The following is a 230,686-nucleotide window of genomic DNA, read 5'->3' as shown; positions in this document are numbered from 1 at the left end:
AGATTGGCATGAAGAAATGAAAGATAAAGAAACAACTCGTGTTGTGTTAAATCATGGGCAACTGTCGATTCATCACTTTTTGTATAATGATGTGGGTACAGGACATTTCACCAATTTTGAGCGGTCTAAAAAAGCCGCCCCCATTTATGACCTTCTGACCTTTTACTTTCGGACATTCAAAACCTATCCCACGTCTTGTCCTGAATGCACTTCCTTGTTTTATACGTACCAAAAAGGAAATCCTCTTCGGGAGGAAGAGCTTCATTTGTTTCTTAGTTACCTTGCTTATCCGCAAGGTCTGTTTGATACAGTTAAAACCTATGAAGCAGGCGGGCAGGATGAGATGGAAAGCTGCCAACAGCTGTTAAGAGCGTATTGGCAGATGAAAAACTCAGAGCCGACCGTCATGAAAATTCACGAGATTGAGCAGGCTAGACGGCTTGAAGAAGAACAAAGTGCCTCGTCATCAGCGGAATGACGAGGTTATTTTGTGTTCATATTGGCCGGTACATAAGCGCGAGTGTTTAAAACCAATCAAGGTGAAAGGCGCAGGCGAGAAAAATGAGAATACCTAGGATGAGGACGTCAAATGTTGTGGGGAAAATGATCGTACGAAACCCTTGAAATATCGCAATCGGGAGAACGACTTGGGAGGCCACTGCCCGAATTTGTCTCAGCCAGGGGGGAAGTGTGTAAGGATTGATCTTTTTCAAAGCAAACGCCCTCCTTTTTTATTTTGTTATTATCATATGGGCAAAAAGGCAAAGGGTGCTTGCCCAATTTGTATAAAGAAGAAGAAAAGCGGAAAAGATGATTGACGAAAACAAAAGGCATTTAGTAATATAAATAAAAGATGAGTATGTGCTGATGAACGTGATATATCGTAAGCGTGGATCAGGAAGAGTACAAGCAAGACCCTAAAGAGAGGGAGACCATGAGCTGAAAGGTTTCCTAGGATGTACTTGTTTGGAAGGTCGCCTGTGAGCTTAATTTCTTGAATGAACAAGTAGAGAAATTCGGGAGAACCCCGTTATCCTTTAGAGTGTATGGGACACGTCTATGTGTTCCATGAAAAAAGGTGGTACCGCGAAAAAGCTTTTTCGTCCTTTTATAAGGATGAAAAGGCTTTTTTTATGTTTCATCAGCCGAAAAAATGTGGAGGTTACATAAATGGAAACAAATAATCAAGAAATGCCAACAAAGTACGACCCAAATGCGATTGAAAAAGACCGCTATACGTACTGGCTTGAAGGAAAATTCTTTGAAGCACAAAATGACAAAACGAAAGATCCATATACAGTCGTCATTCCTCCACCAAACGTGACAGGAAAACTGCACCTTGGGCATGCGTGGGATTCTACACTTCAAGACATCGTGACACGTATGAAGCGGATGCAGGGCTATGACGTTCTATGGCTTCCAGGAATGGATCATGCCGGTATTGCGACCCAAGCAAAGGTTGAGGCAAAGCTTCGCGAAGAAGGCGTAAGCCGTTATGACCTTGGCCGGGAGAAATTTGTGGAAGAAACGTGGAAATGGAAAGAAGAATATGCGGACTTTATTCGCAGTCAGTGGGCGAAAATGGGACTTGGTCTTGATTACTCACGTGAACGTTTTACATTAGATGAAGGTCTGAATAAAGCGGTACGCCAAGTGTTTGTTCAATTGTATGAAAAAGGGCTTATCTATCGTGGAGAGTACATCATTAACTGGGATCCAGCGACGAAAACGGCACTTTCTGATATTGAAGTCATTTATAAAGATGTTCAAGGCGCGTTTTATCACTTAAGATACCCACTTTCAGATGGCACGGGTTCAATTGAAATTGCGACGACAAGACCTGAAACAATGCTCGGAGATACAGCCGTTGCCGTGCACCCTGATGACGAACGTTATCAGCATTTGATTGGAAAAACGGTGGTCTTGCCAATTACAGGACGCGAGATTCCAATCGTTGCTGATGACTATGTCGATATGGAATTTGGCTCAGGAGCTGTGAAAATTACACCTGCTCATGACCCGAATGACTTTGAGCTTGGAAATCGCCATGATCTAGAGCGTATTCTTGTCATGAATGAAGATGGCACAATGAATGCAAATGCACTGCAATACAAAGGAATGGACCGCTTTGAATGCCGTAAACAGCTTGTTAAAGATTTGCAAGAAGAGGGTATTTTGTTCAAAATTGAGGACCATATGCATTCAGTTGGTCATAGTGAGCGAAGCGGAGCTGTCGTTGAACCTTATTTATCTACTCAATGGTTTGTAAAAATGCAGCCGTTGGCAGACGAAGCCATTAACCTTCAAAATGGGGACGACCAAGTTCAATTTGTTCCAGACCGCTTTGAAAAGACGTATTTACACTGGATGGAAAATATCCGTGACTGGTGTATTTCTCGTCAGCTATGGTGGGGACACCGCATTCCAGCTTGGTATCATAAAGAAACGAAAGAAGTATACGTTGGACTGGAAGCACCAGAAGATATAGAAAACTGGGAACAGGATAACGATGTGCTTGATACATGGTTTAGTTCAGCGCTTTGGCCTTTCTCGACAATGGGCTGGCCGGATGCAGATAGTGAAGACTTCAAGCGCTACTATCCAACAAACCTGCTTGTTACAGGCTATGACATCATTTTCTTCTGGGTCTCTCGCATGATCTTCCAAGGTCTTGAATTCACAGGAGAAAAACCGTTTAAAGACGTTCTGATTCATGGGCTGATCCGTGACGAGCAAGGACGTAAAATGAGTAAGTCGCTAGGTAACGGAATTGATCCAATGGAGGTCATCGACAAGTACGGTGCAGATTCATTAAGATATTTCTTAGCAACTGGAAGCTCACCAGGTCAGGATCTTCGCTTTAGCTTTGAAAAGGTTGAATCCACTTGGAACTTTGCGAACAAAATTTGGAACGCATCACGTTTTGCTTTAATGAACATGGATGGCTTAACGTATGATGAGCTTGATTTAACTGGAAAAAAATCAGTTGCTGACCAATGGATTTTAACTCGCTTAAATGAAACGATTGAAAGTGTCACACAGCTAGCTGACAAGTATGAATTTGGTGAAGTGGGCAGACATTTATACAACTTCATTTGGGATGATTTCTGTGATTGGTACATTGAGATGGCGAAGCTTCCGCTTTATGGAGAAGATGAAGCAGCGAAGAAAACGACTCGTTCGATCCTTGCGTACGTATTAGATCAGACGATGAGACTTCTTCATCCGTTCATGCCATTCTTAACAGAAGAAATCTGGCAGCATCTTCCGCACGAAGGTGAATCGATTACTGTAGCGTCTTGGCCTAAGGTGAAACCGGAGCTTTCAAACGAACAAGCGTCTGCTGATATGAAACTGCTTGTGGAACTCATCCGCTCTGTTCGTAACATCCGCAGTGAAGTGAATACGCCAATGAGCAAACAGGTGGAGCTTTACATTAAAGCTTCTACATCTGATGTGCAGGAACGCTTAGAGAAAAACCGTTCATATATTGAACGCTTTACGAACCCAAGTGTACTTGAAATTGGTACAGATGTTCCAGCTAGTGATAAAGCGATGACGGCTGTTATTTCTGGAGCAGAGCTCATTCTGCCGCTTGAAGGCTTAATCAACTTAGATGAGGAAATCGCTCGTCTGCAAAAAGAACTTGATAAGCTGACAAAAGAAGTAGAGCGCGTCCAGAAAAAGCTTGGCAACGAAGGCTTTATGAAAAAAGCGCCTGAAAGTGTCGTAGAAGAAGAGCGTGCGAAAGAACGTGACTATGTCGCAAAACGCGAAGCTGTTCAAAAGCGTATTGAAGAGCTGAAAGCATAAGGTTGAAAAGACGGCTCCTAACAAAATGGAGTCGTCTTTTTTGAAAATTTCGGATGAAATGAGAGATGACATTGTTTACAACCTATCATGAAGCCATTGAGTGGATTCACAGTAGACTGGCCTTTGGTGTAAAACCGGGTCTTGAAAGAATGAAGTGGCTGATGAACAAACTAAGCCATCCGGAACAACGCATAAAAGCGGTACATGTTGCAGGTACAAATGGAAAAGGTTCAACGATTGCGTTTACTCGTTCCGTTTTACAGGTAGCAGGCTATTCAGTCGGCACCTTCACCTCCCCGTTTATTTTAACGTTCAATGAACGAATCAGCGTGAACGGAGCACCTATACAGGATGAAGAATGGCTGAGTTTGGTGAATAAAATCAAGCCTTTTGTTGATGAGTTAGATCAAACAGAGCTTGGCGCAGCAACAGAGTTTGAAATCATTACCGCATGTGCGTTTGCTTATTTTGCCGATGTGCAGCAAGTAGACTTTGTCCTATTAGAGACAGGACTTGGTGGAAGACTTGATTCAACAAATGTTGCCGTACCTATCTTAACAGCGATTACGTCGATTGGTCATGATCATATGGCGATTCTAGGTGACACACTTGAACAAATTGCATCTGAAAAAGCGGGCATTATCAAAGAGGGTATTCCGATGATCACCGCAGTTCATCAACCGGAAGCACTTGCGGTCATTCAAAACATCGCAAAAGAAACGAAGGCGGAATGCATTTCATTACAGGATACTTGTACCTTCAGTCATCAGCAGCCAACAGAAACAGGAGAACGATTTACGTTAAGTACATCAAAAAGGCAGTATCCGGAGCTTGAAACAGGGTTAATCGGAACGCATCAACAGCAAAATGCTTCCCATGCTGTTCTACTCATTGAATGGCTGGAGCAAGAAGGCTATATTAGCGTGACAGAAGAGCAGGTATATGAAGGTATTCGGCATGCTGTTTGGGCTGGGCGATTTGAAAAAGTCAAAGATCATCCACCAGTGTATATAGACGGCGCTCATAATGAAGAAGGAATCGACCGTTTAATTGAAACCGTGCAAGCCCATTTTTCTAGTAAACAAGTACATGTCTGTTTTAGTGCTTTAAAAGATAAGCCGTACAAGCAAATGATTCAAAAGCTTGAAACAGTTAGTTCCTCTATCCATTTTGTTTCATTTGATTTTCCAAGAGCTGAATCAGCGGAAAAGCTTTATGCGTGCAGTCAGTTAGAGGCAAAATCTTATGATGATGACCCTCGTACAGTGCTTGAGTTCATTCAGAAAAAAAGTGATGATCCTTCAGCGGTGATCCTTGTGACGGGCTCTCTTTATTTTATTTCAGATATACGAAATCGTATGATCGGGTAACGAAAAGACGCAAATGGCTTTGATGCCTTCTGCGTCTTTTTCTTTTTATATGTGGAAGAGGGGGAAAATCATATTTTCACTAGATGCTTTAGTGGGTAGGGTCATGGTAAAATCCAGTCTATCTTATTACCGGAAGGAGCACCACATATGATTGAGATTTTTCTGTTTCTTGCAGGCATCACGATGGGGTCGTTCTTTCATCTTGTTGGCGAAAGACTGCCAGTGAAGCGATCTATTCTCTTCCCTCGATCTCACTGCACAGCCTGTAAACAGCCGCTATCCCTGCACGAGATGGTTCCGCTCGTTTCTTATGCTGTATGGAGAGGGTCTTGTAAACATTGCGGCATTCGGCTGTCTAGGCTATATCCAATGGTTGAGCTGCTGACAGGCGGTCTTTTTTTGTTCATTTATAGGATCGCTGGTTTTTCGTTTGAAGGTCTTTTTCTTGTGATTCTTTGTAGTTTATTCGTGATTGCTGTCGTGAGTGATCTTCTCTATATGAGGGTACCGAACGAGCTGTTTCTCTTCTTTTTCCCTCTTTTCGTCATATACCGCACGTTGGAACCGCTTCTTATTTGGTGGGAAGGGGCGGCTTCTCTGATTTTTTGCATTCTTTTGTTTTCTAGTTTAGATTATTTTAAGCCGAATAGTATGGGCGGAGCTGATATGAAGCTATTCAGTGTGCTTGCGTTTTGCTTTGGCTTCAAGCCGTTCCTTCTCATGCTTTTTCTCTCATGTATCGCTGGAATGGTTTATGCAAGGGTCTTTTCCTTTCGAGTAAACGAGCCATTCCCTTTTGTTCCTTCGATCACTATTTCTTTTTTGCTGTATCTCTGTGGTGCTCCTGTCTTGTTTTTATTTGGCTAGTCGAAGGGGTGAAAAAATTGGCGAACACTTTTTTGCCCTGCCGACAAAAGTCTTGTTCTTTTTTTTTACTGCTATGGTAAAGTGTGAAACAGAAAGAAGGACGGGTTAAATTCGCGCTGATTCATTGGACAGAAAGGTCTTTCTTACAAACATGTCAGAAAGCGGGGAATGACAGTGAAAAAGAGGCAGGCAAAAAAACAAGGTCTAAAGGTCAATATTAATGGCAAGGAAGAAATGGTACATGAAGATGATCATCAGCCGCCAAAACAGCAAGAGGATCAAGTGACGTTTTCGAATTGGGAGGAAAAGAGACATTCGGAACAGGAGACAGCGGCTTCTCAGGAAGATTCGTCTAAACCGAAAGAAGAAGATTTCCAGTGGGATGATGCTGCTGATCATATTTATCATTCTGATCCAAAAGTCGTCACACCTTATCAAAAGAAAAAAAGCTCCTTTGATCAGAAGTTCGGTAAAAATCGCGGTCCCTTCAAGAGAGTGATGACAACGATTGTGTTTGCGGTCGTTCTTGGGACAGGCCTTGGGGTGTTTGCGCTTAGTTTAAGTCAAGATGGTACACCAAATCCTTCAGGTGGAGATATCAGTGTCTCGGCATCTGGTTCTGAAAATCAATCATCGATGAAAGCTGGTGGGGATGCACCGAATGCAGGTACTACAGATGAATCAAAAGAGAACAAAGATGAAAAAAGTGCCTCTGGCAGTTTATCAACCTTTGTTGTACAGGCTGGGAAATTCTCTTCTGAAAAAGGAGCAGATGACTTAGTTGGCAGTTTAAAAGATGCAGGGTATGCAGGGAAAAAGATTTCCATGGATGATGGATATTATGTCATTGCCGGGCTTGCGACAGAGCAGGGGATGACAAGCGCTGTAGGGAAGAAATTGATTGATCAGCACTTTGAGGCGTGGGGAGGAAAGGAGCTCTCATTTCAAGTACCGGATGAGCTGACTAGTTTAATAGAAAAGGCATCTGTATTATCATCCAAAGTAATTGCAGGTGATGAAGTGGATCAAAAGGAAGTCACGCAGCTGATTTCTGAGCTTGAAAGTGCCAAAACAGAGGATGCACCGGCTAAAAGCAGTTTGCTGAAAGCTGTGCAGCTATTAAATGACCCAACCGCTGAAAACGGCTGGAAATCTCAGCAGGCATTGCTTGATCAATTAAATACGTAAAATCATTTTTTAAGAAACGAAACTAGTCAAAAAATGACTAGTTTTTTTCTTTTGCATCCAACATAATGATGAAGGTACATGAAAAATGAATTTTCGTAAATTGTCGGTAAGATGTACATTTGCTAGGATGAATGGGTATCTTACTTCTTAGGCTAAACCCTGAAAGGATGAACAAACATGAACCAATTGATTCTCGCATCGCAATCACCTAGAAGAAAAGAATTGCTTGATCTAGCAGGGTTTTCTTATGACATTCAAGCAAGTCATTTAAAAGAAGAAATAAATCGAAACCTTTCCCCTGCTGAGAACGTCCAATGGTTGGCAGAACAAAAAGCAAATGATATTCAAAGATTAAATCCCAAAGCTGTGGTCATTGGTGCAGATACAATTGTTGCAATTGACGGCAAATGTCTTGGGAAACCAAAAGATAAGAAAGAAGCGGCTTTTATGCTTCAATTATTATCAGGAAAGACACATCAAGTCTTGACGGGTGTCACGGTTCAGTCAGAGAATAGAAAAGAAACATTTTATGAACAGACAGAAGTGACATTTTGGACGCTGACTCAAAATGAAATAGACCGCTATATTGATACGGGTGAACCCCTTGATAAAGCGGGAAGCTATGGCATTCAAGGGAAAGGCGCACTGTTTGTTCAAAAAATAGATGGTGATTATTTTTCCGTTGTCGGTCTACCTATTGCGAAAATAGTCAGAGTGCTTGAAACCTTTGGAATCACCCCTTTTTGAAGACAGGAAGGAATTCTAAAAGGAGTGGTCACCCTGAACGATTTCCCTATGCTGCTAAAGCATCTCCCTCATGATGAAAAACCGAGAGAACGATTTATCAAATACGGACCCAGCAGTTTGTCAAATCATGAACTTGTTGCGATCCTTCTAAGAACAGGCACAAAAAAAGAATCAGTTCTCCAAATTTCTGCAAGACTTCTGCAAACATTTGGCGGTCTTCGCTCTGTAAAAGAAGCCTCAATTGAAGAAATGTCGAAGATTCGAGGAGTTGGAAAGGCGAAGGCGATTTCTCTTTTAGCTGCTTTAGAACTCGGCACTAGATTACACCATCAAACGACGGATAACCGCTATGTGATCCGCACACCAGAAGACGGAGCGAATTTTGTGATGGAAGATATGAGGTTTTTACAACAGGAGAATTTTGTTTGTTTATATCTGAATACTAAAAATCAAGTTCTTCATAAACATACTGTGTTTATTGGAAGTCTGAACTCATCCATCGTTCACCCGCGTGAAATTTTCAAAGAGGCCTTTAAACGTTCGGCCGCTTCATTTATATGTGTGCACAACCATCCATCTGGAGATCCGACGCCCAGCAGGGAAGATATTGAAGTTACACAACGACTTTTTGAATGTGGAAAGCTGATTGGAATACAGCTGCTTGATCATCTGGTCATAGGTGATCAAAAATTTGTGAGTTTGAAGGAAAAAGGGTATTTGTAACACTTTTTTTTTCAATGTTTTACGATATAATAGAGTTTATGAGTTTTTCCCTAAAGGGAATTTTGGTTTAAGAAAGGAAGATACATACATATGTTTGGAATTGGTACAAAAGACCTTGGAATAGATCTTGGAACAGCGAATACGCTTGTTTTTATTAAAGGGAAAGGCATTGTTGTAAGAGAACCTTCGGTCGTAGCTTTGGAAACTGATACGAAGTCTATAGTGGCGGTTGGAAATGACGCGAGAAACATGATTGGCCGTACACCTGGTAATATTGTGGCACTTCGCCCAATGAAAGACGGAGTTATTGCAGATTACGAGACGACAGCAACAATGATGAAATATTACATTAATCAAGCATTAAAAGGCAAAGGGCTTTTTGCTCGTAAACCTTACGTGATGGTATGTGTACCATCTGGTATTACAGCTGTAGAAGAGCGTGCAGTTATTGATGCAACAAGACAAGCTGGTGCACGTGACGCATACCCGATTGAAGAGCCATTTGCTGCGGCGATTGGTGCTAACCTGCCTGTATGGGAGCCAACAGGAAGTATGGTTGTTGACATTGGCGGCGGTACAACAGAGGTAGCCATTATTTCTCTTGGCGGTATTGTGACATCACAATCAATCCGCGTGGCAGGAGATGAAATGGATGATGCGATCAGTAGCTACATCCGTAAAACGTATAATCTGATGATCGGTGATCGTACGTCAGAAGCTATTAAAATGGAAATCGGTTCTGCGCAGCCTGATGTACATGATGAAATGGATATTCGGGGCCGTGACCTTTTAACTGGTCTGCCAAAAACAATCTCGATTACAGCAGATGAGATTGCAAAAGCGCTTCGCGATACAGTGGAAACAATTGTTGATGCGGTGAAAATGACACTTGAAAAAACTCCGCCTGAGCTGGCAGCAGATATTATGGACCGTGGAATCGTCTTAACTGGCGGCGGTGCATTGCTTCGTAATCTTGACAAAGTCATTAGTGATGAAACGAAGATGCCAGTCATTATTGCTGAAGACCCGCTTGACTGTGTGGCAATCGGAACAGGAAAAGCACTAGAGCATATTCATTTGTTCAAAGGAAAATCAAAAGATAATCGATAATCGGGCGTAAATAAAGAGGTGTAAGACATGCCGCAGTTTTTTATGAATAAAAGATTAATGTTGCTCCTTGTCTGTGTCATCGTACTGGTGGCCATGATTGGTTTTTCAGTGAAAAGCGGCAGAGGTGCTTCATGGCCGGAAAAATTAGTGGGGGATACGACAGGCTTTTTTCAAGGTGTCTTTCATAAACCATCACAATTTATCGCCGGTATTTATGGGAACGTACAAGATTTAAAGAACACATACGATGAAAACGAACGTCTTCGAAAAAAACTTGATGGACAAACCCAATATGAGGCGAAGCTTCAAGAACTAGAAGATGAGAACAAAAAGCTTCGCAAGCAGCTCGGTTATGTGAACTCTATTCGTGATTATACGCCAATTCTATCAACGGTTATCGCTAGAAACCCGTCCCTTTGGGATAGCTTTGTCATGATTGATAAAGGGAAAAAACAAGGCGTTGACAAAGATATGGCGGTCACAAATGAGAGTGGTGCGTTAATTGGGAAAATTGAAAGTGATAAGCTCAACAATTTTACTTCGACTGTAAGGTTGCTAAGCTCTACTGACCAAAATAATAGAATTTCAACGAAAATTTTTGCGAAAAAGGGCAAAGAAGAACTCAACGGAATTATTAACGGCTACGACAGTAAGAAAAAAATGCTGACAATGAATATTCTGAAATCTGATGCAGATGGAGATGTCAAAAAAGGAGATCTTGTTGAAACATCTGGAGCAGGGGGCGTATTCCCTCAAGGCTTGACGATTGGTAAGGTGAGTGAAATCGAGCCAGATCATTACGGCCTGACAAAAATCATTTATGTAGAACCAGCGGCTGAACTCAACAATTTAGACCGCGTGATTGTGGTGAACCGCAGCTCAAGTACGGCAGATGCATCTGAATTGACGAAGGAGGAAGGCTCGTGAGACGTGTCCTTCTTGCTTTCGTCATGTTGTTTATCTTCGTATTTGACAGTATTTTTGTCGATCTAGTGAAGCTCCCATTTGTTACAGACAATCAAATTTTAGCTCCTCATTTCATCTTACTCGCACTTGTATTTATGACGGCTTTTGTGAATCAAAAATATGGTGTGATTTTCGGTTTTATCTTTGGACTTTTATATGATATTTCGTATACAGGCATACTTGGTGTTCATATGTTTGGCTTTGGAGCGCTCTGCTATTTGCTAGCGAAAGCCTTTAAAGTTTTGCAAACGAATATGTTAGTGGTCGTCTTTCTGTCGATTATTGCTGTTTCTGTGATGGAGTTTTATGTATACGGCGTTCAAGCGACAATTCAACCAGGGATTATGCCGTTTAATACGTATGTCATCGAACGCTTTATTCCAACGATTCTTTTAAATACTGCTGCGTCTCTCATACTTGTTGTACCGCTTAGGCTCTTTTTCATCAATATGAAACAAGGACTGATCGACGAATAAAAGCAGGAGTTTGTCCAAATACGGCGAAATGAGTATGTTGTTGAGGTGAGCATCTTGAAAACTCAAAAACAGCAATATGTGACAATAAAAGGTACAAAAAACGGATTAACATTACAGTTAAATGATGACTGTTCGTTTGATGACCTTCTTTCTGGCTTGCGAGAGGTTCTTTTACTTGAGCAATATACAGATGGAAGGGAAGGTCATAAGGTTAATGTGCATATTAAGCTTGGTTTTCGGTATTTAACAGAGGATCAGGAAATGCGTTTGACTGAAGCAGTCTCTGAAAATGAACATCTCGTCATTCACTCTATTGAAAGTGACGTCATGTCAACTGAAGAGGCGAGACGATTAAAAGCAGAGGCCGAAATTACCTCTGTAGCCAAAATTGTGCGCTCTGGACAGGTACTGTATGTTGAAGGAGATCTCTTATTAATAGGAGATGTCAATCCTGGCGGAACGATTCGTGCAGGGGGGAATATTTTTGTGCTCGGCGCTTTAAAAGGCGTGGCACATGCTGGATGTAATGGGAATAAACAAGCTGTCATTGCGGCATCTCGTATGATTCCAACACAGCTTCGCATCGCACAAGTGTTTAACCGTGCACCAGATCAAAAAGAAGATGGAAATGAAATGGAATGTGCTTATTTAGATATAGATGGCAACATGATCATTGAACGCCTGCAGCAATTGGCTCATATAAGACCTAATCTGACAAGGCTTGAGGGAGGAATGTGAAATTGGGCGAGGCTATTGTGATTACCTCAGGAAAAGGCGGCGTTGGCAAAACAACAACATCTGCAAACTTAGGCACAGCACTAGCAATTCAAGGGAAAAAGGTGTGTCTAGTTGATACCGATATTGGCCTTCGGAATTTAGATGTCGTGATGGGGCTTGAGAACCGCATTATTTATGATCTAGTCGACGTAGTAGAAGGAAGATGTAAAATTCACCAAGCGCTTGTAAAAGATAAGCGTTTCGAGGATCTTTTGTATCTTTTACCCGCTGCTCAAACAAGCGATAAAACGGCTGTAGAACCAGAGCAGATCAAAGAATTAATTCAATCATTGAAACAAGACTTTGATTATGTCGTCATTGATTGCCCTGCTGGAATTGAGCAAGGCTTTAAAAATGCTGTATCTGGTGCAGATAAGGCAATTGTCGTGACGACGCCTGAGATCTCAGCTGTGAGAGATGCCGACCGTATCATCGGCTTGTTAGAACAAGAAGATATCGAACCACCTCGTTTGATAGTCAACCGTATTCGTACACACATGGCGAAAAGTGGCGATTCAATGGATGTGGATGAAGTTGTCCATCACTTATCGATTGATCTTCTTGGCATTGTCGCTGATGATGACGACGTGATTAAGGCTTCAAACAATGGTGAACCGATTGTCATGGATGCTAAAAATAAAGTCTCGATTGCATATCGTAATATCGCCCGCCGCGTACTAGGCGAATCTGTTCCACTTCAATCATTTGAAGATGAAAACAAAGGAATGTTTGCTAAGCTGAAAGCATTTTTTGGTGTAAGAGCTTAATAAACATTCAGGTAAGATGAGACCGATTCGATCAGAATCGGTTTCAGCGTGTAGACAAACCCTCGCATTCGTTGTCAGGTCTGCGCGCTGGTGCTCACGAATGTTCAATTCGCTCTGCGCCAGTGCTCGCCCTTCCTAGACTTCAAAGGTTTTCTATCACGCTGAAAAGAAGACAAAGGGCTAAAATAAACATCATTTTAGCCCTTTGTCAACAATCTAAGACCGATTCGATCAGAATCGGTCTTTTTGTTGCATATCAGATGAGGTCGTCACATAAAATGTACAAACTGTTTGTATGTAAAGGGTGATCTCATGAAAAGAGTGGACGAGTACCGAAAGAAAATCGCGCAGCGCCGCAAAACGAAGCAGTCAGCTGCTCCATCTAAGAAGACAACTTTTAAGAAAAAAGAAGATATCCCTCCATGGGTCATGCTGACAGAGGAAGAAAAGCATTCAGGGTCGTCTTCCTTTGAATCGTCGTCTCATCAGCCGAAGAAATATCAGCATCCGCTATTTAACCCCAATGCCTTTGTGCTGAAATGTTTATTATCTGCGTCTCTTGTGTTGATTGCAGCCATTTCATTTAAAGGTCAGGCAGGGCCGTTTCAGCAGCTGAAGCCGATCATTACGCAGACCTTTGAGCAAGATTTTCAATTTGCTGCTGCCAATCGCTGGTTTGAGAAAACAGTTGGAAACCCCCTTGCCTTTTTAACAGACAAAAAGGAAGACCAAAAAGATGTACAAGCGAACCAAGAACTGGCCGTACCTGCTTCTGGAAAAGTGCAGGAATCCTTTACGCAAAATGGAGCAGGTGTCAAAGTCGAAACATCGGCTGAAGCGATTGACAGTATGAAGGAAGGCTATGTAGTAGAAGTGAAAAAGAAAAGTGACACAGGGCTGACAGTGGTCGTGCAGCATGCGGATAACAGCTATAGCTGGTACGGTCAATTAAAGGAAGCCAATGTGGCCTTATACGATTTTGTCGATAAGGGTGAGAAAATTGGCCAGATCTCACTTGATGATCAAGGAAAGGGCACATATTACTTTGCCATTAAGCAAAATGAACAGTTTATCGATCCTATTCAGGTGATGACCTTTGAATAGATGGCTGATCATGCTGACGAAAATTCACATTCATCCGCTGCTGTGGATTGTGATGGCGTTTGCGATCCTCTCTGGTCAAATCAAGCCGCTGCTTTGTCTGCTCATTATCGTCTTTGTCCATGAGCTTGGACATGCAGCGGCTGCTTGCTATTATCATTGGCGCATTCGGCGGATTTTTCTACTCCCGTTTGGCGGAGCGGTAGAAGTAGAAGAGCATGGGAACCGCCCGCTAAAGGAAGAGCTGGCGGTCATTTTATGCGGGCCGCTCCAGCATGTACCGCTCCAGCTAATGGCGTGGTTTTTCATGGAAGCTTCTCTTATTTCACACGACATTTTTACGATGTTCACTTTTTATAATATGGCGATTTTCCTTGTGAATCTTTTGCCGATTTGGCCGCTAGATGGCGGGAAATTATTCTTTTTGCTCTTATCAGCATATTACCCTTTCCAACGTGCACATGCCCTTGCCATAAAAGGCTCCCTTGTCTTTTTTAGTCTGTTGACAGGCGGATTACTTTTGTTTGCGCCGCTTCAATTCAACGGCTGGGTGCTGCTCACCTTTTTAGCCTATTCACTCGTGATGGAGTACCGGCAGCGGCATTATGTCAGGGTTCGTTTTTTACTAGAACGTTATTACGGTAAAAAAGAGCAAAAGGTAGAAAAGCTGATTCCGCTGAGAGCGAGCGCTGAGGAAAAAGTATATGAAGTCATGGCGCGATTCCAAAGAGGCTGTAAGCATCCGATTATTATTGAAAGAGATGGCGTGAAAATGAGCCAGCTTGACGAAAATGAACTGCTTCATGCGTATTTTTCAGATCGAAGAACCACCTCCTCAATGGAAGAGCTTCTTTTGCCGTACTAGTGATGAAAATACGTTGACATTCTGCGTCTAATTTGATATATTTTTTAATGTTATGGATATGTAGCACCCGTGCTACAACCGCGCGAAGCAGGTGTAAAGAGCCTAAGGCCCCCTGTATTCGGCGAGTCTGAGTTTATTAGGAGGTGCAGAGATGTACGCAATTATCGAAACTGGTGGTAAACAAGTAAAAGTTGAAGAAGGTCAAACTGTTTATGTTGAAAAACTAGCTGCTGAAGCAGGTGAAACAGTAACTTTTGAAAACGTATTGTTTGTCGGCGGAGACACTGTCAAAGTGGGTAACCCTTCAGTTGCTGGAGCAACAGTAACGGCTAAAGTTGAAAAACAAGGTCGCGGTAAGAAAATTACTGTGTTCAAGTACAAACCGAAGAAAAACAACCACAAGAAACAAGGTCATCGTCAACCTTACACTAAAGTTGTTATCGAAAAAATCAACGCTTAAGGCGTGTGAGTGATATGATCAAAGCAACCATTACTCGGTCGGCAGCAGATGAAAGCATTACGTCTTTTCAGATGACTGGACATGCCGAGTTTGCTGAAAAAGGTCAGGATCTCGTTTGTGCAGGAGTATCTGCTGTTGTTTTCGGCTCAGTCAATTCAATTATTGCACTGGCAGGATTGGACCCTCTGCTCGATATTGGCGAGGAAGGCGGCTATTTCTCTTTTGAATTGCCAGCTGATACAGATCCAGTATCCTTTGAAAAAGCCCAGCTGCTTTTAGAAGGCATGGTCGTTTCCTTAGAAACAATCGAACGAGATTATCACGATTATGTGAGAATATCTACAAAAAAATAGGAGGTGAACTTCATGCTTAGATTAGATCTTCAATTTTTCGCATCTAAAAAAGGGGTAGGTTCTACAAAGAACGGACGTGACTCTGAGTCTAAACGTTTAGGCGCTAAACGTGCTGATGGTCAATTCGTAACTGGTGGTTCTATCCTTTATCGTCAACGTGGAACGAAAATCTATCCAGGTGAAAACGTTGGACGCGGAGGCGACGACACTCTTTTCGCTAAAATCGACGGAACAGTTAAATTCGAACGTTTCGGTCGTGACCGTAAAAAAGTGAGCGTATATCCTGCGGCACAATAATTGCTAAAAACTCCGGTCATTGACTGGAGTTTTTTTCACTTTTTACAAGTAGTATCGAAGATGAAAAAGAAGATGCACTCCATCAATATCAAAGAACGTTTGCTGACTTTGCCTCATTTTCTCCTATAGATCAGAAAAAACAACCTTTCCTCACATAACTAGTGTTTTTCTATGCTGTCTTCTCTGTTATAATTCAGGGAGACATAGTGATGATAAGACTCCTAAAAGAGAGACCAAACGATTGGGAGTGCGATAATGGAAGAGATATCAAGTAAACAAAACGAAAAATTAACTCACGTTGCATTAACAAATGAATTGATCTATCTGCTCAGTCGTTCAAGACATGATTGGATGAATAAATTGCAGCTGATCAAGGGCAACTTGACATTAGAAAAATATGACCGTGTGTTTGAAATTATAGAAGAAATGGTCATTGAAGCACAGCATGAATCCAAACTCTCAAATTTAAAAATTCCCCAATTGGCCTATTACTTTCTAACATTTAATTGGGAGTCGCATTTTATCACCTTAGAATATGAAGTGCTTGGTGAAACCCGAGACTTATCAGCATATGAATCGCAGCTGCTAACGGTATCACAGGAGTTGTTTTCGATATTCGATCAATCAGTTTGCCAAAAAACTGAAAATCATTTAACGGTCACGTTCCAAACAGATCATGAAGAGAATGATGTGGTCTTATATTTTGATTTCAAAGGAAAATTAACAAGTTTGGATGCGTTAAATGCGTTTCATGACGCAAACTATCCATGTATGAGTGTAGTTCAATTTCATGTGACAAGTCATGAGTCCATGATCGAGCTTTGTTTGAGGCAAGAATGAGATATGTGATGCAGAGAAACGGAGGAAGTTATGTTTGTAGATCAGGTTAAAGTGTATGTTAAAGGCGGTGACGGCGGAAACGGTATGGTGGCGTTTCGTCGTGAAAAATATGTGCCAAAAGGTGGACCGGCTGGCGGCGATGGTGGAAATGGTGCAGATGTTGTATTTGAAGTAGACGAGGGACTTAGAACATTGATGGACTTTCGTTACAAACGCCATTTTAAGGCGGATCGCGGCGAGCACGGAATGAGTAAAAACCAGCATGGTCGAAATGCGGAAGAAATGATTGTCAAAGTTCCGCCCGGTACAGTTGTGACGGATGCAGAGACGGAACAAGTACTCGCAGACTTAACAGAGCATGGACAGCGGGCAGTCATTGCAAAAGGCGGACGAGGCGGACGAGGAAATTCACGTTTTGCAACACCGGCAAACCCTGCACCACAGCTTTCTGAAAATGGCGAGCCAGGTAAAGAGCGTGACGTCATCTTAGAATTAAAAGTACTTGCAGATGTTGGGCTTGTTGGTTTCCCAAGTGTCGGGAAGTCGACGCTGCTTTCAATTGTCTCTTCTGCGAAACCGAAAATTGCGGATTATCATTTCACAACGCTTGTGCCGAACCTAGGAGTTGTCGAAACAGATGATAACCGAAGCTTCGTCATGGCGGATCTGCCAGGACTGATCGAAGGCGCGCACGAAGGCGTTGGCTTAGGTCATCAATTTTTACGTCACATTGAGCGGACACGTGTCATTGTCCATGTCATTGATATGTCAGCACTTGAAGGACGTGACCCGTACGAAGATTATGTGACGATTAATGAAGAGCTTGAGCAATACAATATGAGATTGACTGAGCGTCCACAAATCATTGTAGCGAACAAAATGGACATGCCAGATGCAGCTGACAATCTAGCGGCATTTAAAGAAAAATTAACGGATGACTATAAAGTGTTCCCAATTAGTGCGATCACAAGAGAAGGGCTTCGTGAGCTTTTATTTGAAATCGCCAATCAGCTTGAAACAACACCGGAATTCCCGCTTTATAATGAAGAGGAACTGTCTGATAACCGCGTAATGTACAGGTTTGATGAGGGAGATGCACCATTTGAGATCACAAGAGATCCTGATGGTACATTTGTCATAACGGGTAAAGCACTTGAGCGACTGTTTAAGATGACAGATTTCTCAAGAGATGAGTCCGTGAAACGATTCTCTAGACAACTGCGCGGAATGGGCGTCGATGATGCCTTACGTGAGCGTGGTGCACAAGACGGCGACATCATTCGTCTGCTTGAATTTGAATTTGAATTTATTGATTGATCAAAAGGAGGGTCCAGTCCATGGGCTCTCCCGTTTTTAAAAGGGGAGAAAACAGGTGAAAGAAGAAACGTTCTATTTAGTAAGAGAGGATGTCCTTCCAGATGCGATGCGAAAAACGCTTGAAGTTAAAAAGCTTCTCGATCGCAAAAAAGCGGATTCAGTTGCTGATGCTGTTCAACAAGCGGATTTAAGTCGCAGTGCTTTTTATAAATACAGAGATGCTGTTTTTCCATTTTATACGATGGTGAAAGAGCAGATCATCACATTGTTTTTCCACCTTGAGGATCGGTCTGGGGCTCTGTCAAGACTGCTTCAAATTGTGGCTGACTCTGGCTGTAATGTGTTATCCATTCACCAAACGATTCCGCTGCAAGGAAGAGCAAATGTCACCCTATCCATTAGCACGGCTGGTATGGCAGATGATATCAATACAGTCATGAATCAATTAAGAAAACTTGAATTTGTCGAAAAAGTTGAAATTCTAGGTTCTGGGGCGTAAAAGGAGAGATCATAGCAGATGAAGCAATTAACTGTAGGTTATTTTGGACCAGAGGCAACATTTACTCATTTGGCCGTATGCTCTTGCTTTCCAGCAGATGCAGTGCAGCGTGCCTATGCAACGATTCCGCAATGTATGGATGCTGTGTCAAAAGGCGAAGTCGATTTGGCGGTCGTTCCACTTGAAAATGCACTCGAAGGATCTGTGAACTTAACGATTGATTATTTAATTCATGAAGAAGCGCTGTCCATTGTTGGTGAAATGACAGCACCGATTCGGCAGCATTTGCTTGTCCACCCATCAAGAGCGGAAAGCTGGGAGACATTAGATGTGATCCAATCACATCCGCACGCGATTGCCCAGTGTCATCAATTTCTGAAAAAGCAGTACCCGGATATTCCGCATCGTCCAGTTGAATCAACAGGTTATGCAGCGAAATATATCAGTGAGCATCCGGATGAGGCTGCTGGGGCCATTGCGAATGAAATTGCCGCACAAACGTATGGTTTAACGATTGCAAAAAAAGACATTCATGATTATCCGCACAATCATACACGCTTTGTTATTTTACATAAAGATCCTAAAGCATCGTTCCCAATGAATGCAGGGTTCTCATCGAAGCCAAAAACGACCATTGTCGTCAGTCTGCCAAAGGATGACCAATCAGGTGCATTGCACCGCGTGTTATCTGCCTTTTCTTGGCGAAATCTCAACTTGTCAAAAATTGAATCTCGTCCAACAAAAACTGGTCTTGGACACTATTTATTTATTATAGATATAGAAAAAGAAATGGATGATGTCCTTGTCCCTGGTGCGATTCAGGAATTAGAAGCGATTGGCTGTGAAGTCAAATTGCTCGGCAGCTACCAAACATATGAACTAACGAATGAAAAATAGTGTCCTATAAGGGACACTATTTTTTTAGTCTTTAATTAAAAAGCCAGCATCATCGAGCGCTTGGATGGCTTGGTCAAGCTGCTTTTGACTGTAAGAAGTGAGTGTATGTAAATGCACGCCGTCTGTTAGTTCTGACAAGTAGGAGGCGCCCGTGTTAGAAATGTGATGAACGAAATCAGCTACTTGCTTGCGTGTGCTGACGCGAATAGAGGCCGTTAGTTCACCGTAAACAGGGTGCTCTATAATCACATCTTTTACCGTCACACCAAAGTCTACAATTAAGGTCAGTTCCTCTTCTGTACGAACAGGATCATGCTTGCAGGCGATGATTTGTTCAATTTCTCTTTCTGGCGCATGCTGAGATGCCATATACACATAGCCTTGACTTGTGGCAATAATGGGTTCGTTTTTTGCTTTCAATAGTGAGATATCTTGTACAATGACTTGTCGAGAGACAGCCGCCTTTTTAGCCAAAAAGCTTCCGGTGAGCGGTGTATCTGTTTCTTTCAACCACTCTAAAATGGCGTTTCTTCTCTCTTCGCCAATGAGTTTCCTCTCTTGCTCCACGTCTTATGCTCCTTTCTTCTCCTTTTGCAATTGTTCAAATGTATGCAAAAGCTGATCGATGTCCTCTTTTGACGACTTCGATCCAAATGATAGTCGAATGAATTGAAGAGCATCACGATCTGATACGTGCAATGCCTTCACAGCCGGGGAAGGATGATGATAACCAGAAGCACATGCGCTTCCAGTCGATATACAAATCCCATGCCGGTTACATGCTAACATTACATATTGTCCTTCAAACCCTTCAAAAAAACAACCAATAATATGAGGCAACATAGGGCGATTGCCATTGTTCTGAAGTGTACGAACAGGAAGCTGTCTCATTTTCAGCTGCTGATGAAAATAATCACGAAGCTGCTCATTTTGCCGCTTTTGCTCATCTAGCTTAAGTATCAATTGTTCGCTCGCAGCAGCAAAAGCACCGATGCATGGAACGTTCACTGTTCCAGGGCGGAAGCCATTTTCCTGAACTGCACCTGAATATAGTGGCTTCCAAGGAACATGAGCACCCATATAGACAGCACCAGCGCCCTTAGGTGCATACACTTTATGGCTCGATATGGATACAGCATCAACCCCAAGCTCCTTGATGGACACACGAACCTTTCCGAATGTTTGCACGGCATCTGTATGAAAAAGAATGTGCCTTTCTTTTAAAATGGGTGCTAATTCAGCGAGCGGCTGGATAATCCCTGTTTCTGAATTAGCATGCTGGATAGATACTAATCCTGTTTCAGGCAATAATGCATCTTTGAGAATGTCCTGAGTGATGATCCCATCTTGATTCGGTTCAATGATCGTAACCTTCGCGCCAAGACGCTCTAAGCTCTTAACCGCATGATGAACAGAAGGATGCTCTACAGAAGTTGTGATGACATGCTGCCTGTCTGCTGGCAGACCATTTGCCATCGATTGAATCGCAAGAAGATTGGATTCCGTTCCACCGCTTGTAAAGTAGATGCCCTCTGGTTCGCCCTCAAGAATGGCAGCGATTGATTGTCTGCTGTAAGTCAGTATGTCATTTGCTCTTCCACCTGCATCATGTAGACTACTTGCATTCCCGTAGCAATCTTTACTTAGCTGCTGAAATACATGCAGTGCCTCCTCCGAAACAGGTGTAGAAGCTGCGTAATCTAAATAAACCAATCCATCCATCTCCTATGAGAAAATTTTTTCTTGTATTTATTGTAGTGTTGTGTAATGATATGTGTCAAGACAGGTGTAAGTGACAGGAGGGGCGATGGTGTCATCAATCAAAAAAATCATTGTGGTGGGATCAGGCATTGCAGCGCTTTCCTTTGCAAAAACAATTTCAGAAAGCTGCCAAGTCATCATGATGACAAAAAAACAATTTTCCTCTAGTAATTCCATACTTGCACAAGGAGGAATCGCTGCTGCCTTTTCAGCACAGGATTCTGTTCATCAGCATGTACAAGACACATTAGCTGCCGGCTGTGATCACAATGATGAAAGGGCGGTACAAGAGATCGTAAGTCTTGGAAAGCATATGGTGGAGCAGCTCGTAGAAGAAGGCTGTCCATTTGATCAAACGGAGACGGGCGTGCCGCAATTAGGCAAAGAGGGGGCGCATACGACTCATCGCATTTTGCATGCAGGAGGAGACCAAACAGGTAAAACCCTCGTGCAGTATTTAAAAAATCAGCTTGGCTCACATATTCATTTATATGAAAATTCCCATGTCGTTGATCTGCTCGTTCACGAAGGAACCTGCATAGGAGTGGTCTGGAAAGACGAGAAAGATCGCGTACATACTATGACCGCAGATGCCGTTGTTTTATCCACGGGCGGCTGCGGCTCCCTATATGAAACAAACACAAATGACCCTTCTATAACAGGAGACGGACTGATGATGGCTTATCGAGCCGGAGCACAATTAGCTGATCTCGAATTTGTTCAATTCCATCCCACCCTCTTGACGATCGCTGGAAAAGCAGTCGGTCTCGTTTCAGAGGCAGTCCGAGGAGAGGGAGCTTATTTAGAAGATGAAACAGGCAGGAGGATCATGAAAGGCATTCACCCACAAGCTGATTTAGCGCCTAGAGATATTGTCGCTAGAGCTATTTTTCATGAGCAGCAATTAGGTCATGATCTGTATCTCAATATCAGCGAAATTCCACATTTCTCAGTTCGTTTTCCAGCTATTGCTGCAATGTGTGAGCGGGCAGGTGTCGATATGGCAAGTGGCAGGCTCCCAGTTTCCCCTGGTATGCATTTTTTAATGGGCGGAATCTGCGTGAATGAATATGGTGAAACGACGCTTCCATCTCTTTTTGCTATCGGAGAAGCAGCCTATACAGGCTTACACGGAGCGAATCGATTGGCGAGTAATTCTCTCTTGGAAGGTCTCGTTTTAGGAAACAAAGCGGCACGGAGAATTGAACAAATACCTAAAAAGAAAAAAACAATCCCTTCTTTCTCTATTCAAGAAGTATGGTCCGTGCCAGAGATTTCAGAGGATCAGTTGAGACAATGGATGGCGACATATGCCGCAATTGTAAGAGAAGAAAAAGGGCTAAAGACCTTGCTTCAAACATTACAGCAAGTCCCTTATCAGCAAGTGAATGTGAAGAATATCACAAGCCAACAGATCGAATTAAGTAATCAATGGACATTAGCGATTTGCCTTGTGAAGTCTGCATTACTTCGTACAGAAAGCAGAGGCGGTCATTATCGAATGGATTATCCAAAGCGGAATGATGCTTTGTGGAGGGGCATGCAGATTGTCCATGAAAAAGGCCGCGTTTACATGATGAAAAATGAAAGGATCGGTGCCAAATGGAACGTTTACAGTTAAAACAAATGCTGACTCATTTTTTCACAGAAGATATTGGCTTTGGAGATGTATCTGCTGATGGCATTTTTGGAGAAAAGAAAGGAACAGCCTATATCATCGCAAAACAATCGGGTGTATTGGCAGGTTCTCAAGTCATTGACATAGGGTACCGCCTGCTGAATGAACAGATTCAGGCTGAGTTGTTTTTTGAAGAAGGTGATTGGATTCATTCAGGGGCAGTGCTGGCGAAAATAAAAGGACCAGTCAGCGACTTATTAAAAGGAGAACGGGTCATTTTGAATGTCTTGCAGCGCATGACAGGTATCGCCACTTTAACACATGAAGCAGTGCAGCGATTAGCGGACCCGTCGATTACGATTTGTGATACGAGAAAAACGACGCCCGGCTTGCGTATGTTAGAGAAATACGCTGTGAAGACAGGTGGGGGAAAGAATCATCGCTTCGGCTTATCAGATGGGGTAATGATTAAAGATAATCATATCGCCGCATGCGGCTCTATTCGTGAAGCAGTAGAGAAAGCAAGAGCATATGCCGGTCATATGGTGAAAATTGAAGTAGAAATTGAATCAGAAACGCAGCTAAAGGAAGCCATTGATGCAAAAGCCGATGTCATCATGTTTGACAACTGCTCTCCGGACGAAGTCAAACGTTTTAAACAAATGACGCCTGAGACAATTCTGACCGAGGCTTCAGGAGGTATCACGCTAGAGACATTGCCAAGTTACAGAGGGACAGGTGTCGACCTTATTTCACTTGGTTTTCTGACACATTCTGCTCCAGCATTTGATTTTAGTATGAATATGGAATTCAGTCATAAAGGGGGAACAACTCATGTCACTGCTTGATGTACTCGCGAATCAACATGCAGCCATGATGCCAGAAGAATATAAACACCGATCTGTTGAGGAGATGAAGCAGCGTGTGTTAGACATTAAACGAGCCTTTGGATCAAAGCTTTTTATACCAGGGCATCATTATCAAAAGGATGAAGTCATCCAATTTGCAGATGCAACAGGAGATTCATTGCAGCTCGCACAAATAGCCGCGGACAACAAGGAAGCGGAGTACATTGTGTTCTGCGGTGTTCACTTCATGGCTGAAACGGCAGACATGCTGTCAAATAAAAATCAAAAGGTTCTATTGCCAGATATGAGAGCAGGCTGTTCAATGGCAGATATGGCGAACATGAAACAAACGGATAGAGCATGGGAGCAGCTCACTGATCTGTTTGGGGAGACAATTCTTCCACTTACGTATGTCAACTCAACAGCTGATATTAAAGCATTTGTCGGAAAGCATGGCGGGGCCACTGTGACATCATCAAACGCTAAAAAAGTGCTGGAGTGGGCGCTCACACAAAAAGAGCGGATTCTGTTTCTCCCTGATCAGCATTTAGGGCGTAATACGGCCTTTGATTTAGGCATTTCACTTGAAGAAATGGCTGTCTGGGATCAAATAGAAGAAAGGCTCATCACCGATCAGCCGCTTTCCCGCATCAAGATGATTTTATGGAAAGGCCATTGCTCTGTCCATGAGAAATTCACGGTGCGAAATATTGAAGAAACGAGAAAAAGAGACCGTGACATTCAAATTCTTGTCCATCCAGAGTGCACGCATGAAGTCGTCACGGCTTCTGATCTTGCCGGATCAACGAAATTTATTATTGATACGATCAAGGAAGCACCAGCAGGAAGCAAGTGGGCGATTGGAACAGAGATGAATTTGGTTAAGCGGATCATAGATCAGCATCCAGATAAACAAATCGAATCCCTCAATCCGGATATGTGTCCATGTTTGACGATGAATCGGATCGATCTCCCTCATTTGTTATGGTCACTAGAAAGCATAGAGAAAGGTGATCCGGTCGGTTTGATTCAAGTCAATGAAGACACGACAAAAGACGCTTTACTTGCACTGAATAAAATGCTCGCCATTAAATAATGAATCAGCCCCTCCTATCAGAAAACAAGTTTTTATCATATTGGCTTGTAAATAGGCATAAATTTATGGTGAAACATATTGTACTTCTGACATAACCGTTACGTTCACGTTTTGCATAGGAGGGGAAAACGTTGAAAATTCATATTGTGCAAAAAGGAGACTCCCTTTGGAAAATTTCAAAGAAATACGGAGTCGACTTTCAAGAATTGAAAAAACTAAATTCACAGCTCAGTAATCCAGATTTGATCATGCCGGGTATGAAGATCAAGATTCCATCTAGTGGTGTTCCTGTAAAAACAGATCATCAGAAAGCAAAAGAAATGCCAAAGCCGAAAGAACATCCGTATGTGAAAGAAAAGCCAAAAGATGTCGTGCAAGTGCAAGATACGAAGCCGAAAGAAAAGCCAAACGAACCTGTACCTTATGTACCGCCAGTGCCAAAGATCGAGCAGCCAGTTTTTCCGCAAGTCGATGTGAACTATTATCAGACCAATCTCTACCAGCCATTCACGCCTCCTCCCAAAAAAGAACATCATGAGAAAAAAGATCACGTTCATGAAAAGAAAGATCATGCTCATGACAAAAAGGATCATAAAGATCATGTTCATTATGAGAATAAGGAGCATAAAGATAACAAGGATCATTTCCATCATGAAAATAAGAACTATCAAGATAACAAAGACCATTTTTATGATGAAAATAAAGGTCATTTAAAAGATGATGTGGCAAAGGGGTATGATCCGTTTATTCATATTCCGCATCAAAAGGAGGAGGGAAAAGATATGGAACACAGCAATTACCCAAACCTTCCTAATTTTCCGCAAATGCCGAATGTAGGAGGCGCAGCGGTAGGGGGAATGGCTGAGAATAAGGAACATCATCACCATCACCAGCATCATGACGCATATGATCCTTATTATGGTCATGGTCATTACATGCCGGCAATGTATCCATATCCGCAGCAAATGGTGCCAGCATCGCCAATTTTACCAGGGTCAGGTCTTTGTTATCCTATCCAGCCTTATTATCACCATCATCACATGATGCCATATCCATACCCAGCGCAGCCATATTTTCCTGCGTATCAAGCGCCAGCTTATTACGGAGAACATTATGAACATCATGCAAACGACGGGCATCACTGGCACCATCATATGCATCCAAATGCCAATGCCAACGCAAATGTCAATGCGAACGTGAATCAAGGCTTTTATCCAAATGTTTCAAATGAAGCTTACGGCAAGGAAGACTGCGGATGTGATGATGGCATGAAGCAGCATCAGCCGTGGCCAGGACATTACCCGAATCCTGTACCTTATGGCCAAATGGGGGCTTATCCAGCTCAGCCTTATATGCAGCCATATCCAGGTCAATCTGTTTTTGCAAGACCAGAGGAAGACGAAGAAGAGTAATGACAGAAGGAGCGATCTCAATCGTTCCTTTTTTTGTTTATAACTGACAGCTTGATTTTTTCCCGAACTGTACATGCTAAAACAGAGCCTGTTTCGCGCTCATGAGATTGAATTTGTACAGGGGGTTTTTCGTTTGAGACAAAAATGGCAAAAAACGATCGCATTAGTGCTTCTTCCTATTGGGTTAACGGCATGTGGTGCAAATGACAATGCAGGTGTAGATACACGACAAAATCAATCAGGTCAGCCAGTCGGATATCATTCGAGTAACCGTGCGGATGACAATAACCAAGATCATCAAGGGCCAGTTTCAGAGCTCATGGAGGGAATGAACGGTGGGAATACAACGAATGTTGATTATCGAACCCGTCCTCAAGCTGATGATCGAACGCCTCTCGCAGGTGGAGATGGACGCTACAGTCATGGAGATATGAACTATCATAACCAAATGTCGTTCTCTGGCTACGATAAACAAGAGAACGTGCAGCGTTCAAGAAAAATTGCCAATCGCGTCAATAAAATGAACCACGTTGCAGACTCACAGGTGATGGTAACTGATGAAAGTGTGTATATTGCCATTAAATCAGATGGACGTCTAACGTCAGAAGGCGTATCACAAGTGGAAGAAGCAGCGACTCGTTATGCGGATGGAAGATCTGTCCAAGTGATTAAAGACGAGGGTGCTTTCACACGCTTTAGAGATATGAGAAGAACACAATTTGAAACAGGTCAAACAGGCATGACTCGATAGGTTGAAGAATAAAAAAGGCTAAAGTTCCTCAAGAACTTTAGCCTTTTCTTAAAAATAAACCTTAATGCCTATATAGAATTCGTAAAAGAAATAACAGCCAAATCCAAGTAATAAAATACCAGCAATAATGGATGTCCATTTGATCATCGTTCGATTCATCACTTTTCTTGTTAAGGATACAAGGGTGAGAAGACCGATGTCATGAAGGAGAATCCCTGCCAAAATACCGCCTGATGCCAGCATAAATTCAGATGAATCTGTTTTTGTATATGCATCTGCCAGTACAGCTCCGAATACAGAAACCCAGAACACAAGGTTTCCAGGAGACACCGCGACAAGCAAGCCGTTTCTGTACGTTTTTGCGAAAGATTTATTGACTTTTTCGCCAGCTAAATGGATGTCTTGATCCGCATCTTTAATGGAATCGTATGCGAGAATCATTAAGAATATAGCTCCGATCAGCCAGAGCGGGATTTGGACAAATGGCAGTGATAAAAACTGAGCAAACCCAGCATATAAAGCCAAGATTAGTAGGAGATCGATGGTCATACCGCCTGCTCCTACAGTTAAACCATGAAAGAAGCCGTTTTTTAATCCCTGTTTTGTCATTTCAACCGTGATCGCTCCAACTGGCAGAGCAATTGAGAATCCTATGACGATAAATGTGAGAAATATTTGCAATCGACTAGAACTTCCTTTGAAAAAGTTTGTATAAAAATTCTCCGTTTAGATTAATTATACATAATAGGAGAAAAGGATCAATGATTATTTCAGATTTTATCTAAATGTTTAGGATAGATGATGTATATAAAGGTGTATATCAAGCTGGCTTTATCTCTTTTGTAGTGGAAAGGAACTATTTTCCTAAAACTTCTTTTTTTCATGGCATCTCTATGCTACACTGTTGTGGAAATGAATAAATGTGACTAGGGGTGCCCGCGGCTGGGCTGAGAGAGAAGTGTATGCTTCTTAACCCTTTGGACCTGATCTGGCTCGTACCAGCGTGGGGAAGTTGAAGATGATACATGTGTCATATGAATGACATTCATGTTTATTTCTAACGACGAAACCAGGTTCTGTTCATAGAGCCTGGTTTTTTTGCTGGTGCTGATTCCATCCTGTCCGGTGACAAGAAGAGAAGGAGAGAACAGCAAATGAAAGAAAAGAAAAATACCCCAACAACTCAATCCTTATTATCAAGCTTTGAAGGCAGCCGAAAGGTGTATGAGAAAGGGTCAAGACCTGACATTTTAGTGCCAAAAAGAGAGATTGTCCTCTCACAAACGGTGACGCAGGCAGGAAATATTCAAAATGAACCGATTCGTGTGTACGATACGAGTGGACCTTACACCGATGAGCGTGCTCATATCGATGTTACAAAGGGGCTTCATCGTCTGAGAGCGGCATGGATCGAAGAAAGAGAGGATACAGAAAGCTATGAAGGACGTCATGTAAAACCTGAAGATAACGGATATCGCTCCAAAGAGAAAGCGTCACATCATCATGTTCTTACTGATTTTCATCATGAGCCGCTTCGCGCAAAAAAAGGTGCCTGTGTGACGCAAATGCATTATGCAAAAAAAGGTATTGTGACGCCTGAAATGGAGTTCATCGCGTTAAGAGAAGGGCTAAGTCCTGAGTTCGTGAGAGAGGAAGTAGCCAGCGGAAGAGCGGTCATTCCAGCGAATATTAACCATCCTGAAAGTGAACCGATGATTATCGGAAGGCATTTTCATGTCAAAATCAATGCGAACATTGGTAATTCAGCTGTGACATCATCCATTGATGAAGAGGTAGAAAAGATGACGTGGGCCATCAGATGGGGTGCAGACACCATGATGGATCTGTCTACAGGAAAGGACATTCATACAACGAGAGAATGGATCATTCGCAATTGCCCAGTCCCAGTAGGCACCGTTCCCATTTATCAGGCGCTTGAAAAAGTGAATGGCGTGGCAGAAGATTTGACGTGGGAAGTGTACAGAGACACGTTAATTGAACAAGCAGAGCAAGGAGTAGACTACTTCACGATTCATGCGGGCGTGCGATTAAGGTATATTCCGCTGACAGTCGATCGGGTGACCGGAATTGTTTCAAGAGGCGGTGCCATTATGGCAAGATGGTGTCTTGCCCATCATCAAGAAAATTTCCTTTATACCCACTTCGAAGACATTTGTGAGATTATGAAAACGTATGATATTGCTTTTTCACTTGGAGACGGACTCAGACCAGGATCAATAGCTGATGCCAATGATGAAGCGCAGTTTGCAGAGCTGGAAACGTTAGGTGAATTGACAGAGATCGCTTGGAAACATGATGTACAGGTGATGATTGAAGGGCCTGGACATGTTCCGATGGATAAAATCAAAGAGAATGTAGACAAACAAATGGAGATTTGCAAAGAGGCACCATTTTATACATTAGGACCTCTTACAACAGATATTGCTCCGGGATATGATCATATTACATCTGCTATCGGCGCAGCTATGATCGGCTGGTATGGGACAGCGATGCTATGCTATGTGACGCCAAAAGAGCATTTAGGTCTGCCGAACAAAGAAGATGTAAGAGAAGGTGTGATTGCCTATAAAATTGCTGCACATGCTGCTGATCTAGCAAAAGGACATCCTGCTGCTCAAAAGCGCGATGATGCTTTATCGAAAGCAAGGTTTGAATTTAGATGGCGGGACCAATTCAACCTGTCACTTGATCCAGAAAGAGCGATGGCGTTCCATGATGAAACATTGCCTGCTGAAGGCGCTAAGACTGCCCATTTTTGCTCGATGTGCGGACCGAAGTTTTGCAGCATGAAAATTTCCCATGATATTCGCAATCAATCAGAAGAAGTGAAAAAAGAGATGGAGAAGAAGGCGAAGGAGTTTATCAGCCAAGGAAGTCAAATATATTCATCCTAAAAAAGAACCTCGCACGCATGTTGTGTGGGGTTTTATCAGATCGCGGATAAGGCTTTTCTTAAGAGGTGGAAAAATGCCTTTAATGCAACCCCTATCATGTCCAGACTCGGAATAAGGGCATCTGTTAAATGAAACACGACTGTTTGTCTTTCTGGAGATGTTCGTTTCTTTTTCCGTTTCATAAAGAAAACCTCCTTTTAAATCATATACTTCTTTGCAAAGAAGAGGGATAGAGATGTTGTTTGAATTTAAACAAAATTTAAACTTCTTGTGTTTGACAGGAAAGAAGGAGGGGAAACGAGTTGAGTAGAGAATGAATGAAAAGAGCCGATCTATTTGGCAAGCTAACAAGAGAGAGTGGAAGGTGATCTTATGATGAAAGTATTTAAGGTAACATTTCATATGAACAATGGGGAAGTGCTTGATTTCGAGCTAAAACGTCCAGCTACCTATGATGTGTATAAGAAAATTGAAGAAGCCAATCATTGGTTTAAGCTGAATAATGAAATCATTAACTTATTAAATGTGAATAGCATCCATGTTGAAACAGATTGACACAGAAAAGCCGCTCAGTGAGAGCGGCTTTCATTATGCAGAGAAATCATTCCGATTATTAAGCTGACCGCGGGACAGCCAGTTCTTTTTATATAAATAAGCAATCACTTCAAGCCATAGACGCGGTGCTTTTTTCGGGAAAAAAGGTTTTTGATAATAAGCGTAAGCGGCTTTTAAATCATCCCACTGATGGCAAGCTTTTGTTTGTGTGAAACGGGCAACATCGATGACCCTGACCTGTCCTTCCTTTGTTAAGATCAGATTCCTCAGATGGATATCAGAAGGATTCAATCCTTTCTCGCGTGCTTCTTCTAGCGCATCATCGACTTGGTCAATCATTTGTTTTTTAATAGGAATCCCCTTTGTGAGGCATTCATAGAATGTATATCCTTTAATATATTCCATTAAAATATACTGATCCCCAGATTCATAAATCTCAGGGTAGTAAGACGAACCAGAGAGCTTTTCATAAATATCGGCTTCTTTGCGGGCAATATGCTGATAAGAAGGGAAAAAGACTTTTAGCGCCATTTTCTTGCCGTCTTTTTTGTATGAAAAGACATAGGCACTTCTTCCTTTGCCGCACAGCTCAAGCTCTGCCGGTTTAAAGGCAAGCTTATGAAGACGTTTATCCTCATGATACTGAATCGATTCGGCTAATCTTTTGACTTCTGACATTGACTTCACCTTCTTTGGTTTCAGTTTATGCGGCTGAAAAACGAATGATGAAAAAACCGAGCATTCGATAAAGCAATGGATTGTATAAAACATACCATTTACGAATGAAGGATACAACGAAAGACTCTTCCCATATATTCATGTCATCGATTTGGTTAATGTTTAGAAAAATGGGTCAAACTACATATGTCATGCATCGATCTCATGTTCTAAAGAGGTGTAAATAGTGAAAGTGAAGATGAAATGTTTCGTTACAGGACTTATCATGACAAGTGTGCTTTTTTTCGCTGCGGATATGGAAGGAAAAGAACACTTGCAAAAGCAGTCAAACTCGATCACCGTGCAGCTTGAAAAAGTCTATCTAGACGGAGATGTGAGTATTGAAAGACACCGGGCATCATTAGAAGACAAAGACACATTCTGGTCGCAGTATAAAGGCTGGACGCTAGTAGAGCAGAAAGAGGATTTTGCACTTTTTAGAAAGCAAATTGATGATATCTCTCCATTAAGTAAAGCAAATGGATATATCGGATTATCAGAGGACGGTGTGATTTCTACGTTTCATGGAAGGCCTGACAGCTGGGCGGAGCCCATTCATCTCTTTTTTCAAATTGATACGTCCCGTTTAGAAAGTCATGTGGAGGAGCAGCTTCAGCAAGGCATTCCTTTTCGAACAAAGGATGAATTTGAGCATGTGCTTGAAGTCATGAAGCCTTACCGAAATGAAATATCGTTTTAAAGCGTATAACAGCTTGCTGGTGTGAAGGCCGCAAGCTGTTTTTCGTAGTGTCATCGTAAAAATGCATTGAGCGAACGTATGTTAACTTTTATTGCGGTTTTCTTCTCGATTTATGTTACAATGAAGAACAGTCAAAGAGGTGAAAACGGTGATAGAGTTTGTAAAAGGGACCATTGATTATGTGTGCCCGCAATATGTTGTCATAGAAAACGGCGGAGTGGGATATCAAGTCTATAGCCCAAACCCGTTTATCTATCAAATAAATAAACAAGAAACAATTTATACGTATCATTACATAAAAGAAGACGCTTTTTCGTTATATGGATTTCAAACACGAGAAGAAAAAGCGCTGTTCACAAAACTGTTAAATGTCACAGGGATTGGGCCGAAGGGGGCTCTAGCGATTCTTGCTTCCGGTGATCCAGGCGCTGTCATTTCAGCGATAGAACGTGAAGATGAAGCGTTCCTGATTAAGTTCCCTGGTGTTGGCAAAAAGACAGCTCGCCAAATCATTCTCGACCTAAAAGGAAAGCTAGCTGATGTCGTGCCCGAAATGATTGGCAACCTATTTAATCACGAGGACCATATTCAGGTCGAAACGCAGCAAACGGCATTAGACGAAGCGCTTGAAGCCTTAAGTGTTCTCGGGTACGGTGATCGCGAAATTAAAAAGGTTCTTCCATTGTTAAAAGAAGAAAAGAATCTCACAACCGATCAATATGTGAAAAAAGCTTTACAAAAAATGTTGAAATAGGGTGATGTCTCATGGATGAACGGCTCGTCTCAACTGAAGCAGACAACCATGAATCAGCCATTGAGCAAAGTCTGCGGCCACAGACACTTAGCCAATATATCGGTCAGCAAAAAGTAAAGGATAACCTCAGCGTGTTTATTGAGGCTGCCCGGATGAGGCAGGAAACACTCGATCACGTCCTTTTATACGGACCGCCCGGACTCGGGAAAACAACGCTCGCGTCGATTATTGCCAATGAAATGAATGTTCAGCTGCGTACAACGTCTGGACCAGCGATTGAACGTCCTGGCGATTTGGCGGCAATTTTAACGTCTCTTGAGCCAGGTGATGTGTTGTTTATAGATGAAATTCATCGCTTGCAGCGCTCAATTGAGGAAGTGCTTTATCCAGCAATGGAGGATTTTTGTTTAGATATCGTCATTGGCAAAGGAGATACAGCACGCTCTGTACGGCTTGATTTACCGCCATTTACACTTGTAGGTGCCACGACCCGCGTCGGGCTTTTAACAGCGCCACTTCGTGACAGGTTTGGGGTACATGCAAGATTGGAATACTATGAGCAAAAAGATTTGGCTCACATTGTGGCAAGAACAGCCGAGCTGTTCGAGATTGGGATCGATCTTCGCTCAGCCGAAGAGATTGCAAAACGTTCCCGCGGTACGCCGAGGGTTGCCAACCGTCTGCTCAGAAGAGTAAGAGATTTTGCGCAGGTGCTTGGGAATCATGCGATTACCGAGGACATTGCGGAAGATGCCCTTGAGCGCCTTCAAGTCGACAAGCTTGGTCTTGATCATATCGATCATAAGCTGCTTTTAAGTATGATTGAAAAATTTAGAGGCGGTCCTGTTGGGCTTGATACGATCTCAGCGACAATTGGAGAAGAATCACATACGATTGAAGATGTGTACGAACCGTATTTACTGCAAATTGGTTTCCTGCAAAGAACACCAAGAGGACGGGTCGTCACAAGAGAAGCGTATGAACATTTTCAAATGGAGGTTCCGATTCGTGACTGAATTCCCTAAAATATTGATGATTTTAGGTGGTGTCCTTTTTGCCGCAGGATTAGTATTTCAATTGGTTGGTAAGCTTCCAGGTGATATTTTTGTGAAAAAAGGAAATGTGACGTTCTTTTTTCCTGTGATCACATGCATTGTCATTAGCATCGTGCTCACGATATTACTTAATATCTTTGGACGGATGAAATAACGTTAACTAGTTAACTACAGAATAGGTGAAGGAAATGAAGCTAGAACTATTTGATTTTGATTTACCAGAAAGATTGATTGCACAAGTACCGCTTGAAAAACGAGATGCATCAAGACTGATGGTCTTAAACAAACAAACGGGTGAGGTGACACACGATACATTCTCACAAATCACCGATTATTTTCAAACGGGTGATTGTCTCGTTTTAAATAATACGCGCGTTTTGCCGGCACGTTTGTTTGGAATGAAAGAGGATACAGGTGCAAAAGTTGAACTTCTTCTCTTAAAACAAGAGGAAGGAGATAAATGGGAAACACTTGTAAAACCAGCCAAACGGGTGAAAAAAGGAACAGTTATCACCTTTGGTGATGGACGGCTTCAAGCGGTATGTACAGAAGAATTAGAACATGGTGGCAGAAAAGTTGAGTTTCAGTATACCGGCATTTTTTATGAAGTACTTGAATCCCTCGGTGAGATGCCGCTGCCTCCTTATATTAAAGAGCAGCTTGACGATCGTGAACGCTATCAAACGGTGTATTCGAAAGAGGTTGGCTCCGCTGCTGCTCCAACTGCTGGTCTTCACTTTACAAACGAGCTGCTGGATGCGCTGAAAGCAAAAGGTGTGCACATCGCATTCATTACACTGCACGTGGGGCTTGGTACTTTTCGTCCGGTCAGTGCAGATCGTATTGAAGAACACGAAATGCACGCAGAGTTTTACGAAATGAATGAAGAAACAGCGGCAGAGCTTAATCGCGTTCGCAAGGAAGGCGGGCGGATTATTTCAGTGGGGACAACGTCAACGAGAACGCTAGAAACCATTGCAAGTGCGCATGATGGCGAATTCAAAGCATCAAGCGGCTGGACGTCAATCTTTATTTACCCAGGCTATACATTCAAGGCAATTGATGGTATGATCACGAATTTCCATCTGCCCAAATCCTCGTTAATCATGCTTGTCAGCGCATTAGCTGGACGAGAGCATGTCCTAAAAGCGTACAATGAGGCTGTAAAAGAGGAATACCGATTCTTCAGCTTTGGCGATGCCATGCTGATTCAATAACATCATACAACAAAGACAGGAGGGCTCATTTTTGTCGCAATTACCGATACGTTATGAGTTCATTAAATCATGCAAACAAACAGGTGCACGACTAGGGCGCGTTCATACACCACACGGCTCCTTTGACACACCTGTATTTATGCCGGTAGGTACACTGGCTACAGTCAAAACGATGGCGCCTGAAGAATTAAAGGCAATGGAAGCAGGCATCATCTTAAGCAATACGTATCACCTATGGCTTCGTCCAGGTCATGACATTGTGAAAGAAGCAGGCGGCCTGCACAAATTTATGAACTGGGATCGAGCGATTTTGACCGATTCAGGCGGATTCCAAGTATTCTCTTTGAGTGAATTTAGAAAAATTGAAGAAGAAGGCGTCCACTTCCGTAATCATTTAAATGGAGATAAGCTGTTCCTTTCTCCTGAGAAGGCCATGGACATCCAAAATGCGCTTGGCTCTGATATTATGATGGCATTTGATGAATGCCCACCATATCCAGCAGAATACGATTACATGAAACGATCTGTAGAGCGGACAAGCAGATGGGCAGAACGCTGTCTAGAAGCGCATCAGCGTCCAGAGGATCAAGGACTGTTTGGAATTGTCCAAGGCGGAGAATACGAAGAGCTTCGCAAACAAAGTGCACAAGATCTGGTTTCACTTGATTTCCCAGGCTACGCCATCGGAGGCTTATCTGTTGGTGAACCAAAAGATGTGATGAACCGTGTACTTGAGTTCACAACGCCATTGTTACCAACAGACAAGCCAAGGTACTTAATGGGTGTCGGCTCACCAGATTCCTTAATTGACGGTGCCATTCGCGGTGTAGATATGTTTGACTGCGTGCTGCCAACGCGAATTGCCAGAAACGGTACGTTGATGACAAGCGAAGGACGTCTTGTTGTGAAAAATGCAAAATATGAGCGTGATTTCAGACCAATCGATGAAAACTGTGACTGCTACACATGTAAAAACTACACACGCGCTTATATTAGACATTTAATCAAAACAAATGAAACGTTCGGAATTCGATTAACAACTTATCATAATCTTCATTTTCTGTTAAAATTAATGGAGCAAGTGAGAGAAGCTATCCGTGAGGATCGTTTAGGTGATTTTAAAGAAGAGTTTTTTGAGCGTTACGGCTTTAACGAACCGAATGCGAAAAACTTTTAACGCATAAACGAAAAGGCTTTACAATGCTTTAGAAAGGGGTGAAATAGAATGGATGGTGGTATGGGTTCAATCATTATGATTGTTGTCATGTTTGCTGTGCTTTACTTCTTATTAATCCGTCCACAGCAAAAGCAACAAAAAGCTGTGCGTCAGATGCAGCAATCTTTATCAAAAGGCGATAAAATCGTCACAATCGGTGGTTTACACGGTGAAATCGACTACATTGATGAATCAAAAGTGGTCATCAAAACAAGCGAAAACAACCGTTTAACTTTCGATCGACGTGCTATTAGAGAACTAGCTGACAAAGGCTAATCCTCCGATACATAGCCATAAAAAAAAGAGCGATATATCCGCTCTTTTTTTATTTGCCTCGAAGATTGACGCCAATCATTCCGCCGAGCATACAAATTCCTAGAAATGCCCCATGATAGATGAACTGCTCTGGTGAAAAGGTTTCTCCAAACCCTAAATATTGAAACAAAAATACAGTGAGAGAAAAGATCATAGAAGTGATCGCACCAATGAGCCAGCCGCGCTCCTTTGCTTTTCCTCCAGAAATGATCCCCCCTAATAAAAGCGCCACAAAGGACAAAATCATAATCATCCATTTAAACGATGATTCCTGCATACTTGTGAAGGTAAGCATGAGCGATACAAGTAAGCTTGTGGCAATCATCACGATAAAAATGGTCATTAAGCCGGATAAAATCCCTTTTCCGATTTGTTTCGTTTCCTGCATGTGATTCGTCTCCTCTCCAATTGACCGAAGCTTGTCTTTTACTAAAATGTATTCACTATGAAGAAAAAATAGACATGTTTCTCACGATAAAAACAGAGGCTTTCTTTTCTACATAAATAAAGGGTTTTGACACAAGCTATGTTAGAGAAGGAGGGCATCACATGCAGGACATCTTGATTATCTCCATGAGAACAATCATTTTATATTTTCTTATTTGGTTTATTTTTCGGTTAATGGGCAAGAGAGAAATTGGCGAATTGAGTATTTTAGATCTTGTCATTTTTATGATGATCGCAGAAATTGCGGTTCTCGCCATAGAAGAAGTCGAGGATCACATGTTACATACGGTATGGCCGATCCTGCTGTTAACCTTCATTCAAATCACACTCGCCTACCTCTCATTGAAATTCCAAGGTGTCCGGCGCTTTCTTGACGGTAAACCGGCCCTGCTCATTATCAATGGGAAAATCGACGAGGGTGCGATGAGAAAACAGCGATACAATTTTGATGACCTGCTCATTCAATTAAGAGAAAACAACATCGATAGCATTCAGGATGTGTCTTACGCCATTTTAGAGCCATCTGGAAAGCTTGCGGTCGTTGAAAAAGAAAACAAGCACACACACGGAGCGCTTGAGCTGCCACTTATTGCTGATGGCGTTGTACAGCACGATCATTTGAAGCAAATTAATCAAAATGAACAGTGGCTGAAAGATGAGATTGCCAAAAGGGGCTATCATGAAATTGATCAGATTTCCTACTGTAGCTTTAATCAAAAGACATTTTATATTGATTTGAAAGATGAAGTGATCAAGAAGACATGAGCTAAAGCAGTTTCCCTATAAACGGGATACGGCGAAGCTCTTCTCGCTTCACTAGCCCTAGACAGATTAATAGAATGACATACAGCGCGCACGTAACAAAGATCAGTATCACAAGCTCAATCGGGGCAGAAAAGAGCCCATTTACTTGAGATTTCAGCCAAAGGCTGACAGCCCCAGTGCCGATGATCACAAGAACGCATATCCCATATTCCTTCATTGGTAAATGAATAGGCAGTACTTTACCGACAGTTGCCGCATGAAGCAGCGTGACAAGGACGATGCCGATTAATATTGCAAGTGCTGCCCCCATAATGCCAAAGCCCGGCTGTGAAGCAAGGACAAAAATCATTCCTGTTTTCACAACAGCACCTATCAGACTATTTGTCATCGCCGCACCAGCTAAATTGAGTGCTTGCAAGACGGCTTGAAGCGGCCCTTGAAAATAATATAGAAGGAAAAATGGTGCCATGAATTTTACATAAATAGCCGCATGCGATGAACCATACATAAAGAGCGTTAAATCTTCTGCGTAAACGAAAAGAATAATACAGGAAATACCTCCGCTGAGTAGACAAAGACGCATCGCCTGCTTCAGCCTGTATTCGACCGTTTTGCGTTTGTTCTGCTCCATTCCTTCACTGATCGCTGGGACCAGTGCAGTGGAGAGAGAATACGTAATAAAGCTAGGCAGTGTCAACAGAGTTAGCGCAAGACCAGTCAACTCTCCGTATTGTCTTGTTGCCTCGACAGCCGCATATCCAGCAATGGCAAGACTTTGCGCGACAACTATCGGTTCTAAAAACCACGAAATATTCCCGATAAAACGGCTGCCTGTTGTTGGCAGGGCAATACTCATCAATTGCTTAAACGTGTCCTTACCGTCATGAATCGCCTTAAAAAATCGTTTTCGAATACGAATGGTCTTTTTATAACGAAAGGCAATCAGTAAATAAGCAAGTGAAATCATCTCTCCAATAACAGATGAAATCATCGCACCTGCTGCCGCATATTCAATCCCATAAGGAAGGAAAGCTGTTGTACATACTGCCACTAGAGAAATTCTTGCAACCTGTTCCAGTACTTGAGATATGGCAAGCGGGCTCATTTGCTGTCTGCCTTGAAAATACCCTCTTAGCACACTGGAAATGGCGATGACTGGGACAACGGGCGTAATGGCAAGCAGTGGATAGACCGTTCTAGGATCTGTCAGCATATTTTCTGCCATGATGGGTGCAAACCATAAAAAGAGCGGCGTGAATATCAGGCTGAGTGTCCCTGTTATCGCAAGGGACATGACAAGAATACGTTTTGTTTTCTGTTTGTCACCCCGGGCTTCTGCTTCTGCGACAAGCTTACTAATAGCGACAGGCAGTCCGAATTGTGTGAGCGTCACAGCGAGAAAAAAGGTAGGAGCAGCCATCATATAAAGCCCGACTCCTTCTTCGCCAATGAACCTTGCAATGACAATTCGATTGACAAAACCCAATATTCTCGTGATAAAACCTGCTAAAATTAAAATAATTGTCCCTTTTAAAAACGTTTGCTTCGTCAAATCAAAGATCACCTGCCTTCTCAAACGACATAGAATCATATACAATAAGATATGCGTGTATATCGTCCAAGCATGACAAGTCTCTCGATAAAAACTGAAAAGGGGGAGCATCCCATTGACACAACATCCGGCTGCAATTTACAAAGACCATTTAAAGCCTTTTCTGTTCAGTAAGCTTGAAGAATTCATCGTTTTGGGCTATAAAGATGTAGATTTAGAGGAATTATGGTCATACTTAGAGAATAAGAAGTGGAAGAAAAAACAAGAGTATCCGATTCATGAAATGGTTGCAGATATTTTATCTGTGAAAATTGGCGAATTTATGAACTATGCAACCGTTCAGTCGTTTAAAACGTCTGCTTTTTTGGACAGTGAAGATGGCAAGAATATGCTAGATGAACTGTTGAAATAAGCCATCTTAATGGATTCAGGTGTTTAAGGAGGAAATACATAATGAAAAAAGGGCGCATTCTTGCGTTTTTCTTAGTGGTTCTGTTAATCGGAACTGGCGTAGGCTTACTAACAAAGCCTGTTGCGAAAGATATGACGCTAGGGCTGGATTTGCAGGGTGGATTTGAAGTCCTATATGATGTACATCCAGTGAAAAAAGAGGATAAAATCACAAATAGTGTCCTCGTCAGTACAGTGGAGGCTTTAAACCGAAGAGCCAATGTGCTAGGTGTAAGTGAGCCGAACATCTCGATTGAAGGCAACAATCGTATCCGCGTGCAGCTTGCGGGAGTAAAAGATCAAAACAGAGCTAGGGAGATTCTTTCCACTGAAGCACAGCTATCCTTCAGAGATACGAATGATAAAGAACTCCTTAACGGGGCTGACCTGGTCGAAAACAGTGCAAAACAAACATTCAGTCAAACGAATGAGCCAATTGTGACGGTTAAACTAAAGGATGCGAAAAAATTTGGTGACGTCACAAGAAAAGTAGCGGCGATGGCGCCGAATAACCAGCTTGTCATTTGGCTTGATTACCACAAAGGAGATTCCTTCAAAAAAGAAGTCTCAAAATCAAACCACAAATATGTCTCTGCGCCGAATGTGAATCAAGAAATTAACAGCAGTGACGTGCAAATTGAAGGGAAATTTACTGTTCAAGAGGCAAAGGACCTTGCAAGTATTTTAAATGCCGGGGCATTGCCAGTGAAATTAACAGAAAAATATTCAACATCTGTGAGTGCACAGTTTGGTGAACAAGCACTGGACGAAACAGTGTTCGCAGGAATTGTAGGAATCGCATTTATCTTCTTATTCATGCTGCTTTATTACCGATTACCTGGTCTTATCGCTGTCATCACACTTTCAGCTTATATTTACATTACGCTTCAAGTGTTTGACTGGATGGGTGCAGTCATGACGCTGCCTGGAATTGCGGCATTGATTCTAGGGGTAGGGATGGCTGTTGATGCCAACATTATTACTTATGAGCGGATCAAAGAAGAGCTCAAGCTCGGCAAATCAGTCCGTTCTGCTTTCAGATCAGGGAACCGCCGATCATTTGCAACCATCTTTGATGCAAACTTAACAAGTATTATTGCCGGCGGCGTGCTGTTCTTTTTCGGGACAAGCTCGGTAAAAGGATTTGCAACGATGCTCATCCTATCGATTTTAACTAGCTTTATCACAGCTGTCTTCCTATCAAGATTCCTTCTCGGTCTTCTTGTTGAAAGTCGCTATCTTGACCGGAGAAAAGGCTGGTTTGGTGTTCGTCAAAAAGACATTATGAACATTCATGAAACAACAGAAACCACCGAGCCAAAAACGCCATTTGATAAGTGGGATTTCGTCAGCAAACGTAAAGGATTTATGATTTTCTCAGCTACTATCACCATTGCGGGAATCATCGTTCTTTCCATCTTCAAGCTGAATGCGGGAATTGACTTTACAAGTGGAACTAGAATTGATATCCAAAGTGATCACAAGCTGTCAACTGAACAAGTCGAGCAAGACTTTAAAAAGCTGGACCTTGAGACAGACAGTGTCGTGTTATCGGGTCAAAAAGAAAATCAGGCAGCAGCGAGATTTGTCGGTGTGCCGAACAAAGAAAAGATTGCTGAAGTGAAAGATTACTTCAAAGATAAATACGGAACGGAGCCGAACGTAAGTACAGTGTCTCCGACTGTTGGGAAAGAACTTGCCCGAAATGCATTATATGCTGTCATCATTGCTTCAATAGGGATCATTTTATATGTATCCGTTCGATTTGAATATAAAATGGCCATTGCAGCGATTATTTCACTGCTGTATGACGCGTTCTTTATCGTGGCCTTCTTTAGTATTACGCGTTTAGAGGTAGATGTCACCTTCATTGCGGCGATCCTCACAGTCATCGGATATTCGATCAACGACACGATCGTCACCTTTGACAGGGTTCGTGAACAAATGAAGAAGCGCAAACCAAAAACGATTGAAGATCTATCGTACATTGTGAACTTAAGTTTACAGCAAACCTTTACGCGATCTGTCAACACGGTATTAACCGTACTTGTCGTTGTGATCGCACTGCTTATCTTTGGATCAGCGTCAATTACAAACTTCTCCATCGCCTTACTTGTCGGTCTGTTAACAGGGGTGTACTCATCTCTATATATCGCAGCGCAAATTTGGCTCATGTGGAAAGGCCGTGAGATGAAAAAACCGGCGAAGATTGATACTGAGCAAGATATTTAATTGAGTGAGACTGCCCAAGCGGCAGTCTTTTTTCATTAGTTTTTCCGAAAATAAGACGATTCGAAAAAATATTTCGGGTATCGTTGATCTTGAAATGGTCTTTTGCTATAATGACATACGTTTAGACAAGTATAGAAAGCAAGTGTCCGTTTGAGGCATTTGGCTTTATTCATTGAAGGGGCTGTTATGAAGGTTCGGGAAACTGAACTGCCAGGTATCGGTCACAAAGCCGAAATGATCACAAAAAATAATGAGAAGCTTGCCATCATTACACACGATGACGGCAGGAGAGAAATGTATCATTTTCAAGAGGACGATCATGAAGAATCTATTTCTGGTATCTTGCTAAACGATGAAGAAGCAAGTCAAATTGCAGCAATCTTAGGCGGCATGGTATATAAGCCGAAAGCGTTTGAAACTGTAGAAGTAGCCATTGATGAACTGATGATTGAATGGTTTAAGATTGAAAAGAATGCACCAGCTGTTCAGCAAACCATCGGTGACCTGAGTGTCCGCCAATATGATCAAGTAACAGTCATCGCTATCGTGAGAAAATCATATGAGAAAATGTGAAATCCAGGACCTGAAACGGTCATTGAAGAAGGGGATACCCTTGTTATTTCTGGAGCTAAGACAAGAAATAAAGAACCTCATTAATGAAAAACTCAGCAGCTAATTCATGCCCATGCTGATAGATTTTCTTCCGCTCATTTCTTTCTGTGTTTAAAAAGGACAATAAAAAGGGAAGAATAAAAGAAAAAGCTTGGGGGATATGTAGATGAACAAACAACAATGGACCATCATACTCGCATTTATTTTCGTATTAATTGTCTCAGTATTTGCCGTGATCAATGTGCGGCCAGTGCAAGTTGACTACTTATTTGGATCGGCTGAATGGCCGCTGATTCTTGTCATTATTGGTTCTGTGCTCATGGGCGGACTCATTGTGGCTTTTGCAGGGATCTTCCAAATTGTGAAACTAAAACGTGAACTAAAGGCTTTAAAAGCTGAGCGTGCAGCCGCACCTGCACCTGCTGTTTCGAATAAAAAGGTCGACAAAGACGTTCAAAAGAAACCGAATGTGACGCCTTTAAAAGAACAGCCAGCATCATTTGACCGGAAGGAAAAATAATCTTCCAGCACAATTTCATAAAATAAAAATTGAAACCCCTCAGGCCACTCTAGTATAATAGTGTGGTTGAGGGGTGAATTTATGTTATTATCCAAAATGCGCTGGGAATATGAACATCCAAGCGAAGAAAAAGTGAAATCACTCTCTGAAAATCTGAATATTTCAGCGCTGACTGCATCGCTTCTTGTAAAAAGAGGACTCGAAGAAGTAGAAGAAGCGAGGTCTTTTTTATTTGATCAAAAAGCCGAATTTCATGATCCATTTCTTTTAAAAGGAATGAAAGAAGCAGTAGAGCGCATCAACAAAGCGATCGAAGAGCAGGAATCGATTGTGATCTTCGGAGACTATGATGCGGATGGTGTGACAAGTACGTCTGTGCTTTTACATACATTAAAAGAGTTGTCTGCGAAAGTAGACTTTTATATTCCAGATCGATTTAAAGAAGGCTATGGGCCTAATGAACAGGCTTTTCGATATATCAAAGAGCAAGGCGCATCGCTTGTCATCACCGTCGATACAGGCATTGCAGCTGTAAATGAAGCACGTATTGCAAAAGAAATAGGGTTAGACCTGATCATTACAGATCATCATGAACCAAGTGAGGAGCTTCCTGAGGCACTTGCGATTGTCCATCCTAAGCAGCCGGGATGTGAGTATCCGTTTAAAGAACTTGCCGGTGTAGGCGTAGCGTTTAAAGTGGCGCATGCTCTTCTTGGAAAGCTGCCAACTCAGCTGTTAGATCTTGCGGCAATTGGGACAATAGCGGATCTTGTGCCGCTTCATGATGAGAATAGATGGCTCGCTAAAAAAGGGCTTATGCAGCTTAGGCAGTCGAATAGACCGGGGCTGAAGGCGTTATTAAAAGAAGCAGGTGCTACTCTTGAAGAAGCAAATGAGGAAACGGTCGGCTTTCAAATTGCGCCAAGGCTGAATGCTGTAGGGCGAATTGAACAGGCCGATCCAGCTGTTCATCTTCTCATGACAGAGGATAAGGATGAAGCAGAAGAACTCGCTCGTTTTGTACAAGAACTGAATAAAGAACGTCAAAAAATTGTGAGTACGATCACAGAAGAAGCCATTCAAATGGTGGAAGAGACAGGTGATGACCAGTCTGCAATCGTTGTAGCGAAAGCTGGCTGGAATCCGGGTGTTGTCGGAATTGTTGCCTCTAAATTGACGGATAAATTTTCTCGTCCGGCGATTGTGCTTGGAATAGATGAAGAGACGCAAATGGCAAAAGGATCAGCGCGGAGTATTCCTGGCTTCGATCTATTTTTCCATTTAAGCAAATGCCGCGACATTCTGCCGCATTTCGGCGGGCACCCGATGGCTGCGGGTATGACACTTCGGGCGAATGATGTTCCTTTACTAAGGGAAAGATTAAATCAATATGCGAATGAAACGTTGACAGAAGAAGATTTTATTCCGATTCAGCGGGTTGATGCTGTATGCAAGGTAGACGAATTGACGGTTGAAGCGATTGAAGAAGTGGGGATGCTGTCACCATTTGGCATGCAGAATCCAAAGCCGTTCATCATGATTGAAGATGTGAGACTTGAAGAAATCCGAACAATTGGAACAAATCAGAATCATATTAAAATGTCTCTGAAAGATGAAGATAAGCTGCTTGACTGTGTCGGTTTTCATCAAGGTCAATTAAAAGAAGAAGTTGTCACAGGTAGCCGCATTTCCGTCATTGGTGAAATGTCCATCAATGAATGGAATAACCGGAAGAAACCACAGCTCATGCTAAAAGATGCCCGAGTAGATGAATGGCAGCTGTTTGATTTGCGCGGCAAAAAGGATTGGGAAAAGACCATCTCCACGCTTGATCCAGAAAAATATGTGGTGGTCTGTTTTGACGAAGAAACAAAACAGGAAGTCAAAATCCCGATTCATCATGTCCATGCAGAAAATGTTTCAACATTCGATGTAGAAGGCAAGTATGTCGTCTTTGCAGATGTTCCTGCAGATGAACACTTGCTAAGGCAGCTGTTAGAAAACCAAAAGCCAGCTAGAGTTTATACGGTTTTCCAAAGAAAAGAAGATCATTTCATGTCCGCTTTCCCTAGCCGTGATCAATTCAAATGGTTTTATGGATTCTTGTTAAAACGAGGAAGTTTCCCTCTCAAGGAACAAGGAATGGAGCTTGCGAAACATAGGGGCTGGACAAAAGATACAATGATTTTTATGACAAAGGTGTTTTTTGAACTTGGTTTTGTTAAAATAGAGAATGGTGTGCTGTCAATAGTACGTGATGCCCCTAAAAAAGATTTAACAGCATCAGCATCCTATACAGCAAAACAACGATTGATGGAACTCGATCAAACACTAACATATTCCTCAGCCAAAGAGCTGAAGGAATGGCTGAATAGCATGATGAGCGAAGTCTCACCTGTGCTTTGACGTACGAGGAGGAAAAGGAAAAGATGGATTTAAAACAATATGTGACAGTTGTACCTGACTACCCAAAGGAAGGTGTACAATTTAAAGATATTACAACGTTAATGGATAAAGGCGAAGTGTACCGTTATGCAACGGATCAAATCGTTGAATACGCGAAGGAAAGAGACATTGATCTCATTGTTGGACCTGAAGCGCGTGGATTCATTATTGGCTGCCCTGTAGCATACGCACTTGGTGTAGGTTTTGCACCAGTTCGTAAAGAAGGAAAGCTTCCTCGTGAAGTCGTTAAAGTCGAATACGGCTTAGAATATGGGAAAGATGTATTAACGATTCATAAAGATGCGATTCGTCCTGGTCAACGTGTATTGATTACAGATGACTTACTTGCGACTGGTGGAACAATTGAAGCGTCCATCAAGCTTGTAGAGGAATTGGGCGGCGTTGTGGCAGGAATTGCATTCTTGATTGAGCTGACGTATCTGGACGGCAGAAAGAAGCTTGACGGTTACGACATCTTGACGTTAATGCAATACTAATGGAGTTTTACGAAAAAAGCACTCGGTAAGAAGGGTGCTTTTTTCCTATCAAAAATCTTTTAGCGGACTTCTTCTCTTTACATCTATCGAATTTTTCTTGATAATAAACTACAATACAGTTTTCATTTAAAAAGGTGATTCCATGGCGAACGAACAAGTTTTAACGGCGCAGCAGGTCATTGACAAGGCAAGAGAATACCTGTCCGCTGAACATATTCAATTTATAGAGCGAGCATATGAATATGCTGAAAATGCACATAAGGAGCAATACCGGAAGTCTGGTGAGCCTTATATTATCCACCCAATTCAAGTGGCGGGGATTCTTGTTGACCTTGAAATGGACCCATCGACCATTGCAGGCGGTTTCCTGCACGATGTTGTCGAGGATACAGATGTGACATTACAGGATTTAAAAGAGTATTTTAACGAAGAAGTTGCGATGCTTGTTGATGGTGTAACAAAGCTCGGGAAGATTAAATATAAATCACAAGAAGAACAGCAGGCCGAAAACCATCGAAAAATGTTTGTGGCAATGGCGCAGGATATACGCGTCATCTTGATTAAACTGGCAGACCGTCTGCACAATATGAGAACGCTCAAACATCTTCCTCAGGAAAAGCAACGTAGAATTTCAAATGAAACTCTTGAAATCTTTGCACCGCTTGCGCACAGATTAGGGATTTCAAAGATTAAGTGGGAGCTTGAAGATACAGCGCTCCGTTACTTAAATCCGCAGCAATATTACCGGATCGTGAATCTCATGAAGCGCAAACGAGCGGAACGTGAGGAATACTTGGATGAGGTTGTCAATGAAGTAAAAGATCGTGTGTCAGAGGTAAACATCAAGGCTGAATTTTCCGGAAGACCAAAGCATATTTATAGTATTTATCGCAAAATGGTCCTGCAAAATAAGCAGTTTAATGAAATTTATGATCTGCTGGCCGTTCGTATTTTGGTTGACAGCATTAAAGACTGCTATGCCGTGCTCGGGATTATCCATACATGCTGGAAGCCGATGCCAGGCAGGTTTAAGGATTATATTGCAATGCCAAAGCCGAACATGTACCAATCGCTTCATACAACAGTGATTGGGCCAAAAGGTGACCCGCTTGAAGTTCAAATCCGAACAGTGGAAATGCATGAAATTGCAGAGTACGGAATTGCTGCGCACTGGGCATACAAAGAAGGAAAAGAGTCAGCAGAATCAACGGAGGAAGCTGTCTTCCAGAAGAAGCTCTCTTGGTTTAGAGAAATCCTTGAATTCCAAAATGAATCGACAGATGCAGAAGAGTTTATGGAATCGTTAAAGATCGATCTCTTCTCTGATATGGTGTTTGTCTTTACTCCAAAAGGAGACGTCATTGAACTGCCATCGGGTTCCGTGCCGATTGACTTCTCTTACCGGATTCACTCGGAAATTGGGAACAAAACGATCGGTGCGAAGGTCAACGGAAAGATGGTCACGCTCGATCATAAATTGAAAACAGGTGACATTATTGAAATTCTGACATCAAAGCACAGCTATGGGCCAAGTCAGGATTGGGTCAAACTTGCCCAAACCTCCCAAGCGAAGCACAAGATCAGACAGTTTTTCAAAAAACAGCGCCGTGAAGAAAATGTCGAAAAAGGCCGAGAACTCGTGGAGAAAGAAATCAAAAACCTTGAGTTTGATGTCAAAGACATCCTGACAGCTGAAAACCTGCAAAAAGTGGCTGACAAATTTAATTTTTCAAACGAAGAGGATATGTATGCAGCGGTTGGTTATAACGGAATTACTGCACTCCAAGTCGCCAATCGTTTAACTGAAAAAGAAAGAAAACAAAGAGATCAAGAAGAACAAGAAAAAACGGTTCAAGAAGTGACAGTAGAGCCAAAGACATATCACGGGAAGAAACGAGAAGCAGGTGTAAGAGTCAAAGGGATAGATAACCTGCTTGTCCGCTTATCTAAGTGCTGTAACCCTGTTCCAGGTGATAGCATTGTTGGTTTTATTACGAAAGGCCGAGGCGTATCTGTTCACCGTGATGACTGTCCGAACGTGAAGACAGGAGAAGCGCAAGAACGGTTAATTCCGGTAGAGTGGGAGCACGAACAGCCTGCTCGAAACCGTAAAGAATACAATGTGGAAATTGAAATACTAGGATATGATAGACGCGGCTTACTCAATGAGGTGCTTCAAGCAGTCAACGAAACCAAAACGAACATCTCGTCGGTTTCTGGTAAGTCTGACCGTAACAAAGTGGCGACGATCCATATGGCGATCTTTATCCAAAACATTAACCATTTGCACAAAGTGGTAGAACGCATTAAACAAATCAAAGACATCTACTCTGTTCGCCGATTCATGAATTAGAAAGGAAGTATATCGTCTATGAGGCTTGTTGTGCAGCGTGTGACAAGTGCATCTGTGAAGGTAGAAGAAGAGATCACAGGTGCCATCAATGAAGGATATATGGTACTCGTTGGTGTCACACACGAAGATACAGAAGAAGATGTGCATTATTTAGCTGATAAGCTTGCACATTTACGTATTTTTGAGGATGAAAACGGGAAAATGAATCATTCGTTATTGGATGTAAAAGGAAGCGTGCTGTCTGTGTCTCAGTTTACTCTTTATGGTGATACGAGAAAGGGCAGAAGGCCAAATTTTATGAAAGCAGCCAAGCCAGATGCTGCGAACGCCCTTTACGAAAGTTTCAATAAAGCCCTTAGAGAAAAAGGTATTCATGTAGAAACTGGCCGCTTTGGCGCGATGATGGATGTGTCATTGACCAATTCAGGGCCTGTGACTATCTGGATGGATAGCAAAGAATAGATTCACTTTAGACTGTAGATAAACTCTTGCAGGAGTTTGTTTAGAGTCTTTTTCTTTTGCGATCAAACAAAAAAGAGGCGCAGTGGCCTCTTTTTTCTAGCGGAAATATTGTTTTAATCCTTCTGTCATTCCTTCTGTGACTCGTTCTTGGTAAGAGGCGCTATAAATGATGGCTTCCTCCTGAGGATTGCTTAAATAGCCGAGTTCATATAAAAGAGAAGGACGTTTGTTTTCTCTTAACACAAAATAATCTCCGAATTTGACACCCTTATCAGGGATTTGAGAGCGTTTAGCGACTTCTGTATGAACGTTTGTCGCTAATTGCTGGTCTTTTGCTGCTTGATAATAATATGCCGTACTTCCTCTGACACTTGGGTCCATAAAACTATCATAATGAAGACTAATAAATGCATCTGCATTTCTGTAATGAGATGTTGCAACCCTCGATTGAAGGCTGATAAAAGTATCTTCACTTCTTGTTAAATAGACATTTGCACCAGAAGCCCTTAATTTTCCTGCCAGTAAATTGGCGGTTTTGATGGTAATGTTCTTCTCAAACGCACCATCTGCTCCAATCGTGCCGCTGTCTTTTCCGCCATGACCTGGATCAAGAACAATCGTTTTTCCTTTTAAAGAACCAGTTCCTGATGAAGAATCCTGCTGTGGTCTTGGTGCCTCGCTGCTATTTTTATTCGTTTGAACGACCCAGCTTGCCACATAACCAGTTCCGCCGTTAGATAGTGTCACCTCGTACCAGTCACCTTGCGTGCGAACAATTTGATAGGCAGCGCCTTTTGTGGCTCTTTCTGCAATCTGAGCAGAGGTAGAAGCACTTTTTCGAATGTTGGTGCCATCGTAGACAATGTACGCTTTCTTTTGGGAAGCCGAAGAAGATGGATTCTTTTCACCAGCCGAACTCGCTCCATTGCTTGTGACGATGTAATAGCTTGCTGCCCAGCCTTTCACGCCTTTTGCCTCAATTTCATACCAGCCGTTCTGCTCGCGCAAAATGGTGATCTGTGTGTTGCGGGCAAGTGAAGCGACGACTTGTGCATTTGGTGCCGCCGATTGCCTTACATTCAAGCTCGATACGCCAACTGTGCCTGTCTGTTTAGAGCGAGAGGACTCGCCAGAGCTTGATTGAGCAGCTTTTTGGCCGCCTGACACATAATCAGAGTGAACCCAGCCTACTGCTTGTTTATACGAAATTTTTGTCCATTCGCCGCTTGTCTGCAGCTTTTTAGCGGAAGCGCCTTGCGGGAAAGTTCCGACGACTTGATAGGAAGTCCCAGGGCCTGTCCGTATGCGAAGATCAGAGGCTGTCGATGTAATGGAACCGCTGCCTGCTGAGCTTTGATTTTGCGTCTTTGGCTTAGCGGAGTTTTGGCCGCCAGATGATGTCGTAATCAGCCATGAGACGACCCACCCTTTTTGACCGTTCGATAGCCCGATCTGCACCCATTCTCCTTGTTTCGTGAGAATGGGATAGCTTTCTCCGCGCTTCACAACAGCTGCGATTCCATAGCTTAAGCCAGGGCCCGTTCTCACATTGATTTCATCTGTAGCGACCACAGCTTGATCTGTTTGTGCTGTAGCATGTGTCATAGGCAAAGTACTTGCAATGAGAACAAAACAGGTAAGCAGCATCATCATTTGATTGTGTTTTTTTAGTTTCAAAACGGTGTTTTCCCTCCCTTGTAAAACCGATGAATGTAAATTCGTTATGTAATGGACTAATTCCTTGCAGTTTCCCTAATAAAAATGAATCAATCTGTTTATACTAAATAAAAACGTGATAAAAGGATGTACAAACATGAGATTAAGTAGAAAATTAGGACGAGTGCAATATAATGGACATCGTGATATCGATCGCTGGCAGCACGACGAAATGGATCAACCAGGCTTCCTTGAAGAAACCGCATCTGAATACGGATGTACGTCAAAAGAAGAGCTGGAAAAGAAAAAGAGGCCCGGCAAGGGTTGACAGAGTGGCAGCACCGACCTTATTATAATATAAATCAACACACTTGAAAATTTAAAATGTGGAACTGATGATAGAGAATAGTAGGGTAAATTGCGTGAGCAGAGAGGAATCGCCTTAGGCTGAAAGCGAATCCGCATGGCATTTATCACGAAAGAACACTCTGTAGGTTTCCTGCTGAACGCTCTAAAAATGAGTCAATAGGCGGAGAACGTGAATCTGCGTTAAGGATTTGAGCGGGAACATGGCTAGATCATGTTCCAACTAGGGTGGCACCACGGGTATAACTCTCGTCCCTACTATACACATAGTAGAGGCGGGGGTTTTTTATATGTCCACATAAAAAAATGAATGATGGTCGTAGGAGGACGAAAAATGAGTTTTAATATTCCAAGAGGCACACAGGATATTTTACCTGGAGAGTCAGAACGCTGGCAGTATGTTGAACAAATTGCAAGAGATACATGTGCAGCCTTTCAATACAAAGAAATCCGCACACCGATTTTTGAGCATACAGAGCTGTTTGCACGGGGAGTAGGCGAATCAACCGATATCGTTCAAAAAGAGATGTATACATTTGAAGATAAAAAGGGGCGCAGCATCACACTTCGTCCAGAGGGAACGGCATCAACCGTACGTTCTTATGTTGAAAATAAATTATTTGCACAGCCGACTCAGCCAACAAAGCTGTATTACATTGGGCCAATGTTCCGCTATGAACGTCCGCAAACGGGAAGATATCGTCAATTTTATCAGTTTGGGATTGAAGCGATCGGTTCAAAGGATCCAGCCATTGATGCAGAAGTTATTTCCCTTGCGATGAGTGTTTATGAGAAAGCAGGTCTTTCAAACTTAAAGCTCGTCATTAACAGCCTTGGTGACAAAGAGAGCCGTGCAGACTACCGCAAGGCACTTGTTGAGCACTTTGAGCCAAGAATCGATGAATTCTGTCATGACTGTCAAACCCGTTTACATCAAAATCCGCTGCGAATTCTTGATTGTAAAAAGGATCGTGACCACGAATTGATGGCAATGGCTCCATCCATTCAAGATTACTTAAATGATGAATCACGGACTTATTTTGAAAAGGTCAAACAATACTTAACAGATATAGGCGTTGAATATATCGTCGATCCGAACTTAGTGCGCGGCCTTGATTACTACAATCACACGGCATTTGAGATCATGAGTAATGCTGAAGGCTTTGGTGCGATTACCACATTAGCCGGCGGAGGCCGATATGATGGACTTGTTGAAGGAATTGGCGGTCCTGAATCACCAGGAATCGGTTTTGCTATGAGTATTGAGCGTTTCCTATCAGCAATCGATGCTGAAGGAATTGATCTTCCACTGCAAGATGGCATTGATCTATACATTGCTGCACTCGGTGATGATGCGAAAGATTACGCTGTTTCATTATTAAATCGTCTGAGAAAAGAAGGCATTTCAAGCGAAATGGACTATACAGGGAAGAAATTAAAAGGACAATTTAAAGCGGCTGATCGATTAAAAGCCAAGTTTATTGCAGTCCTTGGTGAAGATGAGCTGGCGCAGCACATTGTGAATGTAAAAGATACGACAACGGGTGAACAAATTGAAGTGAAGCTTGATGAGCTGATTCAAATGATGAAGGCCCACAAGAAGGCGTAAAGAAGGAGTGGAATGTTTGTGTTTGGTAGAACTTTTTATTGTGGAGAAGTAACAGAAGACCAAATCGGTCAAACCGTTGTACTAAAAGGGTGGGTTCAAAAAAGACGTGACCTTGGCGGATTAATCTTTATTGATCTGCGTGACCGTACAGGAATTGTACAAGCTGTTTTCAATCCAGACCTTTCAAAAGAGGCACTCGAGACAGCAGAATCGATTCGTAATGAATATGTCCTTGATATTAAAGGAACGGTTGTCGCAAGAGAAGAAGCAACGATCAATCCAAATCTAAAAACAGGGAAAATTGAAATACAAGTCGAAACGGTCAGCGTGTTAAATGAAGCGAAGACCCCTCCTTTTGTCATTTCAGATCAAGCGGACGAGGTATCAGAAGATGTGCGCTTAAAATACCGTTACTTAGACCTTCGCCGTCCTGCTATGTTTGAAACGATGAAAATGCGACATGAAGTCACAAGAGCATTCCGCCATTTCTTAGATGACAACGGCTTTCTAGATATTGAAACACCGATTTTAACTAAAAGTACGCCAGAGGGTGCACGTGACTATCTTGTTCCAAGCCGTGTACACGAAGGAGAGTTCTATGCCTTGCCTCAGTCCCCGCAATTATTTAAACAATTGCTGATGGTCTCAGGAATGGATCGATACTATCAAATTGCCCGCTGCTTTAGAGATGAAGACTTGCGTGCTGACCGTCAGCCGGAATTCACACAAGTCGATATCGAAATGTCCTTTATGAGTCAAGAGGACATTATGACGCTTGCTGAAGAGATGATGGCAAAGGTGATGAAAGATGTCAAAGGCGTAGATTTGACATTGCCATTACCTCGCATGACTTATGATGAAGCGATGAACTCTTATGGTTCTGATAAACCAGATACACGTTTTGAGATGAAGCTTGTCAACATTTCAGACACGGTAAAAGACTCTGATTTCAAAGTCTTTAGCGGAGCTGTAAAAAATGGTGGAACTGTGAAAGCCATCAATGTCAAAGGGGCTGCAGCGAACTACTCAAGAAAAGACATTGATGCCCTTGGTGCATTTGCTGCGAACTACGGTGCAAAAGGTCTAGCTTGGCTTAAAGCAGAAGGGACAGAATTAAAAGGGCCGATTGCTAAATTCTTTGACGAAGCAAAGCAAGCAGAATTAAAAGAGCAGCTTCAAGTCGAAGAAGGCGACCTTTTACTCTTTGTTGCAGATAAGACGTCTGTTGTCCATGACGCACTTGGCGCCCTTCGCCTAAAACTCGGCAAAGAGCTTGAACTCATCGATGAGTCTCGATTCAACTTCTTATGGGTTGTTGATTGGCCGCTGCTTGAAAAAGATGAAGAAGAAGGCCGCTTCTATGCTGCCCATCATCCTTTCACAATGCCAGTACGCGACGATCTTGAATTAATTGAGACAAGCCCAGAAGACATGAAGGCACAGGCATACGACCTTGTCCTGAATGGCTATGAGCTTGGCGGAGGTTCGATTCGTATTTTCGAAAAGGACATTCAAGAAAAAATGTTTAGCTTACTTGGGTTTTCAAAAGAAGAGGCTTATGAACAATTCGGCTTCCTTCTAGATGCTTTTGAGCACGGTGTTCCTCCGCATGGCGGAATCGCGCTTGGTCTTGACCGCTTAGTGATGCTGCTTGCCGGCCGCTCTAACCTAAGAGACACGATTGCGTTCCCGAAAACGGCAAGTGCGAGCTGCGTGTTAACAGATGCTCCAGGCCTTGTGAGCGAAGCGCAGCTTGATGAGCTAAGTTTAGCCATTAAAACAAAAGTAAAACAGTAAAATAGACGCATGGATATAGGCATGTAAACGCTTGAAAAAGCGGCATGCCTATGATATGCTTTCTTCAATCAATAAATAAAGTCCTGATACGTACGGTGGTTACCTAGTTTTGACCGAACATTTTTTTATACGGGAGCTTGCCTTTCCTTTCTGCATAAATGCCTCTTTAGAGGAATTATAAAGTCAGGAAGAAAGCACCCACCTGCATGGTGCGGGGTTCAAAACGAAGGAAAAGCTGACGGCGTTGTCGGGACTTTTTTGTGTTTTTTTCTTTTTCAGAAGGATGACGAAGAAGGTTGAATATGATATGATTCTTTCGATTCATTTTAAATAAAGGTGGAGTGAGGCACTTGTTACATCAGTTTTCAAGAAACGAGCTTGCCATTGGCAAGGAAGGCTTAGATATATTAAAAAACAGTACAGTGGCAGTGCTTGGTGTGGGCGGCGTTGGTTCATTTGCAGTTGAGGCACTCGCTCGTTCAGGTGTTGGCCGTATTGTTCTTGTTGATAAAGATGATATTGATATTACAAATGTAAATCGTCAGCTGCCAGCATTGCTTTCAACAGTTGGTCAGCCGAAGGTTGACTTAATGCAGGCGAGAATCGCTGATATTAATCCAGAATGTGAAGTTGTTGCACTCAAGATGTTTTATACAGAGGAAACATATGAGCAATTTTTTGAATATCCACTTGATTATGTCATCGATGCGTCAGATACGATTCACTATAAAATTCATTTAATGAAAGAGTGTCTGAAACGAGGTGTGAACATCATTTCGAGTATGGGAGCAGCAAACAAAACAGATCCGACCCGCTTCAAAATTGATGACATTTCAAAAACACATACCGACCCAATTGCAAAAGTCGTGAGAACGCGTCTACGCAAAGAAGGGATTCGTAAAGGGATTGAAGTCATCTTCTCTGATGAAAGTCCGATTGTGATTCGCGAAGATGTCAGAAAAGAAGTTGGAAATGATGAAGCGAAGATTCGCAAGGCACAAATGCCGCCATCATCCAATGCATTTGTCCCGTCTGTTGCAGGATTGATCATGGGTGGTCATGTCATTATGCAGCTTTTGAAAGATATTCCAATTACACGTGTGAAAGATAAATAAACAGCCCACCTGCTAATAGGGGGACTGACCCCCGTTTTTGAGACAGGGATCAAAACACCTTTATACAGCCAATTGCCGATAGTTTATCGGTGATTGGTTGTTTAGTTTCGTTTGAATACGGATGTTGTTATAATAATAAATGTATTCTTTGACAGTGCGTTCTACGATGCTGGTCGTAGTGCGGTCAATCCTGTTAAGATAGAACGTTTCAGACTTTAGTGAGGAATGAAACGATTCGATGGAGGCATTATCAGCGGGCGTCCCTTTACGGGACATGCTCATGGTAATGCCTTTTATATGAACAGCTTTCTGATACTCGTAAGATGTATACACAGAACCTTGATCGCTATGTAACACGCAATTCTCAGGCAGTGCTGGGAGCTGATTAAGTGTGTTTAAGATAAAGTCTGTGTCCTGCTTATCACCAATCGTAAAAGCAATCACTTCTCCATTATATAAATCCAATATACTGGAAAGGTACAATTGTTTCTGTCCATAAGGCAAATACGTGATGTCCGTTACTAGTTTTTCAAGAGGGCGATCAGACTGAAAGTTCCGATCCAGTATATTACTGGCCACGGCATAGGGCTGCCCATTCTTCTTACGCTTTTTCATTTTAACCCGGCATTGCCACTGGTTTTTCTGCATGATACGTTGAACAGTTTTATGGTTAATACGCATTCTCCTTTTTAGTATGGCTGTGATTTTTCGATAACCATATCGATATTTGTGCTTTCGGCACAACGTGCCGACCTGTTTCTCTAGTTGTCTTTTAGAATGATTCTGAGTCAGATCCTTTTTCCATCTATAATACGAAGTACGTAAGATGCCTAAATGGACACAGATGTCCTGTACCGTCATCGTTTTGCACAATTCTTCTACCAGTTTGATTGACGTTTCCTTATCAACTTCCTTTCCAATTCGTTGTACTTTTTTAAAACTTCATTCTGTTGACTCAAATAGCGATTTTCTGCCTGCAGTCTCTCTAATTCGGAAGAGTACTCGGGACCCTTTCCATAGGTATATTGTTTTCCAACAGGCTGTTCGAACCGGTGTGTATCCCCAGCCTTATGCCACCTCACCCATGTCTGAACCTGCGTCTTATTCTTGATATTCAATTTCTGCATGATCTCTTTCATAGGTACGCCTGCCAATCTCATTTCTACAGCCTTCTGTTTGACTTCAACCGGATAACTCACTCTTGTCCCCATAGAAAAAACACCTCCATGTTTTATTTCGGATCACAACGATCCATTTTCAAACTTGAAGGTGTTTTTTATTTGTCTCATCTTATGGGGTCAGTTCCTAGGCAGGGGGCTTTTTTTATTTTTGGCGTTTTAAGTTCTCATATACCTGTTTCAGTGCGCCTTCAAATTTACCTGTTTGCTTCGGTTCATAGTATTGCTTGTTTTTCAGCGGATCAGGTAAGTACTGCTGCTTCACCCAGCCGTTTTCATAATCGTGTGGGTATAAGTAATCGACACCTCTGCCGAGTGCTGTAGCTCCTTTGTAGTGAGCATCCTTTAAATGAACAGGGATTTCACCAATTTTCCCTGAACGAATGTCACCAAGTGCCGCATCGATCGCCTTATATGCTGAGTTGGACTTAGGAGAAAGACACAGTTCAATGACTGCGTTAGCCAGCGGAATTCGGGCTTCCGGGAAGCCGACTCTTTCTGCTGTTTGAACAGCGCTTAACACACGAGGGCCTGCCTGCGGACTAGCTAAGCCAATATCTTCGTAAGCCATCACGAGTAATCTCCTTGAAATGCTTTCAAGGTCTCCTGCTTCAATCAGTCTGGCAAGGTAATGCAGCGCCGCATCTGCGTCAGATCCTCTAATGGATTTTTGAAAAGCCGAGAGGACATCATAATGAGCATCACCATTCTTATCATGTGAGAAGCTCTTTTTTTGTAAACATTCTTCTGCTGCGGCAAGAGTAATCATAATATGCCCAGCCTCATCTGCTTTTGTCGATAAAACAGCTAGTTCTAACGCATTTAAAGCAGAGCGTACGTCTCCGCCGCATCCATTGGCAAAATGATTCATCGCTTCATCGTCTACTGCCACCTCATACCCGCCAAGTCCGCGATGTTCATCCTGTAACGCTCTTGTTAATGCAGCCTTGATTTGCTCTGTTTCAAGCGGTTTTAGCTCAAATATTTGTGTCCGGCTTCGAATGGCAGGGTTGATCGCATGATAGGGGTTAGCCGTCGTTGCGCCAATTAAAATGATCATGCCATTTTCTAAATAAGGAAGAAGAAAATCCTGCTTTCCTTTATCAAGCCTGTGAACCTCGTCTAAAATGAGGATGACCTGGCCGCTCATTTTCGCTTCAGCGGCGACAGCTTCCATATCCTTTTTGTTATGAATGACCGCATTCAACGTCCGAAACGCAATGCTTGTACTGCCAGCGATCGCCGTCGCAATCGATGTTTTTCCGATGCCCGGCGGTCCGTATAAAATCATCGAGGATAAATGTTTTGCCTCGACCATTCGTCTAATAATTTGACCTTCTCCAACGAGATGCTCCTGCCCAATGATGTCTTCAATATGACTTGGGCGCATCCGGTACGCTAAAGGTTTCATGATTATCTCTCCTAAAGCAATGTCTTGTTTGTATAGAGTACCGAAATTTCTTCAAATAGAAAAGGGATGCGTCCTCTTATCGCGCTCAGAACCGGCAAATGAAAGTTGGCTGAAAGTATGATATAATTGCTTTTGGTCTATATAAGCGTATATGAAATCAGAAAAATAATTGATGACATAGAAATAGAAAACGCAGAGGTGTTTAACTTGAAAATTTCTACTAAAGGCAGATATGGTCTGACGATCATGATCGAATTAGCCAAAAAACATGGCGAAGGCCCTACATCATTAAAATCAATCGCTCAAAACAATAATTTGTCTGAGCATTATTTAGAGCAGCTTGTATCACCACTTCGGAATGCTCGTCTTGTGAAAAGTATTCGCGGTGCATATGGCGGCTATGTTCTTGCACATGAACCAAACGAGATCACAGCCGGTGATATTATTCGTGTATTAGAAGGACCGATTAGTCCTGTCGAAGTCATTGAAAACGAAGAACCAGCAAAGCGTGCACTTTGGATTCGGATTCGTGATGCAGTAAAAGACGTACTGGACAATACAACTCTTGAAGACTTGGCAAGCTATCAAGATGACGAGGATCAAGAGGCGTATATGTTCTATATTTAGATCAGAGGTGTACCGGGAATGGAACGTATCTATTTAGATCATGCAGCCACAACGCCGATGGATCAGCGTATTGTGGACAAGATGATGCCTTACTTTACAGAGATATTTGGCAATCCCTCTAGTATTCATTCATATGGGCGCGAGGCAAGAAAGTGGCTCGATGAAGCAAGAGAAGTGATTGCAGGAGAATTACACTGTAAACCACAGGAGATCATCCTCACAAGTGGAGGAACAGAGGCGGACAACCTGGCGATTACAGGTGTGGCCATGGCAAGACAGCATGAAGGAAAACATATCATCACAGCAAAAACAGAGCATCATGCGGTGCTGCACACATGTGAACGCCTAGAGAAGCTAGGATTTGACGTGACATATTTAGATGTGGATGAAACTGGATTGATTCATCTTGAACAACTAAAACAAGCACTAAGAGATGATACGATTCTTGTGACCATCATGTACGGCAATAATGAAACAGGTGTGATTCAGCCAATCAAAGACATTGGCGAGCTTTTACACAATCACACTGCTCATTTTCATACAGACGCCGTGCAGGCGTTTGGAACAATGCCAATCGATGTAGCAGACCTTCATATTGATCTCTTATCTGCTTCTGGCCATAAGCTAAATGGTCCAATGGGAACGGGCTTTTTATATGTAAACGAAGGCGTGAAACTTTCTCCGCAAATTTTCGGAGGAGAACAAGAAAGAAAACGCCGTGCTGGCACTGAAAATGTGGCAGGGATCGTCGGACTTGCAGAAGCTGTTCAATTAACGAAGCAAAATAGAAGAGAAAAAGCCATGCATTATGGTAAGCTCAAAGAAATCATGCTACAAGTATTCGAAGAGGAATCACTTACTTTCTCTATCAATGGGCACCCGGAAGAGACATTGCCGCACATTTTAAATGTTCATTTCCCGGGCGTTTCTATCGAATCGTTACTTGTGAATTTAGATATGGAAGGAATTGCTGTTTCAAGTGGATCTGCATGTACGGCTGGATCCGTCCTTCCTTCGCACGTGTTAAGCGCCATGTATGGCGAAGAAGCAGACAAGCTGACGTCCTCAGTCAGAATAAGCTTCGGTCTTGGGAATGAAGAGGATCATGTGAAGCAGGCGGCGCGCAAGATAGTAGCTGTTGTCAAACGCTTAGCCAAATAAACGTTCCTCTTTTGTTCGTGTGTGTGAAAAATGAAACAGCCAGGCACCTGAAGAACGAAACGCACATGCTGTTTCATTGAAAATGGAGTTGATGAAGATGACAAAAAGACCAGAAGACACAAGAGTTGTGGTCGGTATGTCCGGAGGAGTCGATTCATCAGTTGCTGCTCTTATGCTAAAGGAGCAAGGCTATGATGTAATCGGCATATTTATGAAAAACTGGGATGACACAGATGAAAATGGTGTATGTACAGCAACGGAGGACTATGAGGATGTCATCCGCGTATGTAACCAAATTGGAATCCCTTATTATGCAGTGAATTTCGAGAAGCAATATTGGGACAAAGTGTTTCAATATTTCCTTGATGAATATAAAGCGGGCAGAACGCCAAACCCTGATGTCATGTGTAACAAAGAAATTAAGTTCAAAGCGTTCCTTGAGCACGCATTGTCACTCGGTGCGGATTATTTAGCAACAGGTCACTATGCGCGCGTCGACAGAACTGGCGATGAAGTTAAAATGCTAAGAGGTCTTGATGCCAACAAAGACCAAACGTATTTCTTAAATCAGCTGACTCAGGAACAGCTTGATAAAGTCATGTTTCCAATCGGTGATCTAGAGAAAAAAAGGGTTCGTGAATTGGCAAAAGAAGCAGAGCTCGCAACAGCAACGAAAAAAGATTCAACGGGTATTTGCTTTATTGGAGAAAGAAACTTTAAAACGTTCCTCAGTCAATATTTGCCTGCCCAGCCTGGCGTGATGCAGACGATGGACGGAGAAGTTAAAGGGGAGCACGATGGACTGATGTATTACACGATCGGTCAGCGCCAAGGTCTTGGCATTGGCGGTAGCGGTGATCCTTGGTTTGTCGTTGGAAAAGACTTGGAACAAAATATCCTGTTTGTCGAACAAGGTTTCCATAATCCACTTTTATATTCTGAAAGCATTTCAGCCGTCAATATCAGCTGGACTCGTCCTCATATTGTCGGTGAAAACGGTGAATTAACCTGCACAGCTAAATTCAGATACCGTCAAGAAGATCACCATGTGAAGGTGAAAATGACAGGTGAGCAAGAAGCGATGGTCATCTTTGATGAACCCGTTCGTGCTGTCACACCAGGACAAGCGGTTGTCTTTTATGATGGCGACGAATGTCTTGGCGGCGGAACAATTGACGATGTCTTTAAGGACGGCCAAAAGCTGTCGTATGTGTAACATGTTTTCAAAACCTCAACGTCGCTGTTGAGGTTTTTTAATGAAAGGATGAGAGAGCGAATGAATCATAACGAAATCGGCATAGAAGCCTTAAATCAGGGGAACATCGAAAAAGCAGCAGAAGCTTTTACGAAAGCCATTGAAGAAAGCCCGAAAGACCCGGTTCCATATATTAACTTTGCGAACTTGCTTTCAAGCATTAATGAATTTGAACGTGCGTTAAACTTCTTTCAAAAAGCAATAGAACTTGATCACGCCGCAGCTGCAGCCTATTACGGGGCAGGAAATGTATACACATTAAAAGAAGACTTTATGAAAGCAAAAGACTATTTTGAACAAGCACTACAAGCTGGGATGGAAAATAGTGATTTATTTTATATGCTGGGCCAAACGCTCATCAAATTAGAGCAGCCGAAGCTTGCGATGCCTTATCTTCAGCGTGCCATCGAACTGAATGAAGATGATAATGAAGCAAGATTTCAATTTGGCATGTGCTTAGCCAATGAACAATTGCTGGAAGAAGCGGTGACGACCTTTACCGAGGTGATCGCGCGTGATCCGCAGCATGCAGATGCCTTTTATAATTTAGGGGTTGCGTATGCATACTTAGAGAAAAAAGACGCAGCACTTGAGATGCTAGGAAAAGCCATTGACGTGCAGCCTGACCATATGCTGGCACTACATGCGCAAAAGCTGATTCAAGAAGCAGAATAGACGGAAGGAGGGAAGACCTGTGCAGGAACATCCAGATCAAATGAAGCTTGAGGACGAACCGTTTTTAAAGGGGACAGTTCAAGCCGTTATTTTCCATAATGAAAGTAATTTATACTCGGTGTTAAAGGTGAAAGTCATTGAAACATCGGAAAACTTAGAGGAAAAAACAGCATCTGTCACAGGCTACTTCCCAGCACTTCATGAGGAAGAAACTTACACCTTCTATGGCAAAGTCACAAGCCATCCGAAATTTGGTGAACAGTTTCAGGCGACTCATTTTCAAAAGGAAGTACCGACAACAAAGCAAGGAATCATTCATTATCTCTCAAGTGATTTATTCGAAGGGATAGGGAAAAAGACGGCGGAAGAAATTGTAGGGCAGCTTGGCACCCAGACGCTTCATAAAATTATGCATGACCCAGCGGTTTTGTATGACGTTCCGCGCTTATCAAAAAAGAAGGCAGATAAGCTGGCCGCAGCACTCCAGGAGCATCAAGGATTGGAACAAATCATGATCAGCCTGAATCAATACGGCTTTGGTCCGCAGCTCAGCATGAAGATTTATCAAGTGTACGAGAGTGAGACGCTGCAGAAGATTGAAGAAAACCCGTATCAGCTCGTCAAGGATGTCGAAGGGATCGGATTTATTAAGGCGGATGAACTTGGCGCTAGAACCGGCATCTTAGGAAATGACCCAGAGCGAATCCGTGCAGCCTTGCTTTATACAGTGGAGACAGCCAGCCTTCAGGACGGTCATACGTACATACAAACAAAGGATTTGATCGTCGAAACCCGAAAACTGCTCAATCAGACAGGCAATGAGTACAAAGTGACGGAAATGGACGTCGCCAATCAGATCATTGCACTTGGCGAAGGGAAAGAGATGATCATTGAAGATGAGCGCTGCTATCATCCGTCCTTATTTTATGCCGAGCAAAGTGTCGCCAAACGTATACAAAAAATCGTCTCCCAAACGGAATATGCAGACCAATTCCCTGAATCAGAATTTCTGCTAGCTCTTGGTGAGCTCGAGGAACGGCTGGGCGTCCAGTATGCACCGACACAAAAGGAAGCGATTCAAAAGGCGCTCATGTCCCCAATGCTGCTTTTAACAGGCGGACCTGGGACTGGGAAGACAACAGTCATTAAAGGGATTGTTGAGCTTTACAGCGATCTTCACGGGGTATCTCTTGATCCGAGTGATTACAAAAAAGATGAATCCTTTCCATTTGTGCTTGCGGCGCCAACTGGACGAGCAGCTAAACGGATGACAGAATCAACAGGGCTTCCAGCTGTGACGATTCACCGGCTGCTTGGTTGGAACGGGTCAGAGGGATTCTCGCATGATGAAGAACAGCCGATTGAAGGAAAGCTTGTCATCATTGATGAATCAAGTATGCTAGATATTTGGCTTGCGAATCACTTGTTTAAAGCCATTCCTGATCATATCCAAGTGATCATGGTGGGGGATGAACACCAGCTTCCGTCTGTCGGACCAGGCCAAGTGTTAAGAGACTTGCTTGCATCACAAGCTGTGCCAGCTGTTACCCTGACAGATATTTACCGTCAGGCAGACGGCTCCAGCATTGTTGAACTTGCACATGATATGAAAAATGGCGTCCTGCCAAAGGATATTACCGCACGTTCAAAGGATCGATCTTTCATAAAATGCTCAGTTGATCAAATGAAAGAAGTGATTGAGAAAGTCGTCAGCAATGCTGCTCAAAAAGGCTATTCAGCTAAAGACATTCAAGTGCTTGCGCCCATGTATAAAGGAAAAGCAGGCATTAATGAGCTCAATAAAATGCTGCAGCACATTTTGAATCCTAAAAAACCAAAGGGCAGAGAAATCCCATTTGGTGATGTCGTGTACCGGACCGGTGATAAAGTGCTTCAGCTTGTGAATCAGCCGGAGAACAATATTTTTAACGGTGATATTGGCGAGATTGTCTCGATTTTCTATGCGAAAGAAAACACGGAAAAAGAAGACATGGCTGTGATCTCCTTTGATGGGAATGAAATCACCTTTACAAAAAAGGATTTTCATCAATTTACACATGCCTATTGCTGTTCGATCCACAAATCACAAGGCAGTGAATTCCCCATCGTTGTGCTTCCAGTCGTGAGAAGCTACTATAGAATGCTTCGGCGAAATCTGCTGTACACAGCCATTACACGAAGTAAAAAGTTTTTAATTCTGTGCGGCGAGGAATCAGCACTGGAGTGGGGCGTGAAAAATAATGAGGATTCGCTCAGACAAACGTCCTTAACGATGCGGCTCGTGCAAACCGAAGAGGTTATGGATGCGGAGCTTGCAGCACTTCAAAAAGAACTGCCGTTTAGCGTGCATGATGCAAATATCGGTATGGAGGGAATCACTCCATTTGATTTTATGCATGAATAAAAGGCTTCCAGATGGGAGCTTTTTTAGCATGAAAAGAAATCTCATATTTCGTTCATGGAAGCCATTTCTTCGTATGAGTCTTGACGCAAACGCACACGATAAGACTGTTCCGCAAAAGGTGGTTGAGCACATTTTGAGAACATGTCGAGAGCTTGAAGGAATGTCAATCTATACAGGTGAAACGTCTCATTCACTTGGTTCGATAAAAGATATTTGTTTATTAGCCGGAGGCAACTGCGGAGGATATGTGTTAGATGGGAAAAAGAAAGACTGTGCACTCGTTCCATTCTCGGCTGGGGATCAGCTGACAGACAAGGGCTTATATGTGAGCTGCCAGGAGGGAATAGGCATGGAATCCTCCGCCCCATCCTTCTTATTTTCGAAATTGAAAAAGAAAATGATGCAGTCGCCTGACGGTGAAAATTTAGGCATTTTAGAAGATGTATACTTTTGCACAAATTCGGGCACAATCGTAGCATATGAACTCTCGGACGGCTTCTTTACAGAGCTATCAGGGATTCGAAAACAGCTTCAGGCTGCCGGAACCTTGATCAACGTTCAAAAGGAAGCACTTGTTCTAAACCGAACGTAAAGAGGTGCTGATTATGCTCATTTGCCCAAATTGCAAATGTAAAGACATCGGAAAAATTGGGGTCAATCAATATTATTGCTGGGGCTGTTTTATTGAATTGACGCTGTCAAAAGGCAAAATATCTACACACCAAGTGGAAGAAGACGGAACACTAAGCAGCTTAGATGATCTGTTTAGTGATGATGAACGTTCAATTCAACTATAAGTGTTAAGGGGGAATTTCGAATGGGCAAAATGACTTCTTCACTATTAACGCTTGGTGCAGGTGCACTCGCATATCACTTTGCAAGCCGATATGATATGCCATCAAAGCGGGATATGAAAAAGCTAAGAAAACGCGTTATGAGAATGATGTAAGCAAATAATTGTTGGCAAAGGGCTAAAATGACCTTCATTTTAGCCCTTTGTTTTCATTTTCAGCGTGATATAAAACCTTTGAAGTCTAGGAAGGGCGAGCATCGGAACGGAGCGAATTTGACATTCGTGAGTACTGGAGCGCAGACCTGACACCGAATGCGAGGGTTTGCCTACACGCTGAGACATCCGCCAAAAGCGGATGTCTTTTTTATGCCTGCCTATATTCTAATCGGCGCGCGAGTAATGATAAGCTGAAATTGACGACAAAATACATCATTGCCGCTAATAAGAAAATGGGCAGTAAGTAAGATTGGCTCTGACCGTTTAATATTTGAGCGTGATGCAATAGTTCTGGAAGGGCAATCACAACGGCAAGCGATGTATCTTTTAAAAGAGAAATAAATTGACTGACAATCGGCGGTACCATTCGGCGTAAAGCCTGCGGCATAATAATCATTTTTAACGTTTGGATATAGGTTAAACCAGAAGACCTGGCTGCTTCGATCTGTCCCTTATCAATTGATTTTAAACCGCTTCGAATAATTTCTGACAGCATTGCTGATTCAAATACGGTTAAAGCTGCAATAGCTGAGGCTGTAATGCTCAGCTTAATGCCGATTTCGGGCAGTGCAAAATATGTGAAAAAGATGATCAATAAGAGCGGCAGGTTTCGAATGGTTTCGACGACGACTGCAACGATCTTTGATAAAACTGGAATTTGAGCGAACCGTAATGTGCCAATGACTAATCCAATGAGAAAGCTCAAAATGATGGAGATAAAAGCCACTTTTAAGGTGACAGCAAATCCTTCAAGTAAAAAGGCGAGATGATCAGGCTGGTAGGCACCTAGAAAATCCATGGTGTTTCCTCCTTTCTAGTGGCTTCTTGCTAATCTTTTTTCTAAATAACCAACGCCTAAACTGAGCGGAATTGTTAATAGCAGATAGAACATGGCAACAAAGATGTAGACATCGAATGTTACAAATGTTCTAGAAGCGATGAGGTCTCCTTGATACATAAGATCAAACCCTGCAATGACACCTAAAATAGAGGAGTTTTTGACAAGGTTAATAAATTGATTCCCAAGAGGGGGAATGACAATTTTAATTGCTTGCGGCAGAATGATATACCGCATCGTCCCGCCATAGGATAGACCTGAAGCACGGGCTGCTTCCATTTGTCCAAGCGGTACAGCTTGTATCCCTGCGCGAATGGCTTCAGCAATAAAGGCAGAGGTATAAATGGCAAGGGCAATTGTGCCAGCGGTGAAGCCATCTGCTACAATGCCTAGCACGGGTAATCCAAAGAAGAAGACAAATGTAATCAATAATAACGGAATATTCCGAACAAATTCCACGTAAGCCGTTCCTAACCAGTTGAGCGGCCTAAGTGGCGCAATTCTCATAATGGCAATGAGTGTACCGATCAAAAAGCTTCCAATCAAAGCAATGACACTTGCACCAATGGTATATTTAAAGCCTTCTACATAAAGATGAAAATTTTCAATAAGAATGGAAAACCGTAGCAATCAGTTCACTTCCTTCCTGATCAACAGGTGAGCCAATGAGCGGCTCACCCTGAGAGAATCATTCTTCACAAGTCAAACGGTTATTCTTTGATCCATTTTTGATGAATCTTGTCATACTCTCCATTGTCTTTTAAGGTTTTTAGGGCTTTATTGATCGCAGCTGTTAATTTCTGATCACCTTTTTTCACAGCAATACCATAAGGCTCATCTGTAAAGGTGCCGCCGACGACTTCGTAATTTGAATCCTCATCTGCCATACCAAATAAGATCGCATTATCGGTTGTCAGCACTTGCCCTTGGTTTGATTTTAAAGCTGTAAAAGCCTCCTGATAGTTCTCAAATTCTAATACAGACGCTTTAGGTGCTTTTTCGCGGATATTTTGAGAAGAAGTAGATCCTTTCACTGCAAGCACTTTCGTCCCTTTTTTAAGATCATCAATCGATTGAATGTCGCTTCCTTTTTTCACAAGCAGTGATTGTCCTGCTTCAAAGTAAACATCTGAGAAATTGACTTCTTTTTTACGCTCTTCGGTAATCGTCATGGTCGCGACGATCGCATGAATATCTCCTTTTTGCAGTAGTGGAATTCTCGTTTTTGATGTCACTTCTTTGAATTCTGCTTTTCCTTCATCACCGAGCATTTCCTTTGCGATAGCTTTTGCAATATCGATATCAAACCCTTCGATATCTCCACTGCTAGGATTTTTGAGACCGAAGAGACGTGTATCATTCTTGACCCCGAATATGATTTTTTTGTCTTTCTGAATGGTTTCTAAAGAGCTTCCTTTTTTTGCATCAGTCGAGCCTTTTTCAGCAGATCCGCAAGCAGCCAATGCAGCAATACAGCAAGTCATAAAGAGTAGTAGGCCAAAGCGTTTCATTTTTTTCATCAAATCATTCCCCCTAGTGATTTAAAATACGGCTTAAAAAGAGCTGAGCGCGTTTCTCACGCGGTTTCTCATAAAATGCAGCCGGTGTTGACTCTTCAAGAACTCTGCCTTCATCAATAAAGACAATACGGTCGGCGACTTCTCTGGCAAATCCCATCTCATGAGTGACGACAACCATGGTCATTCCTTCTCGGGCGAGCTGCTTCATCACATCTAGTACCTCTCCGATCATCTCTGGATCAAGTGCGGATGTCGGTTCGTCAAACAGCATGACCTCTGGCTTCATCGCAAGCCCTCTTGCAATGGCAACACGCTGCTGCTGTCCGCCTGAGAGTCTTGAAGGGTAGGCGTCCGCTTTATCAGGAATACCGACTTTATTTAAATAAAATTCGGCTGTTTCCCTCGCTTCTTCCTTGCTCACCTTTTTCACCTTCATTGGCGCAAGCATAATGTTTTCAAGCACCGTCTTATGAGGGTAGAGGTGAAAATGCTGAAACACCATCCCAATATTTTGCCTGACAAGATTGATGTTGGTCTTCGGATGCTGAACAGGCACTTCGTTGACGAGTACCTTTCCCTCATCAATGCTTTCAAGACGATTGATGCATCTGAGCATCGTGCTTTTACCTGATCCTGAAGGACCGATGATCACGACAACCTCACCTTTTTGAATATGTAGGTTAATGTCTTTCAGTACATGGAACTGGCCATAATGCTTGTTGACTTCTTCGAATGTGATCATGAAGAACCTCCTCTTGTACATGATGGAATATTCAGTGTAGACATTTTAGTGACTTTGGATGGAGCTGTATGTTTCATGTGTATTCATTTTTAACAAAGTTAGGACAAATTTTATTTACATGGATAATTACAGAAGATGGATAAACAATAAGAAAAGAGGTGAAAAAGGTGAAGAAACGTCCGGTCCAATTTCTGATATATGCCGCAGGGGTCCTGCTTGTCCTTGCATCCTTGCTCATTTTACTGCAGCTCGACGAGTTATGGATGCCTATTTTTTTGTTGTTCAAGGCGGTTCTAATTCCGCTTCTCATTGCCATTTTTATTTCTTATCTGCTTTATCCGATAGTGGAAAAATTGCACGAGAGGGGCTTACCAAGGACTGTTAGTCTCTTATTGATTTATGTACTGTTTTTTGGCGGGATTGGGCTTGCGGTTTATAAAGGAGCGCCTGTCATGATCAAGCAGTTAAATGAGTTGTCAGAACAAATTCCTGTGCTTGCTGAAACGTATAATGGCGCTTTATCACATATTCATCATCATACAAGCCATTGGCCTGACGGACTTCACGACCGTTTGGATCGCTTAATTGTTCAATCGGAGACATATGCAGCTAACGGCGCGGAGCGGATGATTCTTAGCTGTAAAGTATTACTTGATTACGCATTAATTGCAGCACTCATTCCTTTTCTTGTTTTTTATATGGTGAAGGACATGAATACGATGAAGCGGGCTGCATGGTATTTGACGCCGCCATCTTTTCGGAAGAGGGGACATGCGTTTGTGAAGGCAGTTGATGAATCACTTGGTAATTATATTAGAGGGCAGCTGCTTGTCTGTTCATTAATTGGGGGGGCAGCAGCCATTGTGCTCTGGCTGTTTCATATCCCGTATCCGCTTGTCCTAGGTATGCTGATTGGCGCAACGAATGTCATTCCGTATTTTGGACCGATTATCGGTGCGGTTCCCGCTGTCTTTATTGCGTTTACCATCTCGGTTAAATCGGTTATGATTGTGCTGATTACAGTAGCGGTGCTGCAATTTTTAGAAAGCAACATCCTCAGCCCGATCATCGTAGGGAGAAGCCTTCATATGCATCCTGTCGTCATTATGCTCGTCTTGATTGCAGGAGGAGAGTTATTTGGTTTAATTGGCATGATTTTAGCCGTACCAACTGCCGCTATAATCAGAGTGATCATTGTGCAATATATTCTCATGAGACGAAGCGTTCATTGACAAGAGGAGCCGAGTTGTCTATAATAATTTCGATTCATACTACATACTGAATTCAATGACGGACCCGAGTACGTTAAAAAGCTGTTGCAGAGAGAGGCTTTATTTTGCTGAGAAAAGCCTTATCAGACCTTTAACGGAAGCTAGTCCCGAGTGCAGATAAACACTGCCGCTCTCTTCCGGCGTTATCGGATGTGAAGGTGATAGACGAATAGGTCTATAATCAGGGTGGTACCGCGAGAGCATCTCGTCCCTGTGTAAGTCGTTTTGTGCTTGCATAGGGCGGGGTGTTTTTTCGTTTGTGTGGAGATTGATGAATGATAAGGGAGGATTTTTGAATGAAAACTTTAACTTCAGCGCAAGTACGCCAAATGTTTTTAGACTTTTTTAAAGAAAAAGGACATGCTGTAGAACCGAGTGCATCACTCGTACCGCATGATGATCCGACACTTTTGTGGATCAACAGCGGCGTGGCAACATTAAAGAAATACTTTGATGGCCGCGTTGTACCTGAAAATCCGCGTATTTGCAACGCGCAAAAATCGATACGTACAAATGATATTGAAAACGTAGGAAAAACGGCACGCCATCATACGTTCTTTGAAATGCTCGGCAACTTCTCTATTGGTGATTATTTTAAAGAAGAAGCGATCGAATGGGCGTGGGAGTTCCTTACAAGTGACGAGTGGATTGGTTTTGACCCGAATTTGTTATCTGTCACTGTCCATCCAGAGGACGAAGAAGCGTATGTACTATGGAGAGATAAAATTGGTGTACCAGAAGAACGTATTATTCGCCTTGAAGGCAACTTCTGGGATATTGGCGAGGGCCCAAGTGGACCGAATACCGAAATTTTCTATGACCGCGGTGAATCATACGGTGACGACATGAACGATCCAGAATTATATCCCGGCGGAGAAAATGAGCGTTATCTAGAAGTGTGGAACCTAGTGTTCTCTGAATTTAACCATAATCCAGATGGGTCATACACGCCGCTTCCGAAGAAAAACATTGATACAGGGATGGGGCTTGAACGAATGGTATCTGTCATTCAAAACGTGCCAACGAATTTTGATACAGATCTATTCATGCCAATTATTCGTGCAGTTGAGACCATTTCTGGAGAAAGCTATGGCGAGACAAAGGAAAAGGATACAGCATTCAAAGTCATTGCGGACCACATCCGAACGGTTGCCTTTGCTGTAAGTGATGGAGCGCTTCCTTCCAATGAAGGCCGCGGGTATGTGTTAAGACGTTTGCTTCGCCGTGCCGTGCGTTATGCAAAAACCATTCACATCCATCGCCCGTTTATGTTTGACCTAGTTCCAGTTGTGGCGGAAATCATGAAGGATTTCTACCCAGATGTACAAGCGAAAGAAGAATTTATTGCGAAAGTCATCAAGAATGAAGAAGAACGCTTCCATGAAACACTGAACGAAGGCTTAGCTATTTTGTCAGAAGTCATCAAAAAAGAAAGAGACAAAGGCAGCACGCAGATTTCAGGTGAAGATGTATTTAAGCTGTATGATACGTATGGATTCCCTGTCGAGCTCACAGAAGAATATGCAGAAGATGAGAATATGACAGTGGATCGAGAAGGCTTCCAGTCTGAGATGGAGAAGCAGCGTGAACGTGCAAGAAATGCGAGACAAGATGTCGGCAGTATGCAGGTTCAAGGCGGCGCTTTAGGAGATATTAAAGTAGAAAGCACATTTGTTGGCTACGAAAATCTAACGGCAGATGCCCATATTGTCGAATTGCTTCAAAACGGTGAAATTGTTACAGAAGCACATGAAGGCGATACAGTGCAAATTTTGTTAGATGAAACACCTTTCTATGCGGAAAGCGGCGGACAAGTGGCTGATAAAGGGACATTGAAAAGCGCTGAAGTGATCATTGACATCAAAGATGTGAAAAAGGCGCCAAATGGTCAGCATGTTCATGAGGGAGTAGTCGTAAGCGGTACAGCCAAAAAAGGACTTGAAGTCACTGCGGAAGTGGAACCAGCTCTTCGAAAAGGCATTGTGAAAAACCATACAGCGACACATCTTTTGCATCAGGCGCTAAAAGACGTTTTGGGTAGCCACGTGAACCAGGCAGGATCATTGGTGAATGAAAATAGACTTCGCTTTGACTTCTCTCACTTTGGACAAGTCACAAAAGAAGAATTGTCTCAGATTGAAAAAATGGTGAACGAAAAGATCTGGGAAGGCATCTCTGTTGCTATTGACCTGAAGCCGATTGCTGAAGCAAAAGAAATGGGTGCAATGGCGCTCTTTGGCGAGAAGTATGGTGATATTGTCCGAGTTGTCCAAGTAGGCGATTACAGCATCGAGCTATGCGGCGGCTGTCATGTGCAAAATACTGCGGAAATCGGGTTGTTTAAAATTGCATCTGAATCGGGTATTGGTGCTGGAACACGCCGGATTGAGGCGGTGACTGGTAAAGGGGCATACGAAGAATTAAATGACCAGCTGACGATTTTAGAGCAGGCAGCGAGTGAGCTGAAGTCAAATACGAAGGATGTACCAAAACGTATCGCGTCATTACAGGCAGATTTAAAAGAGGTTCAAAGAGAAAACGAATCTCTTCTTGCAAAATTAAGCCAGGCTGAAGCAGGCTCTATTTTAGAGAAAGTGACAGAAATCGGCGGAGTAAAAGTGTTAACTGAAAAAGTAAACGCGAAAGACATGAACCATTTAAGAACAATGGTTGATGACTTAAAAGCCAAATTAGGATCAGCTGTCATTGTGCTCGGAGCCGTTCAAAACGGAAAAGTAAACATTTCAGCAGGAGTGACAAAAGACGTCATCGAAAAAGGTCTGCATGCAGGGAAACTTGTGAAACAGGCAGCTGAAATCTGCGGCGGAGGCGGAGGCGGACGCCCAGACATGGCACAAGCAGGCGGAAAACAACCGGAAAAGCTAGAAGAAGCACTGGCAATTGTCGAAGAATCTGTCAAATCCGTTTTATAATCAGGCGATGTAGTGTAGAATAATGGTATTAGATGAGCGGTTAGAAAAAAGCTTGCTAGTAGAATGTTGGAAGAGAGGTGCAAGAAGCAGTGAGTTCATTTGATAAGACAATGAAGTTTAACTTCTCTGATGATTCAGCTGAAACCAATGTGAATGAAGTGCTCATTACAGTATATGATGCACTCCAAGAAAAAGGATACAACCCGATCAATCAAATTGTCGGATACTTGCTGTCAGGCGACCCTGCTTATATTCCAAGACATCAGGATGCTCGCAACCTAATTCGTAAACTAGAACGAGACGAATTAATTGAGGAATTGGTTAAATCGTACTTAGAGACACATAAAGAGGCGTAAAACATGAGAATTTTAGGCTTAGATTTAGGCACGAAAACCCTTGGTGTTGCGATCAGTGATGAAATGGGCTGGACAGCGCAAGGGATTGAAACAATTAAAATTGATGAAGCAGGCGGAGACTTCGGTCTCAGCCGCCTGTCCGAAATCGTCTCGCAATATGGAACGGATAAAATTGTACTTGGTTTTCCAAAAAATATGAACGGTACGGTCGGTCCTAGAGGCGAAGCCAGCCAATCATTTGCGAAAGTGTTAGAAAACACGTACAATGTTCCTGTTGTGCTTTGGGACGAGCGCCTGTCGACAATGGCAGCGGAAAAAATGCTCATTTCTGCAGATGTGAGCAGACAAAAGCGTAAAAAAGTCATTGATAAAATGGCGGCTGTTATGATCCTGCAAGGGTACTTAGACAGCTTAAATTAAAATGAGGTGAATCAAATGGAACACGGAGAAAAGCAAATTACAATCGTTGATGATAATGGAAATGAACAGCTTTGCGAAGTACTATTTACTTTTGAAAGCGACCATTTTAACAAATCATATGTTCTTTACTACCCAATTTCTGAGCAAGACAATGAAGAAATTGAAATTCATGCATCAAGCTTCACGCCGAACGAAAACGGTGAAGATGGCGAGCTAGAGCCTATTGAAACGGATGAAGAGTGGGACATGATTGAAGAAACGTTAAATACGTTCTTAGATCAAGAAGAAGACGAAGAATAGAACGAATAAAAGGCCTGTGAACGGATCTTAGTGATCTTTCTTCACAGGTCTTTTTTTGCGATCAATATGTTAACTTTATTTTATTTTATGTTGACATAATAAACTGTACCTTTTACTCTATTTTTAACAATGTATTGAGTGAGGGGTATGGAAATTGAAAATTCAAGATATGATGCAAATGGCGCTAATGACTGCGGTTATCGGGATGTTAGGATTGATCCCGCCGATTTTACTTACGTTTACACCTGTACCCATCACATTGCAAACGGCAGGTCTTTTGCTTGCTGGGGGGCTGTTAAAGCCAAAACAGGCACTGATCAGTTTACTTCTGTTTCTCTTGGTTGTGGTAGCAGGCGCACCTCTTTTGTCAGGTGGCAGAGGCGGAATAGGGGTCTTTTTTGGACCAAGCGGTGGATTTTTACTTGCTTATCCAGTGGCTGCCCTCATGATTAGTTTGTGGATCAACCGTCTGAAAAAAATAACCGCTCTGCGTCTTTTTATGATCTATGCGGTATGCAGTATCGGAATTTTGTATCTATGCGGCATTCCTTTTCAAGCGATGATGATGGATATCAAGGTCACTCAGGCAGCTCTTCTTAGCCTGATTTATATTCCAGGTGATCTCATCAAAGCGGGCATATGTGCCGTTCTCACGGTGAAAATCATTGCGGCGATGTCATATCGAAAAAGGGATGTGCATAAAGGGAGGCGTGCAGTTTGAACAGAATAACGGAAAGCTATACATTACATGCAGAAATGAACCCAGATCATATCGCCATCATTGATGGACAAGAAAGGATCACTTATCAAGATTGGTATGAGCGTGTCCGGCTATCAGCGCAATGGTTACAACAAACGGCTCATGAGCAAAAAAGAGTCGCTTTTTTATTATCAAATGGTGCTTCTTTTCTCCAAATATTTGCTGGCGCTGCTTCTGCAGGGTGGACAGCTATCCCGCTTGATCCGAGATGGAGCCATGAAGAATGTGTAGAAAAGCTTTTGTTAAGTGAGGCAGCTCTCGTCATTATCGAGGATCGATATTTAAATAGATTTGAAAAGTACAGCGAAGACATGCATGTTCTTTCTTTATCTGAATGGAAGGAAAAAATGAGCCTCATCATACAAGGTCCATCTAACAAATGCGACAGCGAGAACGACCCTATCTTTTATATGGGATTTACGTCAGGATCAACGGGTTCACCTAAAGCCTTTATCAGGCGTCAGCAGTCATGGATCGAAAGCTTTCGAACGACAGCTGGTACGTTTGGAATCACTCATCAAGATCATGTTCTTATAACAGGTACACTCTTATCCTCTCACTTTTTATATGGTGCCATCAGTACATTATACTTTGGCGGCACAGTGACGCTTTTAGAAAAATTTACGCCAGTGAAAGCGAAGAAAGCCTTACAGACAGGAGACATTACTGTGATGTATACTGTTCCGACAATGACAGAATCGTTGCTGGAAATAGACGCTTTTGAGAGAGATAATCCGCTTCTTGTCATATCATCTGGAGCAGATTGGGGCATTCCTTCAAAGAAACAACTCGTGACCAACTATCCGCATGTGACATTTTTTGATTTTTACGGCACATCAGAGTTAAGCTTTGTTTCCTACTTATCTTCAAATGACTTTTTGCAAAAACCTTCTTCTGTCGGACAGTCTTTCTCTCCCATTCAAATTGAAGTGAGGCGAGCTGATCAAACTGTCTGCCAGCCAAATGAGATAGGAAGAATTTATGTGAAGAGCCCGATGTCTTTTGCAGGCTACTTACATGAAGTGAAACCGCCGGAAGAGTGGATAACAGTTTATGATATGGGCTGGCTGGATGAAGACGGCTATTTATATATGAGCGGACGTGAAAATGGCATGATCGTCTATGGAGGGCTGAATATTTTTCCAGAGGAAATTGAGCGTGTGCTAAATGAACAGCCAGAGGTGAAGCGATCGGTTGTAGTTGGCGTTCCTGACCCATATTGGGGTGAAATCCCTGTTGCCATTATTGAAGAAGGACAGCACACAAAGAGGATTCGGCAAGCTGTCAAAGAAAAACTGGCGGCCTACAAGGTGCCTAAAAAATGGCTTGTCATTGATCAAATAATTGAAACATCCGGCGGAAAAATAGCACGTGTCAGCATGAAAAAGTGGGCGGAGGAACAATTGTCATGCAAGCAGTAATTGTACAAGCAAAACGGACACCCTTCGGTGATAAAAACGGGATGCTGAAGGATTATCGTCCAGAGCAATTAGCCGCGCCCCTTATTCAGTATTTGTCTAAAAGGATGACACCGGACGACATCATATTAGGAAATGTTGTAGGAGGCGGCGGGAATATGGCTCGTCTGTCCTCATTAGAAGCAGGGCTTTCTTTAGGAGTACCTGGTATGACGGTTGATAGGCAGTGTGCTTCAGGTCTAGAAGCAATCCGAACAGCTTGCGTCATGGTTCAATCAGGGGAAGGTTCAATGTATATCGCTGGCGGAACTGAGAGCATTTCCAGATCACCAATGAAAGAAAGAGCACGCTTTTCACCGGAATGGATAGGAGATCCGGCTATGGGAGAAGCAGCAGAGCTGACCGCTTCGAGATTTTCTGTCACAAGAAAAGAACAAGATGACTATGCGCAATTAAGCTGGGAAAGAAGTATAGACGCAATCAAACGTGGTACATATTCTGAAGAAATCGTTTCGATTGACGGACTGAGCATAGATGAAGCAGCCGCGAAAATAAGGCCGATGGCGAAACTGATCCAGCGGGCAAAGCCTGTATTTTCACCGGGAAAAGGATCTGTGACTGCCGCCAATAGCTGCAAAGAAGCAGATGGTGCAGCAGCGGTCGTTGTGATGGAAAGAGTGCTAGCGGAGGCAAATGGGTTTCAGCCAATGCTGCGATATGCCGGAAGTGCTGTTGCGGCAATGCATCCCAATTTTCCAGCTGCTGCGCCGATTGATGCGATGAAGAAACTTCTAGATCAAGAGAAAATCAAGGCAGAAGATGTTGCACTGTTTGAAATCAATGAAGCTTTTGCTCTGAAAATAGCGCTGATTGCTCGTACGCTGGATATTCCTTATGACCGAATCAATAAAAGAGGCGGTGCACTTTGTCTTGGGCATCCATATAGTGCATCGGGCGCTGCGATGATGGTGAGACTATTTTATGAAGCGCGCACCTTACCGAATGGAAGCTATGTCATGGCTGCTATTGGGAGCGGTGGCGGCATTGGTTTAGCCGTATTATGTCAAGTTCTGTCATGACATGCATGAGCAAGTAATTGCCGAACTCCGTCGAATCATGTACTATAAAAGCGAGATGTGAGGAGGGCCATGCATGTTTTCAGAACAAAAGAAACGACCATTTTTCAAAAGGAAAATGGGGATCGTCCTGTTATCTGTTCTTGCTGTCATCATCATTGCAGCATTATCAGGCTTTTTATATGTTAAATCAGCACTTGGACCGGTCGATCAAAAAAGCAAACAAACGATTAATATTCATATTCCTAATGGGACATCTGTCCGTGAGATTGCGGGCATTTTAAAAGAAAATGGGCTCATTTCGAATGACACGATTTTCACTTATTATGCAAAATACAAAAATGCGTCCGGCTTTAAAGCAGGATACTTTCATTTGAAACAAACGATGGACGCAGACACGCTGATTCAAAAGCTGACATCTGGAGGGACAGACTACGCCTTTCAGCTTGTGATTCCAGAAGGAAAACAGCTGTCTGATATTGCGGTAGTTATTGCAAATCAGACGAATTTTTCAGCGAAAGAAGTGGAAGCGAAGCTGGATGATCCTGCGTTTATTCAAACGTTAATGAAAAAATATCCGAAAACGGTGACTTCACAGGTAAATGGCAAACAGGTGAAACATCCGTTAGAAGGTTATTTATTCCCTGCGACGTATCCATTTTATCGTGAGGATGAATCACTCGAAACGATCATTGAAACGATGATTAAACAAACAGATCAATACGTGAAAACGTATGAAAAAGGCATGAAAAAGAGAAACATGTCCATACATGATGTGTTAACGATGGCATCACTGATTGAAATGGAAGCAACAGAAAAGACGGATCGCGCTAAAATCTCCAGTGTATTTTATAACCGGTTGAAAAAGGACATGCCGCTTCAAACCGATCCAACCGTTCTCTATGCACTAGGTGAGCATAAATCCCGTGTTTATTACAAAGACCTTAAGGTGAAATCTCCTTATAATACGTATAACAACAAGGGGCTGCCGCCTGGACCTATTGCAAATGCTGGCGAATCTTCATGGAAAGCCGCACTGCATCCAGATAAAACAGATTATGTGTACTTCCTTGCGAAGAAAAATGGAGAAGTCGTCTTTACAAAAACGTTAAATGAGCACAACAAAGCGAAAGCCAAATACATCACAGGCAGCAATTAATGTACATGTGAATCGAAAAAGACTGTAGACAATACAAGATTGCCTGCAGTTTTTTTCGTTGGAATATCCAATTTATAGGTTCGCAATTACCACTTCTTTGTGGTAAAATATATCGGGTTGTTTTACTTAGATGAACGAAAGATTGACGAGAAAGAGAGCTGCAACAGGCAGGACTCTTCTTTTTCAGGTCATGAAGGAGCTAGACAAATAATGACTATCGAAGATGATCAAATGAATGATTATATTGAACATTTAATTCACCCAAGTCCTGATGCAATCGCTCAATTAGAGGCATATGCAAAAGAGCATCATGTGCCAATTATGGAAAAGGTGAGCATTGAACTTTTACTGCAGCTGCTGTCGATGAAAAAGCCGAAGAAAATTCTTGAGGTTGGGACAGCGATAGGTTACTCCGCCATTCGAATGGCGACAGCTCTACCAGCTGCTGAAATTTTTACGATTGAGCGAAATGCGAAACGCTATGAAGAAGCGACACGGAACATTGAGGAATTAAAGTTAAAAGAAAGAATACACGTGTTCTTTGGTGATGCCATGGAATCGGCTAAAACAGTCCAAACGATGGCGCCCTATGATGTGATCTTTATTGATGCCGCAAAAGGGCAGTACAAACGTTTTTTTGAGCTGTTTGAACCGATGCTTGCTCATGACGGAATGATTATTACAGACAACGTATTATTTAAAGGCTTAGTGGCAACGAACTATGAAGAAGAAATAGAAGATAAACGAAAAAAACAATTAATTGGAAAAATTGATCGATACAATCAATGGCTTATGTCAAACCCTGATTTCCAAACGTGCATTATTCCAGTGGGAGACGGGATCGCCATTAGTACAAAAAGAGGTGACCAATCATGAAAAAACCAGAATTGCTTGTGACGCCAAGCAAGGTGTCAGACGTACTGCCATTAATCGAGGCGGGAGCTGATGCATTCTTAATAGGCAAACAAACATACGGTATTCGTCTTGCAGGCGAGTTTTCAAGAGAAGATGTGAAACAGACGGTTGAGCTTGCACATGCGCATCACAAAAAAGTGTTTGTGGCGATGAATGCGATTTTTCATAATGATCGTGTGCAGCTGCTTGGAGATTACTTAACCTTTCTCGACGCATTAAACGTAGATGGCGTCGTTTTTGGAGACCCAGCAGTGATCATGGCCGCCAAAGAAACAGGGGTAAGCCTGAATCTCCACTGGAGTACAGAAACGACTGGGACAAACTATTACACTTGTAACTACTGGGGCAGAAAAGGTGCAACGCGTGCTGTTCTTGCCAAAGAACTGAATATGGACAGTGTCATTGACATCAAAGAAAATGCCGAGGTGGAAATCGAAATTCAAGTCCATGGCATGACATGTATGTTTCAATCAAAACGTACGCTCATTGGCAACTACTTTGAATATCAGGGCAAACAAATGGACGTCGAAGGCAGAAATATGGAGGAAGGACTATTCCTTCATGATCAAGAGCGTCAAAACAAATACCCTATTTTCGAGGATGCAAACGGCACTCATATTATGAGTCCAAATGATGTGTGTATGATTGACGAATTAGAGGAATTTGTTGATGCAGGCATTGACTCCTTTAAAATTGACGGAATTTTAAAGTCACTTTCTTATATGACAGAGGTGACGTCTCTATATAGAAAAGCAATTGATTTATTAGCGACTGACAAAGACGCGTATGAAGATCAGAAAGAGGACTGGGTGAAGCGGATTGAAGAGATTCAGCCAGTGAATCGTTCGATTGATACAGGGTTCTTCTTTAAAGAAACGGTTTATTAATATAAGAGGAGGCAGAGGAAATGGCACTATTGAAAGACGGTATTTCTGAAATGATTGACGGGAAACGTGTCATTACAAAAAAACCAGAACTGCTTGCACCAGCAGGAAACTTGGAAAAGCTGAAAATTGCTGTACATTACGGAGCAGACGCGGTCTTTATTGGCGGAAAAGAATTTGGGCTTCGCTCAAATGCCGATAACTTTTCAATTGAAGAAATGGCTGAAGGTGTCGCATTTGCAAACAAATACGGTGCACGAATTTATGTGACGACGAATATCTTTGCCCACAACGAAAACATGGACGGGCTGGAGGAATACCTTCAAGGGATTGAAGGCGCTGGAGTAGCGGGCATTATTGTGGCTGACCCGCTGATCATTGAAACGTGTAAACGTGTCGCACCGAAGCTTGAAGTCCATTTAAGCACACAGCAATCTCTTTCGAACTGGAAAGCTGTTCAGTTTTGGAAGGAAGAAGGGCTTGAGCGTGTGGTGCTGGCTCGCGAGACAAGTGCGCTGGAAATTAGAGAAATGAAAGAAAAGGTCGATATTGAAATTGAAACGTTCATTCACGGTGCGATGTGTATTGCTTACTCTGGCCGCTGCGTGCTCAGTAACCATATGACGGCAAGAGATTCTAACCGCGGGGGCTGCTGCCAGTCCTGCCGCTGGGATTATGATCTTTATAAACTAGAAGGTTCTGAGGAAGCGCCATTATTTGGAGAGGAAGACGCACCATTTGCGATGAGTCCAAAAGACTTAAAGCTTGTCGAATCCATTCCTCAAATGATCGAAATGGGAATTGACAGCTTAAAAATCGAAGGACGGATGAAATCAATTCATTATGTAGCAACTGTCGTGAGTGTGTATCGCAAAGTCATCGACGCCTATTGTGCGGACCCAGACAATTTTGTCATTGAAGAGGAATGGTTAGATGAATTAGATAAATGTGCAAACCGCGATACAGCACCAGCCTTTTTCGAAGGTGTACCAGGTACGGATGAGCAAATGTTTGGTATTCATGGAAAGAAAACGACATTTGATTTCGCAGGTCTCGTTCTTCATTATGATGAAAAAGAACAAATCGTCACATTGCAGCAGCGTAACTTCTTTAAAGCTGGTGACGAAGTCGAATTTTTCGGACCAGAAATTGAGAATTTCACATGCAAAATTGAGACGATTTGGGATGAAAAAGGAAATGAACTAGATGCCGCTCGTCATCCGCTGCAAATCGTCAAATTCAAGCTCGATCAAAAAGTATACCCTAGCAACATGATGAGAAAGGGGAAATAACAGGCACATGAGGAGTAAACCAGTTGTCATTGGAATTGCTGGCGGCTCGGGTTCAGGTAAAACGAGCGTCACCAATTCAATCTATGAAAAATTTAAAGGACATTCCATCCTCATGCTTCAGCAAGATTTATATTACAAAAATCAAAGTCATATGCCATTTGAAGAGCGTCTGCTTACGAACTATGATCATCCGCTCGCATTCGACAATGACCTGATGTTTGAGCATTTGGAACAGCTCTTAAGGTACGAATCCATTGAAAAACCAATATATGATTTCAAGCTCAACACACGTTCAGAAGAGACTGTCCATGTTGAACCAAAGGATGTTATCATCGTTGAAGGCATCTTTGCACTAGAAGACGAACGCCTAAGAGACTTAATGGATATTAAACTGTATGTCGATACAGATGCAGATCTACGCATCATTCGCCGCATTTTACGCGATACGAAAGAAAGAGGCCGTTCAATCGATTCTGTGATTGAACAGTATGTATCTGTTGTCAGACCAATGCATAATCAATTCATTGAACCGACGAAGCGATACGCTGACATCATCATCCCAGAAGGCGGCCAAAACCATGTGGCGATTGACCTCATGGTGACAAAAATTCAAACGATTCTTCAAAGCCGAGCAGAGTAACTGATGTTGAAAAGACCTTTACATTGTAAAGGTCTTTTCAACATCATCCAGCGTGTAGACAAACCCTCGCATTCGGTGTCAGTCCTGTGCGCCGATGCTCACGAATTCGCTCCGCTTCTGTGCTCGTCCTTCCTAGAGTGCAAAGGTTTTCTATCACGCTGAAAAGAAGACAAAGAGCTAAAATAAAAACCATTTTAGCCCTTTGTCAACATCATCATAAAGAGAGTAAATACCAATATTTCACTTGTTTCTAAAAGTAGAAGCTGCTTAAATATTTTAAGAAGTAACACTTTGAATGAAAGATTTGATATGATAGGAAAACAATGATGTGAAATAGATGTAGAAAAATGTCGTTTTCAAGCTGAATATTGAAGTGGTTTCGATTTTGTAAAAGTATATTAAAAAAACGACAAACAAACCATCACAAATTTTCAAACAATTCTTGATCAAAAAGCAATTATGTAATAATATAGCATAGACATATCGTACACTGACCATATTATGTATTGGGAAGATGGAGAATGGATAAGCTATTCTTCTACATATGATCGAAATGGCGAACGAGGTACAGGAGCTTCCTGTGCCTTTCCACAGTTTGTGCGATGAAGATAGATCATCTTTGGGCCACTGAGAGTGGTTCTGTCTGAAAAAAGGCATAATAGTTGCATCTAAAAGGGACGCCATGTAAGATGGACTTTTACAAATATGGGACAGAAGGAATGAGGGCATGAAGAAGTCCTCATTCTTGTATATTTCAGTCGTCACTCACGTGCAGAAAGTATGTATGATGAGGATTAATAGAAGGAGTGAATGATTCATGGCACAAGAGAAAGTATTTCCAATGACAGAAGAAGGAAAACGAAAATTAGAAGAAGAGCTTGAACATTTGAAAACGGTTAAACGTAAAGAGGTTGTAGAGCGAATTAAAATTGCTAGAAGCTTTGGAGACCTCTCTGAAAACTCGGAATATGATTCTGCTAAAGAAGAGCAAGCGTTTGTAGAAGGGCGTATCACTACGCTTGATAATATGATTCGCAATGCCAAAATTATCGAAGATGAAGGAAACTCAAATATTGTCTCACTTGGTAAAACAGTCACTTTCGTTGAATTACCAGACGGAGAAGAAGAGTCTTACACAATCGTCGGAAGTGCAGAAGCTGATCCGTTCGAAGGAAAGATTTCAAACGATTCACCAATTGCAAAAAGCCTGTTAGGCAAACAAGTAGACGACAAAGTAACCGTTCAAACACCTGGCGGAGAAATGTTCGTCCAAATTGTAAAAATTTCATAATTACGTTTATACGATAAACACCTCGTCCACAATAGGGACGAGGTGTTTTTATGCGCAAAAAACGTAGAATTCAATGGACAGGTGCTGTTATTTTTATGCTGCTGCTTGGTCTTCTCATCAGACTGGCAGAAATTCAACTGTTTTTCACAGAATCTTTTTCAAAGCTTGATATCAATTTAATACAAGAAAGTGTCAAACAGCGTACAGAAGAAGTGGTCATTTCAGATGGCCGCGGTGAATTTTTAGATCGAAACGGCGAGGCGCTTCTCACAAAAGAACAGCCTGCAGTGATCTTATTTCCTTTCCTGCAATATGATCTTCCTCATTTAAAACAAACCGCCTCTATTCTTGAGATGGAAGAAGATGGACTCAAAAAACAGCTGACAGAAACCAAAAAACCTCTCATTCTCAAAGATGACATCACGAAAAAAAAGCTGAAAGACATCAATGATATGAAATATTCAGGTGTGTACGGCGTATATATGAAAGAGAAGGACAAAAAAAGACTTGCCCTCCACACATTAGGCTTCACGAGTGAAAATCCAGAATTGCTCAGAAAGCGTTATCCTGACAAAAAAGAGCTTTCCATCCGTACAGAAATCGGCACTTTTGGGCTGGAAAGTACCTTTGACGAATTTCTATTACCCGAGCAAGACACAAAATTGTTATATCATGTGGACGGAAGGGGAAACCCTTTGTTTGGGATGGACGTCAAATATACAGCAGAGGCTCATTCATTTTATCCTCTTCAAGTTCAAACAACAATTGATGAAAACATGCAAGCTGAAATGGAGAAAGTTCTGAAAGACCAAGGCGTCGAAAAAGGCGGGGCCGTTCTGCTCGATATTGAAAGCAGCAGTGTGCTGGCGATGGCAAGTACGCCAAACGTCACAAGCAAAAACCGGCATGAAGCAAGAAATTACATGCTGACTGCCATGGCACCAGGTTCTGTCTTTAAAACCGCTGTACTTGCCGCAGCAATCGAAAAAAACCTCGACCAGCCACAAACGATGTATGACTGTCGAAAGAATTTATATGGAGAGCCAGAAGGAACGCAGGAAGTGCTGAATCTGTCTGAGAGCTTTTCGCAGAGCTGTAATTATACCTTTGCAACACTTGCTGACAAGCTGATCCAAACAGATGATCAAATCATCGAAAAGACGGCTGCAAAGCTTGGACTCATTGATCGAGCTGGCTGGGAAGGGGATGTCTATCATAAGCAGCATTTCAAACAGTTTGATCGTGAAGAAACCGGCAATGTGTGGGGGGATAAAAGAGACAAGCATGTCAAAAAAGCCATTGCTCAAACCGCAATAGGGCAAAAAAATGTCAAAACGACTCCTTTGCAAATGGCCAATATGATGGCGTCGATTGCGAGAGGCGGAGAACGAAAAGAAGTGAAAATCGCTGAAAAAGTGCTGTATCAAAACGGAACAACGATGTTAACCTTTCAAAACAAACGACCAGAAGGAGGCAGTATTGACCGCTATACAGCTCAAAAGCTGCAAAAGTACTTAAGGCAGGTGGTGACATCTGACAAAGGAACAGGAAGAAGGTTTCAAGACCTTCCATTTGATGTGGCGGGGAAATCAGGCACTGCCCAAACCGGCAGTAAAGATAAAAAGGGGAATCCGCTTTATCATAAATGGTTTGCTGGATACTTTCCGGTGGAAAAACCAAAATACGCCCTAGTCGTTGTTCACCTTGATGAGGCAAGTGGCCGGGCTAAGACAAATGATGCGTTTTATGATATTGTAAAAAAGGTCAACGAAATTGAAAAGAAACAGACATAGAACATTCCTTCATGTCATGTTAGAATAGTAACGACTTAGGGAACAGAGGCAAAGGAGTGCAGAGATTTTGAGTAGAAATTCTCGATTTGAACATCGTGATAAGCGCAGAAAGGCCAATATGGTGCTTAACATATTAATTGGTATCGTTGTGGTGCTTATTTTGGTTGTCGCAACGAGTTTATTAATTTTTAATAAACCGAAAGACATAGATGTTGCGAAAGAACCATCAAAAACGGCGCCTGCAACAAGTGAAAACAAACAAAAATCAGATGAAGATGTGAAAGATCAAAAGAAAGACACATCCGATGATTCAGATGCAACAAAAGATGACTCATCTGATCAAGACGACGATACGAAGAAGTCAGATGATGAAAAAGAGCCTAATAAAGATGCGTTAAAAGATGCCAAAGAAACAGATGGCGGCAAAACGAGTGACGTAGACAAAACATACGAAAGCGATGACTGGGAGCCCGTAGGAACAGAGCAATCCGGTTCACATACAGCAACCTATGATTCTAACTCAAAAGACTGGAAAGAAATGATGAAAGCCATGTCCTATGCGACGGGAATTTCAGAAGATCAAATGACAGTTATTTGGTTAGGAAATAACGGAGGCCCTCAAGATGCAAAGGGAACTATCCGTGACAAATCAACAGGCGAACGCTACCGCGTGGAAATCACATGGGTAGATGAAAAAGGCTGGAAACCTGTAAAGGTTGAAAAATTAAAATAAACATAAAAAAGATAGCAGCCACGCTATCTTTTAGATTGATGACAAAGGGCTAAAATGATTTCATTTTAGCCCTTTGTTTTCATTATAGCTCAGCGTGAGAGAAAACCTTTGCGACTCGTACCGGAGCGAATTGAAGATTCGTGAGCACCTGCACGCAGGACTGACACAGAATGCGAGGGTTTGTCTCCACGCTGTAAGATAGCAGTCATGCTATCTTTTTTATTCAGATATTCGCCTTAAAATGAACAACCGCTGTATACAAAATCCGGTCATCGATCACAGTCGTTTGATGACTGACAGAATGAACGGTCAGCAGAATTGCCTGATTATGTTCAATTTGTTTTTGGATCTTTTGTTCAAGTTCTTTTAAAGACGATGCTTCAAAGAATTCAATTTTATCCTTTAGAAAATCCAACTGAAAATCCATTTGATTCACCTCTCCATACTCTTCATTCATCTTAATCTCTCTCCTCTAAAAGAGCAAATATTTTTCTACCCCTCCCAGTATTTTTTAGTAGGAAAGAAACTGAAGATGTGGTAGGATAGGAACTGTTCGACGAATTAAAACATACTATACGCATAGGAATAAATAGATAAAGTGGAGGGAAAGAAAATGGGACGTGAGTTTCTTTCTGTATTTGATCATTGGGCTGACTCTTATGACGACACGGTAAGTGGTCATGATGAGCAGTATGAAGAAGTGTTTCGCCGGTATTCGTTTATTTTAAAAGAAATTGTTCGCCGTGCAGGTCAAGATGTTCTTGAGTTTGGAAGTGGCACGGGGAATTTAACAGCGGCACTGCTCGCAGCTGATAAGAACGTGTTTGGTGTTGAACCATCAGACGCCATGAAGAAAGCGGCTCTTCAAAAGGGTATACCCGATGTGTTTCATGATGGGGATTTTTTATCATTTCCAGCGGCGCCATTTGAGCCTGATACAATTGTCAGTTCATATGCTTTCCACCATTTAACGGACGAAGAAAAAAAACAAGCCATTCACACCTATAGCAACATCCTTCACTCAGATGGTAAAATAGTCTTTGCTGATACAATGTTTCAAAATCAAGCAGCACATCAAGCTGAAATTGACAAAGCGAAAGCGGCAGGATTCGATCAGCTTGCTGAGGATTTAGAAACGGAATATTATCCATCCATCGATGTGCTAAAGCAAATCTTTGAAGAAGAAGGTTTTAGTACGTCCTTTCATCAAATGAATGATTTTGTTTGGATCGTAGAAGCGAAGAAAAGGGAATGAAAGGATGTTTTGATTTGAAAATCGCAGTCATAGGTGCAATGGAAGAAGAAGTGACGATATTAAGAGATCAACTAAAGAATGCTACACAAGAAAACATCGCTGGGTGTGAATTCACAACAGGTGTTTATGAAGATAAAGAAGTGATTTTATTAAAATCAGGGATTGGAAAAGTGAATGCAGCGGTTAGCACAACACTTCTGCTTGACCGCTTTCAGCCGGATTATGTGATCAATACAGGATCAGCTGGCGGTTTCCATCACACATTAAATGTAGGGGATATTGTCATCTCTACTGATGTTAGACATCATGATGTGGATGTCACGATCTTTAATTACGAATACGGACAAGTACCAGGATTGCCAGCTGCTTTTGTTGCAGACGAAAAGCTTGTGAAGCTGGCAGAGGAATCGGCTTTAGAGATCGATCATATTCAAGTGGCAAAAGGTACGATTGCAACTGGAGATTCGTTTATGAATGATCCGGGTCGTGTAGCGTTTGTGAGAGAGAAGTTTCCAGAGCTATATGCGGTGGAAATGGAAGCCGCAGCCGTTGCACAAGTTTGCCAGCTCTTTGGAACGCCATTTGTTGTCGTTCGAGCGCTATCTGATATTGCAGGGAAAGAATCCAATGTCTCATTTGATCAATTTCTTGAGCAAGCAGCGATTCACTCAACCGACCTTGTCTTGCGTATGATAAAGCAAACTCAATAAAAGAAGGGGATTCCCCCTTCTTTTCCATACAAAGGAAGGGAATCATATGGCTGTCATACAGGATATTACAGAATTAATTGGCCGCACACCGCTTTTAAAACTGTCAGGAATCGGCATCCCGGAAGGTGTAGAGGTATATGCAAAGCTTGAAATGATGAATCCGGGTGGAAGTATTAAAGATCGTTTAGGTGATATGCTCATAAGAGAAGCATTGGCATCTGGCAAATTGCGCCCTGGCGGAACCATCATTGAAGCAACTGCTGGAAACACAGGAATTGGGCTTGCCCTCAGTGCAAGAAAGCATCAATTGCGGACCATTTTTTGCGTACCAGAACATTTTAGTCAAGAAAAACAACAGCTCATGAAGGCGCTCGGTGCAGACATTATTCATACACCAAGAAAAGAGGGCATGAAGGGTGCGATTGATCGAGCCCTTGAACTAGAGGCAAGCCTTGACAATGCCTATTGCGTTTTACAATTTAAAAACCAAGTAAATCCATTGACTTACTATAAGACGCTTGGTCCAGAATTATGGTCCGACCTGCAAGGAAACATCGATGTATTCGTGGCAGGAGCGGGATCTGGCGGGACTTTTCAAGGGTGTGCTGCCTATTTAAAAGAGCAGCATCCTGCGTTAAAAACAGTTGTTGTCGAACCTGAAGGATCGATTTTAAATGGAGGAGATCCGGGTCCGCATAGAACGGAAGGAATCGGTCTTGAATTTATCCCAGATTATATGGAATCTGCTTTATTCGATGAGATATATACCGTCAGTGATGATGATGCTTTCCAAATGGTGAAAGAAGCTGCTGAAAAAGAAGGCGTTCTCATCGGGAGTTCTTCGGGTGCCGCGTTATTTGCCGCTTTAGAAGAAGCGAAGAAGGCAGCACCTGGGACAGTCATCGTCACCATTTTCCCTGACAGCAGTGAACGGTATTTAAGTAAAGGCATTTATGAGGGAGGAAAATAAAATGAAACCAAAAACAATGATGATACACAGTGGAACAACTGGTGATGAAAAAACGGGCGCTGTGTCTGTACCTATATACCAAGTGAGCACATATAAGCAGCCGAAAGCAGGCGAACATACAGGATATGAATATTCAAGAACAGCGAATCCAACAAGAACGGCACTAGAGACCGTCATTCGTGACCTTGAAGGAGGAGCAAACGGCTACGCATTTGGTTCAGGAATGGCTGCCATTACGGCAGTGATGATGCTGTTTAACAGCGGAGATCATATTGTCCTGACAGATGACGTATATGGCGGAACGTACCGCGTCATCACAAAGGTACTCAACCGTATTGGCATTCAAGCGACCTTTGTTGATACAAGTGATCCTGAAGCAGTGAAAAAGGCGATTTTACCTGAAACAAAAGCGGTTTACATTGAATCACCAACCAATCCTTTACTGAAAATGACTGATCTCAAAGCGATCGGCCAATTGACAAAAGAAGCTAACATCTTAATGATTGTTGATAACACATTTTTCACACCTTATTTCCAAAGGCCAATTGAATATGGAGCGGACATTGTCCTGCATAGTGCCACTAAATATTTAGGCGGTCACAGTGATGTCGTAGGTGGGCTTGTTGTAACAGCGACGGAAGAGCTTGGGGAAGAACTGCATTTTGTTCAAAATTCTACTGGTGGAATTCTTGGACCGCAGGATTCATGGCTTCTCATGAGAGGAATCAAAACGCTTGGACTAAGAATGGAAGCACATCAGCAAAATGCACAGAAAATCGCTGAGTTTTTAGAACAACATCCAGCAGTCACACGTGTTTATTACCCAGGTCTTGATGCTCACCATGGACATGAACTTGCAAAAACGCAAGCATCAGGATACGGCGGCATGATCTCTTTTGATATTGGAAAAGAAGAACATGTCGATGTGTTTTTAAGTCAGCTTAAACTGTTTACGATCGCAGAAAGCCTTGGAGCGGTTGAAAGCTTAATCTCTGTTCCTGCTCGAATGACTCATGCGTCCATTCCAAAAGACCGCCGCGAGGAGCTTGGCATCACTGATGGGTTAATTCGTATATCCGTCGGGATTGAAGATGTGGATGATTTACTGAATGATATGAAGCAGGGACTAAACGCACTAGTGAATGGATAGATTTACATGCCACTACCTTTCTTTTACTATGTTAAGCTATCAATAGACATGTTAAACAGGAAGGTGATTCAAGTGAAGAAAAAGTGGAGTGGTTTAGTGACAGATTACAAGCAGTACGCTTTTATTTTGCTTGCTGTCAGCACCTTTTTATATATTGGTACGATCATACCAAACCAACACATCGAAGCATCTCCAAAAATGCTGATGATGGGAATTGATTGTGTTTTCTTATTAGCAGCTTTTCTTTGTGTGAGACGCGCGATCTTTTTTCAAAAGAAACTGCAAGAACTAGATGAAGATTAATTCGAAAAGTCTCCTCATTTACGTGAGGAGGCTTTTTTGATTGTATTGGACAATCGGACAAGAATAAATGTAGAAATTTAGTCAAACACACAAAAATCATCTTTTTTACTAAAAACAGGTTTACAAAATGGTGCTTGCTGGATATACTAACAAAGTAATTAAAAACGTAAAGGAGGCTGAAGAATATGTTATTCGTTTCTATTGTCATCAAATCAACAAATAATTTCATCATGTCATCAGCCTGTGGAAGAGCTCGTGTCCTTCCTTTACCTTATACGGTGCACACGCTTCAAAACTGTTAAAGTAAACGAGGATTTTACGTATCATCCATTGCAGGTTGGAAGACACTGTCTTTTGATCTGCATTTTTGTGTGCCCGCAGGTCAACTGACAAAGAAGATCTGCGGGTTATTTCGCGTGCTGCGAACTGAAGGGAGGTGAGCGTATATGACAATCCATTTATTTTTTATCACATTGACGATCCGACGAAAATACAAAGACATTGAAACAGTTCTTTATGAACAACAAGTCGAAACATTTTATGAAGAAATGAAGCAGAAACAACTAGAGTATATGAACTAAAATACGAAAAGAAAAATGCGAAAAGGAGGAGATTGACATGTTTATGATGCTTGCAATGCTTGATTGTTATACTATGGAGAAGGACCAGGTTTAGACACGCTCCACATCGATCATCTGCACATATGATATCCGTAAAAGGAGATTGTGAGGTGATCAACGAATGTCGATGTCACCATATATGAGGTTTCCGTCAGTGGGGCACGGGTATACATCCATTCCGCATTCCTTAAAGCATGGATACGGTAATCCGTACCGAATGCAAAGAGAGCAAGAGGAAATGCTCAGACAATATATGTATCAGTACCGAGCTTATTGGTATTAAAGAAAAGGAGCAGGAAACGTTATCGTTTCCTGCTCCTTTTACATTAGCAAATCCAACTTGCACCGATGATGATCAACAAAATGAACAGTACAACAAGCAATGCGAATCCGCCTGCAAAACCGCCACCGTAACCACCGCAGCCTTCAGAATAACCGCCACCAAAGCCCATAATCTAGCACCACCTTTATCTAATCAAGATACATTCATAAAATATGCAGCTCATGCAGGAAACGAAATCAATCTGAGCACAATTAATGAAAACGCCTATTAGGATTAAATTTTTTAAAGTTCTGCGAAACATTTTCTGAAAAGATGCCGTCTAATCAATAACAAATAATTAGGACTAGGTCTTAAACTTTGTTAGGCGTGAGCCGATATGAAAAGTAAGAAAATTCGTAAATAGTTTTATTTACTGGTGCAAAGCAGGTGTTAACATTGATTCAAAGCTGGATTGGAAAACAAATGAGGGAACCAAAAGGCTTGTTCTCAAAATGGGTTGCCCGCTATATGGAAAAAAATCATCATAATATCAATGAATGGACGATTCAACTCTTAAATATACAAGAAAATGACCGGATTTTAGAAATCGGTACTGAAAGAGGCATGACATTATCGAAGGTAGCAGAGAAACTTGATCGCGGTAAAGTATATGGAGTGGATGCCTCTCGTCATATGATCAAATATGCAAAAAGAAAACATAAGAAGCTTGTGGAACAGGATAAAGCCGTCGTGACTCTTGGTAAAGCCGAGCATTTACCTTTTGAAGACAGATCATTCAATAAATTATTTACTGTGCAGACCATTTATTACTTGAAGGATATTGAGCAAGTCATGAAGGAAGTGTACCGTGTTCTTCAAGTGGATGGAGAAGTATTCTTATCTTTCCAACAGCAGGAACTGATGAAGGAACAAAAGCGGTCACAATCTTTTTCATCGTATAGTGAACAAGAGATTAGCCGCCTATTTTCAGCGTATCACTTCAGAGAAGTTTCGGTTTATCACTATGATACATACATCTGTATCAAAGCGTTAAAATGATGAAAATATTTCCCAGGTAATGAACAAGCATTCTAAAAGAGGCTCTTCGTGAGAGGAGCTTCTTTGCGTGTAATTGAATCATGTTTGAACGAATTAAAAAAAAGTCTCTTCATCGAAGAGACTTTTGTATATGATGTAGGCGCCAGCCAGGTGTGTAAGGAATGATAGTATATATAAGGAATTTGTTTGTCGATTAAGGATACCTGTCTGGCTTATTTCTTATATCGACACCGTTCTTCAAAAGTTTAGCTTTTTTTTCAATATTTTCTTTTTTATTTGACTGGAAGATACATTTTTCTCTTTTTTTTTATCAATTGTGCCATTTGGAGCAGGGAATTGCTTCATAAATAGAGAAAATTGTAGAGACTTCATTTTTAAACAAAAAGGGAGGAATGGAAACATGTCGGGAAACAAAGGTGTCGTTTATAAAGGAGCAGGAAATGTAGCAGTTGAGGATATTGGATACCCTGATTTGATTTTAAGAGATGGCCCGGGTGTACCGAAAGCCAATGTGGGGCGCAAATGTGAGCATGGCGTCATTTTAAAAGTAGTGACGACGAATATTTGCGGAAGTGACCAGCACATGGTGAGAGGTCGTACGACTGCGCCTGCAGGACTAGTCCTTGGTCATGAAATTACAGGTGAAGTCGTTGAGGTTGGACGAGATGTGGAGTTTATTCAAAAAGGAGACCTTGTGTCTGTTCCCTTTAATATTGCTTGCGGACGATGCGTCATGTGTAAGGAACAAAAAACCCATGTGTGCTTAAATGTAAACCCGGACCGTCCAGGCTCTGCCTATGGATATGTCGATATGGGCGGATGGGTTGGCGGCCAATCCGAGTACGTCATGGTGCCTTATGCAGATTTCCAGCTGCTGAAATTTCCAGACAAAGATCAAGCGATGGAAAAAATACTTGATCTGACGATGCTTTCCGATATTTTCCCGACAGGTTTTCACGGTGCTTATACGGCTGGAGTAAAGCCTGGTTCAACTGTATATATAGCCGGTGCAGGGCCAGTAGGTCTTGCCGCAGCGCATTCCGCTCAACTTCTTGGCGCTTCTACGGTCATTGTCGGTGATTTGAATGAACAAAGGCTGGAGCAGGCCAGAAGCTTTGGCTGTGAGACGATCAATTTAAGAAAACATGATCGAATCGGCGAACAAATCACCAATATCTTAGGAGAGCCAGAAGTAGACTGTGCCGTCGATTGTGTCGGCTTTGAGGCTTCAGGTCATGGAGATCAAGGAGAAGCGCCTGCAACCGTTTTAAATACAATTATGGATATTACCAAAGTTGGCGGTAAACTTGGAATCCCAGGGCTTTACGTCACAGAAGACCCAGGTGCAGTGGATGCTGATGCAAAAGTTGGATCACTGAAAGTGCGAATTGGACTCGGCTGGGCAAAAGCCCATACCTTTGTGACAGGCCAAACCCCTGTCATGCAATATCACCGCAGTCTAATGAAATCCATTTTAAGCGGAAGAGCACAAATTGCCAAAGCCGTGAATGCGACCGTCATTAACCTTGATCAAGCCCCTCAAGGATACAGCGACTTTGATTCCGGTGTAGCGAAGAAATTTGTCATTGACCCGCATGGGATGATTTCTAAATAATGAATCAATGAGAATAATCGAAAAAACTTACGGGAGAGTGTATCCTGTAAGTTTTTTTGTGTAAATAGACTTTTAAGATTCAGAGTAAATATAAGAAACAAAACATACACTGATTAGCTTTGTTTAGTTATTTAGAATGATCAAATCTCTTCAGTAAGTGCCAATATCGGTTTTATCCATAACGGTGTAACAGCGCTATTGATGTATCGAATTATGGTATTAATGATGATCATGTTTGGGGCTGTGGCCAACTTACAAATCGTTTGGACTTTGGCCGACTTGTCGATGGCCATTATGGCAATTGTCAATTTGATTGCAATTGCTATCCTAGGAAAATATGCTTTTGCCGCTTTAGATGATTATATTCAACAAAGGCTGTTAGGCAAAAATCCTGTCTTTTATGCATCTAGCATTCCAGGTTTAAAAGAAATAGAGTGGTGGGGAGCAGAAAAACAAACGGCTCACTTAACAAACTTAAATGAAGGAGTAGAAAAATCATGATGAATTTTGAATATCATTGCCAAACAAAAATGATGATGGGGACTGGTCAATCAAAAGAAATCGGATCTATAGTAGAGAATATTGTATTGCCGGGCGCCACAGTGATGATTGTGACAGATTCTGGTGTGAGAAACGCAGGGCTCATTCAGCCTATTGAAGCGTATTTGCAGGAAGCCGGTTATTCCGTTTTTATATTTGATCAAGTATCTCCAAACCCTAGAGATAATGAATGTCTAGCTGGTGCAGAGCTCTTTAGAAAAGAACAAGCATCAGCGGTCATTGCGATTGGTGGCGGAAGTCCAATGGATACGGCGAAAGCGATTGCTTTATTAGGTCCAAATGGCGGCATTCCTGAAGATTATATATCAGGGAAGAAGGCGTATGCTAATCTATCTCCATTAATTTGTATCCCAACAACGGCTGGTACTGGTTCTGAGGTGACCCGTTCATCTGTCATTACGTTAGCTGCTTCACATAAAAAAATCACATTAAAACATGCCTTGCTTCGGCCAACCATTGCGATTTTAGATCCGGCTCTTACATTGACGGTGCCAAAAAACATAACAGCCGCAACAGGTGTAGATGCATTGGTACATGCTATTGAAGGCTATTCTTGTAAAGTAACAAATCCTATTTCAAAAGCAATGGGTGCAAGTGCAATGGAGACAATTGTGAAATACTTACCGGCAGCATATGAAGATGGCTCTGATATAGAAGCAAGATACAAAATGCAGGAAGGGAGTTTACTAGCCGGCTTATGCTTCGGTTCAGCCGATGTCGCAGCCGTTCATTGCTTAGCAGAAGCACTTGGTAGTCTTTATGATACACCTCATGGTATCGCAAACGCGGTATTTTTGCCTTATGTTATGCAATTCAATGCAGTTGAAAACAAGGTACTACACGCAGAGCTTGCCAAAATAATGAGCTTTGCAGATAAAACGGACTCAGATGATGTGGCGATTCAAAAATTAATTGATGGCATGTATACATTCACAAAAAATTTAGGTATTCCAGCACTAAAAGACTTATCTTATGTTAAAGAAGAGGATTTTGAAAAAATGGCTGAATTAGCAGAACAAAACGGCTCTACATCAAGCAATGTTCGTACCGTTACGAAAGCCGACTACTTAGATATTTTAAAGGCTGCTTTTTAAATTCACCATATAGAAAAATAGAATGATCAATGAGTTCCCTAGGAACACCTTCCTCATGACACGATCACTTGGAGGGTGTTCTTTTATGTTTCATGTGGCTAGGTATCGTCTATATATGAGTGGTATGATAGACGACAACATCTGATGGAGAAAGGGTTGGATAAACAATGAAATTTCACAATAAAACCGTTATCATCACAGGCGCAGCCAATGGAATTGGTGAAATGATCGCCTGGGGCTATGCTAAAGAAGGAGCACGAGTGGTGCTTGCGGATATAGATGAAGAGAAGGGTAAGCGCTTGGAGGAAGAGTTAAAAAAAGAATCATTAGAAGCTTATTTTAAGAAAACGGATGTGAGGCAAGAAAAGGAGATTCAGCAGTTCATGTCGTTTGCGGCGGAGCGCTGTAAAACGATTGATATTCTCATTAATAATGCTGGTGTCATGTGCACAGTATCGCCTTATGAATTAACGCTTGATGAGTGGGATCGTGTGTTACAGACGAACCTAAGAGGGACTTTTTTATGTGCAAGAGAAGCAGCACGTTATATAAAAGAGAATCCAAAAGGCGGTTCTATTGTGAACATTTCATCCACCCGAGCGACCATGTCAGAGCCAAACACAGAAGCATATGCTGCATCAAAAGGTGGAATATCGGCGCTGACTCATGCCTTAGCGGCTTCTTTTAGTCCGGATCATATCACGGTGAATAGCATTTCACCTGGATGGATTGAAACGATGGATGAGGAGAATCTTCGAGAGATCGACCACAAGCAGCATCTTTCCAATCGAGTCGGCACGCCAAAGGATATTGTGAAGGCTTGCTTTTATTTAACCGATGAGGATAATCAATTTGTGACTGGCACAGATTTAGTCGTTGATGGCGGCATGACGAGAAAGATGATCTATGCTGATTAACTCGAAAAAAACATTGACGCTTTGATCAAGGCGCTGTACAATATGTAACAATTCAGCTGAAGATCGTGATGAAATAAAGACACAGCGCAAATAGAGAAGAGTACATCATGAGCCGTCCCGCACAGAGAACTCCGTGAAGCTGAGAAGGAGCCGGGCAGCATGATGGAACCAAGCCTCTTAGCTCTTCACCGGATTCCTTCGGATGGTGGTGCAGCGACATTCTCCCGTTACAGAGATGGGTTCATGATGACCTGCTAAGGTTCATCTGGCAACAGATGAATAAACTGAGGTGGCAACGCGGAGTAAATCCCGTCCTCAAGACAGAAATGTCTTGGGGGCGGGATTTTTTTATGACAAATAGGGGGAAAAGCTATGAAAAAACATTGGCGGGATATGAGTTTGCTTCTTGGAGCCATCGGAATTGCGAACATAGGAGAATGGATTTATATGATTGCTCTCCATCTGCTTATTTTTCAAGAAACGGGCTCTGTGCTGGCTGTCACAGCCGTCTATATGCTGAGACCGGCTGCGGCTCTTTTGACAAACAGCTGGTCTGGCAGTTTGATTGACAGGCTGAATCAGCGGAAAGTGATGATCAGCTTAGATATCAGCCGGGCTATCCTGATCGCATGTATACCCTTTGTGTTATTTTCAGGACATCTGCTTACCCTGTATGTGATGATGTTTCTTATTCAAATGGCACAAGCGATGTTTCATCCAGCTTCGATGGTCTATATGACAGGATTGATCCCGGCGAATAACCGAAAACGGTTTAATGCCATTCGCTCATTATTACAATCGGGTGGATTTTTACTTGGACCCGCTGCAGCAGGTCTGCTTTTTTTAATCGGTACACCTGTTTTTTCAATTTATATAAATGCGATCTGCTTGTTTGTATCTGCTCTGTTAACGATGTGCTTACCGAATTTGCTCAAACAAGATGCTGACCAAAAGCGCTTTTCTCTTTCGATGTTAAAAGAGGATGCGAAGCTTGTTCTTCGGTTTAGTTTGACATCACGCCAAGTTATGGCGGTGTATTTATTATTTAGTGCCGCTATCACGGTACTTCCTACTGCCATTGACTCTCTTGAAACAGCCTTTGCAAAAGAAGTGTTGCTGTTAACTGATACACAATATGGTCTTCTTGTGAGTATAGCTGGGGCAGGCATTATCGCAGGGGCAGGTCTCAATTCGGTGATTGTGGAGAAGCTGCCTGTTTCGATCATGCTAGGGATTGGCAGTTTGTTTGTGGCATGTGGCTATCTCATTTATGCTTTTTCCAGCACATTGTTTGCAGCCGCTGTTGGATTTTTTATATTAGCATTCTTTTTAGCATTTGCGAACACAGGTTTTATGACTTTCTATCAAACGAATATCCCGGTAGAGGTGATGGGGAGGGTAGCCAGTTTTTATGCTTTGATTGAAGCTATTCTGACGATCATGCTGACAGGTGTCTCTGGTGGACTTGCACATGTTTTATCAATCCGAACCTCCGTTGTCACCGGGTGTGTATGTATGCTTCTTGTCTGTTTATTGCTATGTTTTGTCATCTTTCGTTCATTGACTGGCAAAAAGATAGTGCATCCTACTTAGAAAATTAAAAAAATTATGTTATGATTATTTAAGTAAGTTAATGAAATTGATGAGAAAAGGAGTCTTACACATGAAAGCACTACGCTGGCACGATCAAAAGGACATTCGACTAGAGGAAATTGATGAACCAAAAGTTGCTCCAGGAAAAGTGAAACTTAAAGTAAAATGGTGCGGCATTTGTGGTAGTGATTTACATGAATATCTAGGAGGACCTATCTTCATTCCAGTGAATGAACCTCATCCACTGACAAAAGAAAAAGCTCCTATTACACTGGGACATGAATTTTCTGGTGAGGTTGTTGAAGTAGGAGAAGACGTCAGCAATTACAAAGTAGGCGATCGAGTGGTTGTTGAGCCTATTTTTGCAACTCACGGACATCAAGGTGCTTACAACTTAGATGAAAACATGGGCTTTTTAGGACTTGCCGGAGGCGGCGGTGGATTCTCTGAATATGTATCTGTCGATGAAGAATTACTTCATTTATTACCAGACGAAATTTCATATGAGCAAGGGGCACTTGTAGAACCTTCAGCAGTTGCTTTATATGCGGTTCGTTCTAGTAAAGTACAAGCTGGCGATACAGCGGCTGTGTTTGGTTGCGGACCAATTGGCTTGCTTGTTATTGAAGCATTAAAAGCAGCTGGTGCTACTGATATTTACGCAGTAGAATTATCTAAAGAACGCCAAGAAAAAGCGAAAGAGCTTGGAGCGATCATTGTTGATCCTTCTCAATATGAAGATGTTGTTCAAGAAATTGCACGCCGTACAAACGGTGGCGTCGATGTTTCTTTTGAAGTGACAGGTGTACCTGTTGTATTGAAGCAAGCAATCCAATCAACTAGAATTTCAGGTGAAACAGTCATTGTGAGTATTTGGGAAAAAGGCGCAGAAATTATGCCAAATGACATTGTCATTAAAGAACGTACAGTCAAAGGAATTATCGGCTACAGAGACGTATTCCCATCTGTATTAAACTTAATGAGAAAAGGCTATTTCTCTGCTGATACGCTCGTCACAAAGAAAATCAAGTTGGATGATGTGATCGAAGATGGTTTCCATGCATTAATCAATGAAAAAGATCAAGTGAAAATTTTAGTTAGTGCTGAATAGTAAGACAACGAAGGGGAATGGCAAAAGCCATTCTCTTTTTTATTCATAGTGATCAATCAATGGAAAGAGCAGGACAATTTCCTTTAACATACTTAAAAAAGGTGAATAAATGGATCAAAAAAAGTCGATCAGGTTCTCGTGCCTGATCGACTTTTTTATCGTCCAAGAGATCTTCCGTACACGCTGACTCGTTTCTCTAATAAAGCAAAAGCGAGTTCAAAGAAAATGCTCAGCAGCCAATAGATCAACGCAGATACGAGGTATGTTTCTAAAAACTGATAGCCATCATTTGCAATAATCCGGGAAATACCCATAATTTCAAGTACACCAATTGTAAACGAAAGAGATGTAGCTTTTAATAACTGAATGAGCTGATTTCCTAGATTCGGTAAGGCAACCACAAATGCCTGTGGCAAAATAATGCGCATCATTGCTTGGCGTGTCGTCATCCCCACAATTTTTGCTGCTTCAAGCTGCCCTTTGTCTACCGCAAGAAGTGCACTCCGAACAACCTCTGTTAAATGGGCGGCTGAATGGAGGCTGAATGTCATAAGGGCAACAGCTAATGGGGAGACCATATCTGGATGAAAGGTCAGCCCGAATGTATCGTTCACTTTGGTTAGAACAAAAGGAAGTCCATAAAAGAAAGCGAACAACTGAACAATAAGAGGTGTTCCTCTAAAAAAGGAGACATAAAGCGTCACAAGCTGCCTGAGTACAGGAATGCGAAAGAGACGAATGAAAGCAAAAACAGATCCAATCATTAGGCTTACAGCCATGGAAACGAGTGCAATCAATAAAGTAAAAGGAACGCCTTTTAGAATAAGAGGTACTTGGTCAATCGCAAATGGAATATCAATGGTTTGCATCAAAATTGCCTCCTTAACGTGACAGGCTGGTGCGGCCTTTTACAAATTTCCTTTCAAGCAGCATGGTGATCAGTTCAATACTCATACAAATGAGCCAATACACAATCGCAATGATCACATACACCTCAAACATACCGATTCCGTAGTTATTTCCTAAGATGATCTTCACCTGTCCCATGATATCAATGAGCCCGATTGTAAAGGCAATCGCTGTGTCTTTCACGAGATCAATGGTGTAATTTCCGAGGTTCGGCAGTGCAATGAGGAAGGCCTGCGGGATAATGATCCTAATCAACGCCTGTGTATCTGTCATCCCAACAATGTAGGCGGCCTCGAGCTGATCCTTCCCGACAGATGAATACGCACTGCGAAAGACTTCAGATAAATAAGCGCCCGTATGTAAAGAAAACGTCATCATTACAAATAGCACACGATCCCAATGATTGATTTGAATCCCTGCCACAAGCAAAAGCTGAGGCAGGCCAAAATAAATCAAGAAAAGCTGAACAATTAAAGGCGTACTCCGTGTAAAAGATAAATAAATAACAGCCAATTGCTTCAGTACTGGGATTTGTTTGATACGAATACATGCAAATAGCAAGCCGATGATGATGGCAAAAAACAATGACACGATAATAATGAAAAAAGTGAGTGGCAGGCGTTCAAGCACCTGTAAAAAAATGCGCAGCCAATCTCCAGCTGTAAACGTCATGACGCTTCCTTCCTTTCTTCATTTTGATCGCCTTGCTCTGAGATGTCATCAATATCTTGAAAGAAATCAACCCCAAACCACTTTTTCGCCAGCTTAGGCAGTGTTCCATCATCAATCATCTCTTGGGTGATCCGGTCCAAATCTTCTGCAAGCTGCTTCTCGCTTGGCTGTAAGACAAGATAGATAGGCTCCTTTGACACAATGCCGCCAACTTTGACCTTTAGGTTTAAATGCTTTTGAATGGTATCAAAGGTTGAAATGTTCATAAATGCTGCATCGGACCGTCCGCTTTCAACGCGCTTTAAGTTAAGTTCATTTGAAGGGCTCTCAATAGTCGTCAGCGGAATATCCGGATCATGTTCTTTATTATATTGATTTAAAATCGAACGCAAGCCTCCGCTAGGGCTGACAGGAGCCAGCTTTTTAGATGTCATGTCATCAAGCGATCGAATCTCCTTGTCTGATTCATTCACAATTAAACCTGTCATCGAATAACCATACGGGACCTTAGGGTAAAGGAAACGCTTTTCACGTTCAGGATTACTAAAAAACCAATTAGCCGCCATTTCAAACTTCCCTGCGCCTACACCAATTAAATTGGATTCTTCCTCGCCAAAAATGTAATCAAAATGTACGTGAGGAAGTCTTTTTTCCATTTCATTTAAATAATCAATGTTATAGCCAATCGGTTCGTTTCGGTCATTTGTTGCTAAAAAGGGTGGATTGACCTCTGCACTCAGTGCGACTTTTACAATTTTTCTACCATCATCTGTCGTGGTTTTCACACTGCTGCAGCCCAGCAGAGAGAGAAGAAACAGAAGGACACCGGCCATCATGAATACTGTCTTTTGTTTCATTTGTCTTTCTCCGATTCTTGCCACATGCCGCGATGAATTCTTGATAAAAATTGTTTCGTTCGTTCATGCTGTGGCTTCAATAGGACGTCTTCTGGTGAGCCTTTTTCAACGATTTCGCCATCTGCCATAAAGATCACCGTATCCGCCACGTCCTTTGCAAAAGAAATTTCATGCGTCACAATGACCATTGTCATCCCTTGGCTCGCAATATCTTTGATCATTTCAAGAATTTCTCCTACCATCTCTGGGTCCAGTGCCGACGTAGGTTCATCAAACAAAAGCACTGAAGGGGTCATCGCAAGTGCACGGGCTATGCCAATTCGTTGCTGCTGACCACCGGATAATTCACTCGGAAATGCATCCTTTTTATGAAGCAGTCCAATCCGCGTTAAAAATTGCTCTCCGACCTTTTCTGCTTCTTTTTTAGACATGTTTTGAGACACGATCAATCCTTCTGTAATATTTTCAAGTGCTCGTTTATTCTGAAACAAGTGATAATGCTGAAACACCATAGAGGATTGCTGCCTGAGTTTTAGCAGATCTTTTTTATGATATCGTTCAAATTGGATCGTGGCTTCACCAACCGTCAGCTCTCCTTTGTCTGGAATATCGAGGCTGTTTAAGCTGCGAAGAAGTGTTGTTTTTCCTGATCCGCTCGGTCCAATAATGGCGACCACTTCACCTTCTTGTACGGTGAAATCAATGCCTTTTAACACATGGGTCTGCCCATAAGATTTATGTAGATTAGTAGCTGAAATCATAAAAGCATCACGTTCCTTTGACATATGTACTTAATATTGATAAAATTTAACACATTAAATCCTATAAGTAAAGTGTGTTTTATTTATTCCGATTGGAAAAATCAGATATGATAGATTGTGAGATATAGAGGAGTTGGATACGTTTTGTCTAAAGCATTATTTGTCGATACCGATTTTCAAAAAACATGGCTCAATCAACTAGAATCTCTTCGTGAAACGATCGAACAAACGGCAAAAGAACATGATGAAGGCGCTTATTTTCCTGAAAAAAATATTGAATCATTAATAGAGATGGGCTATACAACGTTGTCTCTTCCTGCTGAATACGGAGGCGGAGGTCAATCTGTGAAGGATATGGTTCTGTTTCAAGAGACGCTTGGCAGTATGGACGGAGCGACTGCCTTATCAATCGGCTGGCACCAAGGGGTTGTAGGCGAAATTTACGAAAAGAAACAATGGAATGAGCAGCAGCTACAATTCTTTGCGGAAGAAGTGAAGAAGGGCGCCCTTGTCAACCGTGCCGTGAGCGAGGCGCAGACAGGCAGTCCAACAAGAGGCGGGAAGCCTGGGACAACAGCCACTAGATCAGGTAATGAGTGGATCATCAATGGACGTAAAATTTTCACAACGATGTCACCAGCACTTACATACTTTTTAGTCGGCGTATGGATCGAGGAAAAAGAGGCGATGGGATTCTTCTTAATTCATCGAGACACAGAAGGTGTTTCAATAGAAGAAACGTGGAATGTTGTGGGCATGAGAGGAACTGAAAGTCATGATTTAATCTTAGATCAGGTGAAGGTTTCAGATGACATGCTTGTTGAGGTACAAAAAGGGCCGCGGGGTGGTATGCTAAATCCTTGGATTGCACATATTCCGTCCTGCTATTTAGGCATTGCACAAGCAGCAAGAGACTATGCTGTTCAATATGCCATCACCCATTCACCGAATAGCATCAACGGCACAATTAGTGACCTGCCAAATGTCCAAACACTGATTGGTGAAATTGACTTACTATTAAAACAAGCACGCCACGTTATCTACTCAACGACCACATTGTATGAAAAACCAGAGAAAAGAGAGCTGTTAATCAATGAATTTGGTGCTGTGAAGCATACCGTCGTTAATCATAGTTTGCAAGTTGTCGATAAAGCTATGCGTTTAGTCGGCGCGAAAAGCTTAAGTCTAGACTGTCCACTGCAGCGTTACTATCGAGATATTCGTGCCGGGCTCCATAACCCGCCAATGGACGATATGACGATATCAAAAATCGCGAAGCAGGCCATTCAAGAGAAAAAAGAGAGCTAATATACAGCAAAAAGCCGGATATAAACCGGCTTTTTTTATTTGAAAGAAAAGAGGACAAGCGTACCTTATGTCCCATCGCTTAAGCATGCTACAATCATGGCAATCATGAGAAAAGGAGCGGTTGTCTTGAAGAAAAAGTATATAAAATGGTTGTTTTCTGGCATCGTGCTGATGGCACTTTGTATCAGCCAGTCGTCATCAACTGAAGCAAGATCACCAGCGTGGTCAGTAGATGAATTCTTTAAAAATCGGGAAGGCACGTTTGTGATTCAAGAAGTAAAAGAAAAGTCCCCTTGGGTGTATAACAAAAAAAGAGCGAAAGAGCGCTTTGCGCCCCAATCGACATTTAAGGTAGCAAATGCCTTAATCGGACTCCAAACGGGCGCAGTGAGAGATGAATACGACATCAAATATTGGGATGGTGTAAAAAGAGAAATTGACAGCTGGAATAGGGATCATACATTAGGATCTGGGATGAGAGATTCAGTCGTCTGGTACTATCAAGCCATGGCGCGTGACATTGGAGAAGAACGAATGACTCGTTGGGTGAAAGCCATTCATTATGGGAACGAAGACATATCTGGCGGAATCGATCAATTTTGGTTAAGCAGTACCCTGCGAATTTCTCCTATCGAACAAGTTCGTTTCCTCAAACAACTATATGAAGAAACTCTTCCATTTGACCTAAAGACCATGAGAACAGTCAAACGAATGATGGTACAAGAAGAAGAGAAACACGCCACCCTTTACGGAAAAACAGGCTCCGGCTCAGGCATCGGCTGGTACGTAGGCTTTATCAAACATGAAAACAAAACCTACATCTTCGCCACAAATATCGAAGGCACCGGAATAGAAGCAAAAGACATCACCTATCGCATTTTGAAAAAATATCATTTGATTGAAGCATCCGTTTAGGGTGCTTTTTTTATGTGAAAAAGGGGATATATTGATAAGTTGATGATATATGGTTTAGTTTGAAAGAATGATATATTTATAGAAATATATTGAAGTATCATTTTGAATGTATTATTATATATGGCGTAATGTTACAAATGTTACAAATATATGATAAGGAGATTAATATGAACCTAAAAAGAAAAGTAAATTGGAAAAGAAATATTGCAGCACTACTAGCGTTTGTGATGATTTTATCAATGTTTCCTACTGATATTTTTGCAGAAGGACATGACAAAAATACAAAATCAAGTCATAACAGCTTAGAAGAATTAGATAATTCAAAAGCTCTGGAAATGGCAGGTATTGACGAAAATGAAATTGGAAAGGATGGAGAAGTTCTTTCAGAAAGAACAGAAAACAGCAAGCTTTTTTATGAAGGAGAGGGTGTATTTACACAAGAGGTTTATCCTGATCCTATTCATATAAAAGAGGCTCCAGATGCTGAGTGGGAGGACATCTCTCCAGAATTAAAGACGATCTCGAAAAAAGAAATAGAAACAGAAAATGCGAAATTAGAAACAACTTTTCAAAAGCAAATGAAACAAGGACTATATGCAACATTTGAACACAAGAAGCATCAAATTGAATTTTCAATTTTAAACGCTTCAGGGAAAAACAAATCAGAAATCAATTCCAAAGATACCTCTGCACAATTTAAAGAGAACACCAACGAGCTTACATATGAAGAGGTATTTCCAAATATAGATTTACGATCATTTACCTTTAATGAAAACAACAAAGAAGATATTGTACTCAATCAATATGATGGCTACAATTCATTTACATTTAAAATAAAGACTGATCTAACTGGGGAAATTGAGGAAGACGGTTCTATTACATTTTATGATCAGAAAAAACGGACCATTTTTCAAGTCCCTAAACCGTTTATGACGGATTCTAATTTAGATGAAAAGTCAGGTGAAGTGGCTCGCTCAGAAGATGTGAGCTTTAAACTAGAAAAAGAAGACGATGGTTATTTACTTCGTGTGACAGCAGATGAAAAATGGCTCAAAGATCCTGAACGAGTTTATCCTGTGTCTATCGATCCTTCGACTTCTTTATCTGTGTCAGCAGACACATTTATCATGAGTAAGTACCCAACAACAAATTATTCATCCTCTACGCAAAAATGGGATGCTAAACTTAAAAGTTATGTACTCAAAACAGGTTATTACGATAAAACAACTGGTACAAACTATGCGTTTATGAAGTTTAATTCATTCAAGCCGATTCAAAATATGAATGTAACAAAAGCGACGCTTAAAACATATGTTGCTCATTCATATTACGGGACGAAGGCTACTGGTCTTTGGCTGGATACAGTGAATGCCAACTATGACCATACAAAACTAACATGGAACAATAAACCAAGCTCCAAAAACATCGGCAAAGCCAATGTATATAAAGGACAATGGGCGAGCTATGATGTGACATCGACCATCAAAGCTTGGAATAGTGGGACAGCCAACTATGGATTTAAATTACATGCGAATGGAAATAAACAAGACCATTGGAAAAAACTGATCTCATCAACAAACTCAACCAAAAAACCAGTCATTGAAGTAACGTATACCATTCCACAGGCAAATGCACCAACTGTAAAAGGTTTTAGTAATGGAAATGGAACAGGTTACTTCAATTTAAGTTGGAAAAAGGTGTCTGGTGCTAAAGGCTATAAAGTATGGCTATATAACGGAAAAGAGTATGAAGCCATTTCAGTTGGAAATGTAGCATCATGGAGTACAAAAGGAAAAAATATATGGCCGACAGCAAGCGAGATTGCAGCTAAAAAATATAAACTTCATTTAGATGGAAAAGGTGGCACTGAATTAGCAGTTGATCCTTCTCCAGTTTACAAAAACTCAGGCGGCAATTATGCGACAAGTAAAAATTATTGGGTAGCTGTAAGTGCAATTTTTGACCAAGGTGAAGGCGCAATGTCAGCAAAAGTAAAACCTGTCGTGCCAAATGTAGCTAGAGCGAAAGCACCTAGTACAAAAGGCTTCAATAATAACAACGCAACAGGTTACTTTGATCTTTCTTGGAATTCAGTTTCCGGTGCGACCGGTTATAAATTACAAATGTTTAATGGGAAAAGCTACGAGACATTGGATCTTGGGAATCAAACATCATGGTCAACAAAAGGGAAAAAAGTATGGCCGACAGTTGCTGAGATCAAAGCAGGTAAATATGCATTGCACCTCAAAGATGGCAAAGGGGCGGAGCTTCCAATTCATCCTGGTGCGACTTACAAAAATGCTGGAGGAGATGCGGCTCAAAAACATTATTCCTTCAGAGTGATTGCCTACAATAAAGATGGAGAAGCTATTGCTTCACCGCCAGCTGGACCAACTTTACCTGATTTATCTAGACCGAAAGCTTTATCTGGATATGCTTATACCAATACAAAAGAGAGCCAAACAGGTTATTTCAATTTACATTGGGACAAAGTGAAAAATGCAAAAGGATATAAAATTAACATCTATAATGGTAAGGCATATCAATCATTTGATGTGGGTGATGTCGATCACTGGACAACACAAAACAAGAATATTTGGCCGACTCCTACTGAAGTTAAAAGTGGGAAATATGTGCTTCATACAGATGGAAAGGGCGGAGAATTAGCGCTAGACCCATCACCAGTATATGAAAATGCGAATGGAAATTATAAAGGACGCAAGAACTACTCCTTTACCCTTTCCGCCTACGATGCAAATGGAGAAACCATTCCGACACCAGCCTTTAACCCGACATTCCATGAAGGGGCCGAATTTCTTGGAACAGAGGATTACTGGTCGATTATTGATATACCAGACGGTCAGCTTAATGGTGCAACTGGTAATGTCATTGTCAGTGAAGAAGAAATGTCGATTGATGGAAGAGGACCGGGACTTGGAATTGCTCGCACCTACAACAGTTTAGATGCAGCTGACCATCTGTTTGGTCAAGGGTGGTACGCAGATGTAGAAACAAGCATCACGCCAACAAAAGAAGGGGCCATCTATATTGATGAGGATGCCACAACTCATGTTTTTACAAAAAAAGCAGATGGTACGTATCAACCACCAACAGGTATTTTCCTTGAATTAACGGAATCAAAAGATGAATACATGTTAAAAACGAAGGATCAAACCTTTGCGCACTTTAGTAAAAACGGTGGGAAAATCACCAAGGTTGTAGATGGACATAAAAATACAACGACATACAAATATAACGAAAACAATCAGCTCACATCAATAGAAGATGCATCTGGCCGAAAAATAACAATGGAATATGATGAAGATGGTCATATCATCTCGGTTCAAGCACCAAAAGGAAAAAAGCTTTCATATAAGTATGATGCAGGCTTCCTAATGAAAGTCATTGATTCAGATGGAACGAGTATCTCATATGAATACGACAAAGAAGGCAGATTGATTAAACAATTCTCTCAAAACAGCACAGAAGATCAGCCTGTTTTTACAGAATACCAATATGAAAATCACCGTTTAGTCAAAGCGATCAATGCAAAAAAAGAAACCTTTGAGTACGCATATGATTTATCTAAAAAGACACTCATGCTGACGCAGCCAAACGGCCGGAAAATACAGTATACGTATAACGAAGCAGCCAACCCGATTCAAGTTGTAGATGATGCGGAAGGGCTTAAAATTACGACTAAAACGAAATATGAAGGAAACCAAATCGTAGAAGAAACTGACCCCAATGATGTAGAAAAAGGAAAAACTACAGAAAGCTATTCGTATGACAAAAATGGCAACGTCATTCAGGCGAAAGATGCTTACGGGACAGAAACCTACGAGTATAACAAAAATAATGATGTCACTAAAGTGAAAGATACAGAAGGGGATATTACAGATATCGCCTACGATGGATTAGATGCTGTATCTGAGACAGATCAAAGTGGAAATATGTCTTCAGCAAGCATTTATGACTCGTACGGGAATTTGGTACAAACGAGTAAAGAACTTGCTGCAGGTGCGAGTATATTGAAAAATGGCAGTTTTGAAGATACGCTAACTGGCTGGAAGCTTACAGCATCTAAGGATGACGGGAAATTAGCGCAAACAGCTGGAAAAAGTGGTGTGTTATCTGGTAATCGAGTGTTAGAGATCAGTTCACAATCCACAACGGAAGGAACCGAACTTGGCTATTCTTCTGCTACTCAAGAAGTAATACTAGAGCCAAATACGACGTATACACTGAGTGGAAAAATAAAGACAGAGCTAACGAAAGCAAGAGCATTTTTTAACATTGATTTAAGAGATACAAATAATAAGCGAATTCAATGGATCAGCAATGGCTACAGCACATTATCAGGCAAAAACGATTGGACAAAACGCCAAGTCACGTTTACGACGCCATCTCATGCAGGCAAAGCTGTGATCTATATGGAAGTGGATCATCGAGATAAGGCTGGAAAAGGAAAAGCTTGGTTCGATGAGATTCAGCTAGAAAAAGGCGAAGTTTCATCAAGTTATAATCCAGTAAAAAATAATTCCTTTACGGATAAAACAACAAGCTGGAGTGGGTCAGGTGGTTCATTAGATAATGAAGAAGGCTTTAACGATGACGTTTCGTTAAAAATGACAAGAACCTCTTCAACTCAAGCAAATGCCATCTATAAACAATCTGTACCGATTGAACAAAGTGCGAATGATCAATCTGTGTATGTCACATTGACTGGGATGTCTAAGGCTGAAAGTGTCAAAGCCTCAAATGAAAATGATTACTCACTTCAAGCGTCCGTCACGTATACAGATGGCACAACAGGAACGTTTAATGCGAAATTCCCAACCGGTACACAAGAGTGGAACCGAGCAGCGGTTGTCATACCAAAAACAAAACCATTGAAAAAAGTCGACGTTCAGATTGTTTTCCAAAAAAGCGCGACTGGAACGGTTTGGTTTGATGATATCCGTCTAGTAGAAGGTAGTCTTTTAACGAAAACCACTTACGACGAGAAAGGGAACTATGCTGTTAAAGAAGAGGATGAGCTTGGTTACTCATCTCAATCTACCTACGACGAAACGGGCAAAAAGCTTTCTGAAACCGACGCGAAAGGCGAAAAAACAACATTCGAATATGACCAGGCTGATCAGCTGAAGAAAATCACTTTGTCTAACGGGACATCCATTGTGAGAACGTATGATAAAGAGGGCAATGAACAGTCGAAAACCATTCGTGCAGAGTCAGATCAGACGTATCAATTTGAATACGACCTTATGGGCAAATTGACAAAAACCATTGATCCATTAGGAAATGTGTTAAAAAGTGAATATGATGCGAATAGCAACTTAATCAAAACCATTTCTGCTAATGGACATGAAGTGTCTCTCACGTATGATGGAACAGACCGAGTGAAATCCAAGTCATACAATGGGACAGAAAAATATCACTTTAGCTATGATAAAAACGGGAACGAAACAACGGTTGTCAACAAAGAACAAAACACAACCAAAAACAGAACGTTCGACCAACAAAACCGCATCACAAAGTTAACGGAGCGCAGCAGCAGCCAAACTTGGACGTATCCAACCAATTCAGATAAACTGAAATACTTTGAGTGGACACACGGAAATCAAAAAGGAACGAACCAATTCAGTTATAATAAGCTTGATCAAATGACGCAGATGAAGGATTCGAGTTCTACGTATTCGTTTGATTATGATGAAAACGGAAATGTCCAGTCCTTTATTACAGGTAACGGCAGTGGTGCTAGCTTTGCTTATGATGAGCGCAACTTAATCAATGATTTGCACATTGGAACAAGCCAAGGCACGACGATCTTAAACGAAGCTTACGAATATGATCAAAATGGAAACAGAATAACGGTTGATCAAGGAAGCAACGGGAAGATTCGTTATGAATATGGAAAATTAGATCAATTGATCAAAGAAAGTCATCCAGATGGCACGGTCATTGAGTACACATATGATGGGTTTGGAAACAGAAAAACAGTTACGACTGAAAAAAATGGCACTAAAAAAACAATCAACGCATCATTCAACATCATGAACCAACTGACAAAGGTAAATGATGAGACTTTAACTTATGACAAAAATGGCAACCGAACGTCTGACGGACAATTCCTTTATGAATGGGATGCAGAAGATAACATAACGGCCATCACGAAAAAAGGCGAAGACAAGCCACTTGTCACTTACAAATATGATGAGCGTGGATACAGAATTCAAAAAACAGTGAATGGAAAAGTCACCAATTACTTTTATGACGGCGACAGCCTGAATGTTTTATATGAAACAGATGGAGACAACAAAGTCACAAAATTATACACATACGGTGACAGTGGACAACTCCTTGCATTCACACAAAACGAGAAAAAATATTTCTATCACTACAATGCACACGGTGATGTCATAGCCATCACAAATAGTGCAGGAAAAATCGCCGCTGAGTACGAATACGATACATGGGGCGTTCCAACAAAAGTAAAAGAAGATGAAGAAGTAAAAGGAAACCCATATCGCTATGCTGGTTACCGCTTCGACGAAGAAACAGGACTTTACTATTTAATCGCCCGATACTATGAACCAAAAAACGGCGTATTCTTATCACTTGACCCAGACCCAGGAAGCGATGGAGATTCACTAGATCAAAACGGATATACCTATGGAAACAACAACCCAGTCATGAATGTGGACCCAGACGGCCATTGGGTATGGTTTGTTGTCAATGCAGGATTTGCGGCATATGATGGATACAAAGCACATAAATCAGGAAAAAATTGGAAAGGCGTGGCGGCTGCAACCGTATCAGGATTTTTGGGTGGTGGAAAATTAAAGGGAGCGAAAAGGGCTTATAATTTTACGAAAAGTAGCGGAAAACGAAAAGTAAAGAGTGTTGATTGGGACCATATCAAATCAGGTCACTCTGCAAAATCTAAAAAGAAAAATAAGGGAAAATTTAGAAGTAATAAAACATTAAAAAGAACTACACGGGATACCTTGAAGACGGGAAAGGCTAGAGCTGGGAATAAACCTGGCTCAACAGTTTATGAGAAAACTTATAAAAAATATGTTGGTGTCAATGGGAAAGGAAAAAAAACAAAGAGAGTTAGAGTGGTAGTCCAAAAAGATGGTACTTTAAGAACAAGCTTTCCATATTAGGAGTTGAGATTATTGATAAGTAAAATAACTACAGAGAAAGTAATTGATTTTCCAAAAGAAGATCTAATTTATTTTAATGTTGGAAGAGATGAGAAAATATATAAGGTATTTCTTATTGATGATCAACTAATACTTCAAGTAGTCAAGGATCATATTATTATAATGAATAAATCATTAAATGAACTTGATTCTGATAGCTATATTTATTTAATACAAGAAATAAACGATACCATTGTCATTGTGTTTGAACAAGATTATATATGTAAAATAAATTTTTTAGATTTAAAACAAAATAATATGGTAGAAATATGTTCATTTTTACTAGGTGTTAATACATTTCATCTGGATGAAAATGGATTATTATGGATTGGTATGTCAGAAGAGGGGATATTTGATGAATTAAATCCTAAGGGTAAAGGAATTTACTGTATTAACTTAATTATAGGAGAAATGTTATTTGAGGAAGAATTTAAAGGGATAATGTATGAATGCTCTTCAATACAAACTCTAGGTTCAGAACTATACACTAGCTATGAAGAAGAGCAAACAATTGTTATTTCAACTTTTTCTTACGATTTAAACCCTGAAAATCAGTCATGTCAAAAAAAGAAAATGTACCACCTAGATAGAAAAGAATACAGGTACTGTGACCAACTATATGTTTCTGAGAGTCAAATCTTGTTATTTAATAATATGGAAAATAAACAGTATGCTTTTAAAATAGTTGACGATGAAATGTTTATTATGAAATTATTTTTAGATGGAATTGATCCCTCACAGTGTGATCCTACTTACAAAGTAGTTGGAGAATATCTTTATATTTTGGTAGAAAATAAGCTATATAGAAGTAAATTAATTTAGTAGTAAGAATGTCATGAATTACTTTTAGTATTAAATTTAAAACCCTCTCTAGGAATTAGGGAGGGTTTTATACTGGAGGAAAAGTTGAAGAAAGTTAAATTAAACACGCTGACCAAAGAATCTATCGCAGATATCGAAAAAGAGATATCAAATATCGCACTGAATCTAGTGAAAGAAAAACAAGCAAAATTTAAAGATTTAGGTTTACGATCAATGCTGAATTTGGACGATTCGTATATGGAAAAAAATGTAGAGGGAGAGAAATTCAAGTCTCAGATTGTTTTACAGAAGGATATCATTCATCCATATATTTTTCAGTAGATTACCTAAGTGACGAAGAGTTTCATGATGGTGAAGAAGGTGATCAAGGTTATTGTATAGACCATCTTGATATTTGGATTTGTGTATCCAATAATCTCGTGAGCAAAAAAGGATATTTAATAGAATTTGAAAATGAAGCAGATTTGTGGGGAATGATTTTACCATTAATTGATGAACTTTATGAAGAAGCAACAGAAATTCTTCAATTTCTAAGCAGCTAGGATTTTTTCAACCGGTCTAAAAGGAAGAGAAATGGTGCTTCAATGGGAACAATATAAAGTAGAGCATTTGCAGTAAAGAAAGCAAAGGAATAATATAAGCAAACATTCAAGGCCAAGGTGATTAAAATTTTATTAGGAGGCTTATAAGAAGTGTATTTGAAAAATATACAATTAATGTCAGACGACGATCGTGGAATTTTAGCTAGCCAATCCCTTTGTGTGACAGAAATGTTTTTATGGGAATTAGGTAAAAGAATCCAAAAGAAAAATTGTGAAGCTATTATTTTGATATGTGGATCTTTTAAAGACTACAAATTAATTAGTACCTCAAAAGAAGAACCTAACATGTTATTTTTAAAAAATACGTATGAGCTAGAAGTACCCTTTTGTTACAGTGAATTTGAAAATGCAATAAATAAGAAAAAAATCTTAGCAGAGACTTTGGAAAATGGGCTGCTCTATCTGTTTGAACTAAAAAAATGGGACAGTCAGCTAGTCAAAGCGACATTTAAGAAAATGAAAGAGAAGGAATATAAAGCGGAGATTAAAGGGAAAACAAAACTAAGTCCCGATAAAAAAAGAAAGCTTACCCACTTATCGAATTAGATTTAAATCAGTTTACTCTTTATCTTGTAGTTGAAGATAATAAACGAAATATCTTAGATAAAAAATTAATTGCTGAAACCGATACCTACTTAGAAGAAATTTCTTATCATCTGAGAGAGCTTAAATGGTTAACGGATCATGAAGTGGCACTTTTCAAACGTGCAAATAAAACAGTTTATACAAGTATACGTTTATCGTGATATAGCGAAATGAGAATAGCATACATAACACTTGATGAAATAAAGAACGCAATATATAAGGAGTGTATTCTAAATGGGCTTTTGGGAAGAAGAACATAAGAAAAAGAACATCATGATTGGTGATGACGGACTAGATATTTTTGAAGAAGCGATCGAACAATTTTATGAAATGACTGAGGAACATTTGGAGAGAAAGCCAACGATTGATGAGATGCTTTTGACCATCCTGACGGTCTTAAACAATGGAGGCAGTCACTATTTTGATGATTTAAATGAGAAAGAAGTAACGGATATTAAAGTAACAACTAAAAAAGCAAAAACTTTATCTAAAATAGAACCAGGAGCTATTATTGAACTCCCATTAGAGGACATTGGAAAAATGAGCTACGCTTTAATCATTTCAGGTGAGGGAAAAAATCAATATGATGATATTTTAATCCAATACTATGATTTGTTTGTTGATGAAAGAATAGAAAAAAGTGAGTTAAAACAATTGATGAAAAAAGAGAATGGATTATTTGTTGCAAATTCAGGTTTGACAGGCTTTTTAAATGGTTCATGGAAAGTCATCACAAAAATAAATCAAGATTTTATAAAAGAAGAGGATCTACAAAATCTGAAATTCGTGGAATACCGAGATGGAAATTATTACGTGAGCGAGGGAAAAGAAGGTTCCATTGCACCTGTTATGGACTTAGAGATTGCTGATTCAACAACGGCTAAAATGATATTTAACCCGATTGGTATACTTAGCGAATACACTATTAAAAGCATTCTTTCTTTATATTTTAAAGGTATGTCAATGGAGGATATTATCAAATATGAAATATAGGCAGTTTACAACGTGAAGTGAGTGTTGAGTAAGGAATGATGTAATTAATGGACGAACTAAAAATGCTAGACTGTTTAAATAAAATACGAAAAGTCTTAGAGGGGACGATTACCAGAGAACAAGTATCTGATTGGGCTGAAATTTACATTTCTGCAGACGATCCAGAAATAGCCGATGATCAAGTTTGGGATATGTTGATTCTTTTGAGTGGAATTGATTTGAAAGATTCACCTCATTCTTACTTGCATTGTGCAGATGATTTGAATGACTGGATAGAAAAGTACCAATAGTTCCTATATATCAGCTTGCTATATTCTTATGGCTAAGGCTCAATCTAAATAAAAGGAGTGACGCTTGTCCATGCATCCGAAAGAATTAGAAACCACCATCCAATTACCTGCGAAAAAACGTTATGACTATTTCATCAAAAAGATTGTTGATTTTGAAGAGGTTTGGTCATTAAGAAACGAGAAGGGATGGGTGATGTCAGAGGATGAATATGGTGTAACGCAGCTTCATTTTTGGCCGACAAAGGAGCATGCCGCTTATTGTTCGATTGAACCATGGGGAAAATCTATGCCAGAAATGATTGATTTAGACGATTTTATAGAAGAGTGGCTGCCGGGAATGATAGCAGATGGAATCAATCCGTCCATTTTCTATAATCGAAATGATTCGGTGTCAATTGAAATTCAAACATTAAAAGAAGATATAGAGGAAGAATTAAAAAATTACTAGTTCGACAAGAGTGGAGGTAGTTGTTTGAAACGGCTTGAAGACTTATTTATTCGTTCAGAAAAAGAATTCAAATTCTATAAGAATTTAGTAGACCATGTGTTTGACACAAATAAGATGCTGCCACAACAAGTCTTCCGGAAGACATTTGATTGTTTTTTGTTTCAAGAGTTTGATTGGGCATTGAGTGATGATATTTTACCAACCATAAAAGAGTTATCAGCTGTTACACAAGATAGAGAATTTTTGACTGCAGTCCTTCAACCAGATCCAGCCGAATATTATTTGAAGGAATTTGGGTATTATAATTGGCTGAAAGCGAGTGTGGATATTACAGGTGAGGATTATGTAAATGCACTATGGACGCACCCAAAAGAGTCAATAGCGGATGATATCATAACGAATTCATACATAGTGATCTGGTTATCGCATTCTTTGCAGTGGGCGATTTGGGCAGATAGAGATATGGAAATTTGTATCATTGGGATGGTATCAACAAAAGATTCTGTGCAAAATAGGTTATTAAAAGAAGGCTGGAAACCACTGAATCACCCTGTTTTAGCAAATTGGCTTGAAGGATTATTGAAGGATCAAAAAATATTCGATGACTATTTCACTCAAATGCTATCTCATTATGCGTCATGTTAAAGCGGTGAAATGGAGTATTAATGACTGATGATAGACCCATCCGAAGATATGAAAGGAGCGTAAAGTGAAACATTTGTTTATATCCGATCCAAAAGAACTTGAACATGTTTTATTGTTTGTTCATTCGCTCGTTCACAGTACAAAAACATTCCCTGATCAAGTGTTGAAAACGAACCCCCCTCATTATTTATTCGAAGAATTCCATTGGTTGTTATCAGATGATAGCTGGGAAATGTTAAAAGGTTTAGCTTTGAATCATCATGATGACTATATACTCATGGCTGTATTAGATGAGCAGAAGAGCATGGATGATTATTATCGTGATTTTGGTTATTATCCTTGGGTGAAAATCCCATTAAACCTCACGCCAAGTGATTACCTTGATCTCTTAACGGATTATCCGATAGAGAGTGTAAATGATAGCATGATGGATATTGCTTCACGTGTGATATGGGTTTCCCCTTCTGCAAAATGGATCATTTATGGCGAAAGAGGTTATGAGATAGGAGTATTAGCGATTCATCAATTAGAACAGATGAATAAACAATTGTTAAAAACGTGGAGAACTTTAGATGAGATTGTATTAGATTGGATTTCAGTTGTATTTCCGAATCAAAAACTTCCTGATGATTTTAGAAAAGAACTTATTCGAAATTATAAAACTAAATAATAAATTTTACATATATCTACATGTTCTATGTATTTGAAGATAAGGTTATTCATTGTAAATATAAACACGAACACTGACTGGAGATTATGGTCAGATTTTGATAGTGTAGAATATTTTTAGTTTCGTCTGATGTTTTAAATTGATGAGGTGGAGCAAGTAATGAGAATCGTATTAGCAAATGAGAAAAATTTATTCGAAGTAAATGAATTAATGAAGAAAATCAATTTAAACGTAGAAGAGTATCATTGGGTCATAAGTGATGTGACACTCACAATGCTTCATGATCGGCAAAATCAATCCCATTCAGAAGTAATGCCAGATTATACGGATTTTTTATTTCTGAAGGGTGAACATTTCAAAAAATTCTTACATGACTATTCCTATTCTTTTATTTTCGCTGTTTTGACCGCATTGCCTCGTCATGTAGATCATTTGAATATCAGTTCAATACCTCAAATTGAAGATAATGAACGATATTGGAACGTGAATTATACACCCGTTATTCCTCAAGCTGTGTTTGAAATCGGATTTTTTGATTCGACAGATGTTATTTTTACAGGAGATCAGAATATCTTAAGCAAATTTCGAAAAAAAGCGGACTTTATTTCATTTGAAGAATATTTACAAACTCCGTGACAAGATAAGAATAGAGTTCATCCTGAAAAAATAGGGGAATACGTTAGGGGAGTGAATGAGTTGTTTAGCAGTATAGAGAAATGGATCGATTATTTAGATGGTGTCTGTGATGTACTGGCACTCTCATTTGATTTTTTTAGTAAAGAACTAGTCATAAGCATTAGTATAACTGAAATAAATGATGCTCGGCATCATGAATTGCGATTTATGAATGTGGCAAGTCTTTATTATAATGGGGGTGAAGGTAATGATAGATTTGAAGAATTGATACAAGAAGAGATGAATTGGCAAATTTTCGAATGCAGTTACCATCCTCAAGGGATAGGGAACCTTAAAAATGAACTACTTGAAGAATTTGAAGCAAATGCAAATTTTCTATTTAACATCAATGGGATGTTACTCGCAATAGAATCGAAAAACGTATGTTTCGACTCACAGGAATTTATTTGCAGTGTATAGGAAGATCTCATTAGCGTCTAAATAAGAATTAAAAACATTCAGAGAATGGGGAAAGATCCATGAAAATCAGCCGTGATAAACAAGATTTATTCGATGATTTAAAACAACGTTATCAATACTTATTAGATTATGCTTATCCAGATGATATCGTCTCTTTTGAAGAGGAAACTGGTATATTTTCAGATGATTTTTATATGTTTTTTTCACTTGTTGTAGGCAGCTTAAGTTATGTGGTCGATCATAAACGAATACCGAAAAAACAGTTAAACGTGCTGCGTCAGTCATTTGAAGAGCAATATCCCCAAATCAAATCGTATCAACATATCCTTGAATCGTATCCTTTATTGCATTCCTATGTTCAATACCATGAAGAAACAAGAAAACGAATCATTGCACTTATACAATAACCTCTTGGAGGACAAACGATGACATGGTTTCTAAATGAAAAAATCCAGAAACAAATCCCTGATTTCAATATCAACCATCTAAAGCAAATCAATGAATTTCACTACTTTAAAGAGTATAATGAACATTACGACTTGATCAACTGTATTGTTCTACACATCCCATATGATTCCCCGAATCTGCAAGCAGACATTCATCTGAAATTCACCAATGTCTCTTCTGTTCAAATCAAAGATTTGGAGTTAACAAATGATGACTATATTTTATTGGACATTCAGCTTTTGGATAGAGGCTGGGAAAACATCAATTACTTTGTCGAAGACTATGAAGAACAGTATTTTTCTTTTTATTGTGAAACGGTTCAAGTCATACAAGTCGTTTCAAATGAATCGGGCTAGTCTCTCTACATATGTGCGAATCATGCTTCTCCATCCCAACATAGAAAGGTGCAATGACATTGAATCGAATGATGAAATGGTTTTTATTTGCGGCAGTCATCGCTGGCTTATTGGTATGTGCATTCTTTGTGTTCCGCTTCAACCAGCCTAAGCCGACGACAAACATCCATTATGCAGACACACAAAACAAACAGCAAACACTCGATATGTACATGCCAAAGGGCAAAGATGAAGACAAAAAGAAGAAGCACCCAGTCATGATCTATCTCCATGGCGGCGGCTGGACAGGCGGAGATAAGAATAGAGTTGCTTCAAAGGCGGATTATTTTACTGGTCAAGGGTATGTGTTTGTTTCGATGAATTACAGGCTTCACCCTGATGCCAACTATGAGCAGATGGCAGATGATACGGCAAACGCCATCAAATGGGTCAAGGATCATGCAGATGAGTATCAAATTGACTCATCAAAAATCAATGTCATGGGTCACTCAGCGGGCGGTCATTTGACAGCACTGGTGGCCACAGATTCGACTTACTTAAAGCGTGTGGGACTGTCGCCAAAAACGATCAATTCCATTGTTGTTCTAGACGGACCGTTAAACCTCAATCAATTTATACAAGCCATCCCATCGTACAAAAAAGTCTTTGGCAAACAAGAGGAGAATTGGACAAAGGCATCACCTGTCACTTATATGAATCAAAAGAATGTACCTCCAGTCTATTTGGTTACAGGCTGGCAAAATCCTGAGGTGTACCGATTTGCAGAAAAACTGAATCATGATAAAGGTTCTAAGTTTGTCTTTCGGGTCCATTCGCTGAGCCACAGTGACTTGAATAAATGGTTTGGATCAGACAGAGCGCCAAAAGAAGCACAAAAAATGACAGAGGCTGTCATGTCTTTTGTGAATAAACAGAATCAATAACGAAGACCGTATGCTCGACAATCTAATTTGCCGCAGTATATGATAAAGCGTAAATGGTTTGAACCAAAGGAGTGTATGTTGTTGTCATCACGTATGGAAAATAAAGTGTTCAATTGCGAAAAAGAGCTGACGCTGAATATTATCGGCGGTAAGTGGAAAATGCTGATTTTATGGCACCTTGGCAGAGAAGGGACAAAACGATTTGGTGAGCTAAAGTCGTTAATGCCTGGGATTACGCAAAGAATGCTTGTCAATCAGCTAAGAGAATTAGAGGAAGATCATATTGTGCATCGGGAGGTTTATCCTGTCGTTCCGCCAAAGGTTGAGTATTCACTCACAGAACTAGGAGAAAGCTTAATGCCGATTTTAGAGTCGATGTATGATTGGGGAAAACAGTATCTCGACAGCAATTTTTTAAAGGATGATAAATAGAAAGACTACCGTTGTAGACAAAGAGCTAAAATCACTTTATTTTAGCTCTTTGTCTTCTTTTCAGCGTGATTTGAAAACCTTTGCAGTATAGGAAAGGCGGCATCACAACATAGACCTGACACCGAATGCGAGGGTTTGTCCGCGCGCTGAGATACTGGTCGAAAGACAGTATCTTTTTTGTAACCATATGCGAAAAAGTATAGTATGTAAAAAAAAAGTGCGTACTTGGATTGCTTCCATCCTGTTGTTATACTCATTTCATCGTTCAAGAAGCCCTATTCACGGAGCTCTTGAAGATGAGATGAAAAAACGGGAGTGAATGTTCATGAAATTACAATTAGCATTAGATTTAGTGAATATACCAGAAGCGATTGAGCTGATCAAAGAAGTAGAAGGATCTATCGATGTAGTCGAAATTGGAACACCTGTTGTGATCAACGAAGGCTTGCGTGCCGTCAAAGAAGTCAAACAGGCATTTCCAAACTTACGTGTACTCGCCGATCTGAAAATTATGGATGCGGCCGGCTATGAAGTGCAGCAGGCATCCGAAGCTGGAGCAGATATCGTGACCATTCTTGCAGCGGCAGAAGATATGTCCATTCAAGGAGCGGTGAAAGAAGCGAAAGCAAGAGGGAAACAGATTTTAGTGGATATGATTGGTATCAAAGATATCGCTGGCCGGGCAAAAGAGCTGGATGAGCTAGGAGTCGATTATATTTGTGTACACACAGGCTATGACCTGCAAGCGGTTGGACAAAACTCATTTGCTGACCTTATGACCATTAAACAAGTCGTCAAACAAGCAAAAACAGCCATTGCAGGCGGAATTAAGCTTGATACGTTACCTGAAGTCGTGAAATTAAACCCTGATTTGATCATTGTCGGCGGCGGTATCGCAAGCCAGGACAATAAAGCAGAAGTGGCCGCACAAATGAAGCAGCTGATCGCACAATCATGAAGACCAGTGACTATGTAAAAGCCATTTTAAATGAGCTTTCTGAGCACTCGCCCGCTATTCAAGACGATCAAGCAGAGCGGCTTGTTTCAAGCCTTTTAACTGTAAGAAAGGTCTTTGTGGCAGGTGCTGGCAGGTCTGGTTTGATGGGAAAATCATTTGCCATGAGACTCTCGCATATTGGAGTCAAGGCTTATGTGGTCGGTGAGACCAATACACCTTCCTTTACTGAAGAAGATCTCTTGATTGTGGGGAGCGGATCTGGCCGAACAGAGACTTTGCTTGTCCTTGCAAAAAAGGCGAAAGCAATTGGCGGAAAAGTGGCAGCTTTCACGCTTTCTGCTGAGTCACCTCTAGCTGATCTATCGGATAAAGTCATCTTACTGTCAGGTGCACCAAAGGATCAACAGGAAGGAAGCCATCATACCATTCAGCCAATGGGCTCGCTATTTGAGCAAGCGCTACTTCTGACATACGATGCGGTCATTTTACGTTTAATGGAAATGAAAGAACTCGACACACATACAATGTACGGTCATCATGCAAATTTAGAATAGTCATTTTCAAAGCCTTTCCTTTCTTAGAAGGAGAGGCTTTTTCATTTGAATCTAGATCAGAATCTTGACATAACCGATTTGTTGTAACTATAATTGTTACATCGTTAAAGAAAAAGCGTAAACACGGAAGGAAGATGAACATGAAAGTACAAATCTGGTCAGATATCGCCTGTCCTTTTTGTTATATAGGAAAAAAACAACTAGAAACAGCGCTTGAACAATTCCCTCAAAAGGAACAGATAGAAATCGAGTTTAAAAGCTTTGAACTTGATCCACATGCACCTGCTCAGGTCGATTATGATGTCCATGATATGCTCGTCAAAAAATATGGAATGAGCCGCAGCCAGGCCATGGCAATGAATGAGCAGGTGAAGCAGGCCGGCAAAGAGAAAGGAATCGATTTTCAATTTGATCCACTTGTGTTGACTAACACCTTTGATGCCCATCGATTGGCGCAATATGCTGGTCAAATGGGGAAAGGCGATTTCGTTATGGGAGAGCTGTTTCAAGCATATTTTACAGATGGAAAGCATGTTGGCGATCGTCAAACCCTTTTAGACATTGCAGAAAAAGCAGGTCTTGATTTGCAGGAAGTACAGCAAATTTTAGGTGGCGAAGAGTTTGCCGATCATGTCCGAAAAGACGAACAAGAAGCGAGGCAGCTTGGTATTCATGCTGTTCCGTTTTTCTTGATCAATGACAAATATTCAGTGGCAGGTGCACAGCCAGCCGATACCTTCCTCCGTGCTCTTGAAACGGCTTGGACAGAAGATTCAGCTCAAGCTGAGAAAGCGGCTGCCAATTCATTTGAAGCAGCATGTGCAGATGGCGTATGCGCAGTGCCTACCCCTAAAGAAGAGATCTAATCATATAAAAAATGAGCCTTCTCCAAAAAGGGCTCATTTTTTTCTTGCATTCATTTGTTTGATCGTTTCACCAGGAACCAATTCAGGTGCATAAAAGGTTTGATGAGGGAGATTCTTTTTCCCTTGCACCTTTTTAATCATCCAGTCTGCTGCATCCCGGCCCATTTGCTCCTGAGGGTGCGTCAGTGTTGTTAGCTTCACATTGGCATTTTTCTGGGCAATATACGAATTGTCCTGTCCAATAATGGAAAGATCCTCTGGAATGGACAGACCGATGTCACTGCATACATTGGCAACTTCTAATCCAACCTCATCGTTATAGCAAACAAGGGCAGTCAGCTCATGCTGATGCTTTAATAAGAAAGTTTTAATATCATCCCCCAAATGCTGCTTCGATTCTGTATCGAAAAAGATTACGTGCTCAGGCAGGAAATTAAGCTTGGCTTCGCCGAGCGCTTGAATATAGCCCTTCATTCGGTACTTTCCCTGTAAATCATCTGTTTTTGAAATGAGCCCGATTTGTTGATGTCCCGAGGTGATCAGCTCTTTTGTGGCTAAATAACTGGACTTCACATCATCCAAACAGAGAAAAGGAACCTCTAACTGCTCATAATAGGCATTGATCATAATGAGCGGTACATCCTGTTCTTTAAAAGATAAGTAGTACGAGATGTTCGGATTATATAAATTACTTTTCGTCGGCTCGACAATGAGTCCGTCCACACCAAAGGACAGCATCATTTCGAGCGCTTTTTTCTCCTGTTCTACATCATTATTTGTACTCGCCAGTAACAACGAATAGTTCTCTTCGTTTAATCGGCTTTCAATGCCTCGAATGATGGAAGGGAAAATGTAATCGGATATGTATGTCGTGATAACCCCAATCGTTTTCATATGCGCATGTCCCGCAGGCTTTGTTTGATATTGATTGGTCACAAATGTGCCTGAACCTTTCTCACTTCGCAAAAAACCTTCACTCGACAATTCTAAGATGGCCTTTCGAACGGTATGCCTGCTCACTTGATACATCTCCTGCAGGCTTGATTCAGTTGGAATACGTTCCCCGATCCGGTAATCCCCTGTTAGTATTTTGCTTTTTATATCATCGATAATGATCTGGTACTTCTTTTTCATCGTTTCACTTCTTTCTCAGTTGATCATCTACTCGGATTGAGAAGAAATTGTATGGACATATTTTAACATGGTTGTCGAATCAAAAACAGGCGCTTTCCCTTTCTGACGTTTCAGCTTTAGAAAAGTGCAGGTTTTTGTCATATTGTGTATGTACAACTATATTTATTATTGACATATGTACGTACAAATATTATATTGTGAATGTGCACATAGAATCAATGAATCTAGAAAACTAAAATTGAAACCGCTACCAATCATGGAGGTGAACGCAGAATGAATCATGAAGAGACGACCAAAGCCTTAAAAGAAGGACGGACATCTTTAGGGATTGAATTTGGTTCAACACGAATTAAAGCCATTTTAATAGATGAAGCGTTTCAGCCAATTGCCCAAGGTGCATTTGAGTGGGAAAGTTCTCTCCAGGAAGGAATTTGGACGTACAACTTAATTGATATCATTACAGGTCTTCAAGTAGCGTACCGAGAGATGAAAGAGCAAGTCGAGCAAAGGTATGGCGTGACCATTCAAACCATTGGCTCAATTGGGGTATCAGCTATGATGCATGGCTATGTGGCATGTGATCATACAGGAGAGGTCCTCGTTCCGTTTCGCACATGGCGGAACGCAACAACCATTGAGGCGAGTCAAAAACTGACGAATGTCTTCCAATTTCATATTCCAGAAAGATGGAGCATTGCCCATTTGTATCAAGCCATATTAGAAGAAGAAAAACATCTTTCCCGTTTAGAATATATGACCACTCTATCAGGATACATTCACTGGCTTTTAACAGGAAAGCAGGCCATTGGCATTGGAGATGCATCTGGCATGTTCCCAATTGATGAACAAACGAAAGATTACAATGAAGAAATGCTCCATCAATTTGAAGACTTGATCGCAGAAAAAGGCTATCCGTGGAAGCTCCGTCACCTTCTGCCGCATGTTTATTTAGCAGGCGAGGAGGCTGGCGTGTTAACGACAGCAGGAGCAGCCATTTTAGATCAAGGCAAACACTTACAGCCAGGGATTCCATTTTGCCCCCCGGAAGGTGACGCCGGAACGGGCATGGTGGCAACAAACAGTGTAGAAAAACGGACAGGGAACATTTCAGTTGGGACATCTGTTTTTGCCATGATTGTGCTAGAGCAGGAGCTAAAGGGTGTGTATCCAGAAGTGGATATGGTCACAACGCCGGACGGACTGCCAGTTGCAATGGTTCATGCGAACAACTGTACAAGTGACTTAAATGCTTGGATGAATATCTTTAGAGAGGCATTTGACGCACTAGGCGTGCAAGTGTCGTCAGAAAAGGTATACGAAGCCTTATTACAGCAGGCGTTAGAAGCAGATCGAGATGGCGGCGGGCTCTTAAGCTATGGCTATTATTCTGGTGAAAATATTACAAGACTGCCAGAAGGAAGACCTCTTTTTGTCAGATCAGCTGAAAGCCGCTTTAATCTGGCTAACTTCATGCGTACCCATCTTTTTTCTGCTTTTGGCGCAATGAAAATAGGGATGGACCGTTTAAAAGAACATGAACAGGTTGCGATTGATCGGTTATTAGGGCATGGAGGGTTATTTAAAACACCGCTCGTTGGTCAAAAAATGGTGGCAGCAGCGCTTGATACACCTGTATCAGTCGTTTCTACTGCGGGAGAAGGCGGTGCGTTTGGAATGGCTGTCCTCGCTTCCTATATGGTCCATCATCAAAAGCAAACATTGGCTGAATTTCTCACGCATCAAGTGTTTGCCCATACATCAGAAGAACTGATAGAACCCGATCCACTTGATGTCAAAGGCTTTGGCGAATTTTTAAAGCGCTATCAAGACGGCCTTCCGATTGAAGAGGCGGCAGTAGCATATCTGATGTCAAAGAAAGGAGTGACAACCGTATGTTAGAACGCTTAAAAGAAGAAGTATACGAAGCCAATTTAGATTTGCCGAAATACGGACTTGTGAAATTTACATGGGGTAATGTCAGTGCGTGTGATCGTGACAGCGGTCTATTCGTTATTAAGCCTAGCGGTATAGCGTATGACCAATTATCAGCAAAAGACATGGTTGTGGTCGACTTTGACGGTGAAGTAGTGGAAGGGGAATACAGCCCTTCATCAGATACTGCCACACATGCTGTCCTTTACAAACACTTTGAGGAAATTGGCGGTATTTCACATAGCCATTCCATGTGGGCAACCGTTTGGGCGCAGGCAGGTCTCGATTTACAGGCAATGGGCACAACACATGCCGATACATTTTACGGCGCTGTTCCGTGTGCTCGATTTCTGACAGAAGAAGAAGTGAATCGTGGTTATGAGGTAGAAACGGGCCGGCTGATCATCGAAACGTTTGAGAAAAGAAACTTAGATGTGATGGCGGTGCCGGGTGTATTGCTTCAAGGCCACGGCCCATTTACGTGGGGGGAAGATGCAAAAAGTGCGGTCACAAACAGTGTGATTTTAGATGAAGTCGCCAAAATGAATTTGTTTGCAAAGCAATTAAATGAATACGCGGAGCCTCTTCCGCAGCGAATTTTAGATAAACATTACTTAAGAAAACACGGAGAACATGCGTATTACGGACAAAAACCTTCAAGATAAAGAAAAGAGGGATTTCTATGTTAACAAGTCAACATAAAGAATGCTGGTTTATTGTCGGATCACAGCATTTATATGGAGATGAAGCACTGCAGAAAGTAAAAGCAGATGCACAAAAAATGACGGATGCCTTAAATGAGAGCGGTTTACTTCCTTTTCCAGTGATCTTGCAGGAGCTAGCTGTCAGTGCGGATCAAATCACAAAGCTGATGAAAGAGGTCAATTATCGTGATGAAGTTGTCGGCGTCATGACGTGGATGCATACATTTTCACCGGCAAAAATGTGGATACGCGGGACCAATCTTTTGCAGAAGCCTCTTTTGCATCTTGTCACACAGTATTATGAAAAGATTCCGTGGGACACGATCGATATGGACTATATGAATCTTCATCAATCTGCACATGGAGATAGAGAATATGGCTATATCAATGCGCGCTTAAATAAACAAAACCAAATTGTTGCCGGTCATTGGTCTAAGCCGGATGTGCAGCAGCAAATCGCTGATTGGATGGACGTGGCGTCTGCTTATCATGAGAGCTTTCAGATTAAAGTAGCTAGGTTTGGTGACAACATGCGCCACGTGGCTGTAACAGAAGGCGATAAAATTGAAGCCCAGATTCAACTAGGGTGGACTGTTGATTACTTTGGCATAGGCGATCTCGTCGAATATGTGAATGCAGTAGAAGAAGCAGAGGTAGATGCATTATTTGCGGAATATTTAACACAATATGATGTGGATTATGGAACGTATTCAGTTGAAGATTGGGAAAAAAGTGTCAAGGAGCAAGCACGATATGAGATTGCCATCCAACGCTTTTTAGATGAAGGCGGCTACAATGCCTTTACGACGAACTTTGAAGATTTACATGGAATGAAGCAGCTGCCAGGACTTGCGGTACAGCGGCTGATGGCAAAAGGGTATGGCTTTGCCGGGGAAGGCGATTGGAAAACGGCTGCGCTGGACCGGTTATTAAAGGTGATGAGTCATCATCAATCCACTGGTTTTATGGAGGACTACACGTATGAAATGACCTCTGGGCAGGAAGCAGTGCTGCAATCTCATATGTTAGAAGTAGATCCGGCGCTCGCCCATACGAAACCTGTCATTGTCGTATCTCCGCTTGGAATCGGAAACAGGGAAGATCCAGCTCGCCTTGTGTTTGATGGAAAAGCAGGGGAAGGTGTTGTTGTTTCTATTGCTGATTTTGGGACTCATTTCAAATGGCTCATACAAGAAGTCGAAGCCTTTGAGCCGGAGGAAGCAGCACCTCATTTACCGGTTGCACGTGTGCTCTGGAAAATCAAGCCGAATTTTCAGGACGGCGTCAAAGCATGGATTAAGCAAGGCGGGGGTCATCATACAGTCGTATCCCTCAATTTAACGGTTGATCAAATTGTTCATTTTGCAAAGCTTGTGAGTGCAGAGTATGTGGTTTTATAGAAGGGTGAAAGGTCTTCTACTGAGTGCAGTAGAAGCACGGGATGAAATGAAAGCGGTTAATTAAGTGAGGGGGTCATCCACTTGGAGAAAAAAGTGTCAAGCAAATTTATCTTCTTTTTCGGGTCCTTTGCAGGCATCTTATTCGGATATGATATTGGTATTATTGCAGGGGCAGAAGGACATATTCAGCAAGAATTTCAGCTCAGCCCATTATGGCTTGGAATTGTCGTCTCTTCATTAATGGGTGGGGCGATTATCGGCTCCATTTTAAGCGGTCTGTTAGGGGATAAATTTGGCCGCAGAAAGCTTATTTTGGTCTCATCCGTTATCTTTTTTGTCGGAGCGATCGGATCAGCTATCGCACCAGAAGAGATTTCATTAACCATTGCACGTATCTTTTTAGGGACAGCCGTAGGAACAGCCTCATCTTTGGTGCCGGCATACATGTCTGAAATTGCTCCTGCTAAAATCCGCGGGAAATTGTCTGGGCTCAATCAGCTCATGATCGTAAGTGGACTATTGCTGAGCTATATTGTTGCATTTGTGTTTGAACCTGTTCCAGACAGCTGGCGCTGGATGCTCGGTAGTGCCGCTTTATTTGCCATCGTACTTTATATTGGTATGCTGAAGCTTCCTGAATCTCCGAGATATTTAATTAAACACGGAATGGCTCATAAAGCACGGGAAGTATTAGGATCACTGCGCTCTTCTGATGAGGAAATTGAAGCAGAGATGCAGGAAATTTTAGAAGTCGCGAAAGAAGAACGCTCTGGTATTCGCGAATTGTTCCAAAAGAAATTCAGAATGGCTCTTTTCATAGGGGTTGGGATGGCGACCCTTCAGCAAATTCAAGGGGCGAACTCCATTGTGTATTATGCAACGAGTATTGCTCGGAATGTAGGGCTTGCACCTCAGGTTGCCGCAGGTTTTACAGTCATTGTCGGTGTCATTTTTGTCGTCACCACCGTGATCTTTTTACAATTTGTTGACCGATTCGACCGCCGAACGATTCTCACCGTAGGGGGAACGGGCATGGCCCTTTCTTTCTTTGCACCAGCCGCATTAGGTGCAGTTGGCGTGAGTGAAGGGATTTTAAACTGGGTGACATTGATTTCACTTTGCTGCTTTATCTTGTGCTACGCCTTCTCATGGGCACCGATCACGTGGATCATCATCGGCGAAATCTTCCCGCTTTCTGTCAGAGGTATCGGCGCAGGTATTTCATCTGCCTTTAACTGGACGGGATCGTTAGCCGTTGGACTCGTGTTCCCTATTCTGGCAGACCAATTCAGCTTTGGTGTCATTTTCTCCTCATTTGGTGTCATCTGCTTAATCGGACTATTGTTCACCCGCTTTGTACTAGTTGAAACAAAAGGAAGAAGTTTAGAGCAAATCGAAACCGATATGGCAGCACGAGTATAAAGAAAACCCTCGCATTCGTTGTCAGTCCTGCGTGCTGGTGCTCACGAATGTCGAATTCGCTCCGCGCCAGTACTCGTCCTTCCTAGGGCTGCAAAGGTTTTCTATCACGCTGAAAAGAAGACAAAGGGCTAAAATTAAGATCATTTTAGCCCTTTGTCAACAATCTGAAACCCACTATCCTATGGATAGTGGGTTTTTTACTCAAGCATCTGTTTTAGCTCATCTGGCAATCAATCAATCAATTGATCATAAGAAGATAAATCAAGCACTTCAAGCAGCGCATAATATTTTGCATAAACCTCACTCAGCTGATCAGGATGATTCGTTTCATATCGATTCAAATGCATTTGAGTCAGTTCAAGTGCAATGTCTAGCTTGTTTCGTTCGATTGGTTGTGTCGTATTGATCATATCGTTCACCTCGTGTTTGATGATGAGTGAAGGTTATGGGGCGGTACCGCAGCTAACCTTATATTCATTTTCCTCGACCTTTTTCGAATAGCAGACAGAAGGTGTCATCCCTGTTTCACTTTTCCAAGCCTGCCAGTAAACATCATAAAGCTGGCCATACTCAGGATCTTTGTACTTCGTTTTTTTCAAAATAGCAAAATAGCTTTGGTAAGGGTATCCTTCTTGGTAAATTGATTTCCGGATAGCGCCTTTTTCGGTTGAATTTGTGAAGATCATAGGTGATAGCATTGGAAGAGCAATAATGATGACAATAAATATCATGAATAAAAAGAGTTTATGTTTTGTTTTCATAGATGTCCTTTCTGCGCAAGATATCATTTGTATAATATGTTAAAAATGACCTTTTGTAAAGAAAGAGAAAACGAGATAAATAGTGGATTTTTTAAAAAATAGACAAGCATCTAATCACGAATGACGTTTCTTACATACGATAGAGTGTAAGTGAAAGACAAATTGAAGGGGTGTTGAGATGAGCCGGAATCGATTAGATGATTTTTTCTTTGGGCCTCGCAGAGGAAACCATGGAGAAGATGAAACGGTTGTTTTCCCCACACGTCAAATTGTCAACACAAGAACGAATGAACAAACCATTAGAAAAATTCATCCAACGCATATCACAAACGTCAATAAAAACATCAAAAGAATTGAAAACTACTATCCTGTCACTGAGTCGACTCATAACGAGTATATCGTGAAAGAATACGATTGCGGCAGTGATATCAAAAACCCTTGCTGCCGTCCAGTGAAACGCTGTAAGTGGTAATGAAGGGGGCATCCTTTTAAGGGATGCCTTTTTATTTTCAGGAGAAAAATTTTGATCAAAATCTCCTTTCAAGATAAAATTGGAAGTATCAATCATTCTGTTGGGGGCGATGTTCTGAATATTCGATTGTTAATTCCAGATGATGCTGAAGAATATGCCGCGTTGAGACTAGAAGCACTACGATTACATCCAGAGGACTTTGCGATGAGTTATGAAGAAGAGCAAATCGGTACAATAGAAAAATACGCAGCTCGTTTTGCTTCGGTACAATTTACGTGGACCTTTGGCGCCTTTGATCAAGGGAAGCTTGTGGGTATGGTCACGCTCATCCAAGAAAACTTACAGAAATTAAAGCACCGAGCGAATGTGGCGGCGATGTATGTTACAGCGGGTGCCCGCGGAAAAGGAGTAGGCAAGGCCTTGATAATGGAAGTTCTTTCATTCGCCGGAAAACGACACGACATCGAGCAAATGTATTTATCAGTCGTGACGACCAATCACTCAGCCAAACGCTTGTATCGCTCTATTGGATTTGAGTCATACGCACTTGAAGAAAAGGCACTAAAATGGCCTGATCATACATATGTAGATGAGGAAAAAATGGTTTTATTTTTATGATAGTCTGGAGGAGATAAAAGTGGATCAACAGACCATACGCATCATGTTAGCAGCAGGACCAAATAGTGAGCTGGAATCTTTTGCGCTGCGTGCAGCACTTGAAAACTTCGGCGTAAAAGTCGATATGCAATGGATCGGAAGACCAAATGACCTGATCAATGTGTTATCTGGAAAAAATAGAGGAGAAATCGATTACATTCTTCTATCGTTTCATGGGGAAGAAGGAGCATTTCTCATGCCAGAATTAGGGGAAGATGTATACGAAGATGGAGAGCCTAGAGGCGCTGCTTTTGGAGCGGATGAAATCAAGCAGTATGCTTCATTAAAAGGGGTTCACGTTATTTCTACAGGTTGCACACTAGGTGAGAAAAAATTAGCAGATGCCTTTTTAGAAGCAGGTGCCATGTCCTATATAGCGCCGGATGATTACATTGATGGAGATGCGGCATTTATCTTTGTATTGACCTTGCTTTATGAGCGCTTAAACAATACAAAGACGGTCAGAGCGGCTTTTGATCGAGCGAGTTCGATTGATGAAGAAACGAAATTATTTCAACTATATATGCAAAAATAATGTTAGGGCTGAGAAATCAAGCCCTTTTTCTATTCCTCTTTTAAATTGTGTCTAAAGTGTGACAAGTTTGTTTTATGAAAACTAAATTGGGTTCACGCAAAGTCTATCCTACAAACACACGTCATCAAGGCATGACGCCATCACGAGAGGGGAATTATTGTGTCAATGAAATGGAAAATCAGTCTCGTCCTATGCGGACTTGCAATCATCATCGGAATTGCTGCATTTTATCATAATCAGCAGGCAAGTGGGACGGAGAAGAAGAAGGTAGAACCAGATGCGAGCTATAAAGAAGTGGAAATAGTCACCCTCGTGAATGACGGGAGATACATGAGATATGCAGTCAACTATCCGGTGTTTCATCAAAAAAAACTAGATCAAGAGATGAAAAGATTTGCAGAAACAGCGTTAGACAAATTCAAAACATCATTTAGCGAAGCGAGCGATGTCGATGAAGAGAATCGATACGAATTAAATATAGATTACGAGATTATTCATTATGCCAAGCAAACCGTTGCGATTAAATTCAATACATATGAATTGAAAGGCGGAGTAAAAGGCGCACATCAAACGAAGTTGTTCAATTTTGATTTCAAGAAACAGCATTTTTTATCAATAGATGATTTATTTTTATCAAAGAAAGAAAATCTGCAAAAACTGTCACATATGACATTTGATGAATTAAAAAAAGATCGCGCTCTTGCTGAAAATGAGCATTTGCTCAAACAAGGAACGTCTCCTGCGGCAGAGCATTATCAATATTTTGCCATCAAGGATCGTTTTATTGAATTCTACTTTCCAGCAGGGCAAATCGCACCAGACAAACAAGGCCCTCAAGTGCTGGCGATTAAAAAAACAGTGCTTAAAGGAATGTTAAAACCAGAATATATCAATAAAGAAAAGAACAAAAACGAGAAAAAAGAACCAATTCCAAAAAGAAAAATCGTAAAACTGCCAAAACAGTCAGCATTCAACCTAAATCAAAAAGCCATTGCCCTGACATTTGACGATGGACCAAATCCATCAACGACTTCAAAAATTTTAACAGCTTTAAAAGAAAACAAAGGACATGCGACATTTTTTGTATTAGGCAGCAGGGTTCAATATTACCCCGATATGCTAGGTGAGATCAGAAAGGGTGGGAATGAAATCGGAAATCATTCCTATAGCCATCCTTTACTCACAAGACTGCCATTAAAACAAGCCGTCAAACAAGTAGAAGAGACCCAGCAAATCATTGAAAAAGCTGGCGGGTTCACACCGACTCACTTTAGACCGCCATATGGAGGAACAAACGGGCAAATTAACGCGGCTGTCAACATGAAAGTCACGCTTTGGGACGTAGATCCTGAAGACTGGAAATATCGCAACAGCCAGTACGTCGCGAGTTACATTCTCACACATGCGTCTAGCGGAGAAACCGTCTTAATGCACGACATCTATGACACCTCGGCAAACGCAGCTGTCACGATTATCAAGGAATTAACCAAACAAGGATATCAATTATTAACAGTTTCAGAGCTTGAGCAGTGGAAGGAAGCCCGGGCGAAGAAAGGTGAATTGAATACGTAATGATCATGCGAATCTTAGTGGATTCGCATCTTTTTTTAAAGCCAATTATGAAAATAAAGGGAAATGATGTTAAAATGAGTGTGGAAAGGGAGGGCTTCGGATGGTATTGATGAGGTTGATCAGCCTATATATGCTGACAGCGTTTTGTTTGGGTTTTATCGTCAATTATGTACCTGGTTTGATGCTGCCCATTTATATTCTTGCGATGATCGGGCTCATTTTATGTCTCGTTCATATTGCGCTGCATTATATTCGTCGAATCAGATATATGTTGCTTCATGAAAAACGGTAAGAATTCTCTAATTGCTTTCTCTAAAAAACTTCCCTCTAAATGAGAGAAGTTTTTATTTTTTCGGTTTTTGATGTTCTAACAGTTGTATGATTTTCTCGTTTGACTCTTTCATTTGTCTTAATAAAGAAACGATATTCCCAGTAAACCCAATGAGGACAATAAGTAAAATGATGATGATCCACATGCTGTGGCCTCCAATCTGCCCACGAATGCTGTTTTGCCCCTTATCCATTATCTTATATCAAGGATACATTATAATGAATGTATTGAAATGAACAGTTCGTGCTATTTATTCGACAATTGATGTAAACAGAGAATGATTGGGGAGATTTCTTTGAAACGAGTAGACGTAGTATCAGCTATTATTTATGATGAGCAAGAAAATATGTTAATGGTCAAAAATGTAAAGGGATATTGGGAAGTTCCTGGTGGTGCTGTAGAAAAAGGAGAACACCTGCATCAAGCCGTGATCCGCGAGGTGAAAGAAGAGACAGGGTATGTTTGCAAAGTAAATGAACTTCATTCGGTTCGAGAAGCATACTTTCAAGACAAAAAGCATCATGCGCTGATGATCACCTTCTTTGCAGAAATCACCGGAGGACAAATGAGTATTCTCGATCCGGATCATGATATCAAAGAAGTAAAATGGGTCAGCAAGCAAACTTTTCAAAAGCTAAATCCCAAGCTATATAACTGGCTAAAATTAAACGAAGAACCACAAGCTTTTTATCAATTTGAAGGAAATAGAACAGTTGGTTAACAAGTTGATATAGGTATGAAGGAGAGATATGGATGTTTTTATACTACGGCCCCACAGGAGCTCCAGTAGAAAATCCGGGAGAAGAATTCATGAAAAGAATTTTCTTTCAGGAGGGTGAAGATTATTGGAAACAAGGTAACGGGGAATCTTCTATTGAGATAGAAGAAGAGTGGGAATGTGAAAGTCTAGTTTTCTTTTATACGGAACCGTATGGGTTCTTGATCATGAGGTATCCAAATTTTTTGGTTCCTTTTAAAAAGGGAGAAAAAATTGAAACGATCGAGCATTTGGTTGCAGGAGCCCCATTGTATATGCCGTCGTGCAGCTACATTAATCGGGATCAAGCATATCAAATCGTTCATCATTTTTTGACGACAAAAACAGTTCCTGATTTTGTTGAATGGGTCGAGTTGAGGGATATTGATTTTCAGAAGGATATGAAAAGTTAGGGGCGCAAGATGAAAGTGAGTACAGAAGAAAAATTACATAGTTTAGATAGTTTAGACGATACTATGCATTTACATGTAGGATATTATGAACATGGTTTTGATGATGAAGGCGTATTTTTTAAGAGTTTAGAAACAGGGAGATGGCTCTTGTTTTTTGATCAAAAAAGTTATGGGGTAACGCTTTTAAAGGAATATGAGAAATGGAATGATCTAGGATTATTGATTGGAGAATATCTGATTGACGATGACCAAATTGAGGAGGAAGGTCATAAGATTTTTGAGCGTTTCTTAAAAGAAAACAGCATAGTGAAATAAATGAGGATAAAACACGACATAGTTTTCTTTTGTGTATGTGGGCTATATTGTGATGTTCAAATAAAAACAGACCCAACAAGGTCTGTTTTTATTAGTAGTTGGAAAAGTTCATTTCCCCTTCTCCCGCTTCCGTTTCTCCTTCTCCGCCCGGTAAAACTCATGAAACATCTTCATCAGCGCCCGCTTCTCAATACGAGACACATAGCTCCGCGATATCCCGAGCTCCTTCGCTATTTCCCGCTGCGTTTTTTCTTTCTTTAAATCAAGGCCGAACCGGCCGACGATCACTTCTTTTTCCCGGCCGTCGAGAATGTCGATATACTCCTTTACTTTTTCAAGCTCCATGTTGAGCTGAATCGTATCAATCACATCTTCATTTTCGGATTTTAAGACATCAATTAAAGAAATTTCATTGCCTTCTTTATCCTGACCAATGGGGTCATGCAAGGAGACATCCTTTTTTGTTTTTTTGAGCGCGCGTAAATGCATCAGAATTTCATTTTCAATACACCGCGCCGCATACGTTGCCAGCTTTGTTCCTTTTCCAGAGGAATAGCTTTCGATGGCTTTAATGAGTCCGATCGTCCCGATGGAGATGAGGTCTTCAGCGTCTTCCCCGGTATTTTCAAATTTCTTGACAATATGGGCGACGAGCCGAAGGTTATGTTCAATCAGCATATTTCTCGCGTGTTCATCGCCCTGTGCCATAAGGGCTAAGTATTTTTTTTCATCATCTCCCGAAAGGGGCTGTGGAAAGGCATTGTTTTTGACATAGGACACTAAGAACACCAATTCTTTGACCATCAATCCCATCGCTGTAAATACTCCTGCCACGATTTTCACCTCCACCATGTTTAGGCCACTGCCTATATCCTCAAATGTATGTGAAGGGGGGATTGTCTGTGTCTGTACGATGAAAAAATCATCTTTTTCGAAAAAAACGGGCTTCTGTTCGTCTGTTTTTGCTGCCTTGCTCATATGTTTGCGGTTTCTTTGCGGTGCTTGGCGGTCAAGAAGCGTGCTAAAATATGTAATATTAGACCGAAAAGGAAGGGGTTTTTTCGGAACATGGGGAAGGTTCTTTCTTCACATGTAGGTATGAAAATTAATGAATGGTATCGAATGATACGGCAGTTCAGTGTTCCAGATGCGGAAATCCTGAAAGCAGAAGTAGAAGCGGAAATTGAACGGATGGAAGAGGACCAGCATTTACTGATTTATTATCAGCTCATGTGTTTTCGGCACCAGATCATGCTTGACTATATACACCCTTCAAAATATCAACCTTTCTCAGTATCTAATCTTGTCGATAAAATCGAAAACTCCAATCATGAGTTATCTGATATGCTGCATTATTACCATGCATTTTTTCGTGGCATGCATGAGTTTAGTCAAAAAGAATATTTAGAAGCCGTCAAATATTACCGAGTGGCAGAAAAACAGCTGTCTATGGTATTTGATGATATTGAGCAGGCTGAGTTTCATTTTAAAGTAGCAGAAGCCTACTATATTATGAAGCAAACGCATGTCTCGATGCATCATATTTTAAAGGCGCTAGAAATATACGATCAGCATGATGCTTATTCTATTCGCATCATTCAGTGCCTGTTTGTGATCTCAGGAAACTACCAAGACTTAAAACGAAAAGATCGGGCACTGCCTCATTTAAAAAAGGCAAAACAGCTCGCATCACAAATTGATCACCCGCGGATATACAGTTCAGCGCTTTATAATTTAGGAAAATGTTATGGGGAGCTAGGCTACCTTGAGGAAGCACAACGCTATTTAACGGAATCGGCTGATATTGCCTGTAAAGAGCAGCTTCCCACGCTTCCGCATACACTCTATACGCTCGCAAAACTGCTTTTTAGACAAAATGAACAAGAAGCAGCACGCCGCATATTAGAAGATGGAAAATTAGCTGCAAAGAAGCATGAAGACCAGCTGTTCTGTCATATGTTTGAGTATCTAGATGCTTTATATGTTCAAGGAATGAATGAAAAACAACTGCAAAAAACCATTGATTATTTGGAAAAACTTAGCCTATACTCTTATATAGAGGATATCTCACTAGAAATTGCGACAGCCTTAGAAGCCTCTCAACAATACCAGAAGTCCAACCAGTATTATCAGAAATTATTATGGGCTCAAAATCAAATTCAAGAAGGAGAGTGTCTGTATGAATTCTAAGCAACGTTCGACAGTTGAAGAGAGAAACCAAACGTGAAACAAAAAGCGGGCCCATATGGCCGGCTTTTTTTATGTAAAAAATGAAGTCAGGGAGGAGCAGGTATGATCATGAACCTTGAATGAATTCATCAGAAAGCGGGCAATTTAATCTGTAATGATGTTCTGTGGAGGCGGTCTGATGAAAGGGTTGCATATCTTTATGTGTGTATTGGTATTATGCGTTTTTGTTCCTAATGAAATAGAGGCACGAACATTAAAAAGAATCGACCTGGAAAAAACGGGACGAGCGTTTTGGGACATGAGAGAGGAACGGAAGAAGATTGCGATCACCTTTGATGATGGACCTCATCCAGTTTACACGAATCAAATATTGGATGTGCTGAAGCAGCATCAAGTAAATGCCAGCTTTTTTGTCGTAGGAAGCCGGGTTCACGCATATCCAAGGATCGCAGAACGGATTGTGGACGAAGGAAATGAGCTTGGCAATCACACGATGAATCATACGTATTTTGACCTGTTATCATCAAAGGAGATCAAGCAGGAGCTAAAAGAATCAGCGGCTCATATTGCTTCACTCCAGCCTGGCGGGCCCTTATTATTTCGTCCTCCTGGCGGCCGCTTGACGATGAAATCTTTTCGCATTTTGTCAAAGCAAGGATATGATGTGGTCATGTGGTCCTTTACGCAAGATCCGAAGGACTGGTCAAGACCAGGCGCGCATAAAATTGCGAGCCGCATTATTGCTCATATTCAAGGCGGCGATATCATTCTTTTGCATGATGGTGGGGGAAACCGGAAGCAGACGGTCGAAGCACTGAAACAAGTGATACCTGAATTAAAGGATCGAGGATATGAATTTGTCAAAGTGAGCGAACTGCTGCATCATGACAAAGCGTATGTACCAGTTCAACTGCAATAGGAAGTATTCGTCAAAAACAGTCATTCATTGAAACCAAAAGTCTTGTCGTTTACTATATGAAGAGGGCTTTTGGAGGTGAATGTTGTGAAGAAATATGTTGTCCTTTTCATCCTGCTTTGTGTCGCTGCTGGGTGCTCAAAGCCAGAACAAGAAAGTGTCATTGCATTTGGCGACAGCAATACAAAGGGATCAAACTGGGACTTCCGAGATTATCCAACATCTGAAAAATGGGTAAATCTCATGAAAAACGTCGAGCGCGGTCAAATTCAAGTGAAGAACGCAGGGATTGGCGGGCAGACGACTGAAGATGCGAAGCTTCGCTTTGAGCAGGATATTTTAAAGCAGAAACCAACTTACGTCCTCATCATGTTCGGTACGAATGATGCGGCGATTTTAGACGGGAAACATCCCCGAGTGACGAAAAAAAGATTTAAAGAAAATGTAACCTACTTCATTTCTGAAAGTAGAAAAGCAGGCGTTACCCCGATTCTCATGACTTGTGTACCTGTTGTAGAAGGCGGAAAAAAGGGCTTGTATTATTACTCTAGGTATAAGTCATCTTATTTTGCTGAGAGAGGCGGTGCAAGAGCTTGGCAAAATTCCTATAATGACATCACGAGAGAAATTGCCAAGGATCAGCAAGTACCGCTTGTCGACAACTGGAAAGCGTTCATCCGAGAAGCTGGTGAAGATAGTGACAATGCGCTGATTCAATCAGGTTTGATCGACCCTTCTGGCAATCATATGACGCCAAAAGGGGCAAGAATCATTTATAACGAAATCAAAGAGCGTGATGTCATCAAACATTTTTAAATGATGGCCATCTGCCTAAACAAGACCATCCATTTAGCATAGTCTAACAGTATATCTTCCTAGGAGGAGGTAACTGATATGTGGGGATGCCCTTATCCTTACCCTGCGTGTTCGCCTTATCCAGCTCAAGGAGCAGGAATCGGTTACGCTTTTCTTGTTGTGTTCCTTGTGGTCATTTTGGTCGTAGGTGGAGGGTTATGGTTTTGGAATGAACAGCCTTGCAAATAAGACACCTCTTCTTTACTTGAGAAGGGGTGTTTTTTACGGAAAATAGTAGTAAGCCTATAGCGCAAGTGATATAATATCAGTCACCTGAGTTTAAAAAAGGAGAGTGCTCGGGAGGCATGGTTCCTGTGATATGGAATTAAGAGGAAACAGAGAGCATATGCCCGAGCGAACGTCTTTTCATTTCTGTCTCAATTAATTCAATGAAGTCGCGATTTAAGTTCATTTCATTTGCTTTATAATACGATTCTATAAGTAAATCATCTGACAGCTTTTTCATACTAGAAACCCATATGATGGGAAAAACACCTCCCCCGAAAAAGTTGGCATAAAACTTGAGGAAAAGACATATCATCATAGGTTGATCGAATGTCTCTGAAGTACCTTTAATCTACCATGAATGGGAAACAAGAACAATCGTTCTGTTATCCACATGGTGAAGTGGATAACTTGTGGGTAGAGTGTTTATAATTGAATGAAAGCGTGATGAAATATAGGTGGATAATGTGTGTAAAATTATCCACACCTGTTGAAGGTCCTCATCATATGTCGAAAACTTTTTCATTGTATTCGATAGACAGACAAATTGTGATTTGATTCGACACAATCGCTGAAAAACCAATGGAAGAAAGGGTGCAAATTGTGCTAAAGAAGTATTTCTTACCGGATGAATTTGTGAAAAGCATTTTCCACATTTCACCGCAAAAACTAAAAGAACGAAATGTAAAAGGAATTATTACCGATTTAGATAACACACTAGTAGAATGGGATCGTCCAAGTGCGACGCCCCGCTTAATTGAATGGTTTCAAGAAATGAAGGATCACGGGATACAAGTGACGATTGTATCGAACAATAATGAAAAAAGGGTCAAGCTTTTTTCTGAACCAGTTCATATCCCGTTTATTTATAAAGCGAAAAAGCCGATGGGAAGAGCTTTTAATAAGGCCGTCGCTGATATGCAATTGAAAAAAGAAGATGTGGTGGTCATTGGGGATCAGCTCATGACCGATGTTCTAGGCGGGAATCGTCACGGCTTCCATACGATTTTGGTCGTCCCTGTTGCTGCCTCAGACGGATTTTTCACTAAGTTTAACAGGCAGATTGAACGCAGAATTTTAGGAGCCTTAAAGCGTAAGGGCCACATTCAGTGGGAGGAAGAGTAATAATGGAAAAGGTTGTTTGTATTGGCTGCGGTGTAGCCATTCAGACGGAAGATAAAGATCAATTAGGATATGCGCCGGCAGCATCTCTATTGAAAGAAGATGTGATCTGTCAGCGCTGTTTTAGGTTAAAGAACTACAATGAAATACAAGATGTTTCTTTAACAGAAGACGACTTTTTAAATATATTGCATAGTATCGGAGAGACAGATTCTCTGATTGTCAAGGTCGTTGATATTTTTGACTTTAACGGAAGCTGGATTAATGGACTGAATCGTATTGTCGGTGGTAACCCGATTTTACTCGTCGGCAACAAAGTAGATATTTTACCGAAATCCGTGAAAAAAGATCGTTTGATTCATTGGATGAAACGGGAAGCGAAAGAAAACGGATTGAACCCGATCGATGTGTTCTTAATCAGTGCAAGCAGAGGTCAGGGCGTACCTGAGGTGATGGAAGCGATCGATCATTACCGCGAAGGAAGAAATGTCTATGTCGTCGGCTGTACGAATGTTGGGAAATCCACATTTATCAATCGAATCATCAAAGAAGTATCTGGCGAAGAGAATGTGATCACCACATCCCAATATCCAGGTACAACACTTGATGCCATTGAGATTCCGCTTGATGACGGATCTGCTCTATTTGATACACCGGGCATTATCAACCGTCATCAGATGGCGCACTATGTCAGCAAAAATGACTTGAAGATCTTAACACCGAAAAAAGAATTGAAACCGAGAACGTTCCAATTAAATGAAGCTCAAACGCTTTATTTTGGCGGACTGGCTCGATTTGACTATGTAAAAGGCGGCAGAACGTCATTTGTCTGCTATATGCCAAATGAGCTGAACATACACAGAACAAAGTTAGAGAACGCAGATGATTTATATGAAAAACATGCAGGGGAACTGCTATCACCGCCATCAAAAGAGGGGATGGAAGATTTTCCAGCACTCGTTCCGCATACCTTTACCATTGATCAGCCCAAAATGGATATCGTCTTCTCAGGCTTAGGGTGGATCACGGCAAATGATGCAGGCAAGCAAATTAAAGTCTATGCGCCAAAAGGCGTTCATGTGTTTATGAGACGTTCGTTAATTTAAATGTTCAGAGGGGGAGAGACCTTGAAACCTTTATACGGAGTAATCGGTAACCCTGTTGGCCATTCAATGTCTCCGGATATTCATAATGCAGCATTAAAGGATGCTGGAATTGATGGACATTATCATGGCTTTCAAGTAGAAAATGATGACCTGAAAGATGCGATTAGCGGTATGAAAGCCTTAGGAATCAGCGGCTTTAACGTCACTGTTCCGCACAAGGTAGACATCATGCAGTACCTTGACAAAATTGATGTGACAGCTGAACGCCTGCGTGCTGTCAATACGGTGCGGCTTGAAGAAGGTCAGCTCGTCGGGTACAACACAGATGGAGAGGGCTTTCTTCATTCATTGCTTGAAGCCTTGAATCGGCCATTATCAGAGCTTTCATTTCTCCTAATTGGTGCTGGCGGAGCGGCAAGAGCGATTTATACGACAATCGCTGACTATGCACCGAAAAGCTTTGATATCACCAACCGCACCATTAAAAAAGCTGAGGCTTTAATTGAAAGTGCAGATGGGAACTTCACTTCTAGTGCCATTACATTAAAGACGGCGGAAGAGCAGCTTGGGGAATATGATGTCATCATCCATACAACCTCAATTGGTATGCACCCGAATGTTGAAGAAACCCCGATTTCTTTAGCGAACGCAAAAAAAACAGCGGTTGTTTGTGATATTGTGTATAATCCAATAGAAACAAAACTGCTCAGAGAAGCAGCCGGGTTAGGTTTGAAAACAGTAGATGGTGTCGGCATGTTTGTTGGACAAGCAGCTAGAGCCTTTGAACTGTGGACAGGCATCACGCCTGACGCAAGAAAAATGAAGTCAATTGTGATACAGAAATTAGGAGGAACACCATGTTAAAAGGGAAACAAAAACGTTTTTTACGTGCAAAAGCACATCATTTATCACCTATTTTTCAAGTAGGAAAAGGCGGGGTAAATGACAATATGATCAAGCAAATTTCCGAGGCGCTTGAAGTAAGAGAACTGTTAAAGGTCAGCGTATTACAAAACTGCGACGAGGACAAAACGGAAGTTGCGAAAGCACTTGTCAAAGGTACAAAAGCTGAACTTGTTCAAACGATCGGAAATGTGATTGTCCTTTATAAAGAATCAAAGGAAAATAAACAAATTAAGCTGCCGTAAAGGTGGATGTGATATGAAAAAAATAGGGTTGTTCGGCGGTACGTTTGATCCTCCTCATAATGGGCATTTGCTGATGGCAAATGAGGTGCGTTTTCAAGTAGGGCTTGATGAAATTTGGTTTATCCCAAATCACAAGCCTCCTCATAAAACAGACCGGAAGCGAGAAGATAGTCGTCACCGGGTGAAAATGGTGGATGCGGCGATCCAGTCAAATCCACATTTTCGATTGGAGCTCATTGAAATGGAGCGAGAGGGTCCATCTTATACAGTAGATACGGTGGAGCTTTTAAAGAAGCGTCATCCTGAAGATGAGTTCTTTTTTATGATTGGAGCGGACATGGTCGAGTATTTGCCAAAATGGCATCGAATTGATGATTTACTTCAGATGATTACTTTTATTGGGATGAAAAGACCGGGTTATACCGGAAATACGACATATCCTCTTTTATTTGCAGATGTTCCAGCTTTTGATGTATCATCGACATTGATTAGGCAACGAATCATGCAGGGAAAACCTGTCGATTATTTGATACCGAAAGCTGTTGAGCGTTATATAAAGGAGCATCACTTATATGAATCGTGAAGAAGCATTGAACTGTGTCAAAGAGCAGTTAACAGAGCATAGATATACACATACACTCGGGGTTATGGAGACGGCCATTTCATTAGCGGAACGGTTCGGTGCAGATGTGAAAAAAACAGAGATCGCCGCTATTTTTCATGATTATGCGAAATTTAGACCAAAAGATGAAATGAAGGGGATTATCCAGCAGGAACAGATGAACCCTCTATTGCTAGAATATTCGCCCGAGCTTTGGCATGCCCCGGTTGGTGCCTATTTGGTTAAAAAGGAAGCAGCTATTAACGACCAAGATATTTTAACGGCTATTGAATTTCATACATCAGGCAGACCAAACATGACGTTACTTGAAAAGGTCATTTATGTCGCTGATTATATCGAACCAGGACGTCATTTCCCTGGTGTTGAAGAAGTAAGAGAGTTAGCAGAGCAAGATTTGGATAGTGCACTGATTCAGTCACTAAAAAACACGATCAGCTTTTTATTGAAAAAGAATCAGCCAGTCTATCCAGATACGCTTGCGACTTACAACTCACTTGTGCATAAGAACAATTAAGGAGGAATTTGGATGGATTCATCATCAATTTTAAACGTCGCGGCAGGAGCATGCGATGATAAACGGGCTGAGGATATTATTGCCCTTAATATGCAAGGAATCTCACTTGTTGCCGATTATTTTCTCATTTGTCACGGGAACTCTGATAAACAAGTGCAGGCCATTGCAAGAGAAGTAAAACATCTTGCAGAGGAAAGTGGAATCGAAGTGAAGAAGATGGAGGGCTTTGATGAAGCAAGATGGGTATTGATTGATCTTGGTGATGTCATTGCTCATGTGTTCCACAAAGAAGAAAGAGGATACTACAACTTAGAGAAGCTATGGGGAGATGCGCCGAGAGAAACGCTTTCACTTGGCATTAACTCATGATTTATCAAGGGTTTGCAGGTGTGTATGACGAGCTCATGACACATGCACCTTATGATGAATGGGTTCAGTGGATCCAGCAGAATATCAAACCGAATGCTGCCATTATTGATGTTGGCTGTGGAACTGGAGAGATTTCTCTTCGGTTAGCTGAAAAGGGTCACGCAGTCACTGGAATTGACCTCAGTGAAGAAATGCTGGCTTTCGCGCAGCAAAAAGCACAGGCGAAAAAGCAGTCCATTCAATTTTTACATCAAGATATGAGAGAGCTGACGGGTTTTGAGCAAGTCTTTCAAGCGGCGGTTATATGCTGTGATTCCTTGAATTACTTAAAAAACGAAAATGACGTCAAAAAAACCTTTAAAAACATGTTTCAGCTTTTAGAGGCAGATGGGGTTTTACTCTTTGATGTTCATACTCCTTATAAAATGGAAGATGTATTCCCAGGTTCGACTTATGCCGATCAAGATGAAGAAATCAGCTATATTTGGCAGAGTGATAAAGGGGATGACATGTATTCAGTCATTCACGATTTAAGCTTTTTTGTAAAGGACGGAGACGTGTATCAGCGTTATGATGAGACACATGAACAGCGTACATTTCCATTTGAGACCTATGCGGCGTTCCTTGAGTCCGCTGGCTTTGAACAAATAGAAGTGACCGCTGATTTTACAAATGAAGCGCCCGGGGAATTCGCCGAAAGATATTTCATTTCAGCTAAGAAACCAAAAACCATCGTTTAATGGAACGATGGTTTTTTAAAACCCTTTTTTCGCTTGTTGCAGAGTTGATTAATTTCTGCGATCATCAGTAAACACACTTGGTGGATATTGATGCGCAACTGCTTCAAGATCTTCATCGAATTTTTCATGGGTGTTTTGAAAAAGGCGATGAAACATATCTTGAACACCTACTTCAAGTGCTTTAATTCCTTCACCCGTGACGCCGCCTTTTACACACACTTTGTCTTGCAGTGTCGGAAGGGTATAGACTCTTTTTTCAATCAAACGGCCAAGCCCTACAAGCATATCTTCTGATAAGGTGGTGGCTTCTTCTTTAGAAATATCTGTTTCTTCAACGGCTGCTTCAATCATTTTCTGAACGAGAAAGCTGATAAAGGCAGGTCCGCAACTGACGATATCTGACGCCGCTCTTGTAATCGAATGATGAATTTCAATGGGTGTTGAAATGCAGGAAGCTAACTGTCTTAGTGCTGTTTTCGTCGCGACATTGCATGACGATCCAAATGTTAAAAGTGACGCACCTGATAAAGCGCGGTTCGTAATGCTTGGAATCAGCCTGGCGGTTTGACAAGGAACGATATCCTGAAGCTGTTCAGGATGAACCGGACTTGTAATAATGACAATGGTTTGGTGCTCTTTTAAAAGAGGGCTCAGCTCTTTTAAAAGAGGATAAATATCAAGCGGCTTGACACAAACAAAGATAAAATCTTTATCCATGACAGCTCCTGTAAGCTGTTTTGTTACTTCAAGCTCTGGGTGGTTCTTTTTTATATTGAACGCTTTTTCTATGGTCCGGTTTGTAATGGTGATGGATGAGGGATTGACTGCCTTTGATTCAATAAATGCCTCAGTAAGTATGGTACCCATGTTTCCTGTACCGATTATCCCGATATTCAAACGTTCTCCCTCCTTAGGCGCATAGGATCTGTTATCTTCTAAACAGTATGTTGAGCAATAGAAAAATATGATTGAAAGAAGCGTGAGCACGTGAAGCGACTCATTCCATTGAAAAAATACAGTCTTTATATCGGAGCTGGGCTCATGGGCGCGATCATCATCACTTTCTTCCTTTTGGCAGGAAATAAGGAGAGCACTAGAGAGCCAAGTGTATTGAAGGGCGATCAAGACAAACAAGTCACATTAGAAGACAAAGAAGAAAAAACCGATAATGAATCATCCTCCATTTTTGTGGAAGTCAAAGGGGCTGTAAAAAAGCCAGGTGTTTATACGTTTCAATCTGATGCACGGGTAGAAGAAGCCATTCGAAGAGCAGGAGGCTTTACTAGTAAAGCAGACACGATTGAAATTAATCAAGCAGCAAAACTAGAAGACAGTATGATGATTTATGTCCGGAAGCAGGGAGAAGCAGAGAGAGAGGCACAAACAGCAGGTGCTGACGCTCCATTGGGTAATGAAAAGAGTCAAGGTGTCAATGTGAATCAGGCTGATGCAGCGGAATTGCAAACCATTAATGGGATAGGGCCAGCTAAAGCAGAAGCCATCATTACGTACAGAGAGGAACACGGAGAATTTCAACAAATTGAAGATTTGCGGAACATTTCAGGTTTTGGGGAGAAGACCATTGAACGGCTGAAAAATGAATTGACCGTTAAGTAGAATTGACGGTATAGAAGGAAGGCATGTACACTTAATACCAACCATCATTCTGGAGGGATCAGCTCGTGGAAAGAATTTCATGGAATCAATATTTTATGGCGCAAAGCCATTTGCTTGCTTTACGAAGCACTTGTGAGCGGTTAGCTGTTGGGGCGACCATCGTCAGAGACAAGCGTATCATTGCAGGGGGATATAATGGCTCAATTGCTGGTGATGTCCATTGTGCAGATGTGGGATGCTATGTCATTGATCATCACTGCGTTCGCACCATCCATGCGGAAATGAACGCTATTTTACAATGTGCCAAATTTGGTGCACCTACAGCCGATGCTGAAATATATGTCACACATTTTCCTTGTTTGCAGTGCTGTAAAGCCATTATTCAAGCAGGTATTCGAACCGTGTACTATGCAAAGGATTATAAAAATCACCCATACGCCATTGATTTATTTGAGCAGGCAGGCGTTCAAACGGAACAAGTTGAACTCGATGAAATGATCATTGACTTAAAAAATCAAGAAAAATTAGCCTTTGTTGCAGATTTAATTGGCAAACTAAGTGAATCAGGACTTAGTGAATCAGAAATTCGCGATATGCATGAGAAGGCGAATCAATTATTTACTTCCTATGTTTAATTATTTGCCGTTTGGGGCAATTTCAGCAGCAGTTGGAATTGCTCTGGCTGCATATCATCTTCAGATGTATTTCCTTCTCTTTCTTCTCATCATTTTACTTCTCAGCCTACTGAAAAAAATTCCCAAACTCTTTCTCATGATCAGCCTATGTGGAGCTGTCTATACTCTTATTTTTATGGTTCATGAGTTTTTTGAAACGGATCAACCTGTTCAAGAAAAATTCTTTTCCGGCTCTGTTGTGATTGAAACGATTCCGAAAACAGATGGCAATCGTTTTTCGGCAACTGTGTCAACAGAAGATGACCGGTTAGCCGCTTTCTATACCATTCAAACAGAGCGTGAAAAAGAGACGTTAAAAGACGTAGAGCCAGGTATGAGCTGTCATATGACAGGTGAAGTTCGGGCGCCTAAACACGCAACCATTCCTAACGGGTTTCAATACGATCAATTTCTAAAATCAAAAGGCATTCGCGCTATTTTCTTACCGCAGTCAATCAAAGGCTGTACAAAAAATGATCGTCCTTCCTATTATCTTCAAATGATGAGGCAAAAGGGCTTAAAATTTTTAGAAGATCATGTGCCGAAAAACTCTGTAGGTATTGTACAGGCTCTTATTTTTGGAGACCGAGAATTGATTGATCCTGACACGCTAAGAGACTATCAAATGCTCGGCATTATTCATCTGTTAGCGATCTCAGGGCTGCATGTGCAAACGCTTCTTGCATGTTTATTTTGGTGTCTGCTTCGTGCCGGTGTGACAAGAGAGACAGCGCGTCTTCTTCTATTATGCTTTCTGCCTGTTTATGCTTGTTTGACAGGTGCTGCACCATCTGTTTTAAGAGCCTGCCTCATGGCAGGAATCTATTTAGTGATGACAAGCCTTCCAAAAGAAATGAAACAGCCTTCTGCTGTCGTATTAAGCGCAACGTTTTTATTCTTATTAGCGATTCATCCTTTATATCTATTCGATATCGGATTTCAGCTTTCATTCGTGGTAACGTTTTTTATTTTGTTATCGACCAGAATCTTATCACAAGCGAAAAGCGCAGTGATGCAGTTATTCCTTATCTCCTTTGTTGCACAGCTTGCCTCGCTTCCTGTTCTTTTATATCATTTTCAGCAATTTTCTTTGCTGAGCATCCCATTGAATATGATATTTGTCCCTTTTTATACAACAGTTGTCCTGCCTCTGTCCTTACTCTTTTATCTTTTGTCTATCATTTATCTTCCGCTTGGACAAGTGTTGTTCCAGCTGCTTGATTCGGTCATCCAGCTAAGTCATCAGTTGTCAGCATATATGGCAGTTTTTGATGGGTTCAACTTGATTTTTATGAAATCGACTTGGTGGCATATTCTACTTGAAGTGAGCGCCATTGTTTTTTTGCTGTTTGTGATGGAGTGCAAAATGTCCGTGAAATCTTATGCCGTGCCGATTATATTACTCATTGGTGTCTTGAGTGCACACTATTTCACCCCGAATTTTCTCCAAAAAGGAGAGGTCACGATGCTGGATGTCGGACAAGGGGATAGTTTGTTTATTCAGCTCCCTTACCGAAAGGGACATCTACTTGTGGACACAGGTGGCAGACTTTCTTTTGATGATGAACCATGGAAAAAAAGACGTAAAGTGTCTACGATCGGTGATCAAACACTAATCCCGTTTTTCCATTCAAAAGGTATAGCAAAACTGGATGTGCTGATTCTCACGCATGCAGATCAAGACCACATGGGAGAGGCAGTTCGTTTAATCAAGCGAAATAAAGTAAGGCGGCTGGCCATACCAAAAGGTTTTGCCCGAAGTCCAGAGGATGCAAAGCTGCTAAAAGAAGCAGCTGAAAAAGGGATTATAATTGATGAATTAGAAAGAGGAGATCAGCTCCAAGTTGGAGAGCATATATTTGAGGTTCTTCACCCTTCGCAAGACCGGGTGACAAGTAAGAACAATGATTCACTTGTTCTAGCTTTTACTCTTGGCGGGAAACGCTTTCTGTTCACTGGAGACCTTGAACATGAAGGGGAACGAGATATTATAGAAGCCTATCCTCACCTGCGAGCAGATGTCTTAAAGGTTGGGCATCATGGGAGCAAAGGGTCAACAAGTGATGAGTGGCTTCGGCATCTGGAGCCGTCGCATGCACTCATTTCGGCTGGTGAACGCAATCGTTATCAGCATCCTCATCAGGAAGTCTTGAAAAAACTAAAGGATCATCAAACGAAGGTGTACCGCACAGATCGAGATGGGAGTGTGACCTTTGAATTTCTTGAGGAGAAAGGAACGTTTTACACGCATCCTCCATATGATATCTTACAAAATCAATAAAAAAAACTGCCAAAACGGCAGTCAGAAAGCATTCATGAAGTTAAGATCCAACGAGGTGTATAATGGTTGCCAAAATAAACATTGAGGCGAAAAATCCGAATGTGACGATAAAACCAACAGCTGAGTCGATCGCATCATTTCGCTTGCTTTGAACATTTTTTTCAAATTCATTCATTTTCATCCCTCCTGGCTAATTTTAGTATACTTGAACTCATTTGGAATTGCTAGAACGTAAAGTAACCGTTTTCCATTTTCATGATCATTTTATGAATATCGTCTGAAGCAAGTTGACCCGGGAGCTTGCACCAGACGTTTACTATAAATGAGGAGGCGGCACTTTCAGCTTCCTCTTTACTAATGTCTCAACACACTTTAGGATAGAGGAGGAAGTGAAAGAGAGGGATTCAATTTATGGTCTTTGAGGTTTGGAATAATTTAAAAAGAGGGGATATCCATCCCGTTTATTGCTTATATGGAAAAGAAACGTATTTACTGCAAGAAACAGCAGCTAAATTAAGACAAGCTGTAGTAGACGAGGAGACAAAGGATTTTAATTACTCCGTCTTTGATATGGAAGAGGTGCCGCTTGAACAGGCTGTGACAGATGCAGAAACCTTTCCGTTTATGGGAGAAAGGCGTCTCGTTTTGATCAAGAACCCTTATTTTCTTACAGCGGAAAAGAAAAAGGAGAAGATTGAGCATGAGCTTTCTCTGTTAGAAGCTTATTTAGAAAAACCGGCGCCTTATACCATTCTCGTCTTATTAGCACCATATGAAAAGCTGGATGAACGGAAGAAAATCACCAAATTGTTAAAAAAGAAAGCGGCTATGGTTGAGGCAAAAGAGTTAAACCCAAAAGAAACAACGGATTTCACCATTACACTGGTGAAAACAGAAGGAAAGGCGATGACATCTGAAGCGGCTGAGCAGCTTGTGATGCTGTGCGGCGGGAGCCTATCCTCATTGTTTCAAGAGGTCAAGAAGCTAAGTACATATATTGGAGAGCGAGAAGAAATTGAATTAAAGGATGTCAATCAGCTCGTTGCAAGAAGCTTAGAGCAGAATATTTTCGAATTAATTAACCAAATTGTCAACAGACGCCGCTCTCAGGCCATGCAGATGTTTTATGATTTGCTGAAACAAAATGAAGAACCCATTAAAATATTAGCACTTATATCCACTCAATTTCGTTTGATTTTGCAGACTAAGTATTTCGCTCAGCAAGGATATGGGCAAAAACAAATTGCTTCAAATCTAAAAGTCCACCCATTCCGCGTCAAACTTGCTATGGATCAGGCAAAGCTGTTTTCAGAAGAAGAGCTGAAGCAGATTGTCAAAGAGCTATCAACGATCGATTATGAAATGAAAACCGGTAAAAAGGACAAGCAGCTATTGCTAGAATTGTTTCTGCTTCGCCTATTAGGCGCTTGAACATAAAAAAACGACCTTCTAAAAAGAGGGTCGTTTTTGTTTAGATGTATAATTGTCAGTCTGTCCTAATGGCAAAGCCGGTCAGGACGGACGTACAGTTAAACAGTTGCCTCATTACTGAGGCGTTGCAAGCATTATGCAGAAAGTCCGTTTACTTGTTTAGCAAGTCTTGACTTGTAACGCGCAGCTGCGTTTTTGTGTACAAGACCAGTTTTAACGGCTTTGTCAATGCGTTTTGCAGCAGAAGAAAGAGCAGCTTTTGCTTGCTCAGCATCGTTGTTAGCTACAGAAACTTCAACTTGTTTAATCGCAGTACGCATCGCAGACTTGATTGTTACGTTGTGTGCACGGCGTTCGTTATTCGTTTTTGTACGTTTGATCGCTGATTTAATATTTGGCATGTGTTTCACCTCCTAAGATACAACCTAAACACAATTGTCTTAAGGTTAAATCTTCACAATAGAACAAGTTGTATTCTATCAAACACACCTTTAGAATGCAATATAAATGTAAAGTATTTTTCATTGATGAAGCGCTCGAATGTTTCTTTCAAGAGATGGAAAGACTACTGTTAATTACTTGGTGGAAGGAGTCTTTTTATGGAGAAACAGAAACTTGATTTAAGTGCTTATCAAATTCGGACAGACTTGGCTGTTGAAACAAAAGAGATACTAGAACAAGAGAACGATCCGAATGTTGTCAAAAAGGATGGAATTCAAGGGATTGTCGAAAAGGAAAAAGAGGAGCACGGCATCCGTATACGCACGGTGGAGATCACGAAAGAAGGGGAGGCGCTGACCAGCAAAAAGGCAGGAACATACTTGACACTTGAGGCTCAGGGCATTCGGGAGAAAGATTCTGAGATGCAGGAAAAAGTTGTCGAAGTCTTTGCCCATCATTTTGCTCAGTTTTTAAAAGATCGAGGCATTCAGACTGATGCGAGCTGTCTTGTAGTAGGACTAGGAAACTGGAATGTCACGCCAGATGCGCTAGGTCCGCTCACGGTTGAAAGTCTGCTTGTGACCCGTCATCTTTTTGAATTGCAGCCGGAAAATGTACAGGAAGGCTACCGCCCAGTGTCTTCTTTATCACCGGGAGTGATGGGACTGACTGGTATTGAAACAAGCGACATTATACAAGGCGTGATCGAGAGGTCCAAACCCGATTTTGTCATTGCAATCGATGCCCTTGCTGCTCGTGCAGTGGAACGGGTGAATACCACGATTCAAATCTCTGATACAGGTATCCATCCCGGTTCAGGTGTAGGGAATAAGCGAAAAGAATTAAGCAAAGAAACGTTGGGAATTCCAGTGATTGCGATTGGTGTTCCAACAGTGGTAGATGCAGTCACCATTGCAAGTGACACAATTGATTATGTCTTAAAGCATTTTGGTAGAGAACTGAAAGATGACCGGCCGTCCCGCTCTCTTGTGCCGGCTGGTTTGACGTTCGGGAAGAAAAAAGTACTAAACGAAGAAGATTTACCAGATGAAGAAACACGTCAATCTTTCTTAGGTATTGTAGGAACTCTTCCAGAAGAAGAGAAGCGGCAACTGATCCATGAAGTGCTTGCACCGCTAGGGCAAAATTTAATGGTGACGCCTAAGGAAGTGGATACATTCATTGATGATATGGCAAACGTGCTCGCCAATGGATTAAACACAGCGCTTCATCAAAAAATCTCTCAAGATAACATGGGTTCTTATAATCATTAATTAGTTCTACTTTCTCTAGCTCGCTCATAGTGTAATTACTAGAAAGCGTGCTGGAGGGAGTAAATCATGAAAAAAAGACCCCGCCGTCCTCGACAGTTGGTCGTTGCGATTAATGGAACAAAAGTAGTGAAAAGCATTTTCTTATTTATAGCCTCGCTTGTTGTAGTGTTTGTGATGTCAGGGGCGTTAACATCTTTAAAGCCGGAGCTGAGGCCACAAGCCTCGCTATATGGTGTAGCAGATGAGCTTTCCGAGGCGTTTTTCGCCACATTAATGGGCATGGAAAACCAATATTTCGCCTCAGCCGTCCCGAAAGATCAAAAAGGGTTTCATTTCTCTGGACTGTCACTCAAGCTTGCGACCAGTATCAATTTAGAAGACCCGCGTAGTTTTCTAGGGAGAGAACTTCCAGGCTTTGAACATTTTGATACAAAAATCATCTTAGCGGGTGAAGGAACAGACTATACCAACATGCCAATGGAATCGCCGCCACCAAGTGAAGTCATTCAAGATGAAAAAGAAGCAAATTTGGCAGAGCTGGACAAGCTCGACAAAGATGTGCCAAAAAAGCCTGCGAAAGAGCCGGACCGGTCGACAGGAAAACGAAAAGCTGTGTACATTTACCACACACATAATACGGAATCATATTTACCATTTTTAAAAGGAGAAACGAATCCAAACAATGCACGGCACTCAAAAGTGAATGTCACCCTTGTCGGCGACATGTTCGGAAAGGCGCTTGATCAGCAAGGAATCGGGAATACGGTTGACAAAACAGAAGTTGAAAAACGGCTTCTCCAAAAAGGGTTAAAGTATCCCCAGTCTTATAATGAATCAAGACTGGTCGTAAAAGAAGCCTTAGCGAAAAATGATGACCTCGAATATTTAATTGATATCCACCGTGATTCAAGAAGAAAGAAAGACACCACTGTCGAGATCAAAGGAAAGAAATATGCGAGAATTGCGTTTGTTGTGGGGAAGAAGAATCAAAGCTATGAGAAAAACCTTAAGCTTGCGACGGAGTTCCACCATTTGATGGAGAAAAAATATAAAGGGCTCAGTGTCGGTGTGTTTGCCAAAGGCGAAATTGGTGATAATGGAATTTATAATCAAGATTTATCCGACAAAGCCCTTCTTTTAGAATTTGGCGGAGTGGATAATAATATGGAAGAATTGAAAAATTCATCCAATGCAGCAGCTGATGTCTTCAGTGATATATTCTGGGATGCGGAAAAAGTAAACGGCAAAGCAAAGGATGAGAAAAAACGCTCTTAAGGTGGTGACGGTGCATGGGATCATTTATTGGAAAAACCATTATTTTAGGACTGGTCTTGCTATTTGGCGTCTTTTTAGGAATGCAGCAGGCAAATAATGGCATGCTGCAAATGAAGGGTTACCATGACCCGCAATTAAAAGGCGCTTTCTCCATCCAAATGAACGATGACGAAGAACGAGAAGCCTCTATCTTAGGAACAGCTGTTACAGAAAAGGATCTTGCCGAAAAACAAAAGCAGCTTGAGGAAATAGAGAGCTTTAATGCTTTCTCCAAGGCAGGGAAGGCGTTGTCTGATGGCATGACACATGCAGCTCGTTCTCTTTATGATTGGGTGAATGGGAAATAAACAAATCAACACCATATGACTAAAGCCGCTAATCAATGAGCGGCTTTTCTTGATTTCGATTGAATCTTTACAGCCCTATTGATATAATCTAACCTAGCGCAACCCGCGTTTTATAGTAGGAGTGATAGATTGTGACAGATAAAGAAAAACGATTAGAACGGCAATCAAGAATTCGAAATTTCTCCATTATCGCCCATATTGACCATGGGAAATCCACATTGGCCGACCGTATTTTAGAAAAAACAGCGGCGATTACGCAGCGAGAAATGAAAGAACAATTACTTGATTCCATGGACTTAGAGCGTGAACGCGGCATAACGATTAAATTAAACTCTGTCCAGCTGAAATATAAGGCGAAGGATGGAGAAGAATATATTATGCACCTGATTGATACACCAGGGCATGTCGACTTCACCTATGAGGTATCTCGAAGCCTTGCTGCCTGTGAAGGTGCGATTCTCGTAGTAGATGCAGCACAAGGAATTGAAGCACAGACACTTGCGAACGTTTATTTAGCTCTTGATAACAACTTAGAAATTCTTCCGATTATCAATAAAATTGATCTGCCAAGTGCAGAGCCTGAGCGTGTAAGAGAAGAAATTGAAGATGTCATCGGGTTGGATGCGTCTGAAGCTGTTCTCACCTCTGCTAAGGCGGGTATTGGGATCGAAGATATTTTAGAACAAATCGTCGAAAAGGTGCCAGCACCTGCTGGAGACCCAGAAGCACCGCTTCAAGCTCTTATATTTGATTCTCTCTACGATGCGTATCGCGGCGTTATTGCGTACATACGAATTGTGGAAGGAACCGTCAGACCAGGTCAGAAAATCAAAATGATGGCGACGGGCAAAGAATTTGAAGTGCTTGAAGTCGGCGTATTCACACCAAAAGCCATGCCGACAGATGAACTCACTGTTGGAGATGTTGGCTACTTAATAGCAGCGATTAAAAATGTTGGCGATACACGTGTGGGGGATACGATCACAAGTGCGGAGAACCCAGCGAAAGAAGCACTGCCAGGATACAGAAAGCTGAACCCAATGGTTTACTGCGGTCTTTATCCGATTGACACAGCGAAATATAACGACTTACGTGAAGCGCTAGAAAAGCTTGAATTAAATGATTCTTCACTTCAATATGAGGCAGAGACGTCCCAAGCACTTGGCTTCGGTTTCCGCTGCGGCTTTCTTGGAATGCTTCATATGGAAATCATCCAAGAACGGATTGAACGTGAATTTAAAATCGATCTCATTACAACAGCACCAAGTGTTATTTACGATGTGTATATGACAGACGGAGAAAAAATCATCGTCGATAACCCATCCAATCTGCCTGATCCGCAAAAGATTGAGAAAATTGAAGAACCATACGTGAAAGCAACAATGATGGTGCCGAATGACTATGTAGGCTCTGTCATGGAGCTTTGCCAAGGAAAGCGCGGACATTTCATTGATATGCAATACCTTGATGCAAACCGAGTGAGCATTGTGTACGAAATTCCTTTGGCGGAGATCGTGTATGAATTCTTTGATATGCTCAAGTCCAACACAAAAGGCTATGCGTCCTTTGATTATGAGTTGATTGGCTATCGTCCGTCTACTCTAGTGAAAATGGACATCATGCTGAATGGTGAAAAAATCGATGCCCTTTCCTTTATTGTTCACCGCGATTACGCCTATGAACGAGGCAAGATCATCGTAGAAAAGCTGAAAGAACTCATTCCACGCCAGCATTTTGAAGTACCAGTTCAAGCAGCGATTGGACAAAAAATCGTGGCTCGTTCTACCATTAAAGCGATGCGTAAAAACGTACTTGCTAAATGTTATGGCGGAGACATTTCCCGGAAAAGAAAGCTTCTTGAGAAGCAAAAAGAAGGGAAAAAGCGCATGAAACAAGTGGGCTCTGTTGAAGTCCCGCAAGAAGCATTTATGGCTGTGCTGAAGATGGACGACAGCACACCGAAAAAATAACAACCTCCTCAAGGCAACCTGCTTTACAATGTCAGCCTTGGCGTTTATAGTCGAAAACAAACAAAGGTGCCGCAGCGATAAACTGCGGCTCTTTACCTGTAAAGAAGGTGTCATCAAATGAAAGCAGCATACATTCACATTCCATTTTGTGAGCACATTTGCCACTATTGTGATTTCAATAAATTTTTCATTAAAACGCAGCCAGTCGATGAATACTTAGCGGCTCTTGAAAAAGAGATGCAGCACACGATCGAGCAAAAGGGCGAGCAAGAACTAAAGACGATCTTTATTGGCGGGGGAACTCCGACATCATTGACCGTCAGCCAGCTAGACCAGCTTATGAACAGTATTCACCGTGTGTTAAAGCCGGCAAAAAACCTGGTTGAATTTGCAGTTGAAGCGAATCCAGATGAATTATCACTCGAGAAGCTGCATGTGTTAAAAGAAGCCGGTGTCAATCGGCTAAGTTTTGGCGTCCAAACCTTTGAAGATGATTTACTCAAAAAAATCGGACGAGTTCATCAAAAGAAAGATGTTCTCACGTCTTTCGAGCGAGCAAGAGATGTTGGATTTGACAACATAAGCCTTGACCTCATGTTTGGCTTGCCGCATCAAGAAAAGCATCATGTCATGAATTCACTTGAGACAGCTTTCTCATTAGGAGCAGAGCATTATTCTGTCTACTCACTGATTGTGGAGCCGAAAACGGTGTTTTACAACTTAATGCAAAAAGGAAAACTGCATTTACCGCCGCAAGAACGTGAGGCTGAAATGTATGAGCTTGTGATGGATGAAATGGAGCGCCATGGATTACATCAATACGAAATCAGCAATTACGCCAAACCTGGCTTTGAAAGCCAGCATAACCTGACCTATTGGAGCAATGAAGACTACTTCGGTTTCGGTGCAGGGGCACACGGGTATGTAGATGGCATCCGAAATGTGAACGCAGGACCAGTGAAGCATTACTTGGAACTGATTGAGCAAACTGGGTTCCCATATAAAGAAACTCATCAAGTCACAAAAACAGAGCAGATAGAAGAAGAAATGTTTTTAGGCCTCCGAAAAATCGAAGGGGTGAAAAGTGCCGACTTCCAAGCCAAATATGGTGCTTCACCAGAAGCTCTCTTTCCCTCGGTTCTTGAAGAATTAGAAGAAAAAGGTCTCATTGTAAAAGATGACATTGGAATTCGTTTAACAAGAAAAGGGAAATTGTTAGGAAATGAAGTATTTCAAGCGTTTCTCGGTGAGTTATAATTGACATTTTAATTTGAGTTTGGTAATTTTGTTTATACAATTAGCACTCGTTGAAAGAGAGTGCTAACAGGGGTGATGATGATGTTAACAAATCGTCAGCTTTTGATTCTGCAAGTCATCATTAATGACTTTATTCGTTCAGCGCAGCCAGTTGGGTCAAGGACTCTTTCTAAAAAAGAGGACATCACATTCAGCTCTGCAACGATTAGAAACGAAATGGCTGATTTGGAGGAACTTGGTTTTATCGAAAAGACTCATTCTTCATCAGGAAGAATTCCTTCAGAAAAAGGATATCGTTATTATGTAGATCATTTGCTCTCTCCGCGAAAACTGTCGTCTAAAGATCTTGTGCTTATTCAGTCGGCTTTTCAGGAGAAAATTTTTGAGCTGGAAAAAACAGTTCAAAAATCGGCGGAAATTTTATCAGATCTCACAAACTATACATCGATCGTGCTTGGTCCAAAGCTGAGTGAAAATCGATTGAAGCAAATTCAGCTTGTCCCCGTTCAGCTAAACAAAGCAGTAGCGATCATGATTACAGACAGCGGACATGTTGAAAACAAAACCATTACCTTCTCTGAGCATCTAGATGTCTCCGATATTGAGAAGCTGATGAATATTTTGAATAGCCGCTTAGCCGGCGTTCCAATGGACCAGTTGAAGGACAGGATGTATAAAGAAGTGGTCATGCTTCTGCGCACACATTTAAAAGATTATGATCACATTTTAGATGCGCTTGGCAACACATTTACATCGACACAAAATGAATCAAAACTTTTCTTTGGCGGGAAGATTAATATGTTGAATCAGCCTGAATTTCATGACATCGACCGCATTCGCTCACTCATGATGCTGATTGAGCAAAAGAATGATGTCATGCAGCTGTTTCATCCAAATCAGCAAGGTATCACCATTAAAATCGGTTCGGAAAACAATTTAGAAGCAATGGAGAACTGCAGTTTGATCACAGCGACTTATTCGATTGATCAAAAATCACTCGGCTCCATTGCCGTCATCGGACCAACCCGCATGGATTACGGGCGAGTCGTTAGTCTTTTGCATCATGTATCAAAAGACTTGTCAAACGCACTTTCCAATTTGTATGATGAGTAGGGTGATAAAAAGATAGGGGCACAGCCCCTTCGTATTCTTGAATCTTTTGAGGGAGGTGAACACAATGTCAGAAGAAAAACAGACACCTGAGCAAGAAGCAGAGGTTGAAGCACAAGAAGAAGCAGTTCAAGCAGATACTGAGGAAGTAGCGCATGATGAACAGTCTGCCTTCCAAGAGAAAATCGATGAATTGCAGCAACTTCTAGATGAAAAAGAAAACAAAATTCTGCGTGTTCAAGCAGATTTTGAAAACTATAAACGCCGTGCTCGAACTGAAGTGGAGACCGTGCAAAAATATCGTTCTCAACATGTTGTCAGCGATCTTCTCCCAGCTCTTGACAACTTTGAAAGAGCACTTGGAATTGATCCAGACAACGAGCAGGCGAAAAGCTTGTTAGAAGGAATGCAAATGGTTTACCGCCAGCTGGTAGAAGCGTTGAAAAATGAAGGCGTTGAACCAATTGAAGCTGTCGGCAAAGAGTTCGATCCAAACCTTCATCAAGCCGTCATGCAAGTTGAAGATGAAAACTTCGATTCAAACATCGTAGTAGAAGAATTGCAAAAGGGCTATAAACTCAAAGACCGAGTTATTCGTCCATCAATGGTAAAAGTAAATCAATAACTACATAATGGGAGGTCATCGATTATGAGTAAAATCATTGGGATTGACTTAGGAACAACAAACTCATGTGTTGCAGTACTTGAAGGCGGAGAGCCAAAAGTCATTGCAAACGCTGAAGGAGCACGTACAACGCCATCTGTTGTCGCTTTTAAAAATGGAGAGCGTCAAGTGGGTGAAGTAGCGAAACGCCAATCAATTACAAACCCGAACACAATCATGTCTGTTAAAAGACATATGGGTACAGATTATAAAGTAGAAGTTGAAGGCAAGAACTATACACCGCAGGAGATCTCTGCAATCATTCTTCAACACCTTAAATCTTACGCTGAAGGCTACCTTGGCGAAGAAGTAACAAAAGCTGTTATCACAGTTCCTGCTTACTTCAACGATGCAGAACGTCAAGCTACAAAAGATGCTGGTAAAATTGCTGGTCTTGAAGTAGAACGTATCATCAACGAACCAACAGCAGCTGCACTTGCTTATGGTTTAGATAAAACAGATGAAGATCAAACGATCCTTGTATACGACCTTGGCGGCGGTACATTTGACGTATCAGTCCTTGAGCTTGGAGACGGCGTCTTTGAAGTACGCTCAACTGCTGGGGACAACCGTCTAGGTGGAGACGATTTTGACCAAGTGATCATTGATCACTTAGTAGCTGAATTCAAAAAAGAAAATGGCATTGACCTTTCAAAAGATAAAATGGCGCTTCAGCGTTTAAAAGATGCTGCTGAAAAAGCGAAAAAAGATCTTTCTGGTGTATCTTCTTCACAAATCTCACTGCCATTTATCACAGCTGGAGATGCAGGTCCTCTTCACCTTGAATTAACGCTAACACGTGCTAAATTTGAAGAACTTTCTGCAGATCTTGTAGAGCGTACAATGACACCTGTACGTCAATCATTGAAAGATGCTGGTTTATCTGCTAACGAGATTGATAAAGTCATCCTTGTTGGTGGATCAACTCGTATTCCTGCAGTACAAGAAGCAATCAAAAAAGAAACAGGCAAAGAGCCTCATAAAGGTGTAAACCCTGATGAAGTGGTTGCTCTTGGTGCAGCGATTCAAGGTGGAGTCATCACAGGAGATGTCAAAGACGTTGTTCTACTTGACGTAACACCACTTTCTTTAGGAATTGAAACAATGGGCGGCGTATTCACAAAGCTGATTGAACGTAATACAACAATTCCAACAAGCAAATCTCAAGTATTCTCAACGGCTGCTGACAACCAAACAGCGGTAGACATCCATGTCCTGCAAGGTGAGCGCCCAATGGCAGCAGACAACAAAACATTAGGTCGTTTCCAATTGACTGACATTCCGCCAGCACCACGCGGCGTACCACAAATCGAAGTATCTTTTGATATCGATAAAAACGGTATTGTCAACGTACGTGCGAAAGATATGGGTACAGGCAAAGAACAAAACATCACAATCAAATCTTCTTCAGGTCTTTCTGATGATGAGATCGAAAAAATGGTCAAAGAAGCAGAAGAAAATGCTGAAGCAGATGCGAAGAAAAAAGAAGAAATCGAAGTGCGCAATGAAGCAGATCAATTAGTGTTTACAACTGAAAAAACATTAAAAGATCTAGAAGGAAAAATCGATGAAGAGCAAGTGAAAAAAGCAAACGACGCGAAAGATGCACTAAAAGCTGCGATCGAAAAAGGCGAGCTTGAAGACATCAAAGCGAAAAAAGATGAGCTGCAAACAATCGTTCAAGAACTAACGACAAAGCTCTATGAAGAAGCTGCAAAACAAGCACAAGCTCAGCAAGAAGGCGCTGAAGGTGCTCAAAAAGCAGATGACAATGTAGTGGATGCAGAATACGAAGAAGTAAACGACGATCAAGAGAAAAAATAATCACCTTTACTTTTGAAAAAGACTGCTGAAACGTACTCGTCAGAAAGTCAAAGTCAGGATCTCTTGGCTTTGACTTTTTTTCTTTCCAACGATGAAAGCAATTGAAAAAGGTCAAATCAAAATGATACAATCGTACTTATGTGAGAAAATCGGGAGTGTGAAGAGATGAGTAAGCGTGATTACTATGAAGTGCTTGGCGTGAGTAAGAGCGCCTCAAAAGACGAGATCAAAAAGGCATATCGCAAGCTTTCAAAAAAGTATCACCCTGATATTAATAAAGAAGCTGGTTCAGATGAGAAATTCAAAGAAGTAAAAGAAGCCTATGAAACCCTTTCTGACGATCAAAAACGTTCGCAGTATGACCAGTTCGGTCATACCGATCCAAACCAAGGCTTTGGCGGCGGCGGTTTTGGCGGAGGAGGAGACTTTGGCGGCTTCGGCGGCTTTGATGACATCTTCTCTAGTATTTTTGGCGGTGGAGCCAGAAGAAGAGATCCAAATGCACCACGTCAAGGAGCAGACTTGCAATATACAATGACGCTTTCATTTGAAGAAGCAGCATTTGGGAAAGAAGCAACGATTGAAATCCCTCGCGAGGAATCATGTGAAACATGTCATGGTTCAGGGGCAAAGCCTGGGACAGAAGCGAAGACTTGTTCACATTGCGGCGGCTCTGGTCAATTAAATGTTGAGCAGTCAACTCCGTTTGGTAAAGTGGTCAACCGCAGAGTATGTAACTACTGTAGCGGAACAGGAAAACAAATCGATCACAAATGTTCTACATGCGGCGGCTCTGGTAAAGTGCGTAAGCGTAAGAAAATCAATGTGACGATCCCAGCTGGTGTTGACGATGGTCAGCAGCTCAGAGTGTCTGGTCAAGGGGAACCAGGTGTAAATGGAGGACCTCCAGGCGATCTATTTGTTGTGTTCCATGTGCGTTCGCATGAATTCTTTGAACGTGACGGAGATGATATTTACTGCGAAATGCCGTTAACCTTTGCACAGGCTGCATTAGGTGACGAAATTGAAGTGCCGACACTACACGGTAAAGTGAAATTAAAAGTCCCTGCTGGCACGCAAACTGGCACAAAGTTTAGACTCAAAGGAAAAGGTGTGAAAAATGTACGCGGCTATGGCCAAGGCGATCAGCATATCGTTGTACGAGTCGTCACACCAACAAATTTAACGGACAATCAAAAAGATATCATTAGAAAATTTGCTGAAGTGAGCGGAAATAAACCGGACGAACAAGAAATGAGCTTCTTCGATAAGGTAAAACGCGCATTTAAAGGCGAGTAAGACGGATAAGGAGTTGGTAGTATTGAAGTGGTCAGAAATTAGCGTCCATACAACAAATGAAGCGGTGGAACCAATCACCAATATTTTGCATGAAGCAGGTGCGAGTGGTGTCGTGATTGAGGACCCGCTTGATTTAGTCAAGGAACGTGAAAATGTATACGGTGAGATCTACCAGCTCGATCCGAATGACTATCCTGAAGAAGGGGTCATCGTCAAAGCTTATCTTCCAATGAACAGCTTTTTAATGGAAACGGTAGATGAGATCAAAGAAGCCATTAACAATCTTCTTCTATACGATATTGACCTTGGACGAAATACGCTGTCTATCTGTGAAGTAAATGAAGAAGAATGGGCCACCGCATGGAAGAAATACTATCATCCTGTGAAAATCTCTGAAAAATTCACCATCGTTCCGACATGGGAAGAATATACACCGGTTCATTCTGATGAACTAATTATTGAAATGGACCCAGGAATGGCATTTGGAACAGGGACACATCCAACAACCGTTCTTTGTATTCAGGCGCTTGAGCGCTATGTGAAGGAAAACGATACGGTGATTGATGTTGGAACAGGCTCTGGGATTTTAAGTGTGGCAGCAGCGATGGTTGGTGCAAAGGACATTCAAGCCTTTGATCTCGACACCGTTGCGGTTGAAAGTGCAAAGCAAAACATTGAGCTAAATGGTGTAAGCGAACAAGTGACGGTCAAGCAAAACAACTTACTTGATGGGATTTCAGGTGAACGAGATGTGATCGTCGCCAACATTCTCGCAGAAGTGATTTTGCGCTTTACAGATCAAGCCTATGACTTATTGAAGAAAGACGGCTATTTCATTACATCAGGCATCATTGGACAAAAGAAATTACAAGTCAAAACAGCATTAGAAGAAGCAGGTTTTGACATTGTTGAAGTGCTGTCAATGGAAGATTGGGTCAGCATTATAGCGAAAAAATAAAGCGAGTAGGTGTCAGGACACGTATGCAACGATATTTTATCGACCTCACGAAAGAAGAAGTGATCGCAAAGGGATCTATCGTCATCAATGGTGAAGATGTACATCACCTTTCCAATGTCATGCGCATGAAAGCAGGGCAGGAAATCCTTTGCTTAACGACAGACGGCTTTGAAGCGCTCAGTAAAATTGATACAATAACAAAGGAAGAAGTCATTTGTCACGTTGAAGGCTGGACAAATCAGGACAGAGAGCTTCCGGTAAGAGTAACAATTGCGAGCGGTCTCCCAAAAGGAGATAAGCTTGAGCTGATTATCCAAAAAGGCACAGAGCTTGGCGCAAGCGCATTTATCCCGTTTCAAGCGGCTCGTTCTATTACAAAACTTGACCAAAAGAAGTCACATAAAAAACGAGAGCGCTGGGAGAAAATCGCGAAAGAAGCGGCTGAACAGTCCTACCGGAATATCATTCCTCGTGTTGATCCAGTATCAACATTTAAAGAGCTGACTCAATTAGCTGGTGAATTCGATAAATGTGTCGTTGCATACGAAGAATCATCGAAAGAAGGAGAGCAAAGCCGCTTTCAAACTGTGCTCCAACAGATGAAAGGCGGACAAACCTTGCTAGTGGTTTTTGGCCCTGAAGGCGGTTTGGCAGAAAAGGAGATTGAAGCGCTTGAAACGCTTGGTGCAGTCATTTGCGGGCTCGGACCACGCATTTTAAGAACAGAAACAGCTCCTCTTTACGCGCTTTCTGCTATATCTTATCAAACAGAGTTATTAAGAGGTGAATCATGATGGGAACAGTAGCGTTCCATACACTTGGCTGTAAGGTCAATCACTATGAAACAGAAGCGATCTGGCAGCTGTTTAAAGAAGCAGGCTATGAAAGAAAAGAGTACGAATCAAAAGCAGACGTATATGTCATTAATACATGTACGGTCACGAATACTGGCGATAAAAAAAGCCGCCAAGTCATTAGAAGAGCCATTCGTCATAACCCGGATGGTGTCATTTGTGTAACAGGCTGTTATGCGCAAACATCTCCAGCAGAAATCATGGCGATTCCTGGTGTTGATATTGTCGTGGGAACACAAGACAGACATAAATTACTCGGTTACATTGAAGAATATCGCAGAGAAAGACAGCCGATTAATGGGGTTGGAAATATTATGAAAGCACGTGTGTTTGAAGAACTCGATGTTCCTGCTTTTACAGACAGAACACGTGCGTCATTAAAAATCCAAGAAGGCTGTAACAATTTCTGTACATTCTGCATTATTCCTTGGGCTCGCGGACTTCTTCGTTCTCGTGATCCAGAAGAGGTCATCAACCAAGCGCAGCAACTTGTGGATGCCGGCTATAAAGAAATTGTATTAACAGGTATTCACACAGGCGGATACGGAGAAGACTTAAAGGATTATAACTTTGCAAAGCTTCTGAAAGAATTAGATGAACGTGTCAGCGGCTTAAAACGAATTCGTATTTCATCTATCGAAGCAAGTCAAATTACAGATGAAGTGATAGAAGTGCTTGATCAGTCAGATAAGATTGTCAGACATCTTCACATCCCGCTTCAATCTGGCTCTAATACAGTGCTGAAAAGAATGCGCCGTAAATATACGATGGAATTCTTTGCAGAGCGTTTAACAAAGCTGAAAAAAGCATTGCCAGGTCTTGCTGTCACCTCTGATGTAATTGTAGGATTCCCTGGAGAAACAGAAGAAGAGTTTTTGAAAACATACAATTTTGTCAAAGACCATCAATTCTCTGAACTGCACGTATTCCCTTACAGCAAACGTACAGGTACGCCAGCTGCAAGAATGGAAGATCAAGTGGATGAAAATGTGAAAAACGAACGTGTCCACCGCTTGATCGCTCTTTCTGACCAGCTTGCGAAAGAATACGCATCAGCTTATGAAGGAGATGTCCTAGAGATTATTCCGGAAGAATCCTTCAAAGAACAAGAAGGAAAGCACAATCTTTATGTGGGCTATACAGATAACTATATGAAGGTTGTTTTTGAAGGAACAGAGGACATGATCGGCCGTTTGGTCAAAGTGAAAATTACGAAAGCGGGTTATCCTTATAACGAAGGACAATTCGTTCGTATAAGCGATGAAGTACAAACAGACAAAGTGAGAATGACCTCATAATCAATAAAACACCGGCTGCCAAAAGGGCAAGCCGGTGTTTTATTTTGATTGATTCGGTAAAAGACATAAAATCAATGTGTGAAATGGACGGATGAATGGGAAGAAAAGCAAAGAGCTTGCCACATTAAACAGCAGGCTGAAGTGCGCAATTTGCTGGGCTGGAGCGTTTGCAAGAAGGGCGACGAATTCTGTCATCATGGCGAGAAATGGGAGACATAAAAGCACTCCGAGCACATTAAACAAAACGTGTGCATAAGCCGTTTGACGTGCTGCATAGCCGCCAGATATGGCAGCCATTACGGCTGTAATACAAGTCCCAATATTGGACCCTAACACAAAGCTGATCCCTTCCTGAAGCCCAACCGTTCCTTCATTCATAAATCCCATTAAAATGCCGATACAGACGGAGCTCGAATGAACAATCGCTGTGAAAATAGTGCCAGAAAGCAGCGCCGTCCAGTCAGAATGCTGCATCATTTCGAGAAAGCGCAGTGTCTCAGGCTGACTTGTCATCATACCTGCAATTTTAGAAAAGCCTTGAATACAAAAAAAGATCATCCCGAGTCCAAATATACTTTTTCCTGCATGCCTAAAAGATTTTCTGCCTAACATCATGCATATCAGACCAGCTAGGATTAAGACCCACATGAAAACATCCATTTTAATGGCGATAAATTCTGTTGTAAACGTAGAGCCAATATTGGTACCAAGAATCATTGGAATGGATTTTTTAAAAGAGAGAATACCTGTACTGACAAAGCCAATCACGATGACCATAAACGCTGAACTGCTTTGAAGAATCCCTGTAAATACGATGCTGACTAAGAATGCTTTTACCGGATGATCTGTAAAGAGAAGAAGTGATTTCTCAATACGAGACGACGCAAGCGCCATTAATCCTTTTCTCAGCAAACCCATTGACCATAAAAAAATGAAAATAAGTGTACAAAAATAAATGATCGCCATCATAGAAAAGTCCTCCTCTTACCAATGAATATATGGACTTGTCTACCTGCTCATGACGAAAATATATTTCCAAATCACTTAGTTGACCTCGCACTAGGCTTATATTATAATATCTAGGTACATGTTTTGCATGTATATCTTTTTTTAATGCAGTCGATTGGTGTATTCGGAGGGAGGGAAAGAGAATGTCAAAAACGGTCGTTAGAAAAAACGAATCGCTTGAAGATGCTCTTCGTCGCTTTAAACGCAGTGTATCCAAAACTGGAACATTGCAAGAAGCAAGAAAGCGTGAATTTTATGAAAAGCCTAGCGTAAAGCGCAAGAAAAAGTCTGAAGCTGCTAGAAAACGTAAATTCTAAAGAGGGTGGATTTTATGAGTCTTCTTGAGCAATTAAATTCTGATATGAAGCTTTTTATGAAAAACCGTGAGAAAGACAAGCTTGTTGTCATTCGGATGGTTAAGGCTTCGCTCCAAAATGAAGCAATTAAGCTTAAGAAAGACAGTTTGACCGGCGATGAGGAACTAACCGTCCTTTCCCGCGAGATTAAGCAACGTAAAGACTCCCTCCATGAATTTTCGAAAGCTAATCGCTTAGATTTAGTAGATAAAGTTCAAAAAGAGATTGACATCTTAGACGTTTATTTACCTGAACAGCTTTCTGAAGAAGAACTGCAAACGATCGTGAAAGAAACGATCGCTGAAACAGGTGCATCATCGAAGACTGATATGGGTAAAGTCATGAGCGCTATTATGCCAAAAGTAAAAGGTAAAGCTGATGGAGCTGTCATTAACAGACTTGTCAGCGAACAGCTGTCTCAATAAAAAAGTATCCTTCTATTGTTAGAAGGGTACTTTTTTTATACCTTCATCATTCTGTCATATAAAAATGAAACCTATGATACATTTGTAACGTATGTAAAGGAACGGTAAAATGGAAGATAGAGAGGAGGGATCACCAAATAGATGAAAAAAATAAAAATTTCTATTGCTCTCTTCAGTTGTTTTATAATATGCTTATTATTAGGGGTTCAATTGACCGCGAAATCAGCAGATCAAAAAGTTCATGTTATCCCAATTGAAGATACAGTAGAAAAAGGACTTTCTCAATTTATTGAACGATCATTTGAGCAGGCAAAGTCCGAACGAGCGAAACATATCATTCTAGACATCAATACACCAGGTGGTGCAGTCGATGCGGCGCTTGAGATCGCAGATACCATTCGTGCGTCTGATATTCCTGTGACAGCGTTTGTGAATCATAGAGCGCTTTCTGCTGGGGCATTCCTTGCACTAAATGCCGACGATATTTATATGACCCCAAATGGAAAGATGGGGGCTGCTGCGATCATTGATGGAGAAGGCAATGCTGCCGACCAAAAATCTGAATCGCTATGGCTTGCTGAAATGAGTGACGCTGCCGAAAAGCAGGGGCGTGATCCAAAGTATGCACTTGCAATGGCAGATGTAGATATAGACGCAAAAGAAGCTGGTGCACCAAAAGGAGAATTGCTCACCTTCAACACAGACCGTGCGCTTCAATTCGGTTATGCAGAAGGGGAAGCGAAAAATATGGATGACTTGCTTCAGAAGCTGAAGTTAGCCGACGCTTCTGTTCAATACGATGAAGTGAGCTTTGCTGAAAAGGTTGCGCGCTTTCTCACGCACCCGATCGTCATTCCAATCCTTTTATCCATCGCAAGCTTAGGGTTAATTGTTGAGCTCTATTCTCCTGGCTTTGGGATTCCAGGCACGATGGGAGTGACAGCGCTTCTTTTATTCTTTTATGGTCATCTCGTGGCTGGTTTTGCAGGATATGAGACGTTGTTCCTGTTTTTAGCAGGGATATTGCTCATGATTCTGGAATTGTTTTTGCCGGGGGGAATCGTAGGTGTCATTGGACTGATCTGTGTGGTTGTCAGCTTGTTTTTAGCAGCTGGAAGCTTTACAGAAATGGCGATTTCCATCTTGATTGCCACTGCTGTTTCAATCATAGCAGTTATTATATTGACAAAGGTGTTGGGGAAACGTATGAAATTTTTCAAAAAGTTCATTTTAACCGATTCAACCAATAAGGAAAGCGGTTATGTCTCAAATGAAACAAGAGAAGATCTTGTTGGGCAAATCGCGGTGACAGCAACCGCACTTCGTCCGTCAGGTACAATAGTATTTGGAGATGAGCGCATTGATGTTGTATCAGAAGGTGCATTCATCGATAAGGATGAACAAGTAAAAATTGTGAAAGCGGAAGGCTCACGCATTGTCGTGAGGAAAGTATAGATAACTGATTTTATAGGAGGAATAAAATGGATCCATCTACTTTACTATTATTTGTGATTATCGCAGCAGGTCTGATCGTTCTATCGATCTTCTTCACCTTTGTACCGGTGATGCTGTGGATTTCTGCCCTAGCGGCTGGCGTAAAGGTAAGCATTTTTACACTTGTAGGAATGAGACTTCGCCGCGTCATTCCAAACCGAGTGGTCAACCCGCTCATCAAAGCACATAAAGCAGGTCTTGATGTGACGATTAACCAATTAGAAAGTCACTACCTTGCAGGTGGTAACGTTGACCGTGTTGTAAATGCATTGATCGCGGCTCAACGTGCGAATATCGAATTGAACTTTGCACGCTGTGCAGCGATCGACCTAGCAGGCCGTGACGTACTTGAAGCTGTACAAATGAGTGTAAACCCTAAAGTCATTGAAACACCATTTATCTCTGGTGTGGCAATGGACGGGATTGAAGTAAAAGCAAAAGCACGTATTACAGTTCGTGCAAACATCGAACGACTTGTCGGTGGTGCAGGGGAAGAAACAATCATTGCTCGTGTAGGTGAAGGGATTGTCTCTACAATCGGTTCATCAAATAATCATAAAAAGGTTCTAGAAAACCCAGATATGATTTCTCAAACGGTTCTTGGTAAAGGATTAGATTCAGGTACTGCGTTTGAAATTCTCTCGATTGATATTGCAGATGTGGATATCGGTAAGAACATCGGGGCAATTTTGCAAACAGACCAAGCAGAAGCAGATAAAAACATTGCACAGGCAAAAGCGGAAGAACGCCGCGCAATGGCTGTTGCCCAGGAGCAAGAAATGCGTGCAAGAGTTGAAGAAATGCGCGCGAAAGTTGTAGAAGCAGAGGCTGAAGTACCACTTGCCATGGCTGAAGCATTACGTGAAGGTAATATTGGAGTCATGGACTACATGAATATTAAGAATATCGATGCTGATACGGACATGAGAGATTCATTTGGTAAAATGACAAAAGGTCCATCTGATAATGAAAACAAATAAGCATCCTCTCACGCTTTAAGGAGGGAGCCCAATGGACATTCTATTTGAAAATCCGTTACTAATTGCGATTATCATCGGTATCATCTCTGCTGTCTTTGGGAAAATCGGCAAACAAGAGGAGAACGAACAAAAGAATCAGCAAAACAAGCCAGCTCCTCAGCGTAAGCAGATGCCCCAAAAGCAAACAAAACAAACAAGTCCAGATCCAGTCGTGACGGATCAGATGGACGATTTCGGCGATGTACATGATCATGGCGGGATGAAGAAAAAAACATCTCAATCCTTACAGGACCGCTATACCGATACACTTGCCGAAATGGAAGAAAGAAAAAGCGAGCTGAATAGAGAATTCCAATCGCTTGAAAGAGAACTGACAAGGCCAAAGGCTGCTTCTGCCGAAGTGAAGCCAAAGATCATTGAGAAGCTCAACCAAGATACAATTGTTCAGGGGATGATCCTTGGAGAAGTATTTGGAGAGCCGCGCGCGAAAAAGCCGCACAGAACGATGAAACGGCCATATAACAGATAAACAAAAAAGTCCCATATAAAGGGACTTTTTTTTGTTTGACCTGATGGAGATTTCTCGCAGTAAAAATGATGAAACGGCTGTTTTGCGGGATTCATTAGCATGATCTGAACCGCTGAAGAATAGGATGATATAGAGGCTTTCTCATCAGTCTCACCATCTTTCAGTTTGATCTCATACACATGGGGCGGGAAGGGGTTCTTATTGAATGGGAAAAAGAAAAAATCGACTTAAAGCATGGCTGACAAGAACACTTGAAATCCCTCCAGACGTCATGATGGATCTTCCCCGTATTACGATGGTTGGCAGACTCCACATTTACATAGAGAACCATAAAGGGCTTTTGCTTTTCAGTGATCAAGAGGTAAGGCTGATGCTCAAACAAGGACAATGCATTATTTCAGGGAAAGATTTTGTGATTAAAACGATTTTGCCAGAAGAGATCTTATTAGAAGGGAAAATCGATGAGGTCCGTTATATTGATTCTTAACTGACGGAGGGGAGAAGTGTGAAGAATAAATGGTTCGCCTATTTTATTGGCAGAGTGGAAGTGGAAATCAAGGGAAACGGCATTGAGCGGCTCATCAATGAGTGCACGAGACAGGGGATCACAATGTTTCAAGTGAGCCGCCGTCAAGACAGCGTGCGCTTATTTATTCGCTTATCAGATGTACATGCCTTCAGAAAAGTACAAAGACATCATGAGGTAACATGTTCATTTCATCAAAAGAAGGGATTTCCGTTCCTTCTCCTATGGTCAAGGAAGAATATTGGGTTTACCCTTGGGATTGTGTTCTTTCTAGTGACGATATTGGCACTTTCAAACATGGTGTGGAAAATTGATATTAAAGGAGCCAATCCAGAAACTGAACATCAGATGAGAAAGCATTTAGACGAGATTGGTGTGCAAAAAGGCCGTTTCCAGTTTCTAATGGGAACACCTGAAAAAATTCAAAAATCACTGACCGCCAATATTCAAAGCATAACATGGGTTGGCGTTGAACTAAACGGTACAACATTTCAAATGAAAGTTGTGGAAAAAAATGAGCCGGAAAAAGAGAAATATACGAGTCCTCAGCATATTGTGGCCAAGAAGAAGGCGGTCATCACGAGAATGTATGTGGAAAAAGGGGAGCCGCTTGCCGCAGTTGATGAACATGTGAAGAAAGGACAAATGCTCGTCTCTGGCCTCATCGGCAGCGAAGACCAGCAAAAAACGGTTGGTGCTAAAGCGAAAATTTATGGTGAAACGTGGTATCGTTCTGAAGTTTCTGTCCCTCTTCGAACATCTTTTGATGTCTTTACGGGTAAAATGAAGACAAAGCACAAGCTCTCCGCATTTGGAGGTTCAATGCCATTTTGGGGCTTTTCCTTTAAAAAGGATGATTTTAAGCAGCCAAAAACAGAAACTGAAGTTCACCCACTCCATTTCTTAAACTTCCAGCTCCCATTTTCCTATGAAAAAAAAACGACACGCGAAAGCGAAAAAATAAACCGGACATACACAAATAAAGAAGCGGTTCAAGCAGGGATTAAAATGGGTAAAAAAGAATTAGAAGAGAAGCTAGGTCAAACAGGAGAGGTGAAAAGTGAAAAAGTTTTGCACGAGGCAACAGGGAATGGTAAAGTTAAGTTAATCATCCTTTACCAAGTAATAGAAGATATTGTTCAACCAACACCTATTGTTCAGGGAGACTAGAGAATGACAGAACATTTACTTGAAATTCAACAAAAATTAGATAGCCCAAACGAAGCGATTGCTTTATTTGGAAATCAAGATGCTTATCTGAAACTGATGGAAAACGAGCTGAATGTCTCCATTATTACGCGCGGAGAAAAGGTGTATGTTTCTGGTCAGGAAGCATCAAGAGAAACAGCGAGCCGTCTGATTACATCTCTCTTACATCTCATCCAAAAAGGAATTGAGATTTCTGAACGGGATGTCGTCTATGCCATTAAAATGGCGCAAAAAGACAAGCTCAATTATTTTGAAAATATGTATGAAGATGAAATTACGAAAAATGCAAAAGGAAAGTCAATCAGAGTAAAAACCATTGGCCAGCGGGAATATGCTGCGGCAATGAAAAAAGATGACTTGGTCTTTGGAATTGGACCAGCTGGAACAGGGAAGACGTATTTGGCAGTCGTCAACGCGGTACATGCACTGAAAAATGGACATGTGAAACGGATTATCCTGACAAGACCAGCTGTTGAAGCAGGAGAAAGTCTTGGCTTTTTACCAGGTGATCTAAAGGAAAAAGTAGATCCTTATTTAAGACCACTATATGATGCCTTGCATGATGTGCTTGGCAGTGATCATACGGAACGTTTAATCGAGCGCGGTGTGATTGAAATAGCGCCTCTTGCCTATATGAGAGGACGGACACTCGATGATGCATTTGTTATTTTAGATGAAGCGCAGAATACAACGCCTGCCCAAATGAAAATGTTTTTGACGAGACTTGGGTTTGGCTCTAAAATGGTCATTACAGGAGATATTACACAGATTGACCTGCCGAAGGGCATGCAGTCTGGTCTTGCAGCTGCAAAGGACATGCTTGCAGAGATCAAGGGCATCTCATTTATTGAGCTAGACCAGACAGATGTGGTCAGACACCCGCTTGTGGCAAAGATCATCGGAGCATACGAAAAGCAAAAATGACCTTAGTGACCCGATCGTCTTCATCGGGTCATTTTGTTTCGATCGTGGTTTAAAGTAAAAAAGGAGGTACTTTCCTTGAGAAAGAATCAGAAAGACAGTAAGCGCAAAAGACTGCTGTCTAAAAAAGAACCTCAGAAAATGGAGCGCTCACGTTATTTAAATGTTTTGCTATACGCTGGTTTAGCAGCCATTCTATTCGTGGTGCTCTTCTTCCATGTAAAGCCTGAATCGCTCGACTTAGATTTATTTTCAGTGAGCGAACAGACCATCTATTCTCCATCAACCGTCGATGATCAAGAAGCGACAGAAGAAAAGAAGCAAGAAGCAACAGATCAAGTAGAGGATCAATATACACTCAAAAAAGCGTATTCTGACAATCGTGTTGACCTCATCTCCTCCCTTTTCGAAGCCATTAAAGAAGAGAAGAAAGCAGCTGATGAAAAAGAAAATCCGCCATCAGATAAAGAAATGGTCAAGCGTGTAAAAGAAAAACTCACATCAGATATGCAGGAGGCTGTTTCAGACCAATCCATCAAAGCACTGCTTCAGGCAAGTGACGAAAATCTCTCTTTTACTAAGGATTCCATCATCACAGTGGTGAATTCACTGATGAGTAAAGAAATCACAGCAGCGAAATTACAAGATGAGAAAAAACAAGTGAAAACAGAGCTTGAAAATAACTCAATTCCATCCAAATACTTAAATGCAGCGAAAGAAATCGGTGAATTTGCGATCATTCCAAACTATGTATTTGATCCAGTGGCGACAGAGAAGAAAAGGCAAGAAGCCGCTGATAATATTCAGCCGGTTCAAATTAAGCAAGGGCAAATCTTAGTCGAAGAAGGAGAACTTATCGACCGAGAAGTGTATCGTAAATTAGAACTGACAGGGCTCTTAAATAGCTCCAATTTGATTAAGCCAGTAAGCGGTCTTATGATATTGATTGGTCTATTCTTAGCAGCGATTATTCATTCACTTGAATCGAGGAAAAAATCGCTTGTTCATAAGAATAAGTCGTTGCTTCTCTACTCGCTCATTTTTACCATTATTTTAGTTATCATGGAAGTATTCAGTCTCTTCCAGGAAACGAAGTATACGACGATAGGTTATGTGGTGCCAGTGGCGCTTGGCACGATGCTGATCAAGTTGCTTATCAATGAGCGGCTAGCGATCTTGTCTGGTCTTGTATTTGCTCTTTGCGGCAGTATGATGTTTAATCAAGGAGTAACCGGCGTCTTTAACTATGTGATCTGCGCTTATTACCTTGTGAGCGGGATGGCGGGCATTTTATTTTTGAGAAAGCATAATGCGCGTTCAAAAATATTGCAGGCAGGGCTTTCGGTCGCTTTGGTGAATGTCCTTGTGGTTCTATCCATAACGCTGATTCAAAACTCCTCACCATCAGGACTTGAAATCGGTGTGAACCTTATGATGGCAATTGTGTCAGGGTTTGCATCATCTATTTTGGTCATTGGGCTAATGCCAGTGTTTGAGAGTATGTTCGGCATTCTTTCAACAATGAAGCTGATTGAACTATCTAACCCAAACCATCCGCTCCTTAAAAAGATTTTAACAGAGACACCAGGTACATATCATCATAGTGTCATGGTGGCAAATTTAGCAGATGCTGCATGTGAAGCAGTCGGAGCAAACGGTCTTTTAGCAAGGGTTGGCGCTTATTATCATGACATTGGGAAAACGAAAAGACCGCAATACTTTATCGAAAACCAAATGAACATTGATAATCCGCATGACAAGCTTTCTCCTCAGCTAAGTAAAAATATCATTATTGCCCATACGACAGATGGAGCTGATATGCTGAGAGAAAAGAAGTTTCCTGAAGAGCTTGTCGATATTGCCGAACAGCACCACGGGAAGTCGCTGTTAAAGTTCTTTTACTATAAGGCAAAAGAGCGTGATGATCAGGTGACAGAAGAAGAATTCCGTTATCCTGGGCCAAAACCGCAATCAAAAGAAGCGGCAATTATTTCTGTAGCGGACAGCGTGGAAGCAGCGGTACGATCGATGCATAATCCAAATCCAGAGCGGATCGAAAAGCTCGTCAAAGGCATTATTTCCGATAAAATGCAGGATGGGCAATTCAGCGAATGTGATCTGACATTTAAAGAGTTAAATATTATTAGTCAAACGATTTGTACAACATTAAAGGGGATTTTCCATTCTCGGATTGAATATCCAGATGCCCCGAAGCAGAAGGTGAAGTAAATGACATTGTTAATCGATTTAATAGATGAAACAGGACAAGTATCAAAAGAGCAGCTTGAAGAAGTGGAAAAGCTTCTTCAGTTCGCTGCTGATGCCCTTGAGGTCAAAGATCAAGCGGAGGTATCAGTGACGATCGTTTCGAATGAAGAGATTCATCAAATTAATAAAGAATACCGCGGAAAAGACGCACCAACGGATGTGATCTCCTTTGCACTCGAAGAAGAAGGAGAAGGGGAAATTGAAATCATTGGTGCTGATGATATTCCGCCTGTACTCGGTGACATCATCATTAGTGTGGACCGTACGAAAGAGCAGGCAGAGGAATATGGACATTCCTTTATGAGAGAGCTTGGATTTCTCACCATTCATGGATTCCTGCATTTGCTCGGGTTTGATCATATGACAGAGGAAGATGAAAAAGAAATGTTCGCCAAACAGACAAAGATCTTGGATGATTATGGCCTTTCAAGATCTTCGTAAGAAAAGAAGGCCGCTTGCCCGTTTTTTTCGGAGTTTTTATTATGCATTTAGAGGAATATGGCGAACTTTCTTGAATGAACGGAATTTTCGATTTCACACAGTCGCAGCCATCATCGTGGTGATCTGCGGCTTTTGGTTTCACATTGAACCATTCGAATGGATGATCGTTTTGCTTTTATGCGGGGGGATGTTTGCGCTTGAACTTGTCAATACAGCCATTGAACATACAGTGGACCTGATGACAGAAGAGAGGCACCCGCTTGCTGAGAAAGCGAAAGACGCCGCAGCAGGCGCTGTTTGCGTTTACGCCGCGATTTCGGTTATGATTGGGTTGATCATCTTCTTACCGAAGATCATGCAATAGAACAATATTACTATTTATTAACATTTTTAGAAATGGGCGTGAAAATGTCACGTGAATTATGTAAAATATAAATGTGACAGTGGGTCCATTTCTTCTGAAAGTGGGAACTAGGAATGAACAAACAAGAGTTGATTTCAGAAGCAGTTAAAGCAAGAGATTTTGCATATGTACCCTATTCAAAATTCAAAGTCGGTGCAGCATTGTTGTCGAACGATGGAAAAGTGTATGGCGGCTGCAACATTGAAAATGCAGCATATGGTATGTGTAATTGTGCGGAAAGAACAGCACTTTTTAAAGCCTATTCAGAAGGCATCACATCGTTTCAAATGCTAGCGGTAGTAGCTGATACAGACCGGCCTGTTTCGCCGTGCGGCGCATGCAGACAGGTTATTTCAGAGCTATGTGCACCTGACATGCCAGTGATTCTAACGAACTTAAAAGGACAAATATACGAAACAACAGTAAACGAACTATTGCCAGGCGCATTTTCACCGGAGGATTTAAATGACTAACGAAAGCTTCAAATCAGGATTTGTATCCATTATTGGAAGACCAAATGTAGGAAAATCAACCTTTCTTAATCGTGTGATTGGACAAAAGATCGCCATCATGAGTGATAAGCCCCAAACGACACGAAACAAAGTGCAAGGTGTCTTAACAACAAACACGTCACAAACGATCTTTATCGATACACCAGGGATTCATAAACCTAAGCATAAGCTTGGTGATTTTATGATGAAAGTGGCTACAAATACACTGAAGGAAGTCGACCTGATCTTGTTTATGATCAATGCAAAGGAAGGCTATGGCAAGGGTGATGAATTCATCATTGAACGACTCAAGCAAACATCTACACCGGTATTCCTAGTCGTCAATAAAATCGACCAAATTCACCCAGATGAGCTGTTCCTTTTAATTGATGAATACCGCACACGTTATCCATTTAAGGAAATTGTGCCAATTTCAGCTCTTGAAGGAAACAACATTGACACGCTTCTTCAGCAGGTTGAAGGTTATCTTCCTGAGGGCCCGCAATTTTATCCAGCAGATCAAGTAACAGATCATCCAGAGCGGTTTATTATTTCTGAATTAATTCGTGAAAAAGTGCTGCATTTAACAAGAGAAGAGATCCCGCACAGTATTGCAGTGGCGATTGAATCCATTAAGCCAGATGAAAATGGTAAGATCCATGTGGCGGCGACCATTGTCGTAGAACGTGATTCACAAAAAGGGATTGTTATTGGGAAACGAGGCAGCTTATTAAAAGAAGTGGGACAAAAAGCGCGCAGAGATATTGAAGCACTTCTCGGTTCAAAAGTGTATCTGGAGCTTTGGGTAAAGGTTCAAAAGGACTGGCGTAATAAATCCACTCACCTTCGTGATTTCGGATTTAGAGAAGACGAATATTAAAAAATCGTTGCTGTTGTCATAAAATCTGACAATGGTGCGGTTCGATTAGTAAAAATTGTTTATCATGAAATGGAGGTAGCTTGGTCAAGATATAATTAATATGTTGGATGTAGCGTTGCTGCTTCTAATAAAGAAAGGTGGGGTTTTTATGTTGAATTTTACATGGAACGTATTTTCACAAACAGGAAGCGTTGACACGTATCTGCTTTTCAAAGAGTTAGAAAAGGAGAACCTGGAAAGACCCGATATACTTGAAGAAGAGATAGCACGATTTGATTTTCCAATCTTATAATTCTTGACCCCTCCAATGCTCGGAGTGTAGACAAATGCTCATTAAAAGTGAAGGAATCGTCCTTAGAACAACAGATTATGGCGAAACAAACAAAATTGTCACGCTGCTCACTAGAGAACATGGGAAAATTGGTGTGATGGCAAGAGGCGCAAAAAAATCAAACAGCCGCCTGTCAGCCATAAGCCAGCCGTTTTTATACGGAACCTTCCTGATCCAATCATCAACAGGACTTGGAACGCTCCAGCAAGGCGAAATGATTGAAAGTATGCGAACCATTCGGGAGGATTTATTCTTGACCGCATATGCCGCATATATGACAGAGTTACTCGATAAAGGCACAGAAGAAAAAAAGCCAAACCCTTATTTGTTTGAGCTCCTGCTTCAATCTTTGCGTCATCTGAATGAAGGTACAGATGCTGATATTATCTTATTTATCGTAGAGGTCAAAATGTTATCAGTGATGGGAATGAAGCCCGAACTGGATCAATGTGTCCACTGTGGTCAAAAAGAAGGGCAGTTTCATTTCTCGATTAGAGACAACGGCTTTATTTGCCAAAATTGCTTTTCTAAAGATCCGTATAAACTGCCCTTATCTCCAGCAGCTGCAAGGCTGCTCCGTTTATTTCATTATTTTGATTTATCAAGGCTCGGTCAGGTTGATGTGAAACCGCAGACGAAACAAGAAATTCGTCAAGTGCTCGATCACTACTATGAAGAGTATTCAGGCCTTTATTTGAAATCAAAAAAATTCATGAATCAGATGGAATCCATGAAAAAGCTCATGGGTGGGGAAAACAAAAGTTGACATCTTTCATGACTTTTTGTAAGATCATCTAAGATAAAATATGTTGCATTGACAGAAAGAAGTACTTGCGCAGAATCCATAAAAGCGACCTTAGGGCGGTGTGAGCTAAGGATGGAGGCGTAACGAAAGGCATTCTTGAGCAACGTAAAACAAAGCGGCTGGATGCTACGATACCAGCAAATAGGGTGGAACCGCGGGAAAAACTCTCGTCCCTATGTTTGCAAGGAGCCTTGCGAGCATAGAGACGGGAGTTTTTGTGTTCTTTTGCGGGGTTCTAGACCCACCCGCCATACATAGCGGATGGTGTAGAAAAGATGGAGGTGCGATCATTGAATATTCAAGACATGATTTTGACGTTGCAAAAGCATTGGTCAAATGAAGGCTGCGTATTAATGCAGGCGTATGACACAGAAAAAGGTGCCGGAACGATGAGTCCATACACGTTCCTCAGAAGCATTGGTCCAGAGCCATGGAAGGTAGCGTATGTAGAGCCTTCAAGACGCCCGGCTGATGGCAGATATGGAGAAAACCCAAATAGATTGTATCAGCATCATCAATTCCAAGTGATCATTAAGCCGTCACCTGACAATATTCAAGAACTGTATCTTGAATCTTTGAAAGCGCTTGGTATTGACCCGCTGAAACATGATATTCGTTTTGTAGAAGACAACTGGGAAAACCCATCTCTGGGCTGTGCAGGGCTAGGCTGGGAAGTATGGCTTGATGGGATGGAAATCACCCAATTCACGTATTTCCAGCAAGTCGGCGGCTTAGAATGTAAGCCCGTTTCCGTAGAAATCACATACGGTATTGAACGTCTTGCTTCCTACATCCAAGATAAAGAAAATGTCTTCGATCTTGAATGGACAGACGGATTCACGGTGAGAGATTTATTCTTAATGGCTGAATATGAGCACTCTGTTTATACATTTGAAACATCTAATACTGACATGCTGTTTGATTTATTTACAACCTATGAGAAGGAAGCGCATAGCCAAATGGACAAAGGGCTTGTTCACCCGGCATACGATTATGTGCTCAAATGCTCTCATACGTTTAACCTGCTCGATGCAAAGGGCGCAATTTCTGTTACTGAGCGAACTGGTTATATCGGAAGAGTGCGCCAGTTAGCAAGAAAAGTAGCCAAAACATATTATGAAGAACGAGAAAAATTGGGATTCCCTATGCTAAAAGAGGAGGCGGCTTCTCATGAATAAACAGGATGTATTACTCGAAATCGGCTTAGAAGAGATGCCGGCTCGTTTCATGCCAGAAAGCACAAAGCAGCTAGGAGAGAAAGTAAAAGCGTGGTTTGAAGCGCAAAACATTTCATTTGAAGATGTTGCTCTATTTAACTCACCAAGACGTCTTGCTGTACTTGTGAAAGGTGTCGCAGAAAAACAAGAAGACATCAAAGAAGAAGCAAAAGGTCCGGCTAAAAAGATCGCGCAAGATGCGGAAGGCAATTGGACAAAAGCAGCGGAAGGTTTTGCCCGCGGACAAGGTGCTTCAACAGATGATCTCTATTTTAAAGAGATCAAAGGAGTGGATTATGTCCATGTCCAGAAGTTTCAAGAAGGAAAGCAAGTCAAAGACCTTCTGCCAGCATTAGGTGAGATCGCCGCTTCATTAAGTTTTCCAAAGAACATGAGATGGGGGAGCAAAGATTTACGCTACATCCGTCCGATTAAATGGATTGTTTGTTTATTTGGAGAGGAGATTGTACCTGCTCACATTGCTGGGGTGAAAAGCGGCCGCGAGACAAGAGGACACCGTTTCCTTGGTAAGGCAGCCATCATCGACTCGCCTGCTTCTTATGAGCAAACATTGCGAGATCAATTTGTCATTGCAGATTCAGATAAAAGAAAACTATCCATTACCGAGCAGCTAAATGCTCTATCTTTAGAAAAAGGTTGGGTGATTCCTGTTGATCCTGAGCTTCTAGAAGAGGTCAACAATCTTGTAGAATACCCAACGGTACTATCTGGTTCCTTTGAAGAAGAATTCCTTGCATTGCCGGAAGAAGTATTGGTAACTACAATGAAAGAGCATCAGCGCTATTTCCCTGTGAAAAATGAGCAAGGGGAATTATTGCCTCACTTCATTACGGTGAGAAATGGAAACAGTGAGGCGCTTGAAAATGTCGCAAGAGGGAACGAAAAAGTACTTCGTGCACGTTTATCAGATGCTGCCTTCTTCTATAAAGAAGACGAAAAACTAGTCATTGAAGACAATATTAAGAAGCTTGATAAGGTTGTATTCCATGAGAAACTTGGCACAATTGGCGACAAGCTAAAGAGAGTGACAGACATTGCGACGCGTCTAGCAGCGCATGTCGGTGCAGATGACGAAACGTCAGAGCGTGTGGCAAGAGCTGCAAGTATTTCGAAGTTTGACCTTGTGACTCAAATGGTCTATGAATTCCCAGAATTACAAGGAATCATGGGCGAGAAATATGCAAAAGCACTTGGCGAACATGAAGAAGTGGCAAAGAGCATCAATGAGCACTATATGCCGCGCTTTGCTGGTGATGAGGCGCCTTCCACTTTAATTGGTGCGATTGTGGCAGTAGCCGATAAGCTGGATTCTATTTGTTCCTTCTTCTCAATTGATGTCATTCCAACGGGCTCTCAAGATCCTTATGGACTAAGAAGACAAGCGAGCGGTATCGTTCAAATTCTGCTTGATCGTCATTGGAACATTTCATTCAAAGAGCTTTTGGCACTTGCTCAAGTAGAAGCAGCACATGAAACGGCTCTCATTGAATTTTTAACACACCGTTTAAAATATGTCCTCCAAGCAGAACATATCCGTCATGATGTTGTCGATGCAGTACTGGATGTTGAAAATATTGAACCTTATGCAGTCGTGAAAAAAGCAGCTGTTCTTGAAGAGAGCGTGAAACAAGAAAGCTTCAAAGAAACAGCAGAAGCATTAGGACGCGTCATTTCAATCAGTAAAAAAGGGGAAGACGCAGAAATTCAGCCTGAGCTGTTTGAAAATGAGCATGAGCAAAAGCTATATGAGGCGTATCAGCAAGTAGAGACAGCTGTCAAGGAACATGTAGCAGCAGGGCAATACAGCGTAGCACTTGATGCGCTTGATACGTTAAAAACACCGATTGTTCATTATTTCGATCACACAATGGTTCATGCAGATGATGAAAAGCTGAAACGAAATCGTTTGGCACAAATGGTCAAACTAGCAAAAGTCATTCAATCATTTGCGAATATGAACAATTTAATTGTAAAATAAATACCTAAGAACGGTTGCCTTTTTTGAAGGGCAATCGTTTTTTACTCATTTAATTCACGGTTTTTGAGTGGATTTTTGTTTCATTCGGACAAAGATGCGCTATAATATGATGAGTTATGAAAATGATATACATAAAGTAAAGATTCGCTCTCTCTATTTAAAGGTGGTGAGTACAATCGAGTTAAATAAACGGCAAGAGCAGATTTTACAGATTGTCAAAGAGAATGGTCCGATCACTGGAGAGCATATCGCCGATCGGCTGAACTTAACTAGGGCGACCCTCAGACCGGATTTAGCCATATTAACGATGTCAGGCTTTTTAGAAGCAAGACCAAGGGTCGGCTACTTTTTCACAGGGAAAACAGGTACGCAGCTTCTAGCAGATAAGCTGAAAAAACTTCAAGTGAAAGATTTTCAATCCATTCCAGTGGTGATACATGAGAATGTTTCAGTTTATGATGCGATTTGTACGATGTTTTTAGAAGATGTGGGCACATTATTCGTTGTGGACGATCACTCTATTTTAACAGGCGTGTTGTCAAGGAAAGACCTCCTTCGCGCAAGTATTGGAAAACAGGAGCTTCCATCTATTCCTGTCCATATTATTATGACAAGAATGCCGAACATCACCGTTTGCCGCAAGGAAGATTTCATTATGGGTGTGGCGAAGCACTTGATTGAAAAGCAGATAGACGCACTTCCTGTTATAAAAGATACGGATAAAGGCTTTGAAGTGGTCGGCAGAATTACGAAAACAAACATGACGAAAATACTTGTTAATTTATCGGAGAATGAAATAATCTAATTACAGAAGACTGCGAGGGGATGTTATGAGTAATCGCGTAATTTTTGTGGTATCAGATTCAGTAGGAGAAACGGCAGAGCTCGTAGTCAAAGCGGCACTTAGCCAATTTGATGGCGGCTCATCAGACCATTCAAATATCAGAAGAATCCCATATGTAGAAGATGTCGGTACGATTAAAGAAGTCATTTCACTGGCGAAAGCAGATAACGGAATCGTCTGCTTTACTCTTGTTGTGCCAGAAATGCGTCAATTCTTAATTGATGAAGCAGAAGCAAACGGAGTCGTTTATTATGACATCATCGGACCACTAATCGATAAAATGGAGACTGCTTATGGAAATGAAGCGAAACATGAGCCGGGGCGTGTACGTCAATTAGATGAGGACTATTTTAAAAAGGTTGAAGCCATTGAGTTCGCAGTGAAGTATGATGACGGCAGAGACCCAAGAGGCATTCTAAAGGCTGATATTGTGCTCATCGGTGTATCACGCACATCTAAGACACCACTATCTCAATACTTGGCGCATAAACGGCTGAAGGTAGCAAACGTTCCAATTGTTCCTGAAGTAGATCCGCCAGAGGAGTTATTTTCAGTTGATCCAAAGAAATGTATCGGTCTGAAAATCAGTCCAGACAAACTAAATCATATTCGTAAAGAGCGTTTGAAATCTCTAGGTTTAAATGATCGCGCGATTTATGCGAACATTGAACGGATTAAAGAAGAGCTAGAGTATTTTGAAAAAGTGGTGGACCGCATTAACTGTCAAGTTGTTGATGTATCGAATAAAGCAGTTGAAGAAACGGCAAATGTCATTCATCAAATGCTGACCAAAAGAGGTTCCGAATAAACTCAGGATGCTCCTCCTGGGTTTTTCCTATGGTGGGAAACGGGTAAACAAAAACAATGGCATATTTGCTGCATTTGTATTATAATAAAAAATTGTGATAAAATGATTGATTTTAGGTTTAAGTTAAGTCAAGAACGAATAAACTAATATTGGCAGAAGTCAAGTGATTCTGAACATAACTTTTCGACAAAATGAGTTTTACTGTTGTTTGCTATATGGGGGAAAAGTATGGTCTTTTTGCTTCTCTAAAGCAGGAATAAGGTGGAGGGATGGAGAATTAGTCACCTGAATGAACATAAACAAGAGAGGACGATTTATGTCGATGCAGATGCTTGTCCTGTAAAAGACGAAATCCTTTCTGTCGCATTTCAATTTCAAGTACCTGTGACATTCATTGCTTCATATGAGCATTTTCAAACCAAAAGATCTCCACTTGAAGATTGGCGGTTTGTAGATACACATAAGGAAGCAGCGGATTTAGTCATTGCGAACTCAGCTGCCGCGCATGATATTGTCGTCACCCAAGACATTGGTCTTGCCTCATTACTGCTTCCAAGACAGGTCATTGTACTGTCTGAAAGAGGACGGATGTACACGAACGAAACAATTGATTTTGATTTGGAACGCAGACATGTTTCCAGTAAACAGCGAAGAAAAGGTGTATATGGAAAAGGTCCCAAAAAGCTTTTAGAAGAGGATAAAAAGCGATTTATTACGCAACTACAAAAAATCCTGTCGAATCATGAAGGATTTTTGAATTAAAAGGCGAATAATGTACGACGGAGTGTTATTAGGATGAGCAAACGTATACCAGATGAACTTTTGGAGCAAATCCAAAAAAACGCAGACATTGTCGAAGTGATTGGAGAATACGTACAGCTTAGAAAGCAAGGTCGAAATTATTTCGGTCTTTGTCCATTCCATGGTGAAAATACTCCTTCATTCTCTGTTTCAGCAGATAAGCAAATCTTCCATTGTTTTGGCTGTGGTGCAGGAGGTAATGTATTTTCGTTCCTCAGACAAATGGAAGGCTACTCATTTATTGAAGCCGTTTCACATGTTGCTGATAAGTACCATATTGATTTGCCTGATCATGTAGCAAATGCTCAGATCAGCTCCTCACAGCAAGAGGGCACTGCAGATCATAAAATGATTGAAGCGCATGAGCTTCTTAAGAAATTTTACCACCATTTGCTGGTAAATACAAAGGAAGGTCAAAACGCACTCGATTATTTACGGGCGAGAGGCTTTACAGATGAAACAATTGCCAAGTTTGAGATCGGATATGCTCTTGACTCTTGGGATTTCGTGACCAAGTTTTTAGAAAAACGAGGGTTTGATCCTGCGATGATGGAGAAGGCCGGTCTTTTGATTCAACGTGAAAACGGAACAGGCTTTTTTGACCGCTTTAGGGATCGTGTGATGTTTCCCATTCATGATCATCATGGGACAGTCGTCGCTTTTTCCGGAAGATCGCTTGGTGATCAGCAGCCTAAGTATATGAATAGTCCTGAAACGCCACTTTTTCATAAAAGTAAGCTGCTTTATCACTTTCATGACGCGCGTATGCATATTCGAAAACGCGAACGGGCGGTTCTTTTCGAAGGATTTGCTGACGTCATCTCAGCTGTCACATCAGGTGTCGGCGAAAGTGTTGCAACAATGGGTACGTCTCTAACAGAAGAGCACGTAAAACTTCTCAGACGGAACGTAGAAGAGATCATCCTTTGCTATGACTCTGACACGGCCGGTTATGAAGCCACCATGAAAGCTTCAGATTTGCTTGGAAAAAGAGGATGTAAAGTTCGCGTTGCCATGATACCAGATGGACTTGATCCAGATGATTACATTCGTAAATATGGTGGCGAGAAATTTAGGAATGACATCATAGATGCAAGTGTGACATTAATGACTTTTAAGATGAACTTTTTCCGTAGGGGAAAGAATTTATCTGATGAAGGAGACCGGCTTACTTATATGAAGCAGGTACTCCGAGAAATTAGCCGATTAAACGGTTCCTTGGAACAAGAGATTTACATGAAACAGCTTGCTGGAGAGTTCTCGATCTCACTTGATTCATTAAAGGAACAACTGGAGCTGTTTGAAAAACAGCAGCGTCAAGAAGCCAAAAGCACGCAGGAAGAAAGCGGGCTTGAAAAACGGCGTGCACATCTGTCAACACAGGTACGAAGAAAGCGTCTGCGGCCAGCATATGAAAATGCAGAGCGAATGCTGCTTGCTCATATGTTAAAAAGCGATGACGTGATCCGAAAAGTACTTGACAGAGTAGGGATTGAATTTAATATAGATTCTCACAGGGCGCTGGCCACGTACATTTATGCTTTGTATGAAGAAGGCAAAGAACCAACGCCGCAGCACCTGATGAACCGTATAGAAGATGATATCATCAATCAACTTCTGACGGATATATTCATGATTCAAGTTGGAGACGAACTAAGTGAAGCTGAATTAAGTGATTATGTAAAAAAAGTGTTGAATCATCGGAATTTGTCAATGATAAAGGAAAAAGAACTAGAACGTGCAGAAGCGGAGAGGCAAAAAGATTTCTTCAAAGCGGCAACACTTGCAAAAGAAATTATTCAGTTGAACCGTTCGCTGAAGTAATACGTCTAATATTTATGACAAGACTTACGGCTGGCAATGAATCCTTTACGGGAGGAGCATAAGACCGCAAGCATCTTGCCTTCATCATTATTTATTTTATTCCTATTTGCTCATCTGTTTGATAAAGAGAGAAAAGCAGGGCGGAAGCAAATCGCAAGTTACTTTAGAATTCGTTGCAAGCTTTGGAAGGAGGGATCCATAATGGCTGATAAACAAGCCCACGAAACCGAAACTGAATTAACCTTTGAACAGGTGAGAGATAAGCTCACTGAAACGGGTAAAAAACGGGGCGTTTTAACATACGAAGAAATTGCAGAGCGTATGTCTAGCTTTGAAATTGAATCAGACCAAATGGATGAATACTATGAATACTTAGGCGAACAGGGTGTAGAGCTCATTAGTGAAAACGAAGAGACAGAAGACCCAAATGTTCAGCAGCTGGCTAAAGCAGAAGAAGAATTTGACCTGAATGATTTAAGCGTACCACCAGGTGTCAAAATTAATGATCCTGTTCGTATGTACTTAAAAGAAATCGGACGCGTCAATTTGTTATCTGCTAAAGAAGAAATTACGTATGCTCAAAAGATCGAAGAAGGCGATGAGGAATCAAAAAGAAGATTAGCGGAAGCAAACCTTCGTCTCGTTGTCAGCATCGCGAAACGCTACGTCGGTCGTGGTATGCTGTTTCTAGACTTGATTCAAGAAGGAAACATGGGTCTTATGAAGGCAGTTGAGAAGTTTGATTACCGCAAAGGATACAAATTCTCAACATATGCGACTTGGTGGATTAGACAGGCGATCACGCGTGCGATTGCCGATCAGGCAAGAACAATCAGGATCCCGGTTCATATGGTGGAAACCATTAATAAATTGATCCGTGTTCAAAGACAGCTTCTGCAAGACCTAGGCAGAGAACCAACGCCAGAAGAAATTGCTGAAGACATGGATTTAACGCCAGAAAAGGTTAGAGAAATTCTTAAAATTGCGCAAGAGCCTGTATCTTTAGAAACACCTATTGGTGAAGAAGATGACTCGCACCTTGGTGATTTTATTGAAGACCAAGAGGCGACATCTCCATCTGACCATGCTGCATACGAATTGTTGAAAGAGCAGCTTGAAGATGTATTAGACACGTTAACGGACCGTGAAGAAAATGTACTGAGACTACGTTTCGGACTAGATGACGGAAGAACACGTACGTTAGAAGAGGTTGGAAAGGTGTTCGGCGTCACAAGAGAGCGTATCCGCCAAATTGAAGCGAAAGCTCTGCGTAAATTAAGACACCCAAGCAGAAGTAAACGATTAAAAGACTTCTTAGAGTAGAAACTGGACGGATCTTGAAAGAGATCCGTTCTTTCTTCATCAAGAATGAAAACGCTTTTTTCAATCTGATTATATTTTACTGAATAAATAATGAATTTGCAACGTTCTTAGAGAAAAGATGTATAAAAAATACATCAAAATGTGCTGAAGGCTTCATTTCTCATCTTTGCATCATTTTTGTCTAATCTGTGAACTTGACCAAAGTTTTGTATCATAATTCGTTTACTTTTTGTAAAATTAAAGTAGAATTAGAATTGTTTGTATAGTCTTAAAGGGGTTTTCACAAAGGGGAGGATGAAAGAAATGAAACGGAATCCACTTATACCATTTTTATTGATTGCCATTTTAGGGATTGGACTCACTTTTTTCTTATCAATGAAGGGGCTGAAAGATGAAGACAAAATCGCCTCTGGAGGCGAGGAGCAAAAGCAAGAAGAAACAGCAAATGCGACGCCGGAAGAATTGTATAAACAAAACTGTCTGAGTTGTCACGGGGAAAACTATGAAGGCGGTGCAGGTCCTGCATTAAAAGGTGTTGGAGACAAGCTTGAAGTGGCCGACATCAAGAAGAAAATTCAAGAAGGCGGCAATGGGATGCCAGGCGGGCTGATTCCAAATGAAAAGCTCGATGAAATGGCGGAATGGGTGTCTAAAATTAAATAATCTTACACAAAAAGCTCTTTTTCATCAGAAGAGCTTTTTTTCATTTGAAAACGACTTTTAATTTATATAAGATAGACAAGAATGAACATAAAAGAAAAGTAGTGATACGTATGAATGAAATGAATTTATCAAAACGATTAAAAAGAGTCGCAGACTTTTTACCACATGAGGCTGTCTTTGCTGATATCGGCTCAGATCATGCCTATTTGCCGTGCTATGCGATCCTGCATCAAAAAGCAGTAAAAGCAATTGCTGGTGAAATTACAGAAGGACCGCTTCAATCAGCGAAGCAGCAAGTACATAGACTTGAATTAGATGACAAGATTTCGGTCAGAAAAGGAAATGGTCTTGAAGCCATTGAAAAGGGCGAAGTGAATGCTGTAACGATTGCAGGTATGGGCGGAGCACTCATCGCAAGCATTTTAAATGACGGCAAGCATAAGCTCACAGGCCATGAAAGGCTTATTCTTCAGCCAAATATCCATGCTCACCACATTCGTTTATGGCTCTATCAAGAGGGGTATGAATTGATGGATGAAGTCATTTTAGAAGAGGATGGCAAAATATACGAAATTATGATCGCCGAAAAAGGCGACAAAGATAAAGCCTATGAAGGGATGTCAATTGAAACAGGCATGCTAGTTGGTCCGTTTCTTGCGAAAGAGCAAAATGATGTCTTCCGGCGCAAGTGGATGCAAGAACTTCAGCATATGGAGAAGATAGAAAGTCAAATCCAGCAGGCAGCGCGAACAGAAGAGAACAAGGATCGCCTTGAAGAGCTGCATGTAAAAATAAAGATTCTAAAGGAGGTTTTGACTGTTGGCTAAAACAGTAAACGGACATGAAATCATCCAATTATTTGAACAATTTTCACCAAAGGCATATGCCATAGAAGGTGACAAAATCGGTCTCCAAATTGGGACGTTAAATAAAAAGGTAAACAATGTCATGATCACCTTAGATGTACTAGAGAATGTGGTAGATGAGGCGATCGGAAAAAATGTGGATCTCATTATTGCTCACCATCCGCCAATTTTCCGTCCGTTAAAACATGTGGCGACAGATCAGCCAGCTGGACGGATCATTGAGAAATGCATCAAACATGATATTGCAGTATATGTGGCACATACGAATTTAGATGTGGCTGATGGAGGAGTTAATGACTTGCTTGCGGAGGCTTTAGAGCTTGAAGAAACAAGAGTGTTAGTCCCGACATATGAAGATCAAATCAAACAGCTTGCCCTCTATGTCCCGCAGGAATTTGAGGAAGCCATCCGTACAGCTTTAGGAAATGCGGGCGCCGGCCATATTGGCAACTACAGCCATTGCGTGTTTTCAAATGAAGGGACAGGCAGCTTTTTGCCATCAGAAGATGCGGACCCGTTCATTGGTAAGACCGGTCAATTGGAATTTGTTAAAGAAGTACGGATTGAAACCATTTTTCCGGCAAGTATTGAAAAACAAGTGATTCGTGAAATGATCAAAGCACATCCTTATGAAGAAGTCGCTTATAGTGTACACACGACAGACCTTCCTCCTATTCAAAAAGGGCTTGGCCGTATAGGGGAGCTAAGAGAGCCTATGACCCTTGGGGACTTCGCGCGATTTGTGAAGACGAAGCTGGATGTAAATGGTGCTCGCTTTGTAGGTGATCAGGACGCTGTTGTGAAAAAAGTAGCTGTGCTTGGCGGAGACGGAAATAAATACATTCACCAAGCAAAAAGAATGGGTGCTGATGTGTATGTGACAGGGGATCTTTATTTCCATGTCGCCCATGATGCTATGATGCTCGGGCTGAACGTAGTGGACCCAGGGCATTATGCAGAAAAAATTATGAAAGAGGGCGTAAAGGCGAAGCTTCAATCGTTATGTTCAGAGAAAAAGTATGATGTACAGCTCTTTGTTTCTGAATCAAACACAAATCCATTTCAATTTATGTAAACAAAAAACGTCAGAGCATAGAAGCTCTGACGTTTTTTTATTTCTTTGTTTTCACGCGTGGTAGTATTTTCGAAAGAGGAACCGATCGTTCAATTTTCCAAGTTGATTCATCATCCGGCTCGTAGTTTTCTAAGAAACGGATCACTTCTTTTGTAATAGGGGTTGGTGTAGAAGCGCCAGCAGTAATGGCAACGGTATTTACGCCTTGCAGCCACTCCAGCTTGAGCTCACTTAGGTCACCAATACGGTAAGCCTGCGTTCCAGCAATCTCCATTGACACTTGTGCCAGACGATTGGAGTTATTACTTTTTGGATCGCCGACAACAATGGTAAGATCGGCTTGACCAGCTTGCTGAGATACAGCTTCCTGACGTACTTGTGTCGCAAGACAAATTTCTTGGTGGTACTCGACGTGAGGATATTTCTCTTTTATGAGCTCCATCAGATCGTGGACATCCCACTGAGACATCGTCGTCTGATTGGTGATAAGCAATTTATCTGATGTTAAATCGAGCGCCTCAATGTCCGCTTCTGATTCGACAAGATGCACCTTGTCAGGGGCTACTCCGACAGCTCCCTCTGGCTCAGGATGACCTTTTTTTCCGATATAAATAATGTCATACCCAACGGCTGTTTTCTCTGAAATGAGTTCATGTGTTTTCGTTACATCGGGACAGGTTGCATCAATGGCGACAAGACCTTTTTCTTCTGCAATTTGACGAACCTCAGGTGAAACGCCGTGAGCAGTGAAAATAACTGTTCCGCTTTCAACCTGCTTTAAAATGTCTAAGCGGTTTGGTCCGTCCAGTGTGTAGATCCCATCTTCTTCGAAGGCATCTGTCACGTGCTTGTTGTGCACAATCATACCTAATATATAAATTGGGCGTGGCAAGTTTTTATCAAGTGCGGCATTTTTAGCAATGACCATTGCATCTACAACGCCATAGCAATAGCCACGCGGCGAAATTTTAATTACATTCATTTATTCGTCCTCCTGTAGGGAAGTGCTGCTAGAGAAGAACAATATAAAAAGCCGTGAAAAAACGGCTTTTTATCATTCTCTAGCTTCCATTATAGCCAAAGTAAGCGTATATATCAAAGATTGTTATACGCAGGGGACACTTCGCCGTTAAAAGATCACTAGACATATAGTTTTGGAACAGAGCTGCCAGGTCTTTTTTTCGGTTTTGCTTCAGGAGCAGGTGATGTGTGAGGAGCTGCTTTTTTGACGAGGATGTCCTCTGGTTCTTCGTTTTCTTCTATTTCATCATCTCCTGATGCAACTTCTTTTTGCACTTCTGTTTCCTCGCCAATTTCTTTAGGTTCTTCATCTGTACTTGTTTCATCATCATCTGCACTGCCAAGCTGGCTGTACAGCTTAATCATCGCAGGCAAATTTCTGACTAAAGGACCGTATTGCTGAATCATTGGCGTAAATTGCTGCGCCATTCCGAGCACCTTTTGAACATTTCCCAACATGCTTGAAAGGGTTGCAGGATTTGCAAAGCTCTGGATTCCTTGTAATCCCGCACCACCTCCAGAAACCCCTGCTCCCCCTGCGCCAGGAAGAAATTTAGCGAGCATGCCTTTCATTCCTGCTCCACCGCCTAGTGCACGGCTTTCGCCTCCTGGAATTCCGCCCATTCCACGTACACCGCCTCCCTGTACAGACGGGGAGCGAGGCATCATTTGCTGAAATTGATTGCCTTGCCCTTGAAAAGGCTGTTCGATAGGAGCCTGCTGCCTCCTTTGAAAAATTCCGGGCTGTCCGCCATTTCCAAGATGCCGGCGTGAGGGACGGTGCGGCTGAAAATCGCCCATAGGCCTTTGCCCTAACATACTTGTACCTCCCTTACTGCATTCTCTTTCTCTTCATAGGTTATGCAAGGAAGCATCAATTGGTTTCCTGTAAGAAAAGCGGACATGGTTTTTTTGCTGAAAATCAGCTATAATGAGGAGATGAGCAAAAAGGCATTGCCTTAAGGAGTGAAAACATGAACGAAACAAAATTTACGACATATGAATTAAAGTCTTTTATTATAGATGCTATTCATGAACTGGGCTTTTATGAGCCAACTGATATTCAAAAAAGAATCATCCCTGCTGTGTTAAAAGGAGAAAGCGTGATTGGTCAATCACAAACAGGAACAGGAAAAACCCACGCGTACTTATTGCCGCTTATTCATTCAATTGATCCAAGCAAAGAGCAAGTACAAGTTGTGATTACTGCACCTACAAGAGAATTAGCCAATCAAATTTTCAAAGAAGCCCAAACAATCTTAAAGAAGGCCTCTCCAGAAGAAGAGATTAAAGCAAAGCTTTACATTGGTGGAACGGACAAGCAGAAATCCATTCAAAAGCTAAAAAACCAGCCGCATTTGGTTGTCGGCACACCTGGACGTATTGCTGACCTCATTCATGAGCAGGCGCTGAACGTTTACAAAGCGACATCTCTTGTCATTGATGAAGCGGATTTAATGCTGGATATGGGATTTTTAGAAGATGTGGACCGTATTGGTTCACAAATGCCAGAACAGCTGCAAATGCTTGTGTTCTCAGCAACGATTCCAGAAAAACTAAAGCCGTTCCTGAAAAAATATATGGACAATCCTAAATATGCCCATGTTGAACCAAAACGAATTACAGCTGAAAACATTCAGCATATTTTAGTCCCATCTAAACAGCGTGACAAGCTAAAATTGCTTCATGAAATGGTGACGAATGTACAGCCTTATTTAGGTATCATTTTTGCCAATACAAAAACAACCGTCGATGAAATCGCATCATTCCTACAAGAAAAAGGAATGAAAGTTGGAGTGCTTCATGGCGGATTAACGCCGCGCGAACGTAAAAAAGTGATGAAACAAATTGATGATTTAGAGTTCACTTATATTGTGGCATCTGATCTTGCAGCCCGCGGAATTGATATTAAAGGCGTCAGCCATGTGATCAACTATGAACTTCCATCTGATCTTGATTTTTATGTTCACCGTGTTGGTAGAACAGCTCGAGCTGGTTCATCTGGAATTGCGATGACTATTTATGAGCTTGCTGATGAGGATGCACTCATTCAAATCGAGAAAATGGGCGTTGTGTTTGAAAACAAAACCATTGTTCATGGCGAATGGCGAGATGCAGATGACCGCTTGAAGCGTCAAAGACGTAAAAAAGCACCTAATGAAATTGAGGAAAAAGCAAAGCGTCTTGTGAGAAAACCGAAAGCCGTCAAACCTGGATATAAAAAGAAAATGACACGTGAGATGGACAAAATCAAAAGACAGGAACGTAGAAAGTCAAAGCGTAATGGAAAGTAGGGGGAAACATTGTTGAAGATTGGTTCACATGTATCCATGAGCGGAAAACATATGCTTCTTGCAGCGAGTCAAGAAGCTGCCTCTTATGGTTCGAATACGTTTATGATTTATACTGGTGCACCGCAAAATACGCGCCGTAAAAAAATTGAAGATCTCAATATTGAAGCTGGACAAGCGCATATGAAAGAGCATGGTATGACAGATATCGTCGTACATGCACCGTATATTATTAATATTGGGAACACCGTCAATCCAGCGACGTTTGAGCTTGGTGTGGACTTCCTTCGCTCTGAGATTGAACGTACAGAAGCGCTAGGTGCGAGGCAGATTGTTCTCCACCCAGGTGCACATGTCGGAGCAGGACCAGAAGCAGGAATCCAAAAAATCATCGAAGGTTTAAACGAAGTCATCGTAAAAGGGCAAAAGGTTCAAATTGCACTTGAAACAATGGCTGGCAAAGGATCAGAGTGCGGAAGAAGCTTTGAAGAGCTTGCCCAAATTATCGACGGAGTGACACATAACGAAGCACTTTCTGTCTGCTTTGATACGTGTCACACACACGATGCTGGTTATCCGATTGTGACTGACTTTGATGGGGTGTTAGAAGAATTTGATCGAATCGTCGGTATTGACCGAATCAAGGTTCTTCATATTAATGACAGTAAAAACGTACAAGGCGCAAGAAAAGACCGACATGAAAATATCGGCTTTGGTGAAATTGGCTTCGATGCACTGAACAATATTGTGCATCATCCGCAGCTTCAAGATGTGCCCAAAATCTTAGAAACGCCTTATGTAGGTGAAGATAAAAAGAACAAAAAGCCACCTTACAAATTCGAAATTGCGATGCTAAAAGAAAAGCAATTTGACGAAGGCTTACTAGATAAAATTAAAGATCAGTAAAAAGCATACAACATCATGAGGTGCCGCTAAATGCGGCCCTTTTTTGCTTAACTTGTAAACTGATTAAACAGATCATTGACAGTCTGAGCTGTCTGTTTAGATGTAATCGCTTCTACTTGCTTAAGAAGCCGGCTACGCTCTGCATCATTAAAAATATTGACGTTTTTCCCATTCATGAGTTTGGCCACCTCAGCAGCTTGATTTGACGTTAAACTGACACCATACTGCTTCGCATACCTTAACAGATCATTTGCTGTGATCTGATTGAGCCGTTGCAGGACAATTTTTTGAATTAAAATCAATTCCATTCCTCCCCTCTGTAACAATGTATGGGCGAAAACGGAAAATGTGCAAAAAATTTTATTTTACCCTGTGAAATGATAAAATAGTAAAGTGAATAAAATGTTCATTGAAAATTTAAGATGTGTAGAGGGGAGACCGTATGGCAAATAGTAAACAGCATAGAAAGGAATCAGTGCCTCATTTTATATTTAGAATTTTCCTAATTCTGGTAGGGGCTACATGCGCAGCAGTCAGCATTGAATTATTTTTAGTGCCAAACAATATTATCGATGGAGGCATCATCGGCATTTCGCTTATTTTGGATTATCTCTTTACAGATAACCCATTCATCAATTTTGCGACGATTGTTGTCATTTTGAATATTCCATTTATGATATCAGGATACAAACATATTGGGAAAACCTTTCTGGTTTCCACAGTAATTGGGATTGTCAGCTTAGCCGTGATTGAATCTTCACTTCATCATGTAGAGGCATTTACAAATCAGCCGATCTTAGCCACTGTATTTGGCGGGCTATTACTTGGTTTTGGTGTTGGACTTGTCATTCGTAATGGAGGTTCAATGGATGGAACAGAGATCTTAGGCATTCTGCTAACGAAAAAAATTCCATTCTCCGTCGGTGAGTTTGTCATGATCGTCAATGTGTTCATTTTTATTTGGGCAGGCTTTGTCTTCGGACCAGAGCAGGCTATGTATTCTGTTATGACATATTATTTGGCAATGAAAACAATTGATGCTGTCATTCAAGGGCTTGATGAAACAAAAGCTGTCATTATCGTGTCAGATTATTATGATGAGATTTCAGATGCGATTCTTCATCGACTTGGCAGGGGAACGACAAAGCTGAGAGGGAAAGGCGGTTATACAGATGAAGAAAAAGATGTCATCTACGCCGTTGTCACAAGACTTGAAATCACAAAGCTAAAATCCATTGTATTTGAAATTGATAGTCAAGCATTTATTACGATTATGGATACGCATGAAACAAAAGGCGGTAAGTTCAAAACAGCCATTCATTAGCTTTTATTTTACTTTTTAATCTTTCTTTTATATAATGAAATGTATGTATGGACAGAGAAAATGGCAAAAGCCATTTTCTTTTTGTTGTATAAATCGTAATCATTCTTTTTATATTGATTAAAGGTGGAAAGATTCATGGCAAAGCCAATTATTGAAATGAAGGACATTTCGTACTCGTATGGACAGCGAAATGTCATAGATCACATTTATTTAACAGTAGAGGAAGGGAACTTTCTAGCACTTGTTGGACCGAATGGATCTGGTAAAACAACCTTATTAAAATGCCTGCTTGGGCTCATTAAACCACAGCAAGGTGAATTAAAACTATTTGGCACGCCTGCTTCAAAATTTAGAGACTGGGATCAAATTGGATTTGTTTCTCAAAAGGCGAATAGTTTTAATACAGGTTTCCCTGCTTCTGTTTACGAGGTCGTCGCAAGTGGATTGACGGCGAAAATAGGTTTATTCAAACGAATGAGCAAGCAGGACAAGTGGCAAGTTGAGGATGCCATTCGCTCAGTTGGGATACAAGATTTAAAGCACCAAAACATCGGGGAACTTTCAGGTGGTCAGCAGCAGCGTACCTTTATTGCCCGTGCGCTCGTCAGTCAGCCAAAGCTGCTTATTTTAGATGAACCAACGGTTGGGGTAGACCAGCGGACAGTTGAGGGCTTTTATCGGCTGCTCGAAACATTGAACAAAGAAAAAGGAATGTCTTTAATTCTCGTCACACACGACGTTGGCACCGTTTCTGATAAAGTCACCCATGTGGCTTGTTTAAATCAGACACTTCATTTCCACGGAGATGCAGCAACGTTTGATTCAATGGATGATCAGGCGTTATCTCAATTTTACGGACATGACATTCAAGTGATTCATCACGATCATCACCATCATGGGGGACATGAATAATGCTATTTCCATTTTTTCATTATGAATTTTTACAAAATGCGTTTATCGCAGGAATGCTGATCGGTTTTATTGCGCCCTTGCTTGGTGTATTTATCGTCGTGAGAAGGCTCTCGCTGATTGCAGATGCCCTCAGTCACGTATCACTTGCGGGTATTGCAGCAAGTTTATTCCTTGATAAAAAGTTTGGCCTTTTGACAGGGGTGAGCCCGCTGTACTTAGGGATGGCGTTTTCTGTTGCCGGTTCGTTATTTATTGAACGCCTGCGTTCCGTGTATAAGCATTATCAGGAACTTGCGATACCTATTATTTTATCAGGCGGTATCGGGATTTCCGTCATCTTCATTTCACTAGCGAATGGCTTTAATACAGATTTGTTTAGTTATTTGTTCGGAAGTGTCAGTGCGGTGTCGAGATTAGATCTTTGGATTGTTGTTGGGATCTCACTCGTTGTTGTGTTAGTTGTCGTGCTTTTATATAAAGAATTATTTTTACTTTCTTTTGATGAAGAGCATGCAAAGGCTTCTGGTATTTCAGCGAAATGGATTCATTTTATTTTTATCTTAGTTGTCGCACTTGTCATTGCGGCATCGATGCGTATCGTAGGTACACTACTTGTCTCTGCGCTCATGACACTTCCTGTTGCGGCAAGTATCCGCATTGCCAAAGGGTTCAAACAGGCAATCTTCCTTTCGATCTTGTTCGGTGAATTGTCTGTATTGGCGGGATTGATCTTAAGCTATTATCTAGATTTAGCGCCAGGCGGAACCATTGTGATGCTGTCCATTTTGATTTTAATCGGATGTATTTTTATTGGAAAATTCAAAAGGGGGAATCATCATGAACGTACAAGAAGCGCTTGATTTATTAAAGGAAAAAGGCTACAAGTATACAAGCAAACGTGAAGACATGCTTCAACTTTTTTCTGATTCTGATAAATATTTGACTGCTAAAAATGTGCTGACGGCACTAAGTGAAGACTACCCGGGTCTTAGCTTTGATACGATTTATCGAAACCTGTCGCTATATGAAGACTTAGGTATATTAGAAACAACGGAATTGTCAGGGGAGAAGCTTTTTCGTTTTAAATGCTCTTTTTCTCATCACCACCATCATTTTATTTGTCTGACATGCGGTAAAACAAAGGAGATCGATGCCTGCCCTATGGACAAGTTAGACGCCGATCTAGAGGATTATCACATTAGCGGACATAAATTCGAAATATACGGAACGTGTCCTTCCTGCGAACCGAAGGAAGTTCACTCATAGACTCATAAAAAAGCCAGCCGCAGAGCTGGCTTTTTCTTTTGTCTTTTTGAAAACGTTTTACAAAGGGCGGCTGTTTCATTAAAATGAGAACAAGGTACTGAAGCAATTTGCGTCTTTTGGAGTAAAGGGAGGGGTCAAAAGTGGCTTATTATGTCGTGTTCGATGTAGGCGGGACGAGAACAAAACATGGATTAATGGATCAGGATGGGGAGATTGTCACGAGCGGTGACTATGAAACGAACTGCCGGCAGCTTGAACCGTTTTTAGAAGCGATGGCGGATGTGGTCAAGCAATATCAGAGAACGTCGGATGTTAGCGGAATCGCGATTAGTCTTCCAGGCTTTGTGGACAGTGAAACAGGTTATACAGAATTTGCAGGTGCCATCATCGCCTTAAATGGTCAAAATATAAAAACACTTTTAGAAGCGAAAACATTTCTTCGTGTTGAAGTCGAAAATGATGCGAACTGTGCAGCTCTTGCAGAAAAATATAGTGGCCATGCGAAAGAGTGTGACAGCTTTATTTGTATGACGCTTGGCACAGGTGTTGGCGGTGGTATTTTCGCTGGCGGTCAGCTTGTGCGAGGGGCTTCCTTTCGCGGCGGTGAATTTGGCATGATGCTGACAGAGACAGAAAATGGACAATTTACAACACTTAACAGCAGTGCTTCAACGGCTGGTTTAATTCGCAGCTATAAAGAAAAGCAAGGAATTCCGCAAAGTACTCAAATAGACGGTCAAGACATTTTTGAAAAGGCAAAGCATGATCCGTCCATTGAAAAGCTAGTGGATCAGTGGTACAAGCGAATCGCCATTGGCATTTACAATGTAGCAACTGTCCTTAATCCAGAGAAAATTCTCATTGGCGGCGGCGTAAGTGCAAGACAGGATTTGCTGTCAAACATTGAGAAACATTTACATACACTGCATGCGTGGAAGAACATTCAGGTGAAGCTGGAAACGTGCTACTACTTGAATCAGGCAGGCATGAAGGGAGCACTGTACCATTTTCTCATGAAAGAAGGTCAGCTTGTTCCATCCAAAAAGCCGATGCATTAAGCGTATCGGTTTCAGCATGTAGACAAACCCTCGCACTCGCCCGCAGTCCTGCGCTCTGGTGCTCACGAATGTCAAATTCGCTCCGCAAAAATAGCCGTCCTTCCTAGACTTCAAAGGTTTTCTATCACACTGAAAAGAAGACAAAGGGCTAAAATAAAGATCATTTTAGCCCTTTGTCAATAATCTGAGCCGATACATTTGAGTATCGGCTTTTCTACATTAATAAGCAGTTTCCAAACGCTGCTCGTATTGTTTGATCCATTGAGATGCTTCCTGCCAGTTGTTGACGCGTATAATCCTGTCATCAATGGGCATTTGATTATATGGGGAGTTAAAAAGAATAACCGGGATGTCAGCCTCTTTTGCAATCATTGTGGCATTCCCATGATGATCCTCGAAGAACACATCAATTTTGTGCTTTTGAACAGCTTCGAGCTTGTGATGACCGCCAACCAGCTCAATGTCATCATAGTGCACGTGATGTTTGTGAAACCACTCGTAGGTGATATCCGCATGATGCTGCCTTCTCGCTGTAATATAGATTAGCCTGTGTTGATGTTTCATTTGATCAAGAATCTCTTTTGCGTCCTTAGCAGGCTTTGCCTGTTTATATATAATAGGCTCATGCTGATTCATCCAGCCCCAAAACTCTTCTTGAGAAATATTTAAAAGCTTCGTCAAATCATATTCTGTCATATCATCTAGTGTCATGGCACGTTGGAACGACTCATTTAAATAGGGAACAAAGGTGTCCTGCGCCGTCACTGTGCCATCTATATCAATTCCTAAACGTAACATGCCCACACTCCTCATTTTTATACTCTTAAAGTGTAACATAATCAATTCACAATTCCAGCAAGTTTTAGCAAACATGAAACAGACATTTTTGCTCATACTAAAAAAGCTCCTTTCTATTAACCAAAAGGGGGAATTGATCATGGAAAGAGACGAAGATTTCAGAAGAAATGATCGTGAAATCGACACACACTTTAGTAATGATGATGGCTATCTAGAGGAAACAGCTGCTGAAATTGCAGAGCCATATCAGGCTTCAAGAGATCGAGTAGACAGACGAGAACGTGACCAAGTAGGTGACGATTCAGGCAGTAAGGGGATAGGCTATACAGCACTCGCGATTGCGATTATCTCGTTATTTGTCTTGCCGGTGCTATTAGGAGTAGCGGCAATCGTCGTTGGTTATATTGCAAGAAGAAAAGGAGCACATGCGCTTGGCGCATGGTCAATCGGGATCGGAATTGTTTCCGTCATCCTTGGCATATTTATCACCCCGTTCTTTTAACAAGAACAGAAAAACGCCTGACAGTGACGTCAGGCGTTTTTTGTTATGCGTTGGCTTTTGCTTTTTCAGCTTCCATTTTTGCATAATGCTCTTCAGCAATTTTATCGATTTCTTTTTTCAGTTCTTCGACCATTGTTTCTTCTGGCACTTTACGAACAATTTCACCTTTGCGGAACAATAGGCCTTCGCCTCTAGCTCCGGCAATTCCGATATCAGCTTCACGCGCTTCACCTGGACCGTTTACAGCACAGCCAAGAACAGCTACTTTAATCGGTGCTTTAATCGTGGAGATATATTCTTCGACTTCATTTGCAATGCTAATGAGGTCAATTTCAATTCGTCCACAAGTTGGGCAAGAGATCAGTGTGGCTGCATTTGCTGCAAGACCAAATGATTTCAACAGTTCACGTGCTACTTTTACTTCCTCAACTGGATCAGCACTTAAGGAAATGCGGAGTGTATTCCCAATCCCCATATTCAAGATAGCGCCGAGACCAGCTGCACTTTTAACCGTACCTGCAAATAATGTACCTGATTCTGTAATTCCAAGGTGAAGAGGGTAGTCAAATGCTTTTGCTGCTTTTTCGTACGCCTCAATAGCTAGGTTTACATCAGATGCTTTCATGCTGACGATGATATCATGAAAATCTAGATCTTCTAGAATTTTAATGTGGTGCAGTGCACTTTCGACCATACCATCTGCTGTTGGGTAGCCGTATTTATCAAGAATTTTTTTCTCTAATGAACCAGCGTTTACCCCAATACGGATTGGAATGCCTTTTTCTTTTGCTGCTTTTACAACCGCTTCGACTTTTTCTCGTCTTCCGATGTTTCCTGGGTTGATTCGAATTTTGTCTGCACCTGCTTCAATCGCTTTCAGTGCAAGCTTGTAGTCAAAATGAATATCGACAACAAGCGGGATGTTGATTTGTTTTTTTATGTCTGCAATCGCATTTGCTGCACGCTCGTCTGGGCATGCGACACGAACGATTTGACAGCCTGCTTCTTCAAGACGCTTAATTTCAGCTACTGTCGCTTCGACATCATGTGTTTTGGTTGTTGCCATACTTTGAATGACAACCTCATTATTTCCACCTATAGTTAAAGGTCCCACTTTGACGGGACGCGTTTTAGTACGATGTGTGACTTCACTCACTTGTCAATCGCTCCTTAGTGTACAAGCAATCATTTGCCATGTACGTCTTGTTTTACAGTTCATATTGTAACAGTCTCTCTGTATGAATGACAAGGAATTAACGTTTTATCTCTTATATACCGGAAACTTATATGTGCTGCCTGCCCGAATTTCGTTTGCTTTGACGCCTTGATTCAGCTCTTCAAAATCCTCAATGACTTCATCAAGTGGCTTGCTTGTATGGACGATAGAGACGACAGTTTCACCTTGTTTCACTGTGACCTTCTTATATGCTTTTTTCTCAGGTGTTTGAAAGGCATTTGCAGGGACAGCTGGACCTTCTTCAACGGGAATGGTGCCATTTTTTAAATCAAAAAAGATAATAAAGAGGACAAACAAACTGATTAGCAAAAAAATAATACGCCGCATTTCACTCACCGCTTTTAAGAGTTTACTTCAGTCTATGCATGTCCCGAAATGATAGAACCAACATGAGGAGAAAAGCTGGAAAGGGAGGTTCTAGTTAGTTCTAGTGAGTCTTGTATTGAATTTACGCTCGGTGGTGCTTTTTCAAGCTTCTATCACGATTATGATAAAATAAAAGCAGGGGGGAGAGTTTATGAAGAAAATAAGTCAGCATATATATGTGAGAACGCTAACAGAAAATGATGCACAATCACTACTCGCACTTGAACTTGAGAATCGCTCATATTTTCAGCAATTTACACCTTTGGTCAAAGATGATTTTTTCACGATATCTCGTCAAATTGAACGAATTCAGCGCAGTGTGGAAAGATGCGCACGGGATGAAGCCTACATGCACGGTATTTTCTTAAATGAAACAGATGCCTTAATTGGGACAATCTCATTAAGTTCTGTCGTAAGAGGTCCGGTAGAAGGAGCTTGGCTAGGGTATGTACTTGATGAAAAGCATGGCGGGAAAGGGTATATGACAGAGGCCATTCGTTTAATCATCGATTATGCCTTTGATGAGCTGCACCTGCATCGTATTGAAGCTGGAGTAAAGCCGAGTAATATAGGCTCCATTCGTGTGCTTGAAAAGACAGGTTTTGAAAATGAGGGACTCAATCGTAAAAAAGTGAAGATTAATGGCGTGTGGGAAGATCATTATTTGTTTGCGATCATTCATCCGGATGAATCATAGAGCACGCACATACATAAAAAGCTCCTCCAAGTTGGGGGAGCTTTCATATACTAAATTAATTTTTGACAAGTGGTTTATGTTTAGCGGGTATTTCCTTTACGACAAGGTATAAGAAGATAAAGTTAATGACCCAATTTAATAAAAATGAATTCGCAACAGGCGTGTTTAATGCACTCATGATGGCGAAAAAGACTGTTGTTAATGTGAGTGAGTAAGCAGAGAGCTTCCATAGCATTTGGAAGGACAGCTCTTTTTGCTGCATGCGTTTAATAAATGTACCAAGCATCGCAAGGAAAGTTGCGCTAATGAACATGAGAGCTGCAGTTGATAGATATAGCAGCACACAGATGACTGGGATAATAATCGCTTGATTCTGATTTGTAACGCGGGCGAGTTCGTCTTTTGTCAGCGTCCCACCAAGCAGCTGATACGGGATATCTGTCATTTGACCATCAATGGCAATCACAGCTTTTTCTTTTAATAATGCGATGGCTGTTTGCTTTGATTCAAGCTCACTTGCTTTTATTTTTTCAGCAGGATCAAAAATGATCGTAATGCCGTTTTCTTCTTTTTCTATCGGTTCACTTTGATCCGCTTGAAGCTTTCCTTTTTCGATTGAGAAATCAGGTAAATCTTTTTTGATCACATGCTGAAATCCTGACATCGCATTCGAGATCTCTTGACTCATATGATAACCCTGAGGAACTGCTGCGATGATCGAAAGGATAAAAATGAATAAAATCGCTTTGCCAATCCCTGTAAACCGTGCTTTAGCAATATCTTTTGGTGAATAAATGCCTTTTAACAATAGTTTAAATACGTTCAATCAATTCACTTCCTACATTCTTTTCTATTTCTCATATTGTATCAATGTCTATCTAACAAGTACAAGTATGGCCTTCATTGCTGGTTAAGATAGTGTGAATGAGGCATAATGTATACAGCAAATAAAAAGGAGGCGGCTGTGACTTGGACGTGCTGTATTGGATTCTGATCATTTGTGCATTTATCATTGCATTTGTTGGACTTGTTTATCCTATTATCCCTAGCGTGGTTTTTATGGTTCTCGGATTTATTCTATATGGTTTCTTTTTCAGCTTCGAGCCGCTGACACTGACGTTTTGGCTCATTCAAGCCGTATTTACCGCAGTATTATTTGCGGCAGATTATGTCTCAAACCTGATTGGGGTCAAGCGTTTTGGCGGCAGCCGTGCAGCTATTTGGGGAAGCACCATTGGGTTATTAGTCGGTCCTTTTGTGATTCCGATTGCAGGAATTATCATTGGTCCATTTATCGGAAGTGTTATAGCAGAGCTCCTTGTTCATCAAAAAGATGTGAAGACAAGTGTGAAAGTAGGATTAGGCTCGTTAATCGGATTCATATCAGGTGTATTTGCCAAAGGATTGATTCAAGCGCTGATGCTGGGCATCTTTTTATTTTATGTCCTTCGATAAATAGAAAAAGGGCGTTTAAAACTTTTTCTAAAGGGCTAAATACAAAATAAACACTGAAATGTTTCAGATCATGAGCAATAACATTGAAACAAGCCAATTCTTTTGATACTCTTTGAGTAGGGTGAATTGCTTGCTTACGACCTAAGGAAGCATTTCAGTACATACATTTCTAAGGAGGAATTTAACCATGGCTTTTAAACTTCCAGAATTACCATATGCTTACGATGCATTAGAACCACATATCGACAAGGAAACAATGACGATTCACCACACAAAACATCACAACACATACGTAACAAACTTAAACAAAGCAATCGAGGGTGTATCAGCTCTTGAAGATCAATCAATCGAAGAGCTAGTGGCTAACCTAAACTCTGTACCAGAAAACATCCGTACAGCTGTACGTAACAATGGCGGAGGACATGCTAACCACTCATTATTCTGGACGCTTCTTTCACCAAACGGTGGCGGCGCACCAACTGGTGAACTTGCAGATGCAATCGAAAAAGAATTAGGCGGATTTGAAAAATTCAAATCTGATTTCGCTGCAGCAGCTGCAGGACGCTTTGGTTCTGGTTGGGCATGGCTTGTTGTGAACAATGGCAAACTTGAAATCACAAGCACGCCAAACCAAGATTCTCCTTTAACTGAAGGAAAAACACCAATTCTAGGACTTGACGTTTGGGAGCATGCTTACTACCTAAACTACCAAAACCGTCGTCCTGATTACATTTCAGCTTTCTGGAATGTTGTGAACTGGGATGAAGTGGCTCGCCTTTACAGCGAAGCTAAATAAATTATTTGATTTGAAAAGACCTGCTCTTTAGAGAAGCAGGTCTTTTTATATTTTCCCTCCTTTTTTTACATATCTGCCTTTTGATGAGACAGACTATTGTGTAGAAAAGGAGAATGAAATATATGAGCAGATTAAAGAAAATGTTCGGGGACATGGATGTTACAAGAGATTTAATGCTCCTCCTCACGATTGGCGGATTATATGCACTTGCCATTGCGCTATCAAATACGTTTGTAAACGTGTATTTATGGAAACAGTCGGGGAAATTCACGGATCTTGCGATTTACAATCTGGCTATTGTTGTGCTTCAGCCCATTACATTTTTATTCGCAGGCCGGCTCGCTAAAAAAATAGACCGGGCGTTTGTCCTTCGTTTCGGCGTGATCTTCTTAGCCGCTTTTTACTTAATTGTCTTAATAGCAGGAGAGCACGCGGCCGCGCGGCTTGTTTTATTAGGGAGTGTCCTTGGGATCGGCTATGGTTTTTACTGGCTTGCTTTTAACGTACTTACCTTTGAGATCACCGAGCCTGAAACAAGAGATTTCTTTAATGGATTTCTAGGAGTCCTCACCTCTACAGCTGGCATGATCGGTCCACTGATCGCGGGTATTGTCATTTCTCAATTAACAGATGATACGGGCTATACAGTGATTTTTACTTTATCGCTAATTTTGTTTTCATTAGCGGTTGTGATGAGTTTTTTCCTTAAGAGAAGGCAGTCAAAAGGAAAATTTATCATCAAGCAAATATGGAAAGAACGCCATGCCGACGAGAATTGGCGTAAGATTACAACAGCTCACTTTTTTCAAGGGCTTCGTGAAGGGGTCTTTGTCTTCTTAATCAGTGTCTTTGTGTTTATCGCAACAAACAGTGAACTTGCTCTTGGGACATTTGGTTTGGTGAACTCAGGTGTTGCCTTTTTCGCTTATTTCTTCGCTACGCGTTTGATTAAGAAAAAATGGCGTAAGAAAGCCATTATGCTTGGCGGGCTGATTTTATACGGTGCCTTGTTCTTAATCGTCTTTCACTTGTCCTATGTATCACTTCTCATGTATGCGGTAGCCATCGCGATAGGATATCCGCTTCTGCTTGTTCCATATGTATCCTTAACATACGATGTCATCGGTCATGCAAGGTATGCAAGGAAAGCCCGAATTGAATATATTGTGGTCAGAGAGCTGTTTTTAAATGCTGGCCGTATTTGTTCCATTGTGTTGTTTCTTCTGTCTGTCACTTTACTTGGTGATGAGCTCGGGATACCTGCATCTCTTGTTGTGCTTGGAGCGGGACATACCCTCATTTATTTCTTTGTAAAAGATATTCATTTGAAAGAAAAAACTGCTGATATGAAAGAGGCAGACGGTCAAAAGCCAGTTTCTCAGACGAACCTTATTAAGGGAGAAAGGTAAAATTTCTTACCAATGGAACATCAAATTTCTAGATAAATAATAGAAAAACCGCTAAAATGATGATGGCACCTTTTATACACAAAAAGGGGTGCCATTTCTTTCTTGATAGAAAAGGTGATGTGATGAGAAACAAGAAAAACAAAAAAGACGCGAAGGAAGGGCGCAAAACACTTCCAATCCGGCTGAATTTACTATTTTTAGCTGCGTTTATTATTTTTACAGGTGTTGTTGTAAGACTCGGATTTGTACAAATTGTCAATGGAGAAGATTATAAAAAGCAGGCAGAAAAACAAGAGGATGTAAATGTCAGCTCAGCTGCTCCGCGCGGGAAAATTTACGATCGAAACTATAATACGATTGTCAGCAATAAAGCGCTAAATGCCATTACATATACGAGAACCTCGACGACTTCACAAGAAGAGCGGCTCAAAGTGGCTACAAAATTAGCGGATATGATTCATGTGAGTACGAAAAAAATCACAGATCGTGACAAAAAAGATTTCTGGATCTTAACGCATCCGAACGAAGCGAAAAAGCTTGTTCAAAAGGAATCGGAATTAAAGGGTGACGATAAGATCGCTGATGATAAATTATATGAGCTTCAGCTGAAACGCATCACGGACAAGGAATTAAATCAACTGACGAAAAAAGACTTACAAGTGCTTGCGATTAAAAGACAAATGGATGCAGGCTATGCACTTACGCCTCAATTCATTAAAAATGATGATGTGAAGCCAAGCGAAATTGCTTACGTCTCTGAGCATTTGGACGAGCTGCCAGGTGTGGATGTGACAACAGACTGGTCACGCAGCTATCCTTATAAAGGACTGCTTCGCAGTATGCTCGGCAGTGTGTCCTCAAGTGATGAAGGACTTCCGCAGTCACTTCTTGAACATTATTTATCGCTCGGCTACAGCCGAAATGACCGTGTAGGAAAAAGCTATCTAGAATATCAATATGAAGATGTCCTGCAAGGCCAAAAGGAAAAAGAGCAGAGTACAACTGATAAAGAGGGCAATGTGACAAGCTCTAAAGTGCTAACAGAAGGAAAGAGCGGGAAAGACCTTGTGCTCACCATTGATATTCAGCTGCAAAAAGCGGTTGAAAAAATCATTGAAAAGAACTTAAGAAGTGCGAAACAAAGAGGCGGGACAGAGCTTCTCGATCGTGCGTTTGTTGTCATGATGGACCCGAGAAATGGAGAAGTTCTCTCCGTTTCGGGGAAACAGATTTCAAACAAAAACGGGAAATACAAATTTGATGACTATGCATTAGGAACAATGACATCATCCTATGCAATGGGCTCAGCCGTAAAAGGGGCCACTGTACTGACAGGCTATAAAACAGGCGTGATTCACATTGGAAGTACCCAGTACGATGAACCGCTATATATCGCGCAGTCACCGCCTAAGAAATCCTATCAAAATATGGGACTCATTAATGATTTAACGGCACTCGAGCGTTCATCTAACGTGTATATGTTTAAAACAGCGATTGCCGTTGGAAAAGGGGAGTATCGTAAGAACCAGCCGCTCCCAATCGATCCGAAAGCTTTTGATACATTCCGTTATAATTTTAGTAAATTTGGTCTTGGTGTCAAAACAGGGATTGACCTGCCAAACGAAGCGACAGGCTACCGGGGAACGTCTACACAATCTGGTCTCCTGCTTGACTATGCAATTGGACAGTATGATACGTTTACACCGCTGCAAATGGCGCAATACGTTTCAACGGTTGCAAATGGCGGATATCGTTTACGTCCGCAGCTTGTGAAAGAAGTGAGAGAGCCAGATCCGCAGCGCGGCATTGGTGCTGTAACAGAATCCGTCAAACCAGACGTATTGAATAAACTAGACATGACAAGTGATGAGATCAAGCGTGTTCAGCAAGGGTTCAAGCTTGTCATGCAGAACCCAAGAGGGACAGCCTACTCGAACTTTGGCAACAAAAAGTATAACCCAGCTGGCAAAACAGGAACCGCTCAATCATTCTATGACGGCCCAATTAAAAGCAAACGCGGCACACCAACATACAACACAACACTTGTGGCGTATGCGCCTGCTGATAATCCAGAAGTGGCCATTTCCGTCGTTGTACCATGGGTGTATCAAGACTACAATCAGCGCTATCCAATTACAAATGATATCGGTGAACAAGTACTAGACAAGTACTTTGAGCTGAAATCAAAACAGGAAAGCAATGATACTCAAGCGAAGAACAAAAATAAAATTGAAAATGAAGCAGAAACAAATGACTAGACCTTTTCTAGGTAAAAACGCTCACTTTTTGTGGGCGTTTTTTTACGTTTTCTTCAAAATTTTCGAGATAAATTGACAAAATACATAAAAAACATCGCAAGATCTCTACAAAACTTCGACATTTACAAAACCTTAACATTCCATTTAAACGAAATTAATAAAGAACCTTTAATGTATTACTCGTAGGACAAATTATTCAGGGGGTATTCTTGAAATGAAAAAGAACAAATTATGGCTGCTTACTTTCCTTACTATCGCATTGTTAGCATTCGTCACAGCATGCGGAAACAGCAGCTCAAGCGGAGATTCAAAAGACAGTAAAGGAAATGCTTCAAACAAAGATGAGGCATCAGGTTCCATTACCATCTCAGGATCATCTGCGATGCAGCCTTTAGTTCTTGCGGCAGCAGAAAAATTCATGGATAAACATCCAAAAGCCGATATTCAAGTACAAGCCGGCGGTTCAGGAACAGGACTTTCTCAAGTGTCAGAAGGATCTGTACAAATTGGTAACTCAGATGTATTCGCAGAAGAGAAAGACGGAATCGACGCAAAAGCTTTAACAGACCACAAAGTAGCAGTTGTTGGAATGGCCGCAGCTGTAAACCCTGAAGTGGGTGTCAAAGACATCACAAAGGACGAATTGAAAAAAATCTTCACTGGTAAAATCAAAAACTGGAAAGAGCTTGGCGGGAAAGACCAAAAAATCACTCTTGTGAACAGACCTGACTCTTCAGGAACTCGTGCAACATTTGTGAAATATGCACTTGATGGTGCAACACCTGCAGAAGGAATCACAGAAGATTCTTCAAACACAGTGAAAAAACTGATTGCAGAAACACCAGGTGCGATTGGATACCTTGCATTCTCTTATTTAACAGATGACAAAATTACACCGCTTAGCATTGATGGTGTGAAACCGGAAGAAAGCAATGTAGAAAGCGGTAAATATACAATTTGGGCATACGAGCATTCTTATACAAAAGGTGAGCCAGATGGTCTAGCAAAACAATTCTTAGATTACCTTATGAGTGATGAAGTACAAAAAGAAATCGTCAAAGACCAAGGCTACATCTCAGTTTCTAATATGAAAGTAGAAAGAGACGCAACAGGCAAACAAACAGATAAGTAAGAGGTCTTGAATTGCTGATGAAGGAAAAGTGGAGCTTTTCACTTTTCCTTTTATGACATTCATAGGAGTGTAGAAAAAGATGAAGCAGATAGAACATACAGAAGCGAGCGATCGACTGATCAGCTCGAAGAAAAATAGGCAAATGGATGAAGTAAGAGGAAGTATTTTGGTGAGATTCTGCGCATTCTTAATGATTGCTGTATCAATCGCCATTACCATCTTCCTTGGCATTAAGGGTTTACAATCTTTCATTGTAAATGGTGTAAGCCCAATTGAGTTCTTAACCAGTATCAATTGGAACCCAACAGCAGAAAACCCGCAGTACGGCGCATTTCCTTTTATCTTCGGATCAATCGCCGTCACGCTCCTATCGGCACTCATTGCAGCGCCGCTAGGCATCGCAGGCGCAATCTTTATGACAGAAATTGCACCTGCTTGGGGACGTAAAATCCTCCAGCCAGTCATTGAATTGCTTGTAGGGATTCCATCCGTTGTTTACGGATTCATAGGTCTTACAGTATTGGTGCCGTTTATCGGACACTTCAAGTCAAGCGGCTCAGGGCATAGCGTGCTAGCAGGAACGATTGTCCTGTCTATTATGATCCTGCCAACCGTTACATCCATTGCGACTGATGCAATGGGTTCACTACCAAAAAGTTTACGTGAGGGATCGTACGCATTAGGCGCAACAAGATGGCAAACGATTAGACGTGTGCTTGTGCCAGCAGCACTGCCAACATTAATGACAGCGGTCGTTCTTGGCATGGCTAGAGCATTTGGAGAAGCCCTTGCTGTACAGATGGTCATTGGAAACACGCGTAATTTACCAGAGAGCATTATGGATACAGCTGGTACATTAACAACCATTATTACGTTAAACATGGGTCACACAACGTATGGAAGTGTTGAGAACAATACACTTTGGTCAATGGGACTTGTCCTTCTAGTTGTATCATTTATGTTCATACTCATTATCAGATACTTGTCGTCTAGGAGGAAGATTTAATGAATAGCAAAATGACCGATCGTTTTGCCACATTTATATTTGGATTATGTGCTGCCATTATTACGGCGATTCTCGTTGGTTTGTTTTCTTATATCATTTTCAACGGTGCAAAAGAATTAAATTTCGACTTTTTGACAACCCGCTCAAGTGCGATTGGCTCTGGCGGCGGCATCAGGGATCAGCTCTTTAACTCGTTTTATATTTTGTTTATTACGATGCTGATTACAGTACCGCTTGGTGTCGGCGGCGGAGTGTATATGGCAGAGTACGCACCTCAAAACAAAGTCACAGATTTTATTCGTACATGTATTGAAGTGCTGTCTTCACTTCCGTCTATCGTCATTGGTATGTTTGGTTTACTCATGTTTGTGAATTTAACAGGCTGGGGCTATACGATCATTGGAGGAGCTCTTGCGCTCACTGTGTTTAACTTGCCGGTGATGGTCAGGGTGACAGAAGATGCGCTGCGCTCTGTACCGAAGGATCAAAAGGAAGCATCACTAGCGCTTGGTGTAACGAAGTGGCACACAGTCAAAACGGTCCTTATTCCAGGTGCGCTTCCGTCTATTATCACTGGTGCGATTTTAGCATCAGGAAGAGTCTTTGGTGAGGCGGCTGCTCTTCTTTTTACAGCAGGTCTCTCCACACCGCGCCTTGATTTCACAAACTGGAGTCCTTTTTCTGATACGTCACCGCTGAATGTGTTTAGACCGGCAGAAACATTAGCCGTTCATATATGGAACGTCAATACACAAGGAATCATTCCAGATGCAGAAGCCATTGCAAATGGTGCATCAGCTGTACTTGTGCTTTCAGTCTTATTGTTCAATTTAGCAGCTAGATGGCTTGGTTCATTTATTCATAAAAAGCTTACGTCAAAATAATGTGAGAGAGGTGTGAAGGGGATATGGTTCAAATGCTAGCAGAAAAAAAAGAGATTGCAGCGAAAAAGGCTCCACTTCAAGCGGAACAGATTTTACAGGTGCAGGATTTAAGCATTTATTATGGTGAAAAAAGAGCGGTCAATCACATTTCATTCGAGATTGAGAAGAATGCGATCACCGCATTAATCGGTCCATCCGGCTGCGGGAAGTCTACCTTTTTACGCAGTATTAACCGTATGAACGACTTAATTCCAGGTGCGAGAAGTGAAGGGGCGATCATGTACGAAGGATTAAATATTTTGGATGACCGTATTAATGTGGTGAATTTAAGAAGAGAAATCGGCATGGTCTTCCAAAAACCAAATCCATTTCCTAAATCGATCTACAATAACATCACCCATGCGTTAAAGTATGCTGGGGAAAAAAGAAAATCTGTGCTTGATGATGCGGTTGAGGAAAGCTTAACAAAGGCGGCTCTATGGGATGAGGTCAAAGATCGTCTGCACCGATCTGCTTTGTCATTGTCAGGCGGTCAGCAGCAGCGCCTTTGTATTGCACGTACACTTGCGATGAAACCTAGTGTCTTGTTATTAGATGAACCGGCTTCTGCCCTAGACCCCATCTCAAATGCGAAAATTGAAGAGCTATTAGGCGAATTAAAAAATGATTATTCAATCGTCATTGTGACACACAACATGCAGCAAGCGCTCCGTGTATCAGATCGTACAGCCTTTTTCTTAAACGGAGATCTAGTAGAATATGATGCTACAGAACGTATCTTTACACGTCCTGCGCAGCAAAAAACAGAAGACTATATCAATGGTCGATTTGGATAAGGCGGGTGGATTTGATGAATGCAGTAGCAACTAAAGCAGCAAAAAAAGAAGTGTTTCGTGTGAATGATATGAATCTTTGGTATGGACAGCATCATGCATTGAAGCATATTGACTTAGCGATTAGAGAGCATGAAGTCACAGCGATTATCGGCCCGTCCGGCTGCGGGAAGTCAACGTTTATTAAAACGTTAAATCTTATGGTCAAAACAGTGCCAGGTGTGAAAATCACCGGGGATATGATGTATAAAGATGACAACATTTTAAAAGGCCGTGTTGATTTAGTGGAGCTGCGTAAAAATGTCGGCATGGTGTTTCAAAAAGGGAATCCATTCCCTCAGTCTATCTTTGATAATGTCGTTTACGGACCAAGAATTCACGGAGTTAAGAGCAAGCAGCAATTGAAAGAAATCGCGGAAAAAGCGCTTCGAGATGTTGCCCTATGGGATGAAGTGAAAGATCGATTAAGTGCTCCCGCTCTAGGCCTTTCTGGCGGTCAGCAGCAGCGTCTTTGTATCGCAAGAGCCATTGCTACAAGCCCAGACATCTTATTAATGGATGAACCAACATCAGCGCTTGATCCTGTCTCAACATTAAAGATTGAAGAATTGATTATGAAATTGAAAGAGAAATATACGATTGCCATTGTGACGCATAACATGCAACAAGCGGCTCGGGTATCAGACCGAACGGCCTTCTTCTTAATGGGGGAGCTTGTTGAGGTCAATGATACGAATGTGATGTTTTCTGAGCCAAACGATCAAAGAACGAATGATTATATATCTGGTCGATTTGGATAAGAAAAACCCCCTGAAGGTCAGTGCCGTCAGGGGGGGGTTGTTGTTATTTTGTTAAGGCTTTGACTATCTGTTTGAACGTCATTCCTGTTTTTAAATTGAACTTGCCTGCACGAATTTCTTTATGGTAGCCGGCGTCAATTACGTAATCATTAAAGTCTTTAGACGAGTTGATGATGCCGTCCTTTTCAAGCATGTCTGAAACATCACTTGTACTCATACCGTTTTTAATCACAAATTTGATCGATTTGCCTTTAGGCTTGTCCTCTTTTTGTTGATCACTCTTAGAATCTCCGTCTTCATTTGCCTTCAGCGCTTTTTCCTTATAGTCAAGAAGCTGCTGGTACGTTTCGCGGCTGACAGTGACTTCTTTTTTGGAGTCTAAATAGTTTTTCACGTCAGTGTCTGTTACTTTCTGTGCGAGGGTTTCTTTTGTTGTTGTATCAGCTGCTGCCTCGTCTTTCCCAGTGAGGAAAAAGACAATCGCAAGAACCCCAGTTGCAAGAATCATACCTGCTGCAAACGTTTGGATGCTTTTTTTCGTCATACAAGCACCCTCTCGTTGTCTTTAATGATCATGTTGACATCTTCTACAGATACATGCTCAGCGCGCGCAATGGCCTCAGGAGACATGCCATTTTGATGTTTTGAAATGATCTGTCTTGCGATGGATGGATCAATTTCTGAATGCTTGCGAACGACGATGTTTGTTTCAAGTAATTCTTCTTCAAGCACTTTCATTTTCTTTTTCAGTTTATAGATTTCTTGCATTGCAGATAGTTGAAGTGTTTCAAGTTCCTGCTCGACTTCTTTAATCGGCTCTCTTTGAAAATATGAGAATGCGATCAGTACAATACTGACAACAAGCAATCCGATAATTGCAATTTCCATGTTTCATCACCTTTTATTCATATTTTAATGCTGAAAGCCATAAAAGGCTTCCAAGATTGTTTCAGACAGTTTTCGACCCTTCTTTTTTATACCATAAAAAAGCTAGTTTCAAAAGGAATTGCTGAAGAAAATCACCTTTTTTTCATCTTTTTTCTTTTTATATGTAAAACGGGTATGAAAACCTTGCTTCGCTGTCAAAATAAATGAAAGCGGCGGGGAGAAGAGGAGTCTCATGTATACAGTACGACAAAGAATAAGGTTTTATAGGGGAGCAGACGATTTTTCATGACATAAGCATGCGATATGTAAGTGAATGCACTCAAATTGAAATTGGTGAAAAAACATTCTAGCATTCCTAAGCTAGAAGTGGTATTATAGTTAGGTCTGAATGTGAATTGATTTTAGTTTGGAGGGAAAAATATGCGCGTAAATATTACTCTAGCTTGCACTGAATGCGGTGAGCGTAACTATATTACTAAAAAGAATAAGCGAAACAATCCAGATCGCGTTGAATTCAAAAAGTATTGCTCACGTGATAAAAAACAAACTGTACATCGTGAAACAAAGTAAGCAGCAGGGAATTTTCCTGCTGTTTTTTTATGATGGGAGATGATCTGTATGAAAAAGGAGCTTCGCCTTCAAACATTAGCCAAGCTTGATCAGATAAGCGCTGAAGAATTTGAGCGCAGTACGGCTTTACTCCATGAGCACTTATTGCAGCTGCCAGCATGGAAACAGGCGAAAACGATCGCTTTGACGATGTCTAGAGGAAAAGAGATACCGACAATGCCTCTAATTGAAAAAGCGTGGGAAGAAGGAAAAACAGTATGTATCCCTACCTGTTTTCCGAAAACAAAAGAGATGATGTTTTATGAATATACACCCGAAACAAAGATGACATCCAGCTACTTTGGGCTATTGGAACCAGACCCTCAAGTATCAACAGCTGTACATAAAGAAACCATTGATTTAATCATTGTGCCTGGGGTATGCTTCGATCAAAAAGGCTACCGGATTGGATTTGGGGGCGGCTATTATGACCGCTACTTAGCTGACTATCACGGGGTAACCATTGCACTTTGTCTGTCTTTACAGCAAATCAGGCAAGTGCCGTCTGAAGCATACGACATACCGGTGTCTATGATTGTCAGTGAAAAAGGCACGTTATATCAAAAGTAAAAGTCCGCTGATTGTCCAAAGAACGGGCTTTTTGTTGTTTCATAAGGTCATGGCATTTTAGCTGATAGGAGGTCCGTTTTGAAAAAATTTCGTGGAAAGAAAAGATACTTCCGCAATATGTGGGAGGAAGTGAATACTTGCGACCTAAAACTCGATCAGGATTCATGGTTTTATTTTTGGCATACGCACCTTGATTTTTTTGGGGTCGGGGAAAATAGCTTAAAAATAAGAAGAGAGCATATCAAAGCCCATATCGCTTTATATCATAGGCTGTTAAAACAGCTTGAAGGCTTTGAAAAGCCATACCAAACATGGATTAGTATTCACGAACATGCCCCTGGTTTAGACGCTGTATATGTTCATACACCAAATCCATACGACAGTTACTTCCCTCACAAGATGGAAGAGGTAGAGCGGAATTATAAGCTGCCTCATACGTTCAAGGATTTAATCGACCTTCATCAATTTGACGTTTTTTATGATCAACCAGAGTGTGAAGAGGTCTATTATATTCAATCAAAAGAACAAGGGATTAGATTGTAAAAGCAGAAAGCATTGTAAGCGATAAAAATGATGGTTCATGCATAAACACATCCTATTTAAGCCACGATACGAACATAGGAGGGAATATGATGAATAAAATGATTTGGAGCATTGTGTTCACATTGTTTGCATTCGTTCTCGTGCAAAATCGTTATCGGCTGATGAATTTGATCTTAGGTCAAAATCAAGTGCGTCACTTTTTTATTAAGTGGCTGATGAAAGTCCCGTATTTTCGGACGAAATTTATTCGCCAAGCATTCTAATCCCGCAGACGTCGGGATTTTTTTGTTCAGAAATGCGGATCAGAACAATTCTTGTTATAATAATGTAAAAAATGGAGCGCGAATGAATGAATGTCATAGATAGTTTATTTTGGCGAGTTGTTGATGAATTAAGACAAAAAGGGTACGAGATGATTCAAAGTCCGTATCCAGAAGATGAAATATTTTTTGAAGCACCACGAAACTCAGGGTATGATCTCATCCGTCTAAATAGAAAAGATGTCAATTTTAAACAGGAGATCGTTCGAGAAATTGAAGAGCAGACGTATCGGATGGATCAGCTGAGAGAGGCCATGCGTAAACGTTCTCTTCATCTCTTACAGCTCCAATTTACAGCTGACTACCCTGTAGATGATTGGGAGGACCTAAACGGTCAACAGCAAAAAAAGCAAAAGGTGACAGTTACACCTGTATTACTGAATGCAGACACTCTTCAACATGACGTTAACGAGCTGCAAAAATGGCTCAATACTTCGCTGACAGTGGATGTAGAAGAGGCAAAAAGAGACACAGCTGAAGATGTCATCCAGCTTAAAGTGAGCGTACTTCAAGCATTTGATGATCAGGAAAAGCAGCGTGAACGAGAACGGGCCGTTTTTCAAAATGGCAGACCGATTTTCACCTACCTGTTCATCGCTGTTCAAGTGGTGATGTTTCTTTTACTTGAACTATTTGGCGGAAGTACCAATACGGCAACTTTGACAGCGTTTGGTGCTAAAAATAATGGGCTGATCTTAGATGGAGAATGGTGGCGCCTGATTACACCAATGTTTTTGCACATTGGCTTGACGCACTTACTCTTTAATACATTTGCTCTTTGGTCTGTCGGAGCGGCTGTTGAGAAAATTTATGGCTCATGGAGATTTTTGCTCATCTATTTCATTTCCGGCATTTTTGGTTCCATAGCGAGCTTTGTCTTTAATACGGCCATCGCAGCCGGTGCATCAGGCGCGATCTTTGGATGCTTAGGTGCACTATTATATTTGGCAATTTCTAACCGCAAGCTCTTCTTCCGAACGATGGGGACAAATATTATTGTGATCATCCTCATCAATTTAGGGATCGGCTTTACCGTATCAGGTATTGATAACGCAGGGCACCTTGGCGGTCTGGTTGGCGGTTTTTTTGCTGCTTTAGCTGTCCGGCTCCCTAAACAAGTGCAGCCTGTCAAAATGTTTCTTGCTAGTGTTGTTCTACTGTTGATTGGTGGTTTCGGATTGTATACAGGGTTTCATTCAGACGATCAAAAGGAAGCGGCAGCAGTAAGTGAGGCAGCAAGTTTATTTGATGACAAGAACTATAACGAAGCAAGTAAACGTCTAGAGGAATATGTACATCAAAAGGATGCATCAGCTGAGGCTCTCCATATATATGCTCTATCGGAAGCGCAGCTCGGCCACCTTGACAAAGCGATTGGATTTTTACAAAAGTCGCTTAAAAAAAATCCAGATGATCCAAATAAACTGTATCATCTATCGTTGTTGTACGTAGAAAAAGGAGAGACAGCGAAAGCAGAGGATCTAATAGAAAAAGGGTTAGACCAAGATCCAAAAAATGATCAATTTTTAAAGCTGAAACAATATATTGAAAACACGCAAACACATTGAATGACTTGACTGAAAGCGCATTTATGAATACGCTTATCCTATCTGTTGATGAGAAGAAATGGTGGAAACAATGAAAACGTTATATGATGTACAGCAGCTGCTCATGAGATTTGGAAATTATGTGTATTTCGGAGATCGTGAAGTGGAATTAGAATTTATGGCAGATGAACTGAAGGAAATGTATACATCGGGCATTATTGACCGGACAGAATGGTCAAACGCAATGACGATTCTTCAAATGGAACTAGCCAAATTAAATCGAAAAACAATGTGAAGGTGGAGGGCATATGATCGGGGATTGGTTTGTAGGAGTTGATCTTGGCGGTACGACAATTAAGCTTGCGTTCATTAACTTATATGGTGAAATTCAGCATAAGTGGGAGATTCCTACGGATAAATCAGGGCAGACGATCACAGTCGATATTGCCAAATCAATTGACCACAAATTAGTCGAAATCAGTATGCCCAAATCAGCGCTGATTGGGATTGGAATGGGTGCACCTGGGCCTGTAGATAAAGTATCTGGGATTGTCTATAAAACAACGAATCTCGGCTGGACAAACTATCCACTCAAAGATCACCTAGAGGCAGAGACAGGACTTCCATCTGTCATCGAAAATGATGCGAATATTGCTGCACTCGGTGAAATGTGGAAGGGTGCAGGCGATGGCGCAAAAAACATCCTGATGGTCACACTTGGCACAGGTGTTGGCGGCGGCATTATTGTAAATGGTGAAGTTGTTCAAGGTGAGACAGGGGCTGGCGGAGAAATTGGCCATATTTGTGCCGTTCCATTCCAAGGAGCACCTTGTAATTGCGGGAGAACAGGCTGTATTGAAACCATTGCATCTGCGACTGGCATCGTCCGGCTTGCAAAGGATAAATTAGTAACAGAGCAGCATACATCTTCACTTGGCACGCTCACTTCGCTGACTGCAAAGGATGTGTTTAAGGCTGCTGAAAGTGGAGATGATCTTGCCATGCGTGTCGTAGAAGAGGTGACGACTCATCTTGGGCTTGTATTAGCGAATCTTGCCAGTGCGTTAAACCCAACAAAAATCGTGATTGGCGGCGGTGTTTCAAAAGCAGGTGAGCTCCTTCGCAGTAAAGTAGAACGCGTTGTTAAGCATCACGCATTTCCGCCTTGCGCTGATGATGTCGAAGTCGTGATTGCCTCTCTCGGAAACGATGCAGGAGTCATCGGCGGTGCATGGATGGCAAAAAACAAATGGTCGTCTTAAACAAAAAAGTCATCATGATGTCATTTTTATTAAAAAAAGCGATAGATGGGCATGAAATGAAATGTTTAGCATATTCATAAGTTTGTCATGAGGAAAAAGACATTGATTTTCCAGCACATACAGGATAAGATATAGTTTAGTTATTTTTGAAGAAGCACCAATAATTAGGGTGTATCCCTAGCTTGAGTGCTCGCTTAGCATAAGGAGGTTACAATGCGAAAGAAAAGATTAAAGGCGATTTCATTTTTACTGATTGCGACATTGCTCATGTGGGTCAAAACCTATGTTATCTATAAATCTAGCTTCAATATTAAAATAGAAAATTTCATGCAGGAGTTTATCCTGTTTATTAATCCGCTTAGCTTTATCTTGTTTATCTTCGGTATCGGTTTATTTATGAAAGAAAAAAATCGCAATCGATATATCATCGTGACGAGCTTTATTCTGACATTTATTTTGTTAGCTAACATTGTGTTTTACCGATTCTATAGTGACTTTTTAACCATCCCCGTCCTATTTCAAACAAACAATATGGGTGACCTCGGGTCAAGTATTACCTCTTTAATTGAACCAGTCGATTTATTGATGTTCGTGGATATCATCATTTTAATGTGGCTCTATAAAAAGCAGCCTTCCTTTAGAACGGATATCACCATTTCACGAAAAGAACGAGCAGCCTATTATTTATTTGTGGCAGCGACTTTCTTCTTTAACCTTGGTTTGGCTGAAACAGAGAGACCAGAACTGCTCACTCGCTCTTTTGACCGTGAGATGCTGGTGAAAAATATTAGCTTATATAATTTCCATATTTATGATGGAGTGCTGCAATCGAAACAGTCTGCTCAACGAGCCCTTGCTGACAGCAATAGCTTAACAGAAATTGAAAACTATGTAAGTGCAAATCAAACCGACCGTAATGAAAAGACGTTTGGTCAAGCAAAAGGACGAAATGTCATTCTTGTCTCACTTGAATCTACACAAAGTTTCGTGATCAATGAAAAACTAAACGGGAAAGAAATCACCCCGTTTTTAAACAAATTAATCAAGAAAAGCTACAACTTTACTAATTTCTATCATCAAACAGGTCAAGGGAAAACATCTGACTCAGAGTTTATTGTTGATAACTCTCTCTATCCACTTGGAAGAGGAGCTGTGTTCTTCACAAATCCAAGCAATGAGTTTACAGCCACACCTGAGCTGTTAAAGGATGAGGGGTACCATTCTTCTGTCATTCATGCGAATAACAAAAGTTTCTGGAACCGTGACCTGATCTACGATAGCTTTGGCTACGATAAGTTTTTTGATATTAAATCATTTGATGTAAATGAAGAAAATTCAGTTGGCTGGGGGCTGAAAGATGGTCCATTCTTCGAACAGTCAGCGGAATTGATGAAATCGATCCCGCAGCCTTTCTATACGAGATTGATTACATTAACGAATCACTTTCCGTTTGATCTAGATGAAGAAGATAAGCTCATTGATGAATATGATTCTAAGAGCAAAACGCTAAACAAGTTCTTTCCTACAGTGCGATATCAAGATGAGGCGCTGAAGATTTTCTTTGAAAAAATGAAGGAAACAGGTTTGTACGAAAATTCCATCTTTGTTTTATATGGGGATCATTATGGAATTTCAGAAAATCATAACGAAGCTATGGGGCAATTTTTAAATAAAGAGATTACGCCATTTGAAGAAGTACAGCTTCAAAAAGTCCCGTTTGTTGTACACATTCCAGGGATCACGGATCAACATCCAAAAGAAATTGATACGGTAGGTGGTCAGGTCGATCTCCGCCCAACTGTACTCAATCTATTAGGAATTGATACAAGTAAACAAATTCAATTTGGCCATGATCTTTTATCGAAAGATACGAATGATTTTACCGTGCTTCGTGATGGCAGTTTTATTACGAAGGACAGTGTTTTCACAGATGGTGTTTGCTACAATAAAAAAACGGGTGAGCCAAGAGATGATGAGACTGTGTGTCAGTCTTATGAAGAGAAGGCAAAGCAAGAGCTCCAATTCTCTGATCAAATCATCTATGGGGATCTCCTTAGATTTTATGGCCGGAATAGCCCGGACCATTCTCCATCCAAAAAAGAAGATGAAACGCAGCTGAAAAAGGCGTCCTAACATACGAGAAAACCTCTGTTATTTTTAAATGCAGAGGTTTTCTTTTTTTGTCTGCCGGCTCATATAGTATGAGAGGAGGGATGTAAATGAAGACAACGTCGTTTGGGAAAATTGAATGGCAGCTAGATGGAGAGGAAAAGGATAATGTAGCAAAGCAGTTAGGGATAGGAAATGCAGCTTTCCATTTATCCAATCAAATCAGCAATGAGTACCTCCTTTTACCGGGATATCGACTTCCGGAAGGTATCCATTCATTTTCTTCCATAGGTGAGCTGCAGAAATTTATTGCGCCTTACAGGCTGCAGCAATCCGATGATTGGATCAATGGAACCTTTGAATATGATAGTGCTCAATTAGAAGAAGAGCTGAGCCACTTGAAAGCCGCATTTCCTTTTCTTCAAATGAGCATAATAGGTCATTCAGTGCTTGATACACCTATTTATGAAATCCGAACAGAGCCTGTTCAGCATTTACATTCTATTCATTTGAATGCCTCTTTTCATGCAAATGAATGGATCACGACGTCTGTTTTAATAAAATGGCTGAAATCGCTGTGTTTGGCTGCATCTGACCCGGTGCAAGCAAGGCATCATGAAGCCGTTCATATTCTGCGAACCACAGCTCTCTCTATCGTACCAATGGTGAATCCAGATGGTGTGGACCTCGTACGAAATGGACCAGAGTCACTTGGTCTGAGCAGTGAAGAATTCACACCGCTATATGATGGATATGCTGATTATCAGGAGTGGAAAGCAAATATACGAGGGGTGGATTTGAACAATCAATTTCCTGCTTATTGGGAGATCGAATACTACCGTCATGAGACTAAGGCTCCGTCCAATCGAGGCTTTCCTGGGTATCAGCCGCTAACAGAACCAGAAGCGAAAGCGATGGCAAATCTAGCATTACGAAAACGCTTTGACAGGCTTGTTGCTCTCCATACACAAGGAGAAGAGATATACTGGGGCTTTCTTGGTCATGAACCAGCCATCTCAAAAGAAACGGTCAAACGATTCGAACAAGTAAGCGGCTATAAATCGATTCAATATCTTGACAGCTATGCAGGCTATCGCGATTGGTTTATTTATCAATGTCACAATGAGGGCTATACAGTCGAGCTTGGCCTAGGAAAAAATCCTCTTTCCATGAATCAATTTGACACCATCTATGAGAAAACAAAGCGGTTGTTATGGGAAGCATGTAAGTGTTAAAAAGCACCTGTCAGGTGCTTTTTACATTTGAACATGAAGTAATTTCTTATTGTCAATAAAAATAATGTTAGGGCAATTGACGAAGGTCGCCTTGTGAGCTATTGTGAAAGGTGTGGATGTAAAAAAAAGGATATGTTTTAGGGAGATGTCGATCATTGAGTGCTCAAAGCCTGTGGAAAAGGAATTTCACTTACTTATTTATTTCTAAAATGTGCAAAATAACAGGTGATAGTTTATCTTTCAACACCATCTTGTGGCTTTTAGTACTAGGCGGAAAAGGGGCAATTGGAACAGCCTTTTTTATTGCGGTCAGCTTTGTTCCGCAAGCCATTGTTGGGCCGCTAATTACCCCAATGATGAAGCCGCATCAATTGAAATTTTGGATGTGTTTTGCTGATTTAACAAGAGGAGCGATAATCCTTGTGATTGTGGTCAGTTACTTTTATGGTTTCACGCCATTAGCACTTGTTATTGGCTGTATGCTGCTTCATTCGGCAACTGGTGGCTCCTACGAACCGGCGTCTGTATCAATTATTCCAAAGCTTGTCCATGAGGACCTCATACAAAAAGCGAATGCAACTATTCAATCAGCAAGTCATGTAGTCAGGCTTGTGACGGTCACGGTTTGTGGTGTCATGATTGCGTTTGTAGGGGTAGGATATACAATGCTTGTGATTATTCCTCTTTATCTCTTGTCTGCTTTACTCGTATTAATCATTACATATGAAACAGAAATCATCATTGATAAAGCCAAAAAAGGGTTATCATACGGCAAAAGATTGATTCGGGGATTTTCACTTGTTAGAAGGCACCATATTTTGTTCCCATTGGCGATTTTTTGTGTTTGCTCGAACTTTGCTGCCGCACCATGGGAAGCATTGTCTGTTATTTATTTAACAGAGGATTTACATAGTGGACCAGTTATCTATTCATTTATTAAAGTCACAACGGCACTAGGTGCATTCTTGATGGGGTTTGTTTTGACAAAGGTAAAAGTGAACCGGTATGGGCTGCTGTTTATAGGTGCTGGGATTGTTGATGGAATCTCGTTCTTTATAACAGGCATGAACGCATTTTTACCACTTGTATTTATATCAGCTTTTGCATTAGGTGCCGCCATCAGTGCAGTCAACGTGCCTGAACATACAATGATTCAATTGTCAGTAAAAGCAGAGGATCAGCCGCAAGTGTATGCAATTATCAATATGATCTCCTTCTTCATGATCCCGTTAGGCGCTCTCATTGGCGGCTATATGGCAACACTATTTGGGTCAGGGTATGTCATTGCGGCTGGCGGCATCATTGAAGCTGTGTCAGGGATATGCCTGCTGCTATTCACAAAGATTGGGAAGGTAGAGAGGGCGGATTTGACGATAGAACGGGACAAACCTTCTTTAAATGCAACGTGAGCATGGCATGATGGATTGCGAATAGGTTACAATGAGGACGAGAAAACATGAGGATTTCAATGGAAAGGGGCAATAAACATGGCCATAGCAGATGTCACTATCATTCCAATAGGCACGGAAACACCAAGTGTCAGTGCTTATGTAGCAGATGTACAAAGAATTTTAGAAGGCTTTCAAAAAGAAGGGAAAATTAATTATCAATTAACACCAATGAATACGTTAATTGAAGGTGAATTATCCGTTTTATTTGAAGTCATTCAGCGCATTCATGAAGCACCTTTTGAAAAGGGATTGCACCGCGTAGCGACCAATATTCGCATTGATGACAGGCGGGATCAAACCACAACGCTTACAAGCAAAATAGAAAGCGTGAATAAGCACTTGAATCAATAAAAAAAGCCTGCTAAATGCAGGCTTTCAGCGTGTAGACAAACCCTCGCATTCGGTGTCAGTCCTGCGTGCCGGTGCTCACGAATATCAAATTCGCTCCGCTCCGGTACTCGTCCTTCCTAGGCTGCAAAGGTTTTCTATCAAGCTGAAAAGAAGACAAAGGGCTAAAATCAAGATCATTTTAGCCCTTTGTCAATAATCTAAAAGCCTGCTAAATGCAGGCTTTTAATGTGCAGTTGGATAACCGCTATAGATGATGGTCATGACAGTAAACCAGCCAAAAACCAAAAATGTTGCGCCAGCAAAAGCGATGGCAAGTACGTTCACTTTTTTAAGTGAGCGATAGATCCCGAGTGCAGCTAAAATCGTGACTAGACCAAAAATAATGACGAGCATCATGTGAAAGTCCCCCTTTGTCATCAATCCCCTTGATTTCCTTTCTTTTCATTTTAACCGTTTTCATAAAGCTTGTCGAGTAGATTCCAGTTGACGATTGTTTGAATTTTTATTGTGTAGCCTTCATAATAAAAAAGAATGAATAAAGTAGGTGATGAAAATGAATTGGAGAAGAATGCCACTAGGCTATGTACAAGCGAATGCGTATATTTGGAAAAATGAGCACGGAGAATGCTTAATCTTTGATCCAGGCGGTGAAGCACAAAAGCTGATTTCCTATGTAAAAGAAAAACAGCTCACACCGCTTGCTGTCTTACTGACACATGCTCATTTTGATCATATCGGTGCCGCAGATGAGGTGCGCGCAGAGTGGGGAGTGCCACTCTATGTACACGAGAATGAAAAAGAATGGCTCACGAACGCTGAATTAAACGGTTCAGCTCGATTGATTGGAAATGGAATTACGGTCAATGAAGCTGAAAAATTAATTACGTCAGAAGGAACTCTTCAAATTGGATCGTTTACATTAGAGATGTTCCACACTCCTGGGCATTCACCAGGCAGTGTATCTTACTATTCGGCGGAAGAAGGATTTGTGATTTCTGGTGACACGCTATTTGAAGGCGGCATCGGAAGAACAGATTTAGTAGGGGGCAGTCAAGAAGTGCTGCTTCAATCAATTCATAACAAATTATTGTCTTTACCAGAATCAACTCTTGTTTTAAGTGGACATGGCGGAGAAACCACTGTACTCACGGAGCAGGAACAAAATCCATTTATCAATGGCTTTTCTCTTTAAACGTATGAAAAAAAGCATCTCTTTTTATTGAGATGCTTTTTTCAATTAATGTCCGGTACCGGGAACCATGATGAAAATCGAATAATATGTAAATCCGGCAAAGAAAATCGTCAAGTACGCTCCGAAAATGTAAATATACATTCTTTCGGATAAATTCAAGTAGGATAAAAATACAAAAAGAACGGTTTGACCGAAGAACAGCAACGATGCATCTTTCATATGCCCTAAATAGAACATGACAGCAAAAATACCCGTCCAAAAGCCAAGCACGCGGAACATGCGATTCATTTCTTTCCCTCCCCTTAAAAAAACCCCTTTGATTCATATTATAGCTGATCACCACTTGTTATGTAAACATTTACATTTTTGACAACGTGTGAACATTTATTTTACGAGTAGAAAAAATTTTTTTGAAAAAGTGATCAAAACGTGTTTATGCCGAAATACATGAGGGTACTTACTCCATAAGAGAAAAGGTTAACGACCTAAGGAGGAAGACTAATGAGTGACATTACTTTTTATTCGTACCCGAGCTGCACGTCTTGCCGCAAAACAAAACATTGGCTAAAGGCGAATCAAATTGATTTTAAAGAGCGTCACCTTTTCAGAGAAACGCCAACCCTAGATGAATTAAAAAAGATTCTTTCCTTAACAACAGAAGGAATGGATGAAATTTTAGCCACACGAAGCCAGGCTTTTAAAAGCTTAAATTTAAATATTAATGATTTAAAAGTAAACGAGGTTCTTCAGCTTCTTATTGAAAAACCAAAACTGCTTCGGAGACCAATTATCATTGATGGAAATAAATTAGTAGTAGGCTATAATCCCGGAGAACTCATGAAAATATCAAAAAAGAAAGCGATTCATCAATCAGTTTCCTAATAAAAACGAAGATCAGCTGAAACATGCTTCAGCCGTCTTCGTTTTTGTGCTGAACTGGGCTAGCTGGGTTCGAACCAACGATCACGGAGTCAAAGTCCATTGCCTTACCACTTGGCTATAGCCCAATATCAAACGTGTAATGATATTGTTCACCATCTGCGGTCATTTATACATAAAAGTTGTATGTCACTAGTTTTAAGTGAAAAAGGAGCGGGAGAAGTAAATGAAAAATGAAAAATCGAAGCAATTATATGAATTTATCCTAAAAGAAGCCCCTGTCATGACCGAAGAATGGCTGAAAACAAGAACTGAAGAAGGCTCATTATATTCCAAACATGCTTCAGAGGAAACGGAAATGAAGCTGAAGGAACAGAACACAGCGTTTATTCAAACCATTGCATCAACACTTGTGACACTGTCAGACAAAGTAGAAAATCATTTGAAAAAGTGGTCTGTTGATATCGCACGTGATCGAGCCGTTCACGAGGTGCCTTTATATGAAATCATTGGACAATTTAAGATATTTCGTCAGATTTTCTGTTCCAGAATCGAGAAATTCATACTAGAAACCGAGCTTGAAGTGACGCTCCAAGATGTATGCGGGTGGAATCAGCATTTTCATTCCACGTTTGATGATATGATCGAGCGTTTATCAGAAGAATACGACCGCGTGACACTGAGTCAGCTAAATGCACAAAGAGAGATGATTCAGGAACTGAGTGCCCCTGTTATTCCAGTTTCAAAGGAAATCGGAATTTTGCCGCTCATCGGAGAGATTGATACGTACCGGGCCAAAATTATTTTGGAATCCGTGCTAGAACAGGCTTCAAGACTGCGTCTAACGCATTTGTTTATTGATATATCAGGCGTACCGATCGTTGATACGATGGTTGCTTATCAGCTGTTTAAAGTGGTGGATAGTGCGAAGCTTCTAGGCATTGAGACGATTATTTCAGGCATCCGCCCAGAAATTGCTCAAACCGTTGTGAAACTCGGCATTGATTTCTCAAAAGTAAATACAGAACATAGCCTTGCAAAAGCCTTGGAAAAAAGAGGATTTCGTATTTTTGAAGAACAGCCGCAAGAAGCCACATGACCAAAAAACCTGCACTTGTAAAAGTCAGGTTTTTTTATATGCACTTTTTTAAAAAACCACGTTTTCCATCGCAAGCTGATGGTTTTTTTCACTTGATTAGGCGTTAAAATGATAAATTGCTCTTTTGTCAGACAGGTTCCTCCGACTTACAATATAGTCAGAGAAGGGAGTGAACCATTTGTATGGGATTGAATATTTGGGACAAGAGCTGCTAGAAGAAGCATGCCGCATGAGAGCATCTGATGTGCACATTGTTCCAAAAGAAAAGGAAGCGTCGGTATCTTTCCGCGTAGACTCAGATTTAATTCAGCAGCGAACCATTGATAAAAAAAGCGGCGAGCGGCTCATTGCTCATTTTAAATTTTTATCATCCATGGATATTGGAGAAAAAAGGAGGCCGCAAAATGGGTCACTAGCTGTGATGCTAAGAAGCGGCCAGGTGTTTATTCGAATGTCTACCCTACCAACTGTAAATGATGAGAGTTTAGTGATTAGAATATTGCCGCAGGATCATGTTCCGAAAATAAAACATCTGTCACTATTTCCGAAAGCCTCCACCAGGTTATTATCATTTTTGAATCATTCGCATGGGCTCATTTTATTTACCGGTCCAACCAATTCAGGGAAAACAACAACCCTTTATTCATTGATCCAGTTTGCAAAAAAGAATTTCAACCGAAATATTATTACACTTGAAGATCCTGTGGAAACGAGAAATGAAGAAGTGCTGCAGGTTCAAGTAAATGAAAAAGCCGGCATCACATATGCCGCAGGATTACGCGCTATTTTAAGACATGATCCAGATATGATTGTGCTAGGAGAAATAAGAGATGCTGAAACGGCCCGAACGGCAATTAGAGCAGCACTAACAGGCCATTTAGTGATGAGTACACTCCATGCGAAAAATGCAAAAGGAGCCCTTTATCGTATGCTTGAATTTGGTGTCACGATGAATGAACTCGAACAAACGATGGTGGCGATTGCTGCGCAGCGATTAATCGAGCTCACCTGTCCATTTTGCGGAGAAACATGCCAGCTTTACTGTAAATTAAATCGACCGGTCAGACGAACAAATGTATTTGAACTGCTGTTCGGAAAGGAGCTCGGTGAGTGTATCAAGGAGGCTAAAGGAGAATATGCTCACTCGTCATATGAAACACTGCAAAGATTAATTCGTAAAGGAGTGGCACTTGGCTATTTATCGAAAAACACCTATCATCGCTGGGTTTATGAAGAAGCAAGCCTCTAAAGTGTGGTCTAAAAAGGATCAAGCGGAATGTCTATCAAAACTTGCCCAATTGATTCAGGCTGGATATACATTGATTGAGGCATTAACGATGGTGAATATCCAGTTGTCGAATAAGCAGCAGCAACAATTGACACCAGGCATTCAGTGGCTGCTCGAAGGGGAGCCTTTTTATGTGGTGCTAGAAAGACTCCATTTTCAGCGGGAAGTCATTGCCATTTTAAGTTTCTCCGAAAAGCATGGAAGTCTAGCAAAAGCACTTGAACAAAGCGCGCGGTTTTTAGAGAAAAAAATTAAACAGGTAGATACGTTTAAACGCATGTTACGTTACCCGATTTTCCTCATCTTTACGGTTTTGATCGTTCTCATACTCGTTCAGCAAATGATCATTCCTCAATTTTCTCTCTTGTACTCCTCGATGGATACCCGAATGTCATGGCTGATTCAAGGTATGTTTGGACTTTTTCAATTGCTGCATGTATCTCTCCTCCTCATCGGCTGTGTGTGTATCTGTCTGACTGGATACTATGCTTTCTTTTTTAGGAAAAAATCTACCCTTGAGAAGCTAAGGGTAATAAGCAGGTTTCCTTTTTTATATAAAGGAATGCGACTGATGCATACGTATCTTTTCTCTCTACAGTTAAGCGGACTGCTTCAGGCTGGATTATCGATGTACGAGAGCTTGCTAGCTTTTAAGCAGCAAAGCTACTTACCCTTTCTTCAAGAAATATCAGAACAGATGATTGAAGAGTTAAGAAAAGGAGAGAGCATGGCACATCAAGTGAGCCTGTCTCCTTTTTTTGAAAAACATTTTGCAGCCGTCATCGAGCATGGTGAAGCGAGCGGGATGCTTGCAAGAGAAATGTACACGTACAGTCAATTTCTATTAGAGAATGCAGAGCTGAAAATTGAAAAATGGATATCGTGGCTGCAGCCGGTTATCTATGGTCTGACGGCAATTCTTATACTCGTTGTGTATTTATCTATTCTTTTACCAATGTATCAACTGATGGAGCAAGTGTAAGGAGGAGGGCAAAGACATGAATGATAAAGGATTTACTCTGTTAGAAATGTTAATTGTCATGCTTGTGATTTCGATTCTTTTACTTATTACCATTCCGAATATTACTCGTCACCACCAAACGATTCAAGCAAAGGGCTGTGAAGGGCTTAAATCAATGGTGAGCACTCAGGTGATGGCATATGAATTAGAGCACGATGGCAAGACACCTTCTTTAGCTGAATTAGAAAAAGAAGGCTATGTCAAAAAGGGATTAACGTGTCCTAATGGAAAAGCGATTGTCATTCAAAACGGCCATGTGAAGCATGAATAAATTAATTTTTCATGAAAAGGGTTTTACCCTCATAGAACAGCTAATGATCTTACTGGTTCTATCGATTCTATTGTCGATCATAGGAGTGAAAATCCCAAATTTAATAGAAGACGCTGAAGCCAAAAAACAAGTGAACATCATGAAACAAGATTTTCAATTGGCTGCTAATACTGCATTTGTCAAAAAAACACGTGTATATGTTGAATTCTATCCGCCACATGTATCGTATCAGGTAATCAATCAAAAGGATGGCGAAGTCATTGCTTCTTTTAAGCAACAAAAGGGAAGCATTAAGGCTTCTACATTTCCACAAGGTATCTATTTTAATGTAAACGGACATCCAAGCAGCGGCGGGTCTCTCATCATTCAATTTGGCAGTCAAACGTATAAGCTCACGATCTATTTAGGAAGCGGGCGAATCCATGTTCAAAAGCAATAGAGGGTTTAGTACGATTGAAGCGCTGTTTGCTTGTCATATCTTCCTATTTGCAGCCCTTGTGCTGATGCCGGCCTATGAAAAAATCATGATAGGGAAAAATGAAGTAAGAGCCAAACTTGAGGCTTACCAAATTTTGCATGAACAGATGAATGAATCGTTCATAGAGGGTACAAAATCTTCTGTCAAAAAGAAGCGAGGCGACATCACATATGTATTCAATTGGAGTAAAGAGAAGGGATGTGTATCATACAACTTACAAAAAAAGCAGACCATATGCTTTCACCAGGTTGCTGAACGGTGAACAAGGTTTTACCCTTGTCCAGGCTTTATGGCAATTGCAGCTATTTTTGTTCCTCTCTTTTGGCTGTGTACTGATCTTATCAACAGCTTCGAAAGCTCATCCTTTTGAAGAGATTAACCGATTTTCACAAATGGAGTGGAAACAGACTGTTCTGCAATTAGATGAGGAATTAAGCCGAGCAACGGCTGTTCGATCGGTGCAAGGAGGTAAAGCGTTAGAGTATGTGTCTGATCAAGGGCGAGTGGTAACGATTGAGCCATATCAAGAGATGCTTCGGAAGCGAATGGATCAAGCTGGCCATCTCCCTTTATTGCAAAAGGTGAAAGAATTTCGCGTGAGAACAAATCAGCATAGAGCTATCCTTAAAGTCACAGATGAGTCTGGTAAGGTGTATGAAGCCGTTTTTTTCATATATAAAGGGGTGGTTCCTGCATCGTGAAAAGGGAAGGAGGATTTATCTATCCGCATGTACTGGCTGCGATTCTATTTTTTCTCTTGATCCTAGGGGCAATGACGATGGGGTTTCAAAAAGAGCTGAGAAGTGCAGAGCTGACGATTTCGTTTTATAAAAAACAGCAGCTTTTCAGAGTGGGGGCGAGTGAAGCTGCCCGTACATTCCATCGTTTGTGTGAAAAGCATCAAACCCCTATTGACACTGAAGAAGGCCGCGTGACATTAAAGAAGATAACATGCGATCAAAAGAAAAAGCGTATCCACATGTTAGTCAGTGTGAAAACGAAGGATGGTTTATCAGATAAGCGGGAACTCGTGCTGGATTGGAAGACCCGTGAAATCATGAAATGGGCAAACCCTGAATAGCCAGTGTATAAAATGATCCTCTTCCTGGTAACACTTGAAGAAAGAAGAGGTGAATGTGCTTGAAAACCAATGACTATGTAAAATATATGACACAGGAAATCATTAAATATATGAATACACCACGTGACGAACGGAAGGAACATAAACAAGAGAAAATGGAAACGAAACCGCCATTTTCACAGCGTTTATTTGGGGTTCTGCCGTTTGGGTTTTCAATGATGCTAAAAAAACGTAAGCGACATCGACAAAAGTAAAAAGCCGCCAGCAGGCGGTTTTTTTATGCCCCTTTAGCTGTATTCTTCCACAACAATCACTTTATTGACCTTGTTTGAGTACGGGTTATAAGAAATAGTGACAAATACCCCAAATTCTTTGGTGTGGTCTTTTAACGTAATATGATACTGTTTCACAGATTCCTTCTCACGATG

At 41.4% G+C, this 230,686-nt stretch carries 251 protein-coding genes, 1 tRNA gene, 1 other RNA gene, 3 pseudogenes, 1 riboswitch and 4 other annotated features (2 of these 261 cut by a window edge); of the genes and pseudogenes, 212 read left to right on the top strand and 44 right to left on the bottom strand.

The window, feature by feature from the left end; translation table 11 throughout:
* Nucleotides 1–478: the 3' end of a spore coat protein YsxE gene (ysxE, locus tag MKY18_RS12550; protein WP_217012258.1), read on the top strand. It extends 554 nt beyond the left edge of the window; only the last 478 of its 1,032 coding nucleotides appear in the window; its start codon lies beyond the left edge, outside the window; the stop codon is at nucleotides 476–478.
* A 46-nt stretch (nucleotides 479–524) separates the two neighbouring features.
* Here ysxE and MKY18_RS12545 read toward each other — a convergent pair whose 3' ends face one another.
* Nucleotides 525–713 (bottom strand): hypothetical protein, encoded by a 189-nt coding sequence (locus MKY18_RS12545; RefSeq protein ID WP_003216497.1) that lies wholly within the window; start codon nucleotides 711–713, stop codon nucleotides 525–527.
* A gap of 168 nt (nucleotides 714–881) precedes the next feature.
* Nucleotides 882–1,111: a binding site (T-box leader), on the top strand.
* Between the two features lie 59 nt (nucleotides 1,112–1,170).
* On the opposite strand from MKY18_RS12545, the gene MKY18_RS12540 reads away from it, so the two are divergent.
* The 20 genes from MKY18_RS12540 to pheA all read left to right on the top strand — a co-directional run bounded on the left by MKY18_RS12540 (nucleotide 1,171) and on the right by pheA (nucleotide 19,433).
* A complete protein-coding gene (locus MKY18_RS12540) occupies nucleotides 1,171–3,813 on the top strand; it encodes a valine--tRNA ligase (RefSeq protein WP_342497529.1) in 2,643 nt (880 codons plus the stop codon).
* A gap of 65 nt (nucleotides 3,814–3,878) precedes the next feature.
* Nucleotides 3,879–5,183 (top strand): folylpolyglutamate synthase/dihydrofolate synthase family protein, encoded by a 1,305-nt coding sequence (locus MKY18_RS12535; protein ID WP_342497528.1) that lies wholly within the window; start codon nucleotides 3,879–3,881, stop codon nucleotides 5,181–5,183.
* A 147-nt stretch (nucleotides 5,184–5,330) separates the two neighbouring features.
* Nucleotides 5,331–6,050: an A24 family peptidase gene (locus MKY18_RS12530; protein WP_126740772.1), complete on the top strand. Its 720-nt coding sequence runs from the start codon at nucleotides 5,331–5,333 to the stop codon at nucleotides 6,048–6,050.
* Between the two features lie 168 nt (nucleotides 6,051–6,218).
* Entirely contained in the window at nucleotides 6,219–7,238 is a 1,020-nt protein-coding gene (locus MKY18_RS12525; protein ID WP_106065691.1) for an SPOR domain-containing protein, read from the top strand.
* 177 nt (nucleotides 7,239–7,415) lie between these two features.
* Complete coding sequence (locus MKY18_RS12520) at nucleotides 7,416–7,985, top strand: Maf family protein (protein WP_065098531.1); 570 nt, start codon at nucleotides 7,416–7,418, stop codon at nucleotides 7,983–7,985.
* A 48-nt stretch (nucleotides 7,986–8,033) separates the two neighbouring features.
* Nucleotides 8,034–8,708, top strand: coding sequence for a DNA repair protein RadC (gene radC / locus MKY18_RS12515; protein ID WP_044139998.1), 675 nt, complete (start codon nucleotides 8,034–8,036; stop codon nucleotides 8,706–8,708).
* Between the two features lie 90 nt (nucleotides 8,709–8,798).
* Nucleotides 8,799–9,818, top strand: a complete 1,020-nt coding sequence (locus tag MKY18_RS12510) for a rod shape-determining protein (protein WP_003216532.1) — start codon at nucleotides 8,799–8,801, stop codon at nucleotides 9,816–9,818.
* Nucleotides 9,819–9,845: 27 nt separating this feature from the next.
* Nucleotides 9,846–10,745 (top strand): rod shape-determining protein MreC, encoded by a 900-nt coding sequence (gene mreC, locus MKY18_RS12505; RefSeq protein WP_003216396.1) that lies wholly within the window; start codon nucleotides 9,846–9,848, stop codon nucleotides 10,743–10,745.
* Complete coding sequence (gene mreD / locus MKY18_RS12500; protein ID WP_217012257.1) at nucleotides 10,742–11,260, top strand: rod shape-determining protein MreD; 519 nt, start codon at nucleotides 10,742–10,744, stop codon at nucleotides 11,258–11,260. The genes mreC and mreD overlap by 4 nt, the downstream gene beginning before the upstream one ends.
* 54 nt (nucleotides 11,261–11,314) lie before the next feature.
* Nucleotides 11,315–11,998 carry a septum site-determining protein MinC gene (gene minC / locus MKY18_RS12495; protein WP_034661644.1) on the top strand — a complete coding sequence of 228 codons (684 nt, stop codon included), beginning with the start codon at nucleotides 11,315–11,317 and terminating at the stop codon, nucleotides 11,996–11,998.
* A 2-nt stretch (nucleotides 11,999–12,000) separates the two neighbouring features.
* Nucleotides 12,001–12,804, top strand: a complete 804-nt coding sequence (gene minD / locus MKY18_RS12490) for a septum site-determining protein MinD (protein ID WP_003216504.1) — start codon at nucleotides 12,001–12,003, stop codon at nucleotides 12,802–12,804.
* A 312-nt stretch (nucleotides 12,805–13,116) separates the two neighbouring features.
* Nucleotides 13,117–13,908 carry a M23 family metallopeptidase gene (locus MKY18_RS12485; protein ID WP_044139999.1) on the top strand — a complete coding sequence of 264 codons (792 nt, stop codon included), beginning with the start codon at nucleotides 13,117–13,119 and terminating at the stop codon, nucleotides 13,906–13,908.
* Nucleotides 13,901–14,770 (top strand): M50 family metallopeptidase, encoded by an 870-nt coding sequence (locus MKY18_RS12480; protein WP_265208119.1) that lies wholly within the window; start codon nucleotides 13,901–13,903, stop codon nucleotides 14,768–14,770. Before MKY18_RS12485 ends, MKY18_RS12480 begins: the two co-directional genes overlap by 8 nt.
* Before the next feature lie 66 nt (nucleotides 14,771–14,836).
* Nucleotides 14,837–14,909 (top strand) — a sequence feature (ribosomal protein L21 leader region).
* A gap of 12 nt (nucleotides 14,910–14,921) precedes the next feature.
* A complete protein-coding gene (rplU, locus tag MKY18_RS12475; protein WP_003216781.1) occupies nucleotides 14,922–15,230 on the top strand; it encodes a 50S ribosomal protein L21 in 309 nt (102 codons plus the stop codon).
* Between the two features lie 14 nt (nucleotides 15,231–15,244).
* The gene (locus MKY18_RS12470; RefSeq protein WP_044140003.1) at nucleotides 15,245–15,583 is read left to right on the top strand and encodes a ribosomal-processing cysteine protease Prp; all 339 of its coding nucleotides are present in this window, start codon (nucleotides 15,245–15,247) and stop codon (nucleotides 15,581–15,583) included.
* A 12-nt stretch (nucleotides 15,584–15,595) separates the two neighbouring features.
* Nucleotides 15,596–15,880, top strand: coding sequence for a 50S ribosomal protein L27 (rpmA, locus tag MKY18_RS12465; RefSeq protein WP_003216586.1), 285 nt, complete (start codon nucleotides 15,596–15,598; stop codon nucleotides 15,878–15,880).
* 255 nt (nucleotides 15,881–16,135) lie between these two features.
* On the top strand, nucleotides 16,136–16,720 hold the full coding sequence (locus MKY18_RS12460; RefSeq protein WP_012010758.1) for a sporulation initiation phosphotransferase B: 585 nt from the start codon (nucleotides 16,136–16,138) through the stop codon (nucleotides 16,718–16,720).
* A 30-nt stretch (nucleotides 16,721–16,750) separates the two neighbouring features.
* Nucleotides 16,751–18,037, top strand: a complete 1,287-nt coding sequence (gene obgE / locus MKY18_RS12455; RefSeq protein ID WP_012010757.1) for a GTPase ObgE — start codon at nucleotides 16,751–16,753, stop codon at nucleotides 18,035–18,037.
* Nucleotides 18,038–18,092: 55 nt separating this feature from the next.
* Nucleotides 18,093–18,536 carry an ACT domain-containing protein gene (locus MKY18_RS12450; RefSeq protein ID WP_003216269.1) on the top strand — a complete coding sequence of 148 codons (444 nt, stop codon included), beginning with the start codon at nucleotides 18,093–18,095 and terminating at the stop codon, nucleotides 18,534–18,536.
* A gap of 18 nt (nucleotides 18,537–18,554) precedes the next feature.
* On the top strand, nucleotides 18,555–19,433 hold the full coding sequence (gene pheA, locus MKY18_RS12445; RefSeq protein ID WP_034661622.1) for a prephenate dehydratase: 879 nt from the start codon (nucleotides 18,555–18,557) through the stop codon (nucleotides 19,431–19,433).
* Nucleotides 19,434–19,457: 24 nt separating this feature from the next.
* Here the strand turns inward: pheA and MKY18_RS12440 are convergent, their stop codons facing one another.
* Nucleotides 19,458–20,000, bottom strand: coding sequence for a transcription repressor NadR (locus MKY18_RS12440; RefSeq protein ID WP_050943655.1), 543 nt, complete (start codon nucleotides 19,998–20,000; stop codon nucleotides 19,458–19,460).
* Between the two features lie 3 nt (nucleotides 20,001–20,003).
* The gene (locus MKY18_RS12435; protein ID WP_126740767.1) at nucleotides 20,004–21,155 is read right to left on the bottom strand and encodes an IscS subfamily cysteine desulfurase; all 1,152 of its coding nucleotides are present in this window, start codon (nucleotides 21,153–21,155) and stop codon (nucleotides 20,004–20,006) included.
* 85 nt (nucleotides 21,156–21,240) lie between these two features.
* Here MKY18_RS12435 and nadB point away from each other — a divergent pair, with 85 nt between their 5' ends.
* The 5 genes from nadB (at nucleotide 21,241) to MKY18_RS12410 (ending at nucleotide 26,919) form a co-directional block, all read left to right on the top strand.
* Nucleotides 21,241–22,815, top strand: coding sequence for an L-aspartate oxidase (nadB, locus tag MKY18_RS12430; RefSeq protein ID WP_342497527.1), 1,575 nt, complete (start codon nucleotides 21,241–21,243; stop codon nucleotides 22,813–22,815).
* Complete coding sequence (nadC, locus tag MKY18_RS12425) at nucleotides 22,797–23,660, top strand: carboxylating nicotinate-nucleotide diphosphorylase (protein ID WP_113767493.1); 864 nt, start codon at nucleotides 22,797–22,799, stop codon at nucleotides 23,658–23,660. The genes nadB and nadC overlap by 19 nt, the downstream gene beginning before the upstream one ends.
* Nucleotides 23,647–24,756: a quinolinate synthase NadA gene (gene nadA, locus MKY18_RS12420; RefSeq protein WP_342497526.1), complete on the top strand. Its 1,110-nt coding sequence runs from the start codon at nucleotides 23,647–23,649 to the stop codon at nucleotides 24,754–24,756. The genes nadC and nadA overlap by 14 nt, the downstream gene beginning before the upstream one ends.
* Before the next feature lie 131 nt (nucleotides 24,757–24,887).
* Nucleotides 24,888–26,168 carry a SafA/ExsA family spore coat assembly protein gene (safA, locus tag MKY18_RS12415; RefSeq protein WP_185107060.1) on the top strand — a complete coding sequence of 427 codons (1,281 nt, stop codon included), beginning with the start codon at nucleotides 24,888–24,890 and terminating at the stop codon, nucleotides 26,166–26,168.
* A gap of 133 nt (nucleotides 26,169–26,301) precedes the next feature.
* Entirely contained in the window at nucleotides 26,302–26,919 is a 618-nt protein-coding gene (locus tag MKY18_RS12410) for a YhcN/YlaJ family sporulation lipoprotein (protein WP_342497525.1), read from the top strand.
* Between the two features lie 48 nt (nucleotides 26,920–26,967).
* Here the strand turns inward: MKY18_RS12410 and MKY18_RS12405 are convergent, their stop codons facing one another.
* Nucleotides 26,968–27,600, bottom strand: a complete 633-nt coding sequence (locus tag MKY18_RS12405) for a LysE family transporter (RefSeq protein WP_278175883.1) — start codon at nucleotides 27,598–27,600, stop codon at nucleotides 26,968–26,970.
* Nucleotides 27,601–27,837: 237 nt separating this feature from the next.
* A riboswitch (TPP riboswitch) is annotated at nucleotides 27,838–27,946 on the top strand.
* 127 nt (nucleotides 27,947–28,073) lie between these two features.
* Here MKY18_RS12405 and thiC point away from each other — a divergent pair.
* On the top strand, nucleotides 28,074–29,834 hold the full coding sequence (gene thiC / locus MKY18_RS12400; RefSeq protein ID WP_342497524.1) for a phosphomethylpyrimidine synthase ThiC: 1,761 nt from the start codon (nucleotides 28,074–28,076) through the stop codon (nucleotides 29,832–29,834).
* A 35-nt stretch (nucleotides 29,835–29,869) separates the two neighbouring features.
* Here the strand turns inward: thiC and MKY18_RS12395 are convergent, their stop codons facing one another.
* Nucleotides 29,870–30,016 carry a hypothetical protein gene (locus MKY18_RS12395; protein ID WP_003216600.1) on the bottom strand — a complete coding sequence of 49 codons (147 nt, stop codon included), beginning with the start codon at nucleotides 30,014–30,016 and terminating at the stop codon, nucleotides 29,870–29,872.
* Between the two features lie 193 nt (nucleotides 30,017–30,209).
* Here MKY18_RS12395 and MKY18_RS12390 point away from each other — a divergent pair, with 193 nt between their 5' ends.
* Nucleotides 30,210–30,389 carry a hypothetical protein gene (locus MKY18_RS12390; protein ID WP_034620653.1) on the top strand — a complete coding sequence of 60 codons (180 nt, stop codon included), beginning with the start codon at nucleotides 30,210–30,212 and terminating at the stop codon, nucleotides 30,387–30,389.
* A 33-nt stretch (nucleotides 30,390–30,422) separates the two neighbouring features.
* Here the strand turns inward: MKY18_RS12390 and MKY18_RS12385 are convergent, their stop codons facing one another.
* A complete protein-coding gene (locus MKY18_RS12385; RefSeq protein ID WP_113767487.1) occupies nucleotides 30,423–31,067 on the bottom strand; it encodes a protein kinase family protein in 645 nt (214 codons plus the stop codon).
* A gap of 238 nt (nucleotides 31,068–31,305) precedes the next feature.
* Here MKY18_RS12385 and MKY18_RS12380 point away from each other — a divergent pair, with 238 nt between their 5' ends.
* The 7 genes from MKY18_RS12380 (at nucleotide 31,306) to yajC (ending at nucleotide 36,324) form a co-directional block, all read left to right on the top strand.
* A complete protein-coding gene (locus MKY18_RS12380) occupies nucleotides 31,306–31,806 on the top strand; it encodes an intercompartmental signaling factor BofC (RefSeq protein ID WP_185107331.1) in 501 nt (166 codons plus the stop codon).
* 148 nt (nucleotides 31,807–31,954) lie between these two features.
* Complete coding sequence (gene ruvA / locus MKY18_RS12375; protein ID WP_044140019.1) at nucleotides 31,955–32,560, top strand: Holliday junction branch migration protein RuvA; 606 nt, start codon at nucleotides 31,955–31,957, stop codon at nucleotides 32,558–32,560.
* 11 nt (nucleotides 32,561–32,571) lie between these two features.
* The gene (gene ruvB, locus MKY18_RS12370; protein ID WP_265208125.1) at nucleotides 32,572–33,576 is read left to right on the top strand and encodes a Holliday junction branch migration DNA helicase RuvB; all 1,005 of its coding nucleotides are present in this window, start codon (nucleotides 32,572–32,574) and stop codon (nucleotides 33,574–33,576) included.
* Nucleotides 33,569–33,769: a DUF2905 domain-containing protein gene (locus tag MKY18_RS12365; protein ID WP_012010741.1), complete on the top strand. Its 201-nt coding sequence runs from the start codon at nucleotides 33,569–33,571 to the stop codon at nucleotides 33,767–33,769. The genes ruvB and MKY18_RS12365 overlap by 8 nt, the downstream gene beginning before the upstream one ends.
* A gap of 34 nt (nucleotides 33,770–33,803) precedes the next feature.
* Nucleotides 33,804–34,832, top strand: a complete 1,029-nt coding sequence (queA, locus tag MKY18_RS12360) for a tRNA preQ1(34) S-adenosylmethionine ribosyltransferase-isomerase QueA (protein ID WP_044140021.1) — start codon at nucleotides 33,804–33,806, stop codon at nucleotides 34,830–34,832.
* Between the two features lie 31 nt (nucleotides 34,833–34,863).
* Entirely contained in the window at nucleotides 34,864–36,009 is a 1,146-nt protein-coding gene (gene tgt, locus MKY18_RS12355) for a tRNA guanosine(34) transglycosylase Tgt (RefSeq protein ID WP_044140022.1), read from the top strand.
* A gap of 48 nt (nucleotides 36,010–36,057) precedes the next feature.
* Nucleotides 36,058–36,324 carry a preprotein translocase subunit YajC gene (gene yajC, locus MKY18_RS12350; protein ID WP_003216659.1) on the top strand — a complete coding sequence of 89 codons (267 nt, stop codon included), beginning with the start codon at nucleotides 36,058–36,060 and terminating at the stop codon, nucleotides 36,322–36,324.
* A 49-nt stretch (nucleotides 36,325–36,373) separates the two neighbouring features.
* On the opposite strand, the gene MKY18_RS12345 is transcribed toward yajC, so the two are convergent.
* On the bottom strand, nucleotides 36,374–36,751 hold the full coding sequence (locus MKY18_RS12345; protein WP_265208126.1) for a TIGR04086 family membrane protein: 378 nt from the start codon (nucleotides 36,749–36,751) through the stop codon (nucleotides 36,374–36,376).
* Between the two features lie 161 nt (nucleotides 36,752–36,912).
* Between MKY18_RS12345 and MKY18_RS12340 the strand changes: the two genes are divergently transcribed.
* Nucleotides 36,913–37,575, top strand: coding sequence for a DUF421 domain-containing protein (locus tag MKY18_RS12340; protein ID WP_044140024.1), 663 nt, complete (start codon nucleotides 36,913–36,915; stop codon nucleotides 37,573–37,575).
* 1 nt (nucleotide 37,576) lies between these two features.
* Here the strand turns inward: MKY18_RS12340 and spoVB are convergent, their stop codons facing one another.
* Nucleotides 37,577–39,127, bottom strand: a complete 1,551-nt coding sequence (gene spoVB, locus MKY18_RS12335) for a stage V sporulation protein B (protein WP_044140025.1) — start codon at nucleotides 39,125–39,127, stop codon at nucleotides 37,577–37,579.
* Nucleotides 39,128–39,242: 115 nt separating this feature from the next.
* Here spoVB and MKY18_RS12330 point away from each other — a divergent pair, with 115 nt between their 5' ends.
* From MKY18_RS12330 to dtd, 8 genes and pseudogenes are all read left to right on the top strand, one after another.
* The gene (locus MKY18_RS12330) at nucleotides 39,243–39,539 is read left to right on the top strand and encodes a post-transcriptional regulator (protein WP_003216788.1); all 297 of its coding nucleotides are present in this window, start codon (nucleotides 39,243–39,245) and stop codon (nucleotides 39,537–39,539) included.
* Between the two features lie 41 nt (nucleotides 39,540–39,580).
* Nucleotides 39,581–41,809 carry a protein translocase subunit SecDF gene (gene secDF, locus MKY18_RS12325; RefSeq protein WP_003216337.1) on the top strand — a complete coding sequence of 743 codons (2,229 nt, stop codon included), beginning with the start codon at nucleotides 39,581–39,583 and terminating at the stop codon, nucleotides 41,807–41,809.
* Between the two features lie 186 nt (nucleotides 41,810–41,995).
* Nucleotides 41,996–42,485 (top strand): annotated as a pseudogene (locus tag MKY18_RS12320) (cation:proton antiporter regulatory subunit).
* A gap of 102 nt (nucleotides 42,486–42,587) precedes the next feature.
* The gene (locus MKY18_RS12315) at nucleotides 42,588–42,941 is read left to right on the top strand and encodes a lipopolysaccharide assembly protein LapA domain-containing protein (RefSeq protein WP_044140026.1); all 354 of its coding nucleotides are present in this window, start codon (nucleotides 42,588–42,590) and stop codon (nucleotides 42,939–42,941) included.
* An 81-nt stretch (nucleotides 42,942–43,022) separates the two neighbouring features.
* A complete protein-coding gene (recJ, locus tag MKY18_RS12310) occupies nucleotides 43,023–45,347 on the top strand; it encodes a single-stranded-DNA-specific exonuclease RecJ (protein WP_185107048.1) in 2,325 nt (774 codons plus the stop codon).
* 23 nt (nucleotides 45,348–45,370) lie between these two features.
* A complete protein-coding gene (locus MKY18_RS12305; RefSeq protein WP_003216770.1) occupies nucleotides 45,371–45,883 on the top strand; it encodes an adenine phosphoribosyltransferase in 513 nt (170 codons plus the stop codon).
* 142 nt (nucleotides 45,884–46,025) lie between these two features.
* On the top strand, nucleotides 46,026–48,236 hold the full coding sequence (locus MKY18_RS12300; RefSeq protein WP_044140028.1) for a bifunctional (p)ppGpp synthetase/guanosine-3',5'-bis(diphosphate) 3'-pyrophosphohydrolase: 2,211 nt from the start codon (nucleotides 46,026–46,028) through the stop codon (nucleotides 48,234–48,236).
* An 18-nt stretch (nucleotides 48,237–48,254) separates the two neighbouring features.
* Nucleotides 48,255–48,698, top strand: a complete 444-nt coding sequence (gene dtd / locus MKY18_RS12295; RefSeq protein ID WP_044140029.1) for a D-aminoacyl-tRNA deacylase — start codon at nucleotides 48,255–48,257, stop codon at nucleotides 48,696–48,698.
* Between the two features lie 96 nt (nucleotides 48,699–48,794).
* On the opposite strand, the gene MKY18_RS12290 is transcribed toward dtd, so the two are convergent.
* Nucleotides 48,795–50,375 carry an SH3 domain-containing protein gene (locus MKY18_RS12290; RefSeq protein ID WP_106065668.1) on the bottom strand — a complete coding sequence of 527 codons (1,581 nt, stop codon included), beginning with the start codon at nucleotides 50,373–50,375 and terminating at the stop codon, nucleotides 48,795–48,797.
* Nucleotides 50,376–50,511: 136 nt separating this feature from the next.
* Here MKY18_RS12290 and MKY18_RS12285 point away from each other — a divergent pair, with 136 nt between their 5' ends.
* The 5 genes from MKY18_RS12285 (at nucleotide 50,512) to MKY18_RS12265 (ending at nucleotide 55,241) form a co-directional block, all read left to right on the top strand.
* Entirely contained in the window at nucleotides 50,512–50,682 is a 171-nt protein-coding gene (locus MKY18_RS12285; RefSeq protein ID WP_157957781.1) for a YrzK family protein, read from the top strand.
* A 58-nt stretch (nucleotides 50,683–50,740) separates the two neighbouring features.
* Nucleotides 50,741–50,980 (top strand) — a binding site (T-box leader).
* A gap of 74 nt (nucleotides 50,981–51,054) precedes the next feature.
* Nucleotides 51,055–52,329 (top strand): histidine--tRNA ligase, encoded by a 1,275-nt coding sequence (gene hisS, locus MKY18_RS12280; RefSeq protein ID WP_185107046.1) that lies wholly within the window; start codon nucleotides 51,055–51,057, stop codon nucleotides 52,327–52,329.
* A gap of 18 nt (nucleotides 52,330–52,347) precedes the next feature.
* Complete coding sequence (aspS, locus tag MKY18_RS12275; protein WP_185107044.1) at nucleotides 52,348–54,126, top strand: aspartate--tRNA ligase; 1,779 nt, start codon at nucleotides 52,348–52,350, stop codon at nucleotides 54,124–54,126.
* A gap of 77 nt (nucleotides 54,127–54,203) precedes the next feature.
* A non-coding RNA gene (gene ssrS / locus MKY18_RS12270) (6S RNA) lies at nucleotides 54,204–54,384 on the top strand.
* Nucleotides 54,385–54,476: 92 nt separating this feature from the next.
* Nucleotides 54,477–55,241, top strand: coding sequence for a tRNA threonylcarbamoyladenosine dehydratase (locus MKY18_RS12265; protein ID WP_003216704.1), 765 nt, complete (start codon nucleotides 54,477–54,479; stop codon nucleotides 55,239–55,241).
* A 60-nt stretch (nucleotides 55,242–55,301) separates the two neighbouring features.
* Here MKY18_RS12265 and MKY18_RS12260 read toward each other — a convergent pair.
* A protein-coding gene (locus MKY18_RS12260; RefSeq protein ID WP_185108217.1) for an IS3 family transposase occupies nucleotides 55,302–56,452 on the bottom strand; the annotation gives its coding sequence in 2 pieces (ribosomal slippage) (nucleotides 55,302–56,179 and nucleotides 56,179–56,452; 1,152 coding nt in all).
* 112 nt (nucleotides 56,453–56,564) lie between these two features.
* Nucleotides 56,565–57,830: a replication-associated recombination protein A gene (locus tag MKY18_RS12255; RefSeq protein ID WP_065098515.1), complete on the bottom strand. Its 1,266-nt coding sequence runs from the start codon at nucleotides 57,828–57,830 to the stop codon at nucleotides 56,565–56,567.
* A 207-nt stretch (nucleotides 57,831–58,037) separates the two neighbouring features.
* On the opposite strand from MKY18_RS12255, the gene MKY18_RS12250 reads away from it, so the two are divergent.
* The 8 genes from MKY18_RS12250 (at nucleotide 58,038) to MKY18_RS12215 (ending at nucleotide 64,901) form a co-directional block, all read left to right on the top strand.
* The gene (locus MKY18_RS12250) at nucleotides 58,038–58,457 is read left to right on the top strand and encodes an Rrf2 family transcriptional regulator (RefSeq protein ID WP_044139599.1); all 420 of its coding nucleotides are present in this window, start codon (nucleotides 58,038–58,040) and stop codon (nucleotides 58,455–58,457) included.
* 18 nt (nucleotides 58,458–58,475) lie between these two features.
* Nucleotides 58,476–59,618 (top strand): cysteine desulfurase family protein, encoded by a 1,143-nt coding sequence (locus tag MKY18_RS12245; protein ID WP_106066921.1) that lies wholly within the window; start codon nucleotides 58,476–58,478, stop codon nucleotides 59,616–59,618.
* A 97-nt stretch (nucleotides 59,619–59,715) separates the two neighbouring features.
* Nucleotides 59,716–60,834, top strand: coding sequence for a tRNA 2-thiouridine(34) synthase MnmA (gene mnmA / locus MKY18_RS12240; protein WP_003216305.1), 1,119 nt, complete (start codon nucleotides 59,716–59,718; stop codon nucleotides 60,832–60,834).
* Between the two features lie 60 nt (nucleotides 60,835–60,894).
* Nucleotides 60,895–61,548, top strand: a complete 654-nt coding sequence (locus MKY18_RS12235; RefSeq protein ID WP_044139597.1) for a tetratricopeptide repeat protein — start codon at nucleotides 60,895–60,897, stop codon at nucleotides 61,546–61,548.
* A 19-nt stretch (nucleotides 61,549–61,567) separates the two neighbouring features.
* Complete coding sequence (locus tag MKY18_RS12230; RefSeq protein WP_342497523.1) at nucleotides 61,568–63,952, top strand: ATP-dependent RecD-like DNA helicase; 2,385 nt, start codon at nucleotides 61,568–61,570, stop codon at nucleotides 63,950–63,952.
* A gap of 28 nt (nucleotides 63,953–63,980) precedes the next feature.
* Nucleotides 63,981–64,544, top strand: a complete 564-nt coding sequence (locus MKY18_RS12225) for a prc-barrel domain-containing protein (RefSeq protein ID WP_342497522.1) — start codon at nucleotides 63,981–63,983, stop codon at nucleotides 64,542–64,544.
* A gap of 13 nt (nucleotides 64,545–64,557) precedes the next feature.
* Nucleotides 64,558–64,749, top strand: a complete 192-nt coding sequence (locus tag MKY18_RS12220) for a hypothetical protein (protein WP_003216308.1) — start codon at nucleotides 64,558–64,560, stop codon at nucleotides 64,747–64,749.
* Between the two features lie 20 nt (nucleotides 64,750–64,769).
* Nucleotides 64,770–64,901 (top strand): YrzQ family protein, encoded by a 132-nt coding sequence (locus MKY18_RS12215; RefSeq protein WP_003216198.1) that lies wholly within the window; start codon nucleotides 64,770–64,772, stop codon nucleotides 64,899–64,901.
* 208 nt (nucleotides 64,902–65,109) lie between these two features.
* On the opposite strand, the gene MKY18_RS12210 is transcribed toward MKY18_RS12215, so the two are convergent.
* The 4 genes from MKY18_RS12210 to MKY18_RS12195 all read right to left on the bottom strand — a co-directional run bounded on the left by MKY18_RS12210 (nucleotide 65,110) and on the right by MKY18_RS12195 (nucleotide 68,061).
* Complete coding sequence (locus MKY18_RS12210; RefSeq protein WP_065098512.1) at nucleotides 65,110–65,760, bottom strand: amino acid ABC transporter permease; 651 nt, start codon at nucleotides 65,758–65,760, stop codon at nucleotides 65,110–65,112.
* 15 nt (nucleotides 65,761–65,775) lie between these two features.
* Nucleotides 65,776–66,429, bottom strand: coding sequence for an amino acid ABC transporter permease (locus tag MKY18_RS12205; RefSeq protein WP_003216507.1), 654 nt, complete (start codon nucleotides 66,427–66,429; stop codon nucleotides 65,776–65,778).
* A gap of 80 nt (nucleotides 66,430–66,509) precedes the next feature.
* The gene (locus tag MKY18_RS12200; protein ID WP_065098510.1) at nucleotides 66,510–67,319 is read right to left on the bottom strand and encodes a transporter substrate-binding domain-containing protein; all 810 of its coding nucleotides are present in this window, start codon (nucleotides 67,317–67,319) and stop codon (nucleotides 66,510–66,512) included.
* Between the two features lie 13 nt (nucleotides 67,320–67,332).
* Nucleotides 67,333–68,061, bottom strand: a complete 729-nt coding sequence (locus tag MKY18_RS12195; RefSeq protein ID WP_044139592.1) for an amino acid ABC transporter ATP-binding protein — start codon at nucleotides 68,059–68,061, stop codon at nucleotides 67,333–67,335.
* 167 nt (nucleotides 68,062–68,228) lie between these two features.
* On the opposite strand from MKY18_RS12195, the gene MKY18_RS12190 reads away from it, so the two are divergent.
* The 16 genes from MKY18_RS12190 to MKY18_RS12115 all read left to right on the top strand — a co-directional run bounded on the left by MKY18_RS12190 (nucleotide 68,229) and on the right by MKY18_RS12115 (nucleotide 85,302).
* Nucleotides 68,229–69,293, top strand: a complete 1,065-nt coding sequence (locus MKY18_RS12190; protein ID WP_342497521.1) for an AI-2E family transporter — start codon at nucleotides 68,229–68,231, stop codon at nucleotides 69,291–69,293.
* Between the two features lie 46 nt (nucleotides 69,294–69,339).
* Nucleotides 69,340–69,548, top strand: a binding site (T-box leader).
* Between the two features lie 80 nt (nucleotides 69,549–69,628).
* Complete coding sequence (gene alaS, locus MKY18_RS12185; RefSeq protein WP_342497520.1) at nucleotides 69,629–72,265, top strand: alanine--tRNA ligase; 2,637 nt, start codon at nucleotides 69,629–69,631, stop codon at nucleotides 72,263–72,265.
* A gap of 89 nt (nucleotides 72,266–72,354) precedes the next feature.
* Entirely contained in the window at nucleotides 72,355–72,621 is a 267-nt protein-coding gene (locus tag MKY18_RS12180; protein ID WP_024718370.1) for an IreB family regulatory phosphoprotein, read from the top strand.
* Nucleotides 72,622–72,624: 3 nt separating this feature from the next.
* Nucleotides 72,625–73,041, top strand: a complete 417-nt coding sequence (gene ruvX / locus MKY18_RS12175; protein WP_003216519.1) for a Holliday junction resolvase RuvX — start codon at nucleotides 72,625–72,627, stop codon at nucleotides 73,039–73,041.
* A 15-nt stretch (nucleotides 73,042–73,056) separates the two neighbouring features.
* Entirely contained in the window at nucleotides 73,057–73,341 is a 285-nt protein-coding gene (locus MKY18_RS12170) for a DUF1292 domain-containing protein (RefSeq protein WP_003216483.1), read from the top strand.
* Between the two features lie 154 nt (nucleotides 73,342–73,495).
* Entirely contained in the window at nucleotides 73,496–74,062 is a 567-nt protein-coding gene (locus tag MKY18_RS12165) for a biotin transporter BioY (protein ID WP_065098507.1), read from the top strand.
* The gene (locus MKY18_RS12160; protein ID WP_342497519.1) at nucleotides 74,059–75,522 is read left to right on the top strand and encodes an acyl-CoA synthetase; all 1,464 of its coding nucleotides are present in this window, start codon (nucleotides 74,059–74,061) and stop codon (nucleotides 75,520–75,522) included. The genes MKY18_RS12165 and MKY18_RS12160 overlap by 4 nt, the downstream gene beginning before the upstream one ends.
* A complete protein-coding gene (locus tag MKY18_RS12155) occupies nucleotides 75,510–76,598 on the top strand; it encodes an acetyl-CoA C-acyltransferase (RefSeq protein WP_065098506.1) in 1,089 nt (362 codons plus the stop codon). The genes MKY18_RS12160 and MKY18_RS12155 overlap by 13 nt, the downstream gene beginning before the upstream one ends.
* Nucleotides 76,599–76,671: 73 nt before the next feature.
* Nucleotides 76,672–77,754, top strand: a complete 1,083-nt coding sequence (gene mltG / locus MKY18_RS12150; RefSeq protein WP_065098505.1) for an endolytic transglycosylase MltG — start codon at nucleotides 76,672–76,674, stop codon at nucleotides 77,752–77,754.
* Between the two features lie 210 nt (nucleotides 77,755–77,964).
* On the top strand, nucleotides 77,965–78,630 hold the full coding sequence (locus MKY18_RS12145; RefSeq protein WP_003216230.1) for an O-methyltransferase: 666 nt from the start codon (nucleotides 77,965–77,967) through the stop codon (nucleotides 78,628–78,630).
* On the top strand, nucleotides 78,627–79,556 hold the full coding sequence (locus MKY18_RS12140) for a peptidase U32 family protein (protein WP_065098504.1): 930 nt from the start codon (nucleotides 78,627–78,629) through the stop codon (nucleotides 79,554–79,556). Before MKY18_RS12145 ends, MKY18_RS12140 begins: the two co-directional genes overlap by 4 nt.
* Nucleotides 79,557–79,576: 20 nt before the next feature.
* A complete protein-coding gene (locus MKY18_RS12135; protein WP_065098503.1) occupies nucleotides 79,577–80,845 on the top strand; it encodes a U32 family peptidase in 1,269 nt (422 codons plus the stop codon).
* Between the two features lie 7 nt (nucleotides 80,846–80,852).
* Complete coding sequence (udk, locus tag MKY18_RS12130; RefSeq protein ID WP_065098502.1) at nucleotides 80,853–81,485, top strand: uridine kinase; 633 nt, start codon at nucleotides 80,853–80,855, stop codon at nucleotides 81,483–81,485.
* Nucleotides 81,486–82,302: 817 nt separating this feature from the next.
* On the top strand, nucleotides 82,303–82,776 hold the full coding sequence (greA, locus tag MKY18_RS12125) for a transcription elongation factor GreA (protein WP_003216248.1): 474 nt from the start codon (nucleotides 82,303–82,305) through the stop codon (nucleotides 82,774–82,776).
* Nucleotides 82,777–82,826: 50 nt separating this feature from the next.
* Nucleotides 82,827–84,569 (top strand): penicillin-binding protein 2, encoded by a 1,743-nt coding sequence (locus MKY18_RS12120; protein WP_342497517.1) that lies wholly within the window; start codon nucleotides 82,827–82,829, stop codon nucleotides 84,567–84,569.
* A 67-nt stretch (nucleotides 84,570–84,636) separates the two neighbouring features.
* Entirely contained in the window at nucleotides 84,637–85,302 is a 666-nt protein-coding gene (locus MKY18_RS12115) for a YrrS family protein (RefSeq protein WP_106066924.1), read from the top strand.
* A gap of 223 nt (nucleotides 85,303–85,525) precedes the next feature.
* Here MKY18_RS12115 and MKY18_RS12110 read toward each other — a convergent pair whose 3' ends face one another.
* Nucleotides 85,526–85,729: a YrzA family protein gene (locus MKY18_RS12110; RefSeq protein WP_034620637.1), complete on the bottom strand. Its 204-nt coding sequence runs from the start codon at nucleotides 85,727–85,729 to the stop codon at nucleotides 85,526–85,528.
* A gap of 186 nt (nucleotides 85,730–85,915) precedes the next feature.
* Here MKY18_RS12110 and MKY18_RS12105 point away from each other — a divergent pair, with 186 nt between their 5' ends.
* The 7 genes from MKY18_RS12105 (at nucleotide 85,916) to MKY18_RS12075 (ending at nucleotide 90,593) form a co-directional block, all read left to right on the top strand.
* Nucleotides 85,916–86,557, top strand: coding sequence for a class I SAM-dependent methyltransferase (locus tag MKY18_RS12105; protein WP_065098499.1), 642 nt, complete (start codon nucleotides 85,916–85,918; stop codon nucleotides 86,555–86,557).
* Between the two features lie 14 nt (nucleotides 86,558–86,571).
* Entirely contained in the window at nucleotides 86,572–87,267 is a 696-nt protein-coding gene (mtnN, locus tag MKY18_RS12100; protein WP_044139580.1) for a 5'-methylthioadenosine/S-adenosylhomocysteine nucleosidase, read from the top strand.
* 46 nt (nucleotides 87,268–87,313) lie between these two features.
* On the top strand, nucleotides 87,314–88,237 hold the full coding sequence (locus tag MKY18_RS12095) for a cysteine synthase family protein (protein WP_044139579.1): 924 nt from the start codon (nucleotides 87,314–87,316) through the stop codon (nucleotides 88,235–88,237).
* A 1-nt stretch (nucleotide 88,238) separates the two neighbouring features.
* The gene (locus MKY18_RS12090; protein ID WP_065098497.1) at nucleotides 88,239–89,387 is read left to right on the top strand and encodes a bifunctional cystathionine gamma-lyase/homocysteine desulfhydrase; all 1,149 of its coding nucleotides are present in this window, start codon (nucleotides 88,239–88,241) and stop codon (nucleotides 89,385–89,387) included.
* Nucleotides 89,388–89,459: 72 nt separating this feature from the next.
* Nucleotides 89,460–89,690 carry a YrhC family protein gene (locus MKY18_RS12085; protein ID WP_041815772.1) on the top strand — a complete coding sequence of 77 codons (231 nt, stop codon included), beginning with the start codon at nucleotides 89,460–89,462 and terminating at the stop codon, nucleotides 89,688–89,690.
* Between the two features lie 446 nt (nucleotides 89,691–90,136).
* Nucleotides 90,137–90,271: a YrzI family small protein gene (locus MKY18_RS12080; RefSeq protein ID WP_065098496.1), complete on the top strand. Its 135-nt coding sequence runs from the start codon at nucleotides 90,137–90,139 to the stop codon at nucleotides 90,269–90,271.
* A gap of 166 nt (nucleotides 90,272–90,437) precedes the next feature.
* Complete coding sequence (locus MKY18_RS12075; protein WP_223250656.1) at nucleotides 90,438–90,593, top strand: hypothetical protein; 156 nt, start codon at nucleotides 90,438–90,440, stop codon at nucleotides 90,591–90,593.
* A gap of 43 nt (nucleotides 90,594–90,636) precedes the next feature.
* Here the strand turns inward: MKY18_RS12075 and MKY18_RS12070 are convergent.
* Nucleotides 90,637–90,711, bottom strand: a pseudogene (locus tag MKY18_RS12070) (YjcZ family sporulation protein); the annotation flags it as partial.
* 317 nt (nucleotides 90,712–91,028) lie between these two features.
* Here MKY18_RS12070 and MKY18_RS12065 point away from each other — a divergent pair.
* From MKY18_RS12065 to MKY18_RS12035, 7 genes and pseudogenes are all read left to right on the top strand, one after another.
* Nucleotides 91,029–91,631: a methyltransferase domain-containing protein gene (locus MKY18_RS12065; RefSeq protein WP_342497834.1), complete on the top strand. Its 603-nt coding sequence runs from the start codon at nucleotides 91,029–91,031 to the stop codon at nucleotides 91,629–91,631.
* 400 nt (nucleotides 91,632–92,031) lie between these two features.
* A complete protein-coding gene (fdhA, locus tag MKY18_RS12060; protein WP_050943691.1) occupies nucleotides 92,032–93,246 on the top strand; it encodes a formaldehyde dehydrogenase, glutathione-independent in 1,215 nt (404 codons plus the stop codon).
* 159 nt (nucleotides 93,247–93,405) lie between these two features.
* A pseudogene (locus tag MKY18_RS12055) lies at nucleotides 93,406–93,747 on the top strand (alanine:cation symporter family protein); the annotation flags it as partial.
* Nucleotides 93,744–94,901, top strand: coding sequence for an iron-containing alcohol dehydrogenase (locus tag MKY18_RS12050; RefSeq protein WP_185107038.1), 1,158 nt, complete (start codon nucleotides 93,744–93,746; stop codon nucleotides 94,899–94,901). The pseudogene MKY18_RS12055 and the gene MKY18_RS12050, both read left to right, overlap by 4 nt.
* Before the next feature lie 167 nt (nucleotides 94,902–95,068).
* Entirely contained in the window at nucleotides 95,069–95,818 is a 750-nt protein-coding gene (locus MKY18_RS12045) for an SDR family oxidoreductase (protein ID WP_065098492.1), read from the top strand.
* 372 nt (nucleotides 95,819–96,190) lie between these two features.
* Nucleotides 96,191–97,411: an MFS transporter gene (locus MKY18_RS12040; protein ID WP_065098491.1), complete on the top strand. Its 1,221-nt coding sequence runs from the start codon at nucleotides 96,191–96,193 to the stop codon at nucleotides 97,409–97,411.
* A gap of 70 nt (nucleotides 97,412–97,481) precedes the next feature.
* Nucleotides 97,482–98,522: a 2,3-butanediol dehydrogenase gene (locus MKY18_RS12035; RefSeq protein WP_003216411.1), complete on the top strand. Its 1,041-nt coding sequence runs from the start codon at nucleotides 97,482–97,484 to the stop codon at nucleotides 98,520–98,522.
* A 155-nt stretch (nucleotides 98,523–98,677) separates the two neighbouring features.
* On the opposite strand, the gene MKY18_RS12030 is transcribed toward MKY18_RS12035, so the two are convergent.
* From MKY18_RS12030 to MKY18_RS12015, 4 genes are read right to left on the bottom strand one after another with little or no spacing between them, the layout of a single operon-like run.
* Nucleotides 98,678–99,391, bottom strand: a complete 714-nt coding sequence (locus MKY18_RS12030) for an amino acid ABC transporter permease (protein WP_065098490.1) — start codon at nucleotides 99,389–99,391, stop codon at nucleotides 98,678–98,680.
* A gap of 13 nt (nucleotides 99,392–99,404) precedes the next feature.
* Nucleotides 99,405–100,103 carry an amino acid ABC transporter permease gene (locus tag MKY18_RS12025; protein ID WP_003216763.1) on the bottom strand — a complete coding sequence of 233 codons (699 nt, stop codon included), beginning with the start codon at nucleotides 100,101–100,103 and terminating at the stop codon, nucleotides 99,405–99,407.
* Nucleotides 100,100–100,960 carry an amino acid ABC transporter substrate-binding protein gene (locus MKY18_RS12020; protein WP_065098489.1) on the bottom strand — a complete coding sequence of 287 codons (861 nt, stop codon included), beginning with the start codon at nucleotides 100,958–100,960 and terminating at the stop codon, nucleotides 100,100–100,102. Before MKY18_RS12020 ends, MKY18_RS12025 begins: the two co-directional genes overlap by 4 nt.
* Nucleotides 100,957–101,745: an amino acid ABC transporter ATP-binding protein gene (locus tag MKY18_RS12015; RefSeq protein WP_081277176.1), complete on the bottom strand. Its 789-nt coding sequence runs from the start codon at nucleotides 101,743–101,745 to the stop codon at nucleotides 100,957–100,959. Before MKY18_RS12015 ends, MKY18_RS12020 begins: the two co-directional genes overlap by 4 nt.
* A gap of 120 nt (nucleotides 101,746–101,865) precedes the next feature.
* Between MKY18_RS12015 and MKY18_RS12010 the strand changes: the two genes are divergently transcribed.
* The 20 genes from MKY18_RS12010 to MKY18_RS11915 all read left to right on the top strand — a co-directional run bounded on the left by MKY18_RS12010 (nucleotide 101,866) and on the right by MKY18_RS11915 (nucleotide 121,841).
* The gene (locus MKY18_RS12010) at nucleotides 101,866–103,029 is read left to right on the top strand and encodes an acyl-CoA dehydrogenase family protein (RefSeq protein WP_065098488.1); all 1,164 of its coding nucleotides are present in this window, start codon (nucleotides 101,866–101,868) and stop codon (nucleotides 103,027–103,029) included.
* A 126-nt stretch (nucleotides 103,030–103,155) separates the two neighbouring features.
* Nucleotides 103,156–103,944, top strand: coding sequence for a BPU family class D beta-lactamase (gene blaBPU / locus MKY18_RS12005; protein WP_065098674.1), 789 nt, complete (start codon nucleotides 103,156–103,158; stop codon nucleotides 103,942–103,944).
* A gap of 167 nt (nucleotides 103,945–104,111) precedes the next feature.
* Nucleotides 104,112–111,116 (top strand): DNRLRE domain-containing protein, encoded by a 7,005-nt coding sequence (locus MKY18_RS12000; protein ID WP_065098487.1) that lies wholly within the window; start codon nucleotides 104,112–104,114, stop codon nucleotides 111,114–111,116.
* A gap of 12 nt (nucleotides 111,117–111,128) precedes the next feature.
* Nucleotides 111,129–111,977 (top strand): hypothetical protein, encoded by an 849-nt coding sequence (locus MKY18_RS11995; protein WP_065098486.1) that lies wholly within the window; start codon nucleotides 111,129–111,131, stop codon nucleotides 111,975–111,977.
* An 84-nt stretch (nucleotides 111,978–112,061) separates the two neighbouring features.
* Nucleotides 112,062–112,298, top strand: coding sequence for a hypothetical protein (locus tag MKY18_RS11990; RefSeq protein ID WP_223252819.1), 237 nt, complete (start codon nucleotides 112,062–112,064; stop codon nucleotides 112,296–112,298).
* Between the two features lie 371 nt (nucleotides 112,299–112,669).
* A complete protein-coding gene (locus tag MKY18_RS11985; RefSeq protein WP_260406754.1) occupies nucleotides 112,670–113,125 on the top strand; it encodes a hypothetical protein in 456 nt (151 codons plus the stop codon).
* A gap of 273 nt (nucleotides 113,126–113,398) precedes the next feature.
* Nucleotides 113,399–114,157, top strand: coding sequence for a hypothetical protein (locus tag MKY18_RS11980; protein WP_065098484.1), 759 nt, complete (start codon nucleotides 113,399–113,401; stop codon nucleotides 114,155–114,157).
* Between the two features lie 47 nt (nucleotides 114,158–114,204).
* The gene (locus tag MKY18_RS11975; protein ID WP_065098483.1) at nucleotides 114,205–114,447 is read left to right on the top strand and encodes a DNA-binding protein; all 243 of its coding nucleotides are present in this window, start codon (nucleotides 114,205–114,207) and stop codon (nucleotides 114,445–114,447) included.
* A 70-nt stretch (nucleotides 114,448–114,517) separates the two neighbouring features.
* Complete coding sequence (locus tag MKY18_RS11970; RefSeq protein ID WP_065098482.1) at nucleotides 114,518–114,895, top strand: DUF2750 domain-containing protein; 378 nt, start codon at nucleotides 114,518–114,520, stop codon at nucleotides 114,893–114,895.
* 24 nt (nucleotides 114,896–114,919) lie between these two features.
* Entirely contained in the window at nucleotides 114,920–115,540 is a 621-nt protein-coding gene (locus tag MKY18_RS11965; RefSeq protein ID WP_065098481.1) for a hypothetical protein, read from the top strand.
* A 64-nt stretch (nucleotides 115,541–115,604) separates the two neighbouring features.
* Nucleotides 115,605–116,210, top strand: a complete 606-nt coding sequence (locus tag MKY18_RS11960) for a hypothetical protein (RefSeq protein ID WP_065098480.1) — start codon at nucleotides 115,605–115,607, stop codon at nucleotides 116,208–116,210.
* Between the two features lie 159 nt (nucleotides 116,211–116,369).
* Entirely contained in the window at nucleotides 116,370–116,846 is a 477-nt protein-coding gene (locus MKY18_RS11955; protein ID WP_065098479.1) for a hypothetical protein, read from the top strand.
* A 60-nt stretch (nucleotides 116,847–116,906) separates the two neighbouring features.
* Nucleotides 116,907–117,305: a hypothetical protein gene (locus tag MKY18_RS11950; protein WP_065098478.1), complete on the top strand. Its 399-nt coding sequence runs from the start codon at nucleotides 116,907–116,909 to the stop codon at nucleotides 117,303–117,305.
* A gap of 59 nt (nucleotides 117,306–117,364) precedes the next feature.
* Nucleotides 117,365–117,712 carry a YxiJ family protein gene (locus MKY18_RS11945; protein ID WP_185107033.1) on the top strand — a complete coding sequence of 116 codons (348 nt, stop codon included), beginning with the start codon at nucleotides 117,365–117,367 and terminating at the stop codon, nucleotides 117,710–117,712.
* Nucleotides 117,713–117,730: 18 nt separating this feature from the next.
* Nucleotides 117,731–118,108, top strand: a complete 378-nt coding sequence (locus MKY18_RS11940; RefSeq protein ID WP_065098476.1) for a hypothetical protein — start codon at nucleotides 117,731–117,733, stop codon at nucleotides 118,106–118,108.
* A 53-nt stretch (nucleotides 118,109–118,161) separates the two neighbouring features.
* Nucleotides 118,162–119,031: an alpha/beta hydrolase gene (locus tag MKY18_RS11935; protein WP_065098475.1), complete on the top strand. Its 870-nt coding sequence runs from the start codon at nucleotides 118,162–118,164 to the stop codon at nucleotides 119,029–119,031.
* Nucleotides 119,032–119,106: 75 nt separating this feature from the next.
* Entirely contained in the window at nucleotides 119,107–119,463 is a 357-nt protein-coding gene (locus MKY18_RS11930; RefSeq protein ID WP_065098474.1) for a winged helix-turn-helix transcriptional regulator, read from the top strand.
* A gap of 325 nt (nucleotides 119,464–119,788) precedes the next feature.
* Nucleotides 119,789–120,421 (top strand): 3-hexulose-6-phosphate synthase, encoded by a 633-nt coding sequence (gene hxlA / locus MKY18_RS11925; RefSeq protein WP_003216301.1) that lies wholly within the window; start codon nucleotides 119,789–119,791, stop codon nucleotides 120,419–120,421.
* Nucleotides 120,418–120,975: a 6-phospho-3-hexuloisomerase gene (gene hxlB / locus MKY18_RS11920; RefSeq protein WP_185107031.1), complete on the top strand. Its 558-nt coding sequence runs from the start codon at nucleotides 120,418–120,420 to the stop codon at nucleotides 120,973–120,975. Before hxlA ends, hxlB begins: the two co-directional genes overlap by 4 nt.
* A gap of 140 nt (nucleotides 120,976–121,115) precedes the next feature.
* Nucleotides 121,116–121,841, top strand: coding sequence for a DsbA family oxidoreductase (locus MKY18_RS11915; protein WP_185107029.1), 726 nt, complete (start codon nucleotides 121,116–121,118; stop codon nucleotides 121,839–121,841).
* A 33-nt stretch (nucleotides 121,842–121,874) separates the two neighbouring features.
* On the opposite strand, the gene MKY18_RS11910 is transcribed toward MKY18_RS11915, so the two are convergent.
* The gene (locus MKY18_RS11910) at nucleotides 121,875–122,975 is read right to left on the bottom strand and encodes a GntR family transcriptional regulator (RefSeq protein WP_185107027.1); all 1,101 of its coding nucleotides are present in this window, start codon (nucleotides 122,973–122,975) and stop codon (nucleotides 121,875–121,877) included.
* 273 nt (nucleotides 122,976–123,248) lie between these two features.
* On the opposite strand from MKY18_RS11910, the gene MKY18_RS11905 reads away from it, so the two are divergent.
* From MKY18_RS11905 to MKY18_RS11890, 4 genes are all read left to right on the top strand, one after another.
* Nucleotides 123,249–124,874 (top strand): FGGY-family carbohydrate kinase, encoded by a 1,626-nt coding sequence (locus MKY18_RS11905; protein ID WP_185107025.1) that lies wholly within the window; start codon nucleotides 123,249–123,251, stop codon nucleotides 124,872–124,874.
* Nucleotides 124,868–125,572 carry an L-ribulose-5-phosphate 4-epimerase gene (locus MKY18_RS11900; protein WP_065098468.1) on the top strand — a complete coding sequence of 235 codons (705 nt, stop codon included), beginning with the start codon at nucleotides 124,868–124,870 and terminating at the stop codon, nucleotides 125,570–125,572. The genes MKY18_RS11905 and MKY18_RS11900 overlap by 7 nt, the downstream gene beginning before the upstream one ends.
* Before the next feature lie 17 nt (nucleotides 125,573–125,589).
* Complete coding sequence (araA, locus tag MKY18_RS11895; protein WP_185107023.1) at nucleotides 125,590–127,011, top strand: L-arabinose isomerase; 1,422 nt, start codon at nucleotides 125,590–125,592, stop codon at nucleotides 127,009–127,011.
* Nucleotides 127,012–127,092: 81 nt separating this feature from the next.
* A complete protein-coding gene (locus tag MKY18_RS11890) occupies nucleotides 127,093–128,433 on the top strand; it encodes a sugar porter family MFS transporter (RefSeq protein ID WP_106066932.1) in 1,341 nt (446 codons plus the stop codon).
* Between the two features lie 230 nt (nucleotides 128,434–128,663).
* Here MKY18_RS11890 and MKY18_RS11885 read toward each other — a convergent pair whose 3' ends face one another.
* Together MKY18_RS11885 and MKY18_RS11880 are read right to left on the bottom strand one after the other, a co-directional pair.
* The gene (locus MKY18_RS11885; protein ID WP_268508477.1) at nucleotides 128,664–128,843 is read right to left on the bottom strand and encodes a hypothetical protein; all 180 of its coding nucleotides are present in this window, start codon (nucleotides 128,841–128,843) and stop codon (nucleotides 128,664–128,666) included.
* Nucleotides 128,844–128,876: 33 nt separating this feature from the next.
* Nucleotides 128,877–129,194, bottom strand: a complete 318-nt coding sequence (locus MKY18_RS11880) for a hypothetical protein (protein ID WP_065098464.1) — start codon at nucleotides 129,192–129,194, stop codon at nucleotides 128,877–128,879.
* A gap of 178 nt (nucleotides 129,195–129,372) precedes the next feature.
* Here MKY18_RS11880 and MKY18_RS11875 point away from each other — a divergent pair, with 178 nt between their 5' ends.
* The 5 genes from MKY18_RS11875 (at nucleotide 129,373) to MKY18_RS11855 (ending at nucleotide 132,722) form a co-directional block, all read left to right on the top strand.
* Nucleotides 129,373–129,666 carry a CotD family spore coat protein gene (locus tag MKY18_RS11875; protein ID WP_003216648.1) on the top strand — a complete coding sequence of 98 codons (294 nt, stop codon included), beginning with the start codon at nucleotides 129,373–129,375 and terminating at the stop codon, nucleotides 129,664–129,666.
* Nucleotides 129,667–129,717: 51 nt separating this feature from the next.
* Nucleotides 129,718–130,284 (top strand): GNAT family N-acetyltransferase, encoded by a 567-nt coding sequence (locus MKY18_RS11870; protein WP_223252821.1) that lies wholly within the window; start codon nucleotides 129,718–129,720, stop codon nucleotides 130,282–130,284.
* 19 nt (nucleotides 130,285–130,303) lie between these two features.
* Nucleotides 130,304–130,858 (top strand): delta-aminolevulinic acid dehydratase, encoded by a 555-nt coding sequence (locus MKY18_RS11865; protein WP_065098463.1) that lies wholly within the window; start codon nucleotides 130,304–130,306, stop codon nucleotides 130,856–130,858.
* 159 nt (nucleotides 130,859–131,017) lie between these two features.
* Entirely contained in the window at nucleotides 131,018–132,430 is a 1,413-nt protein-coding gene (locus MKY18_RS11860) for a polysaccharide deacetylase family protein (RefSeq protein ID WP_106066934.1), read from the top strand.
* A gap of 100 nt (nucleotides 132,431–132,530) precedes the next feature.
* The gene (locus MKY18_RS11855; RefSeq protein ID WP_003217441.1) at nucleotides 132,531–132,722 is read left to right on the top strand and encodes a hypothetical protein; all 192 of its coding nucleotides are present in this window, start codon (nucleotides 132,531–132,533) and stop codon (nucleotides 132,720–132,722) included.
* 52 nt (nucleotides 132,723–132,774) lie between these two features.
* On the opposite strand, the gene MKY18_RS11850 is transcribed toward MKY18_RS11855, so the two are convergent.
* On the bottom strand, nucleotides 132,775–132,906 hold the full coding sequence (locus MKY18_RS11850) for a hypothetical protein (RefSeq protein WP_003217310.1): 132 nt from the start codon (nucleotides 132,904–132,906) through the stop codon (nucleotides 132,775–132,777).
* A 150-nt stretch (nucleotides 132,907–133,056) separates the two neighbouring features.
* Between MKY18_RS11850 and MKY18_RS11845 the strand changes: the two genes are divergently transcribed.
* From MKY18_RS11845 to MKY18_RS11835, 3 genes are read left to right on the top strand one after another with little or no spacing between them, the layout of a single operon-like run.
* Nucleotides 133,057–133,482 (top strand): NUDIX hydrolase, encoded by a 426-nt coding sequence (locus tag MKY18_RS11845; RefSeq protein ID WP_185107021.1) that lies wholly within the window; start codon nucleotides 133,057–133,059, stop codon nucleotides 133,480–133,482.
* 32 nt (nucleotides 133,483–133,514) lie between these two features.
* Nucleotides 133,515–133,931, top strand: a complete 417-nt coding sequence (locus MKY18_RS11840; protein ID WP_185107019.1) for an Imm1 family immunity protein — start codon at nucleotides 133,515–133,517, stop codon at nucleotides 133,929–133,931.
* Between the two features lie 9 nt (nucleotides 133,932–133,940).
* Complete coding sequence (locus MKY18_RS11835) at nucleotides 133,941–134,246, top strand: DUF3986 family protein (protein WP_260406751.1); 306 nt, start codon at nucleotides 133,941–133,943, stop codon at nucleotides 134,244–134,246.
* Nucleotides 134,247–134,354: 108 nt separating this feature from the next.
* On the opposite strand, the gene sigK is transcribed toward MKY18_RS11835, so the two are convergent.
* Nucleotides 134,355–135,083, bottom strand: coding sequence for an RNA polymerase sporulation sigma factor SigK (gene sigK / locus MKY18_RS11830; protein WP_034738387.1), 729 nt, complete (start codon nucleotides 135,081–135,083; stop codon nucleotides 134,355–134,357).
* A 231-nt stretch (nucleotides 135,084–135,314) separates the two neighbouring features.
* Between sigK and MKY18_RS11825 the strand changes: the two genes are divergently transcribed.
* The 4 genes from MKY18_RS11825 (at nucleotide 135,315) to MKY18_RS11810 (ending at nucleotide 138,396) form a co-directional block, all read left to right on the top strand.
* Nucleotides 135,315–136,436: a hypothetical protein gene (locus tag MKY18_RS11825; protein ID WP_044139447.1), complete on the top strand. Its 1,122-nt coding sequence runs from the start codon at nucleotides 135,315–135,317 to the stop codon at nucleotides 136,434–136,436.
* 178 nt (nucleotides 136,437–136,614) lie between these two features.
* Nucleotides 136,615–137,355 carry a polysaccharide deacetylase family protein gene (locus MKY18_RS11820; RefSeq protein ID WP_065098460.1) on the top strand — a complete coding sequence of 247 codons (741 nt, stop codon included), beginning with the start codon at nucleotides 136,615–136,617 and terminating at the stop codon, nucleotides 137,353–137,355.
* Nucleotides 137,356–137,439: 84 nt separating this feature from the next.
* On the top strand, nucleotides 137,440–138,168 hold the full coding sequence (locus MKY18_RS11815) for a GDSL-type esterase/lipase family protein (protein WP_223252823.1): 729 nt from the start codon (nucleotides 137,440–137,442) through the stop codon (nucleotides 138,166–138,168).
* Between the two features lie 78 nt (nucleotides 138,169–138,246).
* Entirely contained in the window at nucleotides 138,247–138,396 is a 150-nt protein-coding gene (locus MKY18_RS11810; RefSeq protein ID WP_003217499.1) for a hypothetical protein, read from the top strand.
* A 136-nt stretch (nucleotides 138,397–138,532) separates the two neighbouring features.
* Here MKY18_RS11810 and MKY18_RS11805 read toward each other — a convergent pair whose 3' ends face one another.
* Complete coding sequence (locus MKY18_RS11805) at nucleotides 138,533–138,673, bottom strand: sporulation histidine kinase inhibitor Sda (RefSeq protein ID WP_003217327.1); 141 nt, start codon at nucleotides 138,671–138,673, stop codon at nucleotides 138,533–138,535.
* Between the two features lie 362 nt (nucleotides 138,674–139,035).
* Between MKY18_RS11805 and MKY18_RS11800 the strand changes: the two genes are divergently transcribed.
* The 8 genes from MKY18_RS11800 to MKY18_RS11765 are packed head-to-tail and all read left to right on the top strand — an operon-like array spanning nucleotide 139,036 to nucleotide 144,053.
* Complete coding sequence (locus MKY18_RS11800; RefSeq protein ID WP_044139602.1) at nucleotides 139,036–139,557, top strand: YqeG family HAD IIIA-type phosphatase; 522 nt, start codon at nucleotides 139,036–139,038, stop codon at nucleotides 139,555–139,557.
* A 2-nt stretch (nucleotides 139,558–139,559) separates the two neighbouring features.
* Nucleotides 139,560–140,660, top strand: coding sequence for a ribosome biogenesis GTPase YqeH (gene yqeH / locus MKY18_RS11795; RefSeq protein ID WP_185107017.1), 1,101 nt, complete (start codon nucleotides 139,560–139,562; stop codon nucleotides 140,658–140,660).
* A gap of 21 nt (nucleotides 140,661–140,681) precedes the next feature.
* Entirely contained in the window at nucleotides 140,682–141,524 is an 843-nt protein-coding gene (gene aroE, locus MKY18_RS11790; RefSeq protein ID WP_185107015.1) for a shikimate dehydrogenase, read from the top strand.
* Nucleotides 141,518–141,808 carry a ribosome assembly RNA-binding protein YhbY gene (yhbY, locus tag MKY18_RS11785; protein ID WP_044139442.1) on the top strand — a complete coding sequence of 97 codons (291 nt, stop codon included), beginning with the start codon at nucleotides 141,518–141,520 and terminating at the stop codon, nucleotides 141,806–141,808. Before aroE ends, yhbY begins: the two co-directional genes overlap by 7 nt.
* Nucleotides 141,809–141,821: 13 nt before the next feature.
* A complete protein-coding gene (locus MKY18_RS11780) occupies nucleotides 141,822–142,391 on the top strand; it encodes a nicotinate-nucleotide adenylyltransferase (protein WP_065098456.1) in 570 nt (189 codons plus the stop codon).
* Nucleotides 142,381–142,944 (top strand): bis(5'-nucleosyl)-tetraphosphatase (symmetrical) YqeK, encoded by a 564-nt coding sequence (gene yqeK, locus MKY18_RS11775; protein ID WP_065098455.1) that lies wholly within the window; start codon nucleotides 142,381–142,383, stop codon nucleotides 142,942–142,944. The genes MKY18_RS11780 and yqeK overlap by 11 nt, the downstream gene beginning before the upstream one ends.
* Before the next feature lie 12 nt (nucleotides 142,945–142,956).
* Entirely contained in the window at nucleotides 142,957–143,313 is a 357-nt protein-coding gene (gene rsfS / locus MKY18_RS11770) for a ribosome silencing factor (RefSeq protein WP_003217467.1), read from the top strand.
* Entirely contained in the window at nucleotides 143,310–144,053 is a 744-nt protein-coding gene (locus MKY18_RS11765) for a class I SAM-dependent methyltransferase (protein WP_065098454.1), read from the top strand. Before rsfS ends, MKY18_RS11765 begins: the two co-directional genes overlap by 4 nt.
* A 48-nt stretch (nucleotides 144,054–144,101) precedes the next feature.
* On the opposite strand, the gene comER is transcribed toward MKY18_RS11765, so the two are convergent.
* Nucleotides 144,102–144,950 carry a late competence protein ComER gene (gene comER, locus MKY18_RS11760; RefSeq protein WP_065098453.1) on the bottom strand — a complete coding sequence of 283 codons (849 nt, stop codon included), beginning with the start codon at nucleotides 144,948–144,950 and terminating at the stop codon, nucleotides 144,102–144,104.
* 90 nt (nucleotides 144,951–145,040) lie between these two features.
* On the opposite strand from comER, the gene MKY18_RS11755 reads away from it, so the two are divergent.
* The 3 genes from MKY18_RS11755 (at nucleotide 145,041) to MKY18_RS11745 (ending at nucleotide 148,625) form a co-directional block, all read left to right on the top strand.
* Complete coding sequence (locus tag MKY18_RS11755) at nucleotides 145,041–145,670, top strand: helix-hairpin-helix domain-containing protein (protein ID WP_065098452.1); 630 nt, start codon at nucleotides 145,041–145,043, stop codon at nucleotides 145,668–145,670.
* Nucleotides 145,671–145,735: 65 nt separating this feature from the next.
* The gene (locus MKY18_RS11750) at nucleotides 145,736–146,305 is read left to right on the top strand and encodes a ComE operon protein 2 (RefSeq protein ID WP_044139437.1); all 570 of its coding nucleotides are present in this window, start codon (nucleotides 145,736–145,738) and stop codon (nucleotides 146,303–146,305) included.
* A complete protein-coding gene (locus tag MKY18_RS11745) occupies nucleotides 146,298–148,625 on the top strand; it encodes a DNA internalization-related competence protein ComEC/Rec2 (RefSeq protein WP_065098451.1) in 2,328 nt (775 codons plus the stop codon). Before MKY18_RS11750 ends, MKY18_RS11745 begins: the two co-directional genes overlap by 8 nt.
* A 40-nt stretch (nucleotides 148,626–148,665) precedes the next feature.
* Here MKY18_RS11745 and MKY18_RS11740 read toward each other — a convergent pair whose 3' ends face one another.
* Complete coding sequence (locus tag MKY18_RS11740) at nucleotides 148,666–148,800, bottom strand: YqzM family protein (RefSeq protein WP_003217416.1); 135 nt, start codon at nucleotides 148,798–148,800, stop codon at nucleotides 148,666–148,668.
* Between the two features lie 236 nt (nucleotides 148,801–149,036).
* Here MKY18_RS11740 and holA point away from each other — a divergent pair, with 236 nt between their 5' ends.
* Complete coding sequence (gene holA, locus MKY18_RS11735) at nucleotides 149,037–150,056, top strand: DNA polymerase III subunit delta (protein ID WP_065098450.1); 1,020 nt, start codon at nucleotides 149,037–149,039, stop codon at nucleotides 150,054–150,056.
* Nucleotides 150,057–150,190: 134 nt separating this feature from the next.
* On the opposite strand, the gene rpsT is transcribed toward holA, so the two are convergent.
* Nucleotides 150,191–150,457: a 30S ribosomal protein S20 gene (rpsT, locus tag MKY18_RS11730; protein WP_003217506.1), complete on the bottom strand. Its 267-nt coding sequence runs from the start codon at nucleotides 150,455–150,457 to the stop codon at nucleotides 150,191–150,193.
* A 198-nt stretch (nucleotides 150,458–150,655) separates the two neighbouring features.
* Between rpsT and gpr the strand changes: the two genes are divergently transcribed.
* From gpr to mtaB, 12 genes are all read left to right on the top strand, one after another.
* Nucleotides 150,656–151,771, top strand: coding sequence for a GPR endopeptidase (gene gpr, locus MKY18_RS11725; RefSeq protein ID WP_003217353.1), 1,116 nt, complete (start codon nucleotides 150,656–150,658; stop codon nucleotides 151,769–151,771).
* 66 nt (nucleotides 151,772–151,837) lie between these two features.
* Nucleotides 151,838–153,046, top strand: coding sequence for a stage II sporulation protein P (locus MKY18_RS11720; protein WP_342497516.1), 1,209 nt, complete (start codon nucleotides 151,838–151,840; stop codon nucleotides 153,044–153,046).
* 14 nt (nucleotides 153,047–153,060) lie between these two features.
* A complete protein-coding gene (locus MKY18_RS11715) occupies nucleotides 153,061–153,393 on the top strand; it encodes a YqxA family protein (protein ID WP_061408632.1) in 333 nt (110 codons plus the stop codon).
* Nucleotides 153,394–153,524: 131 nt separating this feature from the next.
* On the top strand, nucleotides 153,525–155,363 hold the full coding sequence (lepA, locus tag MKY18_RS11710; protein ID WP_106065610.1) for a translation elongation factor 4: 1,839 nt from the start codon (nucleotides 153,525–153,527) through the stop codon (nucleotides 155,361–155,363).
* 117 nt (nucleotides 155,364–155,480) lie between these two features.
* Complete coding sequence (gene hemW, locus MKY18_RS11705; protein WP_065098448.1) at nucleotides 155,481–156,620, top strand: radical SAM family heme chaperone HemW; 1,140 nt, start codon at nucleotides 155,481–155,483, stop codon at nucleotides 156,618–156,620.
* 81 nt (nucleotides 156,621–156,701) lie between these two features.
* Nucleotides 156,702–157,733: a heat-inducible transcriptional repressor HrcA gene (gene hrcA / locus MKY18_RS11700; protein WP_065098447.1), complete on the top strand. Its 1,032-nt coding sequence runs from the start codon at nucleotides 156,702–156,704 to the stop codon at nucleotides 157,731–157,733.
* A 64-nt stretch (nucleotides 157,734–157,797) separates the two neighbouring features.
* Complete coding sequence (gene grpE / locus MKY18_RS11695; RefSeq protein ID WP_044139427.1) at nucleotides 157,798–158,355, top strand: nucleotide exchange factor GrpE; 558 nt, start codon at nucleotides 157,798–157,800, stop codon at nucleotides 158,353–158,355.
* Between the two features lie 24 nt (nucleotides 158,356–158,379).
* Nucleotides 158,380–160,218 carry a molecular chaperone DnaK gene (dnaK, locus tag MKY18_RS11690; RefSeq protein WP_065098446.1) on the top strand — a complete coding sequence of 613 codons (1,839 nt, stop codon included), beginning with the start codon at nucleotides 158,380–158,382 and terminating at the stop codon, nucleotides 160,216–160,218.
* A gap of 165 nt (nucleotides 160,219–160,383) precedes the next feature.
* Nucleotides 160,384–161,517, top strand: coding sequence for a molecular chaperone DnaJ (dnaJ, locus tag MKY18_RS11685; protein ID WP_003217525.1), 1,134 nt, complete (start codon nucleotides 160,384–160,386; stop codon nucleotides 161,515–161,517).
* A gap of 22 nt (nucleotides 161,518–161,539) precedes the next feature.
* A complete protein-coding gene (gene prmA, locus MKY18_RS11680) occupies nucleotides 161,540–162,475 on the top strand; it encodes a 50S ribosomal protein L11 methyltransferase (RefSeq protein WP_003217481.1) in 936 nt (311 codons plus the stop codon).
* Nucleotides 162,476–162,498: 23 nt separating this feature from the next.
* A complete protein-coding gene (locus tag MKY18_RS11675; RefSeq protein WP_044139424.1) occupies nucleotides 162,499–163,269 on the top strand; it encodes a 16S rRNA (uracil(1498)-N(3))-methyltransferase in 771 nt (256 codons plus the stop codon).
* Nucleotides 163,269–164,627 (top strand): tRNA (N(6)-L-threonylcarbamoyladenosine(37)-C(2))-methylthiotransferase MtaB, encoded by a 1,359-nt coding sequence (gene mtaB, locus MKY18_RS11670; protein WP_342497833.1) that lies wholly within the window; start codon nucleotides 163,269–163,271, stop codon nucleotides 164,625–164,627. The genes MKY18_RS11675 and mtaB overlap by 1 nt, the downstream gene beginning before the upstream one ends.
* A 39-nt stretch (nucleotides 164,628–164,666) precedes the next feature.
* Here mtaB and MKY18_RS11665 read toward each other — a convergent pair whose 3' ends face one another.
* Nucleotides 164,667–165,596 (bottom strand): Na/Pi symporter, encoded by a 930-nt coding sequence (locus tag MKY18_RS11665; RefSeq protein ID WP_342497515.1) that lies wholly within the window; start codon nucleotides 165,594–165,596, stop codon nucleotides 164,667–164,669.
* Between the two features lie 182 nt (nucleotides 165,597–165,778).
* Between MKY18_RS11665 and rpsU the strand changes: the two genes are divergently transcribed.
* The 25 genes from rpsU (at nucleotide 165,779) to MKY18_RS11540 (ending at nucleotide 189,114) form a co-directional block, all read left to right on the top strand.
* Nucleotides 165,779–165,952 (top strand): 30S ribosomal protein S21, encoded by a 174-nt coding sequence (rpsU, locus tag MKY18_RS11660; RefSeq protein WP_003152957.1) that lies wholly within the window; start codon nucleotides 165,779–165,781, stop codon nucleotides 165,950–165,952.
* A 14-nt stretch (nucleotides 165,953–165,966) separates the two neighbouring features.
* On the top strand, nucleotides 165,967–166,416 hold the full coding sequence (locus MKY18_RS11655) for a GatB/YqeY domain-containing protein (RefSeq protein ID WP_003217508.1): 450 nt from the start codon (nucleotides 165,967–165,969) through the stop codon (nucleotides 166,414–166,416).
* Between the two features lie 141 nt (nucleotides 166,417–166,557).
* Nucleotides 166,558–167,871: a nodulation protein NfeD gene (locus tag MKY18_RS11650; protein WP_278175727.1), complete on the top strand. Its 1,314-nt coding sequence runs from the start codon at nucleotides 166,558–166,560 to the stop codon at nucleotides 167,869–167,871.
* A gap of 26 nt (nucleotides 167,872–167,897) precedes the next feature.
* Nucleotides 167,898–168,890, top strand: coding sequence for a flotillin-like protein FloA (gene floA, locus MKY18_RS11645; protein ID WP_044139418.1), 993 nt, complete (start codon nucleotides 167,898–167,900; stop codon nucleotides 168,888–168,890).
* A 31-nt stretch (nucleotides 168,891–168,921) separates the two neighbouring features.
* Complete coding sequence (locus tag MKY18_RS11640) at nucleotides 168,922–169,419, top strand: hypothetical protein (protein WP_106032755.1); 498 nt, start codon at nucleotides 168,922–168,924, stop codon at nucleotides 169,417–169,419.
* Nucleotides 169,420–169,624: 205 nt separating this feature from the next.
* The gene (yqfC, locus tag MKY18_RS11635; RefSeq protein ID WP_012010618.1) at nucleotides 169,625–169,906 is read left to right on the top strand and encodes a sporulation protein YqfC; all 282 of its coding nucleotides are present in this window, start codon (nucleotides 169,625–169,627) and stop codon (nucleotides 169,904–169,906) included.
* Nucleotides 169,907–169,924: 18 nt separating this feature from the next.
* Nucleotides 169,925–171,115: a sporulation protein YqfD gene (yqfD, locus tag MKY18_RS11630; RefSeq protein ID WP_342497514.1), complete on the top strand. Its 1,191-nt coding sequence runs from the start codon at nucleotides 169,925–169,927 to the stop codon at nucleotides 171,113–171,115.
* Nucleotides 171,116–171,118: 3 nt separating this feature from the next.
* Complete coding sequence (locus MKY18_RS11625; RefSeq protein ID WP_044139415.1) at nucleotides 171,119–172,078, top strand: PhoH family protein; 960 nt, start codon at nucleotides 171,119–171,121, stop codon at nucleotides 172,076–172,078.
* 138 nt (nucleotides 172,079–172,216) lie between these two features.
* A complete protein-coding gene (locus MKY18_RS11620) occupies nucleotides 172,217–174,304 on the top strand; it encodes an HD family phosphohydrolase (protein ID WP_342497832.1) in 2,088 nt (695 codons plus the stop codon).
* On the top strand, nucleotides 174,305–174,784 hold the full coding sequence (gene ybeY, locus MKY18_RS11615) for an rRNA maturation RNase YbeY (protein ID WP_012010615.1): 480 nt from the start codon (nucleotides 174,305–174,307) through the stop codon (nucleotides 174,782–174,784). It begins immediately after the preceding gene.
* Nucleotides 174,762–175,148, top strand: coding sequence for a diacylglycerol kinase family protein (locus MKY18_RS11610; protein WP_044139413.1), 387 nt, complete (start codon nucleotides 174,762–174,764; stop codon nucleotides 175,146–175,148). The genes ybeY and MKY18_RS11610 overlap by 23 nt, the downstream gene beginning before the upstream one ends.
* A gap of 113 nt (nucleotides 175,149–175,261) precedes the next feature.
* Nucleotides 175,262–175,660: a cytidine deaminase gene (locus tag MKY18_RS11605; protein WP_003217296.1), complete on the top strand. Its 399-nt coding sequence runs from the start codon at nucleotides 175,262–175,264 to the stop codon at nucleotides 175,658–175,660.
* A complete protein-coding gene (gene era / locus MKY18_RS11600; RefSeq protein ID WP_065098416.1) occupies nucleotides 175,653–176,558 on the top strand; it encodes a GTPase Era in 906 nt (301 codons plus the stop codon). Before MKY18_RS11605 ends, era begins: the two co-directional genes overlap by 8 nt.
* Nucleotides 176,559–176,706: 148 nt before the next feature.
* Entirely contained in the window at nucleotides 176,707–176,850 is a 144-nt protein-coding gene (locus MKY18_RS11595; RefSeq protein ID WP_065098441.1) for a YqzL family protein, read from the top strand.
* A gap of 34 nt (nucleotides 176,851–176,884) precedes the next feature.
* The gene (recO, locus tag MKY18_RS11590) at nucleotides 176,885–177,655 is read left to right on the top strand and encodes a DNA repair protein RecO (RefSeq protein ID WP_034661344.1); all 771 of its coding nucleotides are present in this window, start codon (nucleotides 176,885–176,887) and stop codon (nucleotides 177,653–177,655) included.
* Between the two features lie 329 nt (nucleotides 177,656–177,984).
* The gene (glyQ, locus tag MKY18_RS11585; RefSeq protein ID WP_003217487.1) at nucleotides 177,985–178,872 is read left to right on the top strand and encodes a glycine--tRNA ligase subunit alpha; all 888 of its coding nucleotides are present in this window, start codon (nucleotides 177,985–177,987) and stop codon (nucleotides 178,870–178,872) included.
* Nucleotides 178,865–180,910: a glycine--tRNA ligase subunit beta gene (gene glyS, locus MKY18_RS11580; protein WP_044139410.1), complete on the top strand. Its 2,046-nt coding sequence runs from the start codon at nucleotides 178,865–178,867 to the stop codon at nucleotides 180,908–180,910. Before glyQ ends, glyS begins: the two co-directional genes overlap by 8 nt.
* 166 nt (nucleotides 180,911–181,076) lie before the next feature.
* Nucleotides 181,077–181,715, top strand: coding sequence for a helix-turn-helix transcriptional regulator (locus MKY18_RS11575; protein WP_034620854.1), 639 nt, complete (start codon nucleotides 181,077–181,079; stop codon nucleotides 181,713–181,715).
* A 25-nt stretch (nucleotides 181,716–181,740) separates the two neighbouring features.
* Nucleotides 181,741–182,562: a pyruvate, water dikinase regulatory protein gene (locus tag MKY18_RS11570; RefSeq protein ID WP_044139409.1), complete on the top strand. Its 822-nt coding sequence runs from the start codon at nucleotides 181,741–181,743 to the stop codon at nucleotides 182,560–182,562.
* Nucleotides 182,563–182,823: 261 nt separating this feature from the next.
* Entirely contained in the window at nucleotides 182,824–183,324 is a 501-nt protein-coding gene (locus MKY18_RS11565; RefSeq protein WP_126740715.1) for a YaiI/YqxD family protein, read from the top strand.
* 33 nt (nucleotides 183,325–183,357) lie between these two features.
* Nucleotides 183,358–185,187: a DNA primase gene (gene dnaG, locus MKY18_RS11560; RefSeq protein ID WP_106065602.1), complete on the top strand. Its 1,830-nt coding sequence runs from the start codon at nucleotides 183,358–183,360 to the stop codon at nucleotides 185,185–185,187.
* Nucleotides 185,188–185,388: 201 nt separating this feature from the next.
* Nucleotides 185,389–186,510, top strand: a complete 1,122-nt coding sequence (rpoD, locus tag MKY18_RS11555; RefSeq protein WP_008342392.1) for an RNA polymerase sigma factor RpoD — start codon at nucleotides 185,389–185,391, stop codon at nucleotides 186,508–186,510.
* A 303-nt stretch (nucleotides 186,511–186,813) separates the two neighbouring features.
* Nucleotides 186,814–187,173, top strand: coding sequence for a cytochrome c550 (cccA, locus tag MKY18_RS11550; protein ID WP_044139406.1), 360 nt, complete (start codon nucleotides 186,814–186,816; stop codon nucleotides 187,171–187,173).
* 110 nt (nucleotides 187,174–187,283) lie between these two features.
* A complete protein-coding gene (locus MKY18_RS11545; RefSeq protein ID WP_065098414.1) occupies nucleotides 187,284–188,000 on the top strand; it encodes a tRNA (adenine(22)-N(1))-methyltransferase TrmK in 717 nt (238 codons plus the stop codon).
* The gene (locus tag MKY18_RS11540) at nucleotides 187,993–189,114 is read left to right on the top strand and encodes a Nif3-like dinuclear metal center hexameric protein (RefSeq protein ID WP_065098413.1); all 1,122 of its coding nucleotides are present in this window, start codon (nucleotides 187,993–187,995) and stop codon (nucleotides 189,112–189,114) included. Before MKY18_RS11545 ends, MKY18_RS11540 begins: the two co-directional genes overlap by 8 nt.
* A 37-nt stretch (nucleotides 189,115–189,151) precedes the next feature.
* On the opposite strand, the gene MKY18_RS11535 is transcribed toward MKY18_RS11540, so the two are convergent.
* Both MKY18_RS11535 and vrrA read right to left on the bottom strand, forming a co-directional pair.
* On the bottom strand, nucleotides 189,152–190,096 hold the full coding sequence (locus MKY18_RS11535; protein WP_044139403.1) for a 4-hydroxy-3-methylbut-2-enyl diphosphate reductase: 945 nt from the start codon (nucleotides 190,094–190,096) through the stop codon (nucleotides 189,152–189,154).
* 158 nt (nucleotides 190,097–190,254) lie between these two features.
* The gene (gene vrrA / locus MKY18_RS11530; protein ID WP_065098412.1) at nucleotides 190,255–190,953 is read right to left on the bottom strand and encodes a VrrA/YqfQ family protein; all 699 of its coding nucleotides are present in this window, start codon (nucleotides 190,951–190,953) and stop codon (nucleotides 190,255–190,257) included.
* A 155-nt stretch (nucleotides 190,954–191,108) separates the two neighbouring features.
* On the opposite strand from vrrA, the gene MKY18_RS11525 reads away from it, so the two are divergent.
* Complete coding sequence (locus tag MKY18_RS11525) at nucleotides 191,109–192,428, top strand: DEAD/DEAH box helicase (RefSeq protein ID WP_065098411.1); 1,320 nt, start codon at nucleotides 191,109–191,111, stop codon at nucleotides 192,426–192,428.
* A 9-nt stretch (nucleotides 192,429–192,437) separates the two neighbouring features.
* The gene (locus tag MKY18_RS11520) at nucleotides 192,438–193,331 is read left to right on the top strand and encodes a deoxyribonuclease IV (RefSeq protein ID WP_044139400.1); all 894 of its coding nucleotides are present in this window, start codon (nucleotides 192,438–192,440) and stop codon (nucleotides 193,329–193,331) included.
* A 47-nt stretch (nucleotides 193,332–193,378) separates the two neighbouring features.
* Here MKY18_RS11520 and MKY18_RS11515 read toward each other — a convergent pair whose 3' ends face one another.
* Complete coding sequence (locus MKY18_RS11515) at nucleotides 193,379–193,633, bottom strand: DUF2624 domain-containing protein (RefSeq protein WP_044139399.1); 255 nt, start codon at nucleotides 193,631–193,633, stop codon at nucleotides 193,379–193,381.
* A gap of 140 nt (nucleotides 193,634–193,773) precedes the next feature.
* On the opposite strand from MKY18_RS11515, the gene MKY18_RS11510 reads away from it, so the two are divergent.
* The 5 genes from MKY18_RS11510 (at nucleotide 193,774) to MKY18_RS11490 (ending at nucleotide 197,891) form a co-directional block, all read left to right on the top strand.
* A complete protein-coding gene (locus MKY18_RS11510) occupies nucleotides 193,774–194,655 on the top strand; it encodes a YitT family protein (RefSeq protein WP_003217308.1) in 882 nt (293 codons plus the stop codon).
* Nucleotides 194,656–194,790: 135 nt separating this feature from the next.
* Nucleotides 194,791–195,567 carry a metal ABC transporter ATP-binding protein gene (locus MKY18_RS11505; RefSeq protein WP_065098409.1) on the top strand — a complete coding sequence of 259 codons (777 nt, stop codon included), beginning with the start codon at nucleotides 194,791–194,793 and terminating at the stop codon, nucleotides 195,565–195,567.
* Nucleotides 195,567–196,427 carry a metal ABC transporter permease gene (locus MKY18_RS11500; RefSeq protein ID WP_003217436.1) on the top strand — a complete coding sequence of 287 codons (861 nt, stop codon included), beginning with the start codon at nucleotides 195,567–195,569 and terminating at the stop codon, nucleotides 196,425–196,427. Before MKY18_RS11505 ends, MKY18_RS11500 begins: the two co-directional genes overlap by 1 nt.
* Nucleotides 196,405–196,833: a Fur family transcriptional regulator gene (locus MKY18_RS11495; RefSeq protein WP_003217433.1), complete on the top strand. Its 429-nt coding sequence runs from the start codon at nucleotides 196,405–196,407 to the stop codon at nucleotides 196,831–196,833. Before MKY18_RS11500 ends, MKY18_RS11495 begins: the two co-directional genes overlap by 23 nt.
* Before the next feature lie 140 nt (nucleotides 196,834–196,973).
* A complete protein-coding gene (locus MKY18_RS11490) occupies nucleotides 196,974–197,891 on the top strand; it encodes an ROK family protein (protein WP_126741033.1) in 918 nt (305 codons plus the stop codon).
* A gap of 219 nt (nucleotides 197,892–198,110) precedes the next feature.
* Here MKY18_RS11490 and MKY18_RS11485 read toward each other — a convergent pair whose 3' ends face one another.
* Nucleotides 198,111–198,689 (bottom strand): nucleotidase, encoded by a 579-nt coding sequence (locus MKY18_RS11485; protein ID WP_044140951.1) that lies wholly within the window; start codon nucleotides 198,687–198,689, stop codon nucleotides 198,111–198,113.
* Between the two features lie 139 nt (nucleotides 198,690–198,828).
* On the opposite strand from MKY18_RS11485, the gene MKY18_RS11480 reads away from it, so the two are divergent.
* Nucleotides 198,829–199,191, top strand: a complete 363-nt coding sequence (locus MKY18_RS11480) for a DUF308 domain-containing protein (protein ID WP_003217474.1) — start codon at nucleotides 198,829–198,831, stop codon at nucleotides 199,189–199,191.
* A 43-nt stretch (nucleotides 199,192–199,234) separates the two neighbouring features.
* Here the strand turns inward: MKY18_RS11480 and ispG are convergent, their stop codons facing one another.
* Together ispG and MKY18_RS11470 are read right to left on the bottom strand one after the other, a co-directional pair.
* Nucleotides 199,235–200,347 carry a flavodoxin-dependent (E)-4-hydroxy-3-methylbut-2-enyl-diphosphate synthase gene (ispG, locus tag MKY18_RS11475; protein ID WP_003217392.1) on the bottom strand — a complete coding sequence of 371 codons (1,113 nt, stop codon included), beginning with the start codon at nucleotides 200,345–200,347 and terminating at the stop codon, nucleotides 199,235–199,237.
* Between the two features lie 105 nt (nucleotides 200,348–200,452).
* Nucleotides 200,453–200,755 carry a hypothetical protein gene (locus MKY18_RS11470; protein ID WP_034661318.1) on the bottom strand — a complete coding sequence of 101 codons (303 nt, stop codon included), beginning with the start codon at nucleotides 200,753–200,755 and terminating at the stop codon, nucleotides 200,453–200,455.
* Nucleotides 200,756–200,945: 190 nt separating this feature from the next.
* Between MKY18_RS11470 and MKY18_RS11465 the strand changes: the two genes are divergently transcribed.
* Nucleotides 200,946–201,491, top strand: coding sequence for a GNAT family protein (locus MKY18_RS11465; protein ID WP_065098407.1), 546 nt, complete (start codon nucleotides 200,946–200,948; stop codon nucleotides 201,489–201,491).
* A gap of 55 nt (nucleotides 201,492–201,546) precedes the next feature.
* Here MKY18_RS11465 and MKY18_RS11460 read toward each other — a convergent pair whose 3' ends face one another.
* On the bottom strand, nucleotides 201,547–202,317 hold the full coding sequence (locus tag MKY18_RS11460) for a DUF1189 domain-containing protein (protein WP_003217320.1): 771 nt from the start codon (nucleotides 202,315–202,317) through the stop codon (nucleotides 201,547–201,549).
* 143 nt (nucleotides 202,318–202,460) lie between these two features.
* On the opposite strand from MKY18_RS11460, the gene MKY18_RS11455 reads away from it, so the two are divergent.
* The 9 genes from MKY18_RS11455 to pstB (MKY18_RS11415) all read left to right on the top strand — a co-directional run bounded on the left by MKY18_RS11455 (nucleotide 202,461) and on the right by pstB (MKY18_RS11415) (nucleotide 212,064).
* A complete protein-coding gene (locus MKY18_RS11455; RefSeq protein WP_003217408.1) occupies nucleotides 202,461–202,946 on the top strand; it encodes a DUF456 domain-containing protein in 486 nt (161 codons plus the stop codon).
* A 187-nt stretch (nucleotides 202,947–203,133) separates the two neighbouring features.
* A complete protein-coding gene (gene sodA, locus MKY18_RS11450; RefSeq protein WP_007501264.1) occupies nucleotides 203,134–203,742 on the top strand; it encodes a superoxide dismutase SodA in 609 nt (202 codons plus the stop codon).
* Nucleotides 203,743–203,864: 122 nt separating this feature from the next.
* Nucleotides 203,865–205,151, top strand: a complete 1,287-nt coding sequence (locus MKY18_RS11445; protein ID WP_003217361.1) for an MFS transporter — start codon at nucleotides 203,865–203,867, stop codon at nucleotides 205,149–205,151.
* Between the two features lie 122 nt (nucleotides 205,152–205,273).
* Nucleotides 205,274–207,409, top strand: a complete 2,136-nt coding sequence (locus tag MKY18_RS11440) for a penicillin-binding protein 2 (RefSeq protein WP_044140955.1) — start codon at nucleotides 205,274–205,276, stop codon at nucleotides 207,407–207,409.
* A 214-nt stretch (nucleotides 207,410–207,623) separates the two neighbouring features.
* Complete coding sequence (locus MKY18_RS11435; protein WP_034661310.1) at nucleotides 207,624–208,541, top strand: phosphate ABC transporter substrate-binding protein; 918 nt, start codon at nucleotides 207,624–207,626, stop codon at nucleotides 208,539–208,541.
* A 79-nt stretch (nucleotides 208,542–208,620) separates the two neighbouring features.
* Entirely contained in the window at nucleotides 208,621–209,547 is a 927-nt protein-coding gene (gene pstC, locus MKY18_RS11430; RefSeq protein WP_003217329.1) for a phosphate ABC transporter permease subunit PstC, read from the top strand.
* Nucleotides 209,547–210,431 carry a phosphate ABC transporter permease PstA gene (gene pstA / locus MKY18_RS11425; protein ID WP_003217489.1) on the top strand — a complete coding sequence of 295 codons (885 nt, stop codon included), beginning with the start codon at nucleotides 209,547–209,549 and terminating at the stop codon, nucleotides 210,429–210,431. The genes pstC and pstA overlap by 1 nt, the downstream gene beginning before the upstream one ends.
* A 32-nt stretch (nucleotides 210,432–210,463) precedes the next feature.
* Complete coding sequence (pstB, locus tag MKY18_RS11420) at nucleotides 210,464–211,267, top strand: phosphate ABC transporter ATP-binding protein PstB (protein ID WP_170938397.1); 804 nt, start codon at nucleotides 210,464–210,466, stop codon at nucleotides 211,265–211,267.
* A 14-nt stretch (nucleotides 211,268–211,281) separates the two neighbouring features.
* Nucleotides 211,282–212,064, top strand: a complete 783-nt coding sequence (gene pstB, locus MKY18_RS11415) for a phosphate ABC transporter ATP-binding protein PstB (RefSeq protein WP_034620853.1) — start codon at nucleotides 211,282–211,284, stop codon at nucleotides 212,062–212,064.
* 43 nt (nucleotides 212,065–212,107) lie between these two features.
* On the opposite strand, the gene MKY18_RS11410 is transcribed toward pstB (MKY18_RS11415), so the two are convergent.
* The gene (locus MKY18_RS11410) at nucleotides 212,108–212,608 is read right to left on the bottom strand and encodes an endolytic transglycosylase MltG (protein ID WP_003217472.1); all 501 of its coding nucleotides are present in this window, start codon (nucleotides 212,606–212,608) and stop codon (nucleotides 212,108–212,110) included.
* Nucleotides 212,605–212,952 carry a hypothetical protein gene (locus tag MKY18_RS11405; protein ID WP_003217285.1) on the bottom strand — a complete coding sequence of 116 codons (348 nt, stop codon included), beginning with the start codon at nucleotides 212,950–212,952 and terminating at the stop codon, nucleotides 212,605–212,607. Before MKY18_RS11405 ends, MKY18_RS11410 begins: the two co-directional genes overlap by 4 nt.
* 420 nt (nucleotides 212,953–213,372) lie before the next feature.
* On the opposite strand from MKY18_RS11405, the gene rpmG reads away from it, so the two are divergent.
* The 11 genes from rpmG to MKY18_RS11350 all read left to right on the top strand — a co-directional run bounded on the left by rpmG (nucleotide 213,373) and on the right by MKY18_RS11350 (nucleotide 222,949).
* On the top strand, nucleotides 213,373–213,522 hold the full coding sequence (gene rpmG / locus MKY18_RS11400) for a 50S ribosomal protein L33 (RefSeq protein ID WP_012010579.1): 150 nt from the start codon (nucleotides 213,373–213,375) through the stop codon (nucleotides 213,520–213,522).
* A 48-nt stretch (nucleotides 213,523–213,570) separates the two neighbouring features.
* Nucleotides 213,571–214,131 (top strand): 5-formyltetrahydrofolate cyclo-ligase, encoded by a 561-nt coding sequence (locus MKY18_RS11395; protein ID WP_044140958.1) that lies wholly within the window; start codon nucleotides 213,571–213,573, stop codon nucleotides 214,129–214,131.
* 78 nt (nucleotides 214,132–214,209) lie between these two features.
* Nucleotides 214,210–214,674 carry a hypothetical protein gene (locus MKY18_RS11390; protein ID WP_065098406.1) on the top strand — a complete coding sequence of 155 codons (465 nt, stop codon included), beginning with the start codon at nucleotides 214,210–214,212 and terminating at the stop codon, nucleotides 214,672–214,674.
* 89 nt (nucleotides 214,675–214,763) lie between these two features.
* A complete protein-coding gene (locus MKY18_RS11385) occupies nucleotides 214,764–214,937 on the top strand; it encodes a hypothetical protein (protein ID WP_165840198.1) in 174 nt (57 codons plus the stop codon).
* An 86-nt stretch (nucleotides 214,938–215,023) separates the two neighbouring features.
* Complete coding sequence (locus MKY18_RS11380; protein WP_065098405.1) at nucleotides 215,024–216,562, top strand: rhomboid family intramembrane serine protease; 1,539 nt, start codon at nucleotides 215,024–215,026, stop codon at nucleotides 216,560–216,562.
* A 70-nt stretch (nucleotides 216,563–216,632) separates the two neighbouring features.
* Nucleotides 216,633–216,836 (top strand): YqgQ family protein, encoded by a 204-nt coding sequence (locus MKY18_RS11375; RefSeq protein WP_008342322.1) that lies wholly within the window; start codon nucleotides 216,633–216,635, stop codon nucleotides 216,834–216,836.
* Between the two features lie 13 nt (nucleotides 216,837–216,849).
* A complete protein-coding gene (locus tag MKY18_RS11370) occupies nucleotides 216,850–217,803 on the top strand; it encodes an ROK family glucokinase (RefSeq protein ID WP_065098404.1) in 954 nt (317 codons plus the stop codon).
* A gap of 213 nt (nucleotides 217,804–218,016) precedes the next feature.
* Nucleotides 218,017–219,936 carry an LTA synthase family protein gene (locus MKY18_RS11365; protein WP_065098403.1) on the top strand — a complete coding sequence of 640 codons (1,920 nt, stop codon included), beginning with the start codon at nucleotides 218,017–218,019 and terminating at the stop codon, nucleotides 219,934–219,936.
* A gap of 86 nt (nucleotides 219,937–220,022) precedes the next feature.
* Nucleotides 220,023–221,147: a M14 family metallocarboxypeptidase gene (locus MKY18_RS11360; protein WP_065098402.1), complete on the top strand. Its 1,125-nt coding sequence runs from the start codon at nucleotides 220,023–220,025 to the stop codon at nucleotides 221,145–221,147.
* Between the two features lie 155 nt (nucleotides 221,148–221,302).
* A complete protein-coding gene (locus MKY18_RS11355; protein ID WP_065098401.1) occupies nucleotides 221,303–222,556 on the top strand; it encodes an MFS transporter in 1,254 nt (417 codons plus the stop codon).
* A 78-nt stretch (nucleotides 222,557–222,634) separates the two neighbouring features.
* Entirely contained in the window at nucleotides 222,635–222,949 is a 315-nt protein-coding gene (locus MKY18_RS11350) for an MTH1187 family thiamine-binding protein (RefSeq protein ID WP_034662003.1), read from the top strand.
* 222 nt (nucleotides 222,950–223,171) lie between these two features.
* Here the strand turns inward: MKY18_RS11350 and MKY18_RS11345 are convergent, their stop codons facing one another.
* Nucleotides 223,172–223,345, bottom strand: a complete 174-nt coding sequence (locus MKY18_RS11345; protein WP_003217333.1) for a DUF2759 domain-containing protein — start codon at nucleotides 223,343–223,345, stop codon at nucleotides 223,172–223,174.
* A 157-nt stretch (nucleotides 223,346–223,502) separates the two neighbouring features.
* Between MKY18_RS11345 and MKY18_RS11340 the strand changes: the two genes are divergently transcribed.
* Nucleotides 223,503–224,141, top strand: a complete 639-nt coding sequence (locus tag MKY18_RS11340; RefSeq protein ID WP_065098400.1) for an MBL fold metallo-hydrolase — start codon at nucleotides 223,503–223,505, stop codon at nucleotides 224,139–224,141.
* 45 nt (nucleotides 224,142–224,186) lie between these two features.
* On the opposite strand, the gene MKY18_RS11335 is transcribed toward MKY18_RS11340, so the two are convergent.
* Nucleotides 224,187–224,429 carry a DUF2626 domain-containing protein gene (locus MKY18_RS11335; RefSeq protein ID WP_003217440.1) on the bottom strand — a complete coding sequence of 81 codons (243 nt, stop codon included), beginning with the start codon at nucleotides 224,427–224,429 and terminating at the stop codon, nucleotides 224,187–224,189.
* Between the two features lie 213 nt (nucleotides 224,430–224,642).
* Between MKY18_RS11335 and MKY18_RS11330 the strand changes: the two genes are divergently transcribed.
* Nucleotides 224,643–225,023, top strand: coding sequence for a Spx/MgsR family RNA polymerase-binding regulatory protein (locus MKY18_RS11330; RefSeq protein ID WP_007501232.1), 381 nt, complete (start codon nucleotides 224,643–224,645; stop codon nucleotides 225,021–225,023).
* Between the two features lie 54 nt (nucleotides 225,024–225,077).
* Here the strand turns inward: MKY18_RS11330 and MKY18_RS11325 are convergent.
* Nucleotides 225,078–225,148: transfer RNA gene (locus MKY18_RS11325), tRNA-Gln, on the bottom strand.
* A 98-nt stretch (nucleotides 225,149–225,246) separates the two neighbouring features.
* Here MKY18_RS11325 and MKY18_RS11320 point away from each other — a divergent pair.
* From MKY18_RS11320 to MKY18_RS11280, 9 genes are all read left to right on the top strand, one after another.
* Nucleotides 225,247–226,119: an STAS domain-containing protein gene (locus tag MKY18_RS11320; protein WP_065098399.1), complete on the top strand. Its 873-nt coding sequence runs from the start codon at nucleotides 225,247–225,249 to the stop codon at nucleotides 226,117–226,119.
* A 178-nt stretch (nucleotides 226,120–226,297) separates the two neighbouring features.
* Entirely contained in the window at nucleotides 226,298–227,368 is a 1,071-nt protein-coding gene (comGA, locus tag MKY18_RS11315; RefSeq protein ID WP_044140966.1) for a competence type IV pilus ATPase ComGA, read from the top strand.
* Nucleotides 227,310–228,389: a competence type IV pilus assembly protein ComGB gene (comGB, locus tag MKY18_RS11310; RefSeq protein ID WP_231129518.1), complete on the top strand. Its 1,080-nt coding sequence runs from the start codon at nucleotides 227,310–227,312 to the stop codon at nucleotides 228,387–228,389. Before comGA ends, comGB begins: the two co-directional genes overlap by 59 nt.
* Before the next feature lie 16 nt (nucleotides 228,390–228,405).
* Complete coding sequence (gene comGC / locus MKY18_RS11305) at nucleotides 228,406–228,699, top strand: competence type IV pilus major pilin ComGC (protein ID WP_003217322.1); 294 nt, start codon at nucleotides 228,406–228,408, stop codon at nucleotides 228,697–228,699.
* Nucleotides 228,692–229,138 (top strand): competence type IV pilus minor pilin ComGD, encoded by a 447-nt coding sequence (gene comGD, locus MKY18_RS11300; RefSeq protein WP_044140967.1) that lies wholly within the window; start codon nucleotides 228,692–228,694, stop codon nucleotides 229,136–229,138. Before comGC ends, comGD begins: the two co-directional genes overlap by 8 nt.
* The gene (comGE, locus tag MKY18_RS11295; protein ID WP_044140968.1) at nucleotides 229,122–229,439 is read left to right on the top strand and encodes a competence type IV pilus minor pilin ComGE; all 318 of its coding nucleotides are present in this window, start codon (nucleotides 229,122–229,124) and stop codon (nucleotides 229,437–229,439) included. Before comGD ends, comGE begins: the two co-directional genes overlap by 17 nt.
* Complete coding sequence (comGF, locus tag MKY18_RS11290) at nucleotides 229,348–229,878, top strand: competence type IV pilus minor pilin ComGF (protein WP_258395182.1); 531 nt, start codon at nucleotides 229,348–229,350, stop codon at nucleotides 229,876–229,878. Before comGE ends, comGF begins: the two co-directional genes overlap by 92 nt.
* Nucleotides 229,875–230,258 carry a competence type IV pilus minor pilin ComGG gene (gene comGG, locus MKY18_RS11285; protein ID WP_044140972.1) on the top strand — a complete coding sequence of 128 codons (384 nt, stop codon included), beginning with the start codon at nucleotides 229,875–229,877 and terminating at the stop codon, nucleotides 230,256–230,258. Before comGF ends, comGG begins: the two co-directional genes overlap by 4 nt.
* Nucleotides 230,259–230,317: 59 nt before the next feature.
* Nucleotides 230,318–230,512, top strand: a complete 195-nt coding sequence (locus MKY18_RS11280) for a YqzE family protein (protein WP_044140973.1) — start codon at nucleotides 230,318–230,320, stop codon at nucleotides 230,510–230,512.
* A gap of 33 nt (nucleotides 230,513–230,545) precedes the next feature.
* Here MKY18_RS11280 and MKY18_RS11275 read toward each other — a convergent pair whose 3' ends face one another.
* Nucleotides 230,546–230,686, bottom strand: the 3' portion of a protein-coding gene (locus tag MKY18_RS11275) for a DUF3889 domain-containing protein (protein WP_065098439.1). 138 nt of this gene lie beyond the right edge of the window; the window shows 141 of its 279 coding nt (coding positions 139–279); its start codon lies off the right edge, out of view; its stop codon occupies nucleotides 230,546–230,548.

This window comes from Bacillus sp. FSL R7-0672, from assembly GCF_038601465.1.
GTDB lineage: Bacteria > Bacillota > Bacilli > Bacillales > Bacillaceae > Bacillus > Bacillus pumilus.
The sequence above is the reverse complement of the archived record's forward strand: the minus strand, read 5'-3'. Positions and strand labels throughout refer to the sequence as shown.

Coding starts and splice junctions, on each gene's coding strand:
- MKY18_RS11940 (WP_065098476.1), top strand. CDS start 117,731: ATGACATGGTTTCTAAATGAAAAAATCCAGAAACAAATCCCTGATTTC.
- rsfS (WP_003217467.1), top strand. CDS start 142,957: ATGGATTCATCATCAATTTTAAACGTCGCGGCAGGAGCATGCGATGAT.
- MKY18_RS12225 (WP_342497522.1), top strand. CDS start 63,981: ATGAAAAGAAATCTCATATTTCGTTCATGGAAGCCATTTCTTCGTATG.
- MKY18_RS12020 (WP_065098489.1), bottom strand. CDS start 100,960: ATGAAACAAAAGACAGTATTCATGATGGCCGGTGTCCTTCTGTTTCTT.
- hrcA (WP_065098447.1), top strand. CDS start 156,702: ATGTTAACAAATCGTCAGCTTTTGATTCTGCAAGTCATCATTAATGAC.
- MKY18_RS11885 (WP_268508477.1), bottom strand. CDS start 128,843: ATGATCAATACGACACAACCAATCGAACGAAACAAGCTAGACATTGCA.
- recJ (WP_185107048.1), top strand. CDS start 43,023: ATGTTATTATCCAAAATGCGCTGGGAATATGAACATCCAAGCGAAGAA.
- MKY18_RS11720 (WP_342497516.1), top strand. CDS start 151,838: ATGAAAAAAAGACCCCGCCGTCCTCGACAGTTGGTCGTTGCGATTAAT.
- mtaB (WP_342497833.1), top strand. CDS start 163,269: ATGGGAACAGTAGCGTTCCATACACTTGGCTGTAAGGTCAATCACTAT.
- greA (WP_003216248.1), top strand. CDS start 82,303: ATGGCACAAGAGAAAGTATTTCCAATGACAGAAGAAGGAAAACGAAAA.
- MKY18_RS11955 (WP_065098479.1), top strand. CDS start 116,370: ATGAGAATCGTATTAGCAAATGAGAAAAATTTATTCGAAGTAAATGAA.
- MKY18_RS11535 (WP_044139403.1), bottom strand. CDS start 190,096: ATGAATGTAATTAAAATTTCGCCGCGTGGCTATTGCTATGGCGTTGTA.
- MKY18_RS11825 (WP_044139447.1), top strand. CDS start 135,315: ATGGGGAAGGTTCTTTCTTCACATGTAGGTATGAAAATTAATGAATGG.
- MKY18_RS11625 (WP_044139415.1), top strand. CDS start 171,119: ATGACAGAACATTTACTTGAAATTCAACAAAAATTAGATAGCCCAAAC.
- MKY18_RS12170 (WP_003216483.1), top strand. CDS start 73,057: ATGGAACACGGAGAAAAGCAAATTACAATCGTTGATGATAATGGAAAT.
- MKY18_RS12045 (WP_065098492.1), top strand. CDS start 95,069: ATGAAATTTCACAATAAAACCGTTATCATCACAGGCGCAGCCAATGGA.
- MKY18_RS11335 (WP_003217440.1), bottom strand. CDS start 224,429: ATGAATCGCATGTTCCGCGTGCTTGGCTTTTGGACGGGTATTTTTGCT.
- MKY18_RS11930 (WP_065098474.1), top strand. CDS start 119,107: ATGTTGTTGTCATCACGTATGGAAAATAAAGTGTTCAATTGCGAAAAA.
- glyS (WP_044139410.1), top strand. CDS start 178,865: ATGAATAAACAGGATGTATTACTCGAAATCGGCTTAGAAGAGATGCCG.
- MKY18_RS12345 (WP_265208126.1), bottom strand. CDS start 36,751: ATGCAGGAAACGAAACAAATCGGAAAAGGGATTTTATCCGGCTTAATG.
- dtd (WP_044140029.1), top strand. CDS start 48,255: ATGAGGCTTGTTGTGCAGCGTGTGACAAGTGCATCTGTGAAGGTAGAA.
- MKY18_RS11610 (WP_044139413.1), top strand. CDS start 174,762: ATGGCCTTTCAAGATCTTCGTAAGAAAAGAAGGCCGCTTGCCCGTTTT.
- MKY18_RS12040 (WP_065098491.1), top strand. CDS start 96,191: ATGAAAAAACATTGGCGGGATATGAGTTTGCTTCTTGGAGCCATCGGA.
- MKY18_RS11675 (WP_044139424.1), top strand. CDS start 162,499: ATGCAACGATATTTTATCGACCTCACGAAAGAAGAAGTGATCGCAAAG.
- MKY18_RS12155 (WP_065098506.1), top strand. CDS start 75,510: ATGCAAGCAGTAATTGTACAAGCAAAACGGACACCCTTCGGTGATAAA.
- thiC (WP_342497524.1), top strand. CDS start 28,074: ATGAAAGAAAAGAAAAATACCCCAACAACTCAATCCTTATTATCAAGC.
- MKY18_RS11395 (WP_044140958.1), top strand. CDS start 213,571: ATGAAAAAGGAGCTTCGCCTTCAAACATTAGCCAAGCTTGATCAGATA.
- MKY18_RS11320 (WP_065098399.1), top strand. CDS start 225,247: ATGAAAAATGAAAAATCGAAGCAATTATATGAATTTATCCTAAAAGAA.
- araA (WP_185107023.1), top strand. CDS start 125,590: ATGTTAACAAGTCAACATAAAGAATGCTGGTTTATTGTCGGATCACAG.
- MKY18_RS11765 (WP_065098454.1), top strand. CDS start 143,310: ATGATTTATCAAGGGTTTGCAGGTGTGTATGACGAGCTCATGACACAT.
- yajC (WP_003216659.1), top strand. CDS start 36,058: ATGGATGGTGGTATGGGTTCAATCATTATGATTGTTGTCATGTTTGCT.
- MKY18_RS11855 (WP_003217441.1), top strand. CDS start 132,531: ATGGTATTGATGAGGTTGATCAGCCTATATATGCTGACAGCGTTTTGT.
- vrrA (WP_065098412.1), bottom strand. CDS start 190,953: ATGTTAGGGCAAAGGCCTATGGGCGATTTTCAGCCGCACCGTCCCTCA.
- MKY18_RS12210 (WP_065098512.1), bottom strand. CDS start 65,760: ATGGATTTTCTAGGTGCCTACCAGCCTGATCATCTCGCCTTTTTACTT.
- MKY18_RS11440 (WP_044140955.1), top strand. CDS start 205,274: ATGAGAAACAAGAAAAACAAAAAAGACGCGAAGGAAGGGCGCAAAACA.
- hemW (WP_065098448.1), top strand. CDS start 155,481: ATGAAAGCAGCATACATTCACATTCCATTTTGTGAGCACATTTGCCAC.
- MKY18_RS12105 (WP_065098499.1), top strand. CDS start 85,916: ATGGGACGTGAGTTTCTTTCTGTATTTGATCATTGGGCTGACTCTTAT.
- MKY18_RS11665 (WP_342497515.1), bottom strand. CDS start 165,596: ATGATGGCGATCATTTATTTTTGTACACTTATTTTCATTTTTTTATGG.
- queA (WP_044140021.1), top strand. CDS start 33,804: ATGAAGCTAGAACTATTTGATTTTGATTTACCAGAAAGATTGATTGCA.
- MKY18_RS12080 (WP_065098496.1), top strand. CDS start 90,137: ATGACAATCCATTTATTTTTTATCACATTGACGATCCGACGAAAATAC.
- rpsU (WP_003152957.1), top strand. CDS start 165,779: ATGTCAAAAACGGTCGTTAGAAAAAACGAATCGCTTGAAGATGCTCTT.
- holA (WP_065098450.1), top strand. CDS start 149,037: ATGGTCTTTGAGGTTTGGAATAATTTAAAAAGAGGGGATATCCATCCC.
- MKY18_RS11820 (WP_065098460.1), top strand. CDS start 136,615: ATGAAAGGGTTGCATATCTTTATGTGTGTATTGGTATTATGCGTTTTT.
- MKY18_RS11495 (WP_003217433.1), top strand. CDS start 196,405: ATGAACGTACAAGAAGCGCTTGATTTATTAAAGGAAAAAGGCTACAAG.
- MKY18_RS11365 (WP_065098403.1), top strand. CDS start 218,017: ATGCGAAAGAAAAGATTAAAGGCGATTTCATTTTTACTGATTGCGACA.
- MKY18_RS11595 (WP_065098441.1), top strand. CDS start 176,707: ATGTTGAATTTTACATGGAACGTATTTTCACAAACAGGAAGCGTTGAC.
- comGC (WP_003217322.1), top strand. CDS start 228,406: ATGAATGATAAAGGATTTACTCTGTTAGAAATGTTAATTGTCATGCTT.
- MKY18_RS12245 (WP_106066921.1), top strand. CDS start 58,476: ATGGAACGTATCTATTTAGATCATGCAGCCACAACGCCGATGGATCAG.
- MKY18_RS12120 (WP_342497517.1), top strand. CDS start 82,827: ATGCGCAAAAAACGTAGAATTCAATGGACAGGTGCTGTTATTTTTATG.
- MKY18_RS12525 (WP_106065691.1), top strand. CDS start 6,219: ATGACAGTGAAAAAGAGGCAGGCAAAAAAACAAGGTCTAAAGGTCAAT.
- MKY18_RS11655 (WP_003217508.1), top strand. CDS start 165,967: ATGAGTCTTCTTGAGCAATTAAATTCTGATATGAAGCTTTTTATGAAA.
- rpsT (WP_003217506.1), bottom strand. CDS start 150,457: ATGCCAAATATTAAATCAGCGATCAAACGTACAAAAACGAATAACGAA.
- grpE (WP_044139427.1), top strand. CDS start 157,798: ATGTCAGAAGAAAAACAGACACCTGAGCAAGAAGCAGAGGTTGAAGCA.
- MKY18_RS12385 (WP_113767487.1), bottom strand. CDS start 31,067: ATGTCAGAAGTCAAAAGATTAGCCGAATCGATTCAGTATCATGAGGAT.
- pstC (WP_003217329.1), top strand. CDS start 208,621: ATGAAGCAGATAGAACATACAGAAGCGAGCGATCGACTGATCAGCTCG.
- MKY18_RS12470 (WP_044140003.1), top strand. CDS start 15,245: ATGATCAAAGCAACCATTACTCGGTCGGCAGCAGATGAAAGCATTACG.
- MKY18_RS11975 (WP_065098483.1), top strand. CDS start 114,205: ATGGACGAACTAAAAATGCTAGACTGTTTAAATAAAATACGAAAAGTC.
- MKY18_RS12215 (WP_003216198.1), top strand. CDS start 64,770: ATGGGCAAAATGACTTCTTCACTATTAACGCTTGGTGCAGGTGCACTC.
- MKY18_RS12340 (WP_044140024.1), top strand. CDS start 36,913: ATGCAGGACATCTTGATTATCTCCATGAGAACAATCATTTTATATTTT.
- dnaG (WP_106065602.1), top strand. CDS start 183,358: ATGAGCAAACGTATACCAGATGAACTTTTGGAGCAAATCCAAAAAAAC.
- MKY18_RS11980 (WP_065098484.1), top strand. CDS start 113,399: ATGGGCTTTTGGGAAGAAGAACATAAGAAAAAGAACATCATGATTGGT.
- MKY18_RS11935 (WP_065098475.1), top strand. CDS start 118,162: ATGACATTGAATCGAATGATGAAATGGTTTTTATTTGCGGCAGTCATC.
- yhbY (WP_044139442.1), top strand. CDS start 141,518: ATGTTAAAAGGGAAACAAAAACGTTTTTTACGTGCAAAAGCACATCAT.
- MKY18_RS12510 (WP_003216532.1), top strand. CDS start 8,799: ATGTTTGGAATTGGTACAAAAGACCTTGGAATAGATCTTGGAACAGCG.
- MKY18_RS12200 (WP_065098510.1), bottom strand. CDS start 67,319: ATGAAAAAAATGAAACGCTTTGGCCTACTACTCTTTATGACTTGCTGT.
- MKY18_RS12520 (WP_065098531.1), top strand. CDS start 7,416: ATGAACCAATTGATTCTCGCATCGCAATCACCTAGAAGAAAAGAATTG.
- MKY18_RS11605 (WP_003217296.1), top strand. CDS start 175,262: ATGAACAAACAAGAGTTGATTTCAGAAGCAGTTAAAGCAAGAGATTTT.
- floA (WP_044139418.1), top strand. CDS start 167,898: ATGGATCCATCTACTTTACTATTATTTGTGATTATCGCAGCAGGTCTG.
- alaS (WP_342497520.1), top strand. CDS start 69,629: ATGAAAACTTTAACTTCAGCGCAAGTACGCCAAATGTTTTTAGACTTT.
- sodA (WP_007501264.1), top strand. CDS start 203,134: ATGGCTTTTAAACTTCCAGAATTACCATATGCTTACGATGCATTAGAA.
- MKY18_RS12095 (WP_044139579.1), top strand. CDS start 87,314: ATGGCTGTCATACAGGATATTACAGAATTAATTGGCCGCACACCGCTT.
- MKY18_RS11780 (WP_065098456.1), top strand. CDS start 141,822: ATGAAAAAAATAGGGTTGTTCGGCGGTACGTTTGATCCTCCTCATAAT.
- MKY18_RS12300 (WP_044140028.1), top strand. CDS start 46,026: ATGGCGAACGAACAAGTTTTAACGGCGCAGCAGGTCATTGACAAGGCA.
- MKY18_RS11380 (WP_065098405.1), top strand. CDS start 215,024: ATGAATGTCATAGATAGTTTATTTTGGCGAGTTGTTGATGAATTAAGA.
- MKY18_RS12285 (WP_157957781.1), top strand. CDS start 50,512: ATGAGATTAAGTAGAAAATTAGGACGAGTGCAATATAATGGACATCGT.
- yqfC (WP_012010618.1), top strand. CDS start 169,625: ATGGGAAAAAGAAAAAATCGACTTAAAGCATGGCTGACAAGAACACTT.
- secDF (WP_003216337.1), top strand. CDS start 39,581: ATGAAAAAAGGGCGCATTCTTGCGTTTTTCTTAGTGGTTCTGTTAATC.
- MKY18_RS11840 (WP_185107019.1), top strand. CDS start 133,515: ATGTTTTTATACTACGGCCCCACAGGAGCTCCAGTAGAAAATCCGGGA.
- MKY18_RS12535 (WP_342497528.1), top strand. CDS start 3,879: ATGACATTGTTTACAACCTATCATGAAGCCATTGAGTGGATTCACAGT.
- MKY18_RS11505 (WP_065098409.1), top strand. CDS start 194,791: ATGGCAAAGCCAATTATTGAAATGAAGGACATTTCGTACTCGTATGGA.
- mltG (WP_065098505.1), top strand. CDS start 76,672: ATGTTTTCAGAACAAAAGAAACGACCATTTTTCAAAAGGAAAATGGGG.
- MKY18_RS11375 (WP_008342322.1), top strand. CDS start 216,633: ATGAAAACGTTATATGATGTACAGCAGCTGCTCATGAGATTTGGAAAT.
- MKY18_RS12235 (WP_044139597.1), top strand. CDS start 60,895: ATGAATCATAACGAAATCGGCATAGAAGCCTTAAATCAGGGGAACATC.
- pstB (WP_034620853.1), top strand. CDS start 211,282: ATGAATGCAGTAGCAACTAAAGCAGCAAAAAAAGAAGTGTTTCGTGTG.
- nadB (WP_342497527.1), top strand. CDS start 21,241: ATGGTGTCATCAATCAAAAAAATCATTGTGGTGGGATCAGGCATTGCA.
- MKY18_RS11900 (WP_065098468.1), top strand. CDS start 124,868: ATGTTAGAACGCTTAAAAGAAGAAGTATACGAAGCCAATTTAGATTTG.
- MKY18_RS11470 (WP_034661318.1), bottom strand. CDS start 200,755: ATGCGGCGTATTATTTTTTTGCTAATCAGTTTGTTTGTCCTCTTTATT.
- ybeY (WP_012010615.1), top strand. CDS start 174,305: ATGACATTGTTAATCGATTTAATAGATGAAACAGGACAAGTATCAAAA.
- MKY18_RS12075 (WP_223250656.1), top strand. CDS start 90,438: ATGTCACCATATATGAGGTTTCCGTCAGTGGGGCACGGGTATACATCC.
- rplU (WP_003216781.1), top strand. CDS start 14,922: ATGTACGCAATTATCGAAACTGGTGGTAAACAAGTAAAAGTTGAAGAA.
- hxlA (WP_003216301.1), top strand. CDS start 119,789: ATGAAATTACAATTAGCATTAGATTTAGTGAATATACCAGAAGCGATT.
- MKY18_RS11910 (WP_185107027.1), bottom strand. CDS start 122,975: ATGAAAAAGAAGTACCAGATCATTATCGATGATATAAAAAGCAAAATA.
- MKY18_RS11435 (WP_034661310.1), top strand. CDS start 207,624: ATGAAAAAGAACAAATTATGGCTGCTTACTTTCCTTACTATCGCATTG.
- MKY18_RS11875 (WP_003216648.1), top strand. CDS start 129,373: ATGAGCCGGAATCGATTAGATGATTTTTTCTTTGGGCCTCGCAGAGGA.
- MKY18_RS11905 (WP_185107025.1), top strand. CDS start 123,249: ATGAATCATGAAGAGACGACCAAAGCCTTAAAAGAAGGACGGACATCT.
- MKY18_RS12435 (WP_126740767.1), bottom strand. CDS start 21,155: ATGGATGGATTGGTTTATTTAGATTACGCAGCTTCTACACCTGTTTCG.
- MKY18_RS12195 (WP_044139592.1), bottom strand. CDS start 68,061: ATGATCACATTCGAAGAAGTCAACAAGCATTATGGCCAGTTCCATGTA.
- fdhA (WP_050943691.1), top strand. CDS start 92,032: ATGTCGGGAAACAAAGGTGTCGTTTATAAAGGAGCAGGAAATGTAGCA.
- MKY18_RS11410 (WP_003217472.1), bottom strand. CDS start 212,608: ATGACGAAAAAAAGCATCCAAACGTTTGCAGCAGGTATGATTCTTGCA.
- MKY18_RS11360 (WP_065098402.1), top strand. CDS start 220,023: ATGAAGACAACGTCGTTTGGGAAAATTGAATGGCAGCTAGATGGAGAG.
- MKY18_RS12030 (WP_065098490.1), bottom strand. CDS start 99,391: ATGCAAACCATTGATATTCCATTTGCGATTGACCAAGTACCTCTTATT.
- MKY18_RS11715 (WP_061408632.1), top strand. CDS start 153,061: ATGGGATCATTTATTGGAAAAACCATTATTTTAGGACTGGTCTTGCTA.
- MKY18_RS12530 (WP_126740772.1), top strand. CDS start 5,331: ATGATTGAGATTTTTCTGTTTCTTGCAGGCATCACGATGGGGTCGTTC.
- MKY18_RS11570 (WP_044139409.1), top strand. CDS start 181,741: ATGAGTAATCGCGTAATTTTTGTGGTATCAGATTCAGTAGGAGAAACG.
- pstA (WP_003217489.1), top strand. CDS start 209,547: ATGAATAGCAAAATGACCGATCGTTTTGCCACATTTATATTTGGATTA.
- MKY18_RS11970 (WP_065098482.1), top strand. CDS start 114,518: ATGCATCCGAAAGAATTAGAAACCACCATCCAATTACCTGCGAAAAAA.
- MKY18_RS11945 (WP_185107033.1), top strand. CDS start 117,365: ATGAAAATCAGCCGTGATAAACAAGATTTATTCGATGATTTAAAACAA.
- hisS (WP_185107046.1), top strand. CDS start 51,055: ATGAGTTTTAATATTCCAAGAGGCACACAGGATATTTTACCTGGAGAG.
- MKY18_RS12380 (WP_185107331.1), top strand. CDS start 31,306: ATGAAATGTTTCGTTACAGGACTTATCATGACAAGTGTGCTTTTTTTC.
- mreC (WP_003216396.1), top strand. CDS start 9,846: ATGCCGCAGTTTTTTATGAATAAAAGATTAATGTTGCTCCTTGTCTGT.
- MKY18_RS12305 (WP_003216770.1), top strand. CDS start 45,371: ATGGATTTAAAACAATATGTGACAGTTGTACCTGACTACCCAAAGGAA.
- MKY18_RS11500 (WP_003217436.1), top strand. CDS start 195,567: ATGCTATTTCCATTTTTTCATTATGAATTTTTACAAAATGCGTTTATC.
- MKY18_RS11745 (WP_065098451.1), top strand. CDS start 146,298: ATGTTTAATTATTTGCCGTTTGGGGCAATTTCAGCAGCAGTTGGAATT.
- MKY18_RS12315 (WP_044140026.1), top strand. CDS start 42,588: ATGAACAAACAACAATGGACCATCATACTCGCATTTATTTTCGTATTA.
- MKY18_RS11805 (WP_003217327.1), bottom strand. CDS start 138,673: ATGAAAAAGCTGTCAGATGATTTACTTATAGAATCGTATTATAAAGCA.
- yqeK (WP_065098455.1), top strand. CDS start 142,381: ATGAATCGTGAAGAAGCATTGAACTGTGTCAAAGAGCAGTTAACAGAG.
- cccA (WP_044139406.1), top strand. CDS start 186,814: ATGAAACGGAATCCACTTATACCATTTTTATTGATTGCCATTTTAGGG.
- MKY18_RS11345 (WP_003217333.1), bottom strand. CDS start 223,345: ATGATGCTCGTCATTATTTTTGGTCTAGTCACGATTTTAGCTGCACTC.
- MKY18_RS12015 (WP_081277176.1), bottom strand. CDS start 101,745: ATGTCAAAGGAACGTGATGCTTTTATGATTTCAGCTACTAATCTACAT.
- MKY18_RS11915 (WP_185107029.1), top strand. CDS start 121,116: ATGAAAGTACAAATCTGGTCAGATATCGCCTGTCCTTTTTGTTATATA.
- rpmA (WP_003216586.1), top strand. CDS start 15,596: ATGCTTAGATTAGATCTTCAATTTTTCGCATCTAAAAAAGGGGTAGGT.
- MKY18_RS11350 (WP_034662003.1), top strand. CDS start 222,635: ATGGCCATAGCAGATGTCACTATCATTCCAATAGGCACGGAAACACCA.
- MKY18_RS12395 (WP_003216600.1), bottom strand. CDS start 30,016: ATGAAACGGAAAAAGAAACGAACATCTCCAGAAAGACAAACAGTCGTG.
- MKY18_RS11385 (WP_165840198.1), top strand. CDS start 214,764: ATGAATAAAATGATTTGGAGCATTGTGTTCACATTGTTTGCATTCGTT.
- MKY18_RS11850 (WP_003217310.1), bottom strand. CDS start 132,906: ATGTGGATCATCATCATTTTACTTATTGTCCTCATTGGGTTTACTGGG.
- comGD (WP_044140967.1), top strand. CDS start 228,692: ATGAATAAATTAATTTTTCATGAAAAGGGTTTTACCCTCATAGAACAG.
- comGF (WP_258395182.1), top strand. CDS start 229,348: ATGTATTCAATTGGAGTAAAGAGAAGGGATGTGTATCATACAACTTAC.
- MKY18_RS11370 (WP_065098404.1), top strand. CDS start 216,850: ATGATCGGGGATTGGTTTGTAGGAGTTGATCTTGGCGGTACGACAATT.
- recO (WP_034661344.1), top strand. CDS start 176,885: ATGCTCATTAAAAGTGAAGGAATCGTCCTTAGAACAACAGATTATGGC.
- nadC (WP_113767493.1), top strand. CDS start 22,797: ATGGAACGTTTACAGTTAAAACAAATGCTGACTCATTTTTTCACAGAA.
- MKY18_RS11880 (WP_065098464.1), bottom strand. CDS start 129,194: ATGAAAACAAAACATAAACTCTTTTTATTCATGATATTTATTGTCATC.
- pheA (WP_034661622.1), top strand. CDS start 18,555: ATGAAGCAATTAACTGTAGGTTATTTTGGACCAGAGGCAACATTTACT.
- MKY18_RS11510 (WP_003217308.1), top strand. CDS start 193,774: ATGGCAAATAGTAAACAGCATAGAAAGGAATCAGTGCCTCATTTTATA.
- MKY18_RS12090 (WP_065098497.1), top strand. CDS start 88,239: ATGAAACCAAAAACAATGATGATACACAGTGGAACAACTGGTGATGAA.
- mnmA (WP_003216305.1), top strand. CDS start 59,716: ATGACAAAAAGACCAGAAGACACAAGAGTTGTGGTCGGTATGTCCGGA.
- MKY18_RS11835 (WP_260406751.1), top strand. CDS start 133,941: ATGAAAGTGAGTACAGAAGAAAAATTACATAGTTTAGATAGTTTAGAC.
- MKY18_RS11445 (WP_003217361.1), top strand. CDS start 203,865: ATGAGCAGATTAAAGAAAATGTTCGGGGACATGGATGTTACAAGAGAT.
- MKY18_RS11340 (WP_065098400.1), top strand. CDS start 223,503: ATGAATTGGAGAAGAATGCCACTAGGCTATGTACAAGCGAATGCGTAT.
- radC (WP_044139998.1), top strand. CDS start 8,034: ATGCTGCTAAAGCATCTCCCTCATGATGAAAAACCGAGAGAACGATTT.
- obgE (WP_012010757.1), top strand. CDS start 16,751: ATGTTTGTAGATCAGGTTAAAGTGTATGTTAAAGGCGGTGACGGCGGA.
- nadA (WP_342497526.1), top strand. CDS start 23,647: ATGTCACTGCTTGATGTACTCGCGAATCAACATGCAGCCATGATGCCA.
- MKY18_RS12110 (WP_034620637.1), bottom strand. CDS start 85,729: ATGGATTTTCAGTTGGATTTTCTAAAGGATAAAATTGAATTCTTTGAA.
- MKY18_RS12145 (WP_003216230.1), top strand. CDS start 77,965: ATGACTATCGAAGATGATCAAATGAATGATTATATTGAACATTTAATT.
- yqeH (WP_185107017.1), top strand. CDS start 139,560: ATGGAAAAGGTTGTTTGTATTGGCTGCGGTGTAGCCATTCAGACGGAA.
- MKY18_RS11525 (WP_065098411.1), top strand. CDS start 191,109: ATGAACGAAACAAAATTTACGACATATGAATTAAAGTCTTTTATTATA.
- ruvX (WP_003216519.1), top strand. CDS start 72,625: ATGAGAATTTTAGGCTTAGATTTAGGCACGAAAACCCTTGGTGTTGCG.
- MKY18_RS12540 (WP_342497529.1), top strand. CDS start 1,171: ATGGAAACAAATAATCAAGAAATGCCAACAAAGTACGACCCAAATGCG.
- MKY18_RS12000 (WP_065098487.1), top strand. CDS start 104,112: ATGAACCTAAAAAGAAAAGTAAATTGGAAAAGAAATATTGCAGCACTA.
- MKY18_RS12135 (WP_065098503.1), top strand. CDS start 79,577: ATGGCACTATTGAAAGACGGTATTTCTGAAATGATTGACGGGAAACGT.
- MKY18_RS12035 (WP_003216411.1), top strand. CDS start 97,482: ATGAAAGCACTACGCTGGCACGATCAAAAGGACATTCGACTAGAGGAA.
- MKY18_RS11650 (WP_278175727.1), top strand. CDS start 166,558: ATGAAAAAAATAAAAATTTCTATTGCTCTCTTCAGTTGTTTTATAATA.
- MKY18_RS12025 (WP_003216763.1), bottom strand. CDS start 100,103: ATGACGTTTACAGCTGGAGATTGGCTGCGCATTTTTTTACAGGTGCTT.
- hxlB (WP_185107031.1), top strand. CDS start 120,418: ATGAAGACCAGTGACTATGTAAAAGCCATTTTAAATGAGCTTTCTGAG.
- ruvB (WP_265208125.1), top strand. CDS start 32,572: ATGGATGAACGGCTCGTCTCAACTGAAGCAGACAACCATGAATCAGCC.
- MKY18_RS11640 (WP_106032755.1), top strand. CDS start 168,922: ATGGACATTCTATTTGAAAATCCGTTACTAATTGCGATTATCATCGGT.
- pstB (WP_170938397.1), top strand. CDS start 210,464: ATGCTAGCAGAAAAAAAAGAGATTGCAGCGAAAAAGGCTCCACTTCAA.
- MKY18_RS11620 (WP_342497832.1), top strand. CDS start 172,217: ATGGAGCGCTCACGTTATTTAAATGTTTTGCTATACGCTGGTTTAGCA.
- MKY18_RS12460 (WP_012010758.1), top strand. CDS start 16,136: ATGGAAGAGATATCAAGTAAACAAAACGAAAAATTAACTCACGTTGCA.
- MKY18_RS12485 (WP_044139999.1), top strand. CDS start 13,117: ATGAAAAGAGTGGACGAGTACCGAAAGAAAATCGCGCAGCGCCGCAAA.
- MKY18_RS11740 (WP_003217416.1), bottom strand. CDS start 148,800: ATGAATGAATTTGAAAAAAATGTTCAAAGCAAGCGAAATGATGCGATC.
- MKY18_RS12390 (WP_034620653.1), top strand. CDS start 30,210: ATGAAAGTATTTAAGGTAACATTTCATATGAACAATGGGGAAGTGCTT.
- MKY18_RS11330 (WP_007501232.1), top strand. CDS start 224,643: ATGAGTGACATTACTTTTTATTCGTACCCGAGCTGCACGTCTTGCCGC.
- MKY18_RS11485 (WP_044140951.1), bottom strand. CDS start 198,689: ATGTTACGTTTAGGAATTGATATAGATGGCACAGTGACGGCGCAGGAC.
- MKY18_RS11480 (WP_003217474.1), top strand. CDS start 198,829: ATGGAAAGAGACGAAGATTTCAGAAGAAATGATCGTGAAATCGACACA.
- rpoD (WP_008342392.1), top strand. CDS start 185,389: ATGGCTGATAAACAAGCCCACGAAACCGAAACTGAATTAACCTTTGAA.
- gpr (WP_003217353.1), top strand. CDS start 150,656: ATGGAGAAACAGAAACTTGATTTAAGTGCTTATCAAATTCGGACAGAC.
- MKY18_RS11810 (WP_003217499.1), top strand. CDS start 138,247: ATGTGGGGATGCCCTTATCCTTACCCTGCGTGTTCGCCTTATCCAGCT.
- era (WP_065098416.1), top strand. CDS start 175,653: ATGACTAACGAAAGCTTCAAATCAGGATTTGTATCCATTATTGGAAGA.
- MKY18_RS11545 (WP_065098414.1), top strand. CDS start 187,284: ATGAATGAAATGAATTTATCAAAACGATTAAAAAGAGTCGCAGACTTT.
- comGE (WP_044140968.1), top strand. CDS start 229,122: ATGTTCAAAAGCAATAGAGGGTTTAGTACGATTGAAGCGCTGTTTGCT.
- udk (WP_065098502.1), top strand. CDS start 80,853: ATGAGGAGTAAACCAGTTGTCATTGGAATTGCTGGCGGCTCGGGTTCA.
- MKY18_RS12050 (WP_185107038.1), top strand. CDS start 93,744: ATGATGAATTTTGAATATCATTGCCAAACAAAAATGATGATGGGGACT.
- MKY18_RS12255 (WP_065098515.1), bottom strand. CDS start 57,830: ATGAAACCTTTAGCGTACCGGATGCGCCCAAGTCATATTGAAGACATC.
- MKY18_RS11405 (WP_003217285.1), bottom strand. CDS start 212,952: ATGGAAATTGCAATTATCGGATTGCTTGTTGTCAGTATTGTACTGATC.
- MKY18_RS12220 (WP_003216308.1), top strand. CDS start 64,558: ATGCTCATTTGCCCAAATTGCAAATGTAAAGACATCGGAAAAATTGGG.
- dnaJ (WP_003217525.1), top strand. CDS start 160,384: ATGAGTAAGCGTGATTACTATGAAGTGCTTGGCGTGAGTAAGAGCGCC.
- rpmG (WP_012010579.1), top strand. CDS start 213,373: ATGCGCGTAAATATTACTCTAGCTTGCACTGAATGCGGTGAGCGTAAC.
- dnaK (WP_065098446.1), top strand. CDS start 158,380: ATGAGTAAAATCATTGGGATTGACTTAGGAACAACAAACTCATGTGTT.
- MKY18_RS12140 (WP_065098504.1), top strand. CDS start 78,627: ATGAAAAAACCAGAATTGCTTGTGACGCCAAGCAAGGTGTCAGACGTA.
- MKY18_RS11465 (WP_065098407.1), top strand. CDS start 200,946: ATGAAGAAAATAAGTCAGCATATATATGTGAGAACGCTAACAGAAAAT.